At 63.4% G+C, this 211,463-nt stretch carries 198 protein-coding genes, 1 tRNA gene and 3 pseudogenes (1 of these 202 only partly in view); 91 read left to right on the forward strand and 111 right to left on the reverse strand.

Annotation, left to right across the window (positions count from 1 at the left end; all coding sequences use genetic code 11):
* The 3 genes in view from mutL to FFY45_RS06430 are tightly spaced (at most 16 nt apart) and all read left to right on the forward strand, a layout consistent with a single transcriptional unit that may run on beyond the window.
* On the forward strand, positions 1-585 hold the 3' portion of the coding sequence (gene mutL, locus FFY45_RS06420) for a DNA mismatch repair endonuclease MutL (RefSeq protein ID WP_176339810.1). It extends 1,278 nt beyond the left edge of the window; only the last 585 of its 1,863 coding nucleotides appear in the window; its start codon lies off the left edge, out of view; the stop codon is at positions 583-585.
* Positions 585-1,523, forward strand: a complete 939-nt coding sequence (locus FFY45_RS06425) for a DUF1684 domain-containing protein (protein WP_176339811.1) — start codon at positions 585-587, stop codon at positions 1,521-1,523. The genes mutL and FFY45_RS06425 overlap by 1 nt, the downstream gene beginning before the upstream one ends.
* Positions 1,524-1,539: 16 nt before the next feature.
* Positions 1,540-2,505, forward strand: coding sequence for a TraB/GumN family protein (locus FFY45_RS06430; protein WP_439333514.1), 966 nt, complete (start codon positions 1,540-1,542; stop codon positions 2,503-2,505).
* Between the two features lie 47 nt (positions 2,506-2,552).
* On the opposite strand, the gene phaR is transcribed toward FFY45_RS06430, so the two are convergent.
* From phaR to gluQRS, 3 genes are all read right to left on the reverse strand, one after another.
* Positions 2,553-3,143 (reverse strand): polyhydroxyalkanoate synthesis repressor PhaR, encoded by a 591-nt coding sequence (gene phaR, locus FFY45_RS06435; RefSeq protein ID WP_006452176.1) that lies wholly within the window; start codon positions 3,141-3,143, stop codon positions 2,553-2,555.
* A 158-nt stretch (positions 3,144-3,301) separates the two neighbouring features.
* On the reverse strand, positions 3,302-4,042 hold the full coding sequence (locus FFY45_RS06440) for a beta-ketoacyl-ACP reductase (protein WP_115040190.1): 741 nt from the start codon (positions 4,040-4,042) through the stop codon (positions 3,302-3,304).
* A gap of 113 nt (positions 4,043-4,155) precedes the next feature.
* Positions 4,156-5,022, reverse strand: a complete 867-nt coding sequence (gluQRS, locus tag FFY45_RS06445) for a tRNA glutamyl-Q(34) synthetase GluQRS (protein WP_176339812.1) — start codon at positions 5,020-5,022, stop codon at positions 4,156-4,158.
* Between the two features lie 98 nt (positions 5,023-5,120).
* Between gluQRS and htpX the strand changes: the two genes are divergently transcribed.
* The gene (gene htpX, locus FFY45_RS06450; protein ID WP_176339813.1) at positions 5,121-5,999 is read left to right on the forward strand and encodes a protease HtpX; all 879 of its coding nucleotides are present in this window, start codon (positions 5,121-5,123) and stop codon (positions 5,997-5,999) included.
* Positions 6,000-6,390: 391 nt separating this feature from the next.
* Here the strand turns inward: htpX and FFY45_RS06455 are convergent, their stop codons facing one another.
* The 4 genes from FFY45_RS06455 to FFY45_RS06470 form a co-directional block, all read right to left on the reverse strand.
* Positions 6,391-8,460 (reverse strand): GGDEF/EAL domain-containing response regulator, encoded by a 2,070-nt coding sequence (locus FFY45_RS06455; RefSeq protein ID WP_074057331.1) that lies wholly within the window; start codon positions 8,458-8,460, stop codon positions 6,391-6,393.
* A gap of 117 nt (positions 8,461-8,577) precedes the next feature.
* Positions 8,578-9,759: a BaiN/RdsA family NAD(P)/FAD-dependent oxidoreductase gene (locus FFY45_RS06460; RefSeq protein ID WP_176339814.1), complete on the reverse strand. Its 1,182-nt coding sequence runs from the start codon at positions 9,757-9,759 to the stop codon at positions 8,578-8,580.
* Positions 9,756-10,304 (reverse strand): YaeQ family protein, encoded by a 549-nt coding sequence (locus FFY45_RS06465; protein WP_168957367.1) that lies wholly within the window; start codon positions 10,302-10,304, stop codon positions 9,756-9,758. Before FFY45_RS06465 ends, FFY45_RS06460 begins: the two co-directional genes overlap by 4 nt.
* A gap of 62 nt (positions 10,305-10,366) precedes the next feature.
* Entirely contained in the window at positions 10,367-10,846 is a 480-nt protein-coding gene (locus FFY45_RS06470) for a YaiI/YqxD family protein (RefSeq protein WP_176339815.1), read from the reverse strand.
* Positions 10,847-11,113: 267 nt separating this feature from the next.
* On the opposite strand from FFY45_RS06470, the gene FFY45_RS06475 reads away from it, so the two are divergent.
* The gene (locus FFY45_RS06475; protein WP_006451993.1) at positions 11,114-11,323 is read left to right on the forward strand and encodes a cold-shock protein; all 210 of its coding nucleotides are present in this window, start codon (positions 11,114-11,116) and stop codon (positions 11,321-11,323) included.
* 179 nt (positions 11,324-11,502) lie between these two features.
* Complete coding sequence (locus FFY45_RS06480; protein ID WP_176339816.1) at positions 11,503-12,201, forward strand: glutathione S-transferase; 699 nt, start codon at positions 11,503-11,505, stop codon at positions 12,199-12,201.
* Between the two features lie 139 nt (positions 12,202-12,340).
* Here FFY45_RS06480 and FFY45_RS06485 read toward each other — a convergent pair whose 3' ends face one another.
* A complete protein-coding gene (locus FFY45_RS06485) occupies positions 12,341-13,207 on the reverse strand; it encodes an alpha/beta hydrolase (RefSeq protein WP_176339980.1) in 867 nt (288 codons plus the stop codon).
* Positions 13,208-13,381: 174 nt separating this feature from the next.
* On the opposite strand from FFY45_RS06485, the gene FFY45_RS06490 reads away from it, so the two are divergent.
* On the forward strand, positions 13,382-14,938 hold the full coding sequence (locus FFY45_RS06490; RefSeq protein WP_176339817.1) for a protein adenylyltransferase SelO: 1,557 nt from the start codon (positions 13,382-13,384) through the stop codon (positions 14,936-14,938).
* A 94-nt stretch (positions 14,939-15,032) separates the two neighbouring features.
* Positions 15,033-15,593 (forward strand): adenine phosphoribosyltransferase, encoded by a 561-nt coding sequence (locus tag FFY45_RS06495; RefSeq protein WP_104550041.1) that lies wholly within the window; start codon positions 15,033-15,035, stop codon positions 15,591-15,593.
* A gap of 134 nt (positions 15,594-15,727) precedes the next feature.
* Here the strand turns inward: FFY45_RS06495 and dbpA are convergent, their stop codons facing one another.
* Entirely contained in the window at positions 15,728-17,104 is a 1,377-nt protein-coding gene (gene dbpA / locus FFY45_RS06500) for an ATP-dependent RNA helicase DbpA (RefSeq protein WP_176339818.1), read from the reverse strand.
* Positions 17,105-17,213: 109 nt separating this feature from the next.
* Here dbpA and FFY45_RS06505 point away from each other — a divergent pair, with 109 nt between their 5' ends.
* Complete coding sequence (locus tag FFY45_RS06505) at positions 17,214-19,109, forward strand: ATP-binding cassette domain-containing protein (protein ID WP_176339819.1); 1,896 nt, start codon at positions 17,214-17,216, stop codon at positions 19,107-19,109.
* 644 nt (positions 19,110-19,753) lie between these two features.
* Here FFY45_RS06505 and FFY45_RS06510 read toward each other — a convergent pair.
* Both FFY45_RS06510 and FFY45_RS06515 read right to left on the reverse strand, forming a co-directional pair.
* Positions 19,754-20,179: a barstar family protein gene (locus FFY45_RS06510; protein ID WP_176339820.1), complete on the reverse strand. Its 426-nt coding sequence runs from the start codon at positions 20,177-20,179 to the stop codon at positions 19,754-19,756.
* Positions 20,176-20,625: a guanyl-specific ribonuclease gene (locus FFY45_RS06515; protein WP_176339821.1), complete on the reverse strand. Its 450-nt coding sequence runs from the start codon at positions 20,623-20,625 to the stop codon at positions 20,176-20,178. The genes FFY45_RS06510 and FFY45_RS06515 overlap by 4 nt, the downstream gene beginning before the upstream one ends.
* Positions 20,626-20,890: 265 nt before the next feature.
* On the opposite strand from FFY45_RS06515, the gene FFY45_RS06520 reads away from it, so the two are divergent.
* A complete protein-coding gene (locus FFY45_RS06520) occupies positions 20,891-21,502 on the forward strand; it encodes a superoxide dismutase (RefSeq protein ID WP_016904847.1) in 612 nt (203 codons plus the stop codon).
* A gap of 174 nt (positions 21,503-21,676) precedes the next feature.
* On the opposite strand, the gene FFY45_RS06525 is transcribed toward FFY45_RS06520, so the two are convergent.
* Positions 21,677-22,510, reverse strand: a complete 834-nt coding sequence (locus tag FFY45_RS06525; protein ID WP_006450337.1) for an inositol monophosphatase family protein — start codon at positions 22,508-22,510, stop codon at positions 21,677-21,679.
* Between the two features lie 117 nt (positions 22,511-22,627).
* On the opposite strand from FFY45_RS06525, the gene FFY45_RS06530 reads away from it, so the two are divergent.
* Genes FFY45_RS06530 through FFY45_RS06540 form a run of 3 tightly spaced genes read left to right on the forward strand, consistent with a single transcriptional unit; the run spans position 22,628 to position 26,489 of the window.
* On the forward strand, positions 22,628-23,395 hold the full coding sequence (locus tag FFY45_RS06530; protein WP_006450336.1) for an RNA methyltransferase: 768 nt from the start codon (positions 22,628-22,630) through the stop codon (positions 23,393-23,395).
* A gap of 50 nt (positions 23,396-23,445) precedes the next feature.
* Complete coding sequence (locus tag FFY45_RS06535) at positions 23,446-24,375, forward strand: phosphate/phosphite/phosphonate ABC transporter substrate-binding protein (RefSeq protein ID WP_023904211.1); 930 nt, start codon at positions 23,446-23,448, stop codon at positions 24,373-24,375.
* On the forward strand, positions 24,372-26,489 hold the full coding sequence (locus tag FFY45_RS06540) for a putative bifunctional diguanylate cyclase/phosphodiesterase (protein ID WP_176339822.1): 2,118 nt from the start codon (positions 24,372-24,374) through the stop codon (positions 26,487-26,489). Before FFY45_RS06535 ends, FFY45_RS06540 begins: the two co-directional genes overlap by 4 nt.
* Positions 26,490-26,621: 132 nt before the next feature.
* On the opposite strand, the gene epmB is transcribed toward FFY45_RS06540, so the two are convergent.
* Positions 26,622-27,650: an EF-P beta-lysylation protein EpmB gene (gene epmB, locus FFY45_RS06545; RefSeq protein WP_176339823.1), complete on the reverse strand. Its 1,029-nt coding sequence runs from the start codon at positions 27,648-27,650 to the stop codon at positions 26,622-26,624.
* A gap of 103 nt (positions 27,651-27,753) precedes the next feature.
* Between epmB and efp the strand changes: the two genes are divergently transcribed.
* The 6 genes from efp (at position 27,754) to FFY45_RS06575 (ending at position 32,778) form a co-directional block, all read left to right on the forward strand.
* Positions 27,754-28,320, forward strand: a complete 567-nt coding sequence (gene efp / locus FFY45_RS06550) for an elongation factor P (RefSeq protein WP_006450332.1) — start codon at positions 27,754-27,756, stop codon at positions 28,318-28,320.
* A gap of 56 nt (positions 28,321-28,376) precedes the next feature.
* Positions 28,377-29,174 carry a PA3715 family protein gene (locus tag FFY45_RS06555; protein ID WP_255171872.1) on the forward strand — a complete coding sequence of 266 codons (798 nt, stop codon included), beginning with the start codon at positions 28,377-28,379 and terminating at the stop codon, positions 29,172-29,174.
* A gap of 18 nt (positions 29,175-29,192) precedes the next feature.
* Positions 29,193-30,530 (forward strand): TRZ/ATZ family hydrolase, encoded by a 1,338-nt coding sequence (locus tag FFY45_RS06560; protein ID WP_168957384.1) that lies wholly within the window; start codon positions 29,193-29,195, stop codon positions 30,528-30,530.
* Between the two features lie 29 nt (positions 30,531-30,559).
* The gene (gene ubiG / locus FFY45_RS06565) at positions 30,560-31,279 is read left to right on the forward strand and encodes a bifunctional 2-polyprenyl-6-hydroxyphenol methylase/3-demethylubiquinol 3-O-methyltransferase UbiG (RefSeq protein ID WP_006450329.1); all 720 of its coding nucleotides are present in this window, start codon (positions 30,560-30,562) and stop codon (positions 31,277-31,279) included.
* A 115-nt stretch (positions 31,280-31,394) separates the two neighbouring features.
* Positions 31,395-32,060: a phosphoglycolate phosphatase gene (locus tag FFY45_RS06570; protein ID WP_176339981.1), complete on the forward strand. Its 666-nt coding sequence runs from the start codon at positions 31,395-31,397 to the stop codon at positions 32,058-32,060.
* A gap of 28 nt (positions 32,061-32,088) precedes the next feature.
* Positions 32,089-32,778, forward strand: coding sequence for an isoprenoid biosynthesis enzyme family protein (locus FFY45_RS06575; protein WP_176339825.1), 690 nt, complete (start codon positions 32,089-32,091; stop codon positions 32,776-32,778).
* 622 nt (positions 32,779-33,400) lie between these two features.
* On the opposite strand, the gene FFY45_RS06580 is transcribed toward FFY45_RS06575, so the two are convergent.
* On the reverse strand, positions 33,401-35,071 hold the full coding sequence (locus tag FFY45_RS06580) for a diffusible signal factor-reguated family 28 glycoside hydrolase (RefSeq protein WP_176339826.1): 1,671 nt from the start codon (positions 35,069-35,071) through the stop codon (positions 33,401-33,403).
* 573 nt (positions 35,072-35,644) lie between these two features.
* A complete protein-coding gene (locus FFY45_RS06585) occupies positions 35,645-36,784 on the reverse strand; it encodes a putative acyl-CoA thioester hydrolase (protein WP_255171889.1) in 1,140 nt (379 codons plus the stop codon).
* A gap of 457 nt (positions 36,785-37,241) precedes the next feature.
* Here FFY45_RS06585 and FFY45_RS06590 point away from each other — a divergent pair, with 457 nt between their 5' ends.
* From FFY45_RS06590 to FFY45_RS06600, 3 genes are all read left to right on the forward strand, one after another.
* Entirely contained in the window at positions 37,242-37,730 is a 489-nt protein-coding gene (locus FFY45_RS06590) for a pyridoxamine 5'-phosphate oxidase family protein (protein ID WP_043889254.1), read from the forward strand.
* Positions 37,731-38,065: 335 nt separating this feature from the next.
* Complete coding sequence (locus FFY45_RS06595; RefSeq protein WP_176339828.1) at positions 38,066-38,356, forward strand: hypothetical protein; 291 nt, start codon at positions 38,066-38,068, stop codon at positions 38,354-38,356.
* Positions 38,357-38,547: 191 nt separating this feature from the next.
* Positions 38,548-39,330 (forward strand): nuclear transport factor 2 family protein, encoded by a 783-nt coding sequence (locus tag FFY45_RS06600; RefSeq protein WP_176339829.1) that lies wholly within the window; start codon positions 38,548-38,550, stop codon positions 39,328-39,330.
* Between the two features lie 86 nt (positions 39,331-39,416).
* On the opposite strand, the gene eutC is transcribed toward FFY45_RS06600, so the two are convergent.
* The 7 genes from eutC to FFY45_RS22435 form a co-directional block, all read right to left on the reverse strand.
* The gene (gene eutC, locus FFY45_RS06605) at positions 39,417-40,262 is read right to left on the reverse strand and encodes an ethanolamine ammonia-lyase subunit EutC (protein WP_176339830.1); all 846 of its coding nucleotides are present in this window, start codon (positions 40,260-40,262) and stop codon (positions 39,417-39,419) included.
* Positions 40,259-41,668, reverse strand: a complete 1,410-nt coding sequence (locus FFY45_RS06610; protein WP_176339831.1) for an ethanolamine ammonia-lyase subunit EutB — start codon at positions 41,666-41,668, stop codon at positions 40,259-40,261. Before FFY45_RS06610 ends, eutC begins: the two co-directional genes overlap by 4 nt.
* Positions 41,665-43,029 carry an ethanolamine permease gene (gene eat / locus FFY45_RS06615; RefSeq protein ID WP_176339832.1) on the reverse strand — a complete coding sequence of 455 codons (1,365 nt, stop codon included), beginning with the start codon at positions 43,027-43,029 and terminating at the stop codon, positions 41,665-41,667. Before eat ends, FFY45_RS06610 begins: the two co-directional genes overlap by 4 nt.
* A gap of 229 nt (positions 43,030-43,258) precedes the next feature.
* Positions 43,259-44,098, reverse strand: coding sequence for a M23 family metallopeptidase (locus FFY45_RS06620; RefSeq protein WP_074057387.1), 840 nt, complete (start codon positions 44,096-44,098; stop codon positions 43,259-43,261).
* Entirely contained in the window at positions 44,098-45,447 is a 1,350-nt protein-coding gene (locus FFY45_RS06625) for a dihydroorotase (RefSeq protein WP_176339833.1), read from the reverse strand. Before FFY45_RS06625 ends, FFY45_RS06620 begins: the two co-directional genes overlap by 1 nt.
* Positions 45,444-45,737: a membrane protein insertion efficiency factor YidD gene (gene yidD / locus FFY45_RS06630; protein ID WP_176339834.1), complete on the reverse strand. Its 294-nt coding sequence runs from the start codon at positions 45,735-45,737 to the stop codon at positions 45,444-45,446. Before yidD ends, FFY45_RS06625 begins: the two co-directional genes overlap by 4 nt.
* 5 nt (positions 45,738-45,742) lie before the next feature.
* Positions 45,743-46,390, reverse strand: a complete 648-nt coding sequence (locus FFY45_RS22435; RefSeq protein ID WP_255171873.1) for a hypothetical protein — start codon at positions 46,388-46,390, stop codon at positions 45,743-45,745.
* Between FFY45_RS22435 and dksA the strand changes: the two genes are divergently transcribed.
* Positions 46,380-46,868, forward strand: coding sequence for an RNA polymerase-binding protein DksA (dksA, locus tag FFY45_RS22440; protein ID WP_369910408.1), 489 nt, complete (start codon positions 46,380-46,382; stop codon positions 46,866-46,868). The genes FFY45_RS22435 and dksA overlap by 11 nt on opposite strands.
* A 138-nt stretch (positions 46,869-47,006) precedes the next feature.
* On the opposite strand, the gene FFY45_RS06640 is transcribed toward dksA, so the two are convergent.
* The 3 genes from FFY45_RS06640 to cysS all read right to left on the reverse strand — a co-directional run bounded on the left by FFY45_RS06640 (position 47,007) and on the right by cysS (position 50,376).
* Complete coding sequence (locus FFY45_RS06640) at positions 47,007-48,260, reverse strand: MFS transporter (RefSeq protein ID WP_074057389.1); 1,254 nt, start codon at positions 48,258-48,260, stop codon at positions 47,007-47,009.
* Positions 48,257-48,694, reverse strand: a complete 438-nt coding sequence (locus tag FFY45_RS06645; protein ID WP_006449428.1) for a SufE family protein — start codon at positions 48,692-48,694, stop codon at positions 48,257-48,259. The genes FFY45_RS06640 and FFY45_RS06645 overlap by 4 nt, the downstream gene beginning before the upstream one ends.
* Positions 48,695-48,936: 242 nt before the next feature.
* The gene (cysS, locus tag FFY45_RS06650) at positions 48,937-50,376 is read right to left on the reverse strand and encodes a cysteine--tRNA ligase (protein WP_176339835.1); all 1,440 of its coding nucleotides are present in this window, start codon (positions 50,374-50,376) and stop codon (positions 48,937-48,939) included.
* Between the two features lie 198 nt (positions 50,377-50,574).
* On the opposite strand from cysS, the gene FFY45_RS06655 reads away from it, so the two are divergent.
* From FFY45_RS06655 to FFY45_RS06710, 12 genes are all read left to right on the forward strand, one after another.
* The gene (locus tag FFY45_RS06655; RefSeq protein ID WP_043889250.1) at positions 50,575-51,075 is read left to right on the forward strand and encodes a hypothetical protein; all 501 of its coding nucleotides are present in this window, start codon (positions 50,575-50,577) and stop codon (positions 51,073-51,075) included.
* Between the two features lie 312 nt (positions 51,076-51,387).
* Positions 51,388-52,419, forward strand: a complete 1,032-nt coding sequence (locus FFY45_RS06660; protein ID WP_176339836.1) for an N-acetylornithine carbamoyltransferase — start codon at positions 51,388-51,390, stop codon at positions 52,417-52,419.
* A 52-nt stretch (positions 52,420-52,471) separates the two neighbouring features.
* Positions 52,472-53,713 (forward strand): argininosuccinate synthase, encoded by a 1,242-nt coding sequence (locus tag FFY45_RS06665; protein ID WP_176339837.1) that lies wholly within the window; start codon positions 52,472-52,474, stop codon positions 53,711-53,713.
* A gap of 231 nt (positions 53,714-53,944) precedes the next feature.
* Entirely contained in the window at positions 53,945-55,045 is a 1,101-nt protein-coding gene (locus FFY45_RS06670) for an acetylornithine deacetylase (RefSeq protein ID WP_176339838.1), read from the forward strand.
* Positions 55,046-55,119: 74 nt separating this feature from the next.
* Positions 55,120-56,463, forward strand: coding sequence for an acetylglutamate kinase (locus FFY45_RS06675; protein WP_006449422.1), 1,344 nt, complete (start codon positions 55,120-55,122; stop codon positions 56,461-56,463).
* Positions 56,464-56,468: 5 nt separating this feature from the next.
* The gene (locus FFY45_RS06680) at positions 56,469-57,080 is read left to right on the forward strand and encodes a GNAT family N-acetyltransferase (RefSeq protein ID WP_176339839.1); all 612 of its coding nucleotides are present in this window, start codon (positions 56,469-56,471) and stop codon (positions 57,078-57,080) included.
* Positions 57,077-58,024 carry an N-acetyl-gamma-glutamyl-phosphate reductase gene (gene argC / locus FFY45_RS06685; RefSeq protein WP_176339840.1) on the forward strand — a complete coding sequence of 316 codons (948 nt, stop codon included), beginning with the start codon at positions 57,077-57,079 and terminating at the stop codon, positions 58,022-58,024. The genes FFY45_RS06680 and argC overlap by 4 nt, the downstream gene beginning before the upstream one ends.
* Before the next feature lie 124 nt (positions 58,025-58,148).
* Positions 58,149-59,444: an argininosuccinate lyase gene (locus FFY45_RS06690; RefSeq protein WP_176339841.1), complete on the forward strand. Its 1,296-nt coding sequence runs from the start codon at positions 58,149-58,151 to the stop codon at positions 59,442-59,444.
* A complete protein-coding gene (locus FFY45_RS06695) occupies positions 59,444-59,809 on the forward strand; it encodes a cupin domain-containing protein (protein WP_167393494.1) in 366 nt (121 codons plus the stop codon). Before FFY45_RS06690 ends, FFY45_RS06695 begins: the two co-directional genes overlap by 1 nt.
* Complete coding sequence (locus FFY45_RS06700; RefSeq protein WP_115040154.1) at positions 59,809-60,069, forward strand: YciI family protein; 261 nt, start codon at positions 59,809-59,811, stop codon at positions 60,067-60,069. Before FFY45_RS06695 ends, FFY45_RS06700 begins: the two co-directional genes overlap by 1 nt.
* A gap of 13 nt (positions 60,070-60,082) precedes the next feature.
* Positions 60,083-61,237, forward strand: coding sequence for a glutamate 5-kinase (gene proB / locus FFY45_RS06705; protein ID WP_176339842.1), 1,155 nt, complete (start codon positions 60,083-60,085; stop codon positions 61,235-61,237).
* A gap of 160 nt (positions 61,238-61,397) precedes the next feature.
* Positions 61,398-62,642 carry a glutamate-5-semialdehyde dehydrogenase gene (locus FFY45_RS06710; RefSeq protein WP_176339843.1) on the forward strand — a complete coding sequence of 415 codons (1,245 nt, stop codon included), beginning with the start codon at positions 61,398-61,400 and terminating at the stop codon, positions 62,640-62,642.
* Between the two features lie 70 nt (positions 62,643-62,712).
* On the opposite strand, the gene FFY45_RS22085 is transcribed toward FFY45_RS06710, so the two are convergent.
* Positions 62,713-62,922: a hypothetical protein gene (locus tag FFY45_RS22085; protein ID WP_255171874.1), complete on the reverse strand. Its 210-nt coding sequence runs from the start codon at positions 62,920-62,922 to the stop codon at positions 62,713-62,715.
* A gap of 87 nt (positions 62,923-63,009) precedes the next feature.
* Positions 63,010-63,213, reverse strand: a complete 204-nt coding sequence (locus FFY45_RS22090) for a hypothetical protein (protein ID WP_255171875.1) — start codon at positions 63,211-63,213, stop codon at positions 63,010-63,012.
* A 37-nt stretch (positions 63,214-63,250) separates the two neighbouring features.
* On the opposite strand from FFY45_RS22090, the gene FFY45_RS06720 reads away from it, so the two are divergent.
* Positions 63,251-63,718 carry a hypothetical protein gene (locus FFY45_RS06720; RefSeq protein WP_176339844.1) on the forward strand — a complete coding sequence of 156 codons (468 nt, stop codon included), beginning with the start codon at positions 63,251-63,253 and terminating at the stop codon, positions 63,716-63,718.
* A gap of 66 nt (positions 63,719-63,784) precedes the next feature.
* Positions 63,785-65,698 carry a CocE/NonD family hydrolase gene (locus FFY45_RS06725; protein ID WP_176339845.1) on the forward strand — a complete coding sequence of 638 codons (1,914 nt, stop codon included), beginning with the start codon at positions 63,785-63,787 and terminating at the stop codon, positions 65,696-65,698.
* On the opposite strand, the gene FFY45_RS06730 is transcribed toward FFY45_RS06725, so the two are convergent.
* The 5 genes from FFY45_RS06730 to FFY45_RS06750 all read right to left on the reverse strand — a co-directional run bounded on the left by FFY45_RS06730 (position 65,679) and on the right by FFY45_RS06750 (position 70,152).
* Entirely contained in the window at positions 65,679-66,905 is a 1,227-nt protein-coding gene (locus tag FFY45_RS06730; RefSeq protein WP_176339982.1) for a CynX/NimT family MFS transporter, read from the reverse strand. The genes FFY45_RS06725 and FFY45_RS06730 overlap by 20 nt on opposite strands.
* A gap of 123 nt (positions 66,906-67,028) precedes the next feature.
* A tRNA-Pro gene (locus FFY45_RS06735) sits at positions 67,029-67,105 on the reverse strand.
* A 59-nt stretch (positions 67,106-67,164) separates the two neighbouring features.
* The gene (gene cydX, locus FFY45_RS06740) at positions 67,165-67,275 is read right to left on the reverse strand and encodes a cytochrome bd-I oxidase subunit CydX (RefSeq protein ID WP_176339846.1); all 111 of its coding nucleotides are present in this window, start codon (positions 67,273-67,275) and stop codon (positions 67,165-67,167) included.
* 87 nt (positions 67,276-67,362) lie between these two features.
* Complete coding sequence (gene cydB, locus FFY45_RS06745; RefSeq protein WP_176339847.1) at positions 67,363-68,514, reverse strand: cytochrome d ubiquinol oxidase subunit II; 1,152 nt, start codon at positions 68,512-68,514, stop codon at positions 67,363-67,365.
* Between the two features lie 15 nt (positions 68,515-68,529).
* Positions 68,530-70,152 (reverse strand): cytochrome ubiquinol oxidase subunit I, encoded by a 1,623-nt coding sequence (locus tag FFY45_RS06750; RefSeq protein WP_176339848.1) that lies wholly within the window; start codon positions 70,150-70,152, stop codon positions 68,530-68,532.
* Between the two features lie 148 nt (positions 70,153-70,300).
* On the opposite strand from FFY45_RS06750, the gene cydD reads away from it, so the two are divergent.
* The 3 genes from cydD to FFY45_RS06765 all read left to right on the forward strand — a co-directional run bounded on the left by cydD (position 70,301) and on the right by FFY45_RS06765 (position 74,534).
* Positions 70,301-72,043 (forward strand): thiol reductant ABC exporter subunit CydD, encoded by a 1,743-nt coding sequence (gene cydD, locus FFY45_RS06755; protein WP_176339983.1) that lies wholly within the window; start codon positions 70,301-70,303, stop codon positions 72,041-72,043.
* Complete coding sequence (cydC, locus tag FFY45_RS06760; protein ID WP_176339849.1) at positions 72,040-73,716, forward strand: thiol reductant ABC exporter subunit CydC; 1,677 nt, start codon at positions 72,040-72,042, stop codon at positions 73,714-73,716. The genes cydD and cydC overlap by 4 nt, the downstream gene beginning before the upstream one ends.
* Positions 73,717-73,778: 62 nt before the next feature.
* Positions 73,779-74,534: an energy transducer TonB gene (locus FFY45_RS06765; RefSeq protein ID WP_176339850.1), complete on the forward strand. Its 756-nt coding sequence runs from the start codon at positions 73,779-73,781 to the stop codon at positions 74,532-74,534.
* A gap of 105 nt (positions 74,535-74,639) precedes the next feature.
* On the opposite strand, the gene FFY45_RS06770 is transcribed toward FFY45_RS06765, so the two are convergent.
* The 11 genes from FFY45_RS06770 to ccmA all read right to left on the reverse strand — a co-directional run bounded on the left by FFY45_RS06770 (position 74,640) and on the right by ccmA (position 83,993).
* On the reverse strand, positions 74,640-74,969 hold the full coding sequence (locus tag FFY45_RS06770) for a DUF1294 domain-containing protein (protein ID WP_255171876.1): 330 nt from the start codon (positions 74,967-74,969) through the stop codon (positions 74,640-74,642).
* Between the two features lie 86 nt (positions 74,970-75,055).
* Positions 75,056-76,258, reverse strand: coding sequence for a homoserine O-acetyltransferase MetX (metX, locus tag FFY45_RS06775; RefSeq protein ID WP_176339851.1), 1,203 nt, complete (start codon positions 76,256-76,258; stop codon positions 75,056-75,058).
* Between the two features lie 730 nt (positions 76,259-76,988).
* Positions 76,989-77,999 (reverse strand): tetratricopeptide repeat protein, encoded by a 1,011-nt coding sequence (locus FFY45_RS06780; protein ID WP_176339852.1) that lies wholly within the window; start codon positions 77,997-77,999, stop codon positions 76,989-76,991.
* Positions 77,999-78,433: a cytochrome c-type biogenesis protein gene (locus FFY45_RS06785; protein WP_023904170.1), complete on the reverse strand. Its 435-nt coding sequence runs from the start codon at positions 78,431-78,433 to the stop codon at positions 77,999-78,001. The genes FFY45_RS06780 and FFY45_RS06785 overlap by 1 nt, the downstream gene beginning before the upstream one ends.
* Positions 78,430-79,032 carry a DsbE family thiol:disulfide interchange protein gene (locus FFY45_RS06790; protein WP_006452120.1) on the reverse strand — a complete coding sequence of 201 codons (603 nt, stop codon included), beginning with the start codon at positions 79,030-79,032 and terminating at the stop codon, positions 78,430-78,432. Before FFY45_RS06790 ends, FFY45_RS06785 begins: the two co-directional genes overlap by 4 nt.
* The gene (locus tag FFY45_RS06795; RefSeq protein ID WP_176339853.1) at positions 79,025-80,962 is read right to left on the reverse strand and encodes a heme lyase CcmF/NrfE family subunit; all 1,938 of its coding nucleotides are present in this window, start codon (positions 80,960-80,962) and stop codon (positions 79,025-79,027) included. Before FFY45_RS06795 ends, FFY45_RS06790 begins: the two co-directional genes overlap by 8 nt.
* A 174-nt stretch (positions 80,963-81,136) precedes the next feature.
* Positions 81,137-81,607: a cytochrome c maturation protein CcmE gene (ccmE, locus tag FFY45_RS06800; protein ID WP_176339854.1), complete on the reverse strand. Its 471-nt coding sequence runs from the start codon at positions 81,605-81,607 to the stop codon at positions 81,137-81,139.
* Positions 81,604-81,777: a heme exporter protein CcmD gene (locus FFY45_RS22095; protein WP_023904167.1), complete on the reverse strand. Its 174-nt coding sequence runs from the start codon at positions 81,775-81,777 to the stop codon at positions 81,604-81,606. Before FFY45_RS22095 ends, ccmE begins: the two co-directional genes overlap by 4 nt.
* Positions 81,774-82,526: a heme ABC transporter permease CcmC gene (ccmC, locus tag FFY45_RS06810; RefSeq protein WP_176339855.1), complete on the reverse strand. Its 753-nt coding sequence runs from the start codon at positions 82,524-82,526 to the stop codon at positions 81,774-81,776. Before ccmC ends, FFY45_RS22095 begins: the two co-directional genes overlap by 4 nt.
* 130 nt (positions 82,527-82,656) lie before the next feature.
* Positions 82,657-83,352, reverse strand: a complete 696-nt coding sequence (gene ccmB, locus FFY45_RS06815) for a heme exporter protein CcmB (RefSeq protein WP_006452115.1) — start codon at positions 83,350-83,352, stop codon at positions 82,657-82,659.
* On the reverse strand, positions 83,349-83,993 hold the full coding sequence (gene ccmA, locus FFY45_RS06820) for a heme ABC exporter ATP-binding protein CcmA (protein WP_006452114.1): 645 nt from the start codon (positions 83,991-83,993) through the stop codon (positions 83,349-83,351). Before ccmA ends, ccmB begins: the two co-directional genes overlap by 4 nt.
* A gap of 215 nt (positions 83,994-84,208) precedes the next feature.
* Between ccmA and FFY45_RS06825 the strand changes: the two genes are divergently transcribed.
* Positions 84,209-85,357 (forward strand): pyridoxal phosphate-dependent aminotransferase, encoded by a 1,149-nt coding sequence (locus FFY45_RS06825; protein ID WP_176339856.1) that lies wholly within the window; start codon positions 84,209-84,211, stop codon positions 85,355-85,357.
* Positions 85,358-85,557: 200 nt separating this feature from the next.
* On the forward strand, positions 85,558-86,358 hold the full coding sequence (locus FFY45_RS06830) for an amidohydrolase (RefSeq protein ID WP_176339857.1): 801 nt from the start codon (positions 85,558-85,560) through the stop codon (positions 86,356-86,358).
* 131 nt (positions 86,359-86,489) lie between these two features.
* On the opposite strand, the gene FFY45_RS06835 is transcribed toward FFY45_RS06830, so the two are convergent.
* A complete protein-coding gene (locus tag FFY45_RS06835) occupies positions 86,490-87,260 on the reverse strand; it encodes a glutaminyl-peptide cyclotransferase (RefSeq protein WP_255171877.1) in 771 nt (256 codons plus the stop codon).
* 165 nt (positions 87,261-87,425) lie between these two features.
* Between FFY45_RS06835 and FFY45_RS06840 the strand changes: the two genes are divergently transcribed.
* A complete protein-coding gene (locus FFY45_RS06840) occupies positions 87,426-87,863 on the forward strand; it encodes a hypothetical protein (protein ID WP_006452110.1) in 438 nt (145 codons plus the stop codon).
* Positions 87,864-88,257: 394 nt separating this feature from the next.
* Here FFY45_RS06840 and FFY45_RS06845 read toward each other — a convergent pair whose 3' ends face one another.
* The 3 genes from FFY45_RS06845 to FFY45_RS06855 are packed head-to-tail and all read right to left on the reverse strand — an operon-like array spanning position 88,258 to position 91,775.
* Positions 88,258-89,892 (reverse strand): pseudouridine synthase, encoded by a 1,635-nt coding sequence (locus tag FFY45_RS06845; RefSeq protein WP_176339858.1) that lies wholly within the window; start codon positions 89,890-89,892, stop codon positions 88,258-88,260.
* Positions 89,885-90,856, reverse strand: a complete 972-nt coding sequence (gene scpB, locus FFY45_RS06850; RefSeq protein ID WP_176339859.1) for an SMC-Scp complex subunit ScpB — start codon at positions 90,854-90,856, stop codon at positions 89,885-89,887. The genes FFY45_RS06845 and scpB overlap by 8 nt, the downstream gene beginning before the upstream one ends.
* A 13-nt stretch (positions 90,857-90,869) precedes the next feature.
* Positions 90,870-91,775, reverse strand: coding sequence for a segregation and condensation protein A (locus FFY45_RS06855; protein WP_023904160.1), 906 nt, complete (start codon positions 91,773-91,775; stop codon positions 90,870-90,872).
* Between the two features lie 368 nt (positions 91,776-92,143).
* Between FFY45_RS06855 and FFY45_RS06860 the strand changes: the two genes are divergently transcribed.
* The 10 genes from FFY45_RS06860 to FFY45_RS06905 all read left to right on the forward strand — a co-directional run bounded on the left by FFY45_RS06860 (position 92,144) and on the right by FFY45_RS06905 (position 106,161).
* Positions 92,144-92,443 carry a YciI family protein gene (locus FFY45_RS06860; protein ID WP_176339860.1) on the forward strand — a complete coding sequence of 100 codons (300 nt, stop codon included), beginning with the start codon at positions 92,144-92,146 and terminating at the stop codon, positions 92,441-92,443.
* A complete protein-coding gene (locus tag FFY45_RS06865; RefSeq protein ID WP_104550822.1) occupies positions 92,440-92,709 on the forward strand; it encodes a BolA family protein in 270 nt (89 codons plus the stop codon). The genes FFY45_RS06860 and FFY45_RS06865 overlap by 4 nt, the downstream gene beginning before the upstream one ends.
* A 324-nt stretch (positions 92,710-93,033) precedes the next feature.
* Positions 93,034-94,056: a LacI family DNA-binding transcriptional regulator gene (locus FFY45_RS06870; RefSeq protein ID WP_176339861.1), complete on the forward strand. Its 1,023-nt coding sequence runs from the start codon at positions 93,034-93,036 to the stop codon at positions 94,054-94,056.
* A gap of 153 nt (positions 94,057-94,209) precedes the next feature.
* Positions 94,210-97,188, forward strand: a complete 2,979-nt coding sequence (locus FFY45_RS06875) for a TonB-dependent receptor (RefSeq protein WP_176339862.1) — start codon at positions 94,210-94,212, stop codon at positions 97,186-97,188.
* 100 nt (positions 97,189-97,288) lie between these two features.
* Entirely contained in the window at positions 97,289-98,926 is a 1,638-nt protein-coding gene (locus FFY45_RS06880) for a glucoamylase family protein (RefSeq protein ID WP_043889243.1), read from the forward strand.
* 3 nt (positions 98,927-98,929) lie between these two features.
* The gene (locus FFY45_RS06885; RefSeq protein WP_176339863.1) at positions 98,930-100,312 is read left to right on the forward strand and encodes an extracellular solute-binding protein; all 1,383 of its coding nucleotides are present in this window, start codon (positions 98,930-98,932) and stop codon (positions 100,310-100,312) included.
* Positions 100,309-101,193 carry a carbohydrate ABC transporter permease gene (locus FFY45_RS06890; protein ID WP_176339864.1) on the forward strand — a complete coding sequence of 295 codons (885 nt, stop codon included), beginning with the start codon at positions 100,309-100,311 and terminating at the stop codon, positions 101,191-101,193. Before FFY45_RS06885 ends, FFY45_RS06890 begins: the two co-directional genes overlap by 4 nt.
* Positions 101,190-102,026 (forward strand): carbohydrate ABC transporter permease, encoded by an 837-nt coding sequence (locus FFY45_RS06895; RefSeq protein WP_104550826.1) that lies wholly within the window; start codon positions 101,190-101,192, stop codon positions 102,024-102,026. Before FFY45_RS06890 ends, FFY45_RS06895 begins: the two co-directional genes overlap by 4 nt.
* Positions 102,027-102,052: 26 nt before the next feature.
* Positions 102,053-105,190 carry a discoidin domain-containing protein gene (locus tag FFY45_RS06900; protein ID WP_176339865.1) on the forward strand — a complete coding sequence of 1,046 codons (3,138 nt, stop codon included), beginning with the start codon at positions 102,053-102,055 and terminating at the stop codon, positions 105,188-105,190.
* A 62-nt stretch (positions 105,191-105,252) separates the two neighbouring features.
* Complete coding sequence (locus FFY45_RS06905) at positions 105,253-106,161, forward strand: endonuclease/exonuclease/phosphatase family protein (RefSeq protein WP_439333515.1); 909 nt, start codon at positions 105,253-105,255, stop codon at positions 106,159-106,161.
* 144 nt (positions 106,162-106,305) lie between these two features.
* On the opposite strand, the gene FFY45_RS06910 is transcribed toward FFY45_RS06905, so the two are convergent.
* The 6 genes from FFY45_RS06910 to ykgO form a co-directional block, all read right to left on the reverse strand.
* Positions 106,306-107,538 (reverse strand): TraB/GumN family protein, encoded by a 1,233-nt coding sequence (locus tag FFY45_RS06910; RefSeq protein ID WP_439333516.1) that lies wholly within the window; start codon positions 107,536-107,538, stop codon positions 106,306-106,308.
* Positions 107,531-108,058, reverse strand: a complete 528-nt coding sequence (locus tag FFY45_RS06915; protein WP_176339867.1) for a GNAT family N-acetyltransferase — start codon at positions 108,056-108,058, stop codon at positions 107,531-107,533. Before FFY45_RS06915 ends, FFY45_RS06910 begins: the two co-directional genes overlap by 8 nt.
* Positions 108,059-108,062: 4 nt before the next feature.
* Positions 108,063-108,947, reverse strand: coding sequence for a carbon-nitrogen hydrolase (locus tag FFY45_RS06920; protein WP_176339868.1), 885 nt, complete (start codon positions 108,945-108,947; stop codon positions 108,063-108,065).
* Between the two features lie 77 nt (positions 108,948-109,024).
* Positions 109,025-110,059 carry an agmatine deiminase family protein gene (locus FFY45_RS06925; RefSeq protein ID WP_176339869.1) on the reverse strand — a complete coding sequence of 345 codons (1,035 nt, stop codon included), beginning with the start codon at positions 110,057-110,059 and terminating at the stop codon, positions 109,025-109,027.
* Between the two features lie 90 nt (positions 110,060-110,149).
* Positions 110,150-110,497: a hypothetical protein gene (locus tag FFY45_RS06930; RefSeq protein WP_176339870.1), complete on the reverse strand. Its 348-nt coding sequence runs from the start codon at positions 110,495-110,497 to the stop codon at positions 110,150-110,152.
* Between the two features lie 259 nt (positions 110,498-110,756).
* On the reverse strand, positions 110,757-110,882 hold the full coding sequence (gene ykgO / locus FFY45_RS06935; protein WP_005913193.1) for a type B 50S ribosomal protein L36: 126 nt from the start codon (positions 110,880-110,882) through the stop codon (positions 110,757-110,759).
* A 173-nt stretch (positions 110,883-111,055) separates the two neighbouring features.
* Here ykgO and cmk point away from each other — a divergent pair, with 173 nt between their 5' ends.
* The 9 genes from cmk (at position 111,056) to FFY45_RS06980 (ending at position 121,391) form a co-directional block, all read left to right on the forward strand.
* The gene (gene cmk / locus FFY45_RS06940) at positions 111,056-111,739 is read left to right on the forward strand and encodes a (d)CMP kinase (protein WP_176339871.1); all 684 of its coding nucleotides are present in this window, start codon (positions 111,056-111,058) and stop codon (positions 111,737-111,739) included.
* A gap of 184 nt (positions 111,740-111,923) precedes the next feature.
* Positions 111,924-113,612 (forward strand): 30S ribosomal protein S1, encoded by a 1,689-nt coding sequence (rpsA, locus tag FFY45_RS06945; protein ID WP_023904145.1) that lies wholly within the window; start codon positions 111,924-111,926, stop codon positions 113,610-113,612.
* An 89-nt stretch (positions 113,613-113,701) separates the two neighbouring features.
* Positions 113,702-114,013 carry an integration host factor subunit beta gene (locus FFY45_RS06950; protein ID WP_006451179.1) on the forward strand — a complete coding sequence of 104 codons (312 nt, stop codon included), beginning with the start codon at positions 113,702-113,704 and terminating at the stop codon, positions 114,011-114,013.
* A 67-nt stretch (positions 114,014-114,080) separates the two neighbouring features.
* A complete protein-coding gene (locus FFY45_RS06955) occupies positions 114,081-114,386 on the forward strand; it encodes a lipopolysaccharide assembly protein LapA domain-containing protein (protein WP_006451180.1) in 306 nt (101 codons plus the stop codon).
* A 6-nt stretch (positions 114,387-114,392) separates the two neighbouring features.
* Positions 114,393-115,571, forward strand: coding sequence for a lipopolysaccharide assembly protein LapB (gene lapB / locus FFY45_RS06960; RefSeq protein WP_006451181.1), 1,179 nt, complete (start codon positions 114,393-114,395; stop codon positions 115,569-115,571).
* Positions 115,571-116,545, forward strand: coding sequence for an MraY family glycosyltransferase (locus FFY45_RS06965; protein ID WP_176339872.1), 975 nt, complete (start codon positions 115,571-115,573; stop codon positions 116,543-116,545). The genes lapB and FFY45_RS06965 overlap by 1 nt, the downstream gene beginning before the upstream one ends.
* 13 nt (positions 116,546-116,558) lie before the next feature.
* Complete coding sequence (locus FFY45_RS06970; RefSeq protein WP_006451183.1) at positions 116,559-118,466, forward strand: polysaccharide biosynthesis protein; 1,908 nt, start codon at positions 116,559-116,561, stop codon at positions 118,464-118,466.
* The gene (gene galU, locus FFY45_RS06975; protein WP_006451184.1) at positions 118,466-119,359 is read left to right on the forward strand and encodes a UTP--glucose-1-phosphate uridylyltransferase GalU; all 894 of its coding nucleotides are present in this window, start codon (positions 118,466-118,468) and stop codon (positions 119,357-119,359) included. The genes FFY45_RS06970 and galU overlap by 1 nt, the downstream gene beginning before the upstream one ends.
* 175 nt (positions 119,360-119,534) lie before the next feature.
* Positions 119,535-121,391 (forward strand): monovalent cation:proton antiporter-2 (CPA2) family protein, encoded by a 1,857-nt coding sequence (locus FFY45_RS06980; RefSeq protein ID WP_176339873.1) that lies wholly within the window; start codon positions 119,535-119,537, stop codon positions 121,389-121,391.
* A gap of 129 nt (positions 121,392-121,520) precedes the next feature.
* Here the strand turns inward: FFY45_RS06980 and FFY45_RS06985 are convergent, their stop codons facing one another.
* A complete protein-coding gene (locus FFY45_RS06985; protein ID WP_023904140.1) occupies positions 121,521-121,841 on the reverse strand; it encodes a DUF1244 domain-containing protein in 321 nt (106 codons plus the stop codon).
* A 49-nt stretch (positions 121,842-121,890) separates the two neighbouring features.
* Here FFY45_RS06985 and folD point away from each other — a divergent pair, with 49 nt between their 5' ends.
* The 6 genes from folD to FFY45_RS07015 all read left to right on the forward strand — a co-directional run bounded on the left by folD (position 121,891) and on the right by FFY45_RS07015 (position 128,442).
* Complete coding sequence (gene folD, locus FFY45_RS06990) at positions 121,891-122,775, forward strand: bifunctional methylenetetrahydrofolate dehydrogenase/methenyltetrahydrofolate cyclohydrolase FolD (protein WP_176339874.1); 885 nt, start codon at positions 121,891-121,893, stop codon at positions 122,773-122,775.
* 92 nt (positions 122,776-122,867) lie between these two features.
* A complete protein-coding gene (gene guaB / locus FFY45_RS06995; protein ID WP_043889240.1) occupies positions 122,868-124,325 on the forward strand; it encodes an IMP dehydrogenase in 1,458 nt (485 codons plus the stop codon).
* A 126-nt stretch (positions 124,326-124,451) separates the two neighbouring features.
* Entirely contained in the window at positions 124,452-126,017 is a 1,566-nt protein-coding gene (gene guaA / locus FFY45_RS07000) for a glutamine-hydrolyzing GMP synthase (protein ID WP_176339875.1), read from the forward strand.
* Between the two features lie 301 nt (positions 126,018-126,318).
* Positions 126,319-127,575 carry a tyrosine-type recombinase/integrase gene (locus tag FFY45_RS07005; protein ID WP_176339876.1) on the forward strand — a complete coding sequence of 419 codons (1,257 nt, stop codon included), beginning with the start codon at positions 126,319-126,321 and terminating at the stop codon, positions 127,573-127,575.
* 63 nt (positions 127,576-127,638) lie between these two features.
* Positions 127,639-127,914 carry a hypothetical protein gene (locus FFY45_RS07010; protein ID WP_176339877.1) on the forward strand — a complete coding sequence of 92 codons (276 nt, stop codon included), beginning with the start codon at positions 127,639-127,641 and terminating at the stop codon, positions 127,912-127,914.
* 3 nt (positions 127,915-127,917) lie between these two features.
* The gene (locus tag FFY45_RS07015; RefSeq protein WP_176339878.1) at positions 127,918-128,442 is read left to right on the forward strand and encodes a helix-turn-helix transcriptional regulator; all 525 of its coding nucleotides are present in this window, start codon (positions 127,918-127,920) and stop codon (positions 128,440-128,442) included.
* A gap of 8 nt (positions 128,443-128,450) precedes the next feature.
* Here the strand turns inward: FFY45_RS07015 and FFY45_RS07020 are convergent, their stop codons facing one another.
* Positions 128,451-128,837 carry a helix-turn-helix transcriptional regulator gene (locus tag FFY45_RS07020; protein ID WP_176339879.1) on the reverse strand — a complete coding sequence of 129 codons (387 nt, stop codon included), beginning with the start codon at positions 128,835-128,837 and terminating at the stop codon, positions 128,451-128,453.
* Between the two features lie 19 nt (positions 128,838-128,856).
* Between FFY45_RS07020 and FFY45_RS07025 the strand changes: the two genes are divergently transcribed.
* The gene (locus FFY45_RS07025) at positions 128,857-129,987 is read left to right on the forward strand and encodes a hypothetical protein (RefSeq protein WP_343204088.1); all 1,131 of its coding nucleotides are present in this window, start codon (positions 128,857-128,859) and stop codon (positions 129,985-129,987) included.
* Here the strand turns inward: FFY45_RS07025 and FFY45_RS07030 are convergent.
* From FFY45_RS07030 to FFY45_RS07115, 18 genes and pseudogenes are all read right to left on the reverse strand, one after another.
* Positions 129,976-130,230, reverse strand: a complete 255-nt coding sequence (locus FFY45_RS07030; protein WP_176339880.1) for a DUF2274 domain-containing protein — start codon at positions 130,228-130,230, stop codon at positions 129,976-129,978. The genes FFY45_RS07025 and FFY45_RS07030 overlap by 12 nt on opposite strands.
* The gene (locus FFY45_RS07035; RefSeq protein ID WP_176339881.1) at positions 130,227-131,510 is read right to left on the reverse strand and encodes a TraB/TrbI/VirB10 family type IV secretion system protein; all 1,284 of its coding nucleotides are present in this window, start codon (positions 131,508-131,510) and stop codon (positions 130,227-130,229) included. The genes FFY45_RS07030 and FFY45_RS07035 overlap by 4 nt, the downstream gene beginning before the upstream one ends.
* Positions 131,511-131,512: 2 nt before the next feature.
* On the reverse strand, positions 131,513-132,505 hold the full coding sequence (gene trbG / locus FFY45_RS07040; RefSeq protein ID WP_176339882.1) for a P-type conjugative transfer protein TrbG: 993 nt from the start codon (positions 132,503-132,505) through the stop codon (positions 131,513-131,515).
* Positions 132,502-133,206 (reverse strand): conjugal transfer protein TrbF, encoded by a 705-nt coding sequence (gene trbF, locus FFY45_RS07045; protein WP_176339883.1) that lies wholly within the window; start codon positions 133,204-133,206, stop codon positions 132,502-132,504. The genes trbG and trbF overlap by 4 nt, the downstream gene beginning before the upstream one ends.
* Before the next feature lie 24 nt (positions 133,207-133,230).
* Positions 133,231-134,622: a P-type conjugative transfer protein TrbL gene (gene trbL, locus FFY45_RS07050; protein ID WP_176339884.1), complete on the reverse strand. Its 1,392-nt coding sequence runs from the start codon at positions 134,620-134,622 to the stop codon at positions 133,231-133,233.
* Positions 134,619-134,951, reverse strand: coding sequence for a hypothetical protein (locus FFY45_RS07055; protein WP_176339885.1), 333 nt, complete (start codon positions 134,949-134,951; stop codon positions 134,619-134,621). The genes trbL and FFY45_RS07055 overlap by 4 nt, the downstream gene beginning before the upstream one ends.
* 11 nt (positions 134,952-134,962) lie before the next feature.
* A complete protein-coding gene (gene trbJ / locus FFY45_RS07060; protein ID WP_176339886.1) occupies positions 134,963-135,700 on the reverse strand; it encodes a P-type conjugative transfer protein TrbJ in 738 nt (245 codons plus the stop codon).
* Positions 135,697-138,147, reverse strand: coding sequence for a conjugal transfer protein TrbE (gene trbE / locus FFY45_RS07065; RefSeq protein WP_176339887.1), 2,451 nt, complete (start codon positions 138,145-138,147; stop codon positions 135,697-135,699). Before trbE ends, trbJ begins: the two co-directional genes overlap by 4 nt.
* Before the next feature lie 12 nt (positions 138,148-138,159).
* Positions 138,160-138,444 carry a VirB3 family type IV secretion system protein gene (locus tag FFY45_RS07070; RefSeq protein WP_121040493.1) on the reverse strand — a complete coding sequence of 95 codons (285 nt, stop codon included), beginning with the start codon at positions 138,442-138,444 and terminating at the stop codon, positions 138,160-138,162.
* Positions 138,441-138,824, reverse strand: a complete 384-nt coding sequence (locus FFY45_RS07075) for a TrbC/VirB2 family type IV secretion system protein (RefSeq protein WP_094852247.1) — start codon at positions 138,822-138,824, stop codon at positions 138,441-138,443. The genes FFY45_RS07070 and FFY45_RS07075 overlap by 4 nt, the downstream gene beginning before the upstream one ends.
* The gene (trbB, locus tag FFY45_RS07080; RefSeq protein ID WP_439333518.1) at positions 138,821-139,795 is read right to left on the reverse strand and encodes a P-type conjugative transfer ATPase TrbB; all 975 of its coding nucleotides are present in this window, start codon (positions 139,793-139,795) and stop codon (positions 138,821-138,823) included. Before trbB ends, FFY45_RS07075 begins: the two co-directional genes overlap by 4 nt.
* Positions 139,796-139,863: 68 nt before the next feature.
* On the reverse strand, positions 139,864-140,328 hold the full coding sequence (locus FFY45_RS07085) for a CopG family transcriptional regulator (RefSeq protein WP_176339889.1): 465 nt from the start codon (positions 140,326-140,328) through the stop codon (positions 139,864-139,866).
* The gene (locus FFY45_RS07090; protein ID WP_176339890.1) at positions 140,325-142,322 is read right to left on the reverse strand and encodes a conjugal transfer protein TraG; all 1,998 of its coding nucleotides are present in this window, start codon (positions 142,320-142,322) and stop codon (positions 140,325-140,327) included. The genes FFY45_RS07085 and FFY45_RS07090 overlap by 4 nt, the downstream gene beginning before the upstream one ends.
* A 236-nt stretch (positions 142,323-142,558) precedes the next feature.
* Positions 142,559-142,822, reverse strand: a complete 264-nt coding sequence (locus FFY45_RS07095) for an EexN family lipoprotein (RefSeq protein ID WP_176339891.1) — start codon at positions 142,820-142,822, stop codon at positions 142,559-142,561.
* Positions 142,819-143,763, reverse strand: a pseudogene (locus FFY45_RS07100) (LysR family transcriptional regulator). Before FFY45_RS07100 ends, FFY45_RS07095 begins: the two are co-directional and overlap by 4 nt.
* Before the next feature lie 52 nt (positions 143,764-143,815).
* Positions 143,816-144,244, reverse strand: a complete 429-nt coding sequence (locus FFY45_RS07105; RefSeq protein WP_176339892.1) for a DoxX family protein — start codon at positions 144,242-144,244, stop codon at positions 143,816-143,818.
* 95 nt (positions 144,245-144,339) lie between these two features.
* Positions 144,340-144,912, reverse strand: coding sequence for a TetR/AcrR family transcriptional regulator (locus tag FFY45_RS07110; protein ID WP_176339893.1), 573 nt, complete (start codon positions 144,910-144,912; stop codon positions 144,340-144,342).
* 71 nt (positions 144,913-144,983) lie between these two features.
* Positions 144,984-146,633 carry an FAD-dependent oxidoreductase gene (locus FFY45_RS07115; RefSeq protein WP_176339894.1) on the reverse strand — a complete coding sequence of 550 codons (1,650 nt, stop codon included), beginning with the start codon at positions 146,631-146,633 and terminating at the stop codon, positions 144,984-144,986.
* Positions 146,634-146,762: 129 nt separating this feature from the next.
* On the opposite strand from FFY45_RS07115, the gene FFY45_RS07120 reads away from it, so the two are divergent.
* On the forward strand, positions 146,763-147,533 hold the full coding sequence (locus tag FFY45_RS07120; protein ID WP_217902483.1) for an SDR family NAD(P)-dependent oxidoreductase: 771 nt from the start codon (positions 146,763-146,765) through the stop codon (positions 147,531-147,533).
* A gap of 304 nt (positions 147,534-147,837) precedes the next feature.
* On the opposite strand, the gene FFY45_RS07125 is transcribed toward FFY45_RS07120, so the two are convergent.
* The 4 genes from FFY45_RS07125 to wrbA all read right to left on the reverse strand — a co-directional run bounded on the left by FFY45_RS07125 (position 147,838) and on the right by wrbA (position 151,381).
* Complete coding sequence (locus FFY45_RS07125) at positions 147,838-148,242, reverse strand: nuclear transport factor 2 family protein (protein WP_176339895.1); 405 nt, start codon at positions 148,240-148,242, stop codon at positions 147,838-147,840.
* Positions 148,243-148,300: 58 nt separating this feature from the next.
* Complete coding sequence (locus FFY45_RS07130) at positions 148,301-149,782, reverse strand: aldehyde dehydrogenase (RefSeq protein WP_176339896.1); 1,482 nt, start codon at positions 149,780-149,782, stop codon at positions 148,301-148,303.
* Between the two features lie 79 nt (positions 149,783-149,861).
* Entirely contained in the window at positions 149,862-150,716 is an 855-nt protein-coding gene (locus FFY45_RS07135; RefSeq protein ID WP_176339897.1) for a pirin family protein, read from the reverse strand.
* A 47-nt stretch (positions 150,717-150,763) separates the two neighbouring features.
* A complete protein-coding gene (gene wrbA, locus FFY45_RS07140) occupies positions 150,764-151,381 on the reverse strand; it encodes an NAD(P)H:quinone oxidoreductase (RefSeq protein ID WP_176339898.1) in 618 nt (205 codons plus the stop codon).
* A gap of 135 nt (positions 151,382-151,516) precedes the next feature.
* Here wrbA and FFY45_RS07145 point away from each other — a divergent pair, with 135 nt between their 5' ends.
* The gene (locus FFY45_RS07145; protein WP_176339899.1) at positions 151,517-152,425 is read left to right on the forward strand and encodes a LysR substrate-binding domain-containing protein; all 909 of its coding nucleotides are present in this window, start codon (positions 151,517-151,519) and stop codon (positions 152,423-152,425) included.
* Positions 152,426-152,460: 35 nt separating this feature from the next.
* On the opposite strand, the gene FFY45_RS07150 is transcribed toward FFY45_RS07145, so the two are convergent.
* From FFY45_RS07150 to FFY45_RS07220, 15 genes are all read right to left on the reverse strand, one after another.
* The gene (locus FFY45_RS07150; RefSeq protein WP_176339900.1) at positions 152,461-153,468 is read right to left on the reverse strand and encodes a zinc-dependent alcohol dehydrogenase family protein; all 1,008 of its coding nucleotides are present in this window, start codon (positions 153,466-153,468) and stop codon (positions 152,461-152,463) included.
* A 20-nt stretch (positions 153,469-153,488) separates the two neighbouring features.
* A complete protein-coding gene (locus tag FFY45_RS07155; protein WP_176339901.1) occupies positions 153,489-155,072 on the reverse strand; it encodes a GMC family oxidoreductase in 1,584 nt (527 codons plus the stop codon).
* Positions 155,073-155,248: 176 nt separating this feature from the next.
* A complete protein-coding gene (locus FFY45_RS07160; RefSeq protein WP_176339902.1) occupies positions 155,249-156,121 on the reverse strand; it encodes an SDR family oxidoreductase in 873 nt (290 codons plus the stop codon).
* A 105-nt stretch (positions 156,122-156,226) separates the two neighbouring features.
* On the reverse strand, positions 156,227-157,000 hold the full coding sequence (locus FFY45_RS07165) for an SDR family NAD(P)-dependent oxidoreductase (RefSeq protein WP_176339903.1): 774 nt from the start codon (positions 156,998-157,000) through the stop codon (positions 156,227-156,229).
* Positions 157,001-157,469: 469 nt separating this feature from the next.
* Positions 157,470-158,027, reverse strand: coding sequence for a flavin reductase family protein (locus FFY45_RS07170; protein WP_176339904.1), 558 nt, complete (start codon positions 158,025-158,027; stop codon positions 157,470-157,472).
* On the reverse strand, positions 158,024-159,007 hold the full coding sequence (locus FFY45_RS07175; RefSeq protein WP_217902484.1) for an oxidoreductase: 984 nt from the start codon (positions 159,005-159,007) through the stop codon (positions 158,024-158,026). Before FFY45_RS07175 ends, FFY45_RS07170 begins: the two co-directional genes overlap by 4 nt.
* Before the next feature lie 45 nt (positions 159,008-159,052).
* Entirely contained in the window at positions 159,053-159,739 is a 687-nt protein-coding gene (locus FFY45_RS07180; protein ID WP_176339905.1) for an EthD domain-containing protein, read from the reverse strand.
* A gap of 112 nt (positions 159,740-159,851) precedes the next feature.
* On the reverse strand, positions 159,852-161,057 hold the full coding sequence (locus FFY45_RS07185; protein ID WP_176339906.1) for an alpha-hydroxy-acid oxidizing protein: 1,206 nt from the start codon (positions 161,055-161,057) through the stop codon (positions 159,852-159,854).
* A 67-nt stretch (positions 161,058-161,124) separates the two neighbouring features.
* Entirely contained in the window at positions 161,125-161,889 is a 765-nt protein-coding gene (locus tag FFY45_RS07190; RefSeq protein ID WP_176339907.1) for an SDR family NAD(P)-dependent oxidoreductase, read from the reverse strand.
* An 81-nt stretch (positions 161,890-161,970) separates the two neighbouring features.
* Positions 161,971-162,822, reverse strand: a complete 852-nt coding sequence (locus tag FFY45_RS07195; protein WP_176339908.1) for an SDR family NAD(P)-dependent oxidoreductase — start codon at positions 162,820-162,822, stop codon at positions 161,971-161,973.
* Positions 162,819-163,247, reverse strand: a complete 429-nt coding sequence (locus FFY45_RS07200) for a DoxX family protein (RefSeq protein ID WP_255171879.1) — start codon at positions 163,245-163,247, stop codon at positions 162,819-162,821. Before FFY45_RS07200 ends, FFY45_RS07195 begins: the two co-directional genes overlap by 4 nt.
* 75 nt (positions 163,248-163,322) lie before the next feature.
* Positions 163,323-163,868: a nuclear transport factor 2 family protein gene (locus tag FFY45_RS07205; protein ID WP_217902485.1), complete on the reverse strand. Its 546-nt coding sequence runs from the start codon at positions 163,866-163,868 to the stop codon at positions 163,323-163,325.
* A gap of 11 nt (positions 163,869-163,879) precedes the next feature.
* Entirely contained in the window at positions 163,880-166,267 is a 2,388-nt protein-coding gene (locus FFY45_RS07210) for a xanthine dehydrogenase family protein molybdopterin-binding subunit (RefSeq protein ID WP_176339910.1), read from the reverse strand.
* Entirely contained in the window at positions 166,264-167,256 is a 993-nt protein-coding gene (locus FFY45_RS07215) for an FAD binding domain-containing protein (protein ID WP_176339911.1), read from the reverse strand. Before FFY45_RS07215 ends, FFY45_RS07210 begins: the two co-directional genes overlap by 4 nt.
* A complete protein-coding gene (locus tag FFY45_RS07220; protein ID WP_176339912.1) occupies positions 167,256-167,741 on the reverse strand; it encodes a (2Fe-2S)-binding protein in 486 nt (161 codons plus the stop codon). The genes FFY45_RS07215 and FFY45_RS07220 overlap by 1 nt, the downstream gene beginning before the upstream one ends.
* 363 nt (positions 167,742-168,104) lie before the next feature.
* Between FFY45_RS07220 and FFY45_RS07225 the strand changes: the two genes are divergently transcribed.
* Positions 168,105-169,016 carry an AraC family transcriptional regulator gene (locus tag FFY45_RS07225; protein ID WP_176339913.1) on the forward strand — a complete coding sequence of 304 codons (912 nt, stop codon included), beginning with the start codon at positions 168,105-168,107 and terminating at the stop codon, positions 169,014-169,016.
* Positions 169,017-169,178: 162 nt separating this feature from the next.
* Here the strand turns inward: FFY45_RS07225 and FFY45_RS07230 are convergent, their stop codons facing one another.
* A complete protein-coding gene (locus FFY45_RS07230) occupies positions 169,179-169,847 on the reverse strand; it encodes a nitroreductase (protein WP_176339914.1) in 669 nt (222 codons plus the stop codon).
* 118 nt (positions 169,848-169,965) lie between these two features.
* Between FFY45_RS07230 and FFY45_RS07235 the strand changes: the two genes are divergently transcribed.
* On the forward strand, positions 169,966-170,847 hold the full coding sequence (locus tag FFY45_RS07235) for a LysR family transcriptional regulator (protein ID WP_217902486.1): 882 nt from the start codon (positions 169,966-169,968) through the stop codon (positions 170,845-170,847).
* Positions 170,848-171,100: 253 nt separating this feature from the next.
* On the opposite strand, the gene FFY45_RS07240 is transcribed toward FFY45_RS07235, so the two are convergent.
* The 9 genes and pseudogenes from FFY45_RS07240 to FFY45_RS07280 all read right to left on the reverse strand — a co-directional run bounded on the left by FFY45_RS07240 (position 171,101) and on the right by FFY45_RS07280 (position 178,608).
* Positions 171,101-173,116, reverse strand: coding sequence for a relaxase/mobilization nuclease and DUF3363 domain-containing protein (locus FFY45_RS07240; protein WP_176339916.1), 2,016 nt, complete (start codon positions 173,114-173,116; stop codon positions 171,101-171,103).
* Between the two features lie 448 nt (positions 173,117-173,564).
* Positions 173,565-174,152 (reverse strand): S26 family signal peptidase, encoded by a 588-nt coding sequence (locus FFY45_RS07245; RefSeq protein WP_176339917.1) that lies wholly within the window; start codon positions 174,150-174,152, stop codon positions 173,565-173,567.
* Complete coding sequence (locus tag FFY45_RS07250) at positions 174,149-174,706, reverse strand: DUF2840 domain-containing protein (RefSeq protein WP_176339991.1); 558 nt, start codon at positions 174,704-174,706, stop codon at positions 174,149-174,151. The genes FFY45_RS07245 and FFY45_RS07250 overlap by 4 nt, the downstream gene beginning before the upstream one ends.
* A gap of 3 nt (positions 174,707-174,709) precedes the next feature.
* Positions 174,710-174,970, reverse strand: a pseudogene (locus FFY45_RS22510) (chromosome partitioning protein ParB); the annotation flags it as partial.
* Positions 174,967-175,605, reverse strand: a complete 639-nt coding sequence (gene parA, locus FFY45_RS07260) for a ParA family partition ATPase (protein ID WP_176339918.1) — start codon at positions 175,603-175,605, stop codon at positions 174,967-174,969. The gene parA and the pseudogene FFY45_RS22510, both read right to left, overlap by 4 nt.
* Before the next feature lie 265 nt (positions 175,606-175,870).
* A complete protein-coding gene (locus FFY45_RS07265) occupies positions 175,871-176,728 on the reverse strand; it encodes a replication initiator protein A (protein ID WP_217902487.1) in 858 nt (285 codons plus the stop codon).
* Positions 176,729-176,754: 26 nt separating this feature from the next.
* Entirely contained in the window at positions 176,755-177,039 is a 285-nt protein-coding gene (locus tag FFY45_RS07270) for a helix-turn-helix domain-containing protein (protein WP_044422143.1), read from the reverse strand.
* Between the two features lie 83 nt (positions 177,040-177,122).
* Positions 177,123-177,920: a DUF2285 domain-containing protein gene (locus FFY45_RS07275; protein WP_176339920.1), complete on the reverse strand. Its 798-nt coding sequence runs from the start codon at positions 177,918-177,920 to the stop codon at positions 177,123-177,125.
* Between the two features lie 337 nt (positions 177,921-178,257).
* The gene (locus FFY45_RS07280; protein WP_014859394.1) at positions 178,258-178,608 is read right to left on the reverse strand and encodes a DUF2958 domain-containing protein; all 351 of its coding nucleotides are present in this window, start codon (positions 178,606-178,608) and stop codon (positions 178,258-178,260) included.
* 296 nt (positions 178,609-178,904) lie between these two features.
* On the opposite strand from FFY45_RS07280, the gene FFY45_RS07285 reads away from it, so the two are divergent.
* The 3 genes from FFY45_RS07285 to FFY45_RS07295 are packed head-to-tail and all read left to right on the forward strand — an operon-like array spanning position 178,905 to position 180,395.
* Positions 178,905-179,198: a helix-turn-helix domain-containing protein gene (locus tag FFY45_RS07285; protein ID WP_079390835.1), complete on the forward strand. Its 294-nt coding sequence runs from the start codon at positions 178,905-178,907 to the stop codon at positions 179,196-179,198.
* Positions 179,199-179,211: 13 nt separating this feature from the next.
* Positions 179,212-179,499, forward strand: a complete 288-nt coding sequence (locus FFY45_RS07290; RefSeq protein WP_014859395.1) for a YuaX family protein — start codon at positions 179,212-179,214, stop codon at positions 179,497-179,499.
* A complete protein-coding gene (locus FFY45_RS07295; protein WP_044422141.1) occupies positions 179,499-180,395 on the forward strand; it encodes a TIR domain-containing protein in 897 nt (298 codons plus the stop codon). The genes FFY45_RS07290 and FFY45_RS07295 overlap by 1 nt, the downstream gene beginning before the upstream one ends.
* 42 nt (positions 180,396-180,437) lie before the next feature.
* Here the strand turns inward: FFY45_RS07295 and FFY45_RS07300 are convergent, their stop codons facing one another.
* The 3 genes from FFY45_RS07300 to FFY45_RS07310 all read right to left on the reverse strand — a co-directional run bounded on the left by FFY45_RS07300 (position 180,438) and on the right by FFY45_RS07310 (position 184,461).
* Entirely contained in the window at positions 180,438-180,752 is a 315-nt protein-coding gene (locus tag FFY45_RS07300) for a DUF736 domain-containing protein (protein ID WP_014859397.1), read from the reverse strand.
* A 753-nt stretch (positions 180,753-181,505) separates the two neighbouring features.
* Positions 181,506-183,557, reverse strand: coding sequence for a ParB/RepB/Spo0J family partition protein (locus FFY45_RS07305; RefSeq protein ID WP_176339921.1), 2,052 nt, complete (start codon positions 183,555-183,557; stop codon positions 181,506-181,508).
* 79 nt (positions 183,558-183,636) lie between these two features.
* Positions 183,637-184,461: a DUF932 domain-containing protein gene (locus FFY45_RS07310; protein WP_176339922.1), complete on the reverse strand. Its 825-nt coding sequence runs from the start codon at positions 184,459-184,461 to the stop codon at positions 183,637-183,639.
* Between the two features lie 623 nt (positions 184,462-185,084).
* Between FFY45_RS07310 and FFY45_RS07315 the strand changes: the two genes are divergently transcribed.
* Positions 185,085-185,894 (forward strand): hypothetical protein, encoded by an 810-nt coding sequence (locus FFY45_RS07315; RefSeq protein WP_176339923.1) that lies wholly within the window; start codon positions 185,085-185,087, stop codon positions 185,892-185,894.
* Between the two features lie 184 nt (positions 185,895-186,078).
* Here FFY45_RS07315 and radC read toward each other — a convergent pair whose 3' ends face one another.
* Complete coding sequence (gene radC, locus FFY45_RS07320; RefSeq protein ID WP_176339924.1) at positions 186,079-186,585, reverse strand: RadC family protein; 507 nt, start codon at positions 186,583-186,585, stop codon at positions 186,079-186,081.
* Positions 186,586-186,979: 394 nt separating this feature from the next.
* Between radC and FFY45_RS07325 the strand changes: the two genes are divergently transcribed.
* Positions 186,980-188,128, forward strand: a complete 1,149-nt coding sequence (locus FFY45_RS07325) for a DUF3800 domain-containing protein (RefSeq protein ID WP_176339925.1) — start codon at positions 186,980-186,982, stop codon at positions 188,126-188,128.
* Between the two features lie 28 nt (positions 188,129-188,156).
* Here FFY45_RS07325 and FFY45_RS07330 read toward each other — a convergent pair whose 3' ends face one another.
* Positions 188,157-189,758, reverse strand: coding sequence for a hypothetical protein (locus tag FFY45_RS07330; RefSeq protein ID WP_176339926.1), 1,602 nt, complete (start codon positions 189,756-189,758; stop codon positions 188,157-188,159).
* Positions 189,759-189,941: 183 nt separating this feature from the next.
* Here FFY45_RS07330 and FFY45_RS07335 point away from each other — a divergent pair, with 183 nt between their 5' ends.
* The 6 genes from FFY45_RS07335 (at position 189,942) to FFY45_RS07355 (ending at position 199,320) form a co-directional block, all read left to right on the forward strand.
* Positions 189,942-190,229 carry a hypothetical protein gene (locus tag FFY45_RS07335; RefSeq protein ID WP_176339927.1) on the forward strand — a complete coding sequence of 96 codons (288 nt, stop codon included), beginning with the start codon at positions 189,942-189,944 and terminating at the stop codon, positions 190,227-190,229.
* Between the two features lie 321 nt (positions 190,230-190,550).
* Positions 190,551-191,735 (forward strand): AAA family ATPase, encoded by a 1,185-nt coding sequence (locus FFY45_RS21935; RefSeq protein ID WP_217902488.1) that lies wholly within the window; start codon positions 190,551-190,553, stop codon positions 191,733-191,735.
* Complete coding sequence (locus FFY45_RS21940; RefSeq protein WP_217902489.1) at positions 191,732-192,688, forward strand: ATP-dependent endonuclease; 957 nt, start codon at positions 191,732-191,734, stop codon at positions 192,686-192,688. Before FFY45_RS21935 ends, FFY45_RS21940 begins: the two co-directional genes overlap by 4 nt.
* A 2-nt stretch (positions 192,689-192,690) precedes the next feature.
* Positions 192,691-194,490, forward strand: coding sequence for a UvrD-helicase domain-containing protein (locus tag FFY45_RS07345; protein ID WP_176339928.1), 1,800 nt, complete (start codon positions 192,691-192,693; stop codon positions 194,488-194,490).
* Between the two features lie 44 nt (positions 194,491-194,534).
* The gene (locus tag FFY45_RS07350) at positions 194,535-195,194 is read left to right on the forward strand and encodes a competence protein CoiA (protein ID WP_176339929.1); all 660 of its coding nucleotides are present in this window, start codon (positions 194,535-194,537) and stop codon (positions 195,192-195,194) included.
* 1,408 nt (positions 195,195-196,602) lie between these two features.
* On the forward strand, positions 196,603-199,320 hold the full coding sequence (locus FFY45_RS07355; protein ID WP_176339930.1) for an AAA domain-containing protein: 2,718 nt from the start codon (positions 196,603-196,605) through the stop codon (positions 199,318-199,320).
* Positions 199,321-199,531: 211 nt separating this feature from the next.
* Here FFY45_RS07355 and FFY45_RS07360 read toward each other — a convergent pair whose 3' ends face one another.
* The 4 genes from FFY45_RS07360 to FFY45_RS07375 form a co-directional block, all read right to left on the reverse strand.
* Entirely contained in the window at positions 199,532-200,155 is a 624-nt protein-coding gene (locus FFY45_RS07360; protein ID WP_176339931.1) for a DUF8082 domain-containing protein, read from the reverse strand.
* 44 nt (positions 200,156-200,199) lie between these two features.
* Entirely contained in the window at positions 200,200-201,327 is a 1,128-nt protein-coding gene (locus tag FFY45_RS07365) for a Cache 3/Cache 2 fusion domain-containing protein (protein ID WP_176339932.1), read from the reverse strand.
* A 205-nt stretch (positions 201,328-201,532) separates the two neighbouring features.
* Complete coding sequence (locus tag FFY45_RS07370) at positions 201,533-202,174, reverse strand: response regulator transcription factor (RefSeq protein ID WP_176339933.1); 642 nt, start codon at positions 202,172-202,174, stop codon at positions 201,533-201,535.
* Positions 202,167-205,262, reverse strand: coding sequence for a sensor histidine kinase (locus FFY45_RS07375; RefSeq protein WP_176339992.1), 3,096 nt, complete (start codon positions 205,260-205,262; stop codon positions 202,167-202,169). The genes FFY45_RS07370 and FFY45_RS07375 overlap by 8 nt, the downstream gene beginning before the upstream one ends.
* Before the next feature lie 343 nt (positions 205,263-205,605).
* Here FFY45_RS07375 and FFY45_RS07380 point away from each other — a divergent pair, with 343 nt between their 5' ends.
* From FFY45_RS07380 to FFY45_RS07410, 7 genes and pseudogenes are all read left to right on the forward strand, one after another.
* Positions 205,606-206,079, forward strand: coding sequence for a helix-turn-helix transcriptional regulator (locus FFY45_RS07380; protein ID WP_176339934.1), 474 nt, complete (start codon positions 205,606-205,608; stop codon positions 206,077-206,079).
* The gene (locus FFY45_RS07385) at positions 206,076-206,732 is read left to right on the forward strand and encodes a hydrolase (protein WP_176339935.1); all 657 of its coding nucleotides are present in this window, start codon (positions 206,076-206,078) and stop codon (positions 206,730-206,732) included. The genes FFY45_RS07380 and FFY45_RS07385 overlap by 4 nt, the downstream gene beginning before the upstream one ends.
* Positions 206,729-207,166, forward strand: coding sequence for a DoxX family protein (locus FFY45_RS07390; protein ID WP_176339936.1), 438 nt, complete (start codon positions 206,729-206,731; stop codon positions 207,164-207,166). Before FFY45_RS07385 ends, FFY45_RS07390 begins: the two co-directional genes overlap by 4 nt.
* 125 nt (positions 207,167-207,291) lie before the next feature.
* On the forward strand, positions 207,292-209,133 hold the full coding sequence (locus tag FFY45_RS07395) for an amidohydrolase (RefSeq protein ID WP_176339993.1): 1,842 nt from the start codon (positions 207,292-207,294) through the stop codon (positions 209,131-209,133).
* Between the two features lie 82 nt (positions 209,134-209,215).
* Complete coding sequence (locus FFY45_RS07400; RefSeq protein ID WP_176339937.1) at positions 209,216-210,844, forward strand: MFS transporter; 1,629 nt, start codon at positions 209,216-209,218, stop codon at positions 210,842-210,844.
* A 5-nt stretch (positions 210,845-210,849) separates the two neighbouring features.
* A complete protein-coding gene (locus tag FFY45_RS07405; protein WP_176339994.1) occupies positions 210,850-211,077 on the forward strand; it encodes a XapX domain-containing protein in 228 nt (75 codons plus the stop codon).
* Positions 211,077-211,242 (forward strand): annotated as a pseudogene (locus FFY45_RS07410) (XapX domain-containing protein). Before FFY45_RS07405 ends, FFY45_RS07410 begins: the two are co-directional and overlap by 1 nt.
* Positions 211,243-211,463: the final 221 nt, after the last annotated feature.

The raw sequence follows: 211,463 nt of genomic DNA on the forward strand, positions 1-211,463 counted from the left end.
GTACCGCCGCTCGGTTATGCCGTCGCGCAATTGCATGGCATCTACATCCTGGCCGAAAACGCCGAGGGCTTGATCGTGGTGGACATGCACGCCGCGCATGAACGCATTGGTTACGAACGGCTTAAGAACGCGCACGACAGCATCGGTCTGCACGCGCAGCCGCTGCTGGTGCCGATGACGCTGGCAGTAGGCGAGCGCGAAGCCGACACCGCCGAGCGCGAAGCCGATACGCTGGCCAGCCTGGGCTTCGAGATCACCCGCGCCAGCCCGCAATCGCTGCATGTGCGCAGCATTCCCGCGCTGCTTGCCAATGCCGAGCCGGAAGCGCTGTTGCGCGATGTGCTCGGCGACCTGCGCGAACACGGTCAGAGCCGCCGCATCGCCACTGCGCGCGATGAGCTGCTGTCGACCATGGCCTGTCACGGTGCAGTGCGCGCGAATCGACGCCTCACCGTGCCCGAAATGAACGCGCTGCTGCGCGATATGGAAGCCACCGAGCGCTCCGGCCAATGCAACCATGGCCGACCGACATGGGCACGGTTTACGCTGGGCGAAATTGATCGTTGGTTTCTCAGGGGGCGTTGATGGCTGGGTTGCACAAGGGGAAACACTGGCTGCTCGGCATGCTGGTGTTCATGACGCTGGCCGGGTGCGGGCAAGACGCACCGCCGCCGGCTGCGCCCGTCGCCCTGGACAAGACATTCCTGGCCGACAACGCCGCCTGGCGCGAAGCCCGCCTGGCAGAGCTGCGTGCGCCAGACGGCTGGACCAGTCTGGTCGGCCTGCATTGGCTATCGCTGAAAGCGCATTACATCGGCAGCAGCGCCGACAGCGGCATCAAGCTGGCGGTCGGGCCGCCCAAGATGGGCATGGTGTCCAGCGAGGCCAACACGGTCTGGTTCGTGCCCGAGCGCGGTGCAGCGCTGACCGTCGATGGCAAGCCGCTGACCGGCAGGATCCGCTTCCACTCCGATGACGAGCCACAGCCGACCTTCATCCATTTCGATGACGGCAAGGGCGTGTTGAGCCTGATCCGTCGCGGCGACCGCAATGCGCTGCGGGTCAAGCATGCCGATGCACCATCGCGCACCAGCTTCGCCGGTTTGGAGTACTGGCCAGTCGATCCGTCCTGGCGTATCAGCGGACGCTACGTGCCCAACGATGTCGGCAAGACCATCCCGATGGTGGATATCGTGGGCATCAGCAGCGAGCAACCGAACGCGGGGGCAGTCGAATTCGAGCGCGACGGCAAGCCCTATCGGCTGGAAACCATCGGCGAACCGGGGCGGCCGATGTTCGTGGTGTTCGCCGACCGTACCAGCGGGCATGGGAGCTACCCGGCCGGGCGTTTTCTGGATCTGGATGTCGCCGATGCCTCCGGGCATGTGGTGATCGACTTCAATCGCGCCTACACCCCGCCGTGCGCGTTTACGCCGTTCGCGACCTGTCTGTTGCCGCCACCGGAAAACCGGATCGACCTGGCCGTGTCGGCGGGCGAGAAGGCTTACAAGGTGCCGCACTGACGTGGAGAAAATCGACGTGGTAAAGACAAGCGCGCGAACCCGATTTGCAACATGGTGCAGCAGCGCACTGATCTGCGTGGCGCTGTGGAGCGGGGCGCTGGCACCAACCTGGGCGCGTGCTGGCGGCGAGGCTGCGGCCGGACCACCGGTGCCGTTGTTGTGGAAGGTCGATGGCAAGGGCGGCACGTTGTATCTGCTGGGCTCGTTCCATGTGCTCAAGCCCAGCGATTACCCGCTGTCGCCGGATGTTATGCAGGCCTTCGCCAAGGCCGACCGGCTGGTGTTCGAACTACCGCCCTCCGATGCGCAATCGCCGGAGCTGGCCGGCCGTATGCTGCAGGCGGCACGGCGCACCGACGGGCGCCGGTTGCAGGACGCGCTCGATGCAAAAACTTGGCAGGCCTTGAGCGCCTACGCGCGCAAATACGGCATGTCGCTCGATACCCTGCAGCCACTCGAGCCCTGGTTTGTCGCCTTGACGATCAGCCTGGCCGAGATGAGCCGGCAAGGCATGGACCCGAACGCCGGTCTGGATCATTACCTGATGGAGCAGGCGCAGGCCAAGGGCAAACCGGCCCATGGCCTGGAGCGCGCCGAACAACAGATCGCCATGCTCGATGGCATGTCGCCCACCGAGCAGCATCAGTTGCTGGAAGAGTCGCTGGACGAGGCGGAGGCTACCGATCAGGTGCGTCAGCTGCACACGGCCTGGCGCAATGGCGATGTGCATACGCTGTCCACGCAAATGGCCGAAGACATGCGTCGGCAATACCCGGCGCTGTATCAGGACATCAACGTCGAGCGCAATGCGCGTTGGGTGCCGCTCCTGGAGCAACGGCTAGGTAAAGGCAGCGGAACCACGCTGGTGGTGGTCGGTACGCTGCATCTGCTGGGTAGCGACGGCGTGGTAGAGCGTCTGCGTGCACATGGCTACCACGTAGAGCGGATCTGCTCGGCCTGCGCGGAGCAGGCCGGCCGCTGATCTGGCTGCGCCGGGAGCGTGTCACGCTCCCGCGCAGCAGTCGTCTTTCAGCCGCGATTGCGGGCCTTGCCGGTGGTGCCCGTGTTGCTGGACGTGCCGTGTGTACCGGTTCCCTTGTGCGTCCCGGTGCCCATCGGGCCGCTGCCCACACCCGTGGAGCCCGGTGGTGTCGGCGGCATGCCGGGGCCACCGGGACGACCGAAGCCGGCGCCGAAATTGCGCTGGAATTCCTGCCACAACTCGAGGTTGCGCTCGGTCAGCTGATTCATCATCGCCCACGGGGTCTGCCCGAGCAGGTTGCCCATCTGCTGGCGGAACTGCTGCTGCTGATCCAGGAACACCTGCATGCTGCGCTCCAGGTAGTTGCCCATGAAGCCCTGCAGCGAGTCGCCGTAGAAACGGATGATCTGACTCAGCAACTGGGTGGAGAGCATCGGCTCGCCGTCCTGTTCGCGGTCGGCAATGATCTGCAGCAATACGGCGCGACTGAGGTCTTCCCCACTCTTGGCGTCGCGTACTTCGAATTCTTCGCCGTCGATGATGAGCTGACGCACATCCTCTATGGTGATGTAGCTGGAAATTTCCGTGTCGTAAAGACGGCGATTGGGATACTTCTTGATGATGCGAAGTCCGGCCATGGAACGTTCACTCACAACGATAGTGCGCGCAGGATGGCGCACCGCAACAGCGCTTGCAACAGCAAAAGGCCTTATTTTCTTAAGCAGACACCTAAAAAATGCTGCGCAGCATGATTTCTAAGGAAATTTCATGCTGCAGCGCGAAGGTGCAGCAAACGCTACCAGCCCATGTGATGGCCGCCGTTGATATCCAGGTTGGATCCGGTGATCCAGGCGGCCTCTTCTGCGACCAGGAATGCCACCGCATAGGCGATCTCTTCCGGGCGACCCAGCCGCCCTGTGGGAATGTCGGCAACGATCTTGGCGCGCACCTCTTCCGGCACCGCCATTACCATGTCGGTGGCCACGTAGCCTGGTGAGACAGTGTTGACGGTCACCCCGAATGCCGCGTTTTCGCGCGCCAGCGAGATCGTGAAGCCGTGCATGCCGGCCTTGGCGGCAGCGTAGTTGGCCTGCCCGTACTGGCCCTTCAATCCGTTGATGGAGCTGATCTGGATCACCCGGCCCCAGCCGCGTTTGCGCATGCCCTCGATCACCGGGCGGGTGACGTTGAAGACCGAATTGAGGTTGGTATTGATGACCTCATGCCACTGCTCGGCGGTCATGCGGTGAAAGGTGGTATCGCGGGTGATGCCGGCGTTGTTGACCAGTATTTCGATCGGCCCCAGTGAGGCTTCCACTTCTTCGATCAAGGCGCGCGCATGCTCGGAGGAGGCCACATCGCCGCGAAACAGCGCGAACTCGTAGCCCTGCGCCTGCATGCGCTGCTGCCATGCGCGGGCTTTTTCGGCATTGCGGAAATTGCTGGCGACCCGGTGCCCCTGGTCGGCCAGGCGCTTGCAGATGGCGGTGCCGATGCCGCCGGTGCCGCCGGTGATCAATGCGACGCGAGATGTCATGACGACTCCAATGAACAGATGGTGGGCGAGCGGGACGCGGACACCGGCGCCGCGCCCGGTTGCCGGTGCTGGGTCGCAATTCTAGTCACGCCGGCGCTGTGATGCGCGTTCGGTCACGTTTGGAGGCGGCGGCGGGGCAGCAGCTGGGGCGAAAAATGCTGCACGGCATGTTGCAGCAGCGTGTCGACTGCAGCATGCCGCGGCAGCGCTGCCGCGTTCTGTCCTAGTGCGGCCCAGGCGGCGTGCAGGGCCGGTAGCGGGTTGGCATCGTCCAGTGCAGGTGCGTCATGCGACTTGGATAGCTTGCGGCCGTTGCCATCCAGGATCAGCGGTAGATGCAGATAGCGCGGCTGCGGCAGGCCCAGGGCGCGCTGCAGCAGCAGCTGGCGCGGGGTGGAGTCGAGCAGGTCCGCGCCACGCACCACATCGGTGATGATTTGCGCGGCATCGTCCACCACCACTGCCAGCTGGTAGGCCCAATAGCCATCGGCGCGGCGCAGCACCACATCGCCCACCTCGGCATACACGTCCTGCACCACGCGGCCCTGCAGTGCGTCGTCGAAGCCGACCGGCGCCTGCGGCGGCACCCGCAGGCGCACCGCGCGGCGGGTACCCAGCGGCGCCACACAGGCGTGGTGGATGCCGCCCATGCCGGCAAGATCGGCGCGGCTGCAGCTGCATTCAAAGGCCAGCCCGGCCTCCAGCAACGTGGTCAGAGCGGCGGCGTACTGCGCGTCGCGATCGGATTGATACATCACCGGGATGTCCGAGTTCAGTCCGAATGCCGCCAACGTGCGCAACTGGCGTTGGGTGGCGCCGGGCTCGGCACGCGGCGGGTCGATGTCTTCGATGCGCACGCACCACTCACCGCCGGCATGCCGCGCGAGTAGCCAGCTGCCGAAGGCCGCCAGCAGGGAGCCGAAGTGCAGGGGGCCGGTGGGGGAGGGCGCAAAGCGGCCGCGGTAGCTGGGTGATGACATGGGCAGCTGAATCGTCGGTCAGATGCTTGCTTGATTTCAAGCGCTGGCGGCCGCAAATCCGCAGCAGTTCATTCCCGCATGTGTGGAGTCATCGCGCCATGTTCAACCGCATTTTCCTGTTTCTGCTGACCAATTTTGCGGTGCTGATGCTGGCCGGCATCGTGATGTCGGTGCTGGGCGTCAATCCCGCGCAGATGAGCGGCTTGTTGGTGATGGCGGCCGTGTTCGGTTTTGGTGGGTCGCTCGTTTCTTTGCTGCTGTCCAAGTTCATGGCCAAGCGCAGTACCGGCGCCCATGTCATCACCGAGCCGCGTACGCCGACCGAGCGCTGGCTGCTGGAGACCGTGCGTCGCCAGGCGCAGGCGTCCGGCATCGGCATGCCGGAGGTGGCGGTCTACGAGGGCCCGGAGATCAACGCCTTCGCCACCGGCGCCAACCGCAACAATGCCTTGGTGGCGGTGTCCACCGGCTTGCTGCAGAACATGAGCCAGGACGAGGCCGAAGCAGTGCTGGGCCACGAAATCGCGCACGTTGCCAACGGCGACATGGTGACCATGGCGCTGCTGCAAGGCGTGCTCAATACCTTCGTGATCGTGCTGGCGCGTGTGGTCGGCGGTGTTATTGACGGCGCCATCTCCAGCAATCGTGAAGGTGGCCGCGGTTTTGCGTATTACATCATCGTGTTCGCGCTGGAGATGGTATTCGGTTTGTTTGCGACCATGATCGCAATGTGGTTCTCGCGTCGCCGCGAGTTTCGCGCCGATGCCGGTGGTGCGCAGCTGGCAGGGCGCAGCAAGATGATCGCCGCGCTGGAGCGCTTGTCGCTCAATCACGGCCAGAACACCCTGCCTTCGCAGGTGCAGGCGTTCGGGATCTCCGGTGGCGTCGGCGATGGCCTGCGTCGTCTGTTCCTGAGCCATCCGCCGCTGACCGAGCGCATCGCTGCGCTGCGTGCCGCGAACGGCACTGCGCGATAAGGCGGCAATGCTGTCGATTGTCTTGAGGTGGCTGGTCAGCGCAGATAGATCGGTTGTAGAGCGGCTGATTTGCGCCCTGGCTGTAGGGCCCTTGCCCGCCCACCTCGCGCGTCCTTGTAAGCTCTTACGCGGCATCCATGCCGCGTAAGGTCCCGCGACGGTGGGCGGGCAAGGACCAGTCGAGATGGTCGGTGTGCAAGGCTTTGAGTAAAGCAGCCAGCAAACTCTCTGGTGCGGTGTCCTCGCCGATTGCGGGACCGTGTGGCGGCATGGATGCCGCTACCGAGCCCCCATGGACGGGTTCACGGCGTGTCCCGCGAACGGTGAGGGCACCGCGCCCTCGACTCACCTAGCTTTGATTGTTGGTCTTTCGCTTGCCTCGGCAAGGCCTTCAACCGAACTCGTAGTTCATCAACGGCCCGGTCGGTGCGACGAAGTCGCCTTGCACATAGTCCACGCCGGCACTGAAGAAGCTGCTCATCGACTGCGCATCGGCCACGAATTCGGCCACGGTGAGAATGCCGGCTGGTTGCGCGCGCGAGGTGATCTCGCGAATTTTTTCCTGACTTTCGCGGGCCGATGCGACATCGCCGGTGATACCGCGATCCAGCTTGAGAAAGGCCGGCTGGAAGTGCGCCAGCAGCTGGAACGAATCCAGGCCCGAACCGAATTGTTCCAGCCCCACCTTGCAGCCCATCGAAGACAGCGAGGCCAGAAACTGCTGGGCGTTGCGCAGATGCGTGAACACCTTCGATTCCGGCGTCTGCAGCCACAGCCGCTCGCCGGGCACGCCGTACACCGCCAATTGCTCGCGGATGGTGTCGATCATTTGTGGGTCGGAGAACGAGTTCGGTCCGATCCGCACCAACAGGTGTGTCTTGTGTCCGGCACGCTGCCGCTCGCCGAGCTGGCGAATCGCGCGCGCCACCACCCAGCGATCGATTTCGGTGATCAGGTCGTGCTCTTCGGCGATGGCGATAAACGCGTTCGGCGACATGATTTCGCCATTGCGTTCCAGCCGCAGAAACGCCTGGTACAACTCCACCGGTTCGCCCTGCAGGTTGAGCACAGGCTGGTAGTGCAGCGAGAAGCCATCGCCGACCAGTGCTTCGCGCAGCTGTTCTACCCAACGTTCGATGCGTTCTTCTTCGGCGCGATCAGAGGCGGCCGGGTCATAGATGCTGACCGCATTGCCGCCGAGTTCGGCAGTGGTGCGTACCGCCTCGGTGCCGCGATTGAGCACCTGGCCGATGCTGGCGATCTTTTCGCCGATCTGTACCCCGCCAATGCTCACCGTGACCGTGGCCGAGCGCGCGCCGATGCTGAACACATGTTGCGCAAATGCATCGCGCACCATTTCTGCCAATGCGTGGGTGCGCGCGTAGTTGCCGTCCATCAGCAACGCAAAGCTGTGCTCGCCGAAGCGCGCCGCCACCACGCTGTCATCCAGCACGCTGGCAACGTGCGCGGCCAGGGCGGCGATCAACGCGTCGGCCGAATCCAGGCCGATTTCGGGCAATAACCGCGCGTAATGGTCCGGCTCGATGAGCAGGAAGCCGGATTGGCCTTCGCTGCGACCGGCCCGTGCCACCGCCTGTTCCAGCGCGACCATGAAGGTCGGCCGGTTGAGCAGACCGGTGACCTGATCGCGTTGGCGCAGATCTTCGACCTCGCGTGCCAGTTCCGGGTCGAATTCCTCGCGGCGGCGGAACACCACCTGGATGCACGGCTCGCCTTCATACGTGGCGGTGGCAAATTCCATCGTCGCCGGGAAGGTGTCGCCTTCCAGCCGGCGTGCGTCGACCTTGTATTGCGCCGGTGGCGGTTCGCCTTTGGACAGCGACTTGAGCAATTGCTTGAAATCGTCCACGTACTGCGCGGCGATCATATCCAGCAACGACACGCCCTCGACATCCTCGAACGACTCGAAGCCGAACATCTCCAGATACGCCTCGTTGGCACGGATGTGCATGCCCTCGTGCACGTAGGCGATGGGGTCGCGCGAAGAGGCGATCAAGGCATCGCACCGCCGCTCGGTTTCGCGCATCTGCGCTTCGATGCGGCGCAGTCCGCGCCGGGCCTGCAGATCGGCCCATTCCGAACGCACCAGTGCCAGCAGATGCTCGGGACGATGCCGCAGCACGAGCGCGCGAATGCCGTGCGAAGCGGCCTCGACCAACGCGTTTTCTTCGATCCTTTCGGCCAGCAGAATGATCGGAATGTCCTTGCCGCTGCTCGCGATCTGCTGCTGAAGCGCGTTCATCGGAATCTGCAGCGCCTGGCCATGCAGGGCCAGATCGATCTGGCCGGACAACATGCTGGCGAGGTCTTCCAGGGTCTGCGGCCGCGATGGACGCACTGCAATGCCGCCGTTACGCAACGCGGTCACGATCGCCTCCGCGCTCTCGACACTGTCGTCGACGATCATCAGGCGGAGGGTGAGATCTTTACCTTTCTGCATGCGCGGCTTCCTGGAGACGGCTCTAAATACACGAAGGGGGTCGGAGGCGTCCATGTGTGTGGACAAGACCGCATCCGGGGTGAGACTTGGTCCACGTTTCTATCACCCAGCATAGGCTTAAGCGACGCTTCCTGCGGCGTGACCGGATGCCCATGCCCATTGAAAGTTGTAGCCGCCCAACCATCCCGTCACATCCAGCACCTCGCCGACGAAATACAAGCCGGCCACCAGACGCGACTCCATGGATGCACTGGAGACCTGGTTGGTATCGACACCGCCGAGCGTTACTTCAGCGGTACGGTAGCCTTCGGTTCCGCTGGCGACCAGCGGAAATGCGCCGAGCAGGTCGGCCGCGCCCTGCAGTTGCGGCGGATCGAGCTGACGCACCGGCTTGTCCGGCAGCCACACTTCGCACAGGCGCTGCGCAAAGCGTCGCGGCAGCACATCGGCCAGTACATTGCGCAGTTCTGTGGCGCCGCGTTGGTTTTTTTGTTCGCGCAACCAGGCTGCAGCATCCTGGCCGGGCAGCAGGTCCAGGCGCAGATCATCGCCGGGCTGCCAAAACGAGGAGATCTGCAGGATCGCCGGGCCACTGACGCCGCGGTGGGTAACCAGCATGAAATTGCGAAAGCTGACCCCGTTGCAGTGCGCCTCGACCGGCAAGGCCAGCCCGGACAACTCCCGCAGTCGCTCCTGATGCTTGCCACTCAGCGTCAGCGGAACCAGCCCGGCGCGTGTCGGCAGCAGCTCGTGGCCAAACTGTTTGGCCAGCGTATAGCCGAAGCCGCTGGCGCCCATGCTCGGAATCGACAGCCCGCCGGTGGCCACGATCAGCGATTGCGCCTGCACGCGTCCCTGGCTGGTTTCGATGCTGAAGCCATCACTGTCGCGCCGCACCGAGCGTACTTCGCACTCGGTACGCACCTGCACGCCAGCTGCTTCGCATTCGTCCAGCAACATGCGCACGATCTGCTTGGACGAGATGTCGCAGAACAGCTGGCCCAGCTCTTTCTCGTGATAGGCGATGCCGTGGCGCTCGACCATTTCCACGAAATCCGCCGGGCTGTAGCGGGCCAGCGCGGATTTGCAGAAGTGCCGATTGGCCGACAAAAAGTTGCCTGGCGTGGTGCCGGTATTGGTGAAGTTGCAGCGCCCGCCACCGGACATCAGGATCTTCTTGCCGACCTTGTTGGCGTGGTCGATCACCAGCACCTGGCGGCCACGTCGGCCGGCGGTGAAGGCACTCATCAGTCCGGCCGCGCCGGCACCGATGACCAGCACGTCGTAACGCGTGCTCATTCGGCCGGGGCTTGCCGCACCATCGGGGTCAGGGTGACGTTGCCCTGATCTGCGAGCATCTGCACCTCGCCGTCCTGGATGATCACATCGAAGCGCATGCCGCGCTGGATCAGGGCGCCAAGCGCCTCGGTGGCCTGTGAATCGAGCTCCAGCACGCGCAGGTTGCGTTGCCGGCCGAGCGCATTGGCCTGCTTCTTCCACCAGGTTTCTGTGGCCTGGCCGCCGTAGCCGATCACCACTGCCTCACGCGAGCGATTGCAGGCCTTGCGCACGCGGCTTTCGTCCGGCTGGCCGAGGTCGATCCACAGATCCGGGTCGCCGGTGTAATCGCGCCGCCACAGGTCGGGCTCGTCGTCGTTGCTCAGCCCGCGGCCGAACTCCAGACGGTCGTCGGCAAACAGCGCGAACGCCAGCAGCCGCACCATCAGGCGCTCGTCGGTTTCGGAGGGGTGCTGGGCCAGGGTCAGTGAATGGTTGGCGTAATAGCCACGGTCCATGTCGCTGATCTGAAGTTCCGCCCTGCGGACGGTGGCGGTAAGAGCCATCAGGATGCCGGTTGCAAAGGGCGCCTATGATACGCCCCCGCTGCAAGCCCGGCGTGCTGGCGCTAGGCGCGCGGTTGCGCGGCCAGCCAGCGGTCCAGTTGCGCAGCAAACGCCTGGCGGTCGCGTGCATGCAGCGCAGGCGGCCCACCGGTGGCGACGCCGGCACCGCGCAGTTCTTCCAGAAAGCTGCGTACCGACAGGCGCTCCTTGATGGAGTTGTCGGTGAATGGCTCGCCGCGCGGGCTGATGGCGGTCGCGCCTTGCTCCAGGACACGGGCAGCCAATGGAATGTCCTGCGTGACGACAAGATCGCCGGCGGCAACCCGTTCGGCAATGGCATCATCGGCCGCGTCCGGTCCGCCCGGAACCTGGACGGCGCGCACATGCGCCAGGCGGGGCGTGGGCAGGAAATGATTGGCGACCAGGGTCACTGCGGTGCCGGTGCGCACGGCAGCTCTAAACAAGATGTCGCGGACCACGGCAGGACAGGCATCAGCATCGACCCAGATCTGCGCCTGGGTTGGCGTACTCGGCGTATTCATGAGGTGATATCGATAGGGAAGGGACCTGACATGCGGTCGGATTTGGCCCGATAGTAAAAATTTTGACGCGGGGTGTCGCTTTTTATTGGAATCGCGAGTATTGTGCACGCACTGTGTTTGCAAGGGTCACCGTGAATCGTGGCCTGATGCAGCCGGATCGTTACAGATCTCGCTTCATCGTTCCGCTTTACCAACGCCTGCAACTCAGTCTCAGCTCCGGCTTTTCGGACGCTGCGATTTATCCATCTATAGTTCAGGAGTTTGTAAATGTCAGATCGTCAGAGCGGTACCGTGAAGTGGTTCAATGATGCCAAGGGCTTCGGCTTCATCACCCCGGAAAGCGGCCCGGACCTGTTCGTGCACTTCCGTGCCATCCAGGGCACCGGCTTCAAGTCGCTGCAGGAAGGCCAGAAGGTCACCTTCGTCGCCGTGCAGGGCCAGAAGGGCATGCAGGCTGACCAGGTGCAGGCGGTCTAATCCGTCTGCAACCGTAAGGTTGCCAAAAACGCCGATCGCGCAAGCGATCGGCGTTTTTTATTGGGCGTCTTTTGAGCAATGCGTTTGCATCGTCAGCAGCGGGGGCCTGCAGGCGCGAGTGAGCGCGGCGACGACGCAGGGATGGGTAGGATGTGCGCTTTCCGCGCGCAACCCTTCTCATGATCACTGTCCACCATCTCAATAATTCCCGTTCCCAGCGCGTGCTGTGGCTGCTGGAAGAACTGGCGCTGCCGTACCAGATCGTGCGGCATGAGCGCGACCCCAAGACCATGCTGGCACCGGCCGCATTGCGTGCGATCCATCCGCTGGGCAAATCACCCCTGATCGTGGATGGCGATCTGACCGTGGCCGAGTCCGGCGCGATCATGGAGTATCTGACCGAACGCTACGACACCGAATGCGCCCTGTCGCCATCGCCGCGTCCGCAGGATTCGCCGGAGCGCATGCAGTTCCGCTACTGGATGCATTACGCCGAAGGCTCGGCGATGCCGCCGTTGTTGATGACGCTGATCTTCGCGCGCATTCGCAGTGCGCCGATGCCGTTCTTCGTCAAGCCCATTGCACGCGCGATTGCGGACAAGGCGATGTCGGGCTTCGTCAGCCCGCAACTCAAGCTGCATCTGGACTGGATGGAGCAATCCCTGCAGGCCAGCAACTGGTTCGCCGGTGAGCGCTTTACTGCGGCTGACATCCAGATGAGCTTTCCGGTGCAGGCCGCCGCGGCCCGTGGTGGCGGGTTTGAAAATTACCCGCGTTTGCGCGCGTTTCTGGAGCGGATCGAAGCGCGGCCGGCATATCAGGCCGCGCTGAAAAAAGGTGGCCCGTTCGAGCTGATGGGGCGCAAGTCCCCAGAGTAATGCTGGCAGCGGCTTGCCGAGCCGTAATGCTGCGGCAAGCAGCGATCACTTTGCTTGCCGCCATTCGTCTGGGTTTGCGACTCCCCAATCCCGACGTCCCAATCCCGCGCGCAACCACCTGCGCGGCGACGTCCAGACCTCAGGGCGCGTGACACTGCCGCAGGAACTGCAAGGTGTCGTGCATCACTTGCGAGTCCTTGCGGAGTGACAGCACCAAGCCCATATGGCCCATTCCTGGATAAAAAATGCTGTGTGCCTGGACCCCCACCTGTTGTTCGGCGGCCGCGAGAACCGTGCTGTTACGCGGTTCCACCACGTGGTCGGCATCGCCGTGCAGCAGCAACATCGGCGGCTCGTCCCCATCCACATGACGAATGGGTTGCGAGGCTTCCTGTTCAGCAGGTGAGGTGCCGAAGATCTGGATCAATTCAGGGTCGGTCATCGGCGAGAAGTCGTAAGGGCCTGCGAGGCCGACGAAACCGCAGAGTTGGCGTGGTTGCATGCCCTGTGCCTGCAGCCATCGGCGATCGGTGGCGAGCAGTCCGGCGATGTGCGCACCGGCGGAGTGGCCCATCACCGCCAGGCGGGCAGGGTCTCCGCCGTAGGCGCGTGCGTGCTGATGGCTCCAGGCGGTAGCCTGTGCGGCATCGGTCATGAAGCCGTCCAGCCGGACCTGCGGATACTTTCGATAGTCGGCCACCATCACCACCATGCCCTCGCGGGCCAGCGAGCGACCGACCCAGCGATAGTTGGCGCGGGCGCCACGCTTCCAGGTGCCGCCGTAGAAGAACACCACCACCGGCGCATCGACGGCGCCGCGCGGTTGGTAGACGTCCAGCGCCAGGCCGTGCTCCGGGTCGAAGACCTCGTTGCGGTGTTCGATGACGCCAGTGCGGCTGGATGCAGCGTTGATGCCGCCGAAGAACACGCTGCTGCAGCCACTCAGGCTTAACGCGCCGAGGAGCAAAAGGGCAGGGCGAAACCAGCGGGAAGTGTGCAAGCGCATGGATAGGGTCGCTGTAATAACTGAAGAGGAATGAATCTGCGGCTGTTGTGATGTGCGAGTGCGGCTGGATGCTGGCAGTTCAGCGTGTCTGGAATGGGGATACGAGGCCGGTAGCGAATAGGATGCGCGGTTCACCCATGCGAAGTTCACCCGCTCTGGCCTAGGCTTGTCGCCATGACAGATATCCAGTTCGATAACCGCCTGCGTCAGCAGTTGCCTGGTGATCCCGAAGAAGGGTCGCGTCGCCGGGATGTGGTCGCTGCCTGGTCGTCGGTGTCGCCGACGCCGGTCGCAGCGCCAAGGCTGCTCGCCTATTCCGCCGAGATGGCGCAGCAACTCGGGCTGGACGAGGCCGAGATGGCCAGTGCCCGTTTTGCCGAGGTGTTTGGCGGCAACGCGTTGTATCCGGGCATGCAGCCGTGGGCGGTCAATTACGGCGGGCACCAGTTCGGGCATTGGGCCGGCCAGCTCGGCGATGGCCGGGCCATTTCGCTGGGCGAGGCGATCGGGGTCGATGGTGGTCGCTACGAATTGCAGCTCAAGGGCGCCGGTCCCACGCCTTACTCACGCGGCGCCGATGGGCGCGCCGTGCTGCGCTCGTCGATTCGTGAATTCCTGTGTAGCGAAGCGATGCACCATCTGGGTGTGCCGACCACGCGCGCACTGAGCCTGGTCACGACCGGCGATGCAGTGGTGCGCGACATGTTTTACGACGGTCGCCCGCAGCGCGAGCCCGGCGCCATCGTATGCCGGGTGGCGCCATCGTTCATTCGCTTCGGCAATTTCGAATTGCCCAGTGCGCGCGGGGATAGCGCGCTGCTGCGGCAGTGGGCGGATTTCACCATTGCACGCGATTTCCCGGAGTTGAAAGGTGCTGGCGAGAATCTGTACGCGGCCTGGTTTGCGCAGGTCTGCGAGCGCACCGCCGTGATGGTGGCGCACTGGATGCGGGTCGGTTTCGTGCATGGGGTGATGAACACCGACAACATGTCGATCCTGGGCCTGACCATCGATTACGGCCCATATGGCTGGGTCGACGACTACGACCCGGACTGGACGCCGAATACCACCGACGCGCAGGGCCGGCGTTACCGCTTCGGCACCCAGCCGCAAGTGGCGTACTGGAACCTGGGACGCCTGGCGCAAGCGCTGGCGCCGCTGTTTGCCGATGCGGCGCCGTTGCAGCAGGGGCTGGACCACTTCCGCGATACCTACCTGGGCTGCGACCGCCGCGACACCGCGGCCAAGCTGGGTCTGGCCGACTGCCGCGACGAGGATCTGCACTTGATCGATGCGCTGCGTGAATTGATGCACGCGGGCGAGATGGACATGACGCTGACATTTCGTGGCCTGATCGAGTGGTCGCCGGAGCATCCCGACCCGGAGCTGCTGCGCGAAGCGTTCTACGACCAGGACAAGTGCCTTGCGCACGCCGGACAGTTGCAGGAATGGCTGCAACGCTATGCCACACGGCTGGGTCAAGACACGCTATCGCCGGACCAACGCCGCGAACGCATGCGCCTGGCCAACCCGCGCTACGTGCTGCGCAACTATCTGGCGCAGCGGGCGATCGATCTGGCAGAGCAGGGCGATCCCTCCGGCGTGCAGGAATTGCTCGAGGTCATGCGCCGGCCCTACGACGACCAACCGGGCCGCGATGCGTTTGCCGCGCGGCGGCCGGAGTGGGCGCGTGACCGCGCCGGCTGCTCGATGCTGTCGTGCAGTTCCTGACGCACTCAGATGCACGTATGTCGTAAACGCGGCGTCACGGGTCTGCGCAGCCTAGAATAGGGTGGTCCCCACCGGCCTTGACGCCATCGCCACCATGACTGACTGCACCCGCTGCGCCGGCAATACTTCTTCCGGACCCAACCATTGGGCTGAACGGATCCGCGACATCGCCGACTTTCCCAAGCAGGGCATCGTCTTCAAGGATATTACCCCGCTACTGTCGGACGGCCCGGACTTTGCCTCGGCGCTGGACGAAATGGCGCAGCCCTGGCGCACCACGCCGCTGGACGCGGTCCTGGGCATCGAGGCGCGCGGTTTCATTCTGGGCGCGGCGCTGGCGCGCGAACTGCGCACCGGTTTTGTGCCGGTGCGTAAGCCAGGCAAGCTGCCCGGACGGACGTTGGTCCAGGAATACGCGCTGGAATACGGCACCGATCGCATCGAAATGCACGAAGACGCGTTGCCGCGCGGCGCGCGCGTGTTGATCGTCGATGACGTGCTCGCCACCGGCGGCACGCTGCGCGCGGCGCTGGGGCTTGCTGCACAGCTGGAACTGGAAATCGTCGGTGCGGCGGTGCTGGTCGAGTTGCTGGCGCTGCAGGGCCGCAGCAAGTGGGCCGATGACGTGCCGTTGCTGGCCACGTTGAGCTACTGATTCATACAGACCGCCGCTCGAGCGTCTGGCGACATGGATGCGCGAGAGTGCGCATCCATGTAGATGGTGCGGGGCAGGCGCTTCAGTCCTTCCGCTTGATCGTATGGCCGGCAGGGTATCTGCCGGGCCGCTGATTACAGCTTGCTGACCCGAAACCGGCGTCCCTTGATCTTGCCCGCATGCAGATGCGCCAGTGCCTTGGCAACGTGCGCGCGGGCGATGGCGACATAAGAGCGGGTGGGGTAGATCGCGATCTTGCCGATCGCCGCGCCCGAGAGCCCGGCTTCGCCAGTCAACGCGCCCAGGATGTCGCCAGCGCGCAGTTTGTTGGTCTTGCCGCCATCAATGCGCAGCGTGGTCATGGCCGCCTGCGGCAGCTGCGCCGGGCGCGCGGTGGCCAACGGTGCACGCGACCACTTCAACGGCTGGCCTTGTTCGGCTTCCAGTGCCTGCGCGCGGCCGGTCTCGCGTGAGGCCACCAGGCTAAGCGCCAACCCGCGCTTGCCCGCGCGTGCGGTGCGGCCGATGCGGTGGCGGTAGGTTTCGGTATCGGTGGGCAGCTCGTAATTGACCACCGCCGCCAGGTCTTCCACATCCAGCCCGCGCGCGGCCACATCGCTGGCCACCAGCACGTTGCAGCTGCGGTTGACGAAGCGCACCAGCACTTCGTCGCGGTCGCGCTGCTCCATGTCGCCATGCAGGGCCAGCGCAGAGAAGCCGAATTCCTGCAGCGACCCAGCCACTTCGTCCACTTCCTTGCGAGTATTGCAGAACACCACGCTGGACTCGGGATTGAAGCGCAGCAGCAGCCCGGCGACGGCTTTCTGTCGATAGGTCGGGTCGACCTCGAAGAATTGCTGGTCGATTTCCGGCGCGTTATCGGCGCCTTCGACGGTGATTTCGATCGGATCCTTCAGGATCTCGCGCGCCAGCGTGCGGATGATGTCCGGGAAGGTGGCCGAAAACAGCAGGCTCTGACGGTGTTTGTCGCAGCGGCTGGCGATCTCGCGGATGGGTTCTTCGAAGCCCATGTCGAGCATGCGGTCGGCCTCGTCCAGCACCAGCGTGCGTACGCCACCCAGATGCAGTGCGCGCTTGCGGGCCAGTTCCTGGATGCGTCCGGGCGTGCCGACCACCACTTGCGGGTCGTGCGCTTCCAGCGAGGCCAGTTGCGGGCCCAGCGGCATGCCGCCGGTCAGTACCACCAGTTTCATGTTCGGAATGCCGGTGGCCAGCTTGCGCAGCTGCTTGCCAACCTGATCGGCCAGCTCGCGGGTGGGGCATAGCACCAGCGCCTGCGCGCGTGTCAATGCGGGATCTAGCTTTTGCAGCAGGCCCAGCCCGAAGGCAGCGGTCTTGCCGCTACCGGTCGGCGCCTGGGCGATGACGTCGAGCCCTTGCAGGATCGGCGGCAGGCTCTGCGCCTGGATGGGAGTAAGCACGGTGTAGCCAAGGGCGTCGATGCCGGGGGCCAGGGCCGGCGACAGCGGCAGCGCGGAGAATTCGTTCATGGGGCATTTTAGCCGGGATTGGTGATGGGGAATTGGGGATTCGCCACGGCAATGGCGCGCGTGCTTCCCAATCCCAAATCCCCAATCACCAATCCCGTACAATTGGCCCATGCCTTTAATCACTCTGCAAAGCGTCGACTACAGCGTCGGCGGCCCCTTGTTGCTGGAAAAAACCGACCTCACGATCGAGCCGGGCGAGCGTATCGCCCTGATCGGCCGCAACGGCGCCGGCAAATCGACCTTGATGAAATTGATCGCCGGCGAGCTCAAGCCCGACGACGGCGAAGTGCGCGTGCAACAGGGCGTGCGCATCGCGCGGCTGGAGCAGGAGGTGCCGCAGGGCACCGGCGGCAGCGTGTTCGAGGTGGTGGCCGATGGCCTGGGCGAGCTTGGCCATTGGTTGGCCGAATTCCATCAGCTCAGCCATGCCGAGGTGTTCGATGGCGATGCGTTCGGCAAGGTACAGGCCAAGATCGACGCGGCCGACGGTTGGGCGCTGGATCAGCGCGTCACCGAGACGCTGACCAAGCTGGAACTGGATGGCGATGCGGAGTTTGCGCGCTTGTCCGGCGGCATGAAGCGTCGCGTGCTGCTGGCGCGCTCGCTGGTGTCTTCGCCGGACGTGCTGCTGCTGGACGAGCCGACCAACCATCTGGATATCGAAGCCATCGATTGGCTGGAGTCGTTCCTGAAAGGCTGGAACGGCAGCGTGTTGTTCGTGACCCATGACCGGCGCTTCCTGCGCGCATTGGCCACGCGCATCGTCGAAATCGATCGCGGCCAGGTCACCAGCTGGCCCGGCGACTGGGCCAATTATGAGCGCCGTCGCGAAGAGCGGCTCAATGCGCAGGCGCAGGAAAACGCGCGCTTCGACAAGATGCTGGCGCAGGAAGAAATCTGGATCCGGCAAGGCATCAAGGCGCGGCGGACCCGCGACGAAGGCCGTGTACGGCGTCTGGAATCGATGCGCAACGAACGTGGCCAGCGCCGCGATCTGAGCGGCAATGTGCGCATGGAAGTCTCGCAGGGCGAGTCGTCCGGCAAGAAGGTGATCGAGACCAAGGAGGTCGGTTTCGCGTTCGGTGCGCGCACGATGGTCAAGGATTTTTCGACCATCATCCAGCGTGGCGACCGCATCGGTCTGATCGGCCCCAACGGCAGCGGCAAGACCACCTTGCTCAAGCTGTTGTTGGGCGATCTGCAGGCGCAGCAGGGCGAAATCCGCATCGGCACCAATCTGCAGATTGCGTATTTCGATCAGTACCGCTCCACGTTGCGCGAGGACTGGAGTGCGATCGAAAATGTGGCCGAAGGCCGCGATTTCATCGAGATCAACGGCAAGCGCAAGCATGTGCATGCGTATCTGCAGGACTTCTTGTTCACCCCGGAGCGCGCCCGCGCGCCGATCACCCGTCTCTCCGGTGGCGAACGCAATCGCCTGCTGCTGGCGCGGCTGTTTGCGCAGCCGTCCAACCTGCTGGTGATGGACGAACCGACCAACGATCTGGACGTGGAAACGCTGGAGTTGCTGGAAGAGCTGCTCGGCGAATACACCGGCACCTTGTTGCTGGTCAGCCATGACCGCGATTTCCTCGACAACGTGGTGACCTCCACGCTGGTGATGGAAGGCGAGGGCCTGGTCGGCGATTACGTTGGTGGTTACAGCGATTCGCTGCGTCAGCGCCGCACCCCGGCGCCCAACGCGATGGCGGTTGCCAAGGCATCGGCGACGGCGGCTGCGACTACGCCAGCGGCGCCTGCTGCCGCACCGGCGGAAGCTGCGCCCAAGCGCAAGCTCAGTTACAAGGATGCGCGCGAACTGGAACAGTTGCCGGCCTTGATCGACAGCCTGGAGCAGCAGGTCGCAGCGCTCACCAATGCGATGAACGACCCGGCCTTTTATCAGCGCGACAGCGCAGCGATGGCCGCGCATACCGCCGCGCTGGGCGATGCACAGGCGCAGCTGGATGCGGCGTTCGCGCGCTGGAGCGAGCTGGATAGTTGATGATCGGACCGGCGCGCAGCTGAGTGCCGGTCTTTTGGGTTTGTAGGTGCGGCAAAACACGCATCGCAATTTCATTGCGAGGTGGCTGCTGTTGGATATGCGCGTCGGGTAGCAGGAGCGTTACTCGCCGGCAGGCACTGATGACTAACAGCGCTGTGGCTATCTGCTGATCGTGCAATGCGTTCGGTTGTCTTGGAGTGATTGAACAGCGCTGATGGACCACTTGTGGAGCGGCAGATCTGCGGCTTGGTTGCAGGGCCCTTGTGCCCGCCTACCATCGCGGGACACGCCGCAAGTAGGCTCCTAGGAGGCATCCACGCCGCGTAAGGTCCCGCGACGGTAGGCGGGCAAGGACCAGTCGAGATGGTCGGTGTGCATGCTTTTGAACAAGGCAACCTATTAACTGTCTGGTACGGTGTCCTCACCGATTGCGGGACCGTGTGGCGGCATGGATGCCGCCACCGAGCCTACATGGACGTACTTGCGGCGTGTCCCGCGAGCGGTGAGGGCACCGCGCACTCGACTAACCAGGCTTTTGATTCGCATCTAGATTTCGCTGCCATTTCCGACAGTGCGTCATTCGCCAACGAAGGCGAGTGCGGCCAACATGTTGCCGCCATCGCTACAGCGTTTGTTAGCCGCTCTCAGTCGCAAGCACTCGCAGGCGCCACAAACGCTGCAAATGTTAGCCCGCGCGCGGCCCAGGCAGTGGCGGCTTCATCGAGAATATCCAGCAAGGTGTTGCGATCGTTCGGTGCAGTGCGCGCCAGTGCGTCTGCGCCGTTGATCAACAGCGCATAGCCATGTGATGCGGGCAGCCAGGCCAGGTCGCGCAAGGCATCGGAGAGCGCGTCCCAGTTGCGACCGAAGCTGACCGGGAAGTCCAGTTGGGCGGCCAGGCGCATTAGCAACATGTGCTTGTCGCTGCAGCTGGCCAGATCCACACGCAGGATGCGCAGGCCGGCGTCGCGGGCGAGCGCGGCCATGGTGTCCAGATCGTCGGTGTCGGCTTGATAGACGCCTGATTGTTGCGGATCGGACAGGTCCAGTGCGAAGTCGCCTGCGCTCATGGCACCTGCTCCGGCGTGGGGCCTTTGAATGATTTGAAGCTCTGGTAATGATCGTCGCTGTAGTACCACGCTTGCGGCGGCGTGCCGCCGGTGACGATGCGGCGTGCGCCGCGGTCAGAGCTGCCGGGCGTCTCCACGGTGTACTCGTGGTAGTAGCCGCGCTCGCGCTCGGGCAGGCGCTGTTCGCGATTGCCGAATACGCTGCCGTCTTGCGCATGCGGGAACGGTCCGCCGCGCTGGATCAATACGATGGTGGCCATCGCTTCGGGGGGCAGAAAACCTGGAAGACCCTGCTGCCGAGGCGTCTGTTCGGGCGGCGCTGTTGCGGCGATCGGCGCGTTGAGCTGCGGCGCGAACTGCGGCTTGGGCGTCTGCATCACGCGCACGCCCCACAAGCCGGCGACGAGCAGCACGATGGCGACGATCAGCAAAGCGGGCTTGCGCATGAAGACGATCCGGAAGCGATTGTGGAGACAGCAGATCAAGTATGCCGTCGCGCGACTGTGTCGACTTTGAACGCCGCGGCATGTGTACGCCTGCGCGATTCACGCCCAAGTAACCGGGGCATGGTGCAAGGTGTGCAGCGAACACGACGCGGCGTGCGATGGGATGAAGTTTCCCTGCCAGCACTCTTGGTAAGCGCCGCCGCCGTCCCTACTATTTATCCCGCAACGCCCGGTCTTCGCCGGGCGGCAAGTCCAGGAGACACGCATGGCTTACACCCTTCCGCAGTTGCCCTACGCCTACGACGCGCTGGAACCGAATATCGATGCGCAGACGATGGAGATCCATCACACCAAGCATCACCAGACCTACATCAACAACGTCAATGCGGCGCTGGAAGGGACGGAGTATGCGGACCTGCCGGTCGAAGAGTTGGTGTCCAAGCTGAAGAGCCTGCCGGAAAACCTGCAGGGCCCGGTGCGCAACAACGGTGGTGGCCACGCCAACCATTCGCTGTTCTGGACCGTGCTGTCGCCCAATGGCGGCGGCGAGCCCAAGGGCGAGGTCGCCAAGGCGATCGACAAGGACATCGGTGGTTTCGAGAAGTTCAAGGAAGCCTTCACCAAGGCCGCCGTCAGCCGCTTCGGCTCGGGCTGGGCGTGGTTGAGCGTGACCCCGGACAAGAAGCTGGTGGTCGAAAGCACCGCCAACCAGGACAGCCCGCTGTTCGAAGGCAACACCCCGATCCTGGGTCTGGACGTGTGGGAACACGCGTACTACCTGAAGTATCAGAACCGTCGCCCGGAATACATCGGCGCGTTCTATAACGCAGTGAACTGGGAAGAAGTCGAGCGCCGCTACCACGCTGCGATCGCCTGAGTTCTGCAGTGGCGCTGTAACAACAGCGCCATCAACGAAGAAGGCCGGGAGCGATCCCGGCCTTCTTCGTTTGCTGCGGTCTGTCGTGTAGGAGCGACCTTGGTCGCGAAGAGGCGTTCACTGGGAAAGCTTCGTCGCGCGCAAGCGCGCTCCTACGATTGCCCGGAGCGCCGATCAGAACTTGGCGTCGAACTCGCGCGCGTAGCCGGTGTTGACGATGACCTTCTGCAGCGCGTCGCTGATCTTGATGTTGCCGGCCACGATCTGCTGCGTTTCCGGGCCCATGTTGTCCATGCGTGGCGGGGTGGCGCCCTTGTAGTCGCAGACCCGGCCACCGGCTTCGCGCACCAGCAGCACGCCGGCGGCGATGTCCCAGGCTTTGACGCCAGCTTCGAAATACGCATCGGCGCGGCCGCAGGCCACGTAAGCCAGATCCAGCGCGGCAGAGCCGGTGCGACGCACGTCTTCGGCCTGTACCAGCAACGCATCCACGCACTTCAACTGCGCACTGATGCGTGCGCGCTCGCGCGGCGGGAAGCCGGTGTGGACCATCGCGCCTTCCAGATCCTTGCGTTCGGCAATGCGGATGCGGCGGTCGTTGAGCACTGCGCCGGCGCCGCGGCTGGCGGTGAACAGCTCGTTGCGCAGCGGGTCGAAGATCACCGCATCGGTGGGCTCGCCGTTTTCCACCAGCGCGATCGACACGCAGTAATGCGGAAAGCCGCGCAGATAGTTGCTGGTGCCATCCAACGGGTCGATGACCCAGGTGTAACGGCCACTCTTGCCGCCCTGCACGCCGCCTTCTTCGCCGAACACGGCGTACTCGGGGTAGCCGCGCTTGAGTTCCTTGATGATGACCTTCTCGGCATCGGCATCGACTTCGCTGGCGTAATCCATGCGGCCCTTCTGCACCACATTGAGCGAGTCGAGCTTGTTGATACCGCGCAACAGCACATTGCCGGCGAGGCGGGCGGCTTTGACCATGACGGTGACGGCGGGTTTCTGCATGGTTAAAGCTCCCGTGAAGGCAGAATTGAAGAATTGGCGAAGGTAAAAGAGCGGTCCGGCACGAAACCGGTCGCGCAGTTTACCATCTACGACCGAACAGCTCCCCAATCTCCGTTCATGTCCGTCAGTCAGCGCATCCGTTTTGTTCTTGTCGGTACCCAGCATCCAGGCAATATCGGCGCCGCCGCGCGCGCGATGAAGACCATGGGGATCTCGCGTCTGGTGCTGGTCGCCCCTGAGCGCGCCCTCGACGAAGACGCCTACCGGCGCTCTGCCGGTGCCGAGGACGTGCTCGGCGATGCACCGGTCTTCGCCACGCTGGGCGAGGCGGTGGCCGATTGCACGCTGGTGATCGGCTGCACCGCGCGCGCGCGCCGGGTGGCGTTGGAAGAGTTGCTGCCGGACGCCGGCGCACGCCGTGCCCTGGCCAAGGCCGGCGAGCCGGCGGAAGTGGCGATCGTGTTCGGCCGCGAGCGCACCGGGCTGACCAACGACGAGTTGCAGCTCTGCCACGCGGCCGTGCATATCCCGTCCGACCCGGCTTTCAGCTCGCTCAACCTGGCCGCCGCAGTACAGGTGCTGGCCTATGAAGTGCGGCTGGCACAGTTGGAAGCGGGCCAGGCGGAACCGGCGCCGGCAGCCACCACCGGCGCACTGCGCGAAGGCCCCGCCAGTCACGCGCAACTGGAAGGCATGTTTGCCCAGTTGGGCGAGACGCTGGACGACATCGATTTCCACAAGGGCCGCGCGCCGGAGTCGGCGATGCGCAAGCTGCGGCGGCTGTTGTTGCGCACCGAAATGAGCGAGCAGGAGGTGCGCTTGCTGCGCGGCATCCTGTCCGATGCCCAGCGCATGGCCATGCTGGCAAAGCGGGCCGGAAACTGACGTCTGTCACATCTTGAGAGATTCGGCTAGGCTGTCGGCGGCTCTAGGGAGTGTCCTTTTTGCGCGGTCTACGATGGTGTCTGATTGCCTGTTGGCTGCTCGCTGGGGCGGGCTTTGCCGTGACGGCGGCGGCAGCGCCTTCTTCGGTCCTGGTGCTTGGCCGGATCAGCGACGATCCCGCCACCCATTACGAGCAACTCAAGCCCTTGCTGGACTATGTGGTGCCGCGCATGCGCGTGGTCGGCATCCGCCGTGGCGAAATCCTGATGGCGCCGGATGCGCGGCAGATGTCCAGCTACCTGCGCCGTGGCCGGGTCGATTGGGTCAGCGAAACCACCGGTGCGGCAATGCTGCTGGAACAGCGCGGCGGTGCGCATCCGTTGGTGATGACCGAGCGCGGCGGTATGCGCGAGTTCCACACCGTGTTCTTCGTACGCCGCGACAGCCCGATCCAGTCGCTCAAGCAATTGCGCGGACACACCCTGGCGCTGCAGAACGCCTCGTCCACCAGTGGCTATCTGCTGCCGATGCTGGAGTTGCTGCGCAACGGCATCGCCTGCGATGTGCTGCTGTCGCCGGACGATACCCAGGTGCCGGGGTCGGTCGGTTATTTGATGGTCGGTACGAAATTGAACGTGGCCGCATTCGTGCACAAGCGCCTGATCGATGCGGGCGCTTTCAGCAATGCCGATTGGGACGACGAACGCCACTTGCCGGCGACCTTCAAGCGCGACTTCCGCATCGTGCACCGCAGTGCGCCGGTGCCGCGTGCGGTGGAGATGGTACGTACCGGGCTGGACCCGGCGGTGGAGCGGCAGTTGCGCATCGTCTTGCTGCAGGCCGCGTCCGACCCGCAAGCTGGCCCGGCATTGAAGCGCTTTTTTGGCACCACCGCATTCCATCCACTGGATGACAACAGCCGCCGACGCCTGAATGCGTTGAGCGCCGGTGTGCAACGTGTCAGGGACCAGGTGGAATGACTCAGGTGCGCTTTGGGTTGCAGGCACGTTTTCTGTTGGTGATGGCGCTGACGCTGTTGTTGGTCGGCGCGATTCTGGCCTCTTTGCTGCAGCGCCAGAGCGCGATGCAGCGCGAGGTGCGCGGGCTCAGTGCACAGATCCTGCACGAGCTGTTCGATCGCAGCCTGCGCTCGCGTGGCGAAACACTGGCCACCGAGCTGGCGGCCGGCCTTGCCAATCCGCTGTACTACTCCGACCTGGGAGCGGTGGGTGCATTGGTGCGCAACGCCTCGCGTCAGCAGGTGGTGAGTTACGTGCTGGTGTTCGATCGACGTGGCCGGCTGGTGCACGACGGCACGCCGACTTTGCAGCGCTACGGTCAGACGATGAACGACCCGCTGGCGGCCAAGGCGGCCAGCGCGCGCACCATGTTGCTGCAATCCTCTCCCGAGGTGCTGGATGTGACGGTGCCGATCAAGATCGGCGACCAGCGCATCGGCGGCGTGCGCGTGGGCATGTCGCGCGAGCGGGTGCGCAAGATCGAGTCCGGCGCGAATCTGACCCTGGTGCAAAACCTCAACGCGATCGGTAAGCGCGATCTGGGCTGGCTACTGGTGCTGCTGGCTGCATTGGTCGCGTTGGGTGTGTTGCTGGCCATCTACGTGCAGCGCACGCTGGTGGCGCCGGTGCGCTTGCTGGCTGCAGCGGCCAAGCAGATCGAGCGCGGCGATTACGCAGTGCAACTGCCGCCGCATCCGCGCAACGACGAAATCGGCGAGTTGATGTCCGCGTTCGGACGCATGAGCGAGAGCATCGCCCGGCACGATCGCGAGGTGCGCCACATGGCCTATACCGACGCGCTGACCGGGCTGACCAACCGGCTGGGCTTTCGCGAAGGCCTGGACCATCTGCTCAACACCGCGCGCAGCACCGACAGCAAACTGGCGCTGCTGTTTGCCGATATCGACGACTTCAAGCGCGTCAACGACACGCTTGGGCACGAGGCAGGCGATGAGGCGCTGCTGCAGTTCGCCAGCCGCATCAGCCGTGCGGTGGGTGCCCTGGGTGGCGACGATGCGATCCTGGCGCGCTTCGGCGGCGACGAGTTCGTGATCCTGCTGCAGAGCGGCGATGTCACGCTGCTGGCTGCCCAGCTCGCAGACCGGTTGGTGCACGAGTTGAGCCGGCCGTTGAATGTGCAGGGCCGCGAGGTATTCCTGGGCACTTCGATAGGCATCACGTTGTTCCCGGACGATGCCAACGATGCCACCGCGCTGTTGAAGAACGGCGACATCGCGATGTACCAGGCCAAGGTCGCCGGCAAGAATTGCCATCGTTTCTACAGCCGCGCCGCCGATCATGCGGTGGAGCGCCGTGTGCATATGGAGCACGAGCTGCGCGGCGCCTGGGAGCGCGACGAGCTGCGCCTGGTCTATCAACCGATCTACCGCACCATCGACCGTGTGCTGGTCGGTGTGGAGGTGTTGCTACGCTGGCAGCATCCGGCACTTGGCACGATTCCGCCTTCCACCTTTATCGATATCGCCGAGCAGAGCGGCCTGATCGAAGTGATCGGCCCCAAGGTGCTGCGCGCGGCCTGCCTGGAAGCGGCGCAATGGCCGGCAGTGGGCGATGGCTTGTTCATTTCGGTCAATGTCTCGCCGCGTCAATTGCGCAGTGGCGACCTGATCGACACCGTGGCCGAGTGCCTGGCCGAATCCGGATTGCCGGCCGCACGCCTGCATCTGGAACTGACCGAAACCGCAGTGATCGGCGACGAAATGATGGCCGCCAGCTTGCTCGATCAGTTGCACCGCACCGGGGTGAAGGTGTGGCTGGACGACTTCGGTACCGGGTTCTCCGGTTTGAGCCATCTGCGCCAGGTGCCTGTGGACGGGGTCAAGATCGACAAGAGTTTCATTGCCGACCTGCAGCGCGACCCGGACGATCTGGCGCTGACCACCGCCATCATCGGCATGGCGCATTCGCTGGGAATCACGGTGGTGGCCGAGGGGATCGAGCAGGAAGCGCAATTCAATCTGCTACGCGATCGCGGCTGCGACCTGGGCCAGGGCTACTGGTTCAGCAGGCCGCTGAGCCCGGCCGATTTGGTCAAGTTGATTGCCGCAGGGTGAGCGCGTGCGTGCCTCGGTTGAACGCGCCGCACCGCTATGGGTAGGAGCGCCCTTGGGCGCGATGGGGCGTTACCTGTAGAGCCCCATCGCGCCCAAGGGCGCTCCTACAGGATGTGCACGCGGCGGTGACAATTACAGCGGCCGTTTGCCGGTATCGCCGGGAATTTCGCGCACCAGACGCGGCACCAGATAGCCGGACAGTCGCGTGGCCAGTTCGGCATGCAGCGCACGTGCCTGCGCATCGTCGACTTCGAAATGCGCCACCCCTGCGACCCGGTCGAGCTGGTGCAGGTAGTAAGGCAGCACACCCGCAGCGAAGCTGCGCCCGCTCAACGCGGCCAGTGCGTCCACGCTGTCGTTGACCCCGCGCAGCAGCACGGCCTGGTTGAGCAGTTGCGCGCCGGCCTCGCGCAGGGCATGCATGGCGGCGTCCACTTCGGCGTCGAATTCGTTGGCGTGGTTGGCGTGTATCACAAAGGCCACCGGCCAGGGCAGGCTGCGCAGCCAGGCCAGCAGCGGCGCATCGACGCGCTCGGGCAGTACCACCGGCAGCCGGCTATGGATGCGCAGACGTTTGATGTGCCCGATGACGGCCAGCGCGTCGGTGAGTTCGGCCAGTTTGCTGGTGGCCAGCGACAGCGGGTCGCCGCCGGACAGCAGCACTTCGTCGATGCCGGGGTCGGCGGCGATCGCGGCCACCGCCTCGCGCCATCCATCACGCGCGGCGGTTTCCTCGGCGTACGGGAAGTGGCGGCGGAAGCAGTAGCGGCAGTGCACCGCACAGCTGCCGGTGGCGATCAGCAGGGCGCGCCCGCGGTATTTCTGGATCACGCCGTCTGCGGTCTTGGCGGCGCCATCGCCCACCGCATCCAGGCCGAAACCCGGCACCAGCCGCGTTTCGGCATCCAGCGGCAGCACCTGGCGCAGCAATGGGTCGTGCAGGTCGCCACGGCGCATGCGCGCCACGAACGCGCGTGGTACCCGCAGCGGGAACTGGGCGGCGGCCTCTGCGCTGATGCCGGCAGCCGCCGCGTCCAGGCCCAGCAGTGCCAGTAGCTCGCGTGGGTCGCGCACGGCATCGCGCCACTGCTGCTGCCAGCGGTGCGGCTGCAGGGTGGGAGGCGGAGATGGCTGTAAGGCGAGGGGGGCTGCGGGTATCATGTGCGGTCACAAAACCAATGCCCGCCGGTTGCGGCGGGCGCCCCATTCTAATCCGACCTGCCACGGCCTGTGGCAGGTCGTGGTCTTATCGAGGAGCTGCACCATGGCCACTGTTGGCATGAACGACGTCAAGAACGGCATGAAGATCCTGGTCAATAACGAACCGGCGGTCATCACCGAGACCGAATACGTCAAGCCGGGCAAGGGCCAGGCCTTCACCCGCATGAAGTACCGCTTCATCAAGTCCGGTCGCGTGGTCGAAATGACCATGAAGGCCACCGACGACGTGGAAGTGGCCGACGTCGTCGATACCGATATGCGTTACCTGTACAGCGATGGCGAGTACTGGCACTTCATGGACCCGGAAACCTTCGAGCAGGTGCAGACCGACAAGGCCGGCATGGGCGGCGCCGAGAAGTGGCTCAAGGGCGAGGAAGACTGCATCGTGACGTTGTGGAACGGCGCGCCGATCTGGGTGCAGCCGCCGAACTTCGTCGAGCTCAAGATCACCGAGACCGACCCGGGCGTGCGCGGCGATACCTCGGGCGGCGGCGGCAAGCCTGCCACGCTGGAAACCGGTGCGGTGGTGCGCGTGCCGCTGTTCGTCAACCAGGATGAAATCATCAAGGTCGATACGCGTTCGGGCGAATACTCGGCGCGCGTCAAGTAAGCCGGATGCGCCCGGGACGCTGGCCTGGTCGAGCGGTACGCAGTGCCGGTGTCCTGATGGGGCTGTGGGCGGCGCTCGCAGCGTGCCCGGCCTTGGCGCAAGCGGCGGCCGCAACCTGCGGCGCAGGTGACGTGGCCGCCGTTGCGGCCATTACAACCTCCGGGGTCGTGGGCGGCGCTGCAGCCACGGTACCGGTCGAGCGTGCGGTGGCCCAGACCTGCAAGCCGTGGCCGAACGATGCGGCGATCCGGCTGGCGGCAATCGCATTTGCTGGCGACGCCCAGACCGTGCCTGGCGAACGCGACATTGAGTTGCGCGTGGCCATGCTCGATGCGGCCAGCGGCAAGGTGCTGGCGTTTTACGCGCAGGACATGGGTGAGGACGCCGCCTTCGAACTCGATGTAGACAGTTTGCGTCTGGATACCGCGCGCTACGACCTGGCCAAGGGCGTGCGCGCGATCGGCGTGGTGGTGCATAGCGCCGCGCACGGGCCCAGCTGCCCGGATTTTTACAGCAATCAGGCATTGACCTTGCTGATGCGCGAGGGGCTTAGCTTGCGTCCGGTACTGCAACGCGATCTCTATGCGTGGCAACGTGTGAAAGGCGAGCCGTGCAGTGTGGGGAAGAGCGATGTGATCACCGAAGTCGCCAATCTGAGCCTGAGCATGGCACCGCAGGCACATGCCGGCTATGCGGACATCGTGCTGACAGCCAACGTATCTACCGCGGAAAGCGTAGCTGACAGTGACACCATTACCGAACGCACCCGTCGCGTGCGCCAGGTGCTGCGCTACAACGGCCAGCGCTATGTGCCTGTGGCCGGCGGCGATACCAGCTGGCCGTTCGACAACTAACCCTTTATGGATCCGCTCATGACCAATGCCCCTCCCGAAGCATGCGACCTCTTGATCGAAGCCGGCTACGTGGTGCCGATCGAACCGCATGCGGTGGTGCTCGAAGACCACGCGGTGGCGGTCAGCAACGGCGCCATCGTGGCGATCCTGCCGATTGCCGAAGCGCGCGCACGGTTTGCGCCGAAGCAGACCGTCTCGCGCCCGGAGGCGGCGCTGATGCCGGGCCTGGTCAACGCGCACACGCATAATCCAATGACGCTGCTGCGCGGCATTGCCGACGATCTGCCGCTGATGGTGTGGCTGCAGCAGCACATCTGGCCGGTGGAAGCGGCGGTGATCGGGCCGGAGTTCGTGGCCGACGGCACCACGCTCGCCATCGCCGAGATGCTGCGCGGCGGCACCACCTGCGTCAACGAAAATTACTTCTTCGCCGATGTGCAGGCGGCGGTCTACAAGCAGCATGGCTTCCGCGCGCTGGTGGGCTCGGTGATCATCGATTTCCCCACCGCGTGGGCCTCGTCGGACGACGAATACTTCGCGCGTGCCGGTGAGTTGCACGACCAATGGCGCGACGATCCGCTGATCAGCACCGCGTTTGCGCCACATGCGCCATACACGGTGAACGATGCCAACTTCGAGCGCGTGCGCATGCTGGCCGACCAGCTCGATCTGCCGGTGCATCTGCATACGCACGAAACCGCGCAGGAAGTGGCCGATTCGATCAAGCAGTACGGGCAGCGCCCGCTGGCGCGACTGGATCGCCTGGGCCTGGTCAACGACCGCCTGATCGCCGTGCACATGACCCAGCTCACCGAGGCGGAAATCCATCTATGCGCCGAGCGTGGCGTGAGCGTGGTGCATTGCCCGGAATCCAATCTCAAGCTGGCCTCGGGGTTTTGCCCGGCCTGCGCGCTGCAACGTGCCGGCGTGAACCTGGCCATCGGCACCGACGGCTGCGCCAGCAACAACGATCTGGACATGTTCAGCGAGAACCGCACCGCGGCCATTCTGGCTAAGGCAGTCGCCAACGATGCCACTGCGCTGGATGCGGCCACCACCTTGCGTGCGGCCACGCTGGGCGGCGCGCGTGCGCTGGGCTTCGGCGACAAGATCGGCTCGATCGAAATCGGCAAGCAGGCCGATCTGGTCTGCGTGGATCTGTCTGCACTGGAGACCCAGCCGCTGCATCATGTGCTGTCGCAACTGATCTATTCGGCCGGCCGCCATCAGGTCACCGATGTGTGGATCGCCGGCAAACCCAAACTGGTGCAGCGCGAGCTGGTCGACATGGATATCGCCGCCCTGGTCGCCAATGCGCGGCAGTGGCGCGACCGCATCCGCACCGTCCGCGCCTGAGCGCGCGTCATCGCAACACGGAGCTCCGCATGAATCCGAATACTCACACCACCTCCGGCAATTTTCATCAGAGCGAATTGGATAAATTCGCCGCGCTGGCAACGCGCTGGTGGGATGCCGACGGTCCGCAGAAGCCGCTGCATGCGCTGAACCCTGTGCGTCTGGATTACGTGTCCGCGCGGCTGGATCTTGCCGGCGCGCGCGTGCTCGATGTCGGCTGCGGCGGCGGCTTGCTCAGCGAGTCGATGGCGCGTCTGGGCGCACAGGTCACCGCGATCGATCTGGCCCCGGAGCTGGTCAAGGTGGCGCGCCTGCACAGCCTGGAATCGGGCGTGCAGGTGGATTACCGCGTGCAGTCGGTGGAAGACCTGGCGGCCGAGCAGCCGGGCAGTTTCGATGCGGTGACCTGCATGGAAATGCTCGAGCACGTGCCGGACCCGACCGCGATCATCCGCGCCTGCGCCAGCCTGCTCAAGCCGGGCGGCAAGCTGTTTCTGTCCACCCTCAATCGCACCCCGGCCGCGTTCGCGCTGGCGGTGGTCGGTGCCGAATACATCGCGCGGTTGCTGCCCAAGGGCACGCATCACTACAAGGATTTCATCAAGCCGGCGGAACTTGCGGCGTGGTTGCGCAGCGCCGAACTGCAGCTGGAAGACGTCAGCGGCATGCTGTACGAGCCGTGGCGCAATCGTGCGCGGCTGTCGTCGCGCACCGAGGTGAATTATCTGGCCTATGCGGTGAAGCCGTGACGCGCAGGGATTGGGGAGTGGGGATTCGGGATTGGCAACAGCAGGTGCGTGCTTGATGTCTGCGCATTCCCACCTTGCGGATGGCGAGACGCAGCCGTCCAGCGGCGGGGCGTCTATGAATTTCCCGCGTGCGGTGTTGTTCGATCTGGATGGCACCTTGCTGGACAGCGCGCCGGACATGCTGGCCACCGTCAACGCGATGCTGAGCGAGCGGGGACGTGCGCCGATCGCGTTGGCGCAGCTGCGCCCGGTGGTGTCGAAAGGGTCGCGCGCGATGCTGTCAGTTGCGTTTGCCGAACTCGATGCGGACGCACGCGATGCCTTGGTTCCTGAATTCCTGCGTCGCTATGAGGCCTTGATCGGCACGCAATCGCAGCTATTCGATGGCGTCGAAGAACTGCTGCTGCGGCTAGATCGTGCGGGGTGCGTGTGGGGCATTGTCACCAACAAGCCCGAATACCTGGCGCGGCTGATCCTGCCGCAACTGGGCTGGGAACAGCGCTGCGCGGTGTTGATCGGCGGCGATACGCTGGCCGAGCGCAAGCCGCATCCATTGCCGTTGCTGACAGCCGCCGAACGCATCGGCATTGCGCCTGCGCAATGCGTCTATGTGGGCGACGATGAGCGCGACATCCTGGCCGCACGCGCGGCAGCGATGCCATCGGTAGCGGTGTTGTGGGGCTATCGGCTGCACGATGACGATCCCTTGAGTTGGCAAGCCGATGTGTTGGTCGAGCAGCCGCAACTGTTGTGGGATGCCGCGACGTGGCCGCAGCCCTGATCTTCTTTCGTTTTTTTCTGGACCCGCCATGAGCCAATCCAGCGCTCTCGACAGTTTTCTCGACAAATGGCGCACCCGCTGGCCGGAATGGTCGGTTGCCGAGCCTTTCGTTCCGCAACCGCAACGCCCGCTGGCTGCCGCCTGGTTTGCGTTGCTGCAGGAATGGGAAGACATCATGAATATCGCCGGCGACCCATTGCCGGCCGATGCCAAGCTAGCGTGGTGGCAGCAGGAGCTGCGCGATTGGGCGCAGCAGCGCTCGCGCCATCCGCTCGGGCGCGTGCTGGAACCGGTGCGTGCGCCATGGGCGCAATTGGCCGACACCTTGCCGGCGATGCAGGACGCCCGCGTGCCGCCGCAATCGTTGCAGCAAGCGCTGGACACCTTGCGCGCCTTTGCCGAGGCCGTGGTTGCAGTCGAGGCGGTGATGTTTACGCGCAACCAGCCTGGCGATGCCACGGCGGTGGCGGTGCAATGGCTGGACGCACGTCAGCGTGTGGCCGGCGACAGCGCAACGCCCGGCGGCATGACGACAGCTGCATGGCGCGCGCAATTGCTGCAGGCCTGGCCGCGCAAGCCTGCGTTGGCGCGGCCGCATCGGGTGTGGTCGCGGCTGGCACGTTTGCGCTTGCAGCGCGAACTCGCTGGGAAGGCGGCGTATCCGCCGCCGGTGCAGCAGTTGTGGCATAGCTGGCGTGCGGCCAGCGGTGCTGACTAAGAGCGACTAACAAAATACTGTGCTCACTGCCAGTTGGGCGCGGCCGGTTTTGTGGTTCCCATCAGCCACGATCACGTTAACTGGTGCGATGCCTTCGACTGACTAAGCTTCTTATCGCATCTAATTACGCTACGACTCGAAACCTCGTTCGTCTTGAAGCGATGAGAGTGTGTGGGTAGAGCAAATTGCAGGGCGGATGATCTGCGGGTTGGTCGCAGGGCCCTTGCCCGTCCACCATCGCGGGACACGCCGCAAGTACGTCCATGTAGGCTCTTACGCGGCATCCCGCGACGGTGAGCGGGCAAGGGCCAGTCGAGATGGTCGGTGTGCATGGTGCAAGCAATGCATGATGTGCTTCTACTTTGCTAGCTCACATGTAATTCTGCGACCCGCATCAGCAGGCCAGTGCAACTTGCGAGACGGCCAGCTTTTTACGCAGCTACCGACCAACGTCCTGGTGCGGTGTCCTCGCCGCTTGCGGGACCGTGTGGCGGCATGGATGCCGCCACCGAGCCTACATGGACGTCCTTGCGGCGTGTCCCGCGAGCGGTGAGGGCGCCGCGCCCTCGATCAGCAGAGTGCACGGTTGCGAGCAGTGCACGCAGCGCGGCCTCGAGCACAGTCAGATCGGCGAATCAGGCAATACCGAGTGGTAAGCAATGAAGGCGTCATTGCACTGCAGCGGTGTGCCCGGCCCAGGCTTGCCTTGCAGTTGCACATCGTTGGGCACCGATTCCGACAGCTGATCGAAGAAGCTCACCGGGCCGCCCTTGAAGGTGAAGTGCGTTGCACCCGGATTGCTGGCCGGCCCGCCGAAATGTGGCTTTGCGAACGAGATCGGGCCACCTTCCAGCACTACGTTGTCCAGCGAAAGGGTGATCGGCAAGGTGGTGGTCGCATCGCGATAGCCGTAGAAGCTCAGCTCACCGCCGCCAAACGCCTTGGAACCGAGCGAGTGCACGTTGGTCAACGCAATACCGCTGAAATTGGGCAGCTTGTTGCGCACCGCTGCATTGGCGTAGTTGGCATCGAATACCAGCGGCCTGGCAACACCGCGCATGCAGACGTTTTCGAAACTGATGTCGTAGACCTGGCCGCCACGGCTGCCATCGGATTTGATACGCAAGCCGTTGGCAGAATATGGATCGGAGTTCACGTCGTTGCTGTTGAAGCCATCGATGCTCAAGCCGCGCACGGCGATATGGCGCATGCCCGAATCGGTTTCGCTGCCCAGCGAAAAACCGTGCGTGTAATAGAACTGGTTGTAGGCGAACAGCATGTTTTCCGAGGCGATGCTGCGCTTGCTGCTGGCATGCGCCTTGATCGCCACGCCATCGTCGCCGGTGCCGATATACGAGTAGGCCAGCAATACCTTCTTCGACTGGCCAGGGTCGAAGCCATCGGTGTTCTTGGCTGTTTCCGGAGTGAAGCAGGTCGCATGCGGATTGACATCAGGCGTGCTGCCGGCCGGGCAGCGATAGCCAGGACGTGAGTAGACCAGGCTGGGCGCGAGAATCTTGATGCCCCATGCCGTCAAGCCGACCACGTTATCGGTGGTGACGTGGAAGTTTGCCGAGTTTTCCAGCGTGATGTCGTATAGGGTGAAGTCGGTGCTGTCGTCGATCTGCAGCAGACGCGGCACGTGCTGGCTCAGGCCCTTGGTGACGTTGAGATAGGCAAGGTCCCACCAGCTGGCGGTGCCGGCGTTGGGCCCGGCGGTGAGCGTGCTGCCGCCGCGGCCGTCGATCTTGCCGGCACCCACAATCGCGCTGTTGGCGGTATCGGCCACATGGATCAGCGGGTTGCAGGATTTGGCCTTGTCGCTGGTGGCGGTGCCGCAGGTGCCCAGGCCATTGTCGTAGTCGCGCGGATTGCGCGAGCCGAACAAGGTGACGCCGCGGTCGATCCACAGCGTGACTCCGCTCTTGATCGTCAACGGGCCGCTCAATACGCCCGACTCGCCGGTATCGCCGGTGACCAGACGCACCGCGCTGCCGGCGGGGCAGTCATCGATGGCCGCCTGCAAACGCGCGGTATCGCGCTTGGATTGCGCCGGATCGCTGTCGAGCGTATCCAGCGAACCGGCAACCGGCACCAGCGCGGCCTTGAGCGTTGCGCAGACCTGCGTCGGTAGCGTGGGCTGCTGGATCACGCCCCAACTGGTGGAGATGCTGTGCGCGGTATCGGCCACGTCTGGCGTGTGCGGCCGCGCGGCGCTGGCTTCGTATGTCACCAGACCGAGTAGCGCAAGCGTCAACGGCGCAAGCGCTGGAAAGGGGGAATGAGACTGCATGGGATGACTCCGAGAGTGGAATGCGAAAAATGCCGTCGATCAGTCACAGGCGCGTCGCCGGTGTGTTGCATTCGCATGACAGCGATTGCGAACACGCGCCGTTGGCGGGCCCAAAGTATCGATCGCTACACAGCGTGATCGGGAGCGATCGACGACCAAGCGTGGCCCTTCATGCCAGCGCGCGATGTCGGATGGGCGAATTCAGCGCCGCATCGCCGAAGGCAACGCAGGCGTTGTCGCAATCGGTGCAGTGCAATGCTCCGTAAGCGCCTGTTACAAGACATGCGTTGCGCCTGTGCCATGCAATGTGGAGGCTGCGCTCGACAGCCTCACAACGCGCAGTGCACGCAGCCAAACACACCGACTATTTCCACCGGTCCTTGCCCGCCCGCCATCGCGGGACCTTCTGCGGCATGGATGCCGCAGAAGAGCCTAAACGGACGTACTTGCGGCGTGGTCCCGCGATGGCGGGCGGGCAAGAACCCTCCAGCGAATCAGCAGATCAGCCGCTCCACAACGCGGACTGCCGAAAGGCGATGATGGCGGCGTTGAACCGCGTGTTGACGCGTAGAGTCAGTCTGCGCTGCCGGCACCGCCATTGCTGTATTCGTAAAAACGGTTTGGCGAATTGGCGCAATTGCTGCTGCAATACGGACGGCTCGCGGTGGACGCATTCCACGGTGCGGTCTTGCGCAGATGGCTGCCCAGGTTGGAATTGCGCACCGTGACTTGACCGTTGGGCGAGGTACCGTCGACGTAGGCACTCAGATCGCTGATGCCCTCGTCCCAGGCGCGCCCCAGATAGGTGTTGTTGTCGGGTGAGCCGGAAATGGCGACGAAGTTGCTGTCGATCGCCAGAAAGCCGTAGCTGCTGCCGGGGCGCGTGCTGGGCGCAAAGATGTAGCCGCCGCGGCCGGTTCCAAGCCGCGCGCCGGTGGAGCGGATGGTGGCGTGATCGAACACGCCTACGCCGGAGCCGAAGATGAAGTCGACATCGCCATCGATCGTGCTGTTCTTGAAATAGGCGCGGATCACGTTGGCCGCGTTGGTGGCGCTGATCAACAAGGTGTCCTGATTGCCGGTCACAAGCAGATCTTCGAAGCTGGCTTTGTCGCCACGCACTGCCAGCGCCACTGCCGCCTGGTTGTTGTTGGTGTAAGTGCCTTCGACATAATTGTTGTCCACGCGCAGATGGCGCGCCTGAAAGCCTGCGGCGCGTACGGTCAGCGTTGCGCTATTGGACGTTCCCACCGTGGTTGCCGACGCATTGCTGGCACAGGCGTGGCTTGCGGTGCCCGCCGGCTTGGGCGTGGGATTGGCGTTGTTGAAGCGGATGACGGTGTCTGCGGTGCTTGTGCCCAAGCCGAACACGGTCAGCGGCGGTGCATCGGTCGGCACGCAGACCAATTCGGTATAGGTACCTGCCTTGATGCTGATGTAACGACGCGTGGTGCCGCCAGCGGCAACGGCTGCATCGATCGCCGATTGCACGGTGCGATAGCGTGTGGAACCGTCCGCTGCAACCGCGTAATCGGCGCTGAGCAATGCAACGCCCGCAGTGGGGTTCCAGTTATCGGTGACCAATGCATTGAGCGGCCCGGCCTTGGCGAGTGCCTTGGCAATCGTATAGGTGCTCGCTTCGCTGCTGGTGAGTTGTGGCCGGCTGGCGGTACCGGTCAAGGCAGTCGCATCGATACTGACAAGACTCAGCAGTGCGGCAGCGATGCAGCTCGTGCGGATATGCAATGCAGACATGAGTGGCGCTCTCTATGGACAGGGCACGGTGGATACGTCGATACGCTGCAGACGCTGAACCTTGCGCGCGGTGTGCGGAAGCCATGGCGCGACATGGGAACGCAGGCGTCGATCGCCATGGTTGAATCCTCTGGTTTGTCACCACGCGAGTGGCGAGGCGATGGTACTGCCGTGTCCGTTTGTTCCGGCTTCGCCACCAGGTGCAATGTTCAGGACCATCGGCGGCATCACGGTTTTCGCCGAGATTGCGTCGCAAACGGGCCACGTGTGCTGCGCTGCGATACACGTGCGCAGTCGTATTGCGTACTGCACGTTGCTGTTGTGTGCAGACAACGGTGCGCGTCGTCACATGCCGTGGTCGCTCGCGCTTACAGACTCAATCACCCGCGTAGACATGCGCTTGTCAGGAATCGAAATGACAGATCCCAAAGAGTTGCAGGAAAAATTCTGGAAGGCACTCAAATCCGATCGCACCGTGATGTTGGGCCTGGACGGCGTCGAAGACGGCCATGCGCGCCCGATGACCGCGCAGATCGAAGGCGACAGCGGTGGCCCGATCTGGTTCTTTACCTCCAAGGACAATGCACTGATCGCGATGCTGGGGCAGGGCCGTCGCGTCATCGGCGCCTTCAGCAGTAAGGGGCATGATCTGTTCGCCAGCATCAGCGGCGCCTTGCACGAAGACACCGACCCCGCAGTGATCGATCGCTTATGGAACCCGCACGTTGCTGCGTGGTACGAAGGCGGCAAGGACGATCCAAAATTGGCGCTGCTGCGCCTGGACGCGGACCACGCACAGATCTGGCTCAATGGTTCCAGCCTGCTTGCCGGTATCAAGGTGCTGTTCGGTGTCGATCCGAAGAAGGACTACCAGGACAAGGTGGCGGACGTCCCACTGCGTTGAGGGTTCGTTTGGCGGATGCGGATGGTGATCAGGATCGGCATGTGGGAGCTGTTATATGCCGCACTGCGCACCGGCCGCGTCCGCCTGGCGTCTGTGTCGCATTTTTGAACACTGCGCTTGAAGATCACATGTACGTATTTCTCAGGCATCCACGAGCGCGGTTTGGGGTTGCAGGGTTTAGGCGTGCAATCGGCATGTCTGCCGACAACAACGCGATTGCCCATGCCCACAACGCGCTGGGTGACGTTTCACTGCGCCAGAACATGTCGCGGCGCGATGATCGGCGGTACTCGCTCAGCGCGCTTGCGCGATGCGTGCCCACCAGGAGATGCGACATGCAACGGATCGAAATTGGCCAGATGGTGTTCCTGCGCGATGGAGAAGTTGGCGTAGGCGCAATACGCGACATTCGCAGCGAAGGGGCTGAGCTCGTTATCAATATCGAAAACGGCGGCGATTTTGTGCTGCCTGTGTCGGTAGTGCGCGACGTGCATTCCGGCAAGGTGATGCTGGATGTCGATCAGTTGCCTGAGGACGTGCGCGATGCGTTGCGCCACCCGCACGACAACGAGTTGCGAACCAGTCGGTATGCAGCCAGCAACCCACAGGACGGCGCACTCAAGTAAGTGTTCGTTTCCCGGCCCGGGTAATGCGCGGGTGCTCGGCGGTCTGATGCTGTGCCTAGATGGGTGTCAGCGGCCGTGGTGGCCGTGTCCATCTGTAGCTGAGGGCGTCCCATGCGGCATGGTGACTTTCGGGTCGTGCCGGCAGATGACCGATGTTTTACTGTCGAATCTCAGGACAGTGGAATGGGATGATGGGAATCGGCAAGCTGGCACTGGCTCTATCGGTCCTTGTTGCATTCGAGGCTTGCGGTGCAACTGCTCAACAGGACGAAGCCCAGGTTCGATCTGCCGACGCGGCGTTCTGGGAGTCCTACAACGCCTGTGATATGCAAGCCATTGCGGGTCTGCTCACTGCGGATGTCGAGTTCTATCACGACAAGACCGGGCTCACGACCTCGCGCGAGGCGGTCGTCGACTCGTTGCGTCACGGACCCTGCGCCGACGAAACCTTGCGTCTTCGACGTGAGGCGCTCAATGACAGCATCGCGTTCCATCCGCTCAAGGGCGGTTACGCGATGTTGTCGGGCCGTCACCGCTTTTATCTGCAGGAACGTGACAAAGCGGAGCGATTGGATGGTCAAGCCGACTTCACCACGGTCTGGAAATTTGCCGATGGACGTTGGCGCATGCATCGCGTCCTCAGTTATGCGCATGGCCCCGTGCCGTATATACCGCCACCAAGAACGACAACACTCTCGGTCGCGGTGCTGCAGCGCTACGCAGGCCGCTACCGCTCGCCTCGCATCGGAATCATTCAAATCGCAGTCGCTGGCGACCATCTGACGCTCACCGCCGGCAATTTCATCGCCACGCTTTATCCGCAATCCACCACGCGTTTCTTTGCCATGGAGCGCGATCTGCGTTTTGACTTCGAGCCCAACGGCGACGGAATTTCTAAAATAGTGGTGGTGTATGAAAACGGCGTCGTCAGCGAACGTGGCGTGCGCGAAGATCCTGCTGCGCGCGAACAATGAGCACAGACATGTCTCGCCGGCTGCGTTCGGAAGCACTCAAGCGAATAGATCGATGCAGGCAAGCCGCCACATCACGGGTATATGGCTCAGCTGCCCACAACGTCTGGCGGCAGATCATCCGGTAGCAAAAACGTACGTGGCGCGGCATCTGGCGGGCCAGCCGAGGGCAGTGCCGGTTGCTCGGCTTCGTCCTTGAGTTGCACGCCGGATAGCTTGCGTCGAAACGCCTCGCGTAACAGGTACGCAAGTTTGTGCGTGGCTTCGGCGTAACTCAGCCCTTCGGCGCGGATGTTGGAGATGCAATTGCGCGCGGCGTCGGTCAGGCCGAGCCGTGGGGTGTAAGTCAGATACAGGCCCAGGCTGTCGGGCGAACTCAGTCCCGGCCGCTCGCCGATCAGCACGATCACCGCACGGGCCTTGAGCAATTCGCCGACCTCGTCGCCGATGGCCACACGCCCCTGCGCGATCAGCACCACCGGTGCCAACGACCAGCCCTCGTGTGCGGCCAAGCGATCGATATGCTCCAGCATATGCGGAGCATTGCGGTGGACGGCCAGCGCAGAGAGCCCGTCAGCGACCACGACTGCCACGTCATGTCCACCGCCATGCACCGCGGTCAGACCACGCAGTTGCGTGGCGGCGTCGGCGGCCAGGCGCCGGCCCAGATCCGGGCGTTGCAGATACACATGCCGATCCGCCGCCGCGCTGTGCAGCAGCATGCTGCTACGCCCGCGCTGTTCCAGCTCGGCCTGCAGCGGCGCTGGATCGAACGCCAGATGCACCGCATCGCGTGCCTGCGCATGCGCCAGCTGGAAATCCAGATGCGCGCCTGTCGGCAGGCTGGTGCCGACGCGCCCCAACGCGATCCGGGCAGGGGTGAGGTGACGCAGCTGCGCCCAGGCATCGCGCGGTGGCGTCGTGGGGCTGCTCATTGCGCTGAGCCGGTATTCAATTGCGCCAGTGCGCGACGGAAGGGTGCCGGCACCTCGCTACCGAGTTCGAAGCGGCCATCGCGCAGGCGCAGAATGCCTTGTTGTTCCAGCCACTGTTCGAATTCGGGCGCAGCACGCAGGCCCAGCGCCTGGCGCGCATACAGCGCATCGTGGAACGAGGTGGTCTGGTAGTTGAGCATCACATCGTCCGAGCCGGGGATGCCCATGATGAAGTTGATGCCGGCGGTGCCGAGCAGGGTCAGTAGCACGTCCATGTCGTCCTGATCGGCTTCGGCATGGTTGGTGTAGCAGATGTCGCAGCCCATCGGCACGCCGAGCAACTTGCCGCAGAAATGATCCTCCAGCCCTGCGCGGATGATCTGCTTGCCGTCGTAGAGATATTCCGGGCCGATAAAGCCCACCACGGTGTTCACCAACAACGGTTTGAACTCCCGCGCCACTGCATACGCGCGCACCTCGCAGGTCTGTTGATCCACGCCATGATGCGCATTGGCCGACAACGCGCTGCCCTGGCCGGTTTCGAAATACATCAGGTTGTCGCCGACGTTGCCACGCTGCAACGACAGACCCGCCTCGTAGCCTTCCTGCAGCAGCGCAAGATTGATGCCGAAGCTGGTATTGGCAGCTTCCGTGCCGGCGATGGACTGGAATACCAGATCCACCGGCACGCCGCGTCCGATCGCCTCGATGGTGGTGGTGATGTGCGCCAGCACGCAGGACTGCGTGGGAATCTGGTAGCCGGTGATCACCGCATCGAGCATGCGCAACAACGCCGTGGTGGCGGCCAGGCTGTCGCTGGCGGGGTTGATGCCGATCACCGCATCGCCATTGCCGTACAACAAGCCGTCCAGCACGCTGGCGGCAATGCCGGTGGCATCGTCGGTGGGGTGATTGGGTTGCAGGCGTGTCGACAAGCGCCCGCGTAAGCCCAGGGTGTTGCGAAAGCGCGTGACCACGCGCGTTTTCTGCGCGACCAGAATCAGGTCTTGCACCCGCATCAGCTTGGACACGGCCGCCACCATCTCCGGTGTCAGTCCGGGCGCCAGTGCGGCCAGTGCCGCTTCGTCGGCCTGCGCACTCAACAGCCAGTCGCGAAATCCGCCGACGGTGAGATGCGCAACCGAGGCGAATGCCGTTGCATCGTGTTGATCGACGATCAAGCGCGTGACTTCGTCCGCTTCGTACGGCACCACCGCTTCGTCCAGAAAATGCCGCAGCGGCAGATCCGCCAGCGCCATCTGCGCCGCGACGCGCTGCAGGCCGGAGTCGGCGGCCAAGCCGGCCAGTTGATCGCCGGAGCGTGCCGGCGTGGCCTTGGCGAGCAACGTTTTGAGATCGGCAAACTGAAAGCGCTCGCCGCCTGCGGTGAAAGCGAACCCACTCATCTGACGCTGCTCGCAGGCCTGTGTTTGCCGCGCAAGCTCAGCACGCAACACACCGCACCAAACAGCAGCAGCCATACAAAGATCAGCGCCACGATCGGGTTGAACCAGACCATCGCCACCAGGCACACCAGCGCCAGCAGCAGCGCAATCGCCGGCACCACCGGATAACCAGGTGCGCGAAAACTGCGCTCAAGCAATGGCTCGGCGCGGCGCAGTTTGAACAGGCTGAGCATGCTCATCACATACATCACGATCGCGCCGAACACCGACATGGTGATCATCGCCGCGGTCAGCGACATGCCCTGGATCTTGACCACGCCATCGCTGCAGATCGCCGCGATACCGATCGCGCCACCGGCAAGAATCGCGCGATGCGGCGTGCGAAAGCGCGACAGCTTGGCCAGCCCATGCGGCAAAAAGCCCGCACGCGCCAATGCGAAGAATTGCCGCGAATAGCCCAGGATGATGCCGTGGAAACTGGCCACCAGACCGAACAGGCCGATCCACACCAGCATGTGCAGCCAGGTCGAGCTATTGCCGACCACCGCTTTCATTGCCTGCGGCAACGGGTCGTTGATGTTGGACAGCTGGCGCCAATCGCCGACGCCGCCGGCAAACACCATCGTTCCCAACGCCAGCACCACCAGCGTGAGGATGCCGGCGATGTAGGCGCGCGGGATCGTGCGCTTGGGATCCTTGGCTTCTTCGGCCGCCATCGCCGCGCCCTCGATCGCCAGAAAGAACCAGATCGCAAACGGAATCGCAGCGAAGATGCCGGAGATCGCCGCCGGGCCAAAATCGTTGCTGCCGGCCCAGCCGTTGGCGGCAAAACGCGCGACGCTGAAACCCGGCGCCACCACACCCATGAACACCAGCAGTTCGATCACCGCCAGCAGAGTCACCACCAACTCGAAGGTGGCGGCGATCGCCACGCCGACGATGTTCAAGCTCATGAAGATCACATACGCCCCGATTGCGGCGATACGTGGGTCCAGGGTCGGAAACTGCACGTTGAGATACGCGCCGATCGCCATCGCAATGGCCGGCGGCGCGAACACGAATTCGATCAGCGTGGCCAGGCCCGCCAGCATGCCGCCATAGGTGCCGAACGCGCGCAGGCTGTAGGCGAACGGCCCCCCGGCGTTCGGGATGGCCGTGGTCAACTCGGTGAAGCTGAAGATGAAGCAGGTGTACATCACCGCCACCAGCACGGTGGTCACCAGAAATCCCAGGGTGCCAGCGGTGCCCCAGCCGTAGCTCCAGCCGAAATACTCGCCGGAAATCACCAGTCCGACGGCGATCCCCCACAGTTGCCAGGTGCCCAGTGTGGGTTTGAGTTGCTCGTTGCGCATGTCGCACATCTCCTGCGGTCGGGGGAGGGGAGATGAAGCACGTCCGACGCCGCAGCGGTGGACCAACCGTCTGGCTCGATCGTCCGCTAAGAAAGTGGCGAGGATCGAAGATCGACGGTCGTCCCGGTTATACCCCAAAGCCCCGCGACCAACACAGGCACAGCGGGTAGGCCGCGGAGAACAGGCCGCCACGCTGACGCAACCGGTGCCCACTGTCTCATTTCGCTACCCAACGGCTCTATTTGTTGCGCTCAAGCACCAGCAACGGATCGATGCGCACATCGAACCAATTCATCCCCCAATGCAGATGCGGCCCGGTCGCGCGCCCGGTGGCACCCACTGCGGCAATCACCTGGCCTTGCTCCACCCGGTCGCCCACCTTCACGTCGATGCGCGATAGGTGCAAAAAATTGGAGCTCACCCCAAAGCCATGATCCAGCAGCACGGTGCCACCGGTCAGATACAGATCCGGTGCGGCGAAAGTCACCACACCAGCGGCCGGCGCCTTGACCGGCGTGCCGGTGGGTACCGCGATATCCATGCCCGAATGACCGGCACCGGGCTGGCCGTTGTAGACACGTGCATTGCCGAAGCGCCCGCTGATGCGGCCCTGCACCGGCCAGATGAAGGGCTGCGCGAAATCGGTGCGCGCATCGTCGCGATCGCGTGCAGCGGTGACCTGCGCCTGTTCGCGCTTGATCCGCTCGGCGATCGCCGCAGGCGGGTTGACGGTCTTGGGCGGCACGCCATTGACGCGTTCCACCGGCCAATCGCGCGGCGTCACTGCGATGCTGGCAGTCTCCTTGCCGCCATCGGGCCGGGTGATCTGCACCTGTAACGGGCCGGTGGCATCGCGGCCGATACCGAACACCACGCTGCCATAGCCGCTCACCCGCAGCGTGCGGCCGGCGTACTGCACCTGGCTGCCCGCCGGCACCTTGCCGATCACCATCGCGCCTTGCGAGGCGCTTGGCGGAAACACCACATCCGCCGCGTTCGCAGATTGCGCAGCGACACCACCAGCAGCAAACGCGAGCGGCGCCAGCGCAAGCCAGGCGCCAAACAGGGCTGCGCGCATCAGCGGTCGAAGGTCAGGCGCTGACCGGCGGCGCTACCGACCAACTGTTCGCCATCCCACACCTGCTGGCCGTTGACCCAGGTCGCGGCGATGCGCGAGCGGAAGGTGGTGCCTTCGAACGGCGACCAGCCGCACTTGGACAGCACCTGCTCGCGCTTCACGGTGAACGGGGTGTTGTCGATCATCACCAGATCGGCGAAATAGCCTTCGCGCAGAAAACCGCGCTCTTCCACATCGAACAACTGCGCCGGCGCATGCGCGAACTTCTGCACGATGCGGGTGATCGGCAGCTTGCCTTCATGCACCAGCTCCAGCGCGGCGACCAGCGCGTACTGCACCAAGGGCAGGCCCGACGGTGCCTGCGCGTAGGGCTTCTGCTTCTCTTCCCAGGTATGCGGGGCGTGGTCGGTGGCGAGCACGTCGATGACATCTTCGGCCAGCGCCTCGATCAGCGCCAGGCGGTCGTCGGCGTCCTTGATCGCGGGGTTGCACTTGATCAGGTTGCCCAGCCGCGCGTAGTCGCTGCGGTCGAAGCGCAAAAAGTGGATGCAGGTCTCGGCGGTGATGCGCTTGCGCACTTTGCCGTCGGCGTCGACCAGCGGGCCGGCTTCGAACAGCGCCAGCTCGTCGGCGGTGGAAATATGCAGTACGTGCAGGCGGGTGTTGTGCTTGCGCGCCAGCGACACCGCCAGCTGCGAGGACTTCAGACACGCCTCGCGCGAGCGGATGTCCGGGTGCATCTCCGGGGTCAGCGCATCGCCGTACTTTTCCTTGAATTCGGCCAGCGTCGCATCGATGGTCGGGGTGTCTTCGCAGTGGGTGATGATCGGCGTCGGCGCGTCGCGGAAGATCGCATCCAGCGTTTCGGGGTTGTCGACCAGCATGTTGCCGGTGGAGGCGCCCATGAACACCTTGATGCCCGGCGCGGTCTTGGGATCCAGCGTCTGGATCGCGGCCAGATTGTCGTTGCTGGCGCCCATGTAGAAGCCGTAATTGGCCCAGGCGCGCCCGGCCGCAGCGTCGTACTTGGACTGCAGCGCAGCCGCATCCAGGGTCGGCGGATTGGTGTTGGGCATGTCCATGAAGCTGGTCAGGCCGCCGGCCACGGCAGCGCCGGATTCGGTGGCGATATCGCCCTTTTGGGTCAGCCCCGGCTCGCGGAAGTGCACCTGGTCGTCGATCATGCCCGGCAGCACCCAGCGCCCGGCCGCGTCCACCACCGTATCGCCTGCAGCCGGAGTGATCTTGTCGGCGATCTTGGCGATGCGGCCACCCTCGATCAGGAGATCGGCATCGAACTCCTTGCCTTCATTGACCAGGCGGGCATTGACGATGACGGTTCGGCTCATGGGTGGGGTCCTTTGCAGCGGCAGGAAGTGGAAGAGGGCGAAGACGCGGAGGGAGGCGCGTCAGGGACGGGATCGAACCCGCCCGGATGGAAAGGATGGCAACGGCCCAGCCGGCGTGCAGCCAGCCAGCAGCCGCGAAGCGGGCCGAAGCGGCCGATCGCGGTCATTGCATACTCCGAGCAACTGGGCGCAAACCGGCAGCGCGGCCCTAACAGAGGGCTAATGAATATTTTGTAGAAGCGCAGCAGCGCGATGAGCAGGCGTGAGATCACTTGCCAATGATATGCCACTTGGACTAATGGGTGGTTGCCGGGGGTCCTTGGGGTAAGCTATAAAGGCCCGCTTTCCCGGGCCCCGGGGGAACCAAGGATGAGCGTTTCGTGGCTGCTAAAAAAACTGCAAACAAGGCCGTAGAGGCCGCCAAGAAGTCCGCCAAACCCGTTGCGAAGAAAGCGGCGGCGCCTGCCGCTGCAAAACCGGCTGCCAAGCAGGCGACGCCGGCCACCAAGCAACCTGTTGCCAAGAAGGCAGCTGTGACCAAGGCCGCTGCCAAGCCGGCGCCGGCCTCCAAGGCCGCAGTGCCCCAGCCCGCGGCTGTTAAACCTGTAAAACCGGCCGCCAAGAGTGCTGCAAAGCCGGCGGCAAACAAGGCAGCTCCGGCTGCCGCCAAACCGGCCGCCACGCCGGTGGCGCCCAAGTCCGTACCGAAGCCGGCTGCCAAGCCGACTCCGGCCAAGTCAGTCCCGGTCAAGGCTGAAAAGCCCGCGCCCGCACCGGCCCCCAAGGCCGTCCCTGCGAAGCCGGCAAAGCCTGCGACCCCGTCAGTTAAGAATCCCGTGCCCGTTTCGAAATCTTCAGCAAAAACACCAACCAAAACCGAAGCCCCCGCCAAGCCCGCCGCGACCCGTCCGGTCGGTAAGGTGGCCGTGGCCGTGACTGCCAAGTCGTCCAGCCCGACGCCCAAGACCAAGTACAAGGTGGTCGACTACAAGATCGACGAGACCACCGGTCGCCCGATCCTGCCGCAGGGCTACAAGCCTGCCGCGGACGAGGAGTACATGAGCAAGCTGCAGCAGGAGTACTTCCGTCAGCGTCTGCAGCGGTGGCGCAACGAGATGGTCGAGGAATCCAAGCAGACCATCGAGAACCTGCGCGAAGAAGTGCGCGATATCGGCGACGAAGCCGAGCGTGCCACCCGCGAGACCGAGAACTCGCTGGAACTGCGCGCCCGCGACCGTGCACGCAAGCTGATCTCCAAGATCGACAGCACGCTCAAGCGCCTGGAAGATGGCGACTACGGCTATTGCGTGGACACCGGCGAAGAGATCGGCCTGGACCGCCTGGAAGCGCGTCTGACCGCCGAGCGCACCATCGACGCGCAAGAGCGTTGGGAGCATCTGCAGAAGCAGCAGGGCGATTGATCGTTAGGATTGATCGTTCAGCAAGCGTCGAAGCCTCATTGGTCGACTAAAAAACCCCGCCATGTGCGGGGTTTTTGATGCGTCAAGGCAATAGCGATGCCGGCTGCGTTCGCTACCGGCATCTCGCCATTGCGCACATCACTGCAAGTCGCGCAGATCCAGCTTGCGTAGCTTCGGCGCCTTCCACGCCGTGGTCGCAACCACGCCCAGCGTGACGCAGCCGCCGATCACCACCGCCGGCACCAGGCCGACCAGGCGCGCCATCACCCCGTCGTAGAACGCGCCCAGCTCGTTGGAAGAGCCGATGAAGATGCCGTTGATCGACGACACCCGGCCGCGCATCGCATCGGGCGTGGCCAGCTGCAGGATGGTCTGACGCACCACCACCGAGACGCCGTCGCACATGCCGTAGACCAGCAGGATGGCCGCCGACAGCCAGAAATGCCGCGACAGGCCGAACGCGATCGTGCACAACCCGAAACCGGCCACCGACAACATCAGGATGCGCCCGGCATTGCGCTGCAGCGGGTGCCGCGCCAGCCACACGCCGACCACGATCGAGCCCAGTGCCGGTGCACCGCGCAGGATGCCCAGTCCTTCCGGACCGTAGTGCAGGATGTCGTGGATGAAGGCCGGCAGCATCGACACAGCGCCACCCAGCAGTACCGAAAACATGTCCAGCGCCATCGCGCCCAGCATGATCTGGTTGGACAGCACGAATTGCGCACCTTCGGCGATGCTGCGAAAGATCGGCGCGCGCGGACCTTCGTTGACCGGCTCGCTGACGCGCAACAGCGCCAGCGCCAAGATCGCCACCAACGCCACACTCGCCGCAACGCCATACGCCAGGCCCTTGCCGCCCCAGCCGACCAGCACGCCGCCCAGCGCCGGGCCGATGACCATGCCGGCCTGAAAAGTGACGCTGCCGATGCTGGCGCCGCGCGCGAAGGCTTCGCGGGGCAACGCGCGCGCGAACAAGGCGTTGTAGACCGGCGACAGGAACGAGCGCGCGGCACCGGTCAGTGCGATGGCCGCATAGATCGGCCACACGCCTTGTACCGGCAGCCAGCCATGCGTGATCGCCAACAGCAGTAGCGCAGTGGCGACCAGGCCCAGCACCGCGACCATGCCCAGACGGCGGCGCGGCAGGTGATCGACCAGATAACCGGCAAACGGCGCGATGCAGAAGAACGGCAGGATCTCCGCCAGCCCGATCAGCCCGAGCGAGAGCGGATTGCGGGTGATCTCGTAGATATGCCAACCGACCGTGACCGCGACGATCTGGTACGACAGCATCGCCGCCACGCGATACAGCAGCACCAGGCCGAAGCCGGGGTAGGCAAAAAGCGTGCGCAGCGAGGCGGCGGGCGAGGGAGGCGTGGGCGTGCTCACTGCTGGGCGCGGGCGGTGTCGCGAATGAAGGCCAGCATCGCCGCCACACCGTTGCTGCGGGTCGGCGACAGGTGCTTGGCCAGGCCAATGCCGGCGATGTAGTCCGGCTCGGTGGCCATGATCTCCTGCGCGCTACGCCCGGAGTACACGCGCAAGGCGAGATAGATCAGCCCGGAGACGATGGCCGAATCGCTGACGGCGTGGAAGTCCAGCCGCTCGGCGTTGCCCTCCGGCACGATCCACACCATCGACTGGCAGCCATGCAGGCGGTGTTCTTCGGTCTTCCACTGTTCCGGGAAGGTGGGCAGCTTGCGGCCCAGGTCGATCAGGTACTGGTAGCGCTCGGACCAGTCGCTGAAGAAGGAAAATTCCTCGGCGATGGTGGCCTGTGCTTCGATGGCTGTGGGTTCGAGCGGGAACGGGGTAGTGGTCATCTAAAATCCAGAATCAATTCTGTGAAAGCCCCTCTCCCTATGGGGCGAGAAGGCGCGGTTTGCGCGCCACTGGCGCGCGTGCCTTGGAGCGCCCGCGCCGCCAGCGCGGGCCGGGGCGCGGAGCGGGGGGTGGGGTGAGGGTGCGGGCGGAGCCACGTGCATTAACTTCTTCCATGTGGCTTCGCCCGTACCCTCATCCGGCGCTACGCGCCACCTTCTCCCGCAGGGAGAAGGGAATAAGATCATGCGCGCTTCCAGCGTACGCCCTGCGGGGTGTCTTCCAGCACGATGCCTTCGTCGGCCAGTTGCTTGCGGATGGCGTCGGCGCGGGCGAAATCCTTGGCTTTCTTTGCCGCATTGCGCTCTTCGACCAGCGTGGTGATGCGCGCATCGTCGCCGGCATCGGTGCCGCGCGAGAACCAGGCCGCCGGGTCTTGCTGCAGCAAGCCTAGCGCCAGGCCTGCGCCGAGCAGATCGGATTTGGCTCGGCGCAGCGCCGCAAGATGCTCGCCGCTTCGTTCGCTGTCCGGCCCGCCCGCCTGTGCGAAATCGTGCAGTGCCCGGCTGGCCTCCTTTGCAAGCTTCGCCAGTGCTGCAAGCGCCAGCGGCGTATTGAGGTCATCGTCCAGCGCAGATTCCACATCGTCAGGAATCGTGGTCGGCTGTGTGGAGCCGACGCCTGCATCAGTTTCGACGGCTGCCAGATCGCGCAACGTGCCATACAGCCGGTCCAGCGTGTTCTTGGCCTGCTCGATCAAGCCATCCGACCAGTCCAGCGGCTGCCGGTAATGCGCGCTCAGCAGGGCGTAGCGCAGCGCTTCGGGCGGGTGCCGTGCGATCAGGTCGTGCACGGTCTCGATGTTGCCCAGCGACTTGCTCATCTTGGCGCCGCTGAAATTGAGCATGCCGTTATGCAGCCAGAACCGCGCAAAAGTGGCCCCGCCATGCGCGCACTCGCTCTGCGCGATCTCGTTCTCGTGATGCGGGAACTGCAGGTCCACGCCGCCGGCATGGATGTCGATGGTCGGGCCCAGGTGCGCGGCTGCCATCGCCGAGCATTCGATATGCCAGCCCGGGCGGCCACGGCCCCAGGGCGATTCCCAACCGGGCAGGTCGTCGCTGGAGGGTTTCCACAGCACGAAATCGCCCGGGTCGCGCTTGTAGGGCGCCACATCCACGCGCGCACCGGCCAGCATCTCGTCCGGGTCGCGACGCGAGAGCTTGCCGTAGTGTTCGAAGCTGGCCACCGCGAACAGCACGTGGCCTTCGGCGGCATAGGCATGCCCATTGGCGATCAGTTGCTCGATCATCGCCACGATCTGCGGAATATGCGCGGTGGCTGCCGGCTCGATGTCCGGCGGCACCACGCCGAGCGCGGCCATGTCCTGGCGGTAGATCGCGGCGAAGCGATCGGTGATGGTCGAGATCGGCACGCCCTGCGCCTGGGCGGCGGCGTTGATCTTGTCGTCCACGTCGGTGATGTTGCGTGCGTAGCGCAGCGCGCCATAGCGGCGGCGCAGCAGCGCGGCCAGCACATCGAACACCACCGGGCCGCGGGCGTTGCCGATATGCGCGTAGTTGTAGACGGTGGGGCCGCACACATACAGGGTGGGGCTGGTGGGATCGAGCGGCGCGAACGGCTCGACCCGCCGCGTCAGGTTGTTGTGCAGGCGCAGGCTCATCGGCATCTGGAAAAGGGTAACTACACGATTCTAGCCGGTCGCGGCGGCTAGGCGAACCAAACCCCAGGCGATGGCATGTCATGGCCAGCACTCGCAATCGGATGGGTTGCGTTCAGCCCCGGAGATCGCAAGCTCCATACACTTACGTACTGCCTGGCGACGCCTTCTCTGGTACTGATGCGACCTTCCCTGTTCTTCATGCTGCTGTGTGTGTTTGCCTGGCAGGCACTGGCGGCGCATGCGGCAGAGCCTGATCCCAAGAACCGGGTCGTGGTGATCGAGAACGTGAAGCTGGATTACGCGCAGGTACTCAACGTGGAGCCGGTCTACCAGACCTTGCGCGCCACCCGTATCGAAGAACAGTGCGAGGCCGAGCAGATTGCGCCGGTCGCCGCTGCGCCTGCGGTAGACGACGAAGGCCGGATCAACCGGATGGTCGATTCGGTCAAGGAGATGTTCTCGCGCCGGCCCGAGCTGCCGTCTGCACCGGTGGCGGTGCCGCCGACCAGCACGCGGCGCAATTGCCGGGTGGTGGAAGTGCCGCGCGAGTTCCGGCGGCCGATCGCCTTCGATGTGGATTACGTCTACAAGGGCACCAAGTACCGTTCGCGGCTGCCGGAAGATCCGGGCAACCGGCTGCGTATCCGGGTCTCGGTGACTCCGTATATTCCCGACGCCATCGTCGCGCCGCCGCGATGACATGCACAGCGGTTGCGCCGTGCGCGCATGCATGCGAGGATTCGCGCCCTATGCACGCAAACGTCTTTCAGCACGACACCAGCGCCGCCCGGATGGCCTCCGGCATGACCTCGCGTGCCCGCCGACCGGAATCCCACATTTTCGCTGGGTGACCCGGGCGTGTTGCTGTCCGTTGTTGAAAACCCAGCCTCAAGGCTGGGTTTTTTCGTTTCAGGCGTCATAAAAGTTTCAACCGCAAGAAACGCGCATGTCGCGCACCCCGTCGCTCCTGGCGGACCACGCAGCAGAAGCACGCAGCACAAGGATCGATCGATGTCACTGAAGCACTTCTTGAACACCCAGGACTGGAGCCGCGCCGAACTGGATGCGCTGTTGACCCAGGCCGCGTTGTTCAAACGCAACAAGCTGGGAAGCGAGCTGAAGGGCAAGTCGATTGCGCTGGTGTTTTTCAACCCGTCCATGCGCACCCGCACCAGCTTCGAGTTGGGCGCGTTCCAGCTGGGCGGGCATGCGGTAGTGCTGCAGCCGGGCAAGGACGCCTGGCCAATCGAGTTCAACCTGGGCACGGTCATGGACGGCGACACCGAAGAGCACATCGCCGAAGTGGCGCGAGTGCTGGGCCGCTATGTCGACCTGATCGGCGTGCGTGCGTTTCCCAAGTTCGTCGACTGGTCCAAGGACCGCGAGGATCAGGTGCTCAAGAGCTTCGCCAAGTATTCGCCGGTGCCGGTGATCAACATGGAGACGATCACCCACCCGTGCCAGGAGCTGGCGCATGCGATGGCGTTGCAGGAACACTTCGGCACGCAGGATCTGCGCGGCAAGAAGTACGTGCTGACCTGGACCTATCACCCCAAGCCGTTGAACACCGCGGTGGCCAATTCCGCGTTGACGATCGCCACGCGCATGGGCATGGACGTGACCTTGTTGTGCCCGACGCCGGACTACATCCTGGACCCGCGCTACATGGACTGGGCGGCGCAGAACGTGGCCGAAAGCGGCGGCTCGCTGCAGGTCAGCCACGACATCGACAGCGCCTATGCCGGTGCCGACGTGGTGTATGCCAAGAGCTGGGGTGCGTTGCCGTTCTTCGGCAACTGGGAGCCGGAAAAGCCGATCCGCGACCAGTACCAGCATTTCATCGTCGACGAACGCAAGATGGCGCTGACCAACAACGGCGTGTTCTCGCACTGCCTGCCGCTGCGTCGCAACGTCAAGGCCACCGACGCGGTGATGGATTCGCCCAATTGCATCGCCATCGATGAAGCCGAGAATCGCCTGCATGTGCAGAAGGCGATCATGGCGGCGCTTGCTTCGCGAGCGGGAATCGGGAATCGGGAATAGAGAATCGCAACAGCAAGAACGTTGACCCCCACTTTTACGTACCAAGGAAACGATGATGAGCACTGCTTCCACCATTCCCGATTCCCAACTCCCGATTCCCGGCAGCAAGAAGGACATCGTCCTGGCATTCTCCGGTGGCCTGGATACCAGCTTCTGCATTCCGTATCTGCAGGCACAGGGCTACGCGGTGCACACCGTGTTCGCCGATACCGGCGGCGTGGATGCCGAAGAGCGTGACTTCATCGAAAAGCGCGCGGCCGAACTCGGCGCCGCCAGCCATGTCACCGTCGATGGTGGTCCGGCGATCTGGAAAGGCTTCGTCAAGCCGTTCGTTTGGGCGGGCGAGGGCTATCAGGGCCAGTATCCGTTGCTGGTGTCCGACCGTTACCTGATCGTCGATGCCGCGCTCAAGCGCGCCGAGGAACTGGGCACACGCAGCATCGCGCACGGTTGCACCGGCATGGGCAACGACCAGGTGCGTTTCGATCTGGCAGTGAAGGCCTTGGGCGACTACCAGATCGTGGCGCCGATCCGTGAAATCCAGAAAGAGCACACCCAGACCCGCGCCTACGAGCAGAAGTATCTGGAAGAGCGTGGCTTCGGCGTGCGCGCCAAGCAGCAGGCCTACACCATCAACGAGAACCTGCTCGGGCTGACCATGTCCGGCGGCGAGATCGACCGTTGGGAGGCGCCGGGCGAGGGCGCGCGCGGCTGGTGTGCGCCACGCAGCGAGTGGCCGGTGGAGCCGTTGAACGTCACCTTGAAGTTCGTCGAAGGCGAGGCGGTCGAGCTGGACGGCAAGGCATTGCCGGGCGAGCAGATTCTGGCCCAGCTCAACAAGCTGTTCGCGCCCTACGGCGTGGGCCGTGGCGTCTACACCGGCGACACCGTGATCGGCTTGAAGGGCCGCATCGTGTTCGAAGCGCCGGGCCTGATTTCGCTGCTGACCGCGCACCGCGCACTGGAAGACGCGGTGCTGACCAAGCAGCAGAACCGCTTCAAGCCGGACGTGGCGCGCAAGTGGGTGGAGCTGGTGTACGAGGGCTTCTATCACGACCCGCTCAAGACCGACATCGAGGCGTTCTTGCAGTCCTCGCAGTCCAAGGTCAACGGCGAAGTCACGCTGGAAACCCGCGGTGGCCGCGTCGATGCGGTGGCCGTGCGCTCGCCGCATCTGCTCAACACCAAGGGCGCGACGTATGCGCAGTCGGCCGACTGGGGCGTGGAAGAAGCCGAGGGGTTCATCAAGCTGTTCGGCATGAGTTCGACGTTGTATGCGCAAGTAAACCGCTGACGTTTCGAAGCATGTGTGCAAAGCCCCTCTCCCGTCGGGAGAGGGGTTGGGGTGAGGGTACGGAGCGAAGCTCTCGCGATGTTCAGTGCACGAGGCTTCGCCCGCACCCTCATCCGCCCCTTCGGGGCACCTTCTCCCGAAGGGAGAAGGAATAGCTTCGATGAGATGAGCTGTTTGCGCACCTTCCTTACTTCCGCTTAGCCGCTGCTTCGGACCCTTGATCGAACCAACATGACCGATCTACTCGCATCCACCCTCAAACACCTGGAAACGCTGGTGTCCTTCGACACCCGCAATCCGCCGCGTGCGATCGCTGCCGAGGGCGGCATCTTCGATTACTTGCGTGCGCAGCTGCCCGGTTTCCAGGTTGAGGTGATCGACCACGGTGCCGGGGCGGTGAGCCTGTATGCGGTGCGTGGAAAGCCCAACTACCTGTTCAACGTGCATCTGGACACGGTGCCGGATTCGCCGCACTGGAGTGCCGATCCGCACGTGATGCGGCGCACCGACGATCGTGTGATCGGGCTGGGTGTCTGCGATATCAAGGGTGCGGCGGCGGCGCTGGTGGCGGCGGCCAATGCCGGGCAGGGTGATGCGGCGTTTCTGTTTTCCTCCGACGAAGAAGCCAACGACCCGCGCTGCATCGCCGCGTTTCTGGCGCGTGGATTGCCGTATGAAGCGGTGCTGGTGGCCGAGCCGACCATGAGCGAGGCAGTGCTGGCGCATCGCGGTATCAGCTCGGTGCTGATGCGTTTTGCCGGGCGTGCCGGGCATGCGTCGGGCAAGCAGGATCCGTCGGCAAGTGCCTTGCATCAGGCGATGCGCTGGGGCGGAAAGGCGCTGGATCATGTCGAGTCGCTGGCGCATGCGCGTTTCGGTGGCTTGACCGGATTGCGCTTCAACATCGGTCGCGTCGATGGTGGCATCAAGGCCAACATGATCGCGCCGGCAGCCGAAGTGCGGTTCGGCTTTCGTCCGCTGCCGTCGATGGATGTCGATGGATTGCTGGCCACCTTCGCCGGATTTGCCGAGCCGGCTGCAGCGCAGTTCGAAGAAACCTTTCGCGGGCCGAGCCTGCCGTCCGGCGATATCGCGCGCGCAGAAGAACGCCGCCTGGCCGCGCGCGATGTGGCCGATGCGCTGGACCTGCCGATCGGCAATGCGGTGGACTTCTGGACCGAGGCCTCGCTGTTTTCGGCTGGCGGTTACACCGCGTTGGTGTACGGCCCCGGCGATATCGCACAGGCACACACCGCCGACGAATTCGTGACGCTTGCGCAGTTGCAGCGTTATGCCGAGTCGGTCCACCGCATCATCAACGGCGCGCACTGACCGCTTTCACTAACGGCTCGTACTAAAGCCGCATTCCGCGCCTGGCGCGGCCATTCCTCTCTTCGATCACGGCAATGTCCCTCTCCGCACAGCCCCACAAACAGACCCGCCAGACCATCGTGCGCCTGCTTTCGAGCATGGCCAGCGCCAAGGAAATCAGCCAGTACCTCAAGCGTTTTTCGCAGCTCGATGCCAAACGCTTTGCGGTGGTCAAGGTGGGTGGCGCGGTGCTGCGCGACGATCTGGACGCGCTGACCTCGTCGCTGTCGTTTCTGCAGGAAGTGGGGCTGACCCCGATCGTGCTGCATGGTGCCGGCCCGCAGCTGGATGCCGAACTCTCTGCGGCCGGCATCGAGAAGCGCACCGTCAACGGATTGCGGGTGACCTCGCCGGAAGCTTTGGCGATCGTGCGCAAGGTGTTTCAGGCCTCCAACCTCAAGCTGGTCGAAGCGCTGCAGCAGAACGGCGCGCGTGCGACCTCGATCACCGGCGGCGTGTTCGAAGCCGAGTATCTGGACCGTGACACCTATGGCCTGGTCGGTGAGGTCAAGGCGGTGAATCTGGCGCCGATCGAAGCCAGCCTGCAGGCCGGTTCGATCCCGGTGATCACCAGCCTGGGCGAGACGCCAAGCGGGCAGATCCTCAACGTCAACGCGGATTTTGCCGCCAACGAACTGGTGCAGGAACTGCAGCCGTACAAGATCATCTTCCTCACCGGCACCGGTGGCTTGCTGGATCCCGACGGCAAGGTGATCGATTCGATCAACCTGTCCACCGAGTTCGATCACCTGATGCAGCAGCCGTGGATCAATGGCGGCATGCGCGTCAAGATCGAGCAGATCAAGGATCTGCTCGATCGCCTGCCGCTGGAATCGTCGGTATCGATCACCCGGCCGGCGGATCTGGCCAAGGAGCTGTTCACGCACAAGGGCTCGGGCACGTTGGTGCGGCGTGGCGAGCGCGTATTGCGCGCGACCTCATGGGACGAACTGGATCTGCCGCGCCTCACCTCGCTGATCGAATCCAGCTTCGGCCGTACGCTGGTGCCCGATTACTTCAGCAACACCAAGCTGCTGCGTGCCTATGTCAGCGAGAACTATCGCGCCGCGGTGATCCTCACCGATGAGGGCATGCTGGGTGCAAGCGCGCTGATCTATCTGGACAAGTTTGCCGTGCTCGACGATGCGCAAGGCGAGGGCCTGGGCCGCGCGGTGTGGAATGTGATGCGCGAAGAAACCCCGCAGCTGTTCTGGCGCTCGCGCCATAACAACCAGGTCAACATTTTCTATTACGCCGAGTCCGACGGCTGCATCAAGCAGGAAAAGTGGAAGGTGTTCTGGTACGGGCTGGAAAACTTCGAGCAGATCCAGCATTGCGTGGCGCATTGCGCGACGCGTCAGCCGACGCTGCTGGGCTGAGCACGATGGCGTCCACCACCTTGCCACCGCGCTGGCGCGAGTTGCCCACACTACGCGGCCAACACGCAACGCTGGAACCGCTGCAAGCTGCGCATGCCGATGGTCTGCGTGACGCGCTGGGCGACGGTGCGTTGTCGCGGCTGTGGTACACCGGCGTGCCGGCACCGGCGCAGGTGGAAGACTACGTTGCTGCAGCCTTGGCTGCGCAAGCCGACGGGCTGGTGCTGCCTTACGTGGTACGCGATGCGGCCGGTGAGGTCGTCGGCTGCACGCGCTATTACGGGCTGGATGCGACCGTGCCCAAGCTGTCGATCGGCTACACCTGGTACGCGCCGCGCGTGCAGCGCAGCGGCGTCAATACCGACGCCAAGCTGCTGCTGTTGCAGCATGCCTTCGAAACGCTGGGCTGTTTGAGCGTGGTCTTCGAAACCAGTTGGTTCAATCACACCTCGCGCGCGGCAATCGCGCGGCTCGGGGCCAAGCAGGACGGCGTGCTGCGCAACCACACCCGCCATGCCGACGGCACGCCGCGCGATACCGTAGTGTTCTCCATCATCGATACGGAATGGGCCGGGGTGAAACGCCACCTGCAGTTCCGCCTGGAAGCAAACGCATGACTGTTAAAACAAGCATCGGCATTGTCGGCGCCCGCGGGCATACCGGTTCGGAATTGATCAAGCTGGTGGTGGCGCATCCGCACTTGCAGTTGGTGTTCGTGTCCTCGCGCGAACTGGCCGGGCAGGCGGTGGCCGATCACAACGACGCCTATCAGGGCGCGCTGCGCTACGAGAGCCTGGATGCTGACGCGGTGGCCGCCAAAGCCGCCGATGTGGTGATCCTGGCGCTGCCCAACGGCAAGGCCGAACCGTTCGTGGCGGCGATCGATGCGGTCAGACCGCAGACGGTGTTGATCGATCTGTCGGCCGATTACCGCTTCGATCCGGCCTGGTATTACGGGTTGCCGGAGCTGACGCGCGGCAAGTACGCCGGGCAGAAGCGCATCAGCAATCCGGGCTGCTATGCCACCGCAATGCAGCTGACGATCGCGCCGCTGCTCGATCAACTGGCCGGCCCGCCGCAGTGCTTTGGCGTCTCCGGCTATTCCGGCGCAGGTACCACGCCCTCGGACAAGAACAACCCCGCGCTGCTGGCCGATAACCTGATGCCGTATGCGCTGACCAACCACATGCACGAGCGCGAGGTCTCTGCGCAGCTCGGCGTGCCGGTGGAGTTCATGCCGCATGTGGCGCCGCATTTCCGCGGCCTCACCATGACCGTCAACCTGTGGCTGCAGCAACCGCTCACACGCGAGCAGATCCAGGCGCGCTACGCGCAGCGTTATGCCGACGAGCCGCTGATCGAGATTGTCGATGAGGCGCCGTGGGTCAGCCGCATCGCCGGCAAGCATGGCGTGCAGATCGGTGGCGTGACATTGGCGCCGGGCAACAAGCGCGTGGTGGTGGTGGCAACGCTGGACAACCTGCTCAAGGGCGCGGCCACGCAGGCGATGCAGAACCTCAACCTGGCGTTTGGCTGGGACGAATTGACTGCGATTCGTTGATGCGAGTCCCTCGCAAGAGCCCGCACATCCATGTGCGAGGATTCAAAGATGCGAGTCCCTCGCAGAAGCCCACATATCCATGTGCGGGGATTCAACTGGACGACTTATTTCGAGACGCTTTCCGATGACCAATCTGTTGTGGCAAAAACCCGGTGTGGCAGTGGACGCCAAGATCCAGCGCTTCCTGGCCGGCGACGACGTCATCCTGGACCGCGAGTTCTTCCTGTACGACATCGCTGCCAGCAAGGCGCATGCGCAGGGGCTGCAGCACATCGGGATCCTGTCGCTGCAGGAACTGGGCGGGCTGAGCGAACAACTGGATCTGCTGGCCGATGATTTCCGCAGCGGCGCGTTCGTGCTCGATGCGCAATACGAAGATTGCCATTCGGCGATCGAGGCGCGCCTGACCGAGCGCCTGGGCGATGCCGGCCGCAAGATCCACACCGGGCGTAGCCGCAACGACCAGATTCTGGTCGCCACGCGGCTATGGTTGAAAGACAAGCTGCAACGTGTGGCCGAGCTCAGCGCAGAGATCGCCAAGGTGGCGCTGGACCGCGCGCAAGCCGAGGCCGAACTGCCGGTGCCGGGCTATACGCATATCCAGCGTGCGGTGGTGTCGTCGGCCGGCATGTGGTGGGCAGGCTGGGCAGAAGCCTTTATCGACAATGCCGTGCGCGCGACCGACACCTTGCGGTTGGTGGACAGTAATCCGCTCGGCACTGCGGCCGGTTACGGCGTCAATCTGCCGCTGGACCGTGCGCATACCACTGCCGAACTCGGCTTTGCGCGCCTGCAGGTCTCGCCGATCTACGCACAGCTCTCGCGCGGCAAGTACGAACTGGCCGCGCTCGAAGCGTTGGGCAGCGCCACCCTGGATCTGCGCCGTATTGCCTGGGATCTGTCGTTGTTCACCAGCGGCGAATTCGCCTTCGTCGCGTTGCCGGCGCAGTACACCACCGGCAGCTCGATCATGCCGAACAAGCGCAACCCCGACGTTATCGAACTGATGCGCGCCACCCACGCCAGCATCGCGGCGGCGCGGACCGAAATCGAACAGTTGTTGTCGCTGCCCTCCGGTTATCACCGCGATCTGCAGAGCAGCAAGGGCGCGATCGTGCACGGCTTCGGGCGCGGCCTGGCCGCGCTCGAACTGCTGCCGGCGTTGCTGGCCAATCTGGAATGGCGCCCGGACAAGCTGCGTGCGGCGATCGATTCGGGCATGTACGCCACCGATGTGGCGGTGGAAGCGGCCGTGGCCGGTGTGCCGTTTCGCGAGGCCTACAAGGCGGCAGCGGAATCCTCCGACACTGCAGGGCAGGGGCGCACGCCGGAAGGCAGCCTTGCGGCGCGCGTCTCGCCAGGCGCCGCCGCGGATCTGCAGCTGGATGTGTTGCGTGCCCGTTGGGAGGCCCTGCGCTGATGGCCGTGATCAGTACCGAGACCGCAGAACACTATCCCTGGGGCGAAGCCTGCGAAGGCTGGCACCTGTTGCGCGACCCCAGCTTGAGTGTGCTCGAAGAACGCATGCCGCCAGGCGTTGCGGAGTCGCGTCATCGGCACAGCCGTGCACGGCATTTTTTCTATGTGCTGGCTGGTGAGGTGATGCTGCAACTGGATGGCGCGCAGCACGTGCTCGGGGTTGGGCAGGGCCTGGACGTGCCGCCTGGCACCACGCACCAGATGCACAATCTGTCCGATGTCGAGGCACGCTTTCTGGTGATCTCGGCACCGCATGGTCGCGATGATCGTGCACCCACGACAGCACGTGCGAAGGACGTCAGCTGATGACCACGCGCTATCTGGTGCTGGCGATGCGCAAGCCGGATTTTCCCGCTGATGTGGTGCAGCCGCATCTGGATTTTCTCGACGCATTGCGTGCGGCCGGGCAGCTCGAAATGACCGGTGGTTTCAGCGATCGCACCGGCGGTGCGTATGTGTTGGTCAATCTGGGCAGTCTGGAGGAAGCGCAGCAGATCGTTGCGCGCGATCCCTTGGTGCTGCGCGATGCCTCGACGTTGACCGTGTATGAGTGGAACACGCACTGAGCGTCTGGCTGCCATGACAACCCCTGCCGACATGCCGTCGTTATTTACCGAGCAGCCGTTGCCGCCATGGCGGCGCGCGGTGCTCAAGGTCGGCAGCAGCCTGTTGGCCGCCGATGGTGGTGGCCTGTCGCCGCGCTTTGCGTTGGGCCTGGCGCAATTCGTCTCGGCCAATCTGGCTGCCGGGCGCGAGCTGGTGATCGTCTCTTCCGGTGCGGTGGCCGCTGGCCGCGCGATTCTGCCCAAAGCTGCCGAAGCCGGTGCACCGATCGCTGCGCGTCAGGCCCTGGCCGCGCTTGGCCAGGCGCAATTGATCGCGCTGTGGCAGCGCTTTTTCGAACGCCCGGTGGCGCAGGTATTGCTCACCCACGATGACCTGCGCAACCGCCGCCGCTATCTCAATGCGCGCGCCACCCTGGGCGAGTTGTTGCGGCTGGGCGCGCTGCCGGTGATCAACGAGAACGACACCGTCTCGGTGGACGAGCTCAAGTTGGGCGACAACGACAATCTTGCCGCGATCGTCGCCGCGCTGGTCGATGCCGATGCGTTATTCATTGCCACCGATATCGATGGCTTGTACAGCGCCGACCCGCGCAGCAATCCGTTGGCACGTGCACTCGATGAGGTGCCCGAACTCACTGCCGAGGTGCTGGCAATGGCCGGCGGCAGCGGCAGCGGTGCGGGCACCGGTGGAATGCGCACCAAGCTGGAAGCCGCTGCAAAAGCGGGTGCTGCCGGCATCGAAACCTATCTGTTCAACGGCCGCAGCAGCGAGGTGGTGCGCGGGCTTGCGCAGGATCGCCTGCGTGGCACGCGCATCCACCCCGCACGCACGCGCATTGCCGCCCGCAAATACTGGCTGCGCCACGCACCGGTGGAGCCGGGCGCGATCCTGATCGATGCTGGTGCCGCTGCGGCGCTGACCGGAAAGGGCGCCTCGCTGCTGCCGGGCGGTGTGGCCGGTGCGCAAGGCGACTTCCGTCGCGGCGACATGGTGGAGATCCGCCTGCGCGAGGCCGATGGCGAGCGCTGCCTGGCGCGCGGTGTCAGCCAGTATTCGGCAGTGGATATCCGCCGCATCGCGGGCCGTCATTCGCGCGAGATCGAAACCGTGCTCGGTTACAGCTATGGCGAGAATGTGGTGCATCGCGATGATTTGGTGCTGTTGTAGCGGGGATTGGGGAGTCGGGATTGGGGATTCGCAAACGTATGTGCATTGCGTTTCCCAAACGCCGCCTCCGCGTCCCAGTGACTGATTGCTTTCTGGTGGTAAAACGATACGGATTGCTTTTGCCAATCCCCAATCCCGACTCCCCAATCCCGGCCCCCAAATGACCATCAAAACCCTCGCCCTGCAATGCCGTGATGCCGCGCACGTGCTGTCGCAACTGTCGTCGTCTGCCAAGCAGGCCTTGCTGGAGGCGATGGCCGCTGCGCTGGAGCACGATGCGGCGGTGATCCTGGCGGCGAATGCGCGCGATCTGGAGGCGGCGCGGGAGAAGGGCGTGGGTGCTGCGATGCTCGATCGTCTGGCGTTGGACACAAAGCGCCTGGCCGGCATCGCCGCCGCATTGCGCGAGGTCGCGCAGCTGCCCGATCCGGTCGGGCAGATCACGCGCGAAGACGTGCGCCCCAATGGCATCGTCGTGCAGAAGGTGCGCGTGCCGCTGGGGGTGATCGCGATGATCTACGAGGCGCGCCCGAACGTGACCGCCGACGCCGCAGCGCTGTGCATCAAGGCCGGCAACGGGGTGATCCTGCGTGGCGGCTCGGAGGCGATTCACTCCAACACCGCGATTGCGCGCGCACTGCAGCGCGCATTGCGTGAGGCCAATGTGCCCGAGGCCGCGTTGACGCTGGTCGAGGACCTGCGCCGCGAGACCATGCTGGAGCTGCTGCAGCTCAGCGATATCGTCGACCTGGCGATTCCGCGCGGCGGCGAAGGCCTGATCCGTTTTGTTGCCGAACACGCACGGGTGCCGGTGATCAAGCATTACAAGGGCGTGTGCCATCTGTTCGTGGATGCCTCCGCCGACGTGGACCTGGCCGTGCGTCTGTTGGTCGATGGCAAGGCCAGCCGACCGTCTGCCTGCAATTCGCTGGAGACCTTGCTGGTACATGCAGACATCGCCGAGCGTTTTCTGCCGGTTGCTGCGCAAGCGCTGCGCGAACGCCATGTGGAGTTGCGTGGCGATGCGGCAACGCGTGCGCTGCTGCCCGATGTCGCGCCTGCCAGCGATGACGACTACGCCGCCGAATTTCTCGATCTGATTCTGGCGATCCGCGTGGTGCCGGATCTGGACACCGCGCTGGCGCATATCCGCCAATACGGCTCGGACCACACCGAAGTGATCGCCACGCAGGACGCAGCCAATGCCGAGCAGTTCGTGCAATCGCTGCGCTCGGCCGTGGTGATGGTCAACGCATCCTCGCGGTTTTCCGACGGCGGCGAGCTTGGGCTGGGGGCGGAGATCGGCATCTCCACCACGCGTCTGCATTCCTACGGCCCGATGGGCCTGGAAGCGCTCACGGTGGAGCGCTTTGTGGTGCGTGGAGAGGGACAGGTGCGCCACTGAAGTGGCATGCGTTGCCGGTGCAGTCGTGCGGCGCTGTGCAGTGCAGCGCCACTTGCCGACATCGACTCGATCACGTGGCCTTCTTTTCTCCTCCAAGCACCGCGCTCATCCATTCATCGCTTGTTGGGGAAACGAAGCCAGTTCCTGACAGCCACACCTGTTTCCCGGCGCGGTCCCACTTTTCCATCTTTTCTTTGAATTCGGCGGGATAGTCGTTTGCCCTGCAGGCGATATTGCACCAGGGGTCGCAGACATAGATGTCCGCGTCCCAATCTGTCATGTCTGCAGGCAAGGTGCCTGCGCCTGGCACTGGGCCGACGATCGCGGCGGTGTGCGCTGTTCCATTGAAGAAGGCAAGGCGTGCGATCTAATTGTGATCTTGCTGCAAATAGTGGACGGCCAGGGTCGCCAGTTCACCGCAGTTGTGCGCGTTCCCATCCATGGCCGCCGACACCACATCCTCTTCCAGGTCATCCACCTGCTGTCGCATCCGGGCGATTTCTGCAGTCGCCCTGTGGATTCGAACGGCCTCCTCGAAGCCAGTGTTTTTCTTTTTGTTGCTCGATTTCAAGCGGGGCGCTTTGTAGTACTGGGCCCTGACGGACCGCATGACCTCGCTGACAGCCCTGAGGCTCGGCGAAAGCGGGCGCTGTCGTAAAGACGATCTGCTCGCACTCCTGCTAGGGCTCACGCTGCTCAGTCCTGCCAGCACGCCACTTGTCTGGTCGGGGCTGTTGACATGCTGCTGCGTGTTGCCCGCTGGCGGCTGCTGGGCCGGAGAACTTTCGGTATATGTGAGTCTTCCCGAATTGACACGATCGACGGAACCGCAAATACCCATGGATGAGCACCTGATTGTTGAAGGCCGCTTCATCATGTGCAAGAACATCCCTTTCGAAAAATGGAAGCACGAAGCGATTGACTTGTGTGCGAATCGTGGGCATCAGCCTCGCTTCCAGCACGCGATGCACGACCAATGGAATACTGAGCGATACATGGACTCTGGTGGTTCAGATGCCTGGACGGCGCCTTGCGGTCAGTCTCCGTGTTCCCAACCCGGCAACCACGACCTTTGACACTCCCCCGGCAGGCCATCGTCTGCCTACAGTCGACGACTGCCCCCGCACGTTTCGGAGTCGTCGATGCGCCGTTTTGCCGCCTGCCTGCTCGCCACCGCCATTGCTGCCGCCACCGGTAGCACGATGGCGCAAACCTCGCCGATGACGCCGGATATCACCGGCAAGCCGTTCGTGGCAGGCGACGCCGCCAACGACTACGTCAAACGCGAGGTGATGATCCCGATGCGCGACGGGGTCAAGCTGCATACGGTGATCGTGCTGCCCAAGGGCGCGCGCAAAGCGCCGATCGTGCTCACGCGCACGCCGTACGACGCCAGCGGCCGCACCGAGCGTCTGGCCTCGCCGCATATGAAGGACCTGTTGTCTGCGGGCGATGACGTGTTCGTGGAAGGCGGTTATATCCGCGTGTTCCAGGATGTGCGCGGCAAGTACGGCTCGGAAGGCGAGTACGTGATGACCCGGCCGCTGCGTGGCGCGCTCAATCCCAGCGAGGTCGACCATGCCACCGATGCCTGGGACACCATCGATTGGTTGGTGAAGAACCTCAAGGAATCCAACGGCAAGGTCGGCATGATCGGCTCGTCCTACGAAGGTTTCACCGTGGTGATGGCGCTGACCAATCCGCATCCGGCATTGAAGGTGGCCGCGCCGGAGAGCCCGATGATCGATGGCTGGATGGGCGACGATTGGTTCAATTACGGTGCGTTCCGCCAGGTCAATTTCGATTACTTCACCGGCCAGCTCAGCAAGCGCGGCAAGGGCGCCGGCATCCCGCGTCAGGGGCACGACGATTACAGCAATTTCCTGCAGGCCGGCTCGGCCGGCGACTTCGCCAAGGCCGCCGGCCTGGAGCAACTGCCGTGGTGGCACAAGCTCACCGAACACGCGGCTTACGACAACTTCTGGCAGGAGCAGGCGCTGGACAAGGTGATGGCACGCACGCCGTTGAAAGTGCCGACCATGTGGTTGCAGGGCCTGTGGGACCAGGAAGACATGTGGGGCGCCATCCACAGTTACGCGGCGATGGAGCCGCGCGACAAGCGCAATACGCTCAACTATCTGGTGATGGGGCCGTGGCGGCACAGCCAGGTCAATAGCGACGCCAGTTCACTGGGCGCACTGAATTTCGACGGCGATACCGCGCGCCAGTTCCGTCGCGATGTGCTGCGCCCTTTCTTCGATCAATACCTGGTCGATGGCGCGCCCAAGGCGAGCACGCCGCCGGTGTTTATCTACAACACCGGCGAAAACCATTGGGACCGTCTGCAGGCCTGGCCGCGCAGCTGCGCCAAGGGTTGTGCCTCGACCAGCAGGCCGCTGTATCTGCAGGCCGGCGGCAAGCTGTCGTTCCAGCAGCCGGCGGCGGGGCAGGTGGGCTTTGAAGAGTACGTCTCCGACCCGGCCAAGCCGGTGCCGTTCGTGCCGCGCCCGGTGGATTTTGCCGATCGCAGCATGTGGACCACCTGGCTGGTACAGGATCAGCGCTTCGTCGATGGCCGCCCGGATGTGCTGACCTTCGTCACCGAGCCGTTGACCGAGCCCTTGCAGATCGCCGGCGCACCGGAAGTGCATCTGCAGGCCTCCACCAGCGGTAGTGACAGCGATTGGGTGGTGAAGCTGATCGACGTGTATCCGGACGAGATGGCCTCCAACCCCAAGATGGGCGGTTACGAGCTGCCGGTGTCGCTGGCGATCTTCCGCGGCCGGTATCGCGAGAGTTTCAGCACGCCCAAGCCGCTTGCGTCCAATCAGCCGCTGGCGTTTCAGTTCGGCCTGCCGACGGCCAACCACACCTTCCAGCCCGGGCACCGGGTGATGGTGCAGGTGCAGTCCAGCCTGTTTCCGCTGTACGACCGCAACCCGCAGACCTATGTGCCCAACATCTTCTTCGCCAAGCCAGGCGATTACCGGAAAGCCACACAGCGGGTTTACGTGACACCGGAGCAGCCCAGCTACATCAGTCTGCCGGTACGTTGACTGCTCGGGCGCCGCGCGCCGGCGGCGCCCACACGTCTTCCAGCAGCTGCGGGCGGCAGGCCACCCAGGCGGCGGCCAGCTGCACCAGCAGGCAGATGACCAGGAACACGAACGGCGACGTCCAGCCGCCATGGTGCGCGTGCAACCAGCCGAACAGGAACGGCCCCAGGCAACTCACCGCATACCCCATGCCTTGCGAGAATCCGGACAACGCTGCCGACCCGGCCGCGGTGCGGCAGCGTTGATTGACCAGCACCAGCGCCAGCGGAAACGTACTCGGGCCCAAACCCAGCAAGGTCACCCAGAGAATTGGCGCGGCCAGCGGTGCCCACCACAGCCCGGCAAACGCGACTAGATGGCAGGCCGCGCACAGCAGCACGATCGGGAAGGGATTGCGCATGCGCACCGCCAGCGCCGGCATGGTCAACGCGCCGACCATGCCCAGTGCCGCGAACAGCGCGACCATGGTGCCGCCGAATGCGGGCGAGGCGCCGGCTTCGCGCAGCAGCGTCGGCAGCCAGGTGAACATCGAATAGGTGATCAGCGAGGTCATGCCGAAGGTCAGCGCCATGCTCCAGCCCAACGCTGTGCGTGCGACGCGGCCTTCTGCCTCGGTTGTCGGCGTGAGCGGTGCAGGCCCGGTGGCGCGCAGGCGGCGATGGTTGGCGTACACCAACGCCCAGGCCGCAAACGCCAGCAATGCGGGCAATACCCACACCACCATCGAGCTGCGCCAGCCCAGCGCATCGGCGACCGGCACCGCCAGCAGCGCGGGGAGCAACGTGCCGACCTGCAGCACGGTGATGTACAGCGTGCTGACACCGCCCACGCGATCGCCGAAATAGCGCTTCACCAGCGGCGGCAACACCACATTGCCCATGCCCATGCCGGCCAGTGCAATCAGCGATCCGACCAGCAGGCCGGCGGTGTCCGGCAGCAGCGGTCGCAACACTAATCCGAGCGTGGCCAATGCCATCGACAACAGCGCAGTGCGCAGCAGGCCGAAGCGGCGCAGCAACGCGGGCGTGGCGACGCCGGTGAGTGCGAACGCAGCGGTCGGCAACATGCCGATCGCACCCATGGTGGGCGCGCCGAATGCGTACTCATCTGCGATGCGTTCCAGCAGCGGCGTCAACGAGGTGACCGCCGTACGCAAGTTGAATGCGGACAACAAAATGGCAGCCAGCACCAACCCGCGGCCACGCAACTGGGCAGACGAGGAAGCACCGGCAATGACAACAGACATGACAGACCATCCGCATTACGCGCATCGCTGCGCCAACGCCTGAAAACACAAAACCGGCACGAGGCCGGTTTTGTGTTTTGAAACTGGTCGGGGAGACAGGATTCGAACCTGCGACCTCTACGTCCCGAACGTAGCGCTCTACCAGACTGAGCTACACCCCGAAGGAGCCGCGTATGTTACATACGGATTGCCGAATCGGCAAGCATCTGCGCGATTTATTTTACGGGCGCGGCTGACCACGCTCGGATTCGCGTGCTTCGAACCACATGCCGTTGAGCACGGCAGCCAACGCAGCCAGGCCGGTGCCGAGGATCCATGCGAAATACCACATCGGTGTTCTCCTTAAAATTGTTGAAGGGTGTGAGATGTCGAGCGGGTGCGGCAACGTGCTTGTGCACCGCAGTCGCAGCGGGTGCGCTCAATACGCGTTGGGATTGGCCGACAGTTCATCGGCCGTGACCTTGCCCTTGAGCACGCGGTAGACCCAGCTTGTGTAGGCCAGCACGATCGGCATGAACACCGCGGTCGCCAGCAACATGATCCACAGCGTCAGACGGCTGCTGGACGCATCCCACAGCGTCAAGCTCATGCGCGGTGCGGTGGAAGAGGGTAGCAGGAACGGAAACAGCGCAAAGCCGACAGTGAGAATGATGCCGACGATGGCGCAGCCCGAGGCGATGAACGCCAGGCCGCCACGCCGCACACGCAGCAGCAGCGCATTCATCGCAAGCCCGACCAAGCCGACCAGCGGTGCCATCAAGGTGGCCGGCATGCTGCTGTAGTTGTGCAGCCAGCCACCGGCGGCGGTGAGCGCGGCGGTCTTGGCCAGCGGATTGGTCGGCGCATCGGTGGCCAGGACCGAAGTCACCGCGTAACCAGGCAGACCCAGCGCGACCCATGCACCGGCTGCCGCAAACAGCGCCACCGCACACAGCGCGGCGATGCTGCCGAAACGCGCCGCACGCTCTGCCACCGGCCCATCGGTCTTGAGCACCAGCATCGCCGCCCCGTGCGCCATCAGCATCGCCACGCTGAGCAAGCCGGCGAGCAGTGCGAATGGCGTCAGCAAGCCGAACAGATTGCCGGTGTAGTAAATGCGCATGCTGTCGTCGAAATGGAATGGCACCCCGAGCAGCACGTTGCCGACCGCCACGCCCATGATCAGCGCCGGAATGCAGCCGCCGATAAACAACGCCCAGTCCCAGTTATTGCGCCAGCGCTGTTCGGCCAGCTTGCCACGGAACTTGAAACCGACCGGACGCAGGATCAGCGCGAACAGGATCAGGAACATCGCCAGATAGAATCCGGAAAAACTCACCGCGTACAGCGGCGGGAACGCAGCGAAGATCGCGCCGCCGCCCAGGATCAGCCACACCTGGTTGCCCTCCCAGACCGGGCCGATGGTGTTGATCACCAGGCGGCGTTCGGCATCGTTACGGGCAACCAGCGGCAGCAACGTGCTGACCCCCAGATCAAAGCCGCCCATCACCGCGTAACCGGACAGCAAGACGCCCAGCAGCAGCCACCAGATCACGCGCAATGTGGTGTAGTCGAGCAAGATGAAATCCATGGTGTTTCTCCTGGCTTACGGTGCGCCGCCGGCCAACGCACCGGTGCTCAATGGGGCGCTGGGTGAGGAAGCGTGGGGCGATGTGGTGTTCGGCGAGGTGCCCTGATACGTCGGCGGAAACAGCGCATCCGGGCCCTTGCGGATGGTCTTCAGCGACAGCTTGATCGCGATGACCAGCAGCGTGGTGTACAGCGCGGTGAAGCCGACCAGGGTCAACACGATTTCGTACAGATCCAGGCCAGAGGCGGCGTAGAAGGTCGGCAGCACGCCTTCCACTGCCCAAGGCTGGCGGCCGTATTCGGCCACGAACCAACCGCACTCGATCGCAATCCATGGCAGCGGCAAGGTCCACAGCGCCAGCGTCAGGAACCAGCGCTTGTCCTGGAAGTTGTGCTTGCAGGCAAACCAGAACGCGACGGCGAAAAAGACGATCAGATAGATGCCGATGGCGGCCATGATGCGGAAGGTCCAGAACAGCGGCAGCACCCGCGGTACGGTGTCCATGGCGGCCTGGGTAATCTGCTCCGGCGTAGCATTGCCGATATCGTCGCGATAACGCTTGAGCAGCAGGCCGTGGCCCAGATCCTGCCAATGCGCATCGAACACCTTGCGAGCCTCGACATCGTCCTTGTTGGCGCGCACGCGCTCCAATGCACCGTAGGCGATCTGGCCGCCGCGGATGCGGTGCTCGGCGCGCCCGACCAGCTCCAGAATGCCGGGAATCGGCTCATCCAGCGAACGGGTCGCAATCAAGCCCATCAGATACGGGATCTTGATCGCGTAGTCGTTGCGATGGGTCTGCTGATTGGGAATGCCGAACGCGGTGAAGTCGGCCGGTGCGGCTTCGGTTTCCCACATCGCCTCGATCGCTGCCAATTTCATTTTCTGATGTTCGTTGGCGGCATAGCCGCTTTCATCGCCGAGCACCACCACCGACAGCGACGACAACAGGCCGAACGCGGCAGCCACCGCAAACGAGCGCCGCGCCATCTCCACATGGGTGCCGCGCAGCAGATATAACGCGCTGATCGACATCACGAACACCGCACCCAGCACGTAGCCCGCGCTGACGGTATGCACGAACTTGGCCTGCGCCACCGGGTTGAACAGCACCGCCATGAAATCGACCACTTCCATGCGCATGGTGTCCGGGTTGAACACCGCGCCGGCCGGGTTCTGCATCCAGCCGTTGGCGATCAAAATCCATAGCGCCGAGAAGTTGCTGCCCAGCGCCACCAGCCAGGTGGTGACCAGATGCTGCACCTTGCTCAGGCGGTTCCAGCCGAGGAAGAACAGGCCCAGGAAGGTCGCTTCAAGAAAGAACGCCATCAGCCCCTCGATCGCCAGCGGCGCGCCGAAGATATCGCCCACGTAATGGCTGTAGTACGACCAGTTCATGCCGAACTCGAACTCCATCACGATGCCGGTGCCCACGCCCATGGCGAAGTTGATGCCGAACAGCACGCCCCAGAACATGGTCATGCGCCGCCAGATCTGCTTGCCGGTCATCACATAGACGCTCTCCATGATGCCGAGCAGGAACGACAGGCCCATGGTCAGCGGCGGAAAGATGAAGTGGTACATCGCGGTGACTGCGAACTGCAGCCGCGACAATTCAACAACTGTCGAGTCGATCATGGCGGGGTGGCCTGGTTGGGTGTCGATGAAGGAATGCAACCGATCATCTGCGCTTGCCGCGACATGCGCGTTGATCCAAATCAATGCCGTGGCGAGCGGGTGCGGCACAATGCGCAGCCCGTAGCGGGAAGTGGCGACTTACAATCGCTTGCAACACGATGTCTTCCTAGAGAGCGATGTGAGCCAGCCCAGCGTGCGAGCCAGCGAAACGCCAGCCCAGCGCCGTCAACGCGGCCAATGGCTGGATGCGCTCGCCGCACCGGCTGCGCGTGCGAAGCGGCTGGCTGGTCTGGCGGTCGCGGTGTCGGGCGTGCTGCTGCTGGCGCAAGCAGCGGCGATCGCCTGGTTGTTGCAGGCGGTGCTGGTGCAGCATCTGCCACTGCTGCACTTACGCGATGTGGGCCTGGGGTTGTTGGCTGTGCTGGTCGGACGCGCCTTGCTCAATGCCTGGGCGCAGTCGCTGACCGGCGAGGTGGCCGATGTGGCCAAGCGCGAACTGCGTGCCCGCATCGCGCGCCGCCTGGTGCAGCATGGGCCGGTGTGGTTGCGCCGCCAACGCAGCGGCGAACTGGGCGAATTGAGCCTGGCCCACACCGATGCGCTGGAAGGCTATTTCGTCGGCTACCAACTCGCGCGCACCGAGATGATGCTGGTGCCGCCGCTGATTTTGATCGCGGTGTTTTCGGTCGACTGGGTGGTGGGCCTGGTGTTGCTGCTGACTGCGCCACTGATCCCGTTCTTTATGATGCTGGTGGGTTGGGGTGCCGAAGCTGCGGGGCGCGAGCAACTCGGCGAGCTGGCACGGATGGGCGGGCATTTTGCCGATCGCCTCAAAGGCCTGGGCCTGCTACGTGTGTACGGGCGCGGCGAGGCCGAGTTGAGCGGCATTGCCGCCGCCGCCGAAGGCGTGCGCGAGCGCTCGCTCAAGGTGCTGCGCATCGCGTTTCTGTCGTCCACCGTGCTGGAATTCTTCGCTTCGGTGAGCGTGGCGATCGTGGCGCTGTACTTCGGGCTGAGTTATCTGGGCATGCTCGATCTGCACGGCTTGCCGACGTTGGGCGCGGGCATGTTCTGCCTGCTGCTGGCGCCGGAATTCTTTGCGCCGCTGCGGCGGCTGGCCGCGCATTACCACGACCGTGCCAATGCGCTGGCGGCGGTGGCCGAAGCCGAGCGCTTGCTGGAAGGCTTCGCGCCGCCCGCAATCGCGCAAGCGGCCACGGTGCCGCCGCGTGCATTGGAACCGGCGCAGGCACATGCGCCATTGTTGCAGGCGCGTGGACTGGCGCTGCGTCCACCGGGTGCGCCACACGTGGTGGTGGAGAATTTTTCGCTGATGTTGCAGCCTGGGCAGCGCGTGGCGGTGATCGGTGCAAGCGGCAGCGGCAAGAGCACCTTGCTGGAAGGCCTTGCCGGCTGGCTTGCGCCCGAGGCGGGCAGCGTGGTGTTGCGCCCGGGTGCGCGCATCGGCTATGCCACGCAGCGGCCGTATCTGTTTCACGGCAGCATCGCCGACAACCTGCGCCTGGCCGATCCACAGGCCAGCGATGCGCGGCTGCATGCGGTGGCCGACGCGGCGCAAGTCCTGCGCTTTGCCGCGCAGCTGCCGGCCGGCCTGGACACGGTGATCGGCGAACGCGGCTTCGGGCTCTCCGGTGGCGAGGCGCGTCGTGTGGCCCTGGCGCGGCTGTTGCTGCGTGAGCCGGATGTGTTGCTGCTGGACGAGCCCACCGCCTTTCTCGACCCCGACACCGAAGCGGAATTGCTGCGCACGCTGGGCGTGTTCGCACGCGGCCGCGCGGTGATCCTGGCCACGCATAGTGCTGCAGTGATGCGCTGGGCCGATACGGTGATCGATCTGCGCGGCGCCACCGTCGCAGCGGAGCTGCCATGAACACCACACAGCCCGATCGTCTGCGCGATGTATTCCGCCGGCATGTATGGCGCCTGCTACTGTCGGCCTTGTTGGTGCTGGTCACCATGCTGGCAGGCGTCGGTTTGCTCGGCCTGTCCGGCAGTTTCCTGACCGCCGCTGCATTGGCGGGTGTTGCCGGCATGGGCACGGGTTTCAATTTCTTCTCGCCCTCGGCCGGCATTCGCGCGCTGACCTTTGCGCGCATCGTCTCGCGCTATGGCGAAAAATTGATCGGCCACGATGCCACCCTGCGTATCGCCCGGGACCTGCGCGTGTGGTTCTTCCGCCGTGCGTTGCCGCTTGCGCCAGGCCGGTTGTCGGCCACGCGTACCGGCGATCTGCTGGCGCGCTTGATGTCCGATATCGGCGAAGTCGATGGCTTGAGCGTGCGCGCGCTGGCGCCGTTGGCCGCATTGCTGGGGATCTGGCTTGCCGGGGTGGTTGCTGCAGTGCTGATCTATCCGCCAGCTGCAGTGTTGCTGGCAGTGCTTGGTGTGGTCATCGGTGGCGTGGTGCCGTGGCGGGTGGCACGCGGCGGTGCGCAGCGCGAACAGCTGCGCGCGCAGCAACGCACCGCATTGCGGACGCAGGCCTTCGAAGGGCTGGAAGGTGCAGCCGATCTGACCGCTGTCGATGCGCAAGGTGCCTGGCTGCATCAGGTCGATGCAGCGGCGGCGGCCGTCGTCGATGGCGACCGCATTCAGCGCCGTCGCTTGATCGGCGGCAATCTGCTGCACGCCGTCTGTGGCGGCATCGGCCTGGCCGGCATGGTGTGGCTTGGGTTGAGTGCGGCAGAGCGCGGATTGATTGCGGCGGAAATGGCGGCCGGCTTAGTGTTTTTGACCATGGCGTTGCTGGAAGTCTGGGCCGGCGCCGGGCTCGCCTTGCAAGCGCTGCAGAGTGCACGCGTTGCGGCTAAACGCTTGGAGGCCATCGTCGATCAGGCGCCGTCGGTCATCGATCCTCCGCATGCAACGGATGCGCCACGTAGCGGCGCGCTGCAACTGCATCAGGTCAGCTTTGCGTGGCCGGGCAGCGTGCGTCCGGTGTTGCAAGGTCTCGATCTGACGCTGGCGCCTGGCGAGCGTATCGCCATCAGCGGCGACAGCGGCAGCGGCAAGAGCACCTTGTCCGCACTGCTACTGCGTTTGTGGGATCCGCAGGCCGGGCAGGTGACGTACGCCGATAGCGATCTGCGCCAGTTCGCGCAGACGCAATGGCATCAACGCATCGCCTGGCTGCCGCAGAATGCCCCGGTCTTTGCCGGCACGGTGCGCGAAAATCTGCTGATTGGCGATGCCAGCGCCAGCGATGCCGCCATGTGGAGCGTGCTGGATCAGGTGCGGCTGCGCGAGTGGGCCACCGCGCAGAATGGGCTGGACACCTGGATTGGCGAAAACGGCGCCACCCTCTCGGCCGGCCAGGCGCGCCGGCTGGCACTCGCACGCGCGCTGCTGCGCGACGCACCGATCCTGCTGCTGGACGAACCCACCGACGGCCTGGACGTGGACACCGCACACGCGTTGCTGCTGGATCTCTCCGCTGCACTCGGCGAGCGCAGCCTGGTGATGATCACCCACGACAGCGTGCCGGCCGGCGTGGTGCATCGGCGGTATCGCATGCGCGCGGGCGTGTTGGAGCCGTTGCTATAGATTGCCTTGCGTGGGCAGCTGCATTGAGCGAGGATCGGGCAACCACTCGACAGGATTCGACGATGAAGCATCTGCAAAAATGGATTTTGGTGTGTGCAGCTGTGTTCGTTTCGTCGGCAGCAGCGGCAGAGGTTGGCGAGCCCTCGGCATTCATGACGCAAGTCAAGGTCGAGGTCGGTTCCGATGGTTCAGTGATGTCGGCCGAAGCCGAGAAGGGCTTGAATGAGGAGATACGTACGGGAATCGAGCGTCAGGTGAGTGCGTGGACGTTTGCGCCTCCTACAGAGCAGGACAAGCCGGTTTCGGCAGTGACCTATGTGCAGGTCGCGGCATGTCTGGTACCGAAGCAGGATTCTGTCAGCTTGGCAATCGCCAATGTCGGCAATGGGCCTTATCGTCCGATGCTTGTGCAGTTCCAACCACTATCGGCCCCGCCGCCTGGGCTTTTGTCCGCGACGACATTGCAACTGACGATCGACTACAGCGTGCAAGCGAACGGACGCGCAACGTTTGAACATGTCCAGATCAACAGTCCGACCGACGCACGCGGCGAGCGTTGGTTAAAGAGCATGGCTTCGCAGTGGGTGAAAGCTCAGCGCTTCAAACCCGAGCAGTTGAACAACGTGCCAGTGTCTACGCGGATGCAGACCAATATCACTTTGGTGGCCAGTACAGCCGATTCGCGTGACAAGGAGAATTGGAGCGCGCAGGAACTGGCGCGGCAGGCCTTGTCGCCAGCGTGTCTTAAAGCGCTTGGACAGAATGACGACCAGACGGTGGTCGTGGATTCGCCAGTGAAACTGCTGCCGAGAGGCTAGGCTGGCATTGAGCGCTTGCTGGTGTCCATGCGCCGCTTAGCACATCACCAGACGCGTTCCTGCGCTGACCGTAACGGGCAATGCGGCGCCCCGAACGCGCGTCTCTCACTTGATCGACACGTGTAACGCAGCCATCAGCGCAGGCTGGCGCAAGGCAAAAAACAACACTGCGACGTTCACCATAACGATGATCCAGAACCGCAGTTGGAAGGCCGCCTTGCTGGATTTATGTCGGAACAGTCCTTGCGCCAACAATGCCCCCGGCCATCCGCCGAGCAGCGCGATGATGTGCAACCTCGTTTCCGGTATGCGTTGCTGGCCGCGCTGTGCTGCGCTCTTGTCGCGCCGGTAGACGATCATCGCCACCACACTGGCGGCCGCGTACCACAGTGCCAGCAGCGCCGGCAGTCGACCTGCAACCACCATCGCTGCCATGCCGATCAGAAACAGCAGGGCCAGCGTCTTGCGCGGCAGGCCACCACGCTGCGGCAGGCCACGACGCCGTTGCGTGGTTCTGGAGATCAGCAAGCGTCCAGAAAGTTACGCACGGCCGGACCGAAGCGCGCGAAATCCACCAGGAAGGCGTCGTGGCCCTGTGGCGAATCCAGCCCGAGAAACTGGGCATTGGCGCCGCCGGCGCGTAAGCCTTCGGCGATCTGTTCCTGTTGCTGCACGGGAAACAGGATGTCGGTGTTGGCACCGATCGCCAGCGCACGCGCGATGCGGATCTGCGCCAGGCCGGCCAGCACCGTGGCGTCGGTGGAGACGCCGGTATCGGGCTTGGCGGCAAGGTGTGAATTATCGACTTGCTGGCCATCGACTCCGGCGTCAATGACCGGTTTGTCGGCGACATATTCGGCCAGATCGAACCAGTCCATGGAGCGGCTCAGATACAGATAGCAATTAGGATCGAAGAAGCGCACGAAGCGGCGTGCGTGACCTTCCAGATAACTTTCGACCTGGAATTCCAGGCCGAACGGGTCGTCGGCAGCCTGTTCGGAATCCAGTCGCACGCGGCCAAAGCGGCCGTCCCATTCCAGTGCGGAGCGGTAAGTGATCACGCCGAGTTTGCGGGCCATGCGCATGCCCGATTCGGGATAACGGGTGTCGTCGTAGTGGCCGCCGTTCCAGTGCGGATCCAGGCGGATGGCTTCACGCTGCAGCGAGCGGATGGCGATCGAGAACGGCAACGCCTGCGCGCTGCCGGAGATGTTGATGTGGCTGCGCGCAATGCCTTGGTGCCGCAGCAGCAACGCCAACGCGGTCATGCCGCCCATCGAGTTGCCGATCAGGCAGGCAAGTTGTTCGATGCCTAACGCGCGCACGACATCGGCTGCGGCATCGGCCACATCTTCGATCGACAACTCCGGAAATGTCAGGCGATACAGCGCACCGGTGGCGGGGTCGATCGAGGCCGGGCCGGTCGAGCCCTTGCAACTGCCCAGGGAATTGACGCACACCACGAACCAGCGCTCGGTATCGATCGGCTTGCCTGGCCCGAGCATCTCTTCCCACCAACCCGGCTCTGGATTGGCTTGATTTGCCGCAGCATGCGCGTTCGGCGACAACCCGGTGACGATCAACACCGCGTTGCTGCGATCGGCGGCCAGCGTGCCCCAGGTTTCGTAGGCGACGTGCGCCTGGTGCAGCGCGCCGCCACGCTTCATCGGAAACGGCGAGGGCAGGGCGTGGAAGCGCGTGCCGGGGGGAATGAATTCAGTCATGTCGCAATTCTATCTGCCATGGCCTGCGCCGGGGTGCAGGATGGGAATGGGGAATCGGTTTGATCCCTTGCGCTGTGTGATGCCATCCTGGCGCAATGGGGCTTTGCATTGCAGATGAAATGCGTAGGCCGCCGGGGCCACTGTAGAGCGGCTTATCTGCTACTTGGCTGCAGGGTCCTTGCCCGCCCGCCCACCCTCGCGGGACACGCCGCAAGTACGTCCGTGTAGGCTCTTACCCATGCCGCGTAAGGTCCCGCGACGGTGGGCGGGCAAGGACCAGTCGATATGGTCGGTGTGCATGGTGCAAGCAATGCATGACGTGCTTCTGATGCGCTGGCTCTCTGTAGTTGCGGCCCGTACTCGCAAGCCAATGCAACCCGCGAGATGACCCGCTTTACTTGGCTACCGACCAACTTCCTGGTGCGGTGTCCTTGCCGATTGTGGGACCGTGTGGCGGCATGGATGCCGCCACCGAGCCCCCATGGACGGGTTTACGGCGTGTCCCGCGAGCGGCGAGGGCATCGCGCCCTCGACCAACGCGGCTTGGGACCACCCAGATGACGTTGGTAGCAGCTAACACAACGATGGCGCAGCCGTTACTCGGTGCGGCATGGATAAGTGACACTCCGATTCCTCGGCGCCGTCCACATCGGCCTTACGACTGCGCGCTACGTTTTGTGGCCGCTCTTCGTCCATTGGCCCAAGCGTCGCAACGAAACATGGCGAGCAATCAGCGCCCGATCACCAACTCCACTGGCGCATCGGCCGGGAGTGCCACCATCACTGGCGCGCTTTCCACATCGTCGGCCTGGCGCATTGCGTTGCCGCTGCGCGACACCCGTGCCAGCACCTGCACTTTGTCCAGCGACGACAGCGTGCGCGTCGGCATCGGGCTGTCGCCATCGTCCAGGGTGATGGTCAACGGCAATTCGCTGAGCGCGTGTTTTTCCACCGCCACCGGCATCGGAGTGTCTGCGGCGCGTGCGATGACGAAGACGCTGGTATCGCCGTGCAATCCGGCGCGTTTGGCGAACTCGGCATCCAGCGTTACGCGTACCTGGATGCGTTTGCCGCTGGCTGCAGCAGCAGGCGCAGCCGGTGCCTGAATCGGCTCAAGCTTTGCTTCCTGGCGCGAGGCATTGATCTGTTCGAGCAGGCCGGGGCGCGTGTTGGCATCGACCACAGCGAGTAACGGCGTCCAGGTCTCGCTGGCTTTGGCTGGTTGACCGGCCTGCCGCTGCACCACACCGAGAAACCAGCGTGCGCGTTGATGGTCCGGCTGCACCGCCAACGCATGTTCGAGCAGACGCATGGCCTGCGGATCTGGGCGCCCGCTATCGTCGGCAAGCATGCGCGATTGCGCGGCAGCCACCAGCACGTCTGGCTCATCCGGGCGCAATGCAACCGCGCGCGCAAATGCATCACGCGCTTCTGCGAATTTCTGCTGGCTGGACAGTGAGCGCCCCAGCAATACCCAGCCTTCGGCCTGATCGGGATTGCTTACCAATGCCGCGCTCAGTTGCACGATGGCTTCGTCCAACGAGCGTGGTGTGGCCGGTCGATTGGCCGGCTGTTGAATCGCACTCGGCGTACCGACCAGCCAATACAAGGCCGCGCTCGCCACCAGCAACAACACTGCGACGCTGGCAGCCAGCCCGCGCGTCTGGCGCCACAGCGGCCGCAGCGCCACGGCGAACGCGAGCAAGGCCAGCACCACCACTGCAATGACGAAGCCAACCATCACCACTCCTGCTCATCGGCGGGCAGGGCGGGCGCAGCAACGCTGCGTCGGCGAACCACGAATACAACCGCGCCACCGCCTAGCAACAACACCAGCAGCGGGCCGAACCACAGCAGCCAGGTGCGCGATTCGACACGTGGGCGATACAGCACGAACTCGCCATAGCGCGCGACCAGAAACTGGCGGATCTGCGTATCGCTGCGGCCTTCGTGCATCAACGCCAACACTTCGCGGCGCAGGTCCTGCGCAATTTGCGCATTGGAGTCGGCCAGCGACTGGTTCTGGCATTGCACGCAACGCAATTCGGCAGTCAATGCGTGGAAGCGTGCTTCTTCTTCGGCAGAGGCATAGCGCAGCGGCGCCGGGTCGCCGACCGGCTGTGCCAGGGCCAGCCAGGGCAACAACAGCAGCGTCAGCAGCCAGGCGCGCATCATCGGCTGGTGTGCAGATCCGGTGCGGCGCTGGGCGAGCGTTCGATCTTGCTCAGCGCCGGAATCAGCTGCGTGTCGATGATGGATTGGGTGAGCATGCCGCTGTATTTCCAGCGCACCACGCCGCGCCCGTCGACCAGGAAGGTTTCCGGTGCCGCGGCAATACCGAAGTCGATCGCGGTACGGCCATCCTTATCGGCCACCACCAGCAGATACGGGTTGCCCAGTTGTTCGAGCCAGCGCAGCGCATCGGTGCGCTCGTCTTTCCAGTTGTAGCCGATCACGCGCACGCGCTTGGTCAGTGCGAAGCGGCTCAGCACCGGATGTTCTTCGCGGCAGGCCGGGCACCAGCTGCCCCACACGTTGATGATGTAGGGGGCGCCACGCAGCTCGCGTGCGTGCACCACGATGCTGGGGTCGTGCAGCAGCGGCAGCGCGAACTCCGGCGCCGGTTTGCCGATCAGCGCAGAGGGCAGGGCATCGCGATCGTCCTGACCGGAGCGCACCACCGCGTAGACCAGCAGCGCTGCAAGTGCGAGCAGCAGCACGATGGCACCCACGAGTACGGCAGTGGGTAGGCGGGGCGAACGTGACTCAACCATCTTGGATCTCCGGAGAACGACGAAAACGCCGGTCGGCCGCGGTGACCAGGCCACCGAGCGCCATCAGCAGCGCTCCGAGCCAGATCCAGCGGACGAACGGTTTGAGGTGGACGCGCACCGCCCAGGCCTGATTGCCCAGCGGTTCGCCAAGGGCGACATACAGATCGCCAAATGGACCGGGGCGGATCGCCGCCTCGGTCAAGGTCTGCCCGCCGCTGGCGTAGCGGCGTTTTTCCGCATGCAACAGGCCCACCGGCGCATCGTCCTTGAACACCTGCAGGTTGGCACGATCGGAGACGTAATTGGGGCCGCGCAATTCTTCGACGTGATCGAAGTGCAGCGCGTAGCGGCCGATCTGCATCTGCTCACCGGGCGCCAAGGCGACCTCGCGCTGCAGGCTGAGCGACTCCACCAGCAATGCACCGGCCAGGAACACCGCCACGCCTAGATGCGCCAGCACCATGCCAAGCATTTCGGCAGTGAATTTGCGCCCCTTGGCAGCGCGTCGCGTCCACAGGAAGCGCAACGTGCCGAACAGCACCCAGGCTGCGCCGGTCACGCCGATTGCCGCTTTCCACTGCCCCTGCGGGGCGGCGAACCATGCCAGCACGCCTGCGGCAACCGCCAGGCTCGCCCACGGCGCCAACATCGCCAACGGGCGCGAGGCCTGCTCGCGCTGCCAGCGGGTCAGCGGGCCGAACGGCAGCAGCGCCACCAGCGGCGCCATCAACACCAAAAACAGCGTGCCGAAGTAGGGCGGGCCGACCGACAACTTGCCCAAGCCCAAGGCATCGGCCAGCAGCGGATACAGCGTGCCCAGCAACACCATTGCGCAGGCGCAGGTTAGCAGCAGGTTGTTCAACAGCAACAAGGTTTCGCGCGAGCTGCCGGCGAATGCGCGGCGCGGATCGTCCACGATCGACAAGCGCGGCGCGCGAATCGCATACAGCACCAGCGAGCCACCGACCACCGCCAGCAGAAACACCAGAATAAACAGCCCGCGCGAGGGATCAGCCGCGAACGAATGCACGCTGGTCAGCACGCCCGAGCGCACCAAAAACGTACCCAATAGCGACAACGAAAATGCAGCGATCGCCAGCAATAACGTCCAGCTGGCGAAGTTGCCGCGCTTTTCGGTGACCGCCTGCGAATGCAGCAACGCAGTGCCCACCAGCCACGGCATGAAACTGGCGTTTTCCACCGGGTCCCAGAACCACCAACCGCCCCAGCCCAGTTCGTAATACGCCCACCAGCTGCCCAGCGCGATGCCGACGGTGAGCATCGACCAGGCCACATTGGTCCATGGCCGCGTCCAGCGCAGCCAGCGTGCATCCATCCGGCCTTCCAGCAGCGCGGCGATGGCGAAGGCGAACGGCACTGCAAAGCCGACGTAGCCGCAATACAGCATCGGCGGATGGATGATCAGGCCTGGGTCCTGCAGCAACGGATTGAGGTCGGCGCCTTCCAGCGGTACCGGGAACAACCGCGCGAACGGATTGGAGGTGAACAGCAAAAACGCCAGGAACCCAATACTCACCAGCGCCATCACCCCGAGCACGCGCGCGATGACATGTTCGGGCAACTGCCGCGACCACACCGCCACCGCACCGGTCCACAGCGCCAGCACAAGTGTCCACAGCAGCAACGAGCCTTCGTGCGCGCCCCACACTGCCGAGTAGCGATACATCACCGGCAGCAGGCTGTTGGAATTCTCGGCGACGTAGCGCACCGAAAAATCCTGCACCAGGAAGGCATGCGTCAGCAGCGCGAATGCTGCGGCGATCAGGCCCAATTGCACCAGCGCGGCCGGCCGCGCGACCGCCATCCAGCTGCTGCGCCCACGCTGCGCACCGGCCAGCGGCAGTGCGGCCTGCACCAACGCCACCAGCAACGCCAGAATCAGCAGGAACGTACCGAGCTCAGGCAGCATCGGGCAGGCGCGTTTTTGAAGATGAAGCAGTGCAGCGATTGCGCGCGCAATGACGAGGCCTCATCGATGCAGCGTCGGCGTAGCGTTGCGCACCTATAGGGATGTTGTCAGCCAAGCTGCTTTCGCGCCAGCCACCATCTTGCAGCAACGCCACGGTCGTACCGACACCTGCCATCAACGCAGCCCTCCAGCCTGGTCCGCCGCCGCCGGCACATCGTGCTTGCGATGCGCACTGCCCATCTTGTCGGCGACTTCCTTCGGCATATAGGTCTCGTCGTGCTTGGCCAGAATATCTTCAGCCACGAACACGCCTTGCTGCATGCGACCGGTGGCCACCACCGCCTGCCCCTCGCGGAACAGGTCCGGCAGGATGCGGTCGTAGCGCACCGGCAACTGGGCATCGCCATCGGTGACGCGGAACTGCGCTTCCAATGAGCCGGACGCGCGTTTGAACGAGCCTTTTTCCACCATGCCGCCGAGCCGGAAGCGCGCGTGGTCGCCGGCGTCGCCACGCAGCACTTCCGACGGCGTGTACAGATAGGCCACGTTGCGCTGCAGCGCCATCGCCACCAGCGTGGTCGCCAGCCCGCCGGCCAGCACCAGCGCGATCACCAGCCACATCCGGCGGCGGCGTTGCGGGTTCACCGGATCAGCTCCGCATCGGTGGGCACCGCCGCGCGCTTGCGCTCGCGCAGACGCCGCGCCTGCGCAATCTTCAATGCGCGGCGCACCTGCCAGCGGCCGGCGATCAGGTCCCACAGCAGCACCAGCACGAACACCGCGTAGGCGGCGATGACGTAGGGCAGGTAGCTCATGCTGCGCTCTCCGGCACATCGCGCACGATCCAGGCCTTGCCGGCCTCGCGGCGCAGGTTGTCGGCGCGCGCACGCGTCAGCAGCGACCCGGCGAACCAGAACTTGGTGCCGATCACCATCAGCCACAGCGGCAGCAACATGCTCGCATCGATGGTCGAGGGGCCAAGCAGGCGAATGCTCTGGCCTTGATGCAGCGAGTTCCACCACACCACCGAATAGCGGATCACCGGCAGCAGCGCCACGCCGACGATCGCCAGCAGCGCGGCCGCGCGCGCGGCCTGACGTCGGTCGTCGATGGCGTGATACAGGCCGATCACGCCCAGATACAGAAACAGCAGGATCAACTCGGTGGTCAGACGCGGGTCCCAATCCCACCAGGCGCCCCACATGGGCTTGCCCCAGATGCTGCCGGTGAGCAGGGTGATCACGGTGAACGCAGCGCCGATCGGCGCGCACGCCATCGCCAGGATTTCGCAGATCTTGATGCGCCAGATCAGCGCAATCGCCGCATACAGTGCCATCAGCCCGAACACGAACAGGCTCATCCACGCGCTGGGCACATGGATGTAGAGAATGCGGAAGCTGTCGCCCTGCTGGTAATCGGCCGGCACCGCGAACAAGGCCTGCCAGATGCCCACGCCCAGCAGCACCGCGGCCAGCGCATAGCACCACGGCGCCCAGCGCGCAGTAAAACGGTCGAAGATCGGGGGGGAGGCGAGTTGGTGGAACCAGTGGACGACGACGTTCATACGATGGCAGTAGCCCTTGGAATGGCATTAGCTCTCGAAACAGCAGGGGGCGCTTGCAACTGAAATAGCGCTTGCAACTGCAATGGCGCTCGGCGCTGTGCGCCTCATCACCACCGCATCGATCACACACTCAGCTCAGCGAAATACGGATCGCGGCAGCCGCAGCCAGCGGCGCCAGAACCACACCGATCACCAAACCGGCGCCCAACAACAACAACGCACCCACCGCATCCTGTCCTTGTCCACTTGCCGCAACACTGCCGGCACCGAACACCAGCACCGGCACATACAACGGCAACGCCAGCAACGCCACGAGAATACCAGAGCGTTTCATCGTCACCGTCAGCGCTGCAACCACGGCGCCGAGCAGACTTAAAAGCGGTGTTCCCAGCGCCAACGATGCCAGCAACACAGGGAGTTGGTCATGTGGCAGGTGCAGCAATTCGCCCAGCAGCGGCGTCACCGCAATCAGCGGCAACGCGCTGGTCGCCCAGTGCAGCAGCACGCGTACCGCGATCAGCCATGCCAGCGGCACCGGCGCCAGCAGCCATTGCTCCATCGAGCCGTCTTCCACATCGCTGCGGAACAACGCATCCAGCGACAGCAGCCCCGCGAGCAACACAGACAGCCACAGCACTGCCGGTGCGGCCTGCGCCAGCAGGTCGGGGCGTCCGCCCAGGCCCAGCGCGAACAACACCACGATCAGCAGCGCGAACAGGGCCGGTTGCAGCGCATCGCTGCGACGGCGCCACAGCAATTGCAGATCGCGGCTGAGCAAGGCGCGCGCGGCCTGCCACAGCGAGGGTTGTGGCGAATGCAGGCTCATGCCGCCGCCTCCAGCGTGAGCATGCGCGTGCGCACCGGCGGCGCGGCATAGGCGCCGTGGGTGGTGACCAGCGCCGCGCCACCGCCGCGCAGATGCGCGGAGATCATCCGGTTGACCAGGGTGATGCCGTCCAGATCCAGGTTGGCGTAGGGCTCGTCCAGCAGCCACAGCGGGGCCGGCGACAGCCACAACCGCGCCAGCGCCAGGCGCTTGCGTTGGCCGGCCGACAATTGCCGCACCAGCGCATCTTCGTAACCGGCCAGGCCGACGATGGCCAGCGCACTGCCGGGCATCTGCTTGGCGCGGCGGCCATGCAAACCGCACAGAAAGTGCAGGTTCTCCAGCGTGCTGAGGTCGGCCTTCAGGCCCGGCAGGTGACCGAGATAGGCCATGAAGCGGCTGCGGTCGCCACGCCGCGCGGTCTTGCCGTCGATCAGGATCTGCCCACGCTCCACATGCAGCAGCCCGGCCAGCACCCGCAACAGCGTGGTCTTGCCGGCGCCATTGTCGCCTTGCACCAGCAAGGCTTCGCCGGCATCTACATGGAAATCCAGCGGGCCGAACACCGGCTCCTCGTTGCGGCTGAAGGCCAGGGCGCGCGCGGCCAGCAGCGGTGGCGCAGTGTGCAGCGGTTCGATCATCGGCGCAGCGGGCTCCCGTCGCAGGACGGCATGGGGAAGGGCCTGGGCATGGCACGCTCCAGACTGGGCGCGCATTGTAGCGACGATGGCCCGGTGTCGGGGGTGCACCGGGCGGCGTGATGTGTCCGGGAACGCTGTTTTGCACCGGCCGGGCGCAACCGCCTGGCGGCTTTGCGTACACTCGCGGTCCCCCGTTTCTTGTCCGGACCGGCACGATGCCCCTCACGACCAAGCTGCCCAAGGTGGGCACCACCATCTTCACCGTCATGTCGCAGCTGGCGGCCGAGCACGGCGCGGTGAATCTGGGCCAGGGTTTTCCTGATTTCGCAGTGCCGTCGCGGCTGGTCGATGAACTGACCAAGGCCATGGCGGCCGGCCACAACCAGTACCCGCCGATGACCGGCGTGGCGGCCTTGCGCCAGGCCATTGCCGGCAAGGCGCAGCGTTGCTACGGCGCGCAGGTCGATGCCGACAGCGAGATCACCGTTACCAGCGGCGCCACCGAGGCGATCTTCAACGCCATCCACGCGGTCGTGCGCGCAGGCGAGGAGGTCATCGTGCTGGACCCGGCCTACGACTGCTACGAGCCGGCGATCGATCTGGCCGGCGCGCGCGCGGTGCACGTGGCGCTGGACCCGCAGACCTTCGCGGTCGATTGGGATGCCTTGCGCGCGGCGATCACGCCCAAGACGCGCTTGCTGATGATCAACTCGCCGCACAATCCGTCCGGCGCGATGCTGTCTGCCGACGACATGCAGACGCTGACCGAACTGCTGCGCGGCACCGAGATCTTCCTGCTCTCGGACGAGGTCTACGAACACATCGTGTTCGACGGCCGCCGTCACGAGTCGGTGTTGCGCTGGCCGGAGTTGCGCGAGCGCGCATTCGTGATTTCCAGCTTCGGCAAGACCTATCACTGCACCGGCTGGAAGATCGGCTACGCCATCGCACCGCCCGCACTGAGCGCCGAGTTCCGCAAGGTGCACCAGTACAACACCTTCACCAGCTTCGGCCCGGCCCAGCACGCGTTTGCCGCAATGATCCGCGACGAACCCGAACACGACGAGCAACTTGGCGCGTTCTATCAAGCCAAGCGCGACCGTTTCCGCGAACAGCTGCTGACCACACGTCTGAAACCATTGCCGGTGCCCGGCGGCTATTTCCAGCTGGTGGATTATTCTGCCATCAGCGATCTGCCCGACACCGAGTTCGTGAAGTGGCTGACGGTGGAGAAGGGCGTGGCGGCGATTCCGCTCTCGCCGTTCTATGAAACCGCGCCCGCTGGCCAGCGTCTGGCACGGCTGTGCTTTGCCAAGAACGATGCGACGCTGGATGCGGCGATCGAGCGCTTGCAGAAGCTCTGAGGGGCTGGGATTCGGGAATGGGGATTTGGGAATCGAAAAGGCGGTTGGTCGCTTTTCGATCTGAATCCGCAGAAAGCCTGATGCCATGAAGCCGCACGAAAACTCGCCGTCCGATTCCCGATTCCCGAATCCCGATTCCCGATTCCCGATTCCCGAGTCCCGAGTCCCGAGTCCCGATTCTCCATTCCCGAGCCTCAACCATGCACGACCTCCGCATCTCGCTTGTCCAGGGCGACACCCGCTGGCACGACCCGGCCGGCAATCGCGACTATTACGGCGCGCTGCTGGAGCCGTTGGTCGGGCAGACCGATCTGGTGATCCTGCCGGAGACCTTTACTAGCGGGTTTTCCAACGATGCCATCGACAAGGCCGAGGGCATGGACGGGCCCACGGTGGCGTGGATCCGCGCGCAGGCCGCGCAGCTGGGTGCGGTCGTCACCGGCAGCGCGCAGGTGCGCACTCCGCAGGGCGTGTTCAATCGGCTGCTCTGGGCCACGCCGGACGGTGTGCTGCAGTCCTACGACAAACGCCATCTGTTCCGCTTCGGTAACGAGCATCTGCGCTACGCGGCCGGGCGCGATCGCCTGACGGTCGAATGGAAGGGCTGGCGGATCAATCCGCAGGTCTGCTACGACCTGCGCTTTCCGGTGTTCTGCCGCAATCGCTACGACGTTGAGCGGCCGGGTCAATTGGATTTCGATCTGCAACTGTTCGTGGCCAACTGGCCGTCTGCGCGCGCGTATGCGTGGAAGACGCTGCTGCGCGCTCGCGCGATCGAGAACCTGTGCTTTGTGGCGGCGGTCAACCGCGTCGGCGTCGACGGCAACCAGCTGCACTACGCCGGCGATAGCGCGGTGATCGATTTCCTGGGCCAGCCGCAAGTGGAAATCCGCGAGCGGCCGCAAGTGGTCACCACCACCATCAGTGCGTCGGCGCTGGCCGAGCATCGCGCGCGCTTCCCGGCGATGCTGGATGCGGATACGTTTTCGTTGACGGAGTAGGGCGGAGTCGGCGGTTGGGATTGGGAATTAGGGATTAGGGATTCGCAACAGCGAGCATGCTGCTGCCTGCGCCAATGTCGCTTACGCCAATCCCGAATCCCGAATCCCGAATATCCAATCCCCAATCCCGGCTACTCAGCCAGCCGAATCTCGTACACCGTCGGCCAACGTTTGCCGGTGACGAACAGGCGGTCGTGCTCGGCGTCGTAGGCAATGCCATTGAGCACATCGTTGCCCGGATCCGTCAGCGTGTCGGCATCCGGTACCAGTGCCTTCAAATCGATCCAGCCGATCACCTTGCCGCTGGCCGGGTCGATGCGTGCGATGCGGGTGGTCAGCCAGACATTCGCCAACAGCTCGCCTTTCACCCATTCCAGCTCGTTGAGGTTGTCCAGTGGCCTGCCGCTGGCGGTGACCTTGATACTGCCCACCTGTTGCAGCGTCTCCGGATCGAGGCGGCGGATGGTGGAGCTGCCATCGCTCATGTACAGGCTGCTGGCATCGCTGGTCAGTGCCCAGCCCTCGCCGGAATACGCAAAACGCGTACGCGGCGTGAGCGTGGCCAGGTCGTAGACAAAGCCCTGCTGATTGCGCCAGGTCAGTTGAATCAGCTTGTCGCGCCAGGCCACGATGCCTTCGCCGAAGTAGGGCGGCGGTGTCGTGACTTGCTGCAGTACGCGGCCGGTGTGCAGCTCGACCTTGCGTACGCTGGAACGGCCAAGTTCCCCGGTGCTTTCGTAAAGGTATCCGTCCAGATAGAACAGGCCCTCGGTGAACGCGCCGGTGTCGTGCGGATAGGTCTTCACCACGGTGTAGCGCTGGGTCGGAATGGCCTCGCCGGCAATGGCCGCAGACGGCACTAGCAGGGCGGTCAACAGGGTGAAGTGAGCGGTGCGTAACATGCCGCGATCATCCCATGCGCAAGGCGCTTTCTGCACCACCAGGCACGCCTGGCGGCAGCGGCAATCATTCGCTGAACGGTCGCCTGTGCGATGCCTGGAAGTTGTCGCGACTGCCACGCCCGCGCTGCTAGGCTCGGCGCCACGTTCATCAACCGGAATGCCCACATGATCAAGTCGCTTTCTCTTTTCGCGCTGCTGGGCGCTGCCGCACTCGCACCGCAGGCCCAGGCTGCAGGCAACATCGACTGCAAACTGTCGTTCAATCTGGAAGGCTGGTCGGTGTTCTACAAGACCGCTAGCGGCACCGGCACTATCACCTGCGACAACGGTGCAGTGATTCCGGTCAAGATCTCCAGCAAGGGCGGCGGCCTGACGGTTGGTAAGTCCAAGATCACTGGCGGCCGCGGCACCTTCAGCGGCGCCTACAGCCTCAATGATCTGCTCGGCACCTACGCAGCGGCCGAAGCGCATGCCGGCATCGTCAAATCCAGCACCGCACAAGTCGTCACCAAGGGGGACATTTCGCTGGCCCTGGCCGGAACGGGCGAGGGCGTGGATCTGGGCGTCAATGTAGGCAACTTCGTGATCGAGCGTCGCAAGTAAGACGCAGCAGATCGCGCTGAAGACGGCACTGAACAAGCGCATCGGACGGCCGTGCAACACGCACTGCTCGTAACTACGCATACCGACCATCTCGACCGGTCCTTGCCCGCCCACCATCGCGGGACTTTACGCGGCATGGATGCCGCGTAAGAGCCTACACGGACGTACTTGCGGCGTGTCCCGCGATGGTGGGCGGACAAGGGCCCTGCAGCCAAGCCGCAGGTCATCTTGTTGGCCGCGCTAAAGCTGCCTCGCGTGCCGGTTCATTGGTGCGAGCCACAGTTAATGTCTTCGCGCTTACTTCGATGTATCGCGTGATTCAAGCAGACATGATCCAAGCGATAACGAAAAACGGCCCTTCGCAGGGCCGTTTTTTTATTGCGCGTCTTGTAGCTTAGCGACCGCGATTGCCACCGCCTGGTGGCCGACGGTTGCCGCCACCCGGGGGACGACCACCCGGACCACCTGGGCCACGTGGAGCGCCGCCCGGACCACCGGGACCGCGATTACCACCCGGTCCACGGTTACCGCCGGGGCCGCCTGCACGAGCACCGGTCGGACGACCTGCTGCCGGACGTGCCGCGCCATACGGGCTGAAACCCGGGTTGGCGTGGTCGGACGGGAAGCTCGGTGCGTTGCCCGGGTGACCGTACGGATGCTTGCGCTGACCCTGGCCTTGACCCTGTGACTGACCTTGTCCACCGCCGCCGCCAGCAGTGCCACGGCCTTGCCCCTGACCTTGGCCGCCGGCACCAGGACGCGCACCGCCCGGACCCTTCTTGGCGTACGGACGTGCCTGGCCGGTGCCGGGACCGCTTGGGCCGGCGTTGCGGTGGCCACTCGGGCCGGTGCTCACGCCATCGGGCACATACCAGCTGCGGAACGCGGCCGGATTGCCGTCCGGCAACGCGCGATCGCCCTTGCCCGGCGCGCGCGGCTTGAACGGGCGCTGCTGCGACTGCCGCGCGGCCGCTTCGCCGCTGACCGTGAGGCCACCCTTGAAACCGCCCGGCTTGCCGCGACCACGGCCGCCGCGATCGTCGCGCGGGTTGTCGAAGCGACGCAGCTCGCGGCCTTCGTCGGCGCCGGAGGTCTGCCCATTGACGTAGGCATTACTGCGGCCATCGCGCGACACGTGCACGGTGGATTTGGCCGCACGGCGCTGGCCGATCACCGGCTGCAGCGTCAGTGCCGACGGCGCGCCTTCTTCCAGCTTGAGTTCGGCGCGCAGGGCGTCGACCTTTTCCTGCGCCACTTCGACCGACTGCCCACGCAGCAACTCGCGCGGCAGCGAGATCTTGCCGTAGCGGCTGCGCTTGAGGCGGCTGACCTGGCAGCCTTGCGACTCCCACAGGCGGCGCACTTCGCGGTTGCGGCCTTCCTTGACCACCACGCGGAACCAGTCGTGCGAGTCGGTGCCGCCGATGCGCTCGATCTCGTCGAACTTGGCACCGCCGTCTTCCAGCAGCACACCGCGCGACAGGCGCTCGATGATGGCGTCGGAGACCTTGTCCTCGCCTTCCGGCGCGCGCACGCGCACCACGTATTCGCGTTCGACCTCGTAGGAGGGATGCATCATCGCGTTGGCCAGCTCACCGTCGGTGGTCAGCAGCAGCAGGCCGGTGGTGTTGATGTCCAGGCGGCCGATGGCGATCCAGCGCGAGCCCTTCAATGCCGGCAGCGACTCGAATACGGTCGGGCGGCCTTCGGGATCTTCGCGCGTGGTCACTTCGCCTTCGGGCTTGTTGTAGATCAGCACGCGCGAGGGCTCGGTCAGCGCGCTGGCGACGAAACTGCGGCCGTCCAGCTCGATCTTGTCGCCGCTGCGCACCGACATGCCGGTCTGCGCGACGGCGCCATTGACCTTGATCAGGCCATCGGCAATGCGCTGTTCCAGCGCGCGGCGCGACCCCAGGCCGGCCTGGGCCAGCACCTTGTGCAGGCGCTCTTCCAGCTTGGGCGCTTCGGGCGCGCTGTCGCGCTTGAGGGAGAGTTTGTTCAACGACAGCTTGCGGGGGGTGTCACTCATGTGTCTGGCTCCGGCCGACGCGTTGCGGGTCGGCCTCTGGGTCGGAATCGGCTTCGTCAACAGCCACGGTCGTCGTCGCGACGGCGTTGTCTTCGTCTTCGTTCACTGCATCCGCGCGCGTGCCCGGCGCGGTGTCGGGGGCGCCCTCACGGGCGTCGTCTGGGTCCAACGTGTTCTGGTCCTGCGCCGAGGCATGCTCGGAGTGTTGCGGTGTTGCGTCGATCGGGTCTTCGGCGCCGGTGGCGTCGGTGGCGTTGTCTGCATCGCCGGCGTCGTGTGTTTCTTCATCCAATTCGGCATCGGTGGTGTCGCCATCAGAGTCCGCGTCTGCCGCATCGGCATGCGTCTCACCAAGCGCTGCATCCATCGCCGCCGATGCCGGCACTGCGCCATCCAGCTGACCATCACGGTCCAGCGGCAGCTGCGGTTCCAGCTCGGCGATGTCCTTCAACTCAGACAATGGCGGCAGCTCGTCCAATCGCTTGAGCCCGAAGTAGTCCAGAAACCCCTTGGTGGTGCCGAACAGGGCCGGCTTGCCGGGCACGTCGCGGTGGCCCACCACGCGGATCCATTCGCGTTCTTCCAGGGCCTGGATGATGTTGCTGCTCACCGCCACGCCGCGCACCTGCTCGATCTCGCCGCGGGTGATCGGTTGGCGGTAGGCGATCAGCGCCAGGGTTTCCAGCGTGGCGCGGGTGTACTTGGTGCGGCGCTCGGTCCACAGCCGGGCGACCCAGCCATGCACATCGGCCTTGACCTGGAAGCGGAAGCCCGAGGCCACCTCGACCAGTTCCACGCCGCGGTCGGCGCAGCCCTCGCGCAACAGTTCCAGCGCGCGCTCGACGCTGCCGGGCGGCGCCGGTTCTTCTTCCGGAAACAGCCCCTGCAGCTGCGCCAGCGTCAGCGGCTGGCTGCTCGCCAACAGGGCGGCTTCGATAATGCGGGTGATCAACGCTTGATCCATTCGGTGATCGGCTTCAGATAGGTTCGTTGGCGGCATCGCTGTCGTCGAATTCGCTGGAGAATTGCAACGGCGCATTGGTATTGCCCAACGCCAGCGACTTCACGTAGATCGGCGCCAGCGGCGCTTCCTGCACGATGTCCAGCAACTGCTCCTTGGCCAATTCGAGCAGCGCCAGGAAGGTGACCAGTACGCCGAGCTTGCCTTCTTCGGCAGTGAACAGCGATTCGAAACGGTAAAACTTGCCATCGTCCAGACGGCTCAGCACATCGCCCATGCGCTGGCGCACACTCAGCGCCTCGCGCTTGATCGCATGGCCGGTGAACAGCTCGGCGCGCTTGAGCACGTCGTACAGCGCCATCAGCATTTCTTTCAGTTCCACCGGCGGCGGCAGCTTGACCGCTGCGCGCTCGGGCAGATGCGCCTGTACCGGCGCGCTGTCGCGGCCCATGCGGGGCAGGGTGTCCAGATCTTCGGCGGCCTGTTTGAAGCGTTCGTATTCCTGCAACCGGCGTACCAACTCGGCACGCGGGTCGTTTTCTTCGCCTTCCTGGCTGGGCGGGCGCGGTAACAGCATGCGCGATTTGATCTCGGCCAGGATCGCGGCCATCACCAGATATTCGGCCGCCAGTTCGAAGCGCAGCTCCTGCATCACATTGATGTAGTCCACGTACTGCCGGGTGATCTCGGCGACGGGGATATCCAGAATGTCCAGATTCTGGCGGCGGATCAGATACAGCAGCAGATCCAGCGGGCCTTCGAAGGCATCCAGGATGACTTCCAGCGCGTCCGGCGGAATATACAGATCCTGCGGGATCTGCAGCACCGGTTGCCCATGCACCACCGCCAGCGGCATTTCCTGCTGCTGTGGCGGCGCGCTTGTGGCTGGCGGATTCGCGTCGTGCGCGAGTTCGGAATTCATCAGGTCGACATCGGGTGTTACGGTCGCCGGCCGCGGTCTGAGCCGCGCCTGCAGGGATTTGCCTTGAGTAATTGCAATCTAATGTCGCGCCTGTGCCGGCACGATCCCACAAATCCACATACGCCAATCCACATGAAAGCAGGCGCCACGTGGCATGCGGCGACGGAACAACGAGGAGGTCGTCTACACGGGCCGGTGGTAGGCAGCGAATCGGTCGTCGAGTGAGGCGTGGGGCCTGGGCCGACGGGCCGCTGCGTCCGGTTGCGTGTGCAGTGGTGCCAAGGGTAATGCGTGCGCGGGGGCGGTGTCCAGCGCTGACACGGCTAGAATCTCCGGCAGTGATCTTCAAGTCTTTGGCGAGGTGGCGTGTGTGGTACGTAATCGAAGGGTATGACCAGGCCGACGCACTGGCCGCGCGGCAGCAGGCGCGACCGGCGCATCTGGCACGTTTGCAGGCGCTTGCGGCGTCCGGCCGCTTGCTGGTGGCGGGCCCATGCCCGGCCATCGATGCCGAGGATCCGGGTCCGGCCGGTTTCAGCGGCAGCGTGGTCATCGCCGAATTCGAATCGCTGGAACAGGCGCGCGCCTGGGCCGATGCCGATCCATATGTGGCGGCGGGCGTGTATGTGCGCACCGAGGTCCGCCCGTTCCGGCGGGTGCTGCCATGAGCCGGGTCGAGCGGATCCGCGCCGCATTGCAGTCGGCCCTGGCGCCGAGCGAGCTGGAGGTAGTGGACGACAGCCATCGCCACGCCGGGCATGCCGGCGCGCGCGATGGGCGCGGGCATTTCAATGTGCGCGTGGTCAGTGCCGCGTTCGTTGGAAAGGCGCCGCTGGCGCGCCACCGCGCGGTCTATGCCGCAGTCGGCGAAATGATGCAGACCGATATCCATGCCTTGTCGATCGAGGCGTTTGCGCCTGGTGAGGCGGGGTAACCAGGTCAGCCGTCGTAGGAGCGCACCTGGGCGCGACAGGGGTTATCGGTAAGGCCCGTCGCGCCCAGGTGCGCTCCTACGGGGTCGACTGTCCCCTGACATGGCGGAACAAACTGCCCCAACCGTGATCCACGTTGTGCTTCGTTTGTGGACACGACAGTGCGGGATTGTTGCGACGCAGCACAATCTTTCACCTATTCATCACTTGCAGCTATTTGATCTGTAAGCGTTTTCATTGATGTGAAGATGGGGGTTTACGCCCTCATATGAAAACGCTTACAGTCCGCGCCAGTTTTGGGAACTCGGTCGCGGAGGGCGACACGAATGGCCAATGGTGCGGTCACCATCAAAGATGTCGCTCGGGAAGCACAGGTCTCCGTCGCAACGGTGTCGCGTGCGCTCAATGGGCACGATAACGTCGCCGGGCCGGTGCGCCAGTTGGTGCAGGAAGTAGCCGCACGGTTGCGCTACAGCCCGCATGCGGCGGCGCGCAGCCTCAGCAGCCGACGCACACAGACCCTGGGCGTGGTGCTGCCGGATCTGTACGGCGAATTCTTTTCCGAACTGATCCGCGGCATCGATGGTGCGGCGCGCGCCGCCGGCCAGCACCTGCTGGTGTCCAGCTATCACGGCGACCCGGAAGCGCAGGGCAGGGCGTTGCAGTCCATGCGCGGACGTGTCGACGGCTTGCTGGTGCTGTCTCCCTACGCCGAGCAGCCGGGTTTTCTCACCGATAACCTGCCGCAGGCGCTGCCGACGGTGTTGATCAATGCGCATCTGCCCGGTGCCGATTATCCGGTACTGAGCATCGACGACCATGCCGGTGCGATGGCGATGACCGAGCATCTGCTGAGCGCCGGCCATCGGCGCATCGCCTTCATCGGCGGGCCGGCGCTCAATTTCGATGCGCGCGAACGCCTGCGCGGGTTCCGCGATGCGATCGCCGCGCATGGCGATCAAGCACAGGGTCTGGAATATCCGGGCGATTTCGACGAGGCCTCCGGTCACCGCGCCGGGTTGGCGATGCTGGCCGACGGCACGTTGCCGGATGCGGTGTTCGCCGCCAACGACATGACCGCGCTGGGCTGCCTGTACGCGTTTGCGCAGGCCGATGTCTCGGTGCCCGGCGATGTGGCCCTGGCGGGCTTCGACGATATTCCGCTGGCCCGTTTCGTCCATCCGGCACTGACCACGATGCGGGTCAGCATCGCGCACCTGGGCGGGCAGGCGATGACCCGGCTGATGCGGCTGGTCGACCAGACCGGCGACGACGACGGCATCCGCCAGTTGCTGACGCCAGAGCTGGTGATCCGCGCCTCCTGCGGTGCCGACGAGCCCGGCCTCTGACTCCATTCGCTGCTGATCCATTCGGTCCTGACCTTTTGTCTGGCCACTGACCTCTTCGCGGACGTTCTGTCCGCTCCCGCTGCCCCCGCAGCGGTCGTTCCTGCAAGACCGCAACGCCACAACAACACTCTGTACCGATCCCTGGAGGGACCAATGCGCCACCACAACCCCTATTCCGCCAGTCCGGCGCGCAAGCTGCTCAGCTGCGCCCTGGCCAGTTGCCTGCTGCTGGGCGCCGCACCGGCCTTTGCGCAGAGTGCTGCCGCGACCATCCGCGGCCAGGTCACCGTCGACTCCGCACCCGCCACCCAGGCCCAGGTCACCGCCACCAACCTGGCCACCGGCCTGACTCGCACCGTACAGGTCAGCAATGGCGGCTATTCGCTCGGCGGCCTGCCGCCGGGTTCGTACCGTCTGGACGTCACTGCCAATGGCCAGACCACCTCGCAGAACGTCACCGTGCAGGTCGGCCAGACCGCCACCCTGAATCTGGGCGTCGGCGGCGAACCTGCCACGGCCGATGCTGGTAATGCCACCACGCTGGATGCGGTGCAGGTGAAGGCCCCGCCGGTCCTGGTGGAAACCCGCACCTCCGAGAACGCCACCTATATTTCCAACGTGCAGATCCAGAACCTGCCGCGTGCCACGCGCAACTTCCTGGAACTGGCCGACACCGTGCCGAACGTGCAGTTCACCCGCGATGCCAACGGCACCACCAAGGTTCGTTCGGGCGCCACCTCGGCCGAAGGCACCAACGTCTACATCGACGGCGTGAGCCAGAAGAACTACGTGCTGACCGGCGGCGTCAGTGGCCAGGATTCCAGCCGCGGCAACCCGTTCCCGCAGTCGGCGATCGGCGAGTACAAGGTCATCACCTCCAACTACAAGGCCGAGTTCGACCAGGTCAGCGGCGCTGCCATCGTGGCCTCGTCCAAGTCCGGTACCAACGATTTCCACGGCAGCTTCTTCTGGGACACCAGCAACGACGGCTGGCGCGAAGAGAGCCCGCTCGAAAAGCGCGCCGGCGTGCGCGACGACTTCGAAGAGACCCAGTACGGCGCCACCTTCAGCGGCCCGATCCTCAAGGACAAGGCGCATTTCTTCATCGCTTATGAGGCCAAGGAATACACCACCCCGAACGTGGTGATCCCGGGTTCGATCTATTCCGACCGCATCGACCAGCTGCCCGCGCAGCTGCAGCCGCTGGTGGCCACCTACAGCACGCCGTTCAAGGAAGACCTGTACTTCGCCAAGATCGACTGGACCATCGGCGAGAACAACCTGTTCGAACTGAGCGGCAAGTACCGCAAGGAAGACGAGCTCAACGACGTCGGCGGCACCTCGACCTTCGAGCACGGCAGCATCAACGGCCAGGAAGAAAAGCGCGCCAACCTGCGCTGGCAGTACAGCGGTGCCAATTTCCTCAACGAGGCCAACCTCAGCTATGAGAGCGCGTTCTGGAACCAGGCCCCGATCAACAACGGCACCGGCTACGTGCTCAGCTACACGCCCAACCGCGGTAACGAGACCGACGTGCTCGCCGCAGGCGCCGGCAGCAGCTTCCAGCGCAAGGGCCAGAAGGGCTGGACCTTCCAGGACGATTTGACCTTGAACAGCCTGGAATGGCACGGCGCGCACACCGTCAAGATGGGCGTGAAGTTCAAGAGCATCGATCTGAATTCCACCCAGTTCAACCCGGCCAACCCGCAGTACTACTACAACATCCTCAGCGACGTCGAAACGCCGTATCGGGTGCGCTTCGGTGCGCCGCTGGTGGAAGGCGGCGGCTCGGTGGTGTCCAAGAACAAGCAGTACGGCATCTACCTGCAGGACGACTGGGAGGTCAACGAGCACTGGACCCTGAACCTGGGCGTGCGCTACGACTACGAAGAATCCCCGGCGTTTCTGGACTTCGTGACGCCCTCCGACGTCGCCGGTGCGCTGCAGAACTGGCCCAACCTGCAAAACGCCAACTACAACATCAACGACTTCATCAGCACCGGCAACAACCGCAAGGCGTTCAAGAACGCCTGGCAGCCGCGCCTGGGTGCCTCCTACGATCTGTTCGGCGATCAGGCGCATGTGATCTACGGCGGTGCCGGCCGTGCGTACGACCGCAACATCTTCGATTACCTGGCGTTGGAGCAGCTCAACAACTCGTTCAACTCCTATAGCTACTACTTCACCAGCGCCAACAACCCGGCTTGCCTGGGCGACCCGTGCACCGCATGGGATCCGGCCTACAGCACGCAGGAAGGCCTGAACACGTTGACGGCCAACAGCACCGGCGGTGGCGGTCGCGAGGTCTACCTGATCGATAACAACATCAAGACCCCGTACTCGGACCAATACAGCATCGGCATGCGCAACATGGTGCCGCTGTGGGGCCAGGACTGGTACACCGATGTGACCTTGAGCCGTATCGAAAGCCATGACGGCTTCGCCTTCGTGCGCGGCAACCGTCTGCCGGACGGCTCGTTCTTCCAGCCGGGCACCACCTCCGGCTCGCCGAACGACGGCCCGGACGGCTATAGCGCGATCGTGCTCGGCACCAATGGCGTGGAGACCCGCAACAACCAGCTCGCCTTGCAGGTCGAAAAGCCGTATGACGAGGAATCCGGCTGGGGCCTGACCGTGGCTTACACCTTTTCCGATGCCAAGGAAAACCGCCAGTTCGGCGAGCATTACGCACTGGATCGCGAACGCGTCGAAGACTACGGCTGGCGTGAGGCCGGCGGTATTGCCAAGAACCGTCTGGTGGTCACCGGCATCTACGAGCTGCCTTACGAAATCAAGCTGTCCGGCAAGCTGTCGCTGGCCAGCCAGACCGCGCGCTATGGCCAGAACTGCGTGGCCGGCAACGACCAGTGCTACATCGTCCAGTTCAAGCCGGACGGCACGCTGGGCTACAAGGAGTTCAGCATCGCGGCCAATAAAGAATGGGATACCGGTGGCGGTGTCAAATTCAACGTGCGTGCGGATATCCTCAACGTGTTCAATTGGGTGAACTACGCCAACTTCAACGGCGAAACCGGGACACTCGAAGACTTGAACACGGCTTACGGCACACCAACCGGTGTGCTGGCGTCGCCGATGCGTACCTTCCGTCTGGCCTTCGGCCTGAACTGGTGAGGTACTCGACCGCCCTGGCAGTGTCAGGGCGGTCGAACTCGGCGCCTGGATAGGGTAGGTTGGCGTGCGAGATGTAATCGATTACACGAGTGGGGGGCGGATGAACAGGGGCAGGACTTCGTATTGGTTGACGATTCCACTATTGCTGGGCGCGCTGGTGCTGGCGTCATGCAAACAGGCCGAGGAACCCAAGGTGGCCGAAAAGAAGGCCCCGGTGAAAGTCATTCTGGTGGAAGCGCAGCTGCCACCCAAACCGGTCAAACCGCCGTTGCCGCCGCTGTTTTCGGACATCGAGCGACGCACCTTCCAGTTTTTCTGGGACACCACCAACGAACTCAACGGACTGGCACCGGATCGGTTTCCGTCGCGCCCGTTCGCCAGTATCGCGTCGGTCGGGTTTGCGCTGACCGCGTATCCGATCGGGATCGAGAATGGGTGGATCAGCCGCAATCAGGCGATCGACCGCACCTTGACCACACTGAAATTCTTCCGCGATGCGCCAATGGGGCCGCAGCGGACCGGTAGGGCCGGTTACAAGGGCTTCTACTACCATTTCCTGGACATGCAGCAGGGCAACCGGTACGACAGCTGGGTCGAGCTGTCGAGCGTGGACACCGCGCTGCTGATGATGGGCGTGTTGTTCACCCAGTCGTATTACGACGGCGAGGACCCGCGCGAAAAAGAAATCCGCCAGATCGCCGACACGCTGTACAAGCGTGTGGACTGGCGCTGGCTGCAGCAGCGTGCACCGCTGATCTCGATGGGCTGGTTCCCCGAGAGTGGCTTCATCGACCACGACTGGATGGGCTACAACGAAGCGATGATGCTGTACATCCTCGCGCTCGGCTCGCCCACCCACGGCGTCGATGCCGAGGCGTGGACCAGCTGGACCCGCACTTACAACAACGACTGGGGCGTCTACCAGGGTCAGGAATATCTGTCCTTCGGCCCGCTGTTCGGTCACCAATACAGCCATGTCTGGATCGACTTCCGCGATATCCAGGACCAGTACATGCGTGAGCGCGGCATCGACTACTTCCTCAACAGCCGCCGCGCCACGCTGGCGCAGCGCGACTACGCCATCGACAATCCGATGAAGTGGAAGGACTACGGCGAGAACGTCTGGGGCCTGACCGCCGGCGATGGCCCGCAGAACACCAGCCAGGAATACCGTGGCGAGCAGCGTCAGTTCCGCCATTACTCCTCGCGCGGCGCCGGCCTGCGCGAGAACTTCGACGACGGCACCATCGTGCCATCGGCGGCGATCTCCTCGATCGTGTTCGCGCCCGAGGTGGTGATTCCGGCGGCCGAAGAAATGCACAAGCGCTATGGCGACTTTCTGTATTCGAGCTACGGCTTTCTGGATTCCTTCAATCCCAGCTTCAATTACGACATCCCGCTCAAGACCGGGCGCATGGTGCCGGACCGCGGCTGGGTGGCCAGCGACTACATCGCTATCGACCAGGGCCCGATCCTGGCGATGATCGCCAACTACCAGAACGAATTTGTCTGGACGGTGATGAAGAAGAACCCCTACATCCGCGCCGGTCTGGAACGCGCCGGCTTCACCGGCGGTTGGCTCACCCCCGAAGGCGAGCCGCAGCCCTTGCCCAAGAAGGACGAGCAGGCAGCCGCTGCCCGCTCGCTGGGCATGGCCGAGTCGCGCGCCGCCGCCGCCCAGGCCCAGCAGGACCCGTCGCAGCGGCAAAACTCCACGCAACGCCCCAAACCCGAGTAATCCGTGCGCCTTTTGAAATTGTTGATACTGGCCGCCGCCCTGTGTGCAGGTGCGGCGGGATGCAACCGCGCCGACCCGGCCAAGACCACCGTGCGCTTCTGGGCCATGGGCAAGGAGGCCGAGGTGGTCGCCGAGCTGGTGACCGAGTTCGAGAAGCAGAACCCGGACATCCGCGTGGATGTGCAGAACATTCCGATGACGGCGGCGCACGAAAAACTGCTCACCGCCTTCGCTGCGGATGGCTTGCCGGACGTGTGCCAGCTCGGCAACACCTGGCTGCCGGAGTTCGCCTTGCTCGACACGCTGGAACCGATGCAGCCGTACGTGGCGCGCTCCAGGATCGTCGACCCGCAGGATTACTTCCCGGGCGTGTGGGACACCAATCTGGTCGACGGCACCTTGTATGGGGTGCCGTGGTATGTGGACACCCGGTTGCTGTTCTATCGCAAGGATCTGCTGCGCGAAGCCGGCTACAGCGAAATGCCCAAGACCTGGGCCGGGATGGAACAGGTGATGGCGGCGATCAAGCGCAAGGTCGGCCCGGACCGCTATGCCATCTTGATGCCGCTCAACGAATTCGAGCAGCAGCTGTCGTTCGCGCTGCAACAGGACGACCGCCTGCTGCGCGACCACGACAACTACGGTAACTTTCGCGGCGAAGGCTTCCGCAAGGCGCTGGGCTTCTACGACACCATGTATCAAAAAGGCTGGGCGCCGAAGGTCTCCGAGACCCAGGTCTCCAATGTCTGGTACGAATTCTTCAACGGCTATTACGCGTTCTATCTGTCCGGGCCGTGGAACGTGCGCGAGTTCAAGTTGCGCCAGCCGCCGGGCATGGAAGGCAAATGGGGCACCGCGCCGCTGCCGGGTCCGAACGGTTTGGGTGCCGGCATTGCCGGCGGTTCCAGCCTGGTGATCTTCAAGTCGTCCCAGCACAAGGACGCCAGCTGGAAGCTGATCGAATACCTGTCGCAGCCGCAGGTGCAGGCGCGCTTCCACGCCATCATCGGCGACCTGCCGCCGCGGCGCAGCACCTGGAAGTTGCCCTCGCTGGCCAACGACGAACTGGCGCATGCCTTCGGCGACCAGCTGGAGCGGGTCAAGGCCACGCCCAAGGTGCTGGAGTGGGAGCGCATCGTGCAGGAAATGCGGCTGGTGACCGAGCGGGTGGTACGTGGCGGCCAATCGCACGAGGCCGCCGTGCAGGAACTGGATAAACGCGTGGACGAGATTCTGGCCAAGCGCCGCTGGATCTTCGAACAGGAAGGCGGGCATGTCGGCCCGGCGGGTGACTCGGCCCAACCTGCCGCTGCCCCGGTCGCAGCGCCCGTCGTGACGCCGGCCGCCGCGCCAGCTGCAGCAGCGGACAAGGAGGCAGCACGATGATGAAGCGTAATTCCGTCGCCGGCTGGGTGTTCGCCGCGCCCTCGATCCTGGTGCTGGGCATGTTCTTCGGCGTGCCGGTGTTCGCCGCGCTGGTGCTCAGCGTCACCGACTTCGACCTGTACGCGCTGGCCGACAGCAGCCATCTGCGCTTCGTCGGCCTGGGCAATTACATCGAGCTGCTGCAGACGCCGCTGTTCTGGAAATCGTTATGGAACACCACGTACTTCGTGCTGCTGGGCGTGCCGATGTCGATCGGCGTGTCGCTGGGCGCGGCCTTGCTGCTCAACGCCAAGACCTCGCGCTTCAAGGCGGTGTTCCGCACCGCGTTGTTTGCCCCGGTGGTGACCACGCTGGTGGCGGTGGCGGTGATCTGGCGCTACCTGTTCCACATCAAATACGGCCTGGTGAACTTCGGTCTGAGCCATCTGGGCATCGCCCCGATCGACTGGCTGGGCGACCCGCGCTGGGCGATGCCGACCATCATGCTGTTCGCGGTGTGGAAGAACTTCGGCTACAACATGGTGATCTTCCTGGCCGGCCTGCAGGCGATTCCGCAGGACCTGTATGAGGCCGCGCGCATCGATGGCGCCTCGCGCTGGAAGCAGTTCCTGCACATCACCTTGCCGATGCTCGGCCCGGTGCTGATGGTGGTCGGGGTGATCACCATTTCCGGCTACTTCCAGCTGTTCGCCGAGCCGTACGTGATGACCCGCGGCGACCCACTGCAGAGCACCGTGAGCGTGCTGTATTTCATGTTCGAGGAAGGCTTCAAGTGGTGGAACCTCGGCCGCGCGTCCGCGGTGGCGTTCCTGCTGTTCCTGATCATCCTGGCGGTGACCACCGTGATGCTGCGCTTCGGCCGCAAGAGAGATTTGATATGAGTCGTGATGTCGGCCAATCGCGCTGGAATGCCGTGCTGATCAACGGTGGCTTGCTGGTGCTGGCCCTGGTCAGCCTGGCGCCGCTGCTGTGGATGCTGTCGGTGTCGTTCATGCCCACCGGCGAGGCCAGTCGTTTTCCGCCGCCGATGCTGCCCTCGGCGTTCACCCTGGCCAACTACCATGAGCTGTTCGCGCGCACCGGCATGGCGCGCAACTTCGCCAACAGCCTGATGGTGTCCGGGCTGATCACGCTCGGCTCGTTGCTGATCAACACCATGGCCGGTTATGCGTTCGCCAAGCTGCAGTTCGTCGGCCGCGAGCGCATCTTCAAGATCCTGATGGCCGCGCTGGTGATCCCGGCGCAGGTGGCGATGCTGCCGTTGTTCCTGCTGATGAAGCAGCTGCATCTGGTCAACAACATCGGCGGGGTGGTGGTGCCGGCGCTGGCGACGGTGTTCGGCATCTTTCTGGTGCGCCAGTACGCGCGCAGCATTCCCGATGAGCTGATCGAAGCCGCGCGCATCGATGGCGCCAGCGAGATGCGCATCTTCTTCCAGATCGTGCTGCCGATGCTCAAGCCGGTGCTGGTCACCTTGACCATCTTCACCTTCATGGGCTCGTGGAACGACTTCATGTGGCCGCTGATCGTGCTGACCGACCAGGAGCAGTACACCTTGCCGGTGGCGCTGGCGGCACTGTCGCGCGAGCACATCATGGACGTGGAACTGATGATGGCCGGCGCGGTGGTGACGGTGATTCCGGTGCTGGTATTGTTCATCGCGCTGCAGCGTTACTACATCCAAGGTCTTCTGCTGGGGAGTGTGAAGGGGTGAAGCGAGTGTTCCTGCGACTGTTTGCCATGGCCGCTGTCGTCACGTCTGCGGGCGCGGCGCAGGCGCAGGAGCGCGTGCTCGACGGTTTCAACGACATTGGCGCCTGGCGCCTGGTGGTGTCCAATCAGGTCAGCGGCTCGCTGCGCCCGGTGGCCACCACATCTGGCGGGCATGCGCTGTGCCTGGACTACAACTTCAACGGCGTGTCCGGCTATGTCGGCATCCGTCGCAACCTGCCGATCGAATATCCGGACAATTACCGCCTCGGCTTTGCGCTGCGCGGCGAATCGCCGTCCAACGATCTGCAGGTCAAGCTGATCGATGCCAGCGGCGACAACGTGTGGTGGGTCAATCGGCCGGGCTTCAATTTTCCGAAGAACTGGACCACCTTCAACTACCGCAAGCGCAATATCGAAAAAGCCTGGGGTCCTGGCGCGGACAAACAGCTGCGCAGCAGCGCGGATGTGGAATTCACCGTCTACAACAAGGTGGGTGGCAAGGGCTCGGTGTGCTTCGATCGGCTGACCCTCACACCGCTGCCGCCGGAAGACACCTCGCCGTTGAAGGCCGAGGCCATCACCGATACCGCGCCCGCACTGGAACAACGCCTGGCCGACGGCAAGTCGGAGACCTTCTGGCTCAGTGGCGCAGTCAAGCAACAGACCGTGACGCTGGATCTGGGCAAGGTGCGCGAATTCGGCGGCGCGGTGGTGCAGTGGGTGCCCGGCCTGCAGGCCTCGCAATACGTGGTGCGCGCCTCCAGCGACGGGCGCGGCTGGCGCGATCTGCGCACCGTCACCGCCGGTGCCGGCGGCACCGATTGGCTGGCACTGCCGGACACCGAGGCGCGCTATCTGCGTTTCGATCTCAAGGATGGCCCCAACTGGCGTTACGGCATCAAGGAAGTGCAGCTGCAGCCGTTGGCCTTCGCCGCAACGCCCAATGATTTCATCAAGTCGCTGGCCGCACAGATGCCGCGTGGCAGCTATCCGCGCGGTTTCTCCGGCGAGCAGCCGTACTGGACCATCCTGGGGCTGGATGGCGGCACCGAGCAGGGCCTGATCGGCGAAGACGGCGCGGTGGAAGTGGGTAAGGGCGGTTTCAGTATCGAACCGTTCGTGGTCACCGGCGGCAAGCTGCTGCATTGGTCCGACGTCAGCAGCGAGCAGAGCCTGCAGGACGATTACCTGCCGATTCCCAGCGTCGACTGGCACCACGACCTGATGAATTTGCGGGTGACTGCCTTCGTGCAGGGCACACCGGATCAGGCGCAGCTGGTCGCACGCTATCAACTGCACAACACCGGCAAGGAAGCGCGCGAGTTCACCCTGGCATTGGCGGTGCGTCCGTTCCAGGTCAACCCGCCGGCGCAGTTCCTCAACACCCTGGGCGGCGTCAGCCGGATCGAGCAACTGGCCGTGGATGGCGCGCAGGTCAGCGTCAACGGCAAGCCGCGCGTATTCGCCGCGCAGCGTCCGGATGCCGGCTTTGCCAGCGCCTTCGACAGCGGCATGGACGTCAGCCATCTCACCGCCGCCACACCGCCGACGATCACCCAGGTGAAAGACGAGACCGGTCTGGCATCGGGCGTGCTGTTGTATCGCTGGAAGCTGGAGCCGGGCCAACGGCGCGAAGTGGCGTTGGTGATTCCGCAGACCGGCACCGCGCAACTGCCGGCCGGCTTCGATGCCGACAAGGCGCAACAGCAGGTTGCCCAGCAGTGGCGCAGCAAGCTCGATCGCGTACGCATCAGCGTGCCGGCCGAAGGCAAGCCGGTGGTCGATACCTTGCGCACCGCGCTGGCGCATATGTTGATCTCGCGCATCGGCCCGCGTTTGCAGCCGGGCACGCGCTCGTATTCGCGCAGCTGGATCCGCGATGGCGCAATGATTTCCGAAGGCCTGTTGCGGCTCGGCCGCGAAGACGTGGTGCACGAGTACGTCGACTGGTTCGCGCCGTATCAATTCGACAACGGCATGGTGCCGTGCTGCGTGGACGACCGCGGCAGCGACCCGGTGCCGGAGAACGACAGCCACGGCGAGCTGATCTTCAACATCGCCGAGTACTACCGCTATACCGGCGACAAGGCGTTCCTGGAAAAGATGTGGCCGCACGTCACCGGCGCCTACGACTATATGGAAACGCTGCGCGCCAGCGAGCGCACCGAAGAGAACTTCATGCGCAATCCGGCCTTCTACGGAATGATGCCGGTGTCGATCAGCCACGAAGGCTATTCGGCCAAGCCGGTGCATTCGTACTGGGACAACTTCTGGGCGCTGCGCGGCTACAAGGATGCGGTGATGCTGGCCGGCGCGCTCGACAAGCCAGACGAGGTCGCCCGCTTCAGCACCGCACGCGACGAATTCAGTGGCGACCTGATCGCCTCGCTGGGTGCGGCGGTGCGCCAGCACAATCTCGATTTCCTGCCTGGCTCGGCCGAGCTCGGCGACTTCGATGCGACCTCGACCACCATCGCGCTGGCACCGGGTGGCGAGCAGCAGCGCCTGCCGCAGGATCTGCTGATCAATACCTTCGAGCGCTATTGGAAGGAGTTCTCCGATCGCCGCGACAGCAAGCGCGAATGGAAGGACTACACGCCGTACGAATGGCGCAACGTGGCCGCGTTCGTGCGCCTTGGCTGGCGCGACCGCGCCTGGGACGCCACCGCGTTCTTCTTCAAGGATCGCGCGCCGCAACCGTGGAATCAGTGGGCCGAAGTGGTCTCGCGCACGCCGCGCACGCCGTTCTTCGTCGGCGATCTGCCGCATGCCTGGGTCGCCTCGGACTTCGTGCGCTCGGTGCTGGACATGTTTGCCTACGGGCGCGAATCCGATGCCAGCCTGGTGATTGCGGCCGGCACGCCCACGCGCTGGTTCGAAGGCAAGGGAATCGGGATTGCCGAATTGCGCACGCCATACGGGCGCCTCAACTACACCCTGCAACGCACCGACAAGCAACTGGTGCTGCAACTGCAGCCCGGCTTGATCCTGCCGCCGGGCGGGGTGGTGTTGCCGTGGCCGTACCAGGGCACGCCGGGCAAGGCCAGCATCAACGGCGAATCGGCCGAATGGCAGAACGGTGAACTGCGCATCCAGCAACTGCCGGCCAATGTGCAGATCGATGTGCCCAGCGCGGTGCGGCGCGCCGAGCGCGCTACGCAATGAATGACGCACGTCGGCCTACCCGGGCAGCGCCGGCGCGGCGACGTGCCGGATGGCCAGTCGCGTTGGCTGCGCTGCTGTGCTCTGTTGCTATCCATGCCACGCAGGCCACCCACGCCGTGCAGGCCGTGCAACCCGCACAGGTAGACAAGAACGATCGCGCAGCACGCGCATCCTCGGCAGTGCAGTCTCCGGGCGCGGTGCAGCGCGAAATGACCCTGGTCACGCTCAACCTGCATCACGACCGCGAAGACTGGCCGGCACGTCGCGCCTACATCGCCAAACAGCTCAAGCAACTGGCGCCGGATGTGATCGCGCTGCAGGAAGTGATCGAACGCCGTGGCAGCGTGGAAAATCAGGCCGCCTGGCTGGCACGCAAGCTCGGGTACGAGTACACCTTCGCCTCGGTCGATCCGGTCGGCGCGCCCAAGCGCTACGGCAATGCGTTGTTGAGCCGGCGCAAAGTGCTGGTCATGCATCAGCGCCTGCTGCAGCCCTTGGACGATTACCGCGTCGCCGCGCATTTGCAGGTCGATGTCGACGGCCAGCCGGTCAACGTCTACGTCACCCATCTCAACGAACGCGCCGATGCACGCGGCACCGCCACGCGCACGCGCCAGGTGGCCGACCTGCTGGACTTCATTGCCTCCAACAGCGACCAAGCACCTGTCGTGATCGCCGGCGATTTCAATACCGCCGCCGATGCCCTCGATCTGGAAGCGCTACGCAAGGGCTATGGCGACAGCTACGGCAGCGTGCATCGCAACAGCGACGCCACGGTCAGCACCTTGAACCTGCACGTGTTCGACAAGCCGGCGCGGATCGACCACGTGTTCTTCCAGCAAAACCGCCTGCTGGCCCGTGAAGCGCGCATCCTGTTCGACGCGCCGTACGCCGATGGCCGCTGGGCCTCGGACCACTACGGCGTGTGGGTGCGTTTGCAGCTAGCGCCAGGCGCACCTGCCGCCCCGTAACCTGGCGCGTGCTCCATCTCTCGTAGGAGCGCCCCTGGGCGCGATGGGGCTTCACCGGGAATGCCCCATCGCGCCCAGGGGCGCTCCTACGAAAGGCAACGGATGTTTCGCGGATCGCGGCGCAACGCATCGCCGCCGCCGCAATCACCCATGCAGACGATTGAAGATCTGCACACCGGCGAGCCACACCCCGGCCATGCTGCCAAAGTTGGTCAGCAAAAACGTCAGCACCACACGCGAGACGCGATTGCGGTACCAGCCGCGCAAGGTCTGCGCATCGTCGCGCAGCGTCAGGAAATCGCCATAGGCCGGCTTGCGCATATGCACCTCGACCAACGCTGCGAACGCACCGGTCGGTACGCTCAGTCGGAACGGCTTGAACGGCGCAACCACCGCAGCGGTCAAAATGCTCAAGGGATGACTGCCGGCCAGCAGACAGCCCAGCGCCGCCATACCGCCGGTGTACATCGCCCATTGCAACAACAAATCGGCGCCCATGCTCAGGCCGCCGCGCCAGAAACCGATCCCGATGCCAACGATGATGACCGCCAGCACGCCCAGCGTGATCCACGGAACGCGCTTGCGCTGCTGCACGTATTCCAGCGACTCGCGCAGCGGGCCGGGTGCATCGGTGTCCTGTTCCAGATGTCGCGCAAGCCCGGCCAGATGTCCCGCACCGACCACCGCCAGCACCTCGTGCTGACCGGCGTTGGCTTCCTCGCGCAGACGCGCAGCCATGTACTGATCGCGCTCGGCAATCACGGTCTCGTACAGCTCCGGGCTTTCGCTGGCAAAATCGCCAAAGCTCGCCTCGAGCATGTCGCCTTGCTTGAGTTTTTCGATTTCCTCTTCGCCCACCTCATCGGCGGCGAACAGGCCGCTCAGCAGACCGCCGGCCAGCTTCATCTTGCCGAAGAATCCCAGCCGCCCGGAGGCGCGCTTGAAGGTCAGGCCGACCTCGCGATCGATCAGATGCACCGGCAGGCCTTGCGCGCGCGCCAGGTTTACCGCTTCCTTCAATTCCGCACCCGGCTCGATGCCGAGCTGCTTGGCCAGGCGGCGCTGATAAGCCGCCAGTGCCAGGTTCGCTGCGAACAAGGCCACGCGGCCCTTGCGGATCACCTGCACCAGGTCCAGGCGGGCGAGGGCGTCCGGGTCGCTGAGCGCCTGCAGGCGCTGTGCATCCAGTTCCACCGCCACCGCTTCGTAGCGCCCGCTGCCGATCGCCCGCTGCACTGCAGCCACGCTGGCCAGCGAGACATGCGCGGTGCCGAGCAAGGTGTAGCGCACGCCGTCGCGCTCGACGATGCGGTGCGGCTGGCCGGACAGCGCATCGTCCAGAACGTGGGTGGTCTGCTCAGTCATGGGGTTATTCATCAGAAGGAGGGGCGGTGTCACCGGGGCCGAGCGGGCGTTGCATCTGCAAACCGTCCAGCCAGCGGCCATGCTTGCGGCCGATTCCGGTGAACACTCCGACCGTGCGAAAACCAAAACGTTCATGCAGCCGTCGCGATGCCTGATTATCGGCATCGCCGATCACTGCAATCATCTGTCGATAGCCGCGCTGTTCGCAGCGTGCGATCAGCTCGCCCAACAAGGCCTTGCCGATGCCACGTCCTTGCATGTCGCTGGCAAGGTAGATCGAATTCTCCACGGTCCAGCGATACCCCGCACGTGCGCGATATGCGCCAGCGTAGGCGTAGCCGACAACGGCGCCATCCAGCTCGGCGACTAGATACGGGTAACCTGCATCGACGGTCGCACGCACCCGGCCGCGCATCTCGTCGCTCGACGGAGCGCTGTATTCGTAGCTGTTGACCCCGGCGACCTGCTCCGCATAGATCGCGGTGATCGCCGGGATGTCCGCCTCGCGGACCTCGCGTACCTCGACAGGCATGCGGTCAGTCGATGTAACGCTTGAGCAGATCGCCATACGCATCGATGCGGCGATCGCGCAGGAACGGCCAGATGCGCCGCACATGCTCGCTGCGCTGCAGATCGACATCGCATACCAGCACCGTCGGCTCCTGGCCGGCTTCGGCGATGAATTCGCCCTGCGGCCCCAGCACATGGCTGTTGCCCCAGAACTGGATGCCCGAGGCGCCCATCGGCGAAGGCTCATACCCCACGCGGTTGCACGACAGTACCGGCACACCGTTGGCCACTGCATGGCCGCGATGGCTGAGCACCCACGCATCGCGCTGACGCTCCTGTTCGGGTTGCTGATCGTCCGGATCCCAGCCGATCGCGGTGGGGTAGAGCAACAGTTCCGCACCGGCCAGCGCCATCAGGCGCGCAGCCTCGGGGTACCACTGATCCCAGCACACCAGCACGCCGAGACGACCCACCGAAGTATCGATCGGCGTGAAGCCCAGATCGCCCGGCGTGAAGTAGAACTTCTCGTAAAAACCCGGGTCGTCGGGGATATGCATCTTGCGGTACTTGCCGAGCAGGCAGCCGTCCTTTTCGAACACCACCGCCGTGTTGTGATACAGCCCGGCAGCGCGGCGCTCGAACAACGAGGCCACCAGCACCACGCCATGTTGCTTGGCCAGCGCGCCGAGGCGCTCGGTGCTGGGGCCGGGAATCGGCTCGGCCAGATCGAATTCGTCCACCGACTCGTGCTGGCAGAAATACGCGCCGTTATGCAGTTCCTGCAGCAGCACCAGCTTGGCGCCCTGCGCAGCGGCTTCGGCCACGCGCGATTCAATGATGGCCAGATTGGCCTCGGCGTCGCCGTGGTTGCGCTCCTGGATCAGCGCGACGGGAAGGAGATGACGGGTCATGGCAGCATCCAACTAGGTGGCGCACAGGGTAGCGCGCCATGGCGTAACACCGGCCTGCCGGCCGGAACAGGAATGACTCAGGCGGCCAACAGACCGGCGGGCAGTTGCATGGTCAAACAGTGCAGGCTGCCGTTCTGCCAGATCAGCGCCCGACACGGCACTGGCACGATTTCATGCTGCGGGAATGCTTCGGCCAGCACTGCCTGCGCAGTTGCATCGGCCTTGTCGCCATAGGCGGGCATCAGCACCGCACCGTTGACGATCAGGAAATTGGCATACGAGGCCGCCAGACGGCGGCCGTGGTCGAGAATCGGCTCGGCCCACGGCAACACGAACAGGCGATACGGCTGCCCATCGGCCTTGCGCAGTGCAGCCAGTTCGGCGCCCATCGCCTGCAGTTCGGTGTAATGCGAATCGGTGGCTACATCGCAGCCCTGGTAGACGATCGCATCCGGGCCGGCAAAGCGCGCCAGCGTATCGATATGCGCGTCCGTGTCGTCGCCTTCCAGATAGCCGTGATCCAGCCACAGCACACGCTCCTGCGACAGCCACGCGGCCATGTCGGTGCTCAACGATTCGCGCGTGCGCTGCGGGTGCCGCTCATGCAGGCACTTCCAGGTGGTCAGCAAGGTGCCCGCACCGTCGGTCTCGATCGCACCGCCTTCCAATGCAAAGTCCACCGTCTGCACCTGCGAGGGCACGAACACCTGCGCGGCATCCAGCGAGGTCACCAACTGATCGTCCAGGCTTGCCTCGAACTTGCCGCCCCAGCCGGTGAAGCGGAAATCCATCAGCCGGAAACCGCCATCCTGGCGCAACGTGATCGGGCCCGAATCGCGCAGCCAGGTGTCGTTGTAGGCCGCAATCACGAAGCGCACCCGCGCCATGTCCACCCGCGCCGAACGCAGCCGCGCTTCGGCATAAATCTGCAGGTCGTCATCGGCCACGCAGACGATCACCGGCTCAAAACGGGAAATCGCCGTCACCAGCGCGATATAGGTCTCTTCCACCTCGGCCAGACGCTCGGCCCAATCGGTGCCCGCATGCGGCCACGCGATCAACACGGCGGATTGAGGTTCCCACTCGGCAGGAAAGCGAACGCTGTCGGTCATACCTAAAAACACCCATCAATGCCCAACCGAAGCCAGGCTGTTAATCAAATCCCCGCACATGGATGTGCGGGCTCTTGCGAGGGACTCGCATCAAAGCGGTTTGGGCCCGATCTCGTTCGCATCGGCCTGATTGGCCACCACGTCGATCACCCGGCTCTTTTCGAAATACACGGTAAACGCCGGATACACCCAGCGATTGATGGTCGGCCACTGAGGCTTCTGGCCACCACGCGGAGCGAGCTTTTCCTGCGGCGCGCCGTAACGGCCTTCGACCTGGCTCATGCTGTCGCCACGCAAGGGCAGGGCGGCGGCAGGCTTCTGCTTTGCACGATCGACCAACAACGTGTCGGCCGAGGCAATGGCACTGATCCCCATCAGCGCGATCGTCAGTGCGATGGTCAGCATGATCGGCGGCATCACAAACAAACGGTTGCGCATGTCATCTACTCCCCAGTGGACAAGACTTCGAATGGTGATTACAGCAAAAAACCAGGTCAGACGTTGGTGCCAGTGCTGCGCACGATGACGACGCGCAAGTTCTGGCACGCTGCACCGAGACGTCCTCGACCGCTGCGCCCAGGCGCATCACGGTGTCCGTCAAGACGATGCCGTTGAAGTCTCCATCGGCCAGGAAACATCAGCCAAGAAAAAACCGCCCGGAGGCGGCTTTCTCGGGTCTCACACGCGCAACAAATGCTTAGCGCTGACGCGCCTTGAAACGCGGGTTCGACTTGCAGATCACGAACACCTTGCCACGGCGGCGGACCACCTTGCAGTCGCGGTGACGGGTCTTCGCAGACTTCAGGGAGGACAGGACTTTCATGGCACACCTCGGCGTAAACGGTTGGATTCGATGGAAGAGTGCCCGCTATCGAGGGTGCACCCGGAATTAAGCCGGCAATTCTAACCGGCTTTTCGTCGTGCTTTCAAGTGGTTGCATCCGAATCGCTGCGAGCGGCGCTACACTGGTCGCTTCATTACCTTCCGGAAACCTGAATGACCGACCTTTCGCCCGTCCTCACCATCGACGGACCCTCCGGTGCCGGCAAAGGCACCGTGAGCCGGATCGTGGCCGCCCGGCTGGGCTGGCACTACCTCGATTCGGGCGCACTGTACCGCGCCGTTGGTGTTGCAGCGAGCTGGGCCGATCTGGACGTGTCCGACCCGGCGGCGCTGGTGCGTTGCACCTTCGACACCAAGGTCGAATTCGATGACGCAGGCGAGGTGGGGCTGCGGGTGCTGGTCAATGGCGTGGACGCCACCAGCGAGTTGCGCCTGGAAACGACCGGTGCGCTGGCCTCTGCGATTGCGGCCATTCCCGAGGTGCGCAGTGCCCTGAAAGAGCGCCAACGCGCATTCAGGCGAGCGCCCGGCCTGGTTGCCGATGGGCGCGACATGGGCACGGTTATCTTCCCGGATGCCGCATTCAAGGTCTTTCTGACCGCCAGTGCCGAAGAACGTGCGGGCCGTCGCCATAAACAGTTGATGGAAAAGGGTGTTTCGGTTATCTTTGACGACCTGCTGCGCGAGATCATGGCTCGCGATGCGCGTGATGCGCAGCGGGTGGTGGCGCCATTACGGCCGGCCGAAGACGCCGTGCTGATCGATACCAGCGGGATGGGAATCGAAGATGTCGTCCAGCGTGTGGTCGGGTTGTTAGCCGCTCGCACGTCGTCGTAAGCGTTCCGCAAGCGGGCACGTCCCGCCGACCGTAAGGCGTTCCAAGGCTCTGCCGCACATCCCGTGTGGCGGTTCTATGACTACTTAACCGACTCGCTGTCCGGAGTCGACCAACAGGCTGGGCGGCTCGTATCTGTCGCAATCCGACGATCAACGCCCGTGTGTTCAACTGAGTAAAATTCAAATGACAGAATCTTTTGCTGAACTGTTCGAAGCCAGTCAAGCCAATCTGGCGAAGCTGAAGCCGGGCTCGATCGTCACCGGTACCGTCGTGGAAGTGCGCGGCGACGTGGTGGTGATCAACGCTGGCTTGAAGTCCGAAGGCATCGTGCCGATCGAGCAGTTCCGTAATGACGCTGGCGAGATCGATGTCGGCGTAGGCGACCAGGTCAAGGTTGCCCTCGATTCCATCGAGAACGGCTTCGGTGAGACCGTGCTGTCGCGCGAGAAGGCCAAGCGCGCAATGGTGTGGGACGAGCTGGAAGAGGCGTTGGAAAAGAACGAAACCATCACCGGTCGCATCAGCGGCAAGGTCAAGGGTGGTTTCACCGTGGACATCAAGGATGTTCGCGCGTTCCTGCCTGGTTCGCTGGTGGATGTGCGCCCGGTGCGCGACCCGGCCTACCTGGAAGGCAAGGAACTCGAGTTCAAGCTGATCAAGCTGGACCGCAAGCGCAACAACGTGGTGGTTTCGCGTCGTGCAGTGGTCGAGAGCGAGCACTCGGAAGAGCGCGAGCAGCTGATGGACAAGCTGCAGGAAGGCGCGATCCTGAAGGGTGTCGTCAAGAACCTGACCGATTACGGCGCGTTCGTGGACCTGGGCGGTATCGACGGCCTGCTGCACATCACCGACATGGCCTGGAAGCGCGTGCGCCATCCGTCCGAAGTCGTCAATGTCGGCGACGAGCTCGACGTGCGCGTGCTGAAGTTCGATCGCGAGCGTAACCGCGTCAGCCTCGGCCTGAAGCAGCTGGGCGAAGATCCGTGGGACAACATCGCACGTCGTTACCCGGCCAACAGCCGCGTGTTCGGCAAGGTCTCCAACGTCACCGATTACGGCGCATTCGTCGAGATCGAGCCGGGCGTCGAAGGTCTGGTGCACGTCTCCGAGATGGATTGGACCAACAAGAACGTCAACCCGTCCAAGGTTGTGCAGGTTGGTGACGAAGTCGAAGTGATGGTGCTGGATGTCGACGAGGAGCGTCGCCGCATCTCGCTGGGCATGAAGCAGGTTGCCGCCAATCCGTGGGAAACCTTCGCTGCCACCCACAAGAAGAACGACAAGGTGTCCGGTCAGATCAAGTCGATCACCGACTTCGGCATCTTCATCGGTCTGGACGGCGGCATCGACGGTCTGGTTCACCTGTCCGACATCAGCTGGAACACCACCGGCGAAGATGTCGTGCGCAACTACAAGAAGGGCGACACGCTGGAAGCCGTTGTGCTGGCAGTGGACCCGGAACGTGAGCGCATCAGCCTGGGCGTCAAGCAGCTGGAGCAGGATCCGTTCGGTCAGTACATGGCGTCCAACCCGAAGGGTTCGAAGGTCGAAGGCGTGGTACGTGAAGTGGATGCCAAGGGCGCCACCATCGACCTGGCCGATGGCATCGAAGGCTATGTCGCTGCACGCGACATCGCCAACGAGCGCGTCGACGATGCGACCCAGCACCTGAAGGTCGGCGACAAGATCGAAGCCAAGTTCGTGGGCATGGACCGTAAGGGCCGCACCCTGCAGCTGTCGATCAAGGCCAAGGACGATGCCGAAATGCGCGAAACGATGGAGGAATACCAGTCCTCCTCCGCAGCGTCGGGCGGCATGACTCAGCTGGGCGCGCTGCTGCGTGCACAGTTGAACAGCAACAAGTCCGAGTAAGCGCGTAGCGCTCGCAAGAGCGTGATGGATCGGCCCGGGCTTGCCCCGGGCCGATTCCGATGTGTCAGTCGAAAAAAGCAAGTCTTCCCATGACCAAGTCCGAATTGATTGAAATCCTGGCGCAACGCCAAGCGCATCTGAAGTCGGACGACGTGGATCTGGCAGTCAAATCGCTGCTGGAAATGATGGGGCAAGCGCTCTCCGATGGTGATCGGATCGAAATCCGCGGGTTCGGCAGTTTTTCGCTGCATTACCGTCCGCCACGTCTGGGGCGTAATCCCAAGACCGGCGAATCGGTTGCGCTGCCGGGCAAGCATGTTCCCCACTTCAAGCCGGGCAAGGAATTGCGTGAGCGTGTCAGCTCCGTGGTGCCTGTCGATCTGGCCGATACGGCAGATTGAAGATCGTTCTACCGCTGTGTTTATGTCGGCTCGGTTAAGCTAGGCCCCTTCCCGACGGAGTCTGTCCATGAAGGTGTTTCGCTTGCTGGTGATGTTGGCCTTCCTGCTGGCCGGTCTGATCATCGGTGCGGTCAATTCCCAGGATGTCACTCTCGATTTCCTGTTCTCAAGTGTGCACACGACCTCCGGGGTCGCGATCATCGTCGCGCTGCTGGTCGGTGTATTGATCGGTGCCGGCATGGTGCTGGTCAGTGTGGTCATTCCCCTCTATTCCAGATTGCGCCAGGCCAACAAGGCTGTTGCGGTCAGTCGCGTCGACGCCGGGCCCGTTGCGCCTGCCGCAGTCCAGACGCGCCCCATCGATGGACTGTAAGTACGTATGGAATTTCTGACCGAGTGGATCTGGTTCTTCCTGTTTGTGCCGCTGGCAGCACTGGGCGGGTGGATCGTCGGCCGTCGTGGCGGGCAGCGCCACGGTGATACGCAGGTCAGTCGTCTTTCCAGTACCTATTTTCGCGGTCTGAACTATCTGCTCAACGAGCAGCCGGACAAGGCGATCGAGCTGTTTCTGCACATCGCCGAACTGGACAAGGAAACCTTCGAAACGCAGGTCGCGCTGGGGCATCTGTTCCGTCGTCGTGGTGAAGTCGATCGTGCGATTCGTTTGCATCAGGGGCTGGTGCAGCGCGCCGACCTGACCGATCAGCAGCGTGTGCAGGCCTTGCTGGCGCTGGGCGAGGACTACATGAAGTCCGGTCTGCTGGATCGCGCCGAAACAGTCTTCACCGAGTTGGCGCAGCTGGATCAACGCGCGCCACAGGCATTGCGGCACCTGATTGGCATCTATCAGGCCGAGCGCGATTGGGAAAAAGCGATCGACAACGCCACCCGCTACGAAGAAGTCACCGGCGAGCCGATGGGCAAGCTGATTTCCCAATTCGAGTGTGAGCTGGCCGATCGCTATCGCGGTTCGAGCAAGACCGACGAGGCGCTGCAGGCCGTCGCCCGCGCCTATCAGGCCGACGGCACGTCCGTGCGTGCGGGCATTCTGGAAGGCCGTATCGAAGCCGAGCGCGGTCATGACGAAGCGGCGGTACGCGCATTCGAACGAGCGGCGCGGCATGACCCGGAATACCTGCCGGAAATCATTCCTGCATTGATGGCGGCGTATCGCCGTGTGGGCGATATCGCTGGCGCGCGTAACTTTCTGTCGGAGATGACCGAGCACTATCGCGGCATCGCCCCGGTGCTGGCGCTGACCCAGTTGATGGAAGCGCAGGACGGCGTGGCGCCTGCGTTGGCGTATCTGGGGCGTCAGCTCAAGGACCGTCCCTCGGTACGCGGCGAGTCGGCGTTGATCGATCTCACCCTGGCCGAAGGCAGCGACCCGGTTGGCACGCTACAGGATCTCAAGCACATCACCGACCAGTTGCTGGTACGTAATCCAAGCTACCGCTGCACGCGTTGCGGCTTCGGCGCCAAGACGCATCACTGGCAATGCCCGAGCTGCAAGGAATGGGGCACGGTCAAACCGCTGTTGAACTACGCGGTCGTCTAATGCCGCAGGTCTGGCTGTGGTGCCTGTCGCACCTGGTGGTCGCAGCGCTGGGAACCTGGCTGTTGCGCCGTTATGCCTTGCATCGCCGCCTGCTGGATCAGCCGGGCGAGCGCCGCAGTCATGTGGTCGCCACCCCGCGTGGCGGTGGCATGGCGATCGTGGCGGCAATCCTGCTGGGTTGCATCGCTGCCACGGTGTTCTGGCCAACTGCTCGCCTGGTCATTGGCTGGTTCGCCGTCGGGCTGGTACTGGTGGCAGGCGTGGGTTGGTGGGACGACCATCGTCCGCTGTCGGCCAGGCTGCGTTTTGCGATCCACCTGACGGCATCGGCGTCGCTGGGAGTCTTGGTCAGTCACTCCACTGGCGATGTCTGGGATGGCGTGCTCAGCGCAGTGGCGTCTGTCGTGTTGATCAACGTCTGGAATTTCATGGACGGCATCAACGGTCTGGCTTCCAGCCAGGCGGCATTGGCGGCGTTGGCATTTGCGTTTGTCCTGCCCGGCGCATGGGCATGGGCGGGTCTTGCAGTTGCGGCGTCCTGCCTGGGGTTCTTGCCGTTCAATTTTCCGCGCGCGCGCATTTTTCTGGGCGATGGCGGCAGTGGCGCGCTGGGATATGTGCTGGCCGCGTTGCTGGCACTCACGGTAGCGACGGGGCAGGTGAGCTGGTGGATGGGTTGGCTGCCATTGACCGCATTTCTCGTAGACGCAGGCTTCACGTTGCTGTCTCGCATGCTCGCCGGGCAACGTTGGTGGGAGCCACATGCTCAGCACGTCTATCAACGACTTGCACGCCGGCTTGAGACGCACGTTCCGGTAACGGGTGTTTATTTCGCTTTCAGCGTCGCTGCGTTCTGCTTGTATGTGTTAATTCGTCATGATCCTGTTTGGATGCAGGTAGTCGGTGCCCTGACCTGGGCTGCAGGTACTACCGCGATCTGGCACTTTCTGCGCGATGGACTGCGCAATTCCTGAGTAATGGACTTTTATGATTTCCTGGCGTGACCGTTTGACCAAAGTGTTGCCGCAAGCGGCAGTCGTACTGCACGACCTGTTGATGGTGTGGGTGTGCTGGCAACTGCTACATGCCGGCCGCTACTCCATGCTGCGCGACGCGCCCGACCTTCCACTGTGGGATTGGCGCACTGCGGTGGTGCTGGTCGCGCAGGGGCTGGTGTTCTGGAAGATGGGGTTGTATCGCGGGCTGTGGCGATTCGCCTCGGTGCCGGACCTGTGGAATATCTTCAAGTCCAGTTTCCTTGGTCTGGTCGCGATCGTTCTGGCGCTGTCTTACGACCGCCTGGACGGGGTGCCGCTGTCGGTGCTGGTGGTCTATCCGTTCGCGCTGTCGGCATTGCTGGGGACGCCGCGGCTGCTGTATCGCGCCTGGAAGGATTATCAGATCGCGCATTCCGGCGATGCCGCGCAGCGCGTGTTGATCCTGGGCGCCGGTCGCGCCGCCGAAGGGCTGGTGCGCGATCTTCGTCGTAGCGGCACGTTCGTGCCGGTCGGGTATCTGGACGACGCCAGCAACCTGCATGGTGCCAAGATCCAGGGCCTCAACGTACTGGGTAACCTGGATCAGGCCGCATCGATCGCCAAGGAGACGGCGGCCAAGCTGCTGGTGATCGCGATCCCGTCGCTGGATGCCTCGGGAATGCAGCGCGTGGTGGCGATCTGCGAAAGCACCGGTTTGCCGTTCCGTATGGTACCCAAGCTGATCAATGTGCTGGAAGGGCGCTCCTTGCCTGGCGAATTGAAGGAGGTCGCGATCGAGGACCTGCTCAATCGCAAGCCGGTCACGCCCGATTGGCGCCTGATCCGCGATTGGCTGACCAACAAGACGGTGATGGTCACCGGTGCTGGCGGTTCGATCGGCTCGGAAGTCTGCCGCCAGTGCGCGCGGCATGGTGCGCGTCGCATTGTGCTGCTGGAAATCGACGAGCTGGCGTTGCTGACCATCGATTCGGATCTGCGCCGGCTGTTCCCCGATATCGAAGTGGTGCGTGTGCTCGGCGATTGCGGCGACCCGGCCGTGGTTGCGTATGCATTGAACACCGCGACTCCGGATGCGGTGTTCCATGCTGCCGCCTACAAGCAGGTGCCGTTGCTGGAAGAACAGTTGCGCGAAGCGGTGCGCAACAACGTGCTGGCAACCGAGAACGTGGCGCGTGCCTGTCAGCGTGCGCGTATCGAGACCTTCGTCTTCATCTCTACCGACAAGGCCGTCGAGCCGGTCAACGTATTGGGCGCGAGCAAGCGCTATGCGGAGATGATCTGCCAGAGTCTTGACGCACGCGATGCGCCGACGCGCTTCATCACCGTGCGCTTCGGCAACGTGCTGGATTCGGCCGGCAGCGTGGTGCCGTTGTTCCGTGAGCAGATCCGTCAGGGCGGGCCGGTCACGGTGACGCACCCGGATGTGACGCGGTACTTCATGACCATCCCCGAAGCCTGCCAGTTGGTGGTGCAGGCCGCTGCCTCCGCTTCGCATGGTGCGATCTACACATTGGACATGGGCGAGCCGGTGCCGATCCGCTTGCTGGCCGAGCAGATGATTCGGCTTGCCGGCAAGCAGCCGGGCAAGGATGTGGCGATTCTCTATACCGGCTTGCGTCCGGGCGAGAAGCTGCATGAAACGTTGTTCTATTCGGACGAAGACTATCGCCCCACCGCGCATCCCAAGATCCTGGAAGCCGGTGTGCGCGAGTTCTCGCACGAGCAGGTGTTGCAGCTGGTGACGCGCTTGCGTGAGGCGGTTAACCGCTATGACATCAAGGCAATGGAGACTGTGTTGGGCAGTCTGATGCCGGATTTTGCGGCTGCTCGACGGAAAGTCGACACGCGATCTGATACGGTCGTTCCATTCCCCGCACGTGAGGTCAGAAGACTTTAATGAGCAAGCGTATTCGCAAGGCCGTATTCCCCGTCGCAGGTCTTGGGACCCGCTTTCTTCCGGCAACCAAGACGGTGCCGAAAGAAATGCTGCCAATCATCGACAAACCGTTGATCCAGTATGCCGTCGACGAGGCCATCCAGGCCGGTTGCGATACGCTGATCTTCGTGACCAATCGCTACAAGCACTCGATCGCCGACTACTTCGACAAGGCCTACGAGCTTGAGCAGAAGCTCGAGCGTGCCGGCAAGCTTGAACAGCTGGAGCTGGTGCGTCATGCATTGCCCGAAGGCGTGCGCGCCATTTTCGTGACGCAGGCCGAGGCACTGGGTCTGGGTCATGCGGTGCTGTGCGCCAAGGCCGTGGTCGGCGACGAGCCGTTCGCGGTGTTGTTGCCTGACGATCTCATCTGGAACCGCGGTGCTGGTGCGCTGACCCAGATGGCCGATGTGGCCGAAGCGTCCGGCGGCAGCGTCATCGCCGTTGAAGACGTGCCGCATGACAAGACCGCCAGTTACGGCATCGTGGCTACCGATGCATTCGATGGTCGCAAGGGGCGTATTAACGCCATCGTCGAAAAGCCCAAGCCGGAAGTGGCACCGAGCAATCTGGCAGTGGTCGGTCGTTACGTGCTCAGCCCGAAGATCTTCGAACTGCTCGAAGAAACCGGTGCCGGCGCAGGCGGCGAGATCCAGCTGACCGATGCGATTGCCGGGCTGCTGCAGCAGGAAACCGTCGATGCGTATCGCTTCGAAGGCCGTCGTTTCGATTGCGGCGCGCACATCGGCCTGATCGAGGCCACGGTGCATTTCGCGCTCGAGCACGAGAAGCATGGTGGGCCGGCCAAGGAAATCCTGCGTGCCGCGCTGGCCGAGGCCGACGCGCGCGGCTGATTGCCCGGTCATTGCCTGCATCCACGAACGACGCCATCCGGCGTCGTTCGTCATTTGGGGCGTCGCAGATCAGGGTCGACGTGCTGGTCGAGATCGATGTGGAAGAGCCGGCTGATCGACCGATGCGCACGCAGGTGCAGGGCAGCGCCAAGCCTGTGCCGCTAGAATCCTTGAGATGAGCCAAGCAGCCGAATCCAGTGAACTGATCAACGTCGTGGTCCTGCTCGGCGCTGCCGTCGTTGCGATCCCGTTATTCCGACGTCTCGGCCTGGGCTCGGTGTTGGGATACCTGGCTGCGGGATTGGCGATTGGTCCGTTCGGCCTGGGGCTGTTCGATGAGCCGCAGGCGATCCTGCATGTGGCCGAGTTGGGCGTGGTGATGTTCCTGTTCGTGATCGGGCTGGAAATGCGGCCGTCCCACCTGTGGAGTCTGCGCAAGGAGATCTTCGGTCTTGGGACCGCGCAGATTGCGGTCTGCACGCTGGTGCTGACCGGCATCGGCATGTTGCTCGGCTTTGCGCCGCCGGTGGCCTTTGTCGCCGCGTCCGGCTTCGTGCTGACCTCCACGGCGGTGGTGATGCAATTGCTGGCCGAGCGCGGCGATGTCGCCTTGCCGCCGGGTCAAAAGATCGTGGCGATTCTGCTGTTCGAAGATCTGTTGATCGTGCCGCTGCTGGCGATCGTGGCCTGGATGGGGTCCAACGGCGACCCGCAGGCGGCGTCGCAGCGCTGGCAGGACATCGGCATCGGTCTGGCCTGCATCGTCGGATTATTGGTGGCAGGGCGCTGGCTGCTCAATCCCTTGTTCCGGATCCTGGCTGCGTCCAAGGCACGCGAGGTGATGACGGCAGCTGCCTTGCTGGTGGTACTGGGCGCGGCGCTGTTGATGCAGGTGGGTGGGTTGTCGATGGCGATGGGGGCATTTCTGGCCGGTGTGCTGCTGTCCGAATCCACCTTCCGCCATCAGATCGAAGCGGACATCGAGCCGTTTCGTGGGATTCTGCTGGGGCTGTTCTTCCTCGGCGTCGGTATGAGCCTGGACCTGCACGTGGTTGCGGCGGATTGGCAGCTGATCGTTGCCGGCGTGCTGGCCTTGATGGTGGGCAAGGGCGTGTGCATCTACGCGGTGGCGCGGCTGATGCGCAGCGACCATCGCCAGGCGCTGGACCGTGGCGTGCTGATGGCGCAGGGCGGCGAGTTCGCGTTCGTGCTGTTCGCTGCGGCATCGGCTTCCGGCGTCATCGATGCACAGGTCAACGCCAGCCTGACCGCGATCGTGGTGGTGTCGATGGCGCTGACGCCGTTGTTCGTGCTGCTGCAGCGCCGGCTGACGCCAGCCGCCAAGCCGTCGCTGGAGGGCGTGGAGGCAGTCAGTGGTCAGACCGGCAGCGTGCTGATCATCGGGTTTGGGCGCTTTGGCCAGGTCGCCAGCCAGTCGCTGCTGGCACGCGATGTGGACGTGACCATCATCGACAACGACATCGAGATGATCCAGAGCGCGGAGGAGTTTGGTTTCAAGATCTACTACGGCGATGGCACCCGGCTCGATGTGCTGCATGCCTCCGGTGCACACAGCGCCCGTGCGATTGCGGTGTGCGTCGACAACCGCGAGGCGGCCAATCGCATCGTGGAGCTGGCAACGCGCGAGTTCCCGCATGCCCGATTGTTGGTGCGCTCGTACGATCGTGAGCATTCGTTGCAGTTAGTCGCTGCCGGCGTGGATTACCAGATCCGCGAGACCTTCGAGTCGGCGGTGGCGTTCGGTCAAGCGGCCTTGGTCGAGCTGGGCGTGGACGAGGACGAGGCCGTCACCATCGCGCGCGAGATCCGGCGTCGCGATGCCGAGCGTTTCGAATTGGAGATTGCGGCCGGCAACACGCGTGCCGGTGCTGTGTCAGGGCTGATGTACGGCAATATCACGCCGACCGTGCCCAAGCCCACGCCATTTACCCCGCCGCGGCGCGAAAGCCGCACGCTGAATCCCGATGCGGTGCCGCAGGCCAATCAGGTAGAAGAAGCGGCCCGCGACTAAGTCGGGTGTGGCTGGTGAGCGCCGAAGCAGGTTCGGCGCTGCGGTGCGGTTTCCTTGGCTGGTCGAGAAAACACGTCGGGTAACGAACGGCCGGCGAAGACGCCAGCCGCAGGTCGCAAGCCGATCGACTCAGCCGTGCGTGCGTTGCGCGGCAGCGAAGGCTTCCAACTGCTCGGGCGTGGCGTCTTTCTGGTGCTGCTGTTTCCAGTCGGCAAACGGCATGCCATAGACCGCTTCGCGTGCCTGGTCCTTGCTCATCGGCTGGCCGTGCGCTTCGGCGGCTTCGCGGTACCAATCGCCCAGGCAATTGCGGCAGAAGCCGGCCAGGATCATCAGATCGATGTTCTGCACATCGAGCCGGTCCTGGTTGAGATGCTGCAACAGACGGCGAAATGCGGCCGCTTCGATAGATGTGGTGATGGAATCGGGCGTTGAGGTGGTGTCGGTCATGACGGAATCGGGGACAATAGACGGCCTTCGACTCTACACCTGACGCCCCATGACCGTTTCCGCGCCAGCTGCCTCTGCTCCGGCCCGCCTCCTCGATGGCCGCCGCATTGCCGAGGACCTGCTCGACGGATTGAAGTTGCGGGTGGATGCGCGCGTGGCGGCCGGCAAGGCGCGCCCCGGGTTGGCCGTAGTGCTGGTCGGCGGCGACCCGGCCTCGTCGGTGTATGTGCGCAACAAGCGACGCGCGGCGGAGAAGGTCGGTATCGAGGCCTTCGATTACGACTTGCCGCACGGTACCAGCGAGGCCGAGCTGGCGACATTGATCGACCGGCTCAACGCCGATCCCAAGATCCACGGCATCCTGATCCAGCTGCCGCTGCCGGGCATTCCCGACGCCAATCGCCTGATCCAGCGCATCGACCCGCGCAAGGACGTGGATGGCTTTCATCCGCAGAATGTGGGGCATCTGGCGCTGCGCGAATTCGGCCTGCGCCCGTGCACGCCGCGCGGCATCGTGACCTTGCTCGCGCATACCGACCAACCGGTGCGCGGGCGCAACGCGACCATCGTGGGCGTAAGTAATCACGTGGGCCGGCCGATGGGTCTGGAACTGCTGATCGCCGGTTGCACGGTCACCAGCTGCCACAAGTTCACCCCGCCCGAGGTGCTGGAGGCCAGCGTGCGCAACGCCGACATTTTGGTGGTCGCGGTGGGTCGCCCGGGTTTGATTCCGGGCGAGTGGGTCAAGCCGGGCGCGGTGGTGATCGATGTGGGCATCAATCGCCTGGAAGACGGGCGTCTGGTTGGCGATGTCGGTTTCGACGCCGCCGTGCAGCGCGCGGCCTGGATCACGCCGGTGCCGGGTGGAGTAGGGCCGATGACGGTCGCCACGTTGATGCAGAACACGCTGGAAGCGGCCGACGCAGCCGGCTGAGGCACGCGCGTAACGCAGCATTGCGGCTGCGTTGTGTCTTCGTGAAGGCTTTCAGGGTAAAATGCCGCGCTTCCCCAAACTCGGGTCCGCCGATGCTCCGCATCCAGGCTGAAGCTCTCACCTACGACGACGTTTCGCTCGTCCCCGCTCATTCGATCGTCCTGCCCAAGGATGTCAGCCTGGAAACTCGGCTGACCCGCGATCTGCGCCTGAAACTGCCGATTCTCTCGGCCGCGATGGACACAGTGACCGAACACCGCCTGGCGGTGGCCATGGCCCAGCTGGGCGGCATCGGCATCATCCACAAGAACCTGACGCCTGCGCAGCAGGCCGGCGAAGTGGCCCGGGTCAAGAAGTTCGAATCCGGCGTGATCACAGAGCCGTTCACGGTCAGCCCCGACACCACGATCGGTGAAGTGATTGCGCTGACCCGCGCGCGCAACATCTCCGGCGTGCCGGTGGTGGATGGCAGCGAACTGGTCGGCATCGTCACCAGCCGCGACATGCGCTTCGAGAAGAAGCTCGACGATCCGGTCCGCCACATCATGACCAAGAAGGATCGCCTGATCACTGTGCGCGAAGGCGCCAGCGATGAGGAAGTGCTGGAGCTGCTGCATCGCAACCGCATCGAAAAGATCCTGGTGGTCAACGACAGCTTCGAGCTGCGCGGCCTGATCACGGTCAAGGACATCCAGAAAAAGACCGACAACCCCAACGCTGCCAAAGACGCTGCCAAGCGCTTGCTGGTGGGTGCGGCGGTGGGCGTGGGCGGCGATACCGAACAGCGCATCGAACTGCTTGCCGCAGCGGGCGTGGACGTGGTGATCGTGGATACCGCGCACGGCCATTCGCAGGGCGTGATCGATCGCGTGGCCTGGGTCAAGAAGACCTATCCGCAGCTGCAGGTGATCGGCGGCAACATCGTCACCGGCGATGCCGCGCTGGCGCTGATGGATGCCGGCGCCGATGCGGTCAAGGTCGGCGTGGGTCCGGGCTCGATCTGCACCACGCGCGTGGTCGCAGGTGTCGGCGTGCCGCAGATCACCGCGGTCGACATGGTGGCCGAAGCGTTGCAGGACCGCATTCCGCTGATCGCCGATGGCGGCATCCGCTATTCCGGCGACATCGGCAAGGCGCTGGTCGCCGGTGCCTCCACGGTGATGGTCGGCGGCTTGCTGGCCGGTACCGAGGAGGCACCGGGCGAGGTCGAGTTGTTCCAAGGGCGCAGTTACAAGAGCTACCGTGGCATGGGCAGCCTGGGCGCGATGGAGAAGGGGTCCAAGGACCGCTATTTCCAGGACGCCAGCGACGCCGACAAGCTGGTGCCGGAAGGCATCGAAGGCCGCGTGCCGTATCGCGGACCGGTCGGCGGCATCATCCATCAACTGATCGGCGGCCTGCGCGCGACCATGGGCTATGTCGGCTGCGCCACTGTCGAAGAGATGCGCACCAAGCCGAAGTTCGTCAAGATCACCGGCGCCGGCCAACGCGAAAGCCATGTCCACGACGTGCAGATCACGAAAGAGCCGCCGAACTATCGCGCTGGGTAAGCCAGCGCGCGGGAGTGGGGATTCGGCATTCGGGATTCGCAAGAGCCTACCGCGTCCTCATCCGGCAGCGGTTGTGGCTAGCGTTTTTGCGAATCTCCAATCCCAACTCCCCAATCCCGGCCCTCGATGACCAACATCCATACCGACAAGATCCTCATCCTCGATTTCGGCGCGCAGTACACCCAGCTGATTGCACGGCGTATCCGCGAAATCGGCGTGTACTGCGAGATCTGGGCCTGGGATCATGATCCGTCCGAGATTGCCGGCTTCGGTGCCAAGGGCATCATTCTGTCTGGTGGGCCGGAATCGACCACCCTGCCGGGTGCGCCGGTTGCGCCGCAGGAAGTGTTCGACAGCGGCTTGCCGGTGTTCGGTATCTGCTACGGCATGCAGACCCTGGCTGCGCAGCTGGGTGGTGCGACAGAAGCGGCTGACCAACGCGAATTCGGCCATGCCGAAGTGGATGTTGTGGCGGCCGATGCACTGTTCGCCGGCCTGACCGATCACGCCGGCGCCTCGCGTTTGAATGTGTGGATGAGCCACGGCGATCACGTGTCGCAGGTGCCGCCGGGCTTCACGATTACTGCCGTGACCGACCGCATTCCGGTGGCGGCGATGTCCAACGAGGACAAACGCTGGTACGGCGTGCAGTTCCATCCGGAAGTGACGCACACGCTGCAGGGCCAGATCTTGCTGCGTCGCTTCGTGGTCGATGTGTGCGGGTGTCAGACGCTGTGGACGGCGGCCAACATCATCGACGACCAGATTGCACGCGTGCGCGCGCAGGTGGGCGATGACGAAGTCATCTTGGGTTTGTCTGGCGGCGTCGATTCGTCGGTGGTCGCGGCGTTGTTGCACAAGGCGATCGGCGACAAGCTGACCTGTGTGTTCGTCGATACCGGCCTGCTGCGTTGGCAGGAAGGCGACCAGGTGATGGCGATGTTCGCCGAGCACATGGGCGTCAAGGTGATCCGCGTCAACGCGGCCGACCGCTATTTCGCCAAGCTCGAAGGCGTGAGCGACCCGGAAGCCAAGCGCAAGATCATCGGCAACCTGTTCGTGGATATCTTCGACGAAGAATCCAACAAGCTGGCCAATGCCAAGTGGCTGGCGCAGGGCACGATCTATCCGGACGTGATCGAGTCGGCCGGCAGCAAGACCGGCAAGGCGCACGTGATCAAGAGCCACCACAACGTCGGTGGTTTGCCGGAGCACATGAAGCTGGGCTTGGTCGAACCGCTGCGCGAATTGTTCAAGGACGAAGTGCGTCGTCTCGGTGTCGAGCTCGGCTTGCCACGCACGATGGTGTATCGCCATCCGTTTCCGGGCCCGGGCCTGGGCGTGCGCATTCTGGGCGAAGTGAAGCGCGAGTACGCCGAACTGCTGGCCAAGGCCGATGCGATCTTCATCGACGAACTGCGCAAGGCCGATCTGTACGACAAGACCAGCCAGGCGTTCGCGGTGTTCTTGCCGGTGAAATCGGTGGGTGTGGTCGGCGATGCACGCGCCTACGAATGGGTGATCGCGCTGCGCGCGGTGGAAACCATCGACTTCATGACCGCGCACTGGGCACACCTGCCGTACGACTTCCTCGGCACGGTCTCCAACCGCATCATCAACGAACTGCGCGGCGTCTCGCGCGTGGTCTACGACATCTCCGGCAAGCCGCCTGCGACGATCGAGTGGGAGTGAAATCGGGTCCTTCGGGGACTATCGCCAGCTATCGAAAAACTGACGTAACGTGTTGATTTAGAAAGAAATACGTCGCGGTAGCTATCGGTGACTATCGCCGGCCAGCAAAACGTGTTGGCGGTAGAACTGACGGTAAGAACTGGAGGTCGGATTAAGACCCTCCCGTTTACTATTGAGACCAAACCGGTCTTTGACGGTAAATGTCTCCTCTGGAAAGCTTGTTTTATGCGGCTTTCCAGGCATCAGCAGGTCTCCTGACCCCTGACGGTAAAAGCCGTCAAGAACAGGAGGAAAAACCTCGATGCTTACCGACACCGCACTACGCAACCTCAAGCCTAAGTCTTTGACTTATAAGGCATCCGACCGTGACGGCATGTACGTGACGGTATCGACAACCGGTACCGTCACCTTCCGCTACGATTACCGTCTCAACGGCCGGCGGGAAACGCTGACCATCGGCCGTTACGGGCCGGCCGGCATTTCCCTGGCGATGGCCCGCGAAAAGCTGCTCGACGCCAAGAAAGCGGTTGCCGAGGGCAAGTCCCCGGCGCACGAGAAGCAGCGCGAGAAGCGCCGGCTGACCGCTGCCAAGAATTTCGGCGACATGACTGCCCGATGGCTTGCCGACGCCAAGATGGCCGACAGCACGCGTGCGATGCGCAGAAGCATCGTCGACCGGGACATCCTGCCGGCGTTCAAGAACCGGCTACTCAACGAAGTCAGCTCCGACGATCTGCGCGCCTTGTGCAACAAGGTGAAGGCTCGCGGCGCTCCCGCCACAGCCGTCCACGTGCGCGACATCGTGAAGCAGGTCTACGCCTTCGCTATCCTGCACGGCGAGAAGGTCGACAACCCGGCCGACGGCGTGGGCGCGGCTTCGATCGCGACCTTCGTGCCCAAGGATCGAGCGCTGTCGCCGATGGAGATCCGTCTGATGTATCGGCAGATGGAATCGGTGGCCACCTATCCGACCATTCGCCTCGCGTTGCGCATGATTCTGCTGACGCTGGTACGCAAGAGCGAATTGATCGAGGCGACATGGGCCGAGGTTGATTTCGAGAACGCGACCTGGACGATTCCAAAATCACGAATGAAGGGTCGCAACCCGCACGTCGTCTATCTGTCCCGCCAGGCTGTGGACATCTTCGTTGCGCTGCACACTTGCGCAGCGGGGTCGAAGTTCGTCCTGCCGTCGCGCTACGACGCCGACCGCTGTATGTCCAAGGCGACGCTCAACCGCGTGACCCAGATCGTGTCCGAGCGCGCCAAAGCTGCCGGTTTGCCGCTAGAACCTTTCACGGTGCACGACCTGCGCCGCACCGGCTCGACGCTGCTCAACGAGGTCGGCTTCAACGGCGACTGGATCGAGAAGTGCCTGGCGCATGAAGACGGCCGTTCCTCGCGCTCGGTCTACAACAAGGCCGAATACGCCGAGCCGCGCCGTCACATGCTGCAGGAGTGGGCCAACATGGTCGATGCCTGGGTGGAGGGTGGCGCATACGCGCCCACGCTGTTGCCGAGCAATACGGTCGTGCCGGTGCTGAGCGCATCGGTCTGAGTGACTTCACGTCAGGTTGTCAGTTGACAATCTGACGATTCATCCCCATACTGGAGACCTTGAATGGCCCGTCCCTCTCATCCAAAGAAGGAGGTCGAAGATGCGCTCAAGCATGCGGAAAGGCAGGGCTGGCGCGTCACGGTCGGGGGCAGTCATGCCTGGGGCAAGATTTACTGCCCTTACAACGACGATGAGTGCCGCTGCGGCGAGTTCTGCATTACGAGCGTGTGGAGCACGCCGAAGAACCCTGGCAATCATGCCCGAGCGCTGCGGCGGGTCGTGGACAACTGCACGATCCATCAGCAACGAAACGAAGCTGAATCGTCATCTGAGGACTGATCCATGGAATACACCTTCATTCTGAAGTACCAGCTCGCCGAGCACGACAGTGATCCGGATGTGCTGGTCGAGCGTCTCGGCAGTGCCGGCTGTGATGACGCCTTGGTGGGTATCGGGCAGCCGGGTCGCTTGGCGCTTGAGTTCACCCGCGAAGCTGAGAACGCGCAGGCCGCGGTGCGCAGTGCGCTGGCCGACGTGAAGCGTGCTGTCCCCTTGGCGAAGCTCGTGGAGGCGGCACCGGATTTCGTTGGGCTGACCGATGTCGCCGAATTGGTGGGTGTATCGCGCCAAGCAATGCGCAAGCTGATGCTCTCCCATGCCACCACCTTTCCCGCGCCGGTGCACGAAGGCAGCGCCTCGATTTGGCACCTGGCCGAAGTGCTGGGCTGGCTGGAAGAGAAGGGGGGCTATGTCTTTGAGCGAAAGATGCTGGAAACCGCGCGTGCAGCGTTGGAAGTTAATCTGACCAAGGAAATTCACCGACTGCCCGTGGCAGCGGTGCGAGAGCTCAAACTGCTGATCGCCTAGCCACGTTGCTACGTCGAAGCTACATCGCGCACGGGTCGGCGCTTACGTAGCCTGACATCAGGTCCATTGGACCTGGTGATAGCACCGGATCGAGAGGACTGCTTGCGAGCTTCGATCCAAGCTTCGACCTCCTCCAAATCCCAGACAACGCAGCGCGAGGTCAGATTGAATCGGCGTGGAAACTCGCCACGCTGCTCCATTCCATAGATCGTCGTGTCCGCCAAAGGGACGATCTGGTGCAAATCTTGGCGGCGAATGGTGCGGCGGAAGGGGAGGGGAAGTTTGACCGAAAACTGCGGAAGGTCTTCGTACCCATCCATACCCGGATGAGGAATGGATGCTTTCGGCGGCAAGGCGGTATCGCCTGCATCGGTGCAATGAACGTGAACGGGCATCGAAGGTTCCTAAGGCACTGTGTTCGTATGGATCTATGGTGACTATCGTCAGCAATCGGAACAACTCGCTGGGGCGAAGCGGGGAGGGTGCCATCCAACTTGGCTCACAAAAATTGCCCATGAATTGTTCGGTCAGAGCATGGTCGTTTTAGATAATTCACGAAACAAAGTTCATGAGGCCACCTGCACTGTGATGGAGCAACCACTCAAAGCGCCGCTCAATGGGATTGCCATGGAGTTCGGCTACTACCCCAAGCCCTGCGACATCGCGACCGGCCGCTTCTCCGTCCAGACGCTTCCTGATCACGAAAGTAGCGTGGCCACCGTTACCGGGGACCCCAATGCCCTCAAGGACTGGATCTATCCGGGTGCGCAGCAGCAGCGGGACTTCATGAGCGGAAACGTTCGCTCGATGCCGTACAACGCCCGGGTCTTCGGCCTGCCCAAGACCCATGTCCTGACGCTGCATGAAGGCAGGAGCCGAGAAGAGCTCGATTTCGTGGTGTGGTGTTTGTCTTTCTTTTTCGGTATGCGGCTGACGACAACGGAGGCGGGCTTTCTTGATGCGACGCCCATTAAATCTGGGGTGCTTGTTGATTTCGCCCTGGTTCGCTGCACTGTGGCTGACGTCATCGAGTTAGCGCTGGACTACCTGGACTCGGAAGGCGGCGATCCACGTGCGCCCAAGCGCGTTGCGGCTGTCATCCATGCCTTGTTCCTGGCGCAGTATCCGCATAGCCTTCCCTTCGAGCAGTTCCAATACCTTTACATGGCGCTGGACGCCTGCTTCAAGCTCGTCGTAGTCAAGGAGGCACAAAAGCCTTCTGTGCCACATGCGGGGCGCGTCCAGTGGATGTGCGAAAAATTCGATATGCCTGTACCCGATTGGGCCAAGAGCGACAAGGCGACTCCCTCGTCGCTATCCGTCATCCGAAACGACACCGTTCATGAAGCCTTGTTCTTCGATGGACCGCTGGGCTTTTCGATCTACGGTGGCAACCAGCCCGCAGCAGATCCGGGCAACACCACACTGCAAATGCAGGCGATGGTGTGCCGGTTGCTGGTGGCAGTTCTTGGAAATCCGGGAATCAGCTACGTGAAGACGCCCGTCGACACTCGGCAGCGACACGCGCTTGAACTACGGGGGTGAGTTGCGCAGCGGCGGCTTCGGGATAGCAGGGGTCGAGTCTTTCCTGAATCCCCGATCGCCCGCGATGAACGCCTCAAGCATGTGCGGGATCAATGTCACAGCATCGACCGCCTCGCCATACGCCTGCGCGTGTACTGCGGCGTAGCGGTCGAGGTCGGCTTTCAGGCTGGCCGGGCAGGCAAAGGTCAGCTTCGTGGATTCCGTTTTCGGTAGCGGCCCGAGCCGCAGCTTGCGCGTCGTCATCGCGAAGTCCCCTTGTTGAAGAACAATGGCTGGTAGGGCCGCAGTACCAAGTCGCGGTTGGCGATGACGCGAACCGGTAGGCCCGGCCGCTCGGTCAGCGTCGGCTGGATGTTCATGTTGCGCCGGGTCAGCTCCTGGCCGACCTGGTTGATGCTGTCCTGCGCGCTGTCGCGCCCGGCGATGATGATGCGGTCGCCGTCCTGGCGGTTCTCGGGCGCGGCCAGCTCGGCGCCGACGCCCAGCAGAGTGGTCAGCGCCGCGCCGGCGAAGATGTGGCCCCAGTGGTAGTCCACGTCGTCTTGCAGCCCGGCATAGCCGGCCGGGTCGGCTCCGACCAGGTTGTCGAGCGTGAGCGAAGACGTGTCGGGCAGGATGATCCGGTTCCACACCACCTGCACGCGGCTCTGCCCGTAGCTCACCTGGCTGTTGTAGTGGCCCAGAATGCGCGAACCCTGCGGGATCAGCAAAAAGCGCCCGGTAGCTGTGTCATAGACCGGCTCCGTCACCGTGGCGATCACATCGCCCGGCAAATCCGACTTGATGCCCGTCACCAGCGCACCGGCGATGACCGTCCCGGCCATCACCTGATACGGCGAAGCCGGCATTTGCAGGTTGCCGGAATTACGGGTCTCCGTGGTTCCTGCCTTCTGGAACGCCTCTTTCTGGTCTTGCCGGTTCTGTACCGCCGTCGGATCGGCAGGCTGCGCCGGTGTGGAGCCTGGCCCGGCCGCCATCGGGTCGAACGCCGCATTGGCGGCGAAGCCCGGCGCGGCGGCGACCTGCGACTGAGCCGTCGGCGCGGCCTTCTGCGTGCCTGAGCGGAAGAACACCGACGAAGCCGCAGCCGCTTCGGCCTCTTTGCGCAGCGCATCGTTCGGGTCGTTGCCAGGCGCCGCATAGGTGGCCGTTACCGGCTGCTGCGACTTGACGATGGCCGGGCCAAGATCGCCTGGCAGCGGTGGCCCCAGCTCGGGAACGGCAGGCGGCAAGGCCGGCGGCAGCTTGGAGTAGTCCGCCGGCAGCGCATCCAGCCCTTCGGACTTGGAGACACGATCGACGTTGTAAAGCTCGGTCTGCTCGTTGGCCCCGCGCCGCTGCGGTTGCAGCGACCACATCAGCGCGCCGAGTACGGCGACCGACAGGCCGCCGGTGAGGATGGCCAGCGTGCGTCGGTTCAGGCGCGTGACCGGGCGCGGCTGGGCGCGCAGCGCCACCGCCTCGGGTGCGATCTTGCCCGCCGCCTGCGGCGCGGCAAGGTCGGGCGTGTCGTCCTGGCTCATGGTCAGTTCCTCCGCGCCACGCCGTCGGTGCGCTCGATCCGCACCACGTCACCACCATCGCCGCCCAGGCGCAGTTCGGCCGCGCCAAAGAGGCGATCCACGATGTAGTACGGCGAGCGGAAGCGGTAGTTGACGAGCTGACCATCACCATGCGCGCCGATGACGAACAGCGGCGGCAGTTCGCCTTGGGCGATACCCGGCGGAAACTGGATATAGACCTTCTCGCCATCATCGAAGGCACGCTGCGGCTTCCACGGCGGATTGCTGCCGCTGATCGCGTAGCGGAAGCGGATCTTCTCCAACGCCAAGCCGGTATCGACCGGCGCGGCTATCTGTGCGGCCTGCGCCTGGCGCTGCAAGGCCAGCATCCGGTCTTTCGGGTAGTCCCATGACACCGAGGCCATCCATGCTTTCTCGGTCGAGGTCAGTTCCAGCAGGTACGTCCGCCGGCTGGTGGTGATGACCAGATTGGTTTTCAGGCCCGAGCGGGTGGGCTTGACCAGCACATTGACGCGCAGCGCCTCGCCGCTGCCGCTGGACGTGTCACCCACGATCCAGCGCACGGTATCGCCAGCTGCGACCGTCACGAGTTCCTCGCCGGGCTGGAGCGAAACCACGGTGACGCGCCCCGGCGCCGCATAGACCTGATACAACGCGCCGTCGCTGTACGGCCACACCTGAATCGCGTTGACGTAGCCCTCGCGCGTGGGAGCGATGCGTGCCTCGGCATTGGCGCGCGAAACGCGCACCTTCTCGTCGACCGGCTCCGGTGCGGGCGCCGCCTCGTCCTCCTCCGGCAACGGCTTCAACTGCGCAGGCAGCGCCAGCGGCTCGGGCACGGCGACGACTTCCACCGGCTTGGGAGGTTCGGGCAGCGGCTGCGCCTGCACCGGCTCATCGAGCGAGATGGCCGGCGGCGGCTTGCCCTGCGAGGCGCAGCCCGACAATGCCGCGAACATCAGCACGAAAGCGTAAAAGCGGGAAGGCAGGTTCATGGCTTGGCTCCTTCGGAAGAATCCAGTTCGCGGCTCCACGACAGGCCGTTGACGTAGATTCCCAGCGGGTTCTTGCGCAGGCGCTGTTCTGTGCGCGGGGTTTGCAGGACGGTTGAAAGCACGGCGTTCCAGCGTTCGGTGCCAGCGGGCGCGCCATTGATGAACCGCTGTTCCGTCCAGCGGACGTTGAACGAGGCATCGCTGGCGCGCGTGACGCTGATGATCTGCACCGTCACCGACTCGCGGCCGACGCGGGCGAACGGATCGTTCTTGCTCGCATAGCCGTTGAGCACGGACGCGCCCTTGTCGGTGGTGTAGTCGTAGGCATCGAGCCAGTTCTGCCGCACCACGATGGGGTCGATGGACAGGGAGCGCACCAGCGTCACGAAGCGCGCTAGGTGATGCCCGATCTGCGCATCGGCAGGCCGGTACGGCGTGGCGGCCTCGCCCACGGTACGCACCTGGCCGGATTGATCGACTTCGATGACGTAGGGGGTCACGATGGACTGCGCCGAGCGCCAGACCAGGCCGCCCGCCATCAGCAAGGCCAGCACCAGGCAGCCAAAGGCCATCAGCCGCCAATTCTTCGCCTGCACACGGGCCGAGCCGATACGCTCGTCCCACACCTGGGCGGCGGCTTGATACGGGGTGGCAGGCTGCGGCGTATCGGCATAGTGCACCTGCGGTCGTTTGAATCGCATGGTCAGTTCTCCTTGTGAATCGCTTTAATCGTCTGAGCCGCGCAGGCTCGGGCCTTGCCCGGAGCCGCCGCCATCGCCACCGCGCAACGTGTGTGCGGCAGTGGTCGCGGCATGGGTGATCTGCTGGCGGCGGTGCATCCGCTTGGCCCAGGCGGGCTGCTCTTGCTTCTGCGAGCTGGCGGCGCCGTCTGTGGCTTCGCCTGCGCCCACCTGGCCGGAGCCAGCCGCACCGGACGCAGCGCCGCCAGCCCCTGTGCCGTTCCATCCAGCACGGAAAGAGCCGGTCATCTTCTGCGCGGCGCCGGACGCGCCGGATGCGGCGCTGCGCCCGGCAGCCTGCGCGCCGGTCTTGGCGACATTGCCCAAGCCGGCGATCACGCCCTTGGCACCGCCGCCCGCAGCGCCGGAACCGGCCTGGAACGCCGAGCGTGCGCTACCGGCCGCCGAGGTGGCGGCACGCGCACCGGCGCCGGCCAGCTTCGCGGCGGCCGGCGCCATGCGTGCCCCGGCCACGACCGCACCGCCCACGCCCGTCGCGGCAGCACCAATGGCGACGGCCGTGCCGGTGGCGCCAATGGCAGCACCGGCCATCGCGCCTGCGCCAAGCTGCGGCGCACCGGACACCAGGCCGGATGCGATGCCCGGCCCATAGATGCCCAGCGCCAGCAGCGCGAGCGAGGCCAACATCACGACAAGGGCGTGATCGATGGAGGGTTCGTCGGGGTGAACCTGGAACTCGGCGAACAGTCCCGAGCCAATGCCGACGATGACGGCCAGCACCAAGACCTTGATGCCCGACGACACCACGTTGCCGAGCACCTTTTCGGCGAGAAACGAGGTCTTGTTCCAAAGCGCGAACGGCACCAGCACGAAGCCCGCCAGCGTGGTCAGCTTGAACTCGATCAGCGTGATGAAAAGCTGGATCGCCAGCACGAAGAAACACAGGATGACGGTGAGCCAGGCGATAAACATCACGACGATGGGATCGAGGTTCACGAAGACTTCGGGGAAGCCCGTCATGTCGCCGATCTGTTCCAGAATCGGTGCGCCCGCGTCGATGCCCGTCTTCGCTAGCCGGCCCGGCTGAAGAAAGTTCTCCATCGTCATGGTCGAGCCGGTGGCCGTCAGGCCCAGCCCGGCGAACGAGCGGAACACGATGCCGGCCAGCCAGTTGAAGTTGCCGATGATGTAGGCGAAGGCACCGACGTAGAGCACCTTGCGCAGCAGCTTGGCGATCACGTCCTCGCCCTGGCCGGTGGCGTGGCTCATGGCCCAATAAAGGCCGGCGATGGTCATGTCGATGACGATCAGCGTGGCGGTCAGGAACGCCACTTCGCCTTGCAGCAGCCCGAACCCGGAGTCGATGTAGCGCGAGAACGTATCGAGGAATCGGTCGATGATGGTCACGTCGTTCATGGCGCGTCCTCCAAGGCAGGCAAAGCCGCCGTCTCGTCGCGGTCGTCGGGTTCATCGAAGCTCGCCGGAATCGGCGGCAGCTCGGCCAGCGTCCGGTATTCATCCGGCCCGGCCTGGCCGGAGAAGAAGCGCCGCCGGAAGGCTTCGGCGGCGGCGCGGCAGTCGTCTTCGCCCACGGCCTGCCGGTCGTCCGCGCACTGCGCACGCAACGCCTTGAGCCGCACGGGATCGGCGGTTAAGGCATCGGCCAGGCTCTCGGCCGACTGCTGGCCGCAAGCGGTCAGTAGCACGGCCAGCAGCGAAACCGACAAGACGGGAGCGCATCGCATGACCGCCTCCGTCAGTTGTTGTAGAAATTGATGGACTGCGGCGTGTACGGCGTGCCGCTGCCCAGGAAGCGCCGCCGCACTTCGCGGGCGCGCTCGGTGGCCGCCGCCTGCCGCGCCAGTTCCAGCGAGGCCGAGCGGTCTTGCGTGATCTGGAGCTGCTGGGACTGGATGGACTGCTTGGCCTGCAAGGCAAGAAGCTGGTTGGTCGCCTGCTGCGCCTGCAAGGCGCCGGTGGCGGACTGGCTCTGGCTCACCAGATCGGCCAGCGCGCTTTCGTCTTGGGCCAAGTTCTGCGACACCTGCGCCTGCATCCGCATCGCGGTATGCAAGCCATCGAGCGTGTTCTTCCAGCGTTCGCGGGCGTCCTGCGCCATGCGGTCGCCGCTGATGGTCGCGGCGTACTGCTCCGGGTACAGACGGGCGAACGTGGCATCCATGCTCTGCACGTCGTAGGCCAGCCCCTGCGCCTCGGCGATCAGGCGTTCGGTAGTGGCCAGCGTGGAGCGCAGCCGGTTGACGACGTTGAAGTCCAGACTCGCGAGATTGCGCGCCTGGTTCATCAACATCTGCGCCTCGTTCTGAAGCTGATTGATCTGGTTGTTGATCTGCTCAAGGGTGCGGATGGCGGTTAGCGTGTTCTGCACCAAGTTGACGGGATCAACGAAGGTCAGCGCCGCCGCCGGGCGGGTAAGCATCAGCGAGCCGGCCAACGCGGCGGCGAGCGAAGCGGAAAGCACACGGGTCTTCATAGCGAAACCTCCAGCGATTGAGAAGCGAGGAACGAAGCCGCCGCCGGCGAGGACGGCAGCAGGTCGGCGGCCCAGTCGAGGCCGCGATGGCGCAGCCACGCCCCGGCAAAGCCGGGAGCGCCGGCCTGCGTCAGTACGCGGTCAATGTCGCGTTGGTCTTGCGGTGTGGACGCGCCCGCGAAGGCGAGCGCGGCCGGCCCCAGGTCGAGGTCGAACAGGCGATTGCCGAGACGCGATTGGTAGTAGTAGTCGCGCTTGGGCTGCGCGGTTGCGACGATCTCGATTTGCCGGCTGTTGAGGCCGAATCCCTCGTAGATCGTGCGAATCTGCGGCTCGGTCGCCTGCGGGTTTGGCAAGAAAATCCGACTCGGGCAGCTCTCGATGATCGCGGGCGCAATGCTCGAATCCTTGATGTCGGCGAGCGACTGCGTGGCGAAGATCACCGACACGTTCTTCTTGCGCAGCGTCTTCAACCATTGGCGAATTCGCGCGGCGAAAGACGGCTCATCGAGGAACAGCCACGCCTCATCCAGAATCAGCAGCGTCGGCGCACCGTCGAAACGCTCATCGAAGCGGGCGAACAGGTAGCGCAGCACCGCTTGCACGGCGGCGGGGCTGTGCATCAGTTCTTCCATCTCGAAGCCCTGTACGTCACCGAAGCCGAGACGATCGGTGTCCGCGTCCAGCAGCTTGCCGTGCGCGCCACCGAGCACATAGGGCGCGAGTGCCTGCCGTAGCGCGTTCGATTGCAGCAGCACCGACAGCCCAGTGAGCGTGCGTTGCTCCACCGGCGCACCGGCCAGGCTCCCCAGCGCCGACCAGATGACCGCCTTCTCGTCCGGGCCGACCGTCATGCCCTCATGCAGCAGGCGCCCCTCCACCCATTCCGCCGCCCAGGAGCGATAGCTTTCCCGGTCGATACGCGCGAGTGGCTGGAAGGCAATGCCGCCATCGGCGCCCAGGTCGTAGTGTTCGCCGCCCAGGCCCAGGATGGTGGCGCGCATCGAGCGGCCGATATCGAAGGCGAACACGCGCGAGCCGCGATAGCGGCGGAATTGCTGCACCAGAATGGCAAGCAACACCGACTTGCCCATGCCGGTCGGGCCGGCGACCAGCATGTGGCCTACGTCGCCGATGTGCGTCACCAGCCGAAACGGCGTGGCGCCATCGGTGCGAGTGACGATCAGCGGTGGGCCGTCAAGGTGGTCGTTCTTCTCCGGCCCGGCCCATACGGCGGACAGCGGCATCATGTGCGCCAAGTTCAGCGTCGAGACGATGGGCTGGCGCACGTTGGCGTAAGCGTTGCCGGGGATGGACGACAGCCACGCATCCACGGCGTTGAGCGTTTCGGGGATGGTGACGAACCCGCGTCCTTGGATGACGCGCTCTACCATGCGCAGCTTTTCGTCGGCCGCGGCCGGATCAGCGTCAAGCACCGTCACCGTGGCAGTGAAGTGACCAAAGGCCACCTGATCGCCACCAAGCTCCTGCATCGCGGCGTCCGCGTCGGCCGCCTTGTTGCTGGCGTCGGTATCGACCAGCGGGCTTTCCTGCTGGAAGATCGTCTCGCGCAGCAGCGCCACCACGTTCTTGCGCTTGGCGAACCATTGGCGGCGCAGGCGGCCGAGTTCCTTTTCCGCCTCGGCTTTGTCCATGCACAGGAAGCGCGTGCTCCAGCGGTAGGCGAAGCCCAGGCGGTTGAGGTCGTCCAGCAGGCCCGGCCAGGTCGAGGTCGGAAAGCCACGCACCGACACCACGCGCAGGTGCTGGTCGCCCAGCGTGGGCGCCAGGCCTCCGACCAGCGCGGAGTCGGCCAGCAGCGCGTCGATATGGAACGGCACTTCGGGCACCGCCAGCGGATAGCGCCGCGTGGACACCGTGGCGTGCAGGTAGGTCAGCGTCTCGGCGTCATCGAGCCAGGCGATCTCCGGCATCACGCCATCGAGCAAGTCGAAGACACGATCGGTTTCCGCCACGAAGGCATCGAGCCGGCCGCGCCAGTCCACGCCGTCGCCCGGCGAGTTCTCATAGAGCAGCTTGGCCGCGCGGGCGCGGGATTCCTCCGGCGGCAGGTAAGCCAGCGTCAGGTGATAGCCGCTCTCGAAGTGATGCCCCGATTCCTCGAAGGCGGCGCGGCGTTCCTCGTCCACGAGCCAGGACAGCGGTTCGGGGAAGTCGGAGCGTGGGTAGTCCGCCGCCGGTCGGCGCTCAGCCTCGATGAACAAGGCCCAGCCCGACCCCAGGCGGCGTAGCGCGTTGTTGAGTCGCGCCGACGTGGCGATCAGTTCGCCCTGTGTCGCGCTGTCCAGATCAGGCCCGCGAAAGCGCGCGGTGCGCTGGAACGAACCGTCCTTGTTCAGCGACACTCCCGGCGCGATCAAGCCGGCCCAGGGCAGCCAGTCGGCCAGCAGCGCGGGGCGCTGGCGGTATTCAGCAAGGTTCAGCATGGCGGCGTCCCCCTACACGTCCAGCAGCGGTTTGTGCTTGATGTGCCGGGCGAAGACCTGCATGAACTGTGGATCGACGCGCGCGCCCCAGACCGCCAGCGAATGGCCGACGATCCAGAGCACCGCACCGGGAATCCACAGTTGCAGGCCCAGCCCGACGGCGGCGGCTAGCGTGCCGTTGGCAATCGCCACGGTGCGCGGCGCACCGCCCAGCAGGATCGGCTCGGTCAGCGAGCGATGCAGCGGGATCTCGAAGCCGGACGCGAAGCCCGGCGCTCCTTCGTTGGCGGTGCTCATACGACGGCCCCGCCGGAGAACGAGAAGAACGACAGGAAGAACGAGGACGCGGCGAACGCGATGGACAGGCCGAAGACGATCTGGATCAGCTTGCGGAAGCCGCCGCTGGTATCGCCGAAGGCCAGCGCCAGGCCGGTGGAAATGATGATGATGACCGCGACGATGCGTGCCACCGGCCCCTGGATGGACTCGAGGATCGAGGTCAGCGGTCCTTCCCAGGGCATCGACGAACCGGCGGCTTTCGCCGTGCCGGCCGTCATCAGCATGATGGCGGCCAGCAGCAGGCCGTGCTGCGCCGGCGCGGCCAGGCGCCGCAGGCGCGCAAAGGCCGAAGCTGGATTTACGGAAATGCGGAAAGCATGAATGTGCATCTGCGTCATGGCAGTTCTCCAGAGGGTTCAGGGGACGGGGAAGAAACTGGCGGCAGCTCGGGAAACGGCGTTTCCAGCGCATTCGCCATGCGATAGCCCACGCCGTCGAAGCCGACGACGCGGGCGATGCTTTCGACGTGGCGCTTGCGGCCACGCCCGGCGATGTGGATGACGACATTGATGGCCTCGGCGATCAACGCGCGCGGCGGATTCACCGCCACTTCAAGAATCAGTTGCTCCAGGCGTAGCAGCGCGCCCAAGGCGGAACCGGCGTGAATCGTGGCGATGCCACCGGGGTGGCCGGTGCCCCACACCTTGATGAGGTCGAGGGCTTCGCCGCCGCGCACCTCGCCGACGATCACGCGGTCCGGGCGCAGGCGCATCGTGGCGCGCACCAGTTCCTGCATCGACACCACGCCCGCGCGCGTGCGCAGCGGCACATGGTCGCGGGCGGCGCATTGCAGCTCGATCGTGTCTTCGAGCACGAGCACGCGGTCGCCCGTGGCCGCGATCTCGGCCAGCAGCGCGTTGGCGAGCGTGGTCTTGCCGGTACTGGTGCCGCCGGCGATCAGGATGTTCTGGCGCTCGCGCACGGCGCGGCGCAGGAAGTCCGCCTGGCCGGCAGTCAGGATGCCGTCGGCCACATAGCGATCCAGGCCGATGATGCTCACGGCCCGCTTGCGCAGCGCGAAGGCTGGCCCCGGTGCGGCGGGCGGCAAGATGCCCTCGAAACGCTCGCCCGTCTCGGGCAATTCAGCGGTCAAGAGCGGCTGGCCGCGATGCACTTCCGCACCAACGTGGGCGGCGACAAGGCGGATGATGCGTTCGCCGTCGGCTTCGGGCAGCTCGACGCCCAGCGGTGCGCGGCCCGACGACAGCCGATCCACCCACAGGGTGCGATCAGGGTTGAGCATGATTTCCACCACGTCCGGGTCTTCGAGCGCGGCGGCGATCAGCGGCCCCATTGCCGTTCGCAGCATCTGGATGCGGCGATCCTGTGAAGTGGTGGCCGACGAGCGTGGTTCGGGCGGGATCTGCGGAACGGCGCTCATGAGGCACGCTCCTGCGCTTCGGCCAGCGCCGCCGCGTCATCCATCCGCATCGGGTCGGGATGGAGTTCTTCCACCACGTCGCGCACCAGACTGCGGCCGCGCAGCAGGTGCCTGCCGAGCTGTTCGATGAACTGCTCGAAACGCGCTTTGCCCTGGGCGCGGGCCGCGTCCTGATGGGCCTCGGGCACCGGCGTGCTGACGGTCAGGAAGTAGCGGATGAACAGCGCCAGCGTTTCGATCTGGATGTTCTGGTCGCGCTCCAGCCGTTCGGCCTGACGCGACAGGCGATCCAGTCGCTTGGCAATGGCGGCCTCGCGCTGGTCGCCCGCGTCCGGCGACAGCCAGGACGCGAGCGCCGCCGCGACGATGCTGGATTTCGAGACGCCTTTCTTGGTGGCGAGTTCTTCCAGCAGCTTGGCGTGCTCGTGTTGGATAAAAAGATTGAGGCGGTATTGGCTCATAGGTCGATTCCGTCGTTAGGGTCGAGAGAGGCCAGCCGGGCCGTGCGCTGCATGGCCGGATCGAGCTGGCCGGGAAGCGGCAGCGGCAGGTCGTAGTCGTCATCGAGCAGCGCGAGGTCATCGGGCGCACCCAGCTCGGGGTCGTACGCGACGGATTCGGAGAGTTCGGGTTGGCGGCGCGGGCCGCCGTCGTCGGTGCCGCCCGGCTCATCGGCGGATGCCGTGACTGATGCGGCGAGGACGGCCGGAATCGCCAGGCCGCTCCAGTCGTCGGCGCGGGCCGGTGGCACGTCGGCGTACTGCCCAGCCGCAAGCGCGGGCGGTGGCAGCACGCGCTGCTTGAAATTGGCGTCGGCGTAGTAGCGCAGCTTCTTGGCCTTGATCGGCGCGACGCTGGACACCATCACCACCGATTCATCGGGCGGGAGTTGCATCACTTCGCCCGGCGTCAGCAGCGGCCGAGCCGTTTCCTGCCGCGACACCATCAGATGCCCGAGCCACGGCGCGAGCCGGTGGCCGGCATAGTTGCGCTGCGCGCGCAGTTCGGTGGCGGTGCCCAACGTCTCGGAGATCCGTTTGGCCGTGCGCTCGTCGTTGGTAGCGAACGTCACCCGGACATGGCAGTTGTCCAGAATCGAATGGTTCTGGCCGTAGGCTTTGTCGATCTGGTTGAGCGACTGCGCGATGAGGAAACTGCGGATGCCGTAGCCGGCCATGAAGGCAAGCGCCGTCTCGAAGAAGTCGAGCCGGCCCAGCGCCGGAAACTCATCGAGCATCAGCAACAGCTTGTGGCGGCGTTCGATGCCATCGCTGCCATCGAGCGATTCGGTGAGGCGTCGCCCGATCTGGTTCAAGATGAGCCGGATCAACGGCTTGGTGCGGCTGATGTCCGAAGGTGGCACCATCAGGTACAGCGAAACGGGATGCTCGGACGCAATCAGGTCGGCGATGCGCCAGTCGCAGCGCGACGTGACCTCGGCCACAGTGGGGTCGCGGTAGAGGCCGAGGAACGACATGGCCGTGGACAGCACACCAGACCGCTCGTTGTCGCTCTTGTTGAGCACTTCGCGCGCGGCGGACGCGACAACAGGATGCGGCGCGTCACCGAGATGACGCGTCGTCATCATCCGATGCAGCGTCAGCTCGAACGGGCACGCAGGATCGGAGAGGAAGTTGGCGACGCCGCGCAGCGTCTTGTCTTCGCCCGCATAGAGCACATGCAGGATGGCGCCGACCAGCAGCGCGTGCGAAGTCTTCTCCCAGTGATTGCGCTTCTCCAGCGCGCCTTCGGGGTCAACGAGAATGTCCGCGATGTTCTGCACGTCGCGCACTTCATGCGCGCTGCGCCGCACTTCCAGCAGCGGGTTGTACGCGGCCGACTGAGAATCGGTGGGGTTGAACAGCAGGCAATGCGAGAAGCGCGAACGCCAGCCGGCGGTGATCTGCCAGTTCTCGCCCTTGATGTCGTGGATCACTGCCGATGCAGGCCAGGACAGCAAGGTCGGCACCACCAGGCCCACGCCTTTGCCCGAGCGCGTGGGCGCGAAGGTCAGGACGTGTTCCGGACCTTCATGGCGCAGGTACTGTCCGTCATGCAGGCCGAGAAAGACGCCGGCAGACTGCACCAGCCCGGCCTTGCGAATGTCGGCGGTGTTGGCCCAACGTGCCGAGCCATAGGTCGTAACCAGGCGCGATTGCCGCGAACGCCACACCGACATGGCGATGGCAACCACCACGGCCATCAGGCCGCTGCCGCCGGCGATCGCGCCGCCTATGTCGAAGACGTGCGGCGCGTAGGCATCGAAGAAGAACCACCACTCGAACAACCGCCACGGGTGATAGACCGGCGTGCCGAAGAAGTCGAACCAGGGCGAGCCAAGGCGTAGTTGGTAGGCCAGTGCGGCGGCTGTCCATTGCGTTGCACTCCACACACCGGCGATCACGATGCTGAAAACAACCGCGATCTGCCCGAACAGCACGCCCTGAGTTTGCATTGACTGGCCTCCGATTCCCTCTGCGATGATTCCTCGTTCACACGCGGCACAAGGACGTGCCGCATGACGCGAGAATCAGTGCCGAGTCGGTGCCGGTCAAAGACCGTTATCGGGAGAAAGGTCGATAAAAAAGCAAGATTTCGCGCACGAGCGCAGGCAGAAAAAACGCCGCAAGCGGGGGCGCATTGCGGCGTGTCGAGCGAGAAAACGGAAGATTCGTGGCGAGGCGCCTACGATCAGAACTTCGGCGGTTCCTTCTGCGGCGTGTACGGGGTGCTGCCATCGCCGTAGAACCGCTTGCGCGTAGCCTCGGCGACTCGATTGCACAGCACATCGCCAAGCCTGGCGCGATCGGTCTTGCACTGCTGGCGCAGCTCCTTCAACCGTGCCGGGTCGGCGGCCAGTTCTTCGACGGTCGGCACGCTGGCCTGCTTCGGTGCCTCGGATGGGCCGCAGGCCGACAGCATCGCGGCCAACAAGAGCGGGATGGTCTTCTTCATGGCGTGGGTTCCTCCGGTGGATCTGGATCAATGCTCGGTGCAGGCCGGATGGTTTCGGGGAATTCGATGGCCTGCACGCGCTCGATGAACCGGGCCAGCGCATCCGAAGGCTCTCCCTCCGGCTGCAGCAGGTAGGTCGTGAGCATTGGCGAACGGCCGGTCAGCGGTCGCGCGATAACGCCCTGTTCCCGGCTAGCCGCGATGTGTGCAGCGCCTGTCAGGGCCAAGGCGAAACCTGCGGATACCAGCGCCATCATCAAGTCGCAGGATGCCACTCATTCGGCAATCAGCGGCTCCGTGTCTGCCCGGCGCAGCACTCGTTCAATTTGCCGTGCATGGCCTTCGCACACGCGTACATCGCATAGCACAAGGGGATAACGCAACAGCTCTTCCAAGGGGATGCGCTTGTAAGCCAGCAGCGGATGCCGTGCCGGAACAGCCACCATCAGCGGGTCGCTCCAGACGGGAAAAGCCACAATGCCGTCGCCCACTTCGTCGGACTGTGCAAACCCTACGTCGTACAGGTCCTCACGCAGACCCTTAATCTGTTGCGATAACGGCAGCTCGAACAGTCGAATTTCGACCTCGGGTTCTTCCTGCCGACAAAGTGCCAGCAATGCTGGCAGGCGCGATGGCGTGATTCCATCAGACAAGGCAATTCGCAGCTGAGTGTGAAAGCCATTGGCCGCAGCTTTCACGCTGTCGCGCGCTTGTTGTATCGCAGTGAACACGCGTGGCACATGTTCAAGGAGCAGCTTGCCAGCTCGGGTTAGCCGGGTGCTTCGTGTCGTGCGAGCAAACAGCGTCACACCCAAGTCTTCTTCTAGCTCCTTGATCGCGCGGGACAGCGGCGACTGCTCAATATGCAGTCGCTCGGCTGCTCGGGCGAAGTGAAGTTCTTCTGCGACAGCCATGAAACAGCGTAGGTGGCGTAATTCCATTCACCAGTTTCCTTGGCATCGAAGCCAGCAAGGCGCCAGTAAATTTAATTGATCAAGATTGACGGGGCAGGATGGAGGCCTTGTACCGGCGACCCCAGAGAACGAATGCACAGAGGGCGAGTAGCACAAAGTTGGTGGGTGTCAATGACGCCTCTCCGCGATAGATGTGGAAGACGGCGGCGAAAATCTGCAGCACGGCACAGCAAAGCGCCGCAAGTACAGTTAGTCCGGGTTTAATGCGGGTCAACGACGGAAGGAGAATGCCGAGACCGCCAGCGATGTCGATGATCCCAATGGTGCGCACAAAGGCTTCGGGATACTGCCCGGGCCAAGGCATCATGCTCGCGAGTTGCGACATGGGAGTGAACAGCTTCACTGCGCCTACCGCGACGAAAAATGCAAAGACAAGGACCTGCGTGATCCAGAGCGCTATCACAAGGGCTTTGCTCGGATTGGTGGGGCTAGTAGTCGGTGTTGACATGGCGGCTTCCTCCTCAATGTAGTTACTGGTTCGGAGGGCTGCTGCCTGCGCCTGGCGGCGCTCCGAGTCTTGGTCGTCATCCTTAAATTGGAGCCTCAGCTTGCTGCGGTGTCGCGTGGGAGGAGCAGACCACGGCGAAGGATGTCCATTGCACGTTCCGCCCGGAGCTTTCGTGTCTTGGCTGGACCTCGAAGGGATGCGCCGAGCATCTCCATGAACACATCGAGATCTAACCTGTCGACTTGCTGGCGAATCACGCCGGACTCTTGCGCGGCGTGCAGTAGCGGCATCATCAGATCGATCGTGCGATGCCGAAGCTGGGCAACCAGCTCCAACTCGTTGGAGCGCGTGCACAGCGCTTCAGTCAACCCGGCACTCTCTACAAGGCTTTTAAGCAAGATGTCGAGCAGGACCAGGAAGCCTTCGGGTTCATCAGCAAGTCGCTCGGCTGTCTCACGTAACTCGACGATGTTCTGCTCGAAAATGGCGTATCCGAGGGCGTCCCGATCAGGGAAGTTGCGGTAGAGCGTCATACGACTGACGCCGGCCTCGGCGGCAACGAGTTCAAGAGGCGCATCAAAACCTTCACGCGCAAAAACTACAGCGGCCGCATGAAGCAGCGTCGCCCTGTTTTGACGCCCGTCTGCTCTCATATCTTTCTTGCTCAACAGGTTCTCCGAAGTTGAGAATTTCGAATAGGGGATCGCATGGCTAGTGATGAATCAAAGCCATCAGCGTTCTAAAGCTGCCTGGCCGCGTGATTGGCGGCGATATAGGCAAAGGTGGTGGCTGGTCCCAAAGTCGAACCAGGGCCTGGATACGTCCGCCCCATCACCGATGCAGTCGTATTGCCACTGGCGTAGAGACCGTCGATGACTTCTCCGCTGTCCCTGAGGACACGCGCGTGCTCATCGGTCAGCAGGCCTCCTTTGGTACCGAGATCACCGGGATAGACCTTGCAAGCGAGATAGGGTCCCTTGTCGATCGGACCTAGCGTCGGGTTCGGCTTCACCGACGAATCGCTGAAATAGTGGTCATAGACCGTTCGGCCCCGGCCGAAATCCTCGTCGACACCGCTCTTGCTGAAGGCGTTATGCCGCTCGACGGTGCGCTTCAGACCTGCGGCATCAATTCCGCACTTGCGGGCCAGTTCATCAAGGGTGTCAGCCATCTCGAAGAATCCCGAGGTGAACATCGCCTTTGGCGTCAATCCGGGCGGCATCGTGCCGAACACATAGCGACGGCGGAAGCGACCATCCATGATCAGCCAGCTGGGAATGGCGCCTGCGATCTTGTTGCGCGCCAGCATGGCGTGGCCGGCGTCGATATACGACTCGGCCTCGTTGAAATAGCGCTCACCCTTGTCGTCGACGATGATCGAACCAGGCAGCGTTCGTTCCCAAAGACAAAAGCCCGGCACGTCGTCGGGATACATGAAACTCGGACCCCACCATGCGTCGTCCATGAGCGCGGTTGCGGCGCCTGCGGCCGCTCCGATCTGGATAGCGTCACCTTGGTCGTCTGGGCTGGCCGAACTCCATTCGCCCGTGACGCCCTGGTGTTTCAGACGGAATTCCGCGTTGCGCGCGAAACCTCCTGCGCATAACAGCACGCCCTTGGTCGCATTGATCGTCCTCAGGCCTTGGTGGTCTTCCACGACCACGCCTACGACCTTGGACCCTTCGAACACCAGCTCCTTGAGGCTGGTGCTCAAGCTGACGGGCAGGCGCCTCTCCTGAACCATGAACATGAGCTGCGCCACCAGCGACTGCCCCTGGGAACTGGGTACCCTCCCTGTGAGCCGGAAGGCCAAGGTGCGCACGAAGACACGCAGCGTTGTGAAGAAGGAGCGTGCCGACCGGATGACGGTAGGAAGCCGCGGGATGCTGTCGATGTCCATGGCCAAGGACGGCTGGGCGGTCTTGCGGAGGGTCTTGAGCCAAGGGCCAAGCCGCTTTCCATTGAAGGTGCGTCCCTCCAGCAAACGCCCGATGCGTCCGCCAGGGCGGTCGGGATAGTAATCGGGGTATCGGGGCGCGCGCGTCCACCGGAAGCCGAGTTCTTCCATCAGCTTGGCCATGGCTGGCCCATTCTCCAAATAGGCCAACTTGCGTTCGCGCGAGCTCGCCGGACCTACGTCGGCGATCACATCGTCCATGTAGGTTAGCGCTGCCTCCAGCGAATCGTTTTCGCCATCGGCCTGCATCAGGTGGTTGTTGGGAATCCAGAGCCCACCGCCCGACAACGCTGAGGAACCACCCCATACGTCGGCCTTTTCGATGACGAGGGGTTTGAGGCCATTCTTGTGAGCCGTCAGGGCCGCAACCAAGCCGGCAGCCCCCGTCCCGACAATGATGAAGTCGAACGTTTCCGCCTGGGCCTTGGTCATCAAATCCTCCTGCGGCGCGTTTCATGCCCTTTATCAGGGTGCTTGTCGCTAAGCGTACATCAATGTACGCTTAGCGACAAGCAAATGCCCACTGGCTGGCAGCAGCCACTTGATCCTTAGCAATGGACGATGACCAAAATGACCGAACTTCAGACCAACCTCCGATTCGCGGGCCGCACGGCCATCGTCACGGGAGCCGGATCGGGCATCGGTCGCGCAGTCGCCGTTCGCCTGGCACGAGAGGGTGCGAACATCGTCGCGGCTGACCTCTTCAAGGACCGGCTTGACGCGCTTGCCGACGAACTGGGTCCGGATCGGACCGCGATCGTCGTCGGCGATATCTCCAAGGAAGAGACAGTGCAGGCGGTGATCACGGCCGCCAACGGACGGGTGGATGCCTTAGCCAACATCGCCGGCGTCATGGATGGATTCCTGCCCGTAGGTGAGGTCGATGACGCGACCTGGGAGAAGGTTTTCGCAATCAATGTGACGGCGGTGATGCGGCTGACACGAGCGGCGTTGCCGTTGATGCTGGCTGCAGGTAAGGGAGCCATCGTGAACGTGGCTTCCGAGGCTGGCCTGCGTGGGTCCGCGGCCGGAGTCGCTTACACGGCCTCAAAACACGCCCTGATCGGCCTGACCCGCAACACGGCTTTCATGTATGGGCCCAGCGGCCTACGCGTCAACGCCATCGCCCCGGGAGCTGTTCAAACCGGAATCGACGGGCAAATGAAGTCGAGTCTGGCCGCTGACAGGGTTGGCGCGCTGTTGAAGGTCATCGTACCGAGCGCGGCCACGCCTGAGCAGATCGCAGCGGGCATCAGCTGGCTACTAAGCGACGATTCCGCCAACGTGACGGGTATTGTTATGCCTTCCGACGGAGGATGGTCGGCGGCTTGAGCGCCTGTGGGCAGTGCGGATAACACCTACTGGAGCTTGGCCTTCCGGCAGTACGCCAAGGATCCTTCCGACTAAAGACCAGTAACGCTCACATTTGACGTTGGCTGGCGCCGCCGTGCCAGAACGACATCCACGCTCCAAGGCCCCGGCCCAGCCACAAAAAGGCGGAGAAAGACGAAGCAATAGAGGTTGCGGCATCTCCCCCCATTGTTGGTGGGGAAGAAATCGTCGCCTGCTTATTCGGAAAGCCGGGAACCTGACTTGATGATTCGGAGGGTAGACATTGCTTGTAGTCGAAAGCTGCTCACGCGCTCTTTGAAGCTTCCGCGACACGTGACCAGAAGACGCCGACCTGCGCCCCGTCGAGGAACTCACGTAGCCTGCAAATCTTCCCATCGCGAACCTGCGCGACCATGCAAACCCTGGCCTCGCCGCCGCTGGAGCCATCGGTAAAGACCGGCTTGAAGGTGTGGATCTGGACGAAGCCATCGGGCGTCGGGATGCGCTCGATATCGTGATAGCCATGCTCGCTTTCGATACCGAAGATCACGCGCAACATCGCGATGTTCTGGTCCTTGGTTTGCGTGTCGTTTGAGGCGTTGCTCTGGACAACCAGGTCATCGGTGTACAGCTGTGCGACGGCATCCGCGTCCAAGGATGTGATCGCTGCACTGAACTGCTCGGCGACGGCCAAGACGTTGATGGGCATAGAACTGTCTCCTGATGTTGGATCTGCGAGCAGCCCCGTGAGGGGCGCCCTACGATGCTTAAAGGTGGACCGCTGCGTCGAGCAGGATGACTTTGCTTTCCAGGTAGGAACTCAGCCCCTGCGTCCCGCCTTCGCGGCCGATGCCTGACTGTTTGAAGCCGCCAAACGGCAGCGCAAAGTCGTTGCGAAGACCGTTCTGTCCCACATTGCCGGTGCGGACCTGTCGTGCGATTTTGTAGGCAGCTTGGGCGTCGTGCGTCAGGACCGAGCCGTCGAGTCCATAGATGGAGTCATTTGCGATCCGAATCGCGTCGTCCACATCCTTGCTCGGGATCAAGCTAAGTACGGGCCCAAAGATCTCCTCCTGCGCGATGGTCATGCTGCTATCGACGCCAGCAAAGAGAGTTGGCTCAATGAAGTACCCGCTTTTCAGGTGAGAGGGACGTTTGCCTCCGGTGACCAGCGTGGCGCCTTCGGCTTGGCCCTTTTCAACATAGGACAACACACGATCGAGCTGTCGGCTCATGGCGATGGGCCCCATCTGGCTGTCGGGGTCCCACGAGTAGCCCACCTGCACCTTCGCCATTTCTGCGGCGATCGCCTCGGCAAGAGCATCATGCCGTTCACGAGACACGATGACCCGGGTGAGCATTGAACAGACCTGGCCCGTGAGGATGGTGATGGTGCCGGCCAAGACCTTGGCCGCCGCTTCGATGTCGTAATCGTCGAGCACGATGGCTGCCGACTTGCCACCAAGCTCCATCGTGGCCCGGGCCAGACGTGATCCCGCGATGGACGCGATATGACGACCGACGACCGTCGAGCCCGTGAAGGAGATCTTGTCGACCGCTGGCTGGCGCACGAGGTAGTCCGAAGCCTCACGACCGGCCGGGAGCAGATTCAACACACCCGCAGGCAGACCCGCCTCTTCGGCGGCCTCGGCGATGATGTAAGCCTCCAGGGGCGTTTCAGAGGCGGGCTTCATGATGATCGTGCATCCAGCCAAAAGCGCCGAGGCGACCTTTGCCGACATCAGCATGAACGGAGCGTTCCACGGCGCGATTGCGGCAACGACGCCCAGCGGTTCGTGGACAACATAGGCGGCGGCAGCCAATGGCGATTCCACGCGCCGTTCGAAGGCGAATTCGCGCCCGAGCTGTGCGGCGCGCTCATAGTGCGCAATCCCCTGACCGGTCAAGAATTCACCGGCGCCTACTGTCGCTCCGACCTGCTGAGTCACCGCAGAGGCAAGCTCGGGGACTCGCCGGCGCAGCACTTCAGTCATGCGCTCAAGCAACTTCACCCGCTCGGCCGCCGACGTCCGGGGCCAGGGACCGTGATCGAACGCTTCGCGCGCGGCAGCGACAGCGCGGTCCACGTCCTCTTCGGTCGCTTCGGCGACTTCCATGAACGACTGTTCGGTATTGGGCGAAATGATCTGTAGTCGCCCACCTTTCGCCGCAGGGACCCATTGGCCACCGATGTAAAGCTTGTCCGGATTTTTAATCCTGATTTTTGCGAGTGTGTTGGGGGCGTTCATGACAGCTATGTCCCTTGGTGAAGGTGAGTACGAGGGGCCGACCAGCAATGCTTTCCCAGACAATGAAAATGCCTGCTGCTCAGCCCGCTTGTCCGAATCGATCGCCTTGCGCACGGTACTCGGCAAAACCGACGTTCAACTCTTCGGCAGTGTTCATGACGAAGGGGCCGCGGGATGCGACGGGCTCATTCAGAGGCTGTCCGGCGAACAACAGCGCTCGGGCGCCAGCTTCGCCGGCCGTGACGGTGACCTGACTCGGCTCCTCACTTCGCGTGAGCCACGCAAGTTCTCCGGGCCCTACGTCTTCACCGGAAGAGCCGATGCGCACACGACCGTCAATCACTACGATGAAGCCGTTGTATCCGGCGGGCAGGTCCTGTTGAACCGTCGCTGCGGCGTCGAGTCGCATTTCCAGTGCAGTGAAAGGTACGTAGTTCTCGGTTGCTGCAACGACCTCGCCTGAGCGCCCTGAAAACACGCGAACCTCAACACCTGGCTCGCGACGAACAGGTAACTCGGATGCGTGCAACTCCTGCAGACTGGCTAAGGTCAACTTGTCCTTGCTAGGCAGGTTGATCCACAGCTGCAACAGATGCAGCGTCTTTCCATCGGCGGGCCGCTCGTCATGGACGATACCCCGGCTGGCGGTCATGAGCAGAGCATCGCCGGCGGAGATCCGACCCTTCTGACCGTGGTTGTCGTAGTGCTCGATCTCGCCTTCAAGAAGGAAGGTCAAGGTTTGCATGCCGCGATGCGGATGTGGTTCGAAAACGCCAGGTCCGGCCCAGTCTTCCATCAGAAGCAAAAACGGATCTGTAGCAACCCAATCCCCGGGCGGCATAAGTCGCCGGACAAGGTGTTTGTCCGTATATCCAGTTTCCACACCTGGCCGATTGATTTTGGCGATCTGCCGCTCAGGCAAGGGGGATGTCATTTTCTTCTCCTGCTAATGGCAACCGGAGGGCAGTTGCCCTGCTTCGGCTAGCTCGAAAGGTGTTCACGGTTCGCAGATAGCACCTCTGCAAATCGGGCGATGCGCGCTCCTTGGTAGCGCGCTGCGGCCAGGACCGTCTCGGGAAGAGGCTCACCCTTGGGGTCGGTGAAACTCACACCATAGGGATTGCCACCTGCGGCAGAGATCGAGGGATCGGTGTAGCCCACCGGCACGATTACCGCGCCCCAGTGGTAAAAGACGTTCTGGAGGGCCAGCAGCGTGGACTCCTGGCCACCGTGCACATTGCCGGCACCGGTGAAAGCCCCGGCTGCCTTGTCTTGTAGCTTGCCGGTAAACCATTTCCCACCACACGTATCGATGAACTGCTTCATCTGGGCGGCCGGCAAGCCGAACCGCGTGGGGGATCCGACCAGGAAACCATCAGCCCATTCCAAATCGTCGGGTGTCGCCAACGGTACGTCGGCGGTGGCCTCAACGTTGGCCCGCCAGGCTGGATTGCTGTCGATGGCGCTGTCGGGGGCGAGTTCAGCAACCTTGCAGAGCCGAACTTCCGCGCCAGCCGCAGTGGCGCCAGCGGCGGCGGCCTGCGCGATCCGATACGTCGATCCGGTGCTGCTGTAATAGATGACCGCAATCTTTGCCATGGGACGCTCTCCGCATTCACCAACCCATGCGGCTGGTGTACGGAAGTATCGTAATCTGCGCACAATGATGCCGGTAGATAGGTAAAATCCAACGCGTCGTTTCCGCAAGGAGACAATTGTCCGGGGATTGCCTCGATGAATGATCTAAACGACTTCGCGTACTTCCATGCGGTCGTCACGCATCAGGGGTTCTCGGCGGCCGCGCGCCACATCGGAGTTCCCAAAGGCACCTTGAGCAAGCGCATCGCGCGTTTGGAAGACCGACTTCAAGTGCGACTGCTGGAACGGTCCACCCGTCGATTGCGGACAACGGATGTCGGACGTGCGGTGTTCGAGCAATGCGAACTCATGATGGCCAGTTACGAAGCGGCCGAAGGCGTCGTCTTGGATGCTCGGGCAGAGCCCAACGGGCTGATCCGGATAAGCTGCCCCCAGGGCTTGGTGCAGAATCTGATTGGCGGCATGCTGCGCCGCTTCATGGTGGCGTACCCGAAAGTGCGGATTCAGCTGAAGGAGTTGAATCGCCCCGCGGATTTGGTGGAGGACGGCGTGGATGTCGCGCTACGTGCCCGCACCGTGGTGGAAGCCGATGCGTCCTCCGTAGTCCGCAAGTTTGGGTTGTCTCGCCGCGTCCTCACGATCGGTCGGTCGATGAATGAGGCACTGGATGGACAGCTTGCCCTTGAGCACCTTGCGATGCTCCCGACCCTCGCAATGGCCGAGGAAGAGAATCTCTGGTCATTGTGCGGTCCCGACGATGAAATGCATCAGGTCCCGATCAAACCGCGCCTGCTGTGCAGCGACTTCGAAGAGCTGCGCCGCGCTGCGAGAGAGGGCCTTGGGATTGCCCTCCTGCCCGAGCACATCTGTCGAGACGACCTCGCGGCCGGCGACCTCGTTCGCGTGCTTCCGCAGTGGCATACGATGGACGGCACCATCTACGCGGTGTTCTCAAGCCGTCGGGGCCTGACCCCAGCAATTCGTGCCCTGATCGACTTCCTCGTTGATGAGTTCAAAGGCCAGGTCACGAATCTGGAGTTATAGGCGCCACGCCATCACGGCTGCGCCCGTCGGTCGCCTCACCACTCCAGGCCGATCTTGCCCAAGGCATTCGAGGTTTGCAGTTGGCGGAAAGCTTCCGCCAACGCAGCAAAAGTCGACATCGAGCGGATTGCTGGACGGAAGGCGCTCACGCTCAGGGCGCTCACGAGGTTCAACTGATCTTGTCGGCTGCCGACACTGACGCCTTGCAGTCGTATCTGCTTGCCGGTTAGCGCGGCTGTAGGGATGTCGCCCGAGAGACCCGTCATCACCCCAATGAGGGCGATGTGGCCGCCAGGTCGGGTCGCCTCGATGGACTGCACGAGCGTCCCAGGTCCGCCGACTTCCACGACATGGTCAATGCCAAGACCGCCGGTCAGCGCGCGGGCCTTCGCTCCCCAGGTCGCTTCGCGTCGGTAGTTGATGGTCTCGTCTGCACCCAAGGCCTTGGCTTGTTCGAGCTTCTCGTCGGACGCGGACGTGATGATGATCCGCGCACCCGCCATTTTGGCGATCTGCAGGGCAAACAGGGACACCGCGCCCGTACCAATCAGCAGTACGGTATCGTTCTCCCGCAGACGACCATTCGTCATCAATGCGCGCCATGCAGTTACGCCGGCTGTCGTCAGCGAGGCCGCCTCGACATGGCTGTAGCCTGCTGGTGCGGGGGTAAAGGATAGTGCGGAGCGAACAACAATCTCTTGAGCAAAGCCATCCACCCCATCGCCAGGCGTCTGAGCAAATCCGGCCATGGCTGGAGGACCGTCTTGCCATGCAGGAAAGAAGGTGGAAATGACACGATCACCAACAGCGAAGTCGATCACTCCGGCGCCCACCGCCTCGACGACGCCGGCGCCATCGGCCATCAGCACGCGCCCATCGGCCGTGGGGATCATGCCGGCTGCGACCATGTAGTCATGGGGATTGACGGTGCTCGCCTTGATGGCGACTCGGATTTCGCCCGCGCTCGGTTCACCGGGGTCAGGACGGTCGACATACTCGATGCGCTCGAGCCCGCCAGGACTTCGCAAAATAGCTGCTTTCATAGGTGGCTTCCGGTGGTGGATCACTGTCGCTGCGACTCGGCTGCCGCGGACGGGCTCCCGGACCCGGAAATGCCACGCTCGAGAATGAAGTCGGCGGCACGTTCCCCGATCATGATCGTGGGTGCATTGGTGTTGCCTGTGGTGATGTAAGGCATGATCGAGGCGTCCGCGACACGCAGTCCTTCGAGTCCGTGAAGCCGAAGTTCTGGATCGACCACTGCCATCGAGTCCATCCCCATCTTCGCGGTACCCACCTGATGGTGGCCCGAGACGACGGTCGATCTCACGTAATCCCGCATCTGCGCGCGCGTGACGACTTCGTCGCCTGGGCGGGCCTCGCGCTTGATCCACTTTCTCATCTGCGGTTGCCTGCCGACCTCGCGGATCATTTCCATGTTGTCGACGAGAACTTCCAAATCGTAGGGTTCGGAGAGCACGCGCGGATCAATGAGCGGCGCATCGGTCGGATTGATCGAACGCAGGCGGACCTCGCCCCGGCTCAGAGAGTGGAGGATCTGGCTGACGACACTGAACCCCTGTTCGGGAAGCTCGCCGTCAATGAAGGCGTAGACGAACGACATCAGGATCGGCTGGACGTCCGGCGCGGCGAGTCCAGGCCGCGTCTTGGCGAAGAACTGTGCCTCAAGGCCTTGTTCGGTCGGCACCGGCGGAGCGCCCGGTGTCTCATAGATGATCGGGCTGGAGAAATGGTCCTGCAGGTTCTGTCCGACACCCGGTAAATGCGCGTGGACCTTGATGTCATAGCTGCGAAGGACATTGCCATCACCAATGCCCGACAGCATCAGGATCTGCGGCGTCCCGAAGACGCCCGCCGACAACACGACCTCTTGGTCCGCATGGATGCGGTGCTCCGCGCCCCCGTGCAGGTACTTCACCCCGACCACGCGGCCTGCCTCGATGATGAGCTTGCTGACCGTCGCGTCCGTGCGCGTGAAGAGGTTCGGATGATCCTCGACTGGGCGCATGTATTGCACCCAAGTTGTCGCGCGACGGTGGTTGCGAATGGTGTGCTGTGTGTAGCTGACGCCAAGAATGTCGCCAGCGTTGTAGTCGTCGTTGTAGGGATGGCCGGCGGACTGCGCGGCAGCGACCCAGTCTTGGATGAGCAAGTTCGGCGTCTTGTTGCGCTGGACATTCATTAGCCCTTCAACGCCGCGTCCACCGTCTGGGCCGCCCTCGTAGTGTTCGAGTTTGCGGAAGTACGGTTCAACCGTCACCCAGTCCCAGCCGGCGGCGCCTCCTTGGGACCAGCGATCGTAGTCCTGACGTACGCCGCGCACGTAGACCATGCCGTTGAATGCGCTGCTGCCTCCGAGGGTCTTGCCTCGGGGCTGCAGGAACGTCTTGCCGTGGGCATGGGCCTGTGGGACGGTCTCGAAGCCCCAGTTATAGGGGCTGTCCCAAAGACCGATCGAGCCCAGTGGATCGTGGATCGCTTCGCTGGCGTCGACGGGGCCGGCCTCCAACACTGCGACGCGACGCCCCGCGTCGAGCAGTCGCCGGGCGATCACGGCCCCTGCAGAACCGGCACCGATGATGACGACATCCACCGAATTCGGAAATGGTTCGGAATTGAGAGACATGGGCACGCTCCTTTCTGGCTGCGAGGCGCTGTGACTCCACGTGCGAAATGCGCTTGAGGCATCGGGCGTACCGACACCGAGCCAAACCTCGAACCTTAGGATAGGGTGGGATCTTCGAGTGACTAGCCGGGCTGCGTGCAACGCGACGTTTCCCTGTGGAAACCTTCGGGCCGGCCTTACTCGCGTACTGGTCTGGCAAGGGCCGCGCTGATGCTATCGGCCAGGGAGGTAGTGGGGCGGCCGATCAGGCGCCGAAGCTCGCCGCTGCCGCCCTCGAACAGACCGCGCTTGATGGCCACATGACTCTCGGCAAAGGCTTCTGCCGGTTCGCGGGGAAGCCCTGCGTTGACATAAATCTCGGTCAGCACCTCCAGCGGGACATCGTTGTAGATGACCTGTTTTCCGGTCTGCCTGGACAGCTCCGCCGCATATTCACTGAAGCTCCAGGCGCTGTCGCCGCTGAGTTCGTAAGCCTTGTTGTCGTGGCCGGTGCTGGTAAGGACGACAGCCGCCGCCGCAGCAAGGTCCGCGCGCGAGGCGGACCCGATCCGGCCTTCGCCGGCAGCGCCGACCAGGCCGTGCTTCAACTGGACGGGAATCTGGTCGGTGTAGTTCTCGGTGTACCAGCCATTGCGCAGCAACGTATAGGTGAGGCCGGAGGCAAGAAGGGCTTGCTCGGTAGGCTTGTGCTGTTCCTCCGCCAGTTTGAATCCACCCGCCAGGAACCCGCCCAGAACGCTGGTGTAGACGAGCCGGGCAACGCCCGCCGCCTTGGCTGCCTCGATGACGTTGCTGTGCTGGGCGGTACGTTTGCCGAACTCCGTGCCGGAGATGAGCAGCACGGTATCGCCCGCCGAGAACACGCCCTGCAGGGAGGCAGGATCATCGTAGCTGGCGATTTTTACTTCGACGCCCTTGGCGGCAAGGGTGGCCGCTTTGTCCGCGTTGCGGGCGACCGCCACTATTTGCTCAGCTGGAACCCGCTCCGACAACGCGTCGATGACAAGACGGCCCAGCTGGCCGGTGGCTGCGGTGACGACTATGCTCATTTGCACAACTCTCCAGGATCTTCTGCCTCTGCCACAACGGCCGAGATCAGGTGTTCAAACGCCAGCACAAGCGGAAGGCCGAGCCTCGGCAATCCGGGTGTTGCCTCAGCGGACCTCGGTCATGCCGCCATCGAGGTTCAATACGCCGCCGGTGAGATAGGCCGAATCGTCGCTGGCCAGGAATACGATCGCCCGGCCGATGTCCGCGATCGGATCTCCGACCCTGCCAAGCGGTGCATGCTTTGCAATGGCATCTAGCGCACCCGGCTTGTCCGCAAAGTCCTCCTGGAGAGAGGGCGAGAGCACGAAGGGCATGACGGTATTGACCCTGATGTTCTGGGGTCCCCATTCCATCGCTGCGGCCCGGCTGAGCGTCTGGATGGCCGCCTTCACACTTGCATAGGGTCCGAAGCCGGCCGGCGCATGCTGAATCCCGGAGCCGAAATTGATGATGCTGCCGCCACCGGCCTTGACCATGTGCGGATACGCGGCGCGCATCAGGGCGAGGGTGGCGACGTAGCCCGACTCCCAGAATTCCTTCAAAAGCTCGGGCGTCACGTCGAGCAGCTTGCCCCCGCGCATGCCCGGCGACTGTGCAGCGTTGACGACAATGTCGAGGCGCCCGAAACGTGATTGCGCTGCATCGACCACGCCCTGAATGTCGTCTGCGTGCGTAACGTCGCCTGCGAACACCAAGCTCTGTCCGCCGAAGGCGTCGATCTCAGTGGCGACCGCGTCGAGCTTGGTCTTCGTGCGCCCCATGAGGACAAGGGCTCCACCCTCGCGCGCCATGGCTATGGCGGCGCCGTAGCCCGCGCCTTGGCCTGCACCGGTAACTACAGCGACGCGGCCCACGAGTCGCCCTGACAATTCAGTCATTAGTTCTCTTCCTCGAGTTTGATTTAGAAGCTCCACGCGCCTGTCCACGCGCGGATAGATGTACGCCTGATGCACGACACGATTCCGGCTTTGCGGGTCACGCCTGCCTAATGGGGGAGGATGGCTGACCACGAACGCCTTAAACGTACATCAATGTACGGATAGTACCGCATACGCGGGCAAGAGGGGCGGGCAACCGTCAAACGCGGCAACGCGCTGCCGACGAACCATGCCAGTTGGGTTGGTCGGCCGACATCCCCCGCTGGCTGGCCGCTCACGGCTGATCGGACGGTTCGCGAGGTTCTGGCCGAGTGGTCATAGGTGGCCTCTGCCGGGGCCTGCCTTCATGGATCTCTTGGTCCGATGCGACAGAGGTACCAAAGGGGCGCGGACGACGATGACGGGAGATCCATGCAGCCAGCTTTACAGCTTCGGCACTCGGGAGAGATTTCGGCTGTACCGAGCCAGATCAAACGCCCTTGGTGAAGAGTGACCGCCGGTTAATGGTCTTTCCGGAGAGCGTGAAGATGCCGTTACCTGTGTAATGCAGCGTCTCAGGATGCTTCGGCGACGGCGCTACGTGGGCCTTCACGACTTCGAAGATAAAGAAGTTGTACCGATCAATGAGCGCATCGTCATGGAGCCTGCATTCGAAGTTCGCGTGGCATTCGCGAATCAGCGGCGGCCCTACATGCTCGGCGGGCTCGGCCGTAAGCCCGAACTCGCCGAACTTGTCGATCTTTGTGCCGGTGGTGTTGCCTATGCCTACCACCACATCGGTCAGGGTGGTCGTGGGCAGGTTGATGACGCATTCCTTGCTTTTGCGGACCAGTTCGAAGCTGTGATTCATTGACGAGATCACGCAGCCCACCAACGATGGGGAGAATTCCATAATGGTGTGCCAGCCCATCGTCATGATGTCGGTCTGGTCCTTCCATCGCGACGAGACCAAGACGATTGGCCCCGGTTCGAGGTAGCGCCTCACCTGTTCAACAGGAAAATCCGCCTTAGCTCTTGTCTTGGTCATTTGCCGGTACTTCCGTCCGACGGCCAATTGCCGTCCGTGGATATGGAAAGCTCTCGCACCTGCTCGGCTCCTTCGCGAAGTTCCTGAGCCTTTTTGATAACGAGCCCATAGGCATCGGAACCAGCAGCGAACCGTAGCGGGGGCGAGGCCATGGCCGAAATCTTGACGATGGCTGCGCCGAGCTTTGCCGGGTCACCGACCTGCTTGTGGTTCATCTCATCGTGCCAGGCTCGGAACTTCGCCGAGGCCTCGGCGTACTCGGCGATATTGCGATCACCGTACGAGACCGACGAGGCATCGAGAAAATCGGTCCGGAAGAATCCCGGCTCGACGATGGTTGATGCGATTCCCAACGGCTTCAGCTCCGCAGCCAATCCTTCCATCCACCCTTCAACGGCGAACTTCGAGGCGCTGTAAACAGAGCTGCCGGAAACGGAAACCAAGCCCGCGACCGAGGAGACGGTGAACACGTGTCCAGAACGCTGCTGCCGCATCACCGGCAGAACGGCACGGGTCACATTCATAGCGCCGAAGAGGTTGGTTTCGAACTGCCGGCGGATGAGAGCGTCAGAGGTGTTCTCAAACCAGCCCAGCTGGCCGTAGCCTGCGTTGTTCACCAACACGTCGATGCGGCCGAAGCGCTCCTTGGCGGCGGCTACGGCAGCCTCCGCCTGGTCGGGCCGAGTGACATCCAAAGGCACGATCAGCAGACGATCCCCTTGGTCGCCCAGAGCGGCCCGCGCCTGCGCTGGTTGGCGCGTGGTGGCCACCACGCGATGCCCGGCATTCAGCGCGGCCCGTGCTATGGCCAGGCCATTGCCGCGATTTGAACCCGTGACGAACCAGACTTTCGAGGATGGTGGCGCCACGGCCTTCTCCTGAGCCGCAACGGCTTGCGACGTAAGGGCGAATGCCAGAAGCAGCAACAGCGCTTTCAAGCGAGCCATGATGTGCGTCGTGGATGAAGATGAAATTCCCATTGATAGGCTCCTCTAGATGTGCGGTGCGCGCGAAATGACGACGGCCTAACGCAGAAAGCGTTCAGCCTGGGCGAGCAGCGTTATGGCTGCGCCACCACGGGCGACCAGCGCCTGAAAGGCCTCGGGGTCGCCTGCAGCGCCGGTGTTGAAGGCCGACAAGGTAGGCCACCAGAGTTGACGCACGCCCAGGTACGGCGGCGTATCGCCATGAATGCTCCGCACCGGCCGGTTGCGCACATGGCGCAACGCCCCGATCCTGCGGCCCAGCTCCGCATCGTCCTCTCCGGCCCAGTCCGGATTGCCGTCCGAGCGGACGAACTGCAGAAGTTTGATGGACACGGGCAGATCGAGGTACAGCCATAGACCCTCTGGGTAGGCAGGTGGATTTTGGCCACCGCCTCTCGACACCAGCACTTCTTCTTCCGTGTTGAGCCACTCAAGCCGAGGGCCGTCAACGAAGTTCGGTTCATCGGGCTGGATATGCGCTTTGTAGTAGGGGTCGTTGCCGAACTGCGCAGCGTCTTCGACGGTATCGAATGTCGACTCGGCGATGCCTTCGAACTTCGATTGATCGGCACTGAGCAAGTCGCAATGGACATGATGACTTTGCACGTAGCTGCGAAGGGAGGGGATATTTCGGCCCATGGTGCCGTGAGGATGACGCCAGTGATCGTGGAATTCTTGAGACGACACGCCCGCCGCGCGGGGGATCAGTGCAAAAAACTGGATCATCTAAATCTCCTTCCGAGTACTCGCGCAATCCCGCTTGGGCGAGAAGGGCAGTTCATTGAATTTCCTGCCTGGCTCAGCATCTTCTTCCGGCAGGAGTGTGGATTTGCGAAGCTCACATCTTGGAGTCGAGCAATGCGATTCGCTTGATGTCGTCAACAGACTGAGCACCGGCCAGTTGCATCACCATGCCTAACTCCTTGTTGAGGTGTTCCAGCACCGACTGCACGCCCTTCCAGCCACCAAGCGCCAAACCATAGAAGACGGGGCGGCCCAGCGCGATGCAGTCGGCGCCGCAAGCAATCGCCTTGAAGACGTCCTGACCGCGCCGGATTCCGCTGTCCAGGATGATGGGGACCTTCCGATCCACCGCCTTGGCAATGGCCGGCAGCACCGTGAAGGTTGCGGGGCTTCCGTCGAGCTGGCGGCCACCGTGATTGCTGATCTGAATCGCGGACGCCCCCGCGCTGATGGCCATCAGGGCATCGTCGGGACTTGAAACGCCTTTGACGATGACCGGAAGACCAGACTCCTTGATGACGAACTCAATGGACTTCGGGTCGATCTTGAGGGCGAAGCTTGCGTTCAAGGAGTGGATGCCACCACCGGCACTGCCGCTCACCAGGTTTCCGAACTGCAGAGGGAAGGCGAACTTGTTTCGGGCGTCGGCCTCGCGATTGCCCGTGGCCGTCGCGTCGACGGTCATGATGATGGCCCGGTAACCAGCAGCTTTGGCGCGATGCAGCAGGTCCTTGTTGACGCCTTCATCCTGCTGCAGATAGAGCTGAAACCACTTCGGTCCTTTGGAAGCCGCTGCTACCTGCTCCATCGAGAGCGTGGATACCGTACTGAGCGCCATGATCGTATGGGCGGCTTCGGCGCCCAAGGCAGTTCCTGCTTCAGCGGTGACATGCGCGAGCCCGTGTGCACCCATCGGGGTGACGATGACCGGAGAGGCGATGGACGTCCCAAGGATCTCGGTGTGCAGATCGACGGGGCCCCTACCTGTCAGCACGCGCGGAACGATCTGCTTGCGCTCGAACGCTGTCCGGTTCTCGCGCAAGGTCCATTCGTCGCCCGCGCCCCCGGCAATGTAGCCAAAGCCGCCCTTCGGGATGACCTTGGCCGCCATCTGCTCGATATCGATCAGGTTGATCAGGCCCAGCGCCTTCACCTCGGTGCCGGCTTGATATCCACCTGTATAAGCGACGTTTGGTGTCTGGGCGGCAACAGTTTTGGTGATGGATATTCCGGAGACCGCAGCCAGGGTGGAGCCCGCAGTCACGGCCTTCAGGAAGTTGCGACGTTCTTCGAGTTGCATATCAAATTCCTCCTTCAGGAACAGCGTTGCGCTGCGATTTCGCGGGTGGCTGCCAAAGCTTCCACGGCTAGATTTGCTCGGTCGGCCCAATCCAGATCTTGCCAACCGCCGCTCGGCGAGGCCGAGTGACCATGTACGCGATTGCATCGGCGATATCACCTGGGCCGAGCGTCTCGATATCGTTGAAGTAGGGACTCAGAATTTTGTCGCGTATCTCGGGCCGATTGTGGGATGCCAGCTCCGTTGCGACCGAACCAGGTTCGATGACACCAACACGCACGTGCCGCTTGGTGACTTCCTGGCGGAGCGATTCGGAGAATGCATTCACAGCGACTTTGGTGGCCGCGTACACGCCGTTGATGGGGTTGTACTGGAATGCCGCCACCGAACTCACGTTGATCAGATCGGCGACCTGGCGCGGGCTGCGCTCGGCGGCACCGAGTAAGTGAGGGAGCGCCGCGTTGGTCACATAGAGCAGGCCGTTGATATTAATCTGCAACATCCGGTCCCACTCCTCGGGGTCGGCACCCGTTGTCGATCCGATCAGCATCAGTCCCGCGCTATTGACGAGGATGTCCAGGCTACCGAACTCGCGTACGGCTCGCTCGACGGCTGCAGTAGCTTGCGCGCGATCGGTGATGTCTGCCTCAATCGCCAGCCCTCTTCCGCCTGACGCCTCGATGTCACTGACGAGAGTATCGAGGCGGTCCTTTCGGCGAGCCACCAGCGCTACCGCCGCGCCGAGATTGGCGAGTTTGCGTGCGGTGGCTTCTCCGATGCCGCTGCTGGCACCGGTGACTAACGCCACGACGCCTTCAAGTGTCTTTGTCATTGCTATTGACCTTCAATTGAACGTCTTGCGGTCGGCGGAAGCGCCGCCGACCCATGTTTTTCTCGTTTGCAAGGTGCGTGTTCAGGCTGCCGCAGTTTCCCGCGTGCCGTCTGTCGACGCAGAGAGATTCTTGAGTCGGTCGGCTTCGGCGCGGATGGATTCGGCCTTCGTGAGCACGACGCCGGATGCGTCTGAGCCGGCAGCAAAGCGTACTGGCGGTTGTTTCATCTCATTGAGCTGGATCAGCACGGAACCGAGCTTGGCGGGGTCACCGACCTGCTGATGGTTCATGTTGTGATGCCACTCCGTGAACTGTCTCACTTGATCGGCATAGTCGGCGATGTCATGCGCGCCATAGGCAACGGAGGACGCATCAAGGAAGTCGGTCTTGAAGAAGCCAGGCTCGATGATCGTGGCGGCAATGCCCAAGGGCCTGACTTCCTCTGCGAGGCCTTCCATCCAGCCTTCAACGGCAAACTTGGATGCGCTGTACGTCGACGAGCCCGCAACCGCATAGATTCCAGCCACCGATGAGACGGTAAAGACATGACCCGATCGGCGCTCGCGCATCAGCGGCAGGACGGCGCGCGTGACGTGCATGGCGCCGAACACGTTGGTTTCAAACTGATTGCGAATCTGCTCATCGGACGTGTTCTCGAACCAGCCCAATTGGCCGTAGCCGGCATTGTTGACGAGTACGTCAATGCCGCCGAACGTCTGCTTCGCTAGCGCGACCGCCGCCTCGGCTTCTTCAGGCTTCGTGACATCGAGTCGTACAGCCAGCAAGCGATCGCCATACCCGGAAAGCGCCGCGGTGATCTGCTCAGGTTTGCGGGCAGCGGCAACCACGCGATGGCCGGCATCGAGCACCGCGCGAGTGATACCAAGGCCGAGCCCCCGGTTGGCGCCGGTGATGAACCATGTCTTTGTCATTTCAATTCTCCGTTGTTGTGAGTAATCATTCGCCGATACAAAGCGCCGATATCACGCCGCTCCAGCAGTAGGATTGCGAATGCGCCAATGCCGTACAGCAGGGCGCTGATGGGCACAGCGCCGTCTAGCCGCATCACGTGCGTGACGCTGGCTCCGATCATGGTAAGGAGCAGCAAGGCCGCGCCTGCAATTGCGAAGCGGCGGGGCAGAAGCAGGAGCGCACCGGACAACTCCACGAGACCGGTGGCGTATCGCAACCACTGTCCCAGCCCGATCTTGTCGAACGCTCCCACCATCGCAGGAGCCCCGATAAGCTTCAGACCAGCGTAGTAAAGGAAGGCCGCGGCAAGGCTTATCCGCAGTATCAAACTTACCGTTCGTTCGACTCGCGGCAGCGAGCCGGCCATGAACTGTGTCTTGGTCATTTTTCTCGTCCTTGTCGCTGGTGGCCAAGGTCGCCCTGTTGGTTGCTTGTATGCCCCATCAAAGTTTTCGCCACATTAACCGGCGTTTCGGACCCGAAGGCTCTTGATCTTTCTGTCGTCTCCGATCTCGAAGACGTTATGTCCTTGCAGGGCTACAAGACCGCCTTGCTTCAATCTTCCCGCTACCGCCCAGTCAGCTTCGACGTGCCGACCATCATCCGAGGTGATGTTGTAGAAGTGGCGGTTCACGCTGGTGACGTTGGTGTAGAAGTCGGACAGATAGCGTTCTATCGCCGTCTTTCCCGAAAGCGCCTCGCCTTGGGCGGGGGCGAGGATGCCGTCGTCCGCAAAAAGGTCGGCAAGCTCCTGGACTCGCGCGGGACCTTCCACTGCGGCATCGACAAGACTGAAATAACGTTCCACCGTTTTACTCATGGCTTTGCTCCATCTATTCGGTTGACCTTGGCGCTCGTCTTGCACTTGCGCGGACGCCGACGCCATCAAGAAGACGGCCGCGGACGCTGCGCCCATGCCAGCCCATCCCAGCACTCGTCTTCGAGATACCGTCACGGCGTTCGACGCATTGCCACCGGCGTGGCGCGCGCGCTCGGCATCGTCCATGGGCATCGGTTTCAAACGAGTCTCTCCAACGTGATCGGCAGGTCCCGCACGCGCTTGCCGGTGGCGTGGAAGACCGCGTTTCCGATCGCGGCCGCAACGCCGACGATGCCGAGCTCGCCGACGGCCTTGCCGCCGAGCGCACTGGCTTGGTGATCGGGGATGCCGACATCGATCGTCTGGATCTCGGGCACATCGGCGTTCACGGCGACGACATACTCGGCGAGATTGGCGTTGGTGACCCGGCCGTCGCGCGGGTCGATCTGCCCCTCTTCGAGCAGGGCCTGGCCGATCCCCATCACCATCCCGCCAATCCACTGGCTGCGGGCGAGCTTTGGGTTATAGACGCGGCCGCTGTCGAAAGCTCCAACCATCCGCTTCACGCGAACGATCCCAAAATCTTCGTCCACGCGAACCTCGACGAAATGGGCGCTCCAGCTATGGGCCGAGACGCCGCCATCGGTTGGCAGCAGCATTTGCGTGAACGTACGATCCGCCTTGTTGCGATCGTCTTCCGTGGCGCCCGGCCGGAACGTGTCGCGGTGCGCTTCAATACGATCGCGGCCTGTCGCACGGAATAGTTCAGCAATTTCGACCCCGCCACTCCGACGTCGCGAAGGACGGACGCGCCCGTCCTCGATCGTCAGGTCTTTGCTGCTAGCGCCACCCAGCGGAGAACGAGGATCGTTCGCGGCAAGCGCCAGCAACTGTTCACGGGCGGCAAGCGCAGTCTTGTGAACCGCGCCAGTCAGAAGGTTCGCCAACTGTGATCCGCCAGCCAGCGGCGCGCGTGGGAGCGCGGTGTCGCCGAGCAGCACCTTCACCCGTTCGACCGGCACGCCGATCGCCTCGGCCGCTGTCTGAGCGAGGATGGTGTACGTCCCGGTGCCGATGTCCGTGCCGCTGCTGTGTACCTCAACTGAACCGTTCGCGAGAATGATGACCTTGGCCTCACCCGGCGTGCGGCGGACCGGATAGGTGCCGGCCGCCATGCCCCAGCCGATCAGCTCGCGTCCCTCCCGCATCGAGCGCGGCTCGTGGCTCCTGCGCGACCAGTCGAAGGCCTTGGCGCCGGCTGCATAGGCCTCGCGCAGTTGCCGCGTCGTCCAGGGACTCTTGGCCTGATGGTCATGGTCGGCCCAGTTGCGTAGGCGCAGCTCAAGCGGATCCATCCTGAGCTTATGGGCGAGCTCGTCCATCGCCGTCTCAAGGGCGAACGCACTGGGGTTTTCTCCCGGCGCTCGCATCCAGCTCGGATTCACGGTATTGACCGGTACCAGGCTGTGTCGCGACCAGAAATTCGGGGTGGCGTACATGATTGCGGTGACGACGTTCGTCGGCTCTTGATGCAGATCGTCGATCGCCGTTTCGTTTGAACCTTCATGGACGATCGAGACAAGCTTTCCATCCTGGGTTGCGCCCAGCGCGAGCTTCTGGCGCGTGCGGGGACGCCCGCCGAGCCCCGTGAACGTCTGCGGACGGGTGAGCGACACCTTGACCGGCCGACCCAGCGCCCGGGCCGCTGCGCAAGCCAGGGCCACATGCGGATGGGGCGCAACCTTCGAGCCGAAGCCGCCGCCGACATAGGGCGAGATCACCCGCACCTTTTCGATATCGACGCCCATGTATTCGCTGATGACCTGCCGGGCGCCACCGACCCATTGACTGGGCTCCCACACGGTCAGTGCCTCTCCCTCCCACGTCGCGATGCAGGCGTGCGGCTCCATGGGAACGTTGTATTCGCGCGGTGTGGTGTAAACGGCTTCGACGGTGACGGGCGCCGACGCAAGGGCAGCCTTGGCATCTCCCCACTCCGCATTGAATTCTTCGGCGACCTGGGGCCTTGCGGCTTCGTCCTCGGGATGGAGGATGGCGGCGGCCGGCGCGTAGCTCACCGCGACCATGGCGGCGGCTTCCGTCGCCTGTTCGAAGGTTTCGGCAATGACGATGGCGATGTGCTGACCATTCCAGCGCACGAGATCGTCCTGCAGCGGTGCGAAGTTCTCCGTCGCAGCCCCGCCTGCGGTATTGCGCGTCGGCGCGTGGATCTTCAGCCCGCTTTGGTGGGTGTAAACCGCAAGCACGCCCGGCGCCGCTCGGGCTGCAGTCGACTGGATCGCCGTAATTCGCCCTGCCGGGATGGTTGAGCCGACAATGACCCCGTATACAAGGCCATTCAGCCTTTGCTCGATGGCATAGCGAGCACCGCCGGTAATCTTCAGATGACCATCGGTTCGAGAGAGTTGCGTCCCCAGAGCGCCATTCTTGGCGGCACGCGCTTTGGCACTCGGCTGTGCAGAACTGGCGGGCAGTACGCCTGCCGTTGCGGCAAAGCCTGCTGCCGCTGCCATCGTTTTGATCAGGGTCCGACGTTCCAACTCGATGTCGAGAAGGCTCTTCATGCGAGTCCCCCCGCCATCATTAAGGCACGTGCCACAACCTTGGGTGCAAGGACAATCTTGTAGGCGTTATGTCCGTGAGACCGCGATCCCTCCACAGCAAGCGAAGAAGCCTCGCGGATGATCGACTCCTGTAAAGGCTGGCCCGCGAGGGCTTGCTCAACCTTTCGGGCGCGCCACGGCTTCGTCGCAACCCCGCCAAGCGCCACCCGCGCCTCTCGTATTGTTTTTCCGTCGGCCTCAAGCTCAAGCCCGACGGCCGCGCTTGCCGCAGCGAACTCGTAGGAGGCGCGGTCACGTGCCTTGAGGTAGTGCGAACGCTTCAGAGCAGGAGAGACAGGTATCTCGATGCCAACGATGATCTCTCCAGGTGCAAGATCGTTTTCGATGTCTGGACTGTCGCCAGGCAAGCGGAAAAATTCATCAGCGGAGACGACACGCTTGCGAGATCCCTGGATATGAACTTGGGCATCGAACGCGACGAGGCTAACCCCAAGGTCGCCGGGATAGATGGCGATGCACTCGTCACTCGTGCCGAGAATGGCATGGTTACGATTCACGCCCTGCAAAGCAGCACAACCAGACCCGCGCAGTCGCTTGTTGCAGTTGGGATAGGCGGCAGGGTCGCGAAAATAGCTACAACGAGTCCGCTGCATGAGATTGCCGCCGATAGCGGCCATGTTGCGCAGCTGCGCGGAAGCCGCACGCCATAGCGCCTCGGACACTGCAGGAGCAACGGTCTTGACCCTAGGGTCGTCGGCGACATGACTCATTTTGGCGAGTCCGCCAATCAGAATCGAATGTTGACTAACCTCGATCCCGCTCAGTCCCGTCAAGCGCGTGATGTCTACGATTCGGGTGGGCCGTTCCACGCCGCACTTCATCAGATCGAGCAACGTGGTGCCGCCGGCGAGGAAGCGTGTATCTTGCCGCCCGCCCTCACGGATCGCCGTGCTCAAGTCAGAAGCACGTACATAATCGAATGCTCTCATCACACGTGCTCCCTTTGGAGACGCGTAGCAGCGTGCCGAATGGCTTCCACGATGTGGGGATAAGCGCCGCAGCGACAGATATTGCCGCTCATGTACTCGCGAATCTCGTCATCGGACGTGGCGTGCCCCTCCTTTATGCATGCGACGGCCGACATGATTTGTCCCGACGTGCAATAGCCACATTGGAAGGCATCAAACTCTAGAAATGCTGTCTGAACAGCGTGCAAAGCGCCATCTGCGTCGGCGAGCCCCTCAATTGTGGTGATGGGCAGGCCGTCGACTTGGGCAGCCAGCGTCAGACAGCTCAACACACGCTCGTCTCGAACATGGACGGTGCATGCGCCGCACTGTCCCTGATCGCATCCCTTCTTTGTGCCTGTCAGCAACAGATGTTCACGTAGCGCATCAAGGAGTGTGACGCGCGCATCGACTTCCAATGAGTGGTCGCCGCCGTTGACGTTCAATACAACAGCTGTCTTTGCCATAACACTCTCCGATACGTTCAGGCTTGTTCATAAAAATGCAATCGGTCAGGCGTTGCACACGATTGCGCCTCAGACGCTTCGGGGCCGCGTTACGAGCAGTCGGCGGCGGAGCATGGTGCGGCGAAGAACGCCCTTTAATCGCCGGGCGCGTCATGCCTGATGATTTGCCTTTGTGAGTGATAGTCAGGATGCGCCCAGCCGCCAAAACGCGGTAGCCCGATCCGTCAAATTTCTTGCCTAATTCGACGACCAAGCATCAAAATCCAGAAGAAAATTGGTAGCCGATGCTATGCTGAGCCCGACAAGCAGTGGCTGAGATCTGCTTACAAATTTCCGGCTTATTTAAGAATCGCAGGCATTGGCATGCTCAGAGACAAAGACCGCACGACCCTTGCGGCGACCATCGCCCGGTTCGCCCCCAGCGACGGTAACTATGAAACGGCCGTTCCAGGCCTGAAGCTGTTTCGCTATGCCCAACCGACCGTGCCCATGCCGTACGTGTACGAGCCTGGGATCGCGGTCGTTGCACAAGGGTCGAAATGCGTCGTTCTTGCCGACGAGATTTACGAATACGGCGTTGGACAGTCGCTGCTGACGTCAGTCGACCTTCCGGTCGTGTCTCGGGTATCGGAAGCCACCTCTGCTGAGCCCTACTTAGGAATGGCGCTGGCATTGGATACACGCAGCATCGTCCAACTTGCGACTGAGGCGGATCTGCCGCGACAGCGAACAGTTCCCGGCCGCGGACTGCTGATCGGCGATCTCTCGGCACACCTGCAGGACGCACTGCTCCGGCTGCTTCTATTGATAGATGAGCCGGAACACATTCCGCTACTCGCGCCGCTTATCCAGCGGGAAATCAGCGTGCGCCTATTAACCGGGCCCCAGGGTGCGCAACTGCGGCAACTGGTTGCTGCAGGGTCCCAGGTTCAGCAGATTGCGAAAGCAATCGCGTGGCTGAAGGAACATTACACCACCAGCTTTCCTGTCGAAGAACTGGCGGCACGCACGCATATGAGCCCATCCACTTTCCGCCTCCATTTCCGTACCGTCACTGGTATGGGGCCATTGCAGTATCAAAAGCAGCTTCGACTTCAAGAAGCCCGCTGGCTGATGCTCAATGAAGATGCTGACTCCGTGAGCGCCGCCATACGAGTCGGGTATGAAAGCGCCACGCAGTTCAGCAGGGAATACAGTCGCGCATTTGGGGCGCCACCTTTGCGCGACATTAATCGGCTGCGCCAGACGGTCCCGTTGCAGCGAGTCCTCAAATGAACTTAGCGCGTATTACGAACGCCACGACTGCACGCAGCAGATTCGGAGCGTCCGGGAAAAGCCTGCGCTTGTAGCATGGGGAGCGATTTGTCTGTAGCTAGGGCCAGTCGAATACGGAGATGGCTCGCCAACTGCCCACCGCCTCGCTAACAGCCACACCGATTAGTCGTGGAACCGCACACTCTCGACTAACGGGGCGCGCCCCATCCGCACATGGGCTGACGCGCCCGAAGCGTCTGGGTAGCCGAACGAGATTCCGAAGAGGAGTTTCATGTCGGCGTCAATGCCAAGGACCTTCCGGACGGGGTCAGCGAACAGCCCCAAGAGCGTTTGCGGGACACCGGCGAGTCCACGGGATGCAAGAGACAGCAGGAAGGTCTGTGCATACATGCCGACGTCCGATGCGACACGAACGCCATCCCCAGTCATCGGCATGAATAGGAAGGCGGCGTGGGGAGCTCCAAAAAAATTAAGGTTGTTACGCCACGCTTTGGCGCGCCCTTCCGAATCATTTCGTGCGATGCCCAAAGCTTCGTAATATGTCTTGCCTTGTTGCTTTCGGCGCTCCCCGAGAACGCCGGCATAAGCAGTCTCATCCCAACTGAAGTCCGGTGAATATCGGCTCCCTGCCTCCAGCATTGCGGCGCTAACCGCTTCGCGCGCGCGACAGGAAACAATGTGCACGCTCCAAGGTTGCGTGTTGCAGTTGGACGGCGCGCGCTGCGCGTCTTCTAGAACCCCTTGGATCTGCACAGGATCCACCGGTTGGGCAAGAAAATGGCGGGTTGAAGCCCGTGCACGCACAAGCTTCTCGAAGGATAGGTCAGTCATACAAACATCCATCTCTATGTGAAGACCTAATCTTATTACCTCCTTCAAAGTAGGTAAATTGGCTTATAGTGTTGTCACTAACAACCCGGGGTTGGCTATGGCGGACAGACTTACAGGCATGGAGGCTTTCGTTCTGACGGCAGAATCCGGCTCATTCGTGGCGGCGGCTTCGACCATGGGCATTTCCGCCCAGATGGTGGCCAAACATATCCAAGCACTGGAACAAAGGCTTGGCGTGCGACTGCTCCATCGAACAACACGGCGTCAGACCCTTACTGAGTTCGGCTCCGCATACCTGGAGCGATGCAAGTTGATTCTCGCTGAAGCGGACGCCGCGGACGCACTCGCATATTCCGCCCAAGTTGAGCCGCGAGGCACACTCCGGATCACTGCGCCGTACAATTTTGGGTCGCACAGTTTAGTTCCAGCGCTTACTAGTTATCTCGCTAAGTATCCCGGCACAAAGGTTGAACTCACCTTGACGGATCGCTTCGTGAACGTGATCGAGGAAGGTTTCGAGGTAGCCTTCCGCATAGGCGATACGCGGCTTGAATCCAGTAGTACGCTCGTATCGAGAACACTGAGGCCGTACCGTTTCATCGCCTGCGCATCGCCAGATTATTTAAAAGGTCGCGCAGTGATAGCGAATCCCGAAGACCTGTCAGAGCACGAATGTCTCGGCTACGTTTTTTGGGACCGGATGACAGATACCGAGTGGACTTTTACGCGAAACGGCAAGTCCTATTCAGCCAAAATTAACAGCCGCCTGAAGATCAATGACACCAAAGCGCAGGTCCGCGCAGCGCTCGGTGGGTTCGGGATCATCATGAGCGCTGAGGATATGGTCGGTGACCATATAAGCGAGGGCCGCCTGGTGCGTGTATTGCCGGACTACGACGCGCCATCGCGAGCGCTCAGCCTCATCTATCCCGCGGATAGGACTCAAACAGCGAAGTTGAAAACCTTCGTTAGCCACACCATGGATGCATTGGGTTGCTAGATCAGAGTCAGCAATTTCGATCATAGCCGTACAAGCGGCCGTTTCCTGCGCGGTCATCGCAATGGTGTCCGACTGGCTGGCAGGCCCGGCACTGTGCAGCGGCCGGTCGGTGCCGGTGCTGCCCGATCATCCCGTGGAGAACAATGAGACGATCTATCTCGTGCATCCGCGCGATTGGTTCCAGCCAAGACACGGGCGTTCGCCGAAAGGATCGCGGCGGCGCTTGGCACGAGGCCATAGCTAAGGCCAAGGATCAGCCGACTGACAGCCCTCTAGCCCGCCCGATTTCCCACGACACCCCGCCGCCGCGTACCGTCGCGGCAAGTTGCTGTCCCAACCGCTGCTCGATCACTGGCCGCCACGGCACAAGGCTGAACCCCATGCCGTCATCGAGCATCGCATAGCGTCCGCTGGCAAGCATGACGGAACGCCGGTAGACGCCGGCCACGCGCTTCCCGTCCGCCACGGGCCGATGCTCCAGGCCGGTTTCGGTGGCAATGTCCTTGGCGGCCTGCGTCAGTTCCCGGTTGCGCAACGTGCCCAGCAGGTTCCGGGCAAGGATCACGCGCTGGCCGCGCTTCTCGGCCAGCCCCTGTTCGGCCAGGAAGTCGGCGCGCTGCTGCATGGCTTGCTTGGCCTCGCTGCCAAAGCCCAAGTCGCCCAACCCTCGGCCGCCGCCGATCAGTTGCTGGTCGAGCCAGGTGGCCCCAATTACGCGGGTCTGCCGCTCGATGGGCAGGTGCGATTTCAGTTCCACCGCTACGCCACCCAACCGTTGTGCGTCGTACTGGCGACCTCGCTCGGCCAGGTCGTCCGGCACCTCCCATAGCCCTTCGGCCACGCGCTCCACGATGCCAGCGCGGCGCAGAGCTTCTAGCCGGCGGACATGGGCCGCGACGACTTCCTGCGGGTCGCGTCCGGCCTTGGCCCGGCCTTGCTCGATCACTAGGTGATGATCGGTGCGGTACAGGCCATCGCTCGCCAGCGCGGCGATGTTCTTGTCTGCGGCGCGCACCTCGGCGGAACTGCGCACCTCCACCACCGCGCCGGTGGGATAGTTCGTCAGTTCGTCGCGGGCGTTCAACGTGACGTAGTGAGCCTTCCCGTCCACCCCGTCGACGACCAGATAGCCGCGGTCGTGCAGCTCGTCGGCCAAGCCCTTTGCAGCCACGCGACCGACGATGCTGCGGCCGCTTCCATCTGCATCTTGGCCCGGTTCGAACACCGCCAGCTCACGCGGCCGGCCGCTCATGGCCCCCTGCATGGTGCCGATGATGTCGCCACGCTCACCCAGGGCGCGCAAGGTCTTCTCGGCATCGGCGTGAACAGCCCAGGTGCCGGGCTGCGTTTCGTCAGCCAGGCCCAGGCGCTGCAAGCGTTGCAGGCGGCCGATCAGCAGCAGGCGTTGGCGTTGCAGCCGGGGTTCGTTGAAGCGTTCGATCTGAACCAGGCCGTCCTCGCCGTCCTCGCCGGCCTCGCGTTGCAGCGTGCGGTCGAGGCTTGTCCACCGCTCCTGTTCCACCTCGCGCTGCAAGGTCTGCTGGATCTCCAGTTCGGTGCGTGGCCCCAGCCACTCCGTCGCCAGCTCGGCGGCACGATGGCGGAAGCCGTGGGCGATGTAGTCGCCCGCGATGATGAGGTCTTTGCCGGTGTCGTCGCGCCCGCGCACGATCAGGTGGGTGTGCGGGTTGTCGGTGTTCCAGTGATCGACCGCCACCCAGTCCAAGCGCGTACCCAGGTCGGCTTCCATCCGGTTCATCAGGTGCCGGGTGTAGGTGCGCAGGTCGTCCAGCTCGGCCCCGTCCTCCGGGGAGACGATGAAGCGGAAATGGTGCCGGTCGTCCTCGCAGCGTTCCTTGAAGGCGTCGAGGTCGGCTTCGTCGGTCTGCGGCCCATAAGCCCGACCCGGTTCGCCATCGCGGCCCGCGCCGTCGCGTTCGATATAGCGCAGGTGCTTGGCGAGTGACTGCGGGCTGGCGTTGCGCTGATTGACCAGTAGGGTCTTGATGGTCACGCGCCGCGACATGGGCGTGAGCTTCGCCCCGGCGAAGCGCGCCGCCGTATGGCCGCGCCCAAGCCGTGAGCCGGGCCGCTGGCCTGCGCGTGCGCCGCTGCCACTGGCTGCGGAATTGCGCATCGAAGACTTGCCTCTGCTGGATTTGCCAGTCTGCTTGAGCACCTTGGAAACGAAGCTCTGGCCCTGGCCCTTGCCTCGGTTCTTCGGGGCGCTCGGGCGCACGCGGAAATCGTCGTCGCGGCGGTCGGTCATAGCGGCGCTCCCTGCAAGCTCTGGCGTGTCCGGTCGTGCGAAGCACGCGGACATGCCTTCATTGGCGCGGGCCTCGCGCCCCACGCGGCACGGCGGCGAAGCCGGTCCGTGCCGCGCCACCCCCATGTGCAGATAGGCTTTCGACGCGGCCTGGTGCCGCGTCCTTTTGTCTTGCCTTCCGCCTTTGCCCTTCGCTGTCGCTCCGGGCGTCGGCGGCCCGGCGGCGCTGCGCTGCTTGCAGCCAGCGCGCCGGCGAACGCGCCAATGGCCGCAGGCCGGGCACGTTCGAGGCAAGACGCCTGCATGCTGGACGGCTGCGCCGGATGTTGCGCGAAGCGCGGCGCGAATGCGCCCGCGCTGTACGCGCGACGACACGGCGGCAGCAGCCGGAACGGCATGCCCGATGGCACGATGAGATGCACGGCAACGTGCAGCGAATCGGCGGCCATCATGGGCGTGTCTCCAGCCAGACCGGATGCGCAACGCCGATCACGGCGGATGCGCTAACCGGGCCGAAGTAGCGGCTATCGAACGATGCCGGATTCGTCACGCTCAACAGGAACAGCTCGCCCGGTTCGAGGCGGCGGCAAAGCTGCAAGGATGCCAACGGCCGGCCCAGCCGGTCGGCAGGCAGCACGGCGGCCGAAGGCACTCCGTCGATGCGAACCTGACGGGGGACGATGCAGACGTGTTGCGGCGCGACCGCGCCCACACGTTTGAGCAGCGGGACGTGAGCCGGCAGGTAGCCGCGCTGCGCAGCGAGCGTGGCGGCTCTGTCGGGCAGCGGCACCAACACGATGCTGTCCACGGACAGCGGACGTGGCAGCGAGGCGGTGCGCGGGTCGAACGGTTCGATGCGATACCAGCCGACCGCCACGCTGTCGGATGGGTTGTATGTCAAGCGCGGCAGCGGCGACACGAAAGCCGCCCAGGCCAGCGCAGCGAGGCCGCAGGCAGTCAGGGCCGCCAGCACGATGCGAGCGCGCAGGCGCGAGCGAGGACGCGGCGCGGGGCCGGTCGTAGAAATGCTGGTCATGGGAATGTCCTTCCGGCCAGCCAAGCGGCGTGCCGTTCGATGCTGTATTCGGGCAGCGGCAAGCGCGCCGCGAGCCGGTTGCCCAGCGTGCGCCAGTACGCGGGCGAGACGGCAGACGGGGCGATGCCCAGCGCCTCGATGCCGTCGATGCGTTCCAGCACGGCGCGCGCGCTGGCGTCACCCTCGGCGTGCAGCAGCAGGCGCGCACCGGGCTGCACGCCGGGGATGCGCTGCAAGGCATCCAGCGGCGTGCCAGCCTGCATCACCATGAGCTGCCAGCGGATCGTGCCGTAGTCGTTGGCCTGCCAGCGCACGCGGCAGAACATCGCACGTGGCAGGAACACCGCGCAGCGCCGCCAGCGGTCGAGCTGGAGCGTGCGCGCCGGTTCGCCGAAGCGCAGGTAGAGCTTGAATCGCGGTTCAATGTAGGCCAGCGATACGCGCGTCAGCGGCACGTTGCCGGCCTGGCCGGCGCGTACCGCGAGCGACGGCGCAGCCGGAGGCGATGCGGCAGCCGTGGCCGTGTTCGCGGCGGGTGCAGCGGATGCGTTCATAGCGTGTTCTCCGTGCGGGTCGGGAAACTCCCGTTCCAGCAAAGCGCGCAGCAGTTCGGCCACGGTCACGCCTCGCGTGAAGGCCGACACCTTGATGCGCGCCCGCATGGCGGGCGTAATGTCGAGGGTCAGGCGGGCCGTGTAGAGGTCGCCCTTGTTGAGCGCATCGGCGTCGCCCTGGCGAATCCACGCCTCAGCGTGCGGATTCGCGGGCGGACGCGCACCGATGCCGACGCGCTTGCTGCGTGGTGGCTTCGCGGTCATGTCGGCCACCGCAGCAGCTCGTCCACCAGTGCTGTGATCTCGCGTGAAGCGGCGCTGCCGGGCGCCGTCTCGCGTGCGAGCCGACCGGCGGCCACGCTGTCGGCGAAGACGATGCGCTGGCGCACTTCGGCACGCAGCGCCGGCAGCGGCTGTTCGGCCAGCGACTGCCGCGCCTCCCGACCGATCACCGTGGTGCTGACGCGCCGGTTGATGACGAAGGCCGCGCGCAGCGCAGGCCGAAAGACTTGCGCCTCGCGGATCAGCGCCACCATCTCTGCGCTGGCCCACAAGTCGTAGGGGCTGGGCTGCACCGGGATCAGCACGCGCTCGGCCGCCAGCAGCGCGGAGCGCGCCAAGGCGGCGATGCGCGGCGGCCCGTCGATGATGACGTGATCTGCGCGACGGGCGAGTTCTGGCGCTTCCTGATGCAGCGTTTCGCGGGCTAGGCCCACGGCGCTGAACAGCCGGGGCAAGCCTTGCTGGCTTCTGCGCTGCGTCCAGTCCAGCGATGAACCTTGCGGGTCAGCATCCAGCAGGATGACCGACTGCCCGCGCATCACCAGTTCGCCGGCGATGTGCGTGGCAAGCGTGGTCTTGCCAACGCCGCCTTTTTGGTTGAGCAGCGCGACGATCATTGCGTGACCCTCCATGCTGGAAAGCCAGGCTTTGCCTGCCGTGCGAAACGCTGTTCGCCGTGCCGTTCGGTGGTTGTCCACTGAATCGGCGCGCTTCTACTAAAAGTTAGAGATTTATAGTTAGGTAAGTTAGAGGGGACGCAAACCCGCGCCGTTATTGGCTTTCCGGCGTTTTTGTACTCCTGATAGCACGATAGGCGTACTCCCGATAGCACGATACCTGGTACTCCTGATAGCACGAGGCCGTCCACAGGCTTTCCCACAGTTATCCCCGTGCCGTGTGCGGCACGGGCCGGAAGGTCAGCAGTTCCAATCGTTCGTCGGGCATCGCCTCGATGCCGAGGACGTAGCCGGGCAGCGACTGCCGCGCGACCAGCGCGCGCAGGTCGTAGGCGAAGTCCGAGAAGCGCGCCGCGCTGCCGGACTTGCGGTGCAGGTGCCGAAAGTCGAATTGCCAGCCGTGTTCCTGCCGCCCGCCGTGCTTGCGCACCAGGCGGTACAGCCAGCGTTCGATGCCGCCCTTCAAACGGAAATAGGCCGGGTCGATAGTCAGCACCAGGGCAGCGTCGAGCACACCGGCATAGAACCAGTCCGGCAGGATCAGCTCGATGCCCAGCGGCACGCCGCTGGCGTCGGCCAGTTCGCGCCACTCGTTGATCCACGAGAAGCGATGCAAGCGCCTTCCCGTGGTTTCGCGGATAGACGTGGCCACGCTGGTCGATTGCAATCGGTCGAGCGCGGCCTTCAGGCGCAGGTAGTCGTTGAGCGACGTGCCGCGACCGATGAAACGCAAAATCTCGTAAGGCGTAGCGCGTATCCAGCGCGACGGGCGAATGCCCGCGTCGCGCGCCTCCACGATCTGCGAGGCGGCCCATATCAACACGTCGGCATCCCATATCGTGGCGATGCCGTGCTCGGCCGTGCCTTCCACGCGGATGGTGATGTTCCCGCTGCGGAAGTCGATCGGCGCCGTGCGCCGCGACTTCGCCAGCGAGAAGAACGGAAAGGCCATCAAGTCCTGGCTGTCGCGCGGCGCCATGCCGTCGCCCGGCAACGCGCGGAACATGTCGAGCTGTTCCCGCTGCTGCAATCGCTGCCCCGACGGCAGCGATGGGCTGGACATGACGATGGCCACCGGCGAGCCGACGATCAGCGGCCATCACGGTAGTCGCCCGCGTGACGCTCGGCATATTCCGGGTCGGACGTGGCCTCGTAGCTGCGCTGGTCGGCCCAGGCATCGAGGTCGGCCACCGCGTACATGACGCGGCGGCCGAACTTGCGGAACTTGGGGCCGCCACCGATCACGCGCTGCTTCTCCAGCGTGCGAGGACTAAGGCGCAGGTACTCGGCGGCCTCGTCGTTGGTCAGGTAGCGTTGGGGCTGCGCTGGCGCAGCGACAGCAGCGGCGGCAGACCGCAAGGGTGCGGGTCGCATGGTGTGAACCTCCATCGGTCGGCAAAGCCCGGCCACACAGCGCGGCCGGATGGAGGCAGTCTCAAGAAAGCAAGGCTTCCTGCTCAGGGACGTTTTGCAGGGGATGCAGTGCGTCCCTGTGCAACGGACGGAAGCTGTGCCAGGCGGCGATAGCCGCCGCGCATCAGCGCATCGCCCCGGCGCACCAGCCGGCGAACGCGGGCGCGCAAGGCGCTGTCCGCGTGCCAGTCGTCCGCGACCGCATCGGCGCCGAACAGCCCTTCGGCCACGTCGCGCAAGGACGCGCCCGCCAGGGTGCCGTCGAGCGCCTGGAGCGTGTTCAACTCCAGCAATGTGGCGAGTGTCGGTCTTGGCCGTGCCATTCCCGCGGGTAAGGTGTCGCCAGCGGTGGCCAGCTTGTCCAGCTCGGCCGCCAGTGCCTGATAGCGGACGCACGGTGTGGCGCAGGCGCGGATGGCATAGGCGTAGGCCATGCCATCCTCCAGGCCGGGAGCGATCACCAGCCGCAGGCAGCACCCCGGCCAGCGTGCCAGCACCACCAGGTGCTTGCCATCGTGGATCAGATGCTTCTGGCCTGGAATGCGCCAGAACTCGAAGGCCAACGCATCGGGTGGCGGGTCGGCATCCGGGTAGAGCTGAACCACTGTGTCGGCATCGGAGAACCAGATCGGATGCGCGTCGCGCGCATCCAGGGCAGGATCTTCCAGCAGGCGAAGCCCCCAGTGTCCGGCGGCCTCTGGCTGTCGGCGACGGCGCAGCCAGTCGCGGCGGTAGTCGGGGTGGCGGCGCAGGTATTCCCACGCCAGCGCGGGGCCGTCGAGGTGCAGCGTGTAGAGATACGCGGCGGTTGGATACCAGTGTTCGGCGCTCGGGTCAGCCATGACGCAACCTCCTGTAATTCAGCAGGAACGTCGCCACGGATTCCGCCATGCGGGAGCTATCGAGTCGCCATCAAGTCGTCATCGAGATCGGGGTAAGCTGTAACTGCTGGTGTCAAGACTGATTCGCTCCAGGGCATTGCGGAAATCGTCCGAATGCGACGGCTGCGCCGCCACGAAAATGGTGCGCAGCATGGAGCACCGTGCAGCAGCCCGCGCCAAAGATCATGACTGTTTCCAGCAGAAGCGCACCGCTTCGGTGCAAGAGTGTGGATTTAGACCTTCCGGGTCTTGGGTAAGACTGAAATAGTCAGAATGCGCTGTCGTTGGCTGGAGTTGGTCAGTCGGTGATCGAGCCGTTTTCCTCGGCCAGCCGCAGGTACTCCGACAGCAGCCGCGCCGGCTGGAAGTAGCGATCGCGCATCACAGGTTGCTTGTGCGGCCCGACGATGGACGCCAGATCGGACAGCTTCACATGGCCCAGGCAGGGCATGCCTATTCCCAAGTCGATCAGCCCCCATGCCGTATCGCCATCGACCGGATCGAGCGCGGCCAGCAGCCAGGTGGCGTGCGCGTCAGGAGTGAACAGTCGTACCGTCGGCATCGGGTCGATGCTCCGACCAGCGGTGCGTGCCTCGCCGACGGCGAGCAGTTGCGCCCGCTGTTCAGCGGTGACGAGCGGCTGGGTCATGAATCGAATCCCCACGCACCCGAGCATGCACGGATACGATTTTCCACCGAAGCGCGGAACCGCTGAAGCGGATGCGTGCTTTGGCGAGAAAGCACGAAGGCACAAGCCATCGAATCCGTATATGCACGGAAACGCAGAAGCGGAATTGTGGCGGTTAGGAAAGGCACGGACGCGACTCCCGATTCCGGCGAAATCTGCAGTTGCGGATTTCAGCAAAGACATAAAAATGAACACTATAGATTGTAGCCCTATAGGGCGCAACAGGTTGTCATTCTGGATTTTGGGGAAAGTTCAGAATGACAGCGTTCAAGCCATCGTTGCCCGATGCACTGCGGCGGATCAGAAAGGCGCGTGGTCTGAGCCAGGAGGCGTTCTCGGATGTGTCCAGCCGGACTTACCTCAGCTCTCTGGAGCGAGGGCTGAAAAGCCCAACATTGAATAAAATTGAAGATGTTTGTGCCGTGCTGGATGTTCACCCACTCACGCTTCTGGTCCTTGCGTATGCAGGTAGTGATCCAAAAAGCGTCCACGAACTAATGGATCACATTGCTCGGGAAGTCTCATCATTTTCCGATCCTCAGAATAAATAAAAGGAGGTGAGTCGTGTTCAAAATTACCGGACTGGATAAGCTTCAGAAAAACCTGAAAGATGCGCAGCGCGCCTTGAGCGAGTTGGACGGCGAACTGGGAGTCGTAAACTTTGATCCAAATGATCCCGCCAGCATTGAGGGCGCAATTCAATCGGTCAATCGAATGATCGACGAGCGCTTAGGGGAATATTCTTCGAACCCTATCGTTGGCCCTCTCGCAGAACAAATGAAGGAAAAGTATCGGGAGAGTATTCTTGAAAAAGCGGCCGAAGCTAGATTGAAGTCGGACGGGGATGAGTGATGGCTAAAGACTTATTCTCGGAAATAAACAATGCAGTTCTAGACTTGCAGTCCTCACAGCTTCAAACGTACGAAAGACCTCTCAAAAAATTGGCTCAACTGCTACGACATCCCGACCTTGAGCCATACAACGCCGAGCTCACGGAAGGTCTCGACGTTGAGGCGTTCATCGCTGAAAGTGAAAAGACCGGGGGCAGCATGGTTGGAAGCGCCCAGCTTGCTTGGCCAGATGAGCCCAAACAGGCGCTGGGGTTGACGTTGCTTTTAATCGAAAAGCTGGCGGCAGATCCCGGCTACGCTATTAACTTCGGACACCATTTTTTCTATTCCGGAAAAAAGGTCATTGCTGGAATCCACGCACTTACTGGTCAGCTAATCATTCCCTTTGTGAGAGATTACAAGAGTTATATCCAGGCCAAGGGGAGCACAGATGCCATGTTAAAAGCTCAATTTTCGCGTAAGGTCTTTATTGTTCATGGTCACGATGATGGTGCTCGTGAAACAGTGGCACGATTTCTTGAGCGAATCGGGCTTGAAGCCATCATCTTGCACGAACAGGCTAACCAAGGACGAACGATTATCGAAAAAGTGGTTGCTCACAGTGACGTTGGTTTCGCAGTAGTTCTGCTTACGCCAGACGATGAGGGCTGCGTAAAAGGAGGAACGCCTGAGCCCAGAGCCCGTCAGAATGTGCTTTTGGAGTTGGGGTACTTCATTGGTCGCCTGGGCAGAGACAAGGTATGTGCTCTCAAACGCGGGGCGGTGGAAATTCCAAGCGATTTCGCCGGTGTCGTTTGGGAGACGATGGATAGCGGCGGGGGCTGGAAACAGGCACTTGCGCGTGAGCTTGAAGCTGCCGGTCATAGCATCGACTGGAATAAGGTCATGCGTGCATAGAGTTGCGCCCCGCCGCAATGGGCGGGGCGCGGTGGGCGGCCGTCAGGCCGCCTTGGGCTTGCTGCGCGACCAGATCAGGTCGTGCGTGCCGTCCTCGTTCTCGATCAGGCGGGCATAGACCGTCGCCGGGAACGAAGGGTCATCGAGCGAAACCGACAGGTACGGACGATCGGCCTGGCTGGTCTTCTTCCACGCCGCGCCGATCTCGTGGCCGGCCGCCTGAAGGTGGAAGTCGGGGGCGTTCTCGGTGTCGCCCTTGTCGTTGGGAACCAGCTTGACCTTGACGTTGAGCGTCAGGGTGCGAAGCGTGCCGGTGAAGCCGTCTTTCTCTGCGGTGAAGGTGCCGATGTTAGCCATGATGTTTCTCCTTTCGGGTTGAACAAGGTCGCGCCAGTGCGTCCTTGTTGTGATCCGGCCGGCGGGGGATGGGCTGGCCGCACCGCGCAGCGGTCGCAACACCGTGGAGAACCTGGAAGCGAAAACAATTTTTGCCGAGAGGAATGCGCGCAGCGCAGGGGAAATTGTTTTCGCTGGAAGGTTGCGGCCATGAAGCCCAAGGCGCAGCCGTTCCCTCGCCAGGATTCACGACAAGCCAAGGACGCACCGGCCGCCCGCTCCCGAATGGAGACGTCGCCAACTCGGCATCCCCGCGTGACGGCTGCACTGGCTTGTGCTTTGACGCGGGCAAGGCCAATCTCCCAACGACAGGCGAGAACGCCCCCGCCGCCGCTTGCGGCGACGTACTTGAGGCGTGGCGTGGAAGTTCCATAGACAAGGCCGGGCGGCGTGTCGGTGAACCGCCCTTCGTGACGTAGAGGCGCGAACCGCCAGCGTCGAGGACGGCACGCCTTGGCACAACCTGCCGCAGCAAGCCGGGGCGTAGCCCCACAAGCTCCGCCCATTGCGGCGGGGAGCCATCGAAACCTTGCCCGCGCCAGCGGGCACCGATCGCCGTACCCCGCGCAATACACTTGCGCGCGCGCCGTCGCCGCCTGGTCGAAGGCGGCGACGGCGCGATTTTGCTGTGGACGTTGAAACCGGGCGCGGCAGACCTACCGCGCCCGGTTTTGGTGAAGCCCCGGCGCATCACGCCGGGGCCATGCTGCACCCTCACGCGGCGAGTGCGTGGGCCCCCACTTCGTCGGCGGCATCTTCCGACGCATCCACGTCCTGCGCATCTTCCTGCGGCTCCGTGTCGTGTCCGCTCTTGAACACTGCGGGCATCCAGCCCGTGCCATCGGCCAGCCGTTCCGCCTCGCTGGCAATGTCGCCCTTCTTCAACTTCGCCAGCCGGGTAACGTGCGACGGGGCGAACTCACCCACGGCTTCCAGAATCACCGCCTTGGAAACGTGCTTGAAGTAGCCTTCGGCAGTCGGCTTCCACCATGCGGCCATATCCAGCCCCACGGCCTGCGCCAGCCCCGCGCCCGGCTGGTGCGCCGTGGCGCGGGGCGTCACCACGTCCACGGTCGCCGCCACGCATACCGCCAGCAACCGCACCAGTTCGCCTTGCTCCATCGCCAGCAGCGCGGTGAACAGTTCGCGGCTGTCCTGCGGCAGCGTTTCGCACACGACTTGCTGCAACTCGCGCAGCGCCACGGCGGCGGGCGAATCGGGCCAGTCGGGGGCCATGCCTTCAAGTCGGTTTTGCACGGTCAAACGCACGCCCAGCGGCAAGTCGTGGCCGTAGTGGTTGTCCTGCGAAATGGTCTTCACCATGCCATGCACCAGCGCGGCCAGCGCGACGTGCGGATGCCGGGCGACTTCGATTTGCAACGCGGCGGTGCGGTGCGCGCTCAACCGCTGCGCCAGCCGGTCGGACAGGCTCGCGGCCTTGGGCTGCTCGGCGTCCTCGCTGTCGTCGTCGTTCCCAACTTCGCCTTCCGCGCTGCCGAAACCCTGCCGCAAGCGTTCCAGCGTGCGCAGTGCCTTCGCTTCGGCTTCGCGCAACAGCCCGCGATGAATCACGGCTGCTCCCTCGCGGTCGAGCGTGACGATGGCACCGGCCACGGCGCGCACGTCCGGGGCGTAGCCCTGCAAGGCATCCTCCACGGCTTGCAGTTCCCCGGCGATCTGTTCGCGGCGCGGTTCCAGCGCCTCGGTCTTGTCCTCGTCCCCGGCGTCGTAGGCTTCTTCCAGTTCGGCGTCGATCTTGTCGAGGCGGTTTTGCAGCGAGGCAATGCGCCGGGCTTCGCGGGCGGTCGGTTCGCGGCGCTGGCGCGGCGCGTTCTGGAACGCCTGCCGCTCGGCGTAGCTTACGTGCGGCACGGCTTCCACCCACGCCCAACCCTCGGCGCGCACGTCCTCGGCATGCGCGTCCAGCTTGCCGCGCACCAGCGTTTCCAGCAGTGCGGCGTCGGTCAGGTAGGTTCCGGCATCGCCTTCGGCGAACAGATCGCGCCGGATGCCACCGCTTGCCGCCGTGTACATGTCCAACCCGACAAAGCGCACCAGCGGATGCGTGGCGTCAATTTCACGCTCGGTCAGGCGCTCGCGCAGCGCGGATGCGCCTCGCTGCCACTCGGGCGCACCGTAGAACGCGGCTTCCTGCGCGGCGTGGTCGTCGGTGATGGTCAGGGCCATCAACTGTTCCAGCGTCACCGCGCCCGGATCGCCGCTGCGGTAGTCCGCCAGCAGACGCGGCGAGACGTTGGCCAGCTTCAAGCGGCGCTGCACCACGAGCGGAGACACGCCGAAGTCGGCGGCAATGTCCTCCACCGGACGGCCCTCCTTGACCAGTGCGGCGAACGCCTCGAACTGGTCGGCGGGGTGCATGTTCTCGCGCAACAGGTTCTCGGCCAAGCTCACGGTACGCGCCGAAGCATCGGGCACCAGCAGGCACGGTACTTCGTAGTCGATGGCGATGCGCTTCTTCTTCGCCAGCAGCTTCAAGGCGGTCAGTCGGCGGTCGCCCGCCACCACTTCGTATTGCTCGCCATCGGCTGCGAGGATGACAACGAGGTTTTGCAGCAGGCCGACGCGGGAAATGCTCGCGGCCAGTTCGGGGATGGACAGGCGCGGAGTCGTGCGCGCGTTGCGCTTGGAGCGGCGCGGCAGCAGTTGCGAGAGCGGAACCAAAATCAGGTTCTTGGTGGGATCGGCCACTTCCAGCGGGGCGGCAGTTTCGATGGCGATGGTTTCGGTTTGGGTAACGGCGTTCATGGTGATAACTCCAATCAGTTGAGGGATGCAGCAGCGAGAGAAGCGGCAAGGGCGGCTGCCGGCCCCTGCCGCGTGGGGTTCAGGCTTTCAACTGGCGCAGGCCGTCGGCCAGCAGCCATAGGGCGCGATTCAGGCGGATGCCGTTGTCGATGCCCTGCACGGGTCGGGTGGTCTGGCGGCGACCGTTCGCGGCGCGGGCGGACAGTCCGCCTTTGACGAGGTTTTCCTGGGTGCGGTTGAACACGCTCCACAGGTCGCGGTGGCTGTCGTCGGTGCGGCGCGGCATCAGGATTTGGCTTTCCGTGATGGGCGCGGGCTTGTCCTCGTCGTACTTCAACGCCAGCGCGGCGCGGGCGAACACTTCCGATTCACCCGTGTCGAGTGCGATGGCCTGCATGGCGTCGCGGGATTCCTGCGCCCGGTCGAAGCCGTGCAGGACTTCGTAAGCGCCTTCGATAACATGCGCGGCCACGTCGCCCTTGTGGGGTATGCGCACGTCCGCCACGGTGTCGCCGCAGACCAGGCCGTTTTGGCACACGAAGCGGAACATTCCAGCGAGCATCTGATAGCTGCTGGTGCCGTCATGCGAGTTCAGCAGGATGATTTCGTTGGCCTCACGGCCGTTGATCTGGCTGGCATGGCGCAGCCGGATCATGTGCTTGGTGTAGTCGCGGCGGTCGTCGTTGCGCACGCGGGTCTGGCACACCATGAAAGGCTCGAAGCCTTCCCCGCGCAGTTCTTGCAGCACGGTGGCGGTGGGGATGTAGCTGTAACGGTCCGAGCGGCTTTCGTGTGGGGCGTCCGCAAAGATGGATGGGGCGACGGCTCGGATTTGGTCATCCGACAAAGGACGTTCCGAGCGCAGCACCGGCGAACGCGAAGCGAAGCGGGAAGCAAGTTGCATGATCTTTCTCCTGACAAAGTTGGCTGTTGAAGAAACCTCACCGAATTCCTAGATTCGGAGCCCAGCCTTTCGGCTGTTCGGTGCGGTCGGCATGAAGAACCCGGTTGGCCTCGTTGCCACCGTCTTTCCTGAGTTCATCGCCCGCGACGGAAGGGAGCTCGTGGACGGGGGCCGTCAAGGAGGCAAGCGCAGGGTTGGTGCGGCCCGCAGGCGCAGCCGAGGACACGGCCCTGCGCGCCTTGACGGCACACGGACGCGGGCTACAGTCGCGGACAAGGTGATGAGTTCAGGAAAGACGGCTGGACAGGCAGCGGCCATCCCTTTGTGCCGACCGCACGCAAGCGAAGCGCGCAGGCCCGAAGCTGGAAGCCGGGCCGAAGGCGTCAGCCGAGCGGAGCGAGGGAACGATGGAAGCCCGAAGGGGGCGAGACGCCAGGACCGCAGGGCAGGGTGGCTCGATGCGCAGCACGACAGCGCGCCCGGCCGCCTTCTTAGCCGGGGACGTCCAGACTTAGGTCGGTATCCGGGTACCTGAGCATCCGTTCGATCACGCGCACTGGGGTACCGACAGAAGTGGCTTGGTCAAATACGCTGCCAGCCATGTTCACTATCAAAGACAGGCCATGAGCGCACCCCAATCCGATAATCCGAAGCAGATCTGCGAAAAAATCCTCATCGAGGGGAAGCGCTACAACGTCGAACACCGCATCCTGCCCAGTGAAAATGCCGTTGCCGATCGACTGCTTGCTCGTGGCATCGAGCTGACCGAGGCCTATGAGGAACTGCACGGCAAGCTCCACGCACATCCGCAAGCGCTGCAGGTCTTTCTAGGGCTTGTCCTCAGCACCGCCGCGTTCTGGAGCCCGGAGAAGATCGCGAAGGCGCGTACGGCACGCGGCGATCTCGCCAAAGTCAACCAGCAGATTGCGAGGAAGGCGGCAGAGCTGGCTGGTCTGCTGCAGCAGCGCTCGGATCTGCACAACACCTCCGGCTTCAGCACCGACACCCATTACCACGTGTGCGATGTGATCGAGGCGGCGGCCAAGAGCAACTATCTTTTCACGTCGTACGTCCAGGAGCGCCTCGATGCCCTTCATGGCCAGTTCGATCTGAAGTATTGGCCATCGCTGAGCGACTTCCTGCAAGAGCTGGCCTCCGATGCCAAGGATGCAGTCATGGAAGCCACAGACCCCTTGGCCGCGGCTGCCACCATGGCTTCGCGCCCGTCCCGGGCCGATTTCATCAAGGCGCTGCTCGCCGCGATCGACGAGAACAGTGGCCGCAACTACGGCCAACTGCCCAACGACTTCAAAGCCACCGATAACACTCTCGCTTCCTTGGCGAGCTGCGTGTTGGACCTGAGCGCTGAAGATCTGGTCGATGGCCCATATGTGAAGCGGCTCCGTCAGCGTGAACGCGATGGAGCCAAGTAGTCACCGACGGGGCTCTTCGGTGACTTCGTTTCTGGCCGATCAGGCGTAGCCTGTTCGGCGGCTTTTCAGGGGCGCCAAGCAACGCGCGGCGGGGATGGGCTGCCAGCCGATCCCCTGGAGGCATGCCAAGGCCGGAGACCGACACACAGGGCACAGCAAAAAAAGGGGGCAAAGCCCCCATGGATCAGATCAAGCCCCGCTCAGCAAACGATGCCGTGTCGTTGCCCGCTACGATGATGTGGTCCAGAACGCGCACGTCCACCAACGCCAGAGCCTCCTTGAGGCGCTTGGTCAGCATCTCGTCGGCGCGCGACGGCTCCGGCGATCCGCTGGGATGGTTGTGGCTGATGATCATGGCGGCTGCGTTGTGCTGCATGGCCAGCTTGACCACTTCGCGTGGATAGACCGCCGCTTGGTCGATGGTGCCTTGGAACAGTTCGACGTACTCGATCAGGCAATGCTTGGTATCCATCAGCATCACGGCAAACACTTCGCGCTCATAGCCTGAGAGTTTGGCCTTTAGATAGTCCTTGACCTCGCTCGGCGAAGTGAACGAGGCACCGCGCCGGGTCCTTTGGTCGATGACCTGGCGTGCGGCTTCCAGGATCTGTTCGGCCGTCGCCATGAGATAACGCCCCTGGTCATCACGCACCAGTAGGGAAGAATCGAGTGACAAGGAAAGTTGCGACATGATCGTGCTCCAGTTGCTCGGGCGGAATTGCCCGGAACCGGCTGCAGCACGGCGCAGCGCAAGCAGTCAGGGGTCGAAGACGGCCACGGCCGCAAGCGCCAAAGGCGCGAAGCCCTTGACGGCGAGAACGCCGTGATACGGTGAATGGAACAGCAAGACCGCCCCACATACCGTCCACCGCAAACACCCGTTTTTCGGCAAGCGCAGCGCGCAGGTCCGAATCAACGGGTCGGAGGCGTCAGCCGAGCAGAGTGAGGGAACGATGGAAGCCCGAATGGGGCGAGACGCCGTAGGTGGCTCGATGCGCAGCAAGACAGCGCGGCCGGCCGTGTACTCTTGGCCGGGGACGTCAGAAAGATATTGCAGATTTGAAGAAAATCCTACGGCGGAGAACATGACCGGCACCATGACCACCATCTATATCGATGAAAGCGGCCACAGCGGCGACATGATCAACAGCGGTAATGGCTACGACTTTAAAGGCCAGCCTTACTTTGCATTGGCCGGCGTCGGACTTGAAGATGACCATGGTTGGGAAGGACTCGTCAGTGAACTGCGAAGTCGCCACCGCATTGCTCCTGGTGAACTCAAGTCGAAGTCACTGGTCTCCAAGCCGAAGTTTTCCGCTGACGTGATTAATGCCCTGCTGGACCGCCAGGCGCCTCTTTTCGTTGAGCTGGTGGACAAGCGTTACTTCATTTGCATGAGCATCACGTCGTTCCAGCTTCTCGCTCCCTGTCTCGGCTACCCGGAGTCGGTCGAGCTTCACTTCCTCAGAAACACCGTTGCAGATTTCCTGCATTTTCACGCGTCAGAGCGCGTACTGGACACGTTCGTCGCGTCCTGCCTAACACCGGATGACGCCAAACTTTGCGCATCGTTCGCGAGCCTGCGCGAGATGGCAACGCAATCGAACTATGAGGGAGCGGCAGTGCAAATCGCCCAGGGCATCGCCCACATGGTTGAGGTGGCCGAGACAGAGTACCGCGAGCTAAGTGATGCTCAAGGCGAGCCCTGGCGGCGGTTTCTTCCGCCTCCCGATCTCAACAAGCATTCAAAGCAGGTTTGGATGCTACCCAACCTCACGTCCTTCACGAACATCTACGCCCGAATGAATCGCTACTATGGCCGGCGATTGGCTGGCATCCGGCTGGTGCATGACCAGCAGTTCGAGGTGGAGAGCATCCTGCGTCAGGGCAAGGCCACCGCCGAGCACCTGGGCAGCACCATGGACCTGCCCTACACGCCACAGTCTGACTATCGGTTTGAGGAAGAGGCCAGCATCGATTTTGCTCAGTCGCACCAGGCGATCGGCCTGCAATTGGCCGATATTGTGGCTGGCGCCACGATGCGCTTCTTTCGTGACACGGACGCTGGCACGTCTGTGTCTCGCGAACTGGAGGAGGCCATCATGCGGATGATCGCCGAAGGAGATGAGCGGACGGGCTACGGCCTCAATCAAGTCGTGCCGACGGCGAATGTTCACAACGCAGGCTTTGATGTTTCAACTTCCAGTCCTCGGGCGCCGTGGGGTTCGCGCTGACGCACTCAGATGCTATTGGTCTTGGACATCATGCAAGCGATGCGGCCAAGGTTTTCTCGAATTGCGCCGCGTCGTCTCTCATCCTGTGGTCCATTCGGCCGAACACGGTCCGAAGCTCAACCCGATAGGACGCCGCTGTCGGAGAAGCCGCGCCTTGGATCACGGCGGTAATGAACGAGGATGCGACGTCAGCCAGGTTGCGGTCACGCTGAAGTTTGATGTGACTGCGAATGGCGACTTCTAGAAGGTAGGTCTTGAATGATGCAGAAAGTTTCTCACTTGGAATGATGTCTTCCAGCATGGCGCCAAGCACCTTGTTGGCTTCTTTGGAAATGTAGTGCCGGTCAAAGGCATCGGCAGCACGCGTGGCCTCTGGAATCTCCGAATCATCGATGCGCGCGCACTGTTCGGCCCAATCTGTGGCGACGCTGACCAAGCGGTAGAGCAGATAGTGAAAAGGCGTCGGCCATTCCTGATAGGCCTCTTCGTCAGGCGGCACAGGCATCTGCTTCAGGATCTTGTCCGCGAAATGCCCGAAATAGTGCAACCACATATGGTCTTGCAGACCCTGGTGGATGCCCTCGTGGACCATGATCTCAAAGAGCGTGATGCCCGAATTGATCGGGCAGCGGAATTTTCCCGCGTCGTAGTAGGAGCCCAACGATTCGTTGAGCTTCTCGGTCAGCTTCCTGTCCTCATCCAATCGCCGACATACCGCTTCGCCAATGGCCTTGTCCAGGCCATTCCTAAGCGCCGCAGCCGCGTCGGAGAAAAAGAAGCGAAGCAACCGATTGTTCTCCGGCAGGAACAGGCGACTCCCGCCATTGAGATTCTGATTGTTCTTCAGCTCCGCATAAAGACGGCTACCTGGCGCATCAAGCAGTGCATCCATGTAGTGTTCGATGAAGTCAGAGCGTATCGCCTCATCAGCTTCAAGGAGCTTGAGGCAGAAGTGCGGGTGGGCCATGGCCAGGTGGATGGTCAGCTCGGGAGAGGTGACCAGGTTCAAGAGGACTTCGCGGGCCTGCGTGCTGGCCTCGTCACGCTCCAGGCTCCAGGATTTCAAAGATTGCAGCGCGGCACTCCAGCGCTGTCGCCAAGCCGGCGTTGCGCGAGGTGTTCCCCCGCGCAACAGTGCGGCCATGTCACCGTTGGGCGGATCGATACGATCAACCCAACCGGCAAGCAGCGGCTGCTGCTTGGTCAGGAGAATCAGCTTCGGTAGTTGTGGTTCGACCAGCAGCACAAGTTCGTCGTAGCGCTTGGTGAGATGCAAGTTCTCAATCAGTTCGCGAAAGACGCGGGTTCTTCCCCGGACCAGCTCGGGAGCTCTCGTCCGCCAGAAAAAGTAGAAGACGACAGAGAGAAGGAGTAGGTAGACCGCGCTCGAACTATCGAGCCCCCATTTCCACGGACCCAGGCTGTAGTACAACCCGAGCCTTTCCAACGCAGGCGCAAACACCAAGTAGTGGATGAGGAGAAAGACCGCGCCGCCGACAATCCAATCCCACCAGGCCATGCAGAAGCGAAGTCGCAGTCTGCTGGCAGGAGTGATCAACGCCCACACTGCGGCGATAACGCCCAATATGGTCAGCAAGCTGGTGGTATCGATTTGGGCAGAAGCTGTCATCGCGTAGTCTTATGCGTCCTATTGTTTACTGACAGAGATTACATGCCGTGAAGGCCACTGGGGCAGCCGCTCCCCGGTGTGGCTGTAGTCCTTTACACCGCTTCTCCACCACGTGTGCGATGTGAGCGAGGCTGCAGCCAAGAGGAGATGATGAGCCGGCAACTTGCGGTTTAGGCCAAATCGGTGGCGCTGTGCGCGCAGACGGTGACCGGCGAAGTCACCTTTTTTGCATCGTACGTCCCGGAGCGTCTTGAACGACATTCCTGCGTGAGTTGGCCTCTCGATGCCGAAAACGCAGTCTTGAAGGCTACAGACCCCGTGACCGCGGCCGGCGCCATGGCCTCGCGTCCATGCCGGGTCGAGTTCATCAAGGCGTTGCTCGCCGGCATCGGCGAGAACAGCGAGCGCAACGATGGCCGCGTGCCCGACTTCAAAGCCATCGATAGCATGCTCGCTTCTTTGGCGAGTTGAGTGTGGGACCTGGATGCCGAAGACCTGGCGGATGGCCCGCTCGTGAAGCGCCTCCGTCAGCGTGAACGCGATGGAGCCAGGAACCTCCGGCTAGCCTTCCGTTGACCGTGTTTCGGGCCGATCAGGTGCAGCCGGGTCCGCGGCTTTTCAGGCGCGTCAAGCAACGCGCGGCGGGGATGGGTATCCAGCCGATCCCCTGGAGGAAAGCCCAAGGTCCGAAGAAGACCGATGTCTGACGAACACCTTGTAACATGGCCTGTATTCCAGGATGCGACCCCGCACTCGAGCAGGGGCTGCGTCGACACGAAAACAAGGCCTTCCATGCATATCTCCCAGCTCAGCCTGATCAACTACAGAAACTTCGCCAATACAAAGTTGCTGTTCCAAAAGGGCATCAACACCATCATCGGCGAGAACGGGTCTGGTAAGACCAACCTGTTTCGAGCTATCAGGCTGCTGCTAGATGACAACATGATCCGTTCCGCCTACAGGCTGGAGCAAACTGACTTTCATCGTGGCCTCGGGCGATGGCAGGGCCACTGGATCATTATCAGCCTGGAGTTTGAAGAAATCTCGGCAGATGAAGCAGTGCAAGCCCTGTTCCGGCATGGGACCGGGCTCATCGAGGAACACGCAACGGGCAAGGCCACCTACAACCTGATTTTTCGTCCTAAGAAGGAAATCAGACTTCGTCTTTCTCAGTTGAACGACGGAGACCACGCTGGTCTCGACGCGATCCTGAGCCCAGTCACCCTCGACGACTACGAAACCATCTTCACGGGCCGGAGTGAGGCTGACTTTAATGACACGGCCTTCTACAAGGAGGTTGTCGGTGACTTTGAGAACGCCCGATTCAGCGAGGAGGTCGAATTTCCTGCCATAGGTGCCAAGATTCCGAGCGTGCTGTCCGTCTCAAAGGAAATTTCCTTCACTTTCGTTCAAGCGCTGCGGGACGTTGTCTCGGAATTCCACAACAACCGAACCAATCCACTCTTGTCGCTGCTCAAAGGCAAAAGCGGTGACATCGACCCCGTGGCTTTCCAAGCCATCACTGACGGGGTAAAGGCGTTGAATGACTCCATCGAGGCCTTGCCGGACGTGCAGGTCGTTCGGACGGATATCCGAGACACGATCAAGGACGCAGCTGGCGAGGCGTACTCGCCGTCGTCCCTTTCCATCAAGTCCGATCTCCCGGACGAAGCGGACAAGTTATTTCAGTCGCTCAAGCTGTTTGTCGGTGAATCGGGAGAGGGTCATGAAGGGCCGATCCACGAACTGAGTCTGGGTGGCGCAAACCTGATATTCCTTACTTTGAAACTGCTCGAATTCAAGTATCAGAAGGCCAAGCAGTCGATAGCGAACTTCTTGCTGATCGAAGAGCCGGAAGCCCATATACACACCCACATTCAAAAAACGCTGTTCGACAAGCTAAATACGACGACACACAGATCATTTATTCAAACCATTCGACGCATATCTCAGAGGTCAGCAATGTTCAGAATGTGAACATCCTCGGTAGGGAGTTTGATCGATGCGAGGCTTATCAACCAGCCGTTGGCCTCAATGCAGAAGAGATCGGCAACATCCAACGTTATTTGGATGCCGTCCGCAGTAATCTACTGTTCGCCAAAAGTGTTATTTTGGTAGAAGGCGATGCCGAGGAAATTCTCGTTCCGATCCTGGTCAAGAACGTACTGGGTATCAGCCTTGACGAACTCGGCATTAGCTTGATCAATATCCGCAGCACCGGTTTCCAGAACGTTGCGGTTCTTTTCCACGATGACCGCATCCGCAAGCGATGCAGCGTCGTCACTGATCTTGATAAGTCCATCATCGACACAACGCCGGCGGCGGGAGACTCGGAAGGGCTGCTCCGGCGCAAGAGCAAATACCAGGCATCTCAAGAAAAGGGAATCGCCAGGAAAGCGCTGCTGGAAGACACCTTCAAGGACAACCCGTGGGTGTCTCCGTTCTTTGCGCCGCACACTTTTGAGGTCGATTTCGTTGCTGCAGGCAATGCTCGCAAGGTGGTTGGCATCCTTCCAGATGTCTATAAGGATGCCCCAACCATCGTAACAGCCAAGGCGGAGCTTGAGGCCGCGGACATCGCGCTATACGGTCAACGCGCTTTGACCATGGCGGACAACTATGGGAAAGGGTGGTTCGCGATTTTGTTGGGAAAAAAGATCGATCCGCAGACTGCCATCCCGAAATACATCCTAGACGCCATCGCTTTTGCGCACCCCGTAGTTACAAAAGAAGTTTGGTTCAATGTGCTGAGCTACCGCGTAACCTACATCGACGCAAATGATCTTGTCACTGCGCCTGCTGTCTTCGCAGACTTCAGAGCCAAGCTCGCAGCTTTCAGAAATGGAGACATCGATTTCGTCGGCATCCGTAATGAGATGCTTGCTACCTTCCCGGATGATCGCATTAACGACGTGCTCGCGGTGTTCTGATCATGTTCATGTGGAACAAGGGCGATCTGAATCCCGAGCAGGAGGCGGCCATTTTGACGCCCGGGAGCGTATTTCTCATTGCCTGCCCTGGCAGTGGGAAGACTCGCACGCTGACTTACAAGATTGCCTATGAATTGTCTCGACTGAAGTCGAACAAGCAGTTCGTTGTGGCGATCACGTACACGCACCGTGCCGCCGACGAGATCCATGAGCGCATTGAGAGTCTGGGGGTGGATACATCCCGGCTATGGATAGGAACGATCCACTCGTTTTGTCTTGAATGGATATTGAAGCCTTACGGCATCTATCACCAAGAGCTGGCTCGCGGATTTCGCGTGATTGATCAGCATGAGCGTGAAAAGATCCTGGAGGCGCTATGCAAGCCATACCAAAAGCCAAAAATAACATTCTGGGATTGCGAGTTTTACTTCACCGAAACTGATTATGTTCTCTCTTGCCCCCAAGATTGGAAGCATGCGGGGCTGCACGCCATACTAGAACAGTACTTTGAGCGACTGCGTGAGAGTCGGCAGATCGATTTTGAGCTCATTCTGTACTATGCATACCAGCTGATTGCGAGTCGTCCTGCAATCAGTGAGCTCCTCGGGCAGTTGTTCTCTTTCGTATTGGTTGATGAATACCAAGATACCAAGAGAATTCAGTATTCGATCATCACGGCCATCCTGAAATCCGGCCAAGGTGCGACTAAGGCCTTTGTTGTTGGAGATCCCAATCAAGCGATTTACCAGTCGCTCGGCGGATATCCAATTGCCTTCGAGGATTTCAAGGCGATGGCTGGCATCGACCTTGAAGAACTCGAACTGTCGAAGAACTACCGTTCCTCAGAGCGCATCATCGATTACTTCGGAAACTACAACGTCTACGCTACCAGCATCGAGGCCGCATCCGACGACAAAGCGTATCCGAGCCTCGTCTCATTCAACGATACGGTAAGCAAGACGGACCTTGAAGCGGAGTTGGTCCGACTTATTCGATTCAACATTGAGACGATTGGCATCGCACCTCACGAGGTATGCGTGCTTGCCCCCCAATGGACACATTTGGCAAGCATGACTCGACGCCTAGTGGCCAGCATGCCGGAGTATTCATTCGATGGTCCTGGCATGGTTCCTTTCGCAAGAGATCCTGAAAATTTCTGGTACAGACTTTCAAAGATTGCTCTTACACAGGCGTCGCCTGGGATGTACGTGCGCAGACTCCGTTGGGCTGGAGAGATTCTGAATGATTTGGAGGCGGCTGGCGCGAGCGTCTCGAAAATCACACGGAAGTCTTTGCTTAGGGAATGCAACGCAATCAAGATCGATGAAGCGGATGGGCTGGCGTACCTCCGGACATTCTTCGAGATGCTATTCGCGAACCTGTCCATCGACTTTCGACTTTTCACATTGCTCCAGGAGCATCACGTTGCGTTCTTTGATAGCTCGCAAGCAAGGATCGATCGGCTCAAGAGTGAAGGCAGCGAATTCATAGGCGACATTGAAACGTTCAGGAAGGTTTTTCAACACCGAACTGGGATTACGATTTCCACAATCCACGGCGTGAAGGGCGCGGAGTTCGATGCGGTAATTGCTTATGCCCTGTTGGAAGACATGGTGCCGCACTTCAATGATCCGAACGGCCAAGAAAGTGCGATGAAATTGCTGTATGTCATTGGGTCGCGCGCTAGAAAGAATCTACACTTGATCTCAGAACGGGATCGCGTTCGTCAGTATTCAGGCCAGGAGTATCAAGTTACCCGCAAGCTTGCTGATTGCGGTTTCGGCTATGACGATATTCCGTAGGAACAAATGTTGTGTGCCGTAGGACTCATATTTTAGGGCGACGAATGAAGCTTGCACTATTTGAAGGGCAGAGGCATGCGCCGGCGCCAGGCCTGCAAGGCCAGTGTCCTAGTTGTGGTGCGCCCGTTACGGCAAAGTGCGGAAACTACAAGATCTGGCACTGGGCGCACAGAACGCGCGAGCACTGTGACCCTTGGTGGGAGTCGGAAGGAGAGTGGCACCGCGGCTGGAAGGACCGCTTTCCACAGGAATGGCAGGAAATACCTCATCAAAGTTCAACTGGCGAGCGCCATGTCGCGGACATACGCACACCAGCGGGTTTGATCATTGAATTCCAACGCTCAACCATTCATCCTGACGAAGTTCTGGCGCGTCAAAACTACTACGGAAAGATGATCTGGGTAATAGACGGATGCAAGAATGAGTTCGATCCGATAAATTTCAGCAACTGGAGAGGCCGGCCGGACGAGCACGGGCTAGCTCAGTTCGCGGTGTTCGGTCGAAGTAAGCTTTTCGAGCGTTGGCACACCGAGAAGCCTGTTTTTATTGACTTCGGAAAGGCCGGATTCTGGCGTATAGCGCACTACAACCCGAAGACTAAACGCGGGGTTGCGCTAATTGTGAACAAAGAAGCGTTCGTCCAGATGGCTAGCTCAGGTTCGACGGATTTCAGCGCTCAAGGTGGCCCAGCCTCACCACTTTGAAAAGATGCTGAGACTACTGTGTAAAAGCTTTGCCGCGAGTTAAGAGGCCTGCGCTACAGAACATTCGGCGTTCCCCCGATTTGCACAACAGGAGAGATTGATGGCGTTGCCTAACTGCCCATTTGAAGAAGGAGATCGCATTGATCACAAGCTGTTTGGTTTCGGCACAGTTGTCGGAGCACCCGTAGCGATGGTCGGACCGGATTCTCGGAGCGTCAGCGGCGTTCGCGACGCTGGCTGGAGTGTTCCGGTCAAGTGGGATGATGCCAAGCGGACTGCGGGAGCAGTCGCGCATCACGCGCTACGCAAAGTCTCATCGCCGGACTCTCGGCCCTTCACCCACTGGGATCGGCAGTGGCAGCCGTTGCTTCAAGCTTGGCTAACCGCTCGAAGAGAAGTTGAGCAGGTCTCTTCGAGCTTCCGGCCCGTACCTGAGTCCGCCGATCTGACACGAGTTCAACAGGCCGAGCGAGCAGCGTTTGAGGCAATGCAGCGCTTCTGGGAGGAAGAGCGAGCAGCAGGACATCCCTAGGCTGTTCTATGTGGGGGGCGTCACTGCCTCTAGCTGACGTCCAGAAGGCAATCCAGTATGCTTACGCGTGATTGATGATGATGTCGAAAACGTAGCTCCCTCACGGATCGCTCCATCTCCCGCGCCAGCAAAAGACGCGCGCTTCTGACGGTAAAAGCGACGGTATAGACCCATGTCGATCACAGCCAAGTCCTTTAACCATGCGGGTTTGGACGGCCTGTTGATGATGGAGTGGGGAGTGAAATTAGTCCATCGGGGACTATCGCTGACTATCGAAAAATTGTCGTAACGTGTTGATTTAAGAAAAATACGTCACGAAAGCTATCGGTGGCTATCGCCGGCTAGTACAGCGTGGATCTCCTGTTTGGCACCGCCGAACTGCGGCTAGGCGGTGATGGCAGCGACGGAGTGAGGATAGAGCGCATCGATGGCGTGGTGCGGAGGAACAGACCATGAGCCGGGATGACACTGCTGACCTTGCTGCCCCAAAAGCGGCCAAGGTTGCGCCGGAGGCGTGGCGCTTATGGCTGTTGTGGCCTCTCGATTGTTCAAGCTCGCGAAAACTTGCTTTCGGCAACTGCCTTCCACTGACGGGGCGATTCTGACAAGCATTCTGGTAGGTGAGCATACTGAAGCGGCGCCGTGGCGCTGAAGCCATGCAATGGTGCAGTGCCTGAAAATATCGAAGAGTCTCATGCGCCGGTTTGCAATTGAGCACTAATTGCTTTGCGTCACAGATTGCCTTTTGCTGACCATACAGCCATATTTTTCATGATGCGGTGATGGCAAGATAATTTCTTATTGGCACAGAGAATTGCATTCGATGTTCGCCGCAAAGCGGAATCAAGATGCCGTTCGCACACGAATAAGGGACGTATGGTTTCTATCCATGTGGATGGCGAAGATAAGACTGCGAAGATCAGTGATTGGGTGATTTGCTGGAGCGACAAGTACAAAGCCCTGCAACTGACTTGTCATTACCCCTCAAAGAAAACCTACACCCGCCCACTTAGCAACTGTTGCGTTTCTCCATCGCGCGAGTTGGGCGAGATGTTACTAACAAAACCAACTAGTACGATCGTCAAGCCCGTCTCCAAGGTGACGATCTATGGCGAACGGTATGCGGTCGTGCACTATCCGGACGCCAATAGGCCCTACGTTCATAAGATGGACGGTATCGGTCTTGTGGCGCCGACGGCGATAAAAGATACGCCGATCTTCCATTACTTCTTAGCCGTGGCGAATGCCCGTCGCGATTGCGCGAAATCTGAGACTGACCGTGAAATCGCTGCAAATGTCGTGCGCCAACTGGAAAGATTGCCTGCCAGTGCCGACACTGCCTTGCAGGCCTATTGCACGGGGCGTAACGGTGCACTGGTGCCAAGCCGTGGGCTAATCTATCCGTTCGGGCTTAACGAGAGCCAGCTTGCGGCAGTCGAGCAGGCGTTCCGCGCGCAGGTAAGCGTAATCGAGGGCCCGCCAGGGACCGGCAAGACACAGACCATCCTCAACATCCTCGCCAATATCCTTCTGCGTGGACAGACGGTGGCGGTACTGTCCAACAACAATGCGGCGGTGGAAAACGTCTACGAGAAGCTGGAAAAGTGCGGCTTGGGCCACCTAGTCGCCAAGCTCGGTAACCAGGACAACCGTAGGGACTTCTTCGCGGATCTAGCGCCGTGGCCCCCCATCGAATCCGAGCCCGCGCCGTCGCTAGAGGAAATCCAGGTCCTGCTTGACCGCTTGAAGCAGCACCTGCACGATCGCAATCGGGTAGCGCAACTGCAGGTCGAGCTAGACGAGCTGACTGTCGAGCGGCGCTATCTGCAGCAGTGGCAAGCAGAAAGCGGTGTGCAGGTGGCGGCCTCGCTGGACAAGTACGGACTGTCGCCGCCCAAGACCACGGATCTGATGGCCTATCTGGCCTATCTAGGTGAGCAGCGCATCCGCCTGAAAGATCGCATCGAGCTGCTGTTCCAGTTCAAGATTTTCCGCACCAAGCCGTTCGCTGATGGCGATGCGCGCCTGACCGTTTTCCATGCCCTGCAGATGCACTACTACGACAAGGCGTTACGGGATAAGGAAGCGGAGTTGCAGAAGTGCCGCGACTCGCTGGCGCTCGCAAATTTTGATGTTTCGCTGGAGGCGTTGAAGGCGGCATCGATGCGTCACCTGAAGCAACATCTGCAAGCTCAGGTGCGGCCTTTGGATAGCTTCAATGCCAATACGTACCGGCATCAACAACAATTCGATGCCTTCCTGCAGCGTTTTCCAATTCTGGGTAGCGGCACGCACTCCATTGTCAATTCGATCGCGTCTGGGGCAATCCTCGATTATGTGATTATCGACGAGGCTTCACTGCAGAATATTGTGCCGGGCATCCTGCCGCTGGGCTGCGCAAAGAATCTGATCGTCGTCGGCGACAACCGCCAGTTGGCGCATATTCCGGTGGTGCTGGACCTGCCTGCGCCAGCCGACGCCTACGATTGCGAGCGCTACAGTTTGCTCGATTCGTGCATCAAGGTATTCGGTGCTGCGATACCCAGGACGATGCTGAAAGAGCACTACCGCTGCCACCCCAGGATCATCCAGTTCTGCAATCAGCAGTTCTACGACAACGCATTGATACCAATGACCGAGGACAAAGGGGAGGCGCCTCTACGCTTGGTGGTGACTGCCAGGGGGAACCATACCCGTAAGAACACCAACCTTAGGGAGCTGGATTCCCTGCTTAAGCTGCTAGACGACGAGGGCGATCCCGTCGGGATGGACCACGACGGCCGTGGCTTTATCGCCCCGTTCCGGGCGCAGGTTGATCTCTCGGGCAGGTGCCTGCCGGAGGATTTCGTTAAGGATACCGTGCACAAGTTCCAAGGCCGGGAGTGCGACGAGATCGTCTTCTCCACCGTGCTGGACAAGAAGCGCTACAACCAGCAACGCGAGCGGCTAGATTTCGTCGACGACCCGCACATGATCAACGTAGCGGTGTCGCGAGCCAAGCACCGCTTCACCCTGGTGACGGGCGACGAGGTGTTCACCGGCAACAACGGCCAGATTGCGGCTCTTGTGCGTTACGTCACCTATTACGCGCAGGACGAGCAGATTTTGCGCGCGCCGGTGGTGTCGGCCTTCGATCTACTGTATCGCGAGTACGACCACTCCCTTGCGCGCTTGAACGCGCGCTTGAGGCCCGAGGACTCACGCTACAAGTCCGAACAGATCGTGGCGCAGCTACTGCGCGAGGCGCTGTCCGCCTCGGTGTACCGATCGTTGACGTACCACGATCAGATTAAATTGGATCAGGTCGCATCGCCGAATAATCCAGATTTAACGCAACGCGAGCGAGCCTTCATGGCACGCGCCAGCTGCGATTTTGTGATTTATTTCAAGGTGGGCAAGGTGCCTTTAGGGGTGATCGAGGTCGATGGTGGTTCCCATGACCGGCCAGATCAGGCGGCGCGGGACGCCTTGAAGAACGGAATTCTGGCGAAAAGTGGCATCCCCATCCTACGCCTGAGCACGATCAAGAGCGGCATCGCAGAGAGTATCGACGACTTCATCGCTCAGTGGGCAGGTGCACCGCGCAGCGCCTAGGGCGGGGGGCGCCAGGTCCGGGGCACGATGACCGTATTTCAATCCGGCTCAATCACTGTGCAACCGTCGACGCGGTGTCTGGTCTGTAATGCCCCCGCAGATTTCCTGCTCAAGTATTACTTTTCGAAGGAGACAGTGATGAGTGAAGTGGTGGACGAGGACTAGATCGGCGCTGGATGGTTTGATGCGTCGCTGGCAGCGTGGCCTCGCCTCAGCGCAGCTTGGCCAGCGCCACGCGCGCGTCGGCCATGAACTTCTGCGTTTCCTGCGGCGTGGAGAGATTGGCGCCAAGCTGATTGAGCACTTGCTCGATGTCGCTCGATGCCTCCCAGGCTTCGTCGCAGAGCATGCCGGCGATCGGGCCGAGGTAGTTCAACGCGACTTTTTCCAATGCATCGCGGACGCGCTCGTCGGGTGCAGATCCGCCGACGGATGCATGCGCTGCGCTCGGTGCCGCGATAGGCGTTGCTGCGGCCGTCACGACTGCCGGTGCAACTGGCGCACGCGGCGCAGCCGGCGCCCCGCCCAGATCCTGCTCGAAACCACCCATCAACCACTGGCGCGAGTCATCGCTGAGCAGCGAGGGCTTGCCCATACCGGCTCCGGGGTCGGTCTGAAAACGGGCCTTTGCCGCGTTGACCATGGTGAGGCGTTGCACCGCCTCGTCGTTGCGCAGCATGCGGAACACCACTTCTTCGATCTGCCCGGCATTGAGGCGGACGATGCAGGAGTGGTTTTCCTCGGTGACGATGAACAGAAAGCCGGACGCCTTCTTCAATGCCAGCGCCTTGAGCTCGCGCAGGATCTCGATCAGCGGACGGAATTCAGTGGACATGGCGTCTTCCTTGCATCATCTGGTACGGAGTGGGTGCGAGCGGCTCAGCGTTTGCTGAGGCGCTCCATGGCCAGCCGAACACTGTTGGACAGGCGCGAGATGGCGCGCGCCAGGGTACCGATTTCATCTTTGAGATTGACCTCGTCGATGGTGTGGTTCCACTTGCCCAGGCTCAGTTCTTCGGCCACGGTGGTCAAATGCTGGATGGGGCGCAACACGCGGCTCCAGATCAACGCCCATTGCAGGCCGAGCAGCAACGCGCAGACCAGCAGGCCGATGCCGGCGATCCACAGCGATTGGCGCACGATCACGCCATTGACGTCGCTCTTGGGATAGGCAGAGACCAGGGTGAAGCCCCAATCGGGCACTTCCTGCTTGGTCACGACCCAGTCGCCGGGGCTGTCCTTGACGATGCGTTCGATGGTGGCAGTGTCGGTGGTGGCACCGGTGGTGGACTGGAAGCGCAGCTTGTTCTTGCTGTCGAAGATGGCGATGAAGCCGGAATCGAGCACGCGGCGGCTGCTGACCACGTTTTCCAGCGCCTGCGTATCGGCCTTGTAGCCGACGTACCAGGCACCGATCACGCGCTTGTCGTTGCCGGCAAAGATTGGCTCGTAGCCGGTGACATACGGGTTGCCGAGGATGTCGACCACGCCGTAGAAACTTTCGCCGTTACGCAGCTTGGCGGCGGCCTGGCCGTTGGGATCGAGCACGGTGCCGATGGCGCGGCTGCCGTCGTCCTTCTTGACGTTGGTGGAGATGCGCACGAAGTCATCGCCGGTCCGCGAGAACAGCGTGGCGGTGCCTTCGTGGATGGCGGTGACATCGTCGAGCATGTCGAAGGCGTTGGCCTGCGCCTTCTGGCCCAGCAGCAGGTCGTTGGCGTTGCGGTCGCCCACGCGCACTTCGTTGCCGATGCTTGCGGCGCCGTGTGCGTTGGCTTCCTTGCGCAGCTGGCGCATGGAGGAATTGACGCGGTCGAGCATCATCGTGCGAGTGATCGAGAACAGGGTCTGCAAGGACACCGACTGGCGCTCGATCGCGTCGCCGGCCTCGAACTTGACCCGGTTCGCTTCGGTAATGGCCAGAATGACCGTCAGTGCCGCCACCACGACCAGCACCAAGGCCAGCACCGGCAACAGCAGGCGCACCCGCAAAGAGTGACGAAGCATCGCAATTCCCCTGAACGCGTTTAGTGATTGGATCGAGTACCGTCGCTGCGCTTTGCTGCGTCCGGACGTAGCCGTTATCGGCTGTCGCACACGATGCTGAAGCGGCCCCCTTGCCGCTCGGCGGTGCATACCATAGCGCAAGCCGGTCGATTTGACAGGCCGGCGGTCACGCTGCCTGGCCCTGCTTTCAAGAATGCTGGACCGCTCAGGTCTCCAGCGACAGGATCCCGCGACGCAAAGCGACGGTCACTGCATGGGTGCGATCGTGCACGCCGAGCTTGCACAGGATGTTTTTCATATGCGCCTTGACGGTCTCCTCGGAAATTGTCAAGGCGCTGCCGATCTGCTTGTTGGAGCAGCCGGTGGCGACCAGGCTGAGTACTTCGGTCTCGCGCGCAGACAGGGCATCGTCGAGTACGTGTGCGGCGATGTTTTCGGCCACCAGCGCCGGCACATGCCGACGTTGGCCGCGGCGCACGTCGCGGATGGTGTCCACCAGTTCGCGGCGCAACGAACTTTTCAGCAGGTAGCCGCAGGCACCGGCCTGCAACGCGCGCACCGCACGCACATCGCCGGTGTAGGTGGTCAGCACGATGACCTTGGCAGCCGGGTCGAGGCGGCGGATGCGCTGGATCGCTTCCACACCATCCACGCGCGGCATCTGCAGATCCATCAGCACCACATCCGGGCGCAGGCTGCTGTAGCAGGCCACCGCCTGTTCACCGTCTTCGGCCTCGCCGACCACGCGCATGTCGTGCTCGGCCGCGAGCATGGCGCTGAGACCATCGCGCAGCAGCGGATGGTCGTCTACCACCAGCACATCGGTTGCTTTGACTATCTCAGCCATTGCGGCTCTCCGTGAATGTTGCCTGTCGAAATGGCCACCACCAGCGCGGTGGACTTGCGTAGGCCGCACGCGCGGGTACCAGGATCTGAATTTCGGTACCGCTGCCGGGGCGCGACCACAACTGCATCTTGGCGCCGATGCGTTGCGCGCGTTCCTGCATGCCGGTAAGTCCCCAGTGACCGGTGCGGGCGTGGCCGTGCAGCACGTCCGGTTCGAGACCGCAGCCATCGTCGTGGATGCGCAGCACGAAGTCACGTGCACCGTAACGCAGTTCCAGCGCAATGCGGGTGGCATTGGCATGCCGGTCGGCATTGGTCAGCACTTCGCGGCCGAGCTGGAACAGCTCATCGGCCACCAGCGGGCGCAAGCGCAGCGGCCGGCCTTCGACCAGGACATGCAGTTCCGCCGTGGGTGGCGGCATGCTCGCATTGCGTGCCCGTTGCAGGGCACCGGCCAGGTCTTCGTGCAGGGATTGGCTGTCGCGCAGCCCGTTGACGCGGTCGCGGCCTTCGATCAGCGCGTCTTCGGCCAGGTCCACCGCCTGCTCCAGTTCCAGCCGGCGCGGGTCGTTCGAGGGCAACGAGCGGCTGGCTGCGTGCAGACGCAGAATCAGTCCCTGCGTGCCCTGCAACAAGGTGTCGTGCAATTCGCGGGCGATGCGCTCGCGTTCGCGATAACGCTCTTCCAGGCGCGCACGCAAGCGGCCGGCAACGTGGCGGGTACGCATGCGCCAGGCGATGCCCAACGCCAGCAGCACCGCGAGCGCGCAGCAGAGTTTGAACTGCCAGGTCTGCACGAACGCCGCGGCAATGACGAAGTCCAGCGTGTCGCCGCGTTGGTTCCATACGCCGTCGTTGTTGGCTGCGGCAATGTGGAAGCGATAACGCCCCGGAGCGAGATTGGTATAGAACGCCTCGTTGCGATTGCCGGCGTCCTGCCATTGCGCGTCCACGCCCTCCAGCCGGTAGCGGAAGCGCACGCGTTCGGGGCGGGTGAGGCTGATGGCGTCGTAGCCGATGCGTAGGCGATCGGTCCATTTGGGCAGTTGCAGGCCGTCCTGCCGCGGATAGGGCCGGTCGTTGGCGACTATCTCGGTGATGAACACCGCCGGTGCGATCGGGTTGCGGTAGGTCTGTTCGGGATCGAGCCAGGCCAGGCCCTGATTGGTGGCGAACCAGAGCAACCCGTCGTCGGCGGCAAGTGCGGTGGGCACCGGTGTGGCCTGCTGGGCGACGCCCGGCAGCCCATCCATGATGTCGTACAGGTGCAGCGCCGGGCTGGCCACGCCGGTGCGCAGGCTGGTCAGCAGCGCTTGCCGACCGAGGTGCACCACGCCGCGATTGCCGTTCAACCAGAACGTGCCGCGGCGGTCCTGCGCGATGCCGGTGATGCCTTGCAGCAGCGCAGTGGCCTGGTCGGGTACCTGCCGAAAGCGGCCATCCTCGCCCAGCACCGCAAGCCCGGTTTCGCCAGCCACCAGCGTGAGTGAGCCGCGTTGCAGCACGGCGGTGATCGGGCCGACCGACAAGCCGTCGGCCGCGCTGTATCGGTGGACCTGCGTGCCGCGCAACATGCGCAGTTCGCCCGTAACGGTACCCACCCACATGCCGCCATCGCTGCTGTTGGCCAGCACCGAACATGGCGTGTCCTGCAGGCTGGCGATGGGTTGCCAGAGGCCGTTGTCGAACTGGAAGGCTCCATCGGCTTCGGTGCAGATCCAGGGGTGGTTGTGCGCATCGACAACCAGGGCGCGCACCGAGCCGGCCGACAATGCATGTGGCAGCGGCACTGCTTGCCCGCGGCCTGCTTGCAGCCGTAACAGGTCGTGCCTGCCCAGCACCCAGCCGCTGGCGGTCGCCGGGACGTCCAGCACCGCGACAGACGCACCGTGCTGCAAACGTTCGACGCGATCGCGCGTCAACGCCTGCAGGCGACCGTCGCGAAAGGTCGCCAGTAGCGGTGCTGCGGTCTGGCTGGGCGTGGTGGTGAAGAGCGCCACCGCCATCGCCTGACCCGGCAACAGCGGCGCAAGCGGCAGCAACGCGCGATGACGGAAGCGGTTGAGGCCCAGATTGGTGCCGACCCACAGATTGCCTTCGCGATCTTCCAGCAGCGGGCCGGCGGTGGTCGAGGTCAGGCCCTGCATGGTGTTGAAGCGTTCCAGCACCGGCGCCGGTGACGCCGGCGATGCGATGCGGAACAGCCCGCGCGCCGCGTAGTCGCTGCCCCACAACGCACCGTCGCGGGTGAAGCGGATGCGGTGCGCAAACAGGCCGGGAAACTGCGGCTGCGCGCGTACCGCTGCGGGCAGCACCCGGCCGTGCGCGTCGGTCAGCGCGAACACGCCGCGATACGGATCGGCCACCCAGATCGCGCCATCGGGACTCTCGGTCATGGTGACGAAATGGCCGATTCGCTGGCCGCTGGGCTCGAAACGTTTGGCGCCGGGCCGCAGCAGCAGAATCTGCGCGCCATCGCTGACCCACAGCACGCCGCGGCGATCGCGCAACAGCCATTGCGCGCGGGTGGCTGCATAGCCCCAATCCATACCGGCGCGTTGCCAACGTTGCCCGTCGAACCAGCACAACCCGCCATCGATGGCCGCCCACAGACGCCCGCTGCCATCGCGCTCGATCCGGAACACCATGCCGGCCGGCAGGTCCTTGCCGGGTGCGAAGTGGGTGAGATGGCCGTCCGCCATCCGGTCGATGCCGGCGTTGAAATAGCCGATCCAGGCACTGTTGTCCGGCGTCAGCGCCAGCGTGGTCATGTTGTGCGAGGCATAGGCCTCACCGTCGGGCGGCGTCTGCCGCGCGAAGCGTTGGCCATCGAACTGGAACAGCCCGAAGCCGGTGGCCAACCACAACGGGCCGGTGTCGGCCTGCTGGATGTCCCAGATATCGGCCGGCGCACCACGCTCGGTACTCCACGCGGTGTGGTGGAACTGCAGCAATCCGTCGCGCGTGGAGGCGATGGCGCTTGCCCAGGCCGGTGCGCACAGCAGGTTGCTGCCACAGCACGCCAACGCCGCCAGCGCGATGCACAGGCGCAGCAGCGAAGACGATCGAATGGCGGGCGCATGCGGCATCGCGGCATTGTCGGGCGGGATCAGGGCAAGCACCAACACCTCTTTCGGGGGAGCGACGTGTGGATCGAATTCGAGTAGGTGCTACTAGCGAGCGAGATTCGGCACGGTTGGACTTCAGCGCCGGGTGCGCTGCGCTGCACGCAACGATAGGGCGGGGCGATTGTGGTGACGGGCGGCGTAACGTGCAAATTGGCGATGCGGTTGTGATCGGTTGTCTGCGTTCTCTACTGCCGAGCACGTCGATCGATACCCCCGAAAGAGTGAGCGATTCGCCTCACCATCAGGGGTAGGGCGCGACGGCACCTGACCTCACCATGAGGTCATTCCCCGCCGGAGACGCCGCATGGCAGGTCTGACCGCCGCCGCTCGCCCCGATGCGCACAGTGCAGGCGTCAACCAACCGACTGCCCCACGTGTGCGTGCGGTGGCCAGAGCCATGCACTACATCGACACGCATCTGTGCGAACCCATCAGCGTGGCGCAATTGGCGGGTGCGGCGTGCATGAGCCGCTTCCATTTCGCACGCGTGTTTCGCGAGGTGATGGGTGCCAGCCCGATGCAATACCTGCGTGGTCGCCGCATCGAACGTGCACAGGTGTTGCTGCGCGAAAGACGTCACAACATCAGCCAGATCGCCACCGATCTGTGCTTCTTCGATCAGAGCCATTTCGTGCGCAGCTTTCGGCATGCCACCGGCTGCACACCGGCGCGCTTTGCCGCGCAAGACGCGATGGATGCCTGCGCTGCGTTGACCACATCACGTGCGCGAGTGCGCAGCGGCCACGCGTTTTCAACTTCCCTGGAGCATCACCCATGAGCACCGCTACTGCAGTTCCCGGCACACGCTTGCTGTCGCCCGGCGATCACGCCCTGATCCTGATCGACCATCAATCGCAGATGGCCTTCGCCACCCACACCATCGACATCTCCGCGCTGCGCAACAACGTGGCGCTGATTGCCAAGGGTGCCAAAGGCTTCAAGGTGCCGGTGATCCTGACCACCGTGGCGGAAAAATCTTTCTCCGGTCCGTTGTTTCCCGAGCTGCCGGAGATATTTCCCAGCGAGCCGGTATACGACCGCACCAGCATGAATGCCTGGGAAGACCCCGCCGTGATCGACCGCGTCAACGCCATCGGCAAGCAGCGGCTGGTGATCGCCGGGCTGTGGACCAGCGTGTGCATCGTCGGCCCGACGCTGTCGGCGATCGAGCAAGGGTTTGAGGTCTACGTCATCACCGACGCCTGCGGCGATGTCAGCGATGAAGCGCACGAACGCGCGGTCGCGCGGATGCTGCAGGCCGGCGCCGCGCCGATCACCAGCGTGCAATACCTGCTGGAATTGCAGCGCGATTGGGCGCGCGGTGAGACCTATGACCTGACCACCGGGATCGCACGCGCACATGCCGGCGGCTACGGCATCGGCATCCAGTACGCCAAGACGATGTTCGGCGCGCAGGAAGGCGGGCATTGAACCGCTCTCTGCTGCGCGGCACTGCCGGCCAGGCAGCTGCGGTGTTGCTGCTGCGCCTCGCCGGTGGCGGCTTTCTGTTGCCGCATGGATTAGGCAAGTTGCTGGGCTGGTTCGGTGGTCCGGGCCTGGTCGGCTTCGCCGCTGAATTGCAGCACTTTGGCCTTCCTGCAGCGGCACCGTTGCCGCTGGTGTTGGCACTGGTACAGACCTTGTCCGGCGTTACGGTCTTGCTCGGCGCATGGACGCGCGCCAGTGCGACGCTTGCCGCGTTGTTCATCGCCATCACCGTGGTATTGGCAGTGCCCAACGGCTGGTTCTGGATGCACGGCGGCATGGAGTATCCGCTGATGTGGCTGCTGGTCTTGCTGGCACTGATCGGGACCGGTGGCGGCGACTGGTCGCTGGATGGATGGCGCAGGCGCGTCGCCAGATGAGCAATAACCCCTCACACGATGCCGGACGACGTCAACTGCTGCAGGGCGCTGCGGCCAGCCTCGCGGTTGCTGCACTCCCGGGCGTCGTGTCTGCCGCTACCTCGCCGACTTCCAAGGCAGCTGACATGGTCGATCTTGTCGTTCGCAATGCGCGCATCACCACACTGGATCCGCGCCAGCCCAGTGCCAGCGCAATTGCGGTGGCCGATGGACGCATCGTCGCGGTCGGCGACGATGCACACATCATGGCGCTAGCTCAGGGCGCACGCGTCATCGATGCGCAGGGGCGACGCCTGCTGCCCGGCCTCAACGATAGCCATACCCATCTGATTCGCGGCGGGCTGAACTACAACCTGGAGTTGCGCTGGGACGGCGTGCGTTCGCTGGCCGATGCGATGGCAATGCTCAAGGCGCAGGTCGATCGCACGCCTGCGCCGCAATGGGTGCGCGTAGTCGGCGGTTTCACCGCCCATCAATTCGTCGAAAAACGTCTACCCACATTGGATGAGATCAATACGATCGCACCGGACACGCCGGTATTTCTGCTGCATCTGTACGACCGCGCCTTGCTCAATCGCGCCGCGCTGCGCGCCTGCGGCTACGACAAGCAGACACCGGATCCGCCGGGCGGGCGTATCGAACGCGACAAACTCGGCAATCCCACCGGCCTGCTATTGGCCAAGCCCAACGCGCTGATCCTGTACGCAAGTCTGGCCAAAGGCCCGCGCTTGCCGCTGGAATACCAAGCCAACTCCACGCGCCACTTCATGCGCGAACTCAACCGGCTGGGCATCACCTCGGTGATCGATGCCGGCGGCGGTTTTCAGAACTATCCCGAGGACTATCAGGTCATCGAGCAGTTGCATGCAGCCCATCAACTAAGCGTGCGCATCGCCTACAACCTGTTCACCCAGAACAAGGCCAAGGAGGTCGATGACTTCCGTGGCTGGACCGAGATGATGCCGGTACGCAAGGGCGACGATCTGCTGCGTCACAACGGTGCTGGTGAAATGCTGGTGTTCTCTGCGGCCGACTTCGAGCAGTTCAGCGAGCCGCGTCCGGAGTTGCCGCCGGAACTGGAGCCGGAGCTTGAACAGGTGGTGCGGCTGTTGGTGGAAAAGCGTTGGCCGTTCCGCATCCATGCCACCTACGACGAAAGCATCGGGCGCATTCTCGATGTCTACGAAAAGGTCAATGCAGAGATTCCGTTCGATGGCCTGCACTGGTTCATCGATCACGCCGAAACCATCACCCCGCGCAATATCGATCGCATCCGGGCCTTGAATGGTGGCATCGCCGTGCAGCACCGCATGGCCTATCAAGGCGAGGCCTTCGTCGAACGCTATGGCGTGCAAGCCGCACGGCACACACCGCCGGTGCGTCGCATGCTGGCCGCCGGGGTGCCGGTCGGTGCCGGCACCGATGCCACGCGTGTTGCCAGTTACAACCCGTGGGTGGCGCTGTCGTGGCTGGTCACCGGCCGCACCGTAGGCGGGCTGGCCTTGTATGGCGAGGAGAATCTGCTCGATCGGGAACAGGCCTTGCGATTGTGGACGCAGGGCAGTGCGTGGTTCTCCGGCGACGAGGCCAACAAGGGCACGTTGGCGGTGGGGCAGCTGGCCGACTTCATCGTGTTGTCGAACGATTACCTGCACGTCGACGATGCCGCCATCGCCGACATCACCAGCGTGCTGACTGTGTTGGGCGGGCGCGTGGTGCATGGCGATGGCGACTTTGCCGCGCTGGCGCCGACCCTGCCACCTGCCATGCCGGACTGGTCGCCGGTCAACCGTTTCGGCGGCTATCACGTTGGTGGTGTGGTCACCGGGCTTGCCGGTGCCACGCATGTGCACGGCCACGGCTGTCACACCCATGGCGCACATCGCCACGCGGCGCAGCACGCTGCCCCGTCCGACGATCTGCGCAGTTTCTGGGGTGCATTGGGATGCGCGTGTTTCGCGTTCTGATGCCGCTGCCATGGTGCGCTAGCGTGCGTTGCGCATGCCGCCGCATCGCTTGTTTCATCCCACCGCCTGGAGCTTGGCCGCAATGACTTCTTCCGCTGCACCTGCCGATGGCGGTGCCTGGGCACCGCTGCGCGAGCCGGTCTTCCGTGCGTTGTGGCTGGCGATCCTGGGCAGCAACATCGGCACCTGGATCAACGATGTCGCCGCTTCGTGGGTGATGGCCGAACAGACCGGCTCGCCGTTGATGGTGGCGGCGGTGCAATCGGCCACCACCTTGCCGGTGGTGTTGTTTGCGCTGGCGGCCGGCACCCTGGCCGACATCGTCGACCGGCGCCGCTATCTGATGTTCACGCAAGCATGGATGTTGCTGGTGGCCGGCATGTTGGCACTGCTGTCGCATCTGCAGTTGCTCACCCCCTGGGTGCTGGTGGGCCTGACCTTTGCGATGGGCACCGGCGCGGCGATGGCGATGCCGGCGCAGGCGGCGATCGTGTCGGAGCTGGTGCCGCGCCCGATGCTGGCCTCGGCAGTGGCGCTCAACTCGATTGGAATGAACATCGCACGCTCGATCGGCCCGGCGATCGGCGGCCTGATCGTGGCGCAATTCGGCCCGCCATGGGCCTTCCTGCTCAATGGGCTCACATTCGGATTGATGCTGTGGGTGGTGTGGCGTTGGCGCCGCGATACGCATGCCTCGGCGTTGCCACCGGAGAGTTTTGGCGCCGGCCTGCGCGCCGGCTTGCGTTACGCCGCGCGTGCCGGTGTGCTGCAGGCGGTGTTGATCAAGGCCGGCGGATTTTTTCTGTTTGCCAGCGCGCTGACGGCATTGTTGCCCTTGGTAGTGCGCCGCGAGATGCAACTGGGCGCGGGCAGTTACGGCATCTTGCTGGGCTGTATCGGGATCGGTGCGATCAGTGGCGCATTGCTGTTGCCGCGGCTGCGCGCGCGTTACGACCGCGATCTGCTGGTATTCGTCGCCACCTTGGTGTGCGCGGCATCGCTGCTGGGGCTCGCGTTGTCGCGCCAGATCGGCGTGTTGTGCGTGGTGATGGTGGTGAATGGGCTGGCCTGGATCACCGTGCTGTCGTCGCTGCAGATCGCCGCGCAAACGTCGGTGCCGGCATGGGTGCGTGCGCGTGCGCTGTCGTTGTACATCGTGGTGTTTTCTGCAGGCATGGCCGGTGGCTCGTTGCTGTGGGGGGCGTTGGCGCAACGCACCTCGATTGCCACTGCGCTGCAGATCGCTGCCGTAGGTGCGGTGATTGCGGCGGTACTGGTCAAGCGCGCGCGCATTGCCGGTACCGAACAGCTGGACCTTGCACCCGGCGGGCATTGGCCCACGCCTGCGCAATCGGACATGGTCGAACACGATCGCGGCCCGGTACTGGTGACAGTGGAATACCGCATTGCCGCAGATGCACGCGCCGCGTTCATCCAATTGATGACGCAACTCGGCAACACACGCCGCCGCGATGGCGCAGTGGCCTGGGGCGTGGCCGAAGACGCCGCAACGCCTGGCGTGCAGCTGGAATATTTCATCGTTGCCTCGTGGCTGGAGCACTTGCGCCAGCACGAACGCGTTACCGGCGACGACCGCCAGTTGCAGGAGCGGATCCGCGCTTTGCATCAAGGCGAGCGTGCGCCGGTGGTGCGGCATTTTGTCGGCGGCGGCGGCGTGGCAGTGCCACCGCATGCGCATTCGGATATCTGATGACCGTGAACTGGAAATTCATCAGCGGTGTTGTGCTGGGTGTGGCAATCGGCTTCAGCTGCCGCGCGGCGGGTATTCCATCGCCTGCACCGACAGCGTTTGTAGGCGCGCTGCTGGTGCTGGCGATGACTTGCGGCTATGCGCTGGCCGACCGCTTTCTGGCCCGCCGTGCTGCGCGCAACCTGGTGCATTGCGGCGGGCCCAGCGGCCGCATTGCGGGGCATGGCGAATGATGAGCCTGGCATTGCTTGGCGTACTGCTCGCATTGGCCATTGGCCATTGGCATTGGTTGCCGGCTGCTGGATCTGCCGTTGCCGGCGCCGCCACGCCTCACTGGCGCGTTATTAGTGGTCGCGATGAGTGGCGGGTTTTTGCTGGCCGATTGGGTGCTGCGTTAACTCAGCACGGTGTTTGATAGGCGCTGGTGACGCAGATGCACTGACGAATCAATGATGTCGAATTGATGTGTTGGAGCGGTTGAAAAATTACTTCATGCCGGTCTGTTGCGGAGCGGCTGATCTGGGTTTTCGCTGCAGGGCGGCTGATTTGCGGGTTTGCTGCAGGGCCCTTGCCCGCCCACCATCGCGGGACACGCCGCAAGTACGTCCCTGTAGGCTCC

The organism is Xanthomonas hortorum (assembly GCF_011305375.1).
In the GTDB taxonomy this organism is placed as follows: domain Bacteria; phylum Pseudomonadota; class Gammaproteobacteria; order Xanthomonadales; family Xanthomonadaceae; genus Xanthomonas; species Xanthomonas hortorum_E.

What these genes read in the sequence shown, in the direction of transcription:
- FFY45_RS07385 (WP_176339935.1), top strand. Translation starts at nt 206,076, where the DNA reads ATGAGCACCGCTACTGCAGTTCCCGGCACACGCTTGCTGTCGCCCGGC.
- FFY45_RS06880 (WP_043889243.1), top strand. Translation starts at nt 97,289, where the DNA reads ATGAACAGGGGCAGGACTTCGTATTGGTTGACGATTCCACTATTGCTG.
- FFY45_RS07300 (WP_014859397.1), bottom strand. Translation starts at nt 180,752, where the DNA reads ATGGCTAACATCGGCACCTTCACCGCAGAGAAAGACGGCTTCACCGGC.
- FFY45_RS07185 (WP_176339906.1), bottom strand. Translation starts at nt 161,057, where the DNA reads ATGCAACTCGAAGAACGTCGCAACTTCCTGAAGGCCGTGACTGCGGGC.
- FFY45_RS06910 (WP_439333516.1), bottom strand. Translation starts at nt 107,538, where the DNA reads ATGAATAACCCCATGACTGAGCAGACCACCCACGTTCTGGACGATGCG.
- FFY45_RS07095 (WP_176339891.1), bottom strand. Translation starts at nt 142,822, where the DNA reads ATGAAGAAGACCATCCCGCTCTTGTTGGCCGCGATGCTGTCGGCCTGC.
- FFY45_RS06955 (WP_006451180.1), top strand. Translation starts at nt 114,081, where the DNA reads ATGAAGGTGTTTCGCTTGCTGGTGATGTTGGCCTTCCTGCTGGCCGGT.
- folD (WP_176339874.1), top strand. Translation starts at nt 121,891, where the DNA reads ATGACCGTTTCCGCGCCAGCTGCCTCTGCTCCGGCCCGCCTCCTCGAT.
- FFY45_RS06600 (WP_176339829.1), top strand. Translation starts at nt 38,548, where the DNA reads ATGGGAATCGGCAAGCTGGCACTGGCTCTATCGGTCCTTGTTGCATTC.
- trbF (WP_176339883.1), bottom strand. Translation starts at nt 133,206, where the DNA reads ATGCGATTCAAACGACCGCAGGTGCACTATGCCGATACGCCGCAGCCT.
- FFY45_RS07085 (WP_176339889.1), bottom strand. Translation starts at nt 140,328, where the DNA reads ATGAGCCAATACCGCCTCAATCTTTTTATCCAACACGAGCACGCCAAG.
- cydB (WP_176339847.1), bottom strand. Translation starts at nt 68,514, where the DNA reads ATGGATTTCATCTTGCTCGACTACACCACATTGCGCGTGATCTGGTGG.
- FFY45_RS07055 (WP_176339885.1), bottom strand. Translation starts at nt 134,951, where the DNA reads ATGCGATGCGCTCCCGTCTTGTCGGTTTCGCTGCTGGCCGTGCTACTG.
- FFY45_RS06595 (WP_176339828.1), top strand. Translation starts at nt 38,066, where the DNA reads ATGCAACGGATCGAAATTGGCCAGATGGTGTTCCTGCGCGATGGAGAA.
- FFY45_RS06675 (WP_006449422.1), top strand. Translation starts at nt 55,120, where the DNA reads ATGTCCCTCTCCGCACAGCCCCACAAACAGACCCGCCAGACCATCGTG.
- FFY45_RS06510 (WP_176339820.1), bottom strand. Translation starts at nt 20,179, where the DNA reads ATGAGCGCAGGCGACTTCGCACTGGACCTGTCCGATCCGCAACAATCA.
- FFY45_RS07400 (WP_176339937.1), top strand. Translation starts at nt 209,216, where the DNA reads ATGACTTCTTCCGCTGCACCTGCCGATGGCGGTGCCTGGGCACCGCTG.
- FFY45_RS06920 (WP_176339868.1), bottom strand. Translation starts at nt 108,947, where the DNA reads ATGACCCGTCATCTCCTTCCCGTCGCGCTGATCCAGGAGCGCAACCAC.
- FFY45_RS07030 (WP_176339880.1), bottom strand. Translation starts at nt 130,230, where the DNA reads ATGACGACGCGCAAGCTGCGGCTCGGGCCGCTACCGAAAACGGAATCC.
- lapB (WP_006451181.1), top strand. Translation starts at nt 114,393, where the DNA reads ATGGAATTTCTGACCGAGTGGATCTGGTTCTTCCTGTTTGTGCCGCTG.
- FFY45_RS06780 (WP_176339852.1), bottom strand. Translation starts at nt 77,999, where the DNA reads ATGGTTGGCTTCGTCATTGCAGTGGTGGTGCTGGCCTTGCTCGCGTTC.
- FFY45_RS06790 (WP_006452120.1), bottom strand. Translation starts at nt 79,032, where the DNA reads ATGGTTGAGTCACGTTCGCCCCGCCTACCCACTGCCGTACTCGTGGGT.
- rpsA (WP_023904145.1), top strand. Translation starts at nt 111,924, where the DNA reads ATGACAGAATCTTTTGCTGAACTGTTCGAAGCCAGTCAAGCCAATCTG.
- trbE (WP_176339887.1), bottom strand. Translation starts at nt 138,147, where the DNA reads ATGCTGAACCTTGCTGAATACCGCCAGCGCCCCGCGCTGCTGGCCGAC.
- cydC (WP_176339849.1), top strand. Translation starts at nt 72,040, where the DNA reads ATGAACACCACACAGCCCGATCGTCTGCGCGATGTATTCCGCCGGCAT.
- FFY45_RS06930 (WP_176339870.1), bottom strand. Translation starts at nt 110,497, where the DNA reads ATGCGCAACCGTTTGTTTGTGATGCCGCCGATCATGCTGACCATCGCA.
- FFY45_RS06725 (WP_176339845.1), top strand. Translation starts at nt 63,785, where the DNA reads ATGCGCCGTTTTGCCGCCTGCCTGCTCGCCACCGCCATTGCTGCCGCC.
- FFY45_RS07330 (WP_176339926.1), bottom strand. Translation starts at nt 189,758, where the DNA reads ATGACAGCTTCTGCCCAAATCGATACCACCAGCTTGCTGACCATATTG.
- FFY45_RS06530 (WP_006450336.1), top strand. Translation starts at nt 22,628, where the DNA reads ATGTCCGTCAGTCAGCGCATCCGTTTTGTTCTTGTCGGTACCCAGCAT.
- FFY45_RS06750 (WP_176339848.1), bottom strand. Translation starts at nt 70,152, where the DNA reads ATGATCGACTCGACAGTTGTTGAATTGTCGCGGCTGCAGTTCGCAGTC.
- FFY45_RS07130 (WP_176339896.1), bottom strand. Translation starts at nt 149,782, where the DNA reads ATGAACGCCCCCAACACACTCGCAAAAATCAGGATTAAAAATCCGGAC.
- FFY45_RS07220 (WP_176339912.1), bottom strand. Translation starts at nt 167,741, where the DNA reads ATGGCAAAGACAGCTGTTGTATTGAACGTCAACGGCGGCGACCACTCA.
- guaA (WP_176339875.1), top strand. Translation starts at nt 124,452, where the DNA reads ATGACCAACATCCATACCGACAAGATCCTCATCCTCGATTTCGGCGCG.
- FFY45_RS06505 (WP_176339819.1), top strand. Translation starts at nt 17,214, where the DNA reads ATGCCTTTAATCACTCTGCAAAGCGTCGACTACAGCGTCGGCGGCCCC.
- galU (WP_006451184.1), top strand. Translation starts at nt 118,466, where the DNA reads ATGAGCAAGCGTATTCGCAAGGCCGTATTCCCCGTCGCAGGTCTTGGG.
- FFY45_RS06720 (WP_176339844.1), top strand. Translation starts at nt 63,251, where the DNA reads ATGACCTCGCTGACAGCCCTGAGGCTCGGCGAAAGCGGGCGCTGTCGT.
- FFY45_RS07090 (WP_176339890.1), bottom strand. Translation starts at nt 142,322, where the DNA reads ATGCAAACTCAGGGCGTGCTGTTCGGGCAGATCGCGGTTGTTTTCAGC.
- FFY45_RS06925 (WP_176339869.1), bottom strand. Translation starts at nt 110,059, where the DNA reads ATGACCGACAGCGTTCGCTTTCCTGCCGAGTGGGAACCTCAATCCGCC.
- htpX (WP_176339813.1), top strand. Translation starts at nt 5,121, where the DNA reads ATGTTCAACCGCATTTTCCTGTTTCTGCTGACCAATTTTGCGGTGCTG.
- FFY45_RS06700 (WP_115040154.1), top strand. Translation starts at nt 59,809, where the DNA reads ATGACCACGCGCTATCTGGTGCTGGCGATGCGCAAGCCGGATTTTCCC.
- FFY45_RS06645 (WP_006449428.1), bottom strand. Translation starts at nt 48,694, where the DNA reads ATGACCACTACCCCGTTCCCGCTCGAACCCACAGCCATCGAAGCACAG.
- FFY45_RS06825 (WP_176339856.1), top strand. Translation starts at nt 84,209, where the DNA reads ATGCCCCTCACGACCAAGCTGCCCAAGGTGGGCACCACCATCTTCACC.
- epmB (WP_176339823.1), bottom strand. Translation starts at nt 27,650, where the DNA reads ATGATACCCGCAGCCCCCCTCGCCTTACAGCCATCTCCGCCTCCCACC.
- FFY45_RS06830 (WP_176339857.1), top strand. Translation starts at nt 85,558, where the DNA reads ATGCACGACCTCCGCATCTCGCTTGTCCAGGGCGACACCCGCTGGCAC.
- FFY45_RS07150 (WP_176339900.1), bottom strand. Translation starts at nt 153,468, where the DNA reads ATGAAAGCAGCTATTTTGCGAAGTCCTGGCGGGCTCGAGCGCATCGAG.
- FFY45_RS07125 (WP_176339895.1), bottom strand. Translation starts at nt 148,242, where the DNA reads ATGCCCATCAACGTCTTGGCCGTCGCCGAGCAGTTCAGTGCAGCGATC.
- FFY45_RS07015 (WP_176339878.1), top strand. Translation starts at nt 127,918, where the DNA reads ATGGAATACACCTTCATTCTGAAGTACCAGCTCGCCGAGCACGACAGT.
- FFY45_RS21935 (WP_217902488.1), top strand. Translation starts at nt 190,551, where the DNA reads ATGCATATCTCCCAGCTCAGCCTGATCAACTACAGAAACTTCGCCAAT.
- trbJ (WP_176339886.1), bottom strand. Translation starts at nt 135,700, where the DNA reads ATGAAGACCCGTGTGCTTTCCGCTTCGCTCGCCGCCGCGTTGGCCGGC.
- FFY45_RS06560 (WP_168957384.1), top strand. Translation starts at nt 29,193, where the DNA reads ATGACCAATGCCCCTCCCGAAGCATGCGACCTCTTGATCGAAGCCGGC.
- FFY45_RS07285 (WP_079390835.1), top strand. Translation starts at nt 178,905, where the DNA reads ATGACAGCGTTCAAGCCATCGTTGCCCGATGCACTGCGGCGGATCAGA.
- FFY45_RS07070 (WP_121040493.1), bottom strand. Translation starts at nt 138,444, where the DNA reads ATGAGCACCGCCAACGAAGGAGCGCCGGGCTTCGCGTCCGGCTTCGAG.
- ccmB (WP_006452115.1), bottom strand. Translation starts at nt 83,352, where the DNA reads ATGAGCCTGCATTCGCCACAACCCTCGCTGTGGCAGGCCGCGCGCGCC.
- FFY45_RS06490 (WP_176339817.1), top strand. Translation starts at nt 13,382, where the DNA reads ATGACAGATATCCAGTTCGATAACCGCCTGCGTCAGCAGTTGCCTGGT.
- ubiG (WP_006450329.1), top strand. Translation starts at nt 30,560, where the DNA reads ATGAATCCGAATACTCACACCACCTCCGGCAATTTTCATCAGAGCGAA.
- FFY45_RS07270 (WP_044422143.1), bottom strand. Translation starts at nt 177,039, where the DNA reads ATGCGACCCGCACCCTTGCGGTCTGCCGCCGCTGCTGTCGCTGCGCCA.
- FFY45_RS07355 (WP_176339930.1), top strand. Translation starts at nt 196,603, where the DNA reads ATGGTTTCTATCCATGTGGATGGCGAAGATAAGACTGCGAAGATCAGT.
- FFY45_RS06555 (WP_255171872.1), top strand. Translation starts at nt 28,377, where the DNA reads ATGGGGCTGTGGGCGGCGCTCGCAGCGTGCCCGGCCTTGGCGCAAGCG.
- FFY45_RS07225 (WP_176339913.1), top strand. Translation starts at nt 168,105, where the DNA reads ATGCTCAGAGACAAAGACCGCACGACCCTTGCGGCGACCATCGCCCGG.
- FFY45_RS06425 (WP_176339811.1), top strand. Translation starts at nt 585, where the DNA reads ATGGCTGGGTTGCACAAGGGGAAACACTGGCTGCTCGGCATGCTGGTG.
- FFY45_RS06765 (WP_176339850.1), top strand. Translation starts at nt 73,779, where the DNA reads ATGAAGCATCTGCAAAAATGGATTTTGGTGTGTGCAGCTGTGTTCGTT.
- FFY45_RS06465 (WP_168957367.1), bottom strand. Translation starts at nt 10,304, where the DNA reads ATGGCTCTTACCGCCACCGTCCGCAGGGCGGAACTTCAGATCAGCGAC.
- FFY45_RS06865 (WP_104550822.1), top strand. Translation starts at nt 92,440, where the DNA reads ATGAGCCGGGTCGAGCGGATCCGCGCCGCATTGCAGTCGGCCCTGGCG.
- FFY45_RS06460 (WP_176339814.1), bottom strand. Translation starts at nt 9,759, where the DNA reads ATGAGCACGCGTTACGACGTGCTGGTCATCGGTGCCGGCGCGGCCGGA.
- wrbA (WP_176339898.1), bottom strand. Translation starts at nt 151,381, where the DNA reads ATGGCAAAGATTGCGGTCATCTATTACAGCAGCACCGGATCGACGTAT.
- FFY45_RS07380 (WP_176339934.1), top strand. Translation starts at nt 205,606, where the DNA reads ATGGCAGGTCTGACCGCCGCCGCTCGCCCCGATGCGCACAGTGCAGGC.
- FFY45_RS06785 (WP_023904170.1), bottom strand. Translation starts at nt 78,433, where the DNA reads ATGATGCGCGCCTGGCTGCTGACGCTGCTGTTGTTGCCCTGGCTGGCC.
- FFY45_RS06525 (WP_006450337.1), bottom strand. Translation starts at nt 22,510, where the DNA reads ATGCAGAAACCCGCCGTCACCGTCATGGTCAAAGCCGCCCGCCTCGCC.
- FFY45_RS07200 (WP_255171879.1), bottom strand. Translation starts at nt 163,247, where the DNA reads ATGACCAAGACACAGTTCATGGCCGGCTCGCTGCCGCGAGTCGAACGA.
- FFY45_RS06970 (WP_006451183.1), top strand. Translation starts at nt 116,559, where the DNA reads ATGATTTCCTGGCGTGACCGTTTGACCAAAGTGTTGCCGCAAGCGGCA.
- FFY45_RS07315 (WP_176339923.1), top strand. Translation starts at nt 185,085, where the DNA reads ATGAGCGCACCCCAATCCGATAATCCGAAGCAGATCTGCGAAAAAATC.
- FFY45_RS07170 (WP_176339904.1), bottom strand. Translation starts at nt 158,027, where the DNA reads ATGACCAAGACAAGAGCTAAGGCGGATTTTCCTGTTGAACAGGTGAGG.
- FFY45_RS07205 (WP_217902485.1), bottom strand. Translation starts at nt 163,868, where the DNA reads ATGGACGATGCCGAGCGCGCGCGCCACGCCGGTGGCAATGCGTCGAAC.
- FFY45_RS07105 (WP_176339892.1), bottom strand. Translation starts at nt 144,244, where the DNA reads ATGTCAACACCGACTACTAGCCCCACCAATCCGAGCAAAGCCCTTGTG.
- FFY45_RS06875 (WP_176339862.1), top strand. Translation starts at nt 94,210, where the DNA reads ATGCGCCACCACAACCCCTATTCCGCCAGTCCGGCGCGCAAGCTGCTC.
- phaR (WP_006452176.1), bottom strand. Translation starts at nt 3,143, where the DNA reads ATGGCCGGACTTCGCATCATCAAGAAGTATCCCAATCGCCGTCTTTAC.
- FFY45_RS06665 (WP_176339837.1), top strand. Translation starts at nt 52,472, where the DNA reads ATGATGAGCACTGCTTCCACCATTCCCGATTCCCAACTCCCGATTCCC.
- FFY45_RS07305 (WP_176339921.1), bottom strand. Translation starts at nt 183,557, where the DNA reads ATGAACGCCGTTACCCAAACCGAAACCATCGCCATCGAAACTGCCGCC.
- FFY45_RS07360 (WP_176339931.1), bottom strand. Translation starts at nt 200,155, where the DNA reads ATGTCCACTGAATTCCGTCCGCTGATCGAGATCCTGCGCGAGCTCAAG.
- FFY45_RS07145 (WP_176339899.1), top strand. Translation starts at nt 151,517, where the DNA reads ATGAATGATCTAAACGACTTCGCGTACTTCCATGCGGTCGTCACGCAT.
- dbpA (WP_176339818.1), bottom strand. Translation starts at nt 17,104, where the DNA reads ATGAACGAATTCTCCGCGCTGCCGCTGTCGCCGGCCCTGGCCCCCGGC.
- FFY45_RS06845 (WP_176339858.1), bottom strand. Translation starts at nt 89,892, where the DNA reads ATGAGTGACACCCCCCGCAAGCTGTCGTTGAACAAACTCTCCCTCAAG.
- FFY45_RS07250 (WP_176339991.1), bottom strand. Translation starts at nt 174,706, where the DNA reads ATGAACGCATCCGCTGCACCCGCCGCGAACACGGCCACGGCTGCCGCA.
- metX (WP_176339851.1), bottom strand. Translation starts at nt 76,258, where the DNA reads ATGACTGAATTCATTCCCCCCGGCACGCGCTTCCACGCCCTGCCCTCG.
- FFY45_RS06660 (WP_176339836.1), top strand. Translation starts at nt 51,388, where the DNA reads ATGTCACTGAAGCACTTCTTGAACACCCAGGACTGGAGCCGCGCCGAA.
- FFY45_RS07210 (WP_176339910.1), bottom strand. Translation starts at nt 166,267, where the DNA reads ATGAAGAGCCTTCTCGACATCGAGTTGGAACGTCGGACCCTGATCAAA.
- FFY45_RS07395 (WP_176339993.1), top strand. Translation starts at nt 207,292, where the DNA reads ATGGTCGATCTTGTCGTTCGCAATGCGCGCATCACCACACTGGATCCG.
- FFY45_RS06870 (WP_176339861.1), top strand. Translation starts at nt 93,034, where the DNA reads ATGGCCAATGGTGCGGTCACCATCAAAGATGTCGCTCGGGAAGCACAG.
- FFY45_RS07160 (WP_176339902.1), bottom strand. Translation starts at nt 156,121, where the DNA reads ATGAGCATAGTCGTCACCGCAGCCACCGGCCAGCTGGGCCGTCTTGTC.
- FFY45_RS07365 (WP_176339932.1), bottom strand. Translation starts at nt 201,327, where the DNA reads ATGCTTCGTCACTCTTTGCGGGTGCGCCTGCTGTTGCCGGTGCTGGCC.
- FFY45_RS06480 (WP_176339816.1), top strand. Translation starts at nt 11,503, where the DNA reads ATGATCACTGTCCACCATCTCAATAATTCCCGTTCCCAGCGCGTGCTG.
- FFY45_RS07195 (WP_176339908.1), bottom strand. Translation starts at nt 162,822, where the DNA reads ATGACAAAGACATGGTTCATCACCGGCGCCAACCGGGGGCTCGGCCTT.
- FFY45_RS06570 (WP_176339981.1), top strand. Translation starts at nt 31,395, where the DNA reads ATGAATTTCCCGCGTGCGGTGTTGTTCGATCTGGATGGCACCTTGCTG.
- FFY45_RS07235 (WP_217902486.1), top strand. Translation starts at nt 169,966, where the DNA reads ATGGAGGCTTTCGTTCTGACGGCAGAATCCGGCTCATTCGTGGCGGCG.
- FFY45_RS06980 (WP_176339873.1), top strand. Translation starts at nt 119,535, where the DNA reads ATGAGCCAAGCAGCCGAATCCAGTGAACTGATCAACGTCGTGGTCCTG.
- FFY45_RS07020 (WP_176339879.1), bottom strand. Translation starts at nt 128,837, where the DNA reads ATGCCCGTTCACGTTCATTGCACCGATGCAGGCGATACCGCCTTGCCG.
- FFY45_RS06575 (WP_176339825.1), top strand. Translation starts at nt 32,089, where the DNA reads ATGAGCCAATCCAGCGCTCTCGACAGTTTTCTCGACAAATGGCGCACC.
- FFY45_RS06440 (WP_115040190.1), bottom strand. Translation starts at nt 4,042, where the DNA reads ATGACATCTCGCGTCGCATTGATCACCGGCGGCACCGGCGGCATCGGC.
- trbL (WP_176339884.1), bottom strand. Translation starts at nt 134,622, where the DNA reads ATGAACGACGTGACCATCATCGACCGATTCCTCGATACGTTCTCGCGC.
- eat (WP_176339832.1), bottom strand. Translation starts at nt 43,029, where the DNA reads ATGTGCGACATGCGCAACGAGCAACTCAAACCCACACTGGGCACCTGG.
- FFY45_RS07115 (WP_176339894.1), bottom strand. Translation starts at nt 146,633, where the DNA reads ATGACCAAGGCCCAGGCGGAAACGTTCGACTTCATCATTGTCGGGACG.
- efp (WP_006450332.1), top strand. Translation starts at nt 27,754, where the DNA reads ATGGCCACTGTTGGCATGAACGACGTCAAGAACGGCATGAAGATCCTG.
- cmk (WP_176339871.1), top strand. Translation starts at nt 111,056, where the DNA reads ATGACCGACCTTTCGCCCGTCCTCACCATCGACGGACCCTCCGGTGCC.
- trbB (WP_439333518.1), bottom strand. Translation starts at nt 139,795, where the DNA reads ATGCTGCGAACGGCAATGGGGCCGCTGATCGCCGCCGCGCTCGAAGAC.
- FFY45_RS06495 (WP_104550041.1), top strand. Translation starts at nt 15,033, where the DNA reads ATGACTGACTGCACCCGCTGCGCCGGCAATACTTCTTCCGGACCCAAC.
- FFY45_RS07350 (WP_176339929.1), top strand. Translation starts at nt 194,535, where the DNA reads ATGAAGCTTGCACTATTTGAAGGGCAGAGGCATGCGCCGGCGCCAGGC.
- FFY45_RS07155 (WP_176339901.1), bottom strand. Translation starts at nt 155,072, where the DNA reads ATGTCTCTCAATTCCGAACCATTTCCGAATTCGGTGGATGTCGTCATC.
- FFY45_RS06770 (WP_255171876.1), bottom strand. Translation starts at nt 74,969, where the DNA reads ATGGCAGCGATGGTGGTTGCAGGTCGACTGCCGGCGCTGCTGGCACTG.
- FFY45_RS22095 (WP_023904167.1), bottom strand. Translation starts at nt 81,777, where the DNA reads ATGAGCTACCTGCCCTACGTCATCGCCGCCTACGCGGTGTTCGTGCTG.
- FFY45_RS06895 (WP_104550826.1), top strand. Translation starts at nt 101,190, where the DNA reads ATGAGTCGTGATGTCGGCCAATCGCGCTGGAATGCCGTGCTGATCAAC.
- guaB (WP_043889240.1), top strand. Translation starts at nt 122,868, where the DNA reads ATGCTCCGCATCCAGGCTGAAGCTCTCACCTACGACGACGTTTCGCTC.
- FFY45_RS06485 (WP_176339980.1), bottom strand. Translation starts at nt 13,207, where the DNA reads ATGCGCTTGCACACTTCCCGCTGGTTTCGCCCTGCCCTTTTGCTCCTC.
- FFY45_RS06710 (WP_176339843.1), top strand. Translation starts at nt 61,398, where the DNA reads ATGACCATCAAAACCCTCGCCCTGCAATGCCGTGATGCCGCGCACGTG.
- cysS (WP_176339835.1), bottom strand. Translation starts at nt 50,376, where the DNA reads ATGAGCCTGCGCCTGCACAACAACCTGACGCGGCGGGTCGAGCCGTTC.
- FFY45_RS06475 (WP_006451993.1), top strand. Translation starts at nt 11,114, where the DNA reads ATGTCAGATCGTCAGAGCGGTACCGTGAAGTGGTTCAATGATGCCAAG.
- FFY45_RS06625 (WP_176339833.1), bottom strand. Translation starts at nt 45,447, where the DNA reads ATGAGCCGAACCGTCATCGTCAATGCCCGCCTGGTCAATGAAGGCAAG.
- FFY45_RS06620 (WP_074057387.1), bottom strand. Translation starts at nt 44,098, where the DNA reads ATGCGCGCAGCCCTGTTTGGCGCCTGGCTTGCGCTGGCGCCGCTCGCG.
- FFY45_RS07165 (WP_176339903.1), bottom strand. Translation starts at nt 157,000, where the DNA reads ATGACTGAATTGTCAGGGCGACTCGTGGGCCGCGTCGCTGTAGTTACC.
- FFY45_RS06610 (WP_176339831.1), bottom strand. Translation starts at nt 41,668, where the DNA reads ATGAGTGGGTTCGCTTTCACCGCAGGCGGCGAGCGCTTTCAGTTTGCC.
- FFY45_RS07005 (WP_176339876.1), top strand. Translation starts at nt 126,319, where the DNA reads ATGCTTACCGACACCGCACTACGCAACCTCAAGCCTAAGTCTTTGACT.
- ccmA (WP_006452114.1), bottom strand. Translation starts at nt 83,993, where the DNA reads ATGATCGAACCGCTGCACACTGCGCCACCGCTGCTGGCCGCGCGCGCC.
- radC (WP_176339924.1), bottom strand. Translation starts at nt 186,585, where the DNA reads ATGTCGCAACTTTCCTTGTCACTCGATTCTTCCCTACTGGTGCGTGAT.
- FFY45_RS06470 (WP_176339815.1), bottom strand. Translation starts at nt 10,846, where the DNA reads ATGAATACGCCGAGTACGCCAACCCAGGCGCAGATCTGGGTCGATGCT.
- gluQRS (WP_176339812.1), bottom strand. Translation starts at nt 5,022, where the DNA reads ATGTCATCACCCAGCTACCGCGGCCGCTTTGCGCCCTCCCCCACCGGC.
- FFY45_RS06835 (WP_255171877.1), bottom strand. Translation starts at nt 87,260, where the DNA reads ATGTTACGCACCGCTCACTTCACCCTGTTGACCGCCCTGCTAGTGCCG.
- FFY45_RS06580 (WP_176339826.1), bottom strand. Translation starts at nt 35,071, where the DNA reads ATGCAGTCTCATTCCCCCTTTCCAGCGCTTGCGCCGTTGACGCTTGCG.
- FFY45_RS07280 (WP_014859394.1), bottom strand. Translation starts at nt 178,608, where the DNA reads ATGACCCAGCCGCTCGTCACCGCTGAACAGCGGGCGCAACTGCTCGCC.
- FFY45_RS07190 (WP_176339907.1), bottom strand. Translation starts at nt 161,889, where the DNA reads ATGACAAAGACACTTGAAGGCGTCGTGGCGTTAGTCACCGGTGCCAGC.
- FFY45_RS06900 (WP_176339865.1), top strand. Translation starts at nt 102,053, where the DNA reads ATGGCCGCTGTCGTCACGTCTGCGGGCGCGGCGCAGGCGCAGGAGCGC.
- FFY45_RS07230 (WP_176339914.1), bottom strand. Translation starts at nt 169,847, where the DNA reads ATGACTGACCTATCCTTCGAGAAGCTTGTGCGTGCACGGGCTTCAACC.
- FFY45_RS06855 (WP_023904160.1), bottom strand. Translation starts at nt 91,775, where the DNA reads ATGAATTCCGAACTCGCGCACGACGCGAATCCGCCAGCCACAAGCGCG.
- FFY45_RS06890 (WP_176339864.1), top strand. Translation starts at nt 100,309, where the DNA reads ATGATGAAGCGTAATTCCGTCGCCGGCTGGGTGTTCGCCGCGCCCTCG.
- proB (WP_176339842.1), top strand. Translation starts at nt 60,083, where the DNA reads ATGACAACCCCTGCCGACATGCCGTCGTTATTTACCGAGCAGCCGTTG.
- FFY45_RS07035 (WP_176339881.1), bottom strand. Translation starts at nt 131,510, where the DNA reads ATGAGCCAGGACGACACGCCCGACCTTGCCGCGCCGCAGGCGGCGGGC.
- FFY45_RS07245 (WP_176339917.1), bottom strand. Translation starts at nt 174,152, where the DNA reads ATGACCAGCATTTCTACGACCGGCCCCGCGCCGCGTCCTCGCTCGCGC.
- FFY45_RS06840 (WP_006452110.1), top strand. Translation starts at nt 87,426, where the DNA reads ATGATCAAGTCGCTTTCTCTTTTCGCGCTGCTGGGCGCTGCCGCACTC.
- cydX (WP_176339846.1), bottom strand. Translation starts at nt 67,275, where the DNA reads ATGTGGTATTTCGCATGGATCCTCGGCACCGGCCTGGCTGCGTTGGCT.
- FFY45_RS06670 (WP_176339838.1), top strand. Translation starts at nt 53,945, where the DNA reads ATGACCGATCTACTCGCATCCACCCTCAAACACCTGGAAACGCTGGTG.
- FFY45_RS07240 (WP_176339916.1), bottom strand. Translation starts at nt 173,116, where the DNA reads ATGACCGACCGCCGCGACGACGATTTCCGCGTGCGCCCGAGCGCCCCG.
- FFY45_RS07135 (WP_176339897.1), bottom strand. Translation starts at nt 150,716, where the DNA reads ATGACATCCCCCTTGCCTGAGCGGCAGATCGCCAAAATCAATCGGCCA.
- FFY45_RS06515 (WP_176339821.1), bottom strand. Translation starts at nt 20,625, where the DNA reads ATGCGCAAGCCCGCTTTGCTGATCGTCGCCATCGTGCTGCTCGTCGCC.
- eutC (WP_176339830.1), bottom strand. Translation starts at nt 40,262, where the DNA reads ATGAGCAGCCCCACGACGCCACCGCGCGATGCCTGGGCGCAGCTGCGT.
- FFY45_RS07120 (WP_217902483.1), top strand. Translation starts at nt 146,763, where the DNA reads ATGACCAAAATGACCGAACTTCAGACCAACCTCCGATTCGCGGGCCGC.
- argC (WP_176339840.1), top strand. Translation starts at nt 57,077, where the DNA reads ATGACTGTTAAAACAAGCATCGGCATTGTCGGCGCCCGCGGGCATACC.
- FFY45_RS07075 (WP_094852247.1), bottom strand. Translation starts at nt 138,824, where the DNA reads ATGACGCAGATGCACATTCATGCTTTCCGCATTTCCGTAAATCCAGCT.
- ccmC (WP_176339855.1), bottom strand. Translation starts at nt 82,526, where the DNA reads ATGAACGTCGTCGTCCACTGGTTCCACCAACTCGCCTCCCCCCCGATC.
- FFY45_RS06985 (WP_023904140.1), bottom strand. Translation starts at nt 121,841, where the DNA reads ATGACCGACACCACCTCAACGCCCGATTCCATCACCACATCTATCGAA.
- FFY45_RS06655 (WP_043889250.1), top strand. Translation starts at nt 50,575, where the DNA reads ATGCTGCTGTGTGTGTTTGCCTGGCAGGCACTGGCGGCGCATGCGGCA.
- scpB (WP_176339859.1), bottom strand. Translation starts at nt 90,856, where the DNA reads ATGGATCAAGCGTTGATCACCCGCATTATCGAAGCCGCCCTGTTGGCG.
- FFY45_RS07310 (WP_176339922.1), bottom strand. Translation starts at nt 184,461, where the DNA reads ATGCAACTTGCTTCCCGCTTCGCTTCGCGTTCGCCGGTGCTGCGCTCG.
- FFY45_RS06680 (WP_176339839.1), top strand. Translation starts at nt 56,469, where the DNA reads ATGGCGTCCACCACCTTGCCACCGCGCTGGCGCGAGTTGCCCACACTA.
- ykgO (WP_005913193.1), bottom strand. Translation starts at nt 110,882, where the DNA reads ATGAAAGTCCTGTCCTCCCTGAAGTCTGCGAAGACCCGTCACCGCGAC.
- FFY45_RS06950 (WP_006451179.1), top strand. Translation starts at nt 113,702, where the DNA reads ATGACCAAGTCCGAATTGATTGAAATCCTGGCGCAACGCCAAGCGCAT.
- FFY45_RS07295 (WP_044422141.1), top strand. Translation starts at nt 179,499, where the DNA reads ATGGCTAAAGACTTATTCTCGGAAATAAACAATGCAGTTCTAGACTTG.
- FFY45_RS06540 (WP_176339822.1), top strand. Translation starts at nt 24,372, where the DNA reads ATGACTCAGGTGCGCTTTGGGTTGCAGGCACGTTTTCTGTTGGTGATG.
- trbG (WP_176339882.1), bottom strand. Translation starts at nt 132,505, where the DNA reads ATGAACCTGCCTTCCCGCTTTTACGCTTTCGTGCTGATGTTCGCGGCA.
- FFY45_RS06795 (WP_176339853.1), bottom strand. Translation starts at nt 80,962, where the DNA reads ATGCTGCCTGAGCTCGGTACGTTCCTGCTGATTCTGGCGTTGCTGGTG.
- FFY45_RS07345 (WP_176339928.1), top strand. Translation starts at nt 192,691, where the DNA reads ATGTTCATGTGGAACAAGGGCGATCTGAATCCCGAGCAGGAGGCGGCC.
- FFY45_RS06695 (WP_167393494.1), top strand. Translation starts at nt 59,444, where the DNA reads ATGGCCGTGATCAGTACCGAGACCGCAGAACACTATCCCTGGGGCGAA.
- FFY45_RS07180 (WP_176339905.1), bottom strand. Translation starts at nt 159,739, where the DNA reads ATGATCCAGTTTTTTGCACTGATCCCCCGCGCGGCGGGCGTGTCGTCT.
- FFY45_RS07375 (WP_176339992.1), bottom strand. Translation starts at nt 205,262, where the DNA reads ATGCCGCATGCGCCCGCCATTCGATCGTCTTCGCTGCTGCGCCTGTGC.
- parA (WP_176339918.1), bottom strand. Translation starts at nt 175,605, where the DNA reads ATGATCGTCGCGCTGCTCAACCAAAAAGGCGGCGTTGGCAAGACCACG.
- FFY45_RS22085 (WP_255171874.1), bottom strand. Translation starts at nt 62,922, where the DNA reads ATGACAGATTGGGACGCGGACATCTATGTCTGCGACCCCTGGTGCAAT.
- FFY45_RS06455 (WP_074057331.1), bottom strand. Translation starts at nt 8,460, where the DNA reads ATGCAGAAAGGTAAAGATCTCACCCTCCGCCTGATGATCGTCGACGAC.
- FFY45_RS06520 (WP_016904847.1), top strand. Translation starts at nt 20,891, where the DNA reads ATGGCTTACACCCTTCCGCAGTTGCCCTACGCCTACGACGCGCTGGAA.
- FFY45_RS07370 (WP_176339933.1), bottom strand. Translation starts at nt 202,174, where the DNA reads ATGGCTGAGATAGTCAAAGCAACCGATGTGCTGGTGGTAGACGACCAT.
- FFY45_RS07275 (WP_176339920.1), bottom strand. Translation starts at nt 177,920, where the DNA reads ATGGCTGACCCGAGCGCCGAACACTGGTATCCAACCGCCGCGTATCTC.
- FFY45_RS07010 (WP_176339877.1), top strand. Translation starts at nt 127,639, where the DNA reads ATGGCCCGTCCCTCTCATCCAAAGAAGGAGGTCGAAGATGCGCTCAAG.
- FFY45_RS06915 (WP_176339867.1), bottom strand. Translation starts at nt 108,058, where the DNA reads ATGCCTGTCGAGGTACGCGAGGTCCGCGAGGCGGACATCCCGGCGATC.
- FFY45_RS07325 (WP_176339925.1), top strand. Translation starts at nt 186,980, where the DNA reads ATGACCGGCACCATGACCACCATCTATATCGATGAAAGCGGCCACAGC.
- FFY45_RS07175 (WP_217902484.1), bottom strand. Translation starts at nt 159,007, where the DNA reads ATGGGAATTTCATCTTCATCCACGACGCACATCATGGCTCGCTTGAAA.
- FFY45_RS06690 (WP_176339841.1), top strand. Translation starts at nt 58,149, where the DNA reads ATGACCAATCTGTTGTGGCAAAAACCCGGTGTGGCAGTGGACGCCAAG.
- FFY45_RS07265 (WP_217902487.1), bottom strand. Translation starts at nt 176,728, where the DNA reads ATGTCCAGCCCATCGCTGCCGTCGGGGCAGCGATTGCAGCAGCGGGAA.
- FFY45_RS06965 (WP_176339872.1), top strand. Translation starts at nt 115,571, where the DNA reads ATGCCGCAGGTCTGGCTGTGGTGCCTGTCGCACCTGGTGGTCGCAGCG.
- FFY45_RS06590 (WP_043889254.1), top strand. Translation starts at nt 37,242, where the DNA reads ATGACAGATCCCAAAGAGTTGCAGGAAAAATTCTGGAAGGCACTCAAA.
- FFY45_RS07215 (WP_176339911.1), bottom strand. Translation starts at nt 167,256, where the DNA reads ATGAGAGCATTCGATTATGTACGTGCTTCTGACTTGAGCACGGCGATC.